208 protein-coding genes, 5 tRNA genes, 1 other RNA gene and 1 pseudogene (2 of these 215 only partly in view) are annotated in these 230,203 nt (G+C 64.8%); 93 read left to right on the top strand and 122 right to left on the bottom strand.

Features of this window, described 5'->3' with window-relative positions:
• Both ABE093_RS09350 and acnA read right to left on the bottom strand, forming a co-directional pair.
• A protein-coding gene (locus ABE093_RS09350) for a long-chain-fatty-acid--CoA ligase (RefSeq protein WP_430760597.1) crosses the window boundary here: on the bottom strand, window positions 1–410 show its start. The gene continues 1,282 nt to the left of window position 1, outside the view; 410 of the gene's 1,692 nt are visible here — the first part of the coding sequence; its start codon is at window positions 408–410; its stop codon lies beyond the left edge, outside the window.
• Window positions 411–702: 292 nt separating this feature from the next.
• Window positions 703–3,471, bottom strand: coding sequence for an aconitate hydratase AcnA (acnA, locus tag ABE093_RS09345; protein ID WP_430760596.1), 2,769 nt, complete (start codon window positions 3,469–3,471; stop codon window positions 703–705).
• Window positions 3,472–3,621: 150 nt separating this feature from the next.
• Here acnA and ABE093_RS09340 point away from each other — a divergent pair, with 150 nt between their 5' ends.
• From ABE093_RS09340 to acnB, 3 genes are read left to right on the top strand one after another with little or no spacing between them, the layout of a single operon-like run.
• The gene (locus ABE093_RS09340; RefSeq protein WP_430760595.1) at window positions 3,622–3,825 is read left to right on the top strand and encodes an AbrB/MazE/SpoVT family DNA-binding domain-containing protein; all 204 of its coding nucleotides are present in this window, start codon (window positions 3,622–3,624) and stop codon (window positions 3,823–3,825) included.
• Window positions 3,822–4,223 carry a type II toxin-antitoxin system VapC family toxin gene (locus tag ABE093_RS09335; protein WP_430760594.1) on the top strand — a complete coding sequence of 134 codons (402 nt, stop codon included), beginning with the start codon at window positions 3,822–3,824 and terminating at the stop codon, window positions 4,221–4,223. The genes ABE093_RS09340 and ABE093_RS09335 overlap by 4 nt, the downstream gene beginning before the upstream one ends.
• A gap of 47 nt (window positions 4,224–4,270) precedes the next feature.
• Window positions 4,271–6,856 carry a bifunctional aconitate hydratase 2/2-methylisocitrate dehydratase gene (gene acnB / locus ABE093_RS09330; RefSeq protein WP_430760593.1) on the top strand — a complete coding sequence of 862 codons (2,586 nt, stop codon included), beginning with the start codon at window positions 4,271–4,273 and terminating at the stop codon, window positions 6,854–6,856.
• 79 nt (window positions 6,857–6,935) lie between these two features.
• Here acnB and ABE093_RS09325 read toward each other — a convergent pair whose 3' ends face one another.
• Window positions 6,936–7,787, bottom strand: coding sequence for a LysR family transcriptional regulator (locus ABE093_RS09325; RefSeq protein ID WP_430760643.1), 852 nt, complete (start codon window positions 7,785–7,787; stop codon window positions 6,936–6,938).
• Window positions 7,788–8,060: 273 nt separating this feature from the next.
• Here ABE093_RS09325 and ABE093_RS09320 point away from each other — a divergent pair, with 273 nt between their 5' ends.
• The gene (locus ABE093_RS09320) at window positions 8,061–8,804 is read left to right on the top strand and encodes a hypothetical protein (protein WP_430760592.1); all 744 of its coding nucleotides are present in this window, start codon (window positions 8,061–8,063) and stop codon (window positions 8,802–8,804) included.
• 95 nt (window positions 8,805–8,899) lie between these two features.
• Complete coding sequence (locus tag ABE093_RS09315) at window positions 8,900–9,625, top strand: prolyl oligopeptidase family serine peptidase (protein ID WP_430760591.1); 726 nt, start codon at window positions 8,900–8,902, stop codon at window positions 9,623–9,625.
• Window positions 9,626–9,724: 99 nt separating this feature from the next.
• Here the strand turns inward: ABE093_RS09315 and hflD are convergent, their stop codons facing one another.
• From hflD to ABE093_RS09300, 3 genes are read right to left on the bottom strand one after another with little or no spacing between them, the layout of a single operon-like run.
• Window positions 9,725–10,345: a high frequency lysogenization protein HflD gene (hflD, locus tag ABE093_RS09310; RefSeq protein WP_430760590.1), complete on the bottom strand. Its 621-nt coding sequence runs from the start codon at window positions 10,343–10,345 to the stop codon at window positions 9,725–9,727.
• Window positions 10,342–11,463, bottom strand: coding sequence for a tRNA 2-thiouridine(34) synthase MnmA (gene mnmA, locus ABE093_RS09305; protein ID WP_430760589.1), 1,122 nt, complete (start codon window positions 11,461–11,463; stop codon window positions 10,342–10,344). The genes hflD and mnmA overlap by 4 nt, the downstream gene beginning before the upstream one ends.
• Before the next feature lie 10 nt (window positions 11,464–11,473).
• Entirely contained in the window at window positions 11,474–11,950 is a 477-nt protein-coding gene (locus ABE093_RS09300; RefSeq protein WP_430760588.1) for an NUDIX hydrolase, read from the bottom strand.
• A 100-nt stretch (window positions 11,951–12,050) separates the two neighbouring features.
• On the opposite strand from ABE093_RS09300, the gene clpS reads away from it, so the two are divergent.
• Together clpS and clpA are read left to right on the top strand one after the other, a co-directional pair.
• A complete protein-coding gene (gene clpS, locus ABE093_RS09295) occupies window positions 12,051–12,371 on the top strand; it encodes an ATP-dependent Clp protease adapter ClpS (RefSeq protein ID WP_430760587.1) in 321 nt (106 codons plus the stop codon).
• Window positions 12,372–12,415: 44 nt separating this feature from the next.
• Window positions 12,416–14,713, top strand: a complete 2,298-nt coding sequence (clpA, locus tag ABE093_RS09290) for an ATP-dependent Clp protease ATP-binding subunit ClpA (RefSeq protein ID WP_430760586.1) — start codon at window positions 12,416–12,418, stop codon at window positions 14,711–14,713.
• A 63-nt stretch (window positions 14,714–14,776) separates the two neighbouring features.
• Here clpA and infA read toward each other — a convergent pair whose 3' ends face one another.
• The 6 genes from infA to trxB form a co-directional block, all read right to left on the bottom strand.
• Complete coding sequence (gene infA, locus ABE093_RS09285) at window positions 14,777–14,995, bottom strand: translation initiation factor IF-1 (RefSeq protein WP_028839405.1); 219 nt, start codon at window positions 14,993–14,995, stop codon at window positions 14,777–14,779.
• 105 nt (window positions 14,996–15,100) lie between these two features.
• Complete coding sequence (gene aat, locus ABE093_RS09280) at window positions 15,101–15,826, bottom strand: leucyl/phenylalanyl-tRNA--protein transferase (protein WP_430760585.1); 726 nt, start codon at window positions 15,824–15,826, stop codon at window positions 15,101–15,103.
• On the bottom strand, window positions 15,823–16,965 hold the full coding sequence (locus tag ABE093_RS09275; RefSeq protein ID WP_430760584.1) for a GNAT family N-acetyltransferase: 1,143 nt from the start codon (window positions 16,963–16,965) through the stop codon (window positions 15,823–15,825). Before ABE093_RS09275 ends, aat begins: the two co-directional genes overlap by 4 nt.
• An 8-nt stretch (window positions 16,966–16,973) precedes the next feature.
• Window positions 16,974–17,645, bottom strand: coding sequence for a glutathione S-transferase family protein (locus ABE093_RS09270; protein ID WP_430760583.1), 672 nt, complete (start codon window positions 17,643–17,645; stop codon window positions 16,974–16,976).
• 12 nt (window positions 17,646–17,657) lie between these two features.
• Window positions 17,658–18,905: a DUF445 domain-containing protein gene (locus ABE093_RS09265; RefSeq protein WP_430760582.1), complete on the bottom strand. Its 1,248-nt coding sequence runs from the start codon at window positions 18,903–18,905 to the stop codon at window positions 17,658–17,660.
• Between the two features lie 29 nt (window positions 18,906–18,934).
• Window positions 18,935–19,894 carry a thioredoxin-disulfide reductase gene (gene trxB, locus ABE093_RS09260; RefSeq protein WP_430760581.1) on the bottom strand — a complete coding sequence of 320 codons (960 nt, stop codon included), beginning with the start codon at window positions 19,892–19,894 and terminating at the stop codon, window positions 18,935–18,937.
• A gap of 126 nt (window positions 19,895–20,020) precedes the next feature.
• Here trxB and ABE093_RS09255 point away from each other — a divergent pair, with 126 nt between their 5' ends.
• From ABE093_RS09255 to ABE093_RS09230, 6 genes are all read left to right on the top strand, one after another.
• Entirely contained in the window at window positions 20,021–22,405 is a 2,385-nt protein-coding gene (locus ABE093_RS09255) for a DNA translocase FtsK (protein ID WP_430760580.1), read from the top strand.
• Window positions 22,406–22,485: 80 nt separating this feature from the next.
• Complete coding sequence (locus ABE093_RS09250; RefSeq protein ID WP_430760642.1) at window positions 22,486–24,345, top strand: DUF3857 domain-containing protein; 1,860 nt, start codon at window positions 22,486–22,488, stop codon at window positions 24,343–24,345.
• 110 nt (window positions 24,346–24,455) lie between these two features.
• Window positions 24,456–25,079, top strand: a complete 624-nt coding sequence (locus tag ABE093_RS09245; RefSeq protein ID WP_430760579.1) for a hypothetical protein — start codon at window positions 24,456–24,458, stop codon at window positions 25,077–25,079.
• Window positions 25,076–25,453 (top strand): hypothetical protein, encoded by a 378-nt coding sequence (locus ABE093_RS09240; protein WP_430760578.1) that lies wholly within the window; start codon window positions 25,076–25,078, stop codon window positions 25,451–25,453. Before ABE093_RS09245 ends, ABE093_RS09240 begins: the two co-directional genes overlap by 4 nt.
• A gap of 94 nt (window positions 25,454–25,547) precedes the next feature.
• Window positions 25,548–26,168, top strand: coding sequence for an outer membrane lipoprotein chaperone LolA (lolA, locus tag ABE093_RS09235; protein WP_430760577.1), 621 nt, complete (start codon window positions 25,548–25,550; stop codon window positions 26,166–26,168).
• Between the two features lie 36 nt (window positions 26,169–26,204).
• A complete protein-coding gene (locus tag ABE093_RS09230; protein WP_430760576.1) occupies window positions 26,205–27,548 on the top strand; it encodes a replication-associated recombination protein A in 1,344 nt (447 codons plus the stop codon).
• Here the strand turns inward: ABE093_RS09230 and ABE093_RS09225 are convergent, their stop codons facing one another.
• From ABE093_RS09225 to ABE093_RS09205, 5 genes are all read right to left on the bottom strand, one after another.
• On the bottom strand, window positions 27,549–28,667 hold the full coding sequence (locus ABE093_RS09225; RefSeq protein ID WP_430760575.1) for a YXWGXW repeat-containing protein: 1,119 nt from the start codon (window positions 28,665–28,667) through the stop codon (window positions 27,549–27,551).
• Between the two features lie 155 nt (window positions 28,668–28,822).
• Window positions 28,823–29,212 (bottom strand): fluoride efflux transporter CrcB, encoded by a 390-nt coding sequence (gene crcB / locus ABE093_RS09220; RefSeq protein ID WP_430760574.1) that lies wholly within the window; start codon window positions 29,210–29,212, stop codon window positions 28,823–28,825.
• Window positions 29,213–29,243: 31 nt separating this feature from the next.
• Window positions 29,244–29,450, bottom strand: coding sequence for a hypothetical protein (locus tag ABE093_RS09215; RefSeq protein ID WP_430760573.1), 207 nt, complete (start codon window positions 29,448–29,450; stop codon window positions 29,244–29,246).
• Window position 29,451: 1 nt separating this feature from the next.
• On the bottom strand, window positions 29,452–30,279 hold the full coding sequence (locus ABE093_RS09210; RefSeq protein WP_430760572.1) for an SDR family NAD(P)-dependent oxidoreductase: 828 nt from the start codon (window positions 30,277–30,279) through the stop codon (window positions 29,452–29,454).
• 9 nt (window positions 30,280–30,288) lie between these two features.
• A complete protein-coding gene (locus ABE093_RS09205; RefSeq protein ID WP_430760571.1) occupies window positions 30,289–31,695 on the bottom strand; it encodes an aldehyde dehydrogenase family protein in 1,407 nt (468 codons plus the stop codon).
• Between the two features lie 134 nt (window positions 31,696–31,829).
• Here ABE093_RS09205 and ABE093_RS09200 point away from each other — a divergent pair, with 134 nt between their 5' ends.
• The 8 genes from ABE093_RS09200 (at window position 31,830) to ABE093_RS09165 (ending at window position 48,760) form a co-directional block, all read left to right on the top strand.
• A complete protein-coding gene (locus ABE093_RS09200; RefSeq protein ID WP_430760570.1) occupies window positions 31,830–32,429 on the top strand; it encodes a hypothetical protein in 600 nt (199 codons plus the stop codon).
• Complete coding sequence (locus ABE093_RS09195; protein WP_430760569.1) at window positions 32,419–33,210, top strand: 4'-phosphopantetheinyl transferase family protein; 792 nt, start codon at window positions 32,419–32,421, stop codon at window positions 33,208–33,210. The genes ABE093_RS09200 and ABE093_RS09195 overlap by 11 nt, the downstream gene beginning before the upstream one ends.
• A 122-nt stretch (window positions 33,211–33,332) precedes the next feature.
• Window positions 33,333–34,724 (top strand): TIGR03013 family XrtA/PEP-CTERM system glycosyltransferase, encoded by a 1,392-nt coding sequence (locus tag ABE093_RS09190; RefSeq protein WP_430760568.1) that lies wholly within the window; start codon window positions 33,333–33,335, stop codon window positions 34,722–34,724.
• Between the two features lie 35 nt (window positions 34,725–34,759).
• Window positions 34,760–35,668 (top strand): cupin-like domain-containing protein, encoded by a 909-nt coding sequence (locus tag ABE093_RS09185; RefSeq protein WP_430760567.1) that lies wholly within the window; start codon window positions 34,760–34,762, stop codon window positions 35,666–35,668.
• On the top strand, window positions 35,665–42,252 hold the full coding sequence (locus tag ABE093_RS09180; RefSeq protein WP_430760566.1) for an amino acid adenylation domain-containing protein: 6,588 nt from the start codon (window positions 35,665–35,667) through the stop codon (window positions 42,250–42,252). The genes ABE093_RS09185 and ABE093_RS09180 overlap by 4 nt, the downstream gene beginning before the upstream one ends.
• Before the next feature lies 1 nt (window position 42,253).
• A complete protein-coding gene (locus tag ABE093_RS09175) occupies window positions 42,254–47,158 on the top strand; it encodes an amino acid adenylation domain-containing protein (RefSeq protein ID WP_430760565.1) in 4,905 nt (1,634 codons plus the stop codon).
• A 49-nt stretch (window positions 47,159–47,207) separates the two neighbouring features.
• Complete coding sequence (locus ABE093_RS09170) at window positions 47,208–47,966, top strand: alpha/beta hydrolase (RefSeq protein WP_430760564.1); 759 nt, start codon at window positions 47,208–47,210, stop codon at window positions 47,964–47,966.
• Window positions 47,963–48,760 (top strand): hypothetical protein, encoded by a 798-nt coding sequence (locus tag ABE093_RS09165; protein ID WP_430760563.1) that lies wholly within the window; start codon window positions 47,963–47,965, stop codon window positions 48,758–48,760. The genes ABE093_RS09170 and ABE093_RS09165 overlap by 4 nt, the downstream gene beginning before the upstream one ends.
• Window positions 48,761–48,784: 24 nt before the next feature.
• Here ABE093_RS09165 and ABE093_RS09160 read toward each other — a convergent pair whose 3' ends face one another.
• The 3 genes from ABE093_RS09160 to ABE093_RS09150 form a co-directional block, all read right to left on the bottom strand.
• Window positions 48,785–50,695, bottom strand: coding sequence for a choice-of-anchor Q domain-containing protein (locus ABE093_RS09160; protein ID WP_430760562.1), 1,911 nt, complete (start codon window positions 50,693–50,695; stop codon window positions 48,785–48,787).
• 23 nt (window positions 50,696–50,718) lie between these two features.
• Complete coding sequence (locus ABE093_RS09155; protein WP_430760561.1) at window positions 50,719–51,951, bottom strand: hypothetical protein; 1,233 nt, start codon at window positions 51,949–51,951, stop codon at window positions 50,719–50,721.
• Between the two features lie 97 nt (window positions 51,952–52,048).
• Window positions 52,049–52,489, bottom strand: a complete 441-nt coding sequence (locus tag ABE093_RS09150) for a hypothetical protein (protein ID WP_430760560.1) — start codon at window positions 52,487–52,489, stop codon at window positions 52,049–52,051.
• Between the two features lie 121 nt (window positions 52,490–52,610).
• Between ABE093_RS09150 and ABE093_RS09145 the strand changes: the two genes are divergently transcribed.
• Entirely contained in the window at window positions 52,611–54,098 is a 1,488-nt protein-coding gene (locus ABE093_RS09145; protein WP_430760559.1) for an oligosaccharide flippase family protein, read from the top strand.
• A gap of 14 nt (window positions 54,099–54,112) precedes the next feature.
• Here ABE093_RS09145 and ABE093_RS09140 read toward each other — a convergent pair whose 3' ends face one another.
• Window positions 54,113–54,658 carry a serine O-acetyltransferase gene (locus ABE093_RS09140; protein WP_430760558.1) on the bottom strand — a complete coding sequence of 182 codons (546 nt, stop codon included), beginning with the start codon at window positions 54,656–54,658 and terminating at the stop codon, window positions 54,113–54,115.
• Between the two features lie 32 nt (window positions 54,659–54,690).
• Between ABE093_RS09140 and ABE093_RS09135 the strand changes: the two genes are divergently transcribed.
• The gene (locus ABE093_RS09135) at window positions 54,691–55,440 is read left to right on the top strand and encodes a YdcF family protein (RefSeq protein WP_430760557.1); all 750 of its coding nucleotides are present in this window, start codon (window positions 54,691–54,693) and stop codon (window positions 55,438–55,440) included.
• Here the strand turns inward: ABE093_RS09135 and ABE093_RS09130 are convergent.
• Genes ABE093_RS09130 through ABE093_RS09080 form a run of 11 tightly spaced genes read right to left on the bottom strand, consistent with a single transcriptional unit; the run spans window position 55,416 to window position 67,245 of the window.
• Window positions 55,416–56,600, bottom strand: a complete 1,185-nt coding sequence (locus ABE093_RS09130) for a glycosyltransferase family 4 protein (protein WP_430760556.1) — start codon at window positions 56,598–56,600, stop codon at window positions 55,416–55,418. The genes ABE093_RS09135 and ABE093_RS09130 overlap by 25 nt on opposite strands.
• Complete coding sequence (locus ABE093_RS09125) at window positions 56,600–57,730, bottom strand: glycosyltransferase family 2 protein (protein ID WP_430760555.1); 1,131 nt, start codon at window positions 57,728–57,730, stop codon at window positions 56,600–56,602. Before ABE093_RS09125 ends, ABE093_RS09130 begins: the two co-directional genes overlap by 1 nt.
• Entirely contained in the window at window positions 57,727–58,443 is a 717-nt protein-coding gene (locus ABE093_RS09120; RefSeq protein ID WP_430760554.1) for a polysaccharide deacetylase family protein, read from the bottom strand. Before ABE093_RS09120 ends, ABE093_RS09125 begins: the two co-directional genes overlap by 4 nt.
• Entirely contained in the window at window positions 58,443–59,468 is a 1,026-nt protein-coding gene (locus ABE093_RS09115; RefSeq protein ID WP_430760553.1) for a polysaccharide deacetylase family protein, read from the bottom strand. Before ABE093_RS09115 ends, ABE093_RS09120 begins: the two co-directional genes overlap by 1 nt.
• A complete protein-coding gene (locus ABE093_RS09110) occupies window positions 59,465–60,793 on the bottom strand; it encodes an O-antigen ligase family protein (RefSeq protein ID WP_430760552.1) in 1,329 nt (442 codons plus the stop codon). The genes ABE093_RS09115 and ABE093_RS09110 overlap by 4 nt, the downstream gene beginning before the upstream one ends.
• On the bottom strand, window positions 60,774–61,883 hold the full coding sequence (locus ABE093_RS09105) for a glycosyltransferase (protein ID WP_430760551.1): 1,110 nt from the start codon (window positions 61,881–61,883) through the stop codon (window positions 60,774–60,776). The genes ABE093_RS09110 and ABE093_RS09105 overlap by 20 nt, the downstream gene beginning before the upstream one ends.
• An 8-nt stretch (window positions 61,884–61,891) precedes the next feature.
• On the bottom strand, window positions 61,892–63,055 hold the full coding sequence (locus tag ABE093_RS09100; RefSeq protein WP_430760550.1) for a glycosyltransferase: 1,164 nt from the start codon (window positions 63,053–63,055) through the stop codon (window positions 61,892–61,894).
• Window positions 63,021–64,298 (bottom strand): hypothetical protein, encoded by a 1,278-nt coding sequence (locus tag ABE093_RS09095; protein ID WP_430760549.1) that lies wholly within the window; start codon window positions 64,296–64,298, stop codon window positions 63,021–63,023. The genes ABE093_RS09100 and ABE093_RS09095 overlap by 35 nt, the downstream gene beginning before the upstream one ends.
• Window positions 64,299–64,355: 57 nt before the next feature.
• A complete protein-coding gene (locus ABE093_RS09090) occupies window positions 64,356–65,066 on the bottom strand; it encodes a polysaccharide biosynthesis protein (protein ID WP_430760548.1) in 711 nt (236 codons plus the stop codon).
• On the bottom strand, window positions 65,066–66,655 hold the full coding sequence (locus ABE093_RS09085) for an XrtA system polysaccharide chain length determinant (RefSeq protein ID WP_430760547.1): 1,590 nt from the start codon (window positions 66,653–66,655) through the stop codon (window positions 65,066–65,068). The genes ABE093_RS09090 and ABE093_RS09085 overlap by 1 nt, the downstream gene beginning before the upstream one ends.
• Window positions 66,652–67,245, bottom strand: coding sequence for an XrtA/PEP-CTERM system exopolysaccharide export protein (locus ABE093_RS09080; protein WP_430760546.1), 594 nt, complete (start codon window positions 67,243–67,245; stop codon window positions 66,652–66,654). Before ABE093_RS09080 ends, ABE093_RS09085 begins: the two co-directional genes overlap by 4 nt.
• A 164-nt stretch (window positions 67,246–67,409) precedes the next feature.
• On the opposite strand from ABE093_RS09080, the gene galE reads away from it, so the two are divergent.
• Window positions 67,410–68,429 carry a UDP-glucose 4-epimerase GalE gene (gene galE, locus ABE093_RS09075; RefSeq protein ID WP_430760545.1) on the top strand — a complete coding sequence of 340 codons (1,020 nt, stop codon included), beginning with the start codon at window positions 67,410–67,412 and terminating at the stop codon, window positions 68,427–68,429.
• Between the two features lie 3 nt (window positions 68,430–68,432).
• Here the strand turns inward: galE and ABE093_RS09070 are convergent, their stop codons facing one another.
• Both ABE093_RS09070 and ABE093_RS09065 read right to left on the bottom strand, forming a co-directional pair.
• A complete protein-coding gene (locus ABE093_RS09070) occupies window positions 68,433–69,440 on the bottom strand; it encodes an NAD-dependent epimerase (protein WP_430760544.1) in 1,008 nt (335 codons plus the stop codon).
• A 2-nt stretch (window positions 69,441–69,442) separates the two neighbouring features.
• Complete coding sequence (locus tag ABE093_RS09065; RefSeq protein WP_430760543.1) at window positions 69,443–70,735, bottom strand: nucleotide sugar dehydrogenase; 1,293 nt, start codon at window positions 70,733–70,735, stop codon at window positions 69,443–69,445.
• A 120-nt stretch (window positions 70,736–70,855) separates the two neighbouring features.
• Here ABE093_RS09065 and ABE093_RS09060 point away from each other — a divergent pair, with 120 nt between their 5' ends.
• From ABE093_RS09060 to ABE093_RS09035, 6 genes are all read left to right on the top strand, one after another.
• Window positions 70,856–72,016, top strand: coding sequence for an efflux RND transporter periplasmic adaptor subunit (locus tag ABE093_RS09060; RefSeq protein ID WP_430760542.1), 1,161 nt, complete (start codon window positions 70,856–70,858; stop codon window positions 72,014–72,016).
• Between the two features lie 3 nt (window positions 72,017–72,019).
• Entirely contained in the window at window positions 72,020–75,151 is a 3,132-nt protein-coding gene (locus ABE093_RS09055) for a multidrug efflux RND transporter permease subunit (protein ID WP_430760541.1), read from the top strand.
• A gap of 101 nt (window positions 75,152–75,252) precedes the next feature.
• Window positions 75,253–75,678 carry a hypothetical protein gene (locus tag ABE093_RS09050; protein ID WP_430760540.1) on the top strand — a complete coding sequence of 142 codons (426 nt, stop codon included), beginning with the start codon at window positions 75,253–75,255 and terminating at the stop codon, window positions 75,676–75,678.
• Between the two features lies 1 nt (window position 75,679).
• Window positions 75,680–75,913: a helix-turn-helix transcriptional regulator gene (locus ABE093_RS09045; protein ID WP_430760539.1), complete on the top strand. Its 234-nt coding sequence runs from the start codon at window positions 75,680–75,682 to the stop codon at window positions 75,911–75,913.
• A complete protein-coding gene (locus ABE093_RS09040) occupies window positions 75,910–76,566 on the top strand; it encodes a dihydrofolate reductase family protein (protein WP_430760538.1) in 657 nt (218 codons plus the stop codon). The genes ABE093_RS09045 and ABE093_RS09040 overlap by 4 nt, the downstream gene beginning before the upstream one ends.
• The gene (locus ABE093_RS09035; RefSeq protein ID WP_430760537.1) at window positions 76,563–78,542 is read left to right on the top strand and encodes an MGH1-like glycoside hydrolase domain-containing protein; all 1,980 of its coding nucleotides are present in this window, start codon (window positions 76,563–76,565) and stop codon (window positions 78,540–78,542) included. The genes ABE093_RS09040 and ABE093_RS09035 overlap by 4 nt, the downstream gene beginning before the upstream one ends.
• Here ABE093_RS09035 and ABE093_RS09030 read toward each other — a convergent pair.
• Window positions 78,521–79,771 (bottom strand): cytochrome-c peroxidase, encoded by a 1,251-nt coding sequence (locus tag ABE093_RS09030; RefSeq protein ID WP_430760536.1) that lies wholly within the window; start codon window positions 79,769–79,771, stop codon window positions 78,521–78,523. The genes ABE093_RS09035 and ABE093_RS09030 overlap by 22 nt on opposite strands.
• 43 nt (window positions 79,772–79,814) lie before the next feature.
• On the opposite strand from ABE093_RS09030, the gene acpA reads away from it, so the two are divergent.
• Complete coding sequence (gene acpA, locus ABE093_RS09025; RefSeq protein ID WP_430760535.1) at window positions 79,815–81,374, top strand: acid phosphatase; 1,560 nt, start codon at window positions 79,815–79,817, stop codon at window positions 81,372–81,374.
• A 15-nt stretch (window positions 81,375–81,389) separates the two neighbouring features.
• On the opposite strand, the gene ABE093_RS09020 is transcribed toward acpA, so the two are convergent.
• Genes ABE093_RS09020 through ABE093_RS09005 form a run of 4 tightly spaced genes read right to left on the bottom strand, consistent with a single transcriptional unit; the run spans window position 81,390 to window position 84,550 of the window.
• Complete coding sequence (locus ABE093_RS09020) at window positions 81,390–82,286, bottom strand: 2-dehydro-3-deoxygalactonokinase (RefSeq protein ID WP_430760534.1); 897 nt, start codon at window positions 82,284–82,286, stop codon at window positions 81,390–81,392.
• A complete protein-coding gene (locus tag ABE093_RS09015; protein WP_430760533.1) occupies window positions 82,283–83,182 on the bottom strand; it encodes an SMP-30/gluconolactonase/LRE family protein in 900 nt (299 codons plus the stop codon). Before ABE093_RS09015 ends, ABE093_RS09020 begins: the two co-directional genes overlap by 4 nt.
• Window positions 83,179–83,805 (bottom strand): 2-dehydro-3-deoxy-6-phosphogalactonate aldolase, encoded by a 627-nt coding sequence (locus tag ABE093_RS09010; RefSeq protein WP_430760532.1) that lies wholly within the window; start codon window positions 83,803–83,805, stop codon window positions 83,179–83,181. The genes ABE093_RS09015 and ABE093_RS09010 overlap by 4 nt, the downstream gene beginning before the upstream one ends.
• A 1-nt stretch (window position 83,806) precedes the next feature.
• The gene (locus ABE093_RS09005) at window positions 83,807–84,550 is read right to left on the bottom strand and encodes an SDR family oxidoreductase (RefSeq protein ID WP_430760531.1); all 744 of its coding nucleotides are present in this window, start codon (window positions 84,548–84,550) and stop codon (window positions 83,807–83,809) included.
• A 120-nt stretch (window positions 84,551–84,670) separates the two neighbouring features.
• Here ABE093_RS09005 and ABE093_RS09000 point away from each other — a divergent pair, with 120 nt between their 5' ends.
• Window positions 84,671–85,624: a LysR substrate-binding domain-containing protein gene (locus tag ABE093_RS09000; RefSeq protein WP_430760530.1), complete on the top strand. Its 954-nt coding sequence runs from the start codon at window positions 84,671–84,673 to the stop codon at window positions 85,622–85,624.
• Window positions 85,625–85,702: 78 nt separating this feature from the next.
• Window positions 85,703–87,265 carry a sodium/sugar symporter gene (locus tag ABE093_RS08995; protein WP_430760529.1) on the top strand — a complete coding sequence of 521 codons (1,563 nt, stop codon included), beginning with the start codon at window positions 85,703–85,705 and terminating at the stop codon, window positions 87,263–87,265.
• Between the two features lie 15 nt (window positions 87,266–87,280).
• Here ABE093_RS08995 and ABE093_RS08990 read toward each other — a convergent pair whose 3' ends face one another.
• A complete protein-coding gene (locus tag ABE093_RS08990; RefSeq protein ID WP_430760641.1) occupies window positions 87,281–89,131 on the bottom strand; it encodes an amylo-alpha-1,6-glucosidase in 1,851 nt (616 codons plus the stop codon).
• 482 nt (window positions 89,132–89,613) lie between these two features.
• The gene (locus ABE093_RS08985; RefSeq protein WP_430760528.1) at window positions 89,614–90,306 is read right to left on the bottom strand and encodes a LuxR family transcriptional regulator; all 693 of its coding nucleotides are present in this window, start codon (window positions 90,304–90,306) and stop codon (window positions 89,614–89,616) included.
• Window positions 90,307–90,497: 191 nt separating this feature from the next.
• On the opposite strand from ABE093_RS08985, the gene ABE093_RS08980 reads away from it, so the two are divergent.
• Window positions 90,498–90,926: a DUF4902 domain-containing protein gene (locus ABE093_RS08980; RefSeq protein WP_430760527.1), complete on the top strand. Its 429-nt coding sequence runs from the start codon at window positions 90,498–90,500 to the stop codon at window positions 90,924–90,926.
• A gap of 76 nt (window positions 90,927–91,002) precedes the next feature.
• On the top strand, window positions 91,003–91,560 hold the full coding sequence (locus ABE093_RS08975; protein WP_430760526.1) for an acyl-homoserine-lactone synthase: 558 nt from the start codon (window positions 91,003–91,005) through the stop codon (window positions 91,558–91,560).
• 292 nt (window positions 91,561–91,852) lie between these two features.
• On the opposite strand, the gene ABE093_RS08970 is transcribed toward ABE093_RS08975, so the two are convergent.
• The 4 genes from ABE093_RS08970 to ABE093_RS08955 form a co-directional block, all read right to left on the bottom strand.
• Window positions 91,853–93,931, bottom strand: coding sequence for a copper-transporting P-type ATPase (locus tag ABE093_RS08970; protein ID WP_430760640.1), 2,079 nt, complete (start codon window positions 93,929–93,931; stop codon window positions 91,853–91,855).
• 140 nt (window positions 93,932–94,071) lie between these two features.
• Entirely contained in the window at window positions 94,072–94,470 is a 399-nt protein-coding gene (locus ABE093_RS08965; RefSeq protein WP_430760525.1) for a heavy metal-responsive transcriptional regulator, read from the bottom strand.
• Window positions 94,471–94,538: 68 nt separating this feature from the next.
• A complete protein-coding gene (locus tag ABE093_RS08960; RefSeq protein ID WP_430760524.1) occupies window positions 94,539–95,567 on the bottom strand; it encodes a copper resistance protein B in 1,029 nt (342 codons plus the stop codon).
• Window positions 95,568–95,572: 5 nt separating this feature from the next.
• Complete coding sequence (locus ABE093_RS08955) at window positions 95,573–97,324, bottom strand: copper resistance system multicopper oxidase (protein WP_430760523.1); 1,752 nt, start codon at window positions 97,322–97,324, stop codon at window positions 95,573–95,575.
• Window positions 97,325–97,527: 203 nt separating this feature from the next.
• Here ABE093_RS08955 and ABE093_RS08950 point away from each other — a divergent pair, with 203 nt between their 5' ends.
• From ABE093_RS08950 to ABE093_RS08930, 5 genes are read left to right on the top strand one after another with little or no spacing between them, the layout of a single operon-like run.
• Complete coding sequence (locus ABE093_RS08950) at window positions 97,528–97,797, top strand: hypothetical protein (RefSeq protein WP_430760522.1); 270 nt, start codon at window positions 97,528–97,530, stop codon at window positions 97,795–97,797.
• A 2-nt stretch (window positions 97,798–97,799) separates the two neighbouring features.
• Complete coding sequence (locus tag ABE093_RS08945) at window positions 97,800–98,171, top strand: GntR family transcriptional regulator (RefSeq protein WP_430760521.1); 372 nt, start codon at window positions 97,800–97,802, stop codon at window positions 98,169–98,171.
• Complete coding sequence (locus ABE093_RS08940) at window positions 98,156–99,028, top strand: ABC transporter ATP-binding protein (RefSeq protein WP_430760520.1); 873 nt, start codon at window positions 98,156–98,158, stop codon at window positions 99,026–99,028. Before ABE093_RS08945 ends, ABE093_RS08940 begins: the two co-directional genes overlap by 16 nt.
• A gap of 59 nt (window positions 99,029–99,087) precedes the next feature.
• Window positions 99,088–100,089: a hypothetical protein gene (locus tag ABE093_RS08935; RefSeq protein ID WP_430760639.1), complete on the top strand. Its 1,002-nt coding sequence runs from the start codon at window positions 99,088–99,090 to the stop codon at window positions 100,087–100,089.
• Window positions 100,090–100,129: 40 nt separating this feature from the next.
• A complete protein-coding gene (locus tag ABE093_RS08930; protein ID WP_430760519.1) occupies window positions 100,130–101,716 on the top strand; it encodes a DUF4097 family beta strand repeat-containing protein in 1,587 nt (528 codons plus the stop codon).
• 60 nt (window positions 101,717–101,776) lie between these two features.
• Here the strand turns inward: ABE093_RS08930 and ABE093_RS08925 are convergent, their stop codons facing one another.
• Entirely contained in the window at window positions 101,777–103,177 is a 1,401-nt protein-coding gene (locus ABE093_RS08925) for a class II fumarate hydratase (RefSeq protein WP_430760518.1), read from the bottom strand.
• Window positions 103,178–103,226: 49 nt separating this feature from the next.
• Here ABE093_RS08925 and purB point away from each other — a divergent pair, with 49 nt between their 5' ends.
• Complete coding sequence (gene purB / locus ABE093_RS08920; RefSeq protein WP_430760517.1) at window positions 103,227–104,594, top strand: adenylosuccinate lyase; 1,368 nt, start codon at window positions 103,227–103,229, stop codon at window positions 104,592–104,594.
• Between the two features lie 63 nt (window positions 104,595–104,657).
• Here purB and gstA read toward each other — a convergent pair whose 3' ends face one another.
• Window positions 104,658–105,275 (bottom strand): glutathione transferase GstA, encoded by a 618-nt coding sequence (gene gstA, locus ABE093_RS08915; protein WP_430760516.1) that lies wholly within the window; start codon window positions 105,273–105,275, stop codon window positions 104,658–104,660.
• A 146-nt stretch (window positions 105,276–105,421) separates the two neighbouring features.
• On the opposite strand from gstA, the gene ABE093_RS08910 reads away from it, so the two are divergent.
• The 13 genes from ABE093_RS08910 to ABE093_RS08850 all read left to right on the top strand — a co-directional run bounded on the left by ABE093_RS08910 (window position 105,422) and on the right by ABE093_RS08850 (window position 118,175).
• Window positions 105,422–105,790: a winged helix-turn-helix transcriptional regulator gene (locus tag ABE093_RS08910; RefSeq protein ID WP_430760515.1), complete on the top strand. Its 369-nt coding sequence runs from the start codon at window positions 105,422–105,424 to the stop codon at window positions 105,788–105,790.
• Between the two features lie 8 nt (window positions 105,791–105,798).
• Complete coding sequence (locus tag ABE093_RS08905) at window positions 105,799–106,347, top strand: DUF488 family protein (RefSeq protein WP_430760514.1); 549 nt, start codon at window positions 105,799–105,801, stop codon at window positions 106,345–106,347.
• A gap of 59 nt (window positions 106,348–106,406) precedes the next feature.
• Window positions 106,407–107,306 (top strand): subclass B3 metallo-beta-lactamase, encoded by a 900-nt coding sequence (bla, locus tag ABE093_RS08900; RefSeq protein WP_430760513.1) that lies wholly within the window; start codon window positions 106,407–106,409, stop codon window positions 107,304–107,306.
• Window positions 107,303–108,475 (top strand): JmjC domain-containing protein, encoded by a 1,173-nt coding sequence (locus ABE093_RS08895; RefSeq protein WP_430760512.1) that lies wholly within the window; start codon window positions 107,303–107,305, stop codon window positions 108,473–108,475. The genes bla and ABE093_RS08895 overlap by 4 nt, the downstream gene beginning before the upstream one ends.
• A complete protein-coding gene (locus ABE093_RS08890; protein ID WP_430760511.1) occupies window positions 108,472–108,963 on the top strand; it encodes a hypothetical protein in 492 nt (163 codons plus the stop codon). The genes ABE093_RS08895 and ABE093_RS08890 overlap by 4 nt, the downstream gene beginning before the upstream one ends.
• A gap of 132 nt (window positions 108,964–109,095) precedes the next feature.
• A complete protein-coding gene (locus tag ABE093_RS08885; RefSeq protein ID WP_430760510.1) occupies window positions 109,096–111,933 on the top strand; it encodes a 2-oxoglutarate dehydrogenase E1 component in 2,838 nt (945 codons plus the stop codon).
• A gap of 51 nt (window positions 111,934–111,984) precedes the next feature.
• Window positions 111,985–113,196, top strand: a complete 1,212-nt coding sequence (gene sucB, locus ABE093_RS08880) for a dihydrolipoyllysine-residue succinyltransferase (RefSeq protein ID WP_430760509.1) — start codon at window positions 111,985–111,987, stop codon at window positions 113,194–113,196.
• Between the two features lie 63 nt (window positions 113,197–113,259).
• Window positions 113,260–114,690 (top strand): dihydrolipoyl dehydrogenase, encoded by a 1,431-nt coding sequence (gene lpdA, locus ABE093_RS08875; RefSeq protein ID WP_430760508.1) that lies wholly within the window; start codon window positions 113,260–113,262, stop codon window positions 114,688–114,690.
• 22 nt (window positions 114,691–114,712) lie between these two features.
• The gene (locus ABE093_RS08870; protein ID WP_430760507.1) at window positions 114,713–115,066 is read left to right on the top strand and encodes a DUF3147 family protein; all 354 of its coding nucleotides are present in this window, start codon (window positions 114,713–114,715) and stop codon (window positions 115,064–115,066) included.
• Entirely contained in the window at window positions 115,063–116,151 is a 1,089-nt protein-coding gene (locus ABE093_RS08865; protein ID WP_430760506.1) for a calcium:proton antiporter, read from the top strand. The genes ABE093_RS08870 and ABE093_RS08865 overlap by 4 nt, the downstream gene beginning before the upstream one ends.
• Window positions 116,148–116,756 (top strand): TIGR00730 family Rossman fold protein, encoded by a 609-nt coding sequence (locus tag ABE093_RS08860; protein WP_430760505.1) that lies wholly within the window; start codon window positions 116,148–116,150, stop codon window positions 116,754–116,756. Before ABE093_RS08865 ends, ABE093_RS08860 begins: the two co-directional genes overlap by 4 nt.
• Window positions 116,753–117,757 carry a YhdH/YhfP family quinone oxidoreductase gene (locus ABE093_RS08855; protein ID WP_430760504.1) on the top strand — a complete coding sequence of 335 codons (1,005 nt, stop codon included), beginning with the start codon at window positions 116,753–116,755 and terminating at the stop codon, window positions 117,755–117,757. Before ABE093_RS08860 ends, ABE093_RS08855 begins: the two co-directional genes overlap by 4 nt.
• 46 nt (window positions 117,758–117,803) lie before the next feature.
• A complete protein-coding gene (locus ABE093_RS08850; RefSeq protein WP_430760503.1) occupies window positions 117,804–118,175 on the top strand; it encodes a response regulator in 372 nt (123 codons plus the stop codon).
• Here ABE093_RS08850 and ABE093_RS08845 read toward each other — a convergent pair whose 3' ends face one another.
• On the bottom strand, window positions 118,176–119,048 hold the full coding sequence (locus ABE093_RS08845) for a DnaJ C-terminal domain-containing protein (RefSeq protein WP_430760502.1): 873 nt from the start codon (window positions 119,046–119,048) through the stop codon (window positions 118,176–118,178).
• An 87-nt stretch (window positions 119,049–119,135) separates the two neighbouring features.
• Between ABE093_RS08845 and ABE093_RS08840 the strand changes: the two genes are divergently transcribed.
• The 4 genes from ABE093_RS08840 (at window position 119,136) to cysE (ending at window position 121,879) form a co-directional block, all read left to right on the top strand.
• Window positions 119,136–119,642 (top strand): peroxiredoxin, encoded by a 507-nt coding sequence (locus ABE093_RS08840; RefSeq protein ID WP_430760501.1) that lies wholly within the window; start codon window positions 119,136–119,138, stop codon window positions 119,640–119,642.
• Between the two features lie 4 nt (window positions 119,643–119,646).
• A complete protein-coding gene (locus ABE093_RS08835; protein WP_430760500.1) occupies window positions 119,647–120,246 on the top strand; it encodes a ferritin-like domain-containing protein in 600 nt (199 codons plus the stop codon).
• A gap of 128 nt (window positions 120,247–120,374) precedes the next feature.
• The gene (cysK, locus tag ABE093_RS08830; protein WP_430760499.1) at window positions 120,375–121,301 is read left to right on the top strand and encodes a cysteine synthase A; all 927 of its coding nucleotides are present in this window, start codon (window positions 120,375–120,377) and stop codon (window positions 121,299–121,301) included.
• 2 nt (window positions 121,302–121,303) lie between these two features.
• Window positions 121,304–121,879, top strand: a complete 576-nt coding sequence (cysE, locus tag ABE093_RS08825) for a serine O-acetyltransferase (RefSeq protein WP_430760498.1) — start codon at window positions 121,304–121,306, stop codon at window positions 121,877–121,879.
• A 24-nt stretch (window positions 121,880–121,903) separates the two neighbouring features.
• Here cysE and ABE093_RS08820 read toward each other — a convergent pair whose 3' ends face one another.
• The 9 genes from ABE093_RS08820 to smc all read right to left on the bottom strand — a co-directional run bounded on the left by ABE093_RS08820 (window position 121,904) and on the right by smc (window position 136,189).
• Window positions 121,904–122,887 (bottom strand): alpha/beta hydrolase, encoded by a 984-nt coding sequence (locus ABE093_RS08820; protein ID WP_430760497.1) that lies wholly within the window; start codon window positions 122,885–122,887, stop codon window positions 121,904–121,906.
• 119 nt (window positions 122,888–123,006) lie between these two features.
• Complete coding sequence (gyrA, locus tag ABE093_RS08815) at window positions 123,007–125,634, bottom strand: DNA gyrase subunit A (protein WP_430760496.1); 2,628 nt, start codon at window positions 125,632–125,634, stop codon at window positions 123,007–123,009.
• Between the two features lie 195 nt (window positions 125,635–125,829).
• Window positions 125,830–126,891, bottom strand: coding sequence for an S-methyl-5-thioribose-1-phosphate isomerase (gene mtnA, locus ABE093_RS08810; protein ID WP_430760495.1), 1,062 nt, complete (start codon window positions 126,889–126,891; stop codon window positions 125,830–125,832).
• Window positions 126,892–126,931: 40 nt separating this feature from the next.
• Window positions 126,932–127,714, bottom strand: a complete 783-nt coding sequence (locus tag ABE093_RS08805) for a DUF3011 domain-containing protein (protein WP_430760494.1) — start codon at window positions 127,712–127,714, stop codon at window positions 126,932–126,934.
• Window positions 127,715–127,829: 115 nt separating this feature from the next.
• Window positions 127,830–128,780: a DUF3011 domain-containing protein gene (locus ABE093_RS08800; RefSeq protein WP_430760493.1), complete on the bottom strand. Its 951-nt coding sequence runs from the start codon at window positions 128,778–128,780 to the stop codon at window positions 127,830–127,832.
• A gap of 56 nt (window positions 128,781–128,836) precedes the next feature.
• Window positions 128,837–129,820, bottom strand: a complete 984-nt coding sequence (epmA, locus tag ABE093_RS08795; protein WP_430760492.1) for an EF-P lysine aminoacylase EpmA — start codon at window positions 129,818–129,820, stop codon at window positions 128,837–128,839.
• Entirely contained in the window at window positions 129,817–131,910 is a 2,094-nt protein-coding gene (gene ligA, locus ABE093_RS08790) for an NAD-dependent DNA ligase LigA (RefSeq protein WP_430760491.1), read from the bottom strand. Before ligA ends, epmA begins: the two co-directional genes overlap by 4 nt.
• Window positions 131,904–132,608, bottom strand: a complete 705-nt coding sequence (gene zipA, locus ABE093_RS08785; protein WP_430760490.1) for a cell division protein ZipA — start codon at window positions 132,606–132,608, stop codon at window positions 131,904–131,906. Before zipA ends, ligA begins: the two co-directional genes overlap by 7 nt.
• A 77-nt stretch (window positions 132,609–132,685) precedes the next feature.
• Entirely contained in the window at window positions 132,686–136,189 is a 3,504-nt protein-coding gene (gene smc / locus ABE093_RS08780; RefSeq protein WP_430760489.1) for a chromosome segregation protein SMC, read from the bottom strand.
• A gap of 249 nt (window positions 136,190–136,438) precedes the next feature.
• Between smc and ABE093_RS08775 the strand changes: the two genes are divergently transcribed.
• Window positions 136,439–136,795 (top strand): hypothetical protein, encoded by a 357-nt coding sequence (locus ABE093_RS08775; RefSeq protein ID WP_430760488.1) that lies wholly within the window; start codon window positions 136,439–136,441, stop codon window positions 136,793–136,795.
• Window positions 136,796–136,836: 41 nt separating this feature from the next.
• Here the strand turns inward: ABE093_RS08775 and ABE093_RS08770 are convergent, their stop codons facing one another.
• Complete coding sequence (locus ABE093_RS08770; RefSeq protein WP_430760487.1) at window positions 136,837–137,925, bottom strand: ABC transporter ATP-binding protein; 1,089 nt, start codon at window positions 137,923–137,925, stop codon at window positions 136,837–136,839.
• A 104-nt stretch (window positions 137,926–138,029) separates the two neighbouring features.
• On the opposite strand from ABE093_RS08770, the gene ABE093_RS08765 reads away from it, so the two are divergent.
• Window positions 138,030–139,397, top strand: a complete 1,368-nt coding sequence (locus ABE093_RS08765) for a GH1 family beta-glucosidase (protein WP_430760486.1) — start codon at window positions 138,030–138,032, stop codon at window positions 139,395–139,397.
• Here ABE093_RS08765 and ABE093_RS08760 read toward each other — a convergent pair.
• The 5 genes from ABE093_RS08760 to ABE093_RS08740 all read right to left on the bottom strand — a co-directional run bounded on the left by ABE093_RS08760 (window position 139,391) and on the right by ABE093_RS08740 (window position 147,001).
• Window positions 139,391–142,486, bottom strand: a complete 3,096-nt coding sequence (locus tag ABE093_RS08760) for a discoidin domain-containing protein (protein ID WP_430760638.1) — start codon at window positions 142,484–142,486, stop codon at window positions 139,391–139,393. The genes ABE093_RS08765 and ABE093_RS08760 overlap by 7 nt on opposite strands.
• Window positions 142,487–142,654: 168 nt before the next feature.
• Window positions 142,655–143,479: a carbohydrate ABC transporter permease gene (locus ABE093_RS08755; RefSeq protein ID WP_430760485.1), complete on the bottom strand. Its 825-nt coding sequence runs from the start codon at window positions 143,477–143,479 to the stop codon at window positions 142,655–142,657.
• Window positions 143,476–144,357 (bottom strand): carbohydrate ABC transporter permease, encoded by an 882-nt coding sequence (locus tag ABE093_RS08750; protein ID WP_430760484.1) that lies wholly within the window; start codon window positions 144,355–144,357, stop codon window positions 143,476–143,478. The genes ABE093_RS08755 and ABE093_RS08750 overlap by 4 nt, the downstream gene beginning before the upstream one ends.
• The gene (locus ABE093_RS08745; RefSeq protein WP_430760483.1) at window positions 144,354–145,631 is read right to left on the bottom strand and encodes a sugar ABC transporter substrate-binding protein; all 1,278 of its coding nucleotides are present in this window, start codon (window positions 145,629–145,631) and stop codon (window positions 144,354–144,356) included. Before ABE093_RS08745 ends, ABE093_RS08750 begins: the two co-directional genes overlap by 4 nt.
• Window positions 145,628–147,001: a glucoamylase family protein gene (locus ABE093_RS08740; protein ID WP_430760482.1), complete on the bottom strand. Its 1,374-nt coding sequence runs from the start codon at window positions 146,999–147,001 to the stop codon at window positions 145,628–145,630. Before ABE093_RS08740 ends, ABE093_RS08745 begins: the two co-directional genes overlap by 4 nt.
• A 217-nt stretch (window positions 147,002–147,218) precedes the next feature.
• On the opposite strand from ABE093_RS08740, the gene ABE093_RS08735 reads away from it, so the two are divergent.
• Window positions 147,219–150,299, top strand: coding sequence for a discoidin domain-containing protein (locus tag ABE093_RS08735; protein WP_430760481.1), 3,081 nt, complete (start codon window positions 147,219–147,221; stop codon window positions 150,297–150,299).
• A gap of 21 nt (window positions 150,300–150,320) precedes the next feature.
• On the opposite strand, the gene ABE093_RS08730 is transcribed toward ABE093_RS08735, so the two are convergent.
• The 6 genes from ABE093_RS08730 to ABE093_RS08705 all read right to left on the bottom strand — a co-directional run bounded on the left by ABE093_RS08730 (window position 150,321) and on the right by ABE093_RS08705 (window position 159,009).
• The gene (locus ABE093_RS08730; RefSeq protein WP_430760480.1) at window positions 150,321–151,841 is read right to left on the bottom strand and encodes a tryptophan halogenase family protein; all 1,521 of its coding nucleotides are present in this window, start codon (window positions 151,839–151,841) and stop codon (window positions 150,321–150,323) included.
• Between the two features lie 64 nt (window positions 151,842–151,905).
• Complete coding sequence (locus ABE093_RS08725; protein WP_430760479.1) at window positions 151,906–154,920, bottom strand: TonB-dependent receptor; 3,015 nt, start codon at window positions 154,918–154,920, stop codon at window positions 151,906–151,908.
• Window positions 154,921–154,930: 10 nt separating this feature from the next.
• Window positions 154,931–155,965: a LacI family DNA-binding transcriptional regulator gene (locus ABE093_RS08720; RefSeq protein ID WP_430760478.1), complete on the bottom strand. Its 1,035-nt coding sequence runs from the start codon at window positions 155,963–155,965 to the stop codon at window positions 154,931–154,933.
• Between the two features lie 143 nt (window positions 155,966–156,108).
• A complete protein-coding gene (bglX, locus tag ABE093_RS08715; RefSeq protein WP_430760477.1) occupies window positions 156,109–158,358 on the bottom strand; it encodes a beta-glucosidase BglX in 2,250 nt (749 codons plus the stop codon).
• A 79-nt stretch (window positions 158,359–158,437) separates the two neighbouring features.
• The gene (locus ABE093_RS08710; protein ID WP_430760476.1) at window positions 158,438–158,713 is read right to left on the bottom strand and encodes a BolA family protein; all 276 of its coding nucleotides are present in this window, start codon (window positions 158,711–158,713) and stop codon (window positions 158,438–158,440) included.
• Window positions 158,710–159,009, bottom strand: coding sequence for a YciI family protein (locus ABE093_RS08705; RefSeq protein ID WP_430760475.1), 300 nt, complete (start codon window positions 159,007–159,009; stop codon window positions 158,710–158,712). Before ABE093_RS08705 ends, ABE093_RS08710 begins: the two co-directional genes overlap by 4 nt.
• A gap of 98 nt (window positions 159,010–159,107) precedes the next feature.
• On the opposite strand from ABE093_RS08705, the gene ABE093_RS08700 reads away from it, so the two are divergent.
• The 4 genes and pseudogenes from ABE093_RS08700 to rluB all read left to right on the top strand — a co-directional run bounded on the left by ABE093_RS08700 (window position 159,108) and on the right by rluB (window position 163,117).
• Window positions 159,108–159,617: a hypothetical protein gene (locus ABE093_RS08700; RefSeq protein ID WP_430760474.1), complete on the top strand. Its 510-nt coding sequence runs from the start codon at window positions 159,108–159,110 to the stop codon at window positions 159,615–159,617.
• A 195-nt stretch (window positions 159,618–159,812) separates the two neighbouring features.
• Complete coding sequence (locus ABE093_RS08695) at window positions 159,813–160,727, top strand: segregation and condensation protein A (RefSeq protein ID WP_430760473.1); 915 nt, start codon at window positions 159,813–159,815, stop codon at window positions 160,725–160,727.
• 43 nt (window positions 160,728–160,770) lie between these two features.
• Window positions 160,771–161,362, top strand: a pseudogene (gene scpB / locus ABE093_RS08690) (SMC-Scp complex subunit ScpB); the annotation flags it as partial.
• Between the two features lie 135 nt (window positions 161,363–161,497).
• Window positions 161,498–163,117 (top strand): 23S rRNA pseudouridine(2605) synthase RluB, encoded by a 1,620-nt coding sequence (gene rluB / locus ABE093_RS08685; protein WP_430760472.1) that lies wholly within the window; start codon window positions 161,498–161,500, stop codon window positions 163,115–163,117.
• Window positions 163,118–163,191: 74 nt separating this feature from the next.
• Here the strand turns inward: rluB and ABE093_RS08680 are convergent, their stop codons facing one another.
• The 4 genes from ABE093_RS08680 to ABE093_RS08665 are packed head-to-tail and all read right to left on the bottom strand — an operon-like array spanning window position 163,192 to window position 167,368.
• Window positions 163,192–163,995 (bottom strand): TIGR04325 family methyltransferase, encoded by an 804-nt coding sequence (locus tag ABE093_RS08680; RefSeq protein WP_430760471.1) that lies wholly within the window; start codon window positions 163,993–163,995, stop codon window positions 163,192–163,194.
• Between the two features lie 53 nt (window positions 163,996–164,048).
• Window positions 164,049–164,846: an amidohydrolase gene (locus tag ABE093_RS08675; protein ID WP_430760470.1), complete on the bottom strand. Its 798-nt coding sequence runs from the start codon at window positions 164,844–164,846 to the stop codon at window positions 164,049–164,051.
• Window positions 164,847–164,862: 16 nt separating this feature from the next.
• Window positions 164,863–166,197, bottom strand: a complete 1,335-nt coding sequence (msrA, locus tag ABE093_RS08670) for a peptide-methionine (S)-S-oxide reductase MsrA (RefSeq protein WP_430760469.1) — start codon at window positions 166,195–166,197, stop codon at window positions 164,863–164,865.
• 22 nt (window positions 166,198–166,219) lie between these two features.
• Window positions 166,220–167,368, bottom strand: coding sequence for a pyridoxal phosphate-dependent aminotransferase (locus tag ABE093_RS08665; RefSeq protein WP_430760468.1), 1,149 nt, complete (start codon window positions 167,366–167,368; stop codon window positions 166,220–166,222).
• A 58-nt stretch (window positions 167,369–167,426) separates the two neighbouring features.
• Between ABE093_RS08665 and ABE093_RS08660 the strand changes: the two genes are divergently transcribed.
• The 12 genes from ABE093_RS08660 to ABE093_RS08605 all read left to right on the top strand — a co-directional run bounded on the left by ABE093_RS08660 (window position 167,427) and on the right by ABE093_RS08605 (window position 175,918).
• Complete coding sequence (locus tag ABE093_RS08660; protein WP_430760467.1) at window positions 167,427–167,894, top strand: DUF3293 domain-containing protein; 468 nt, start codon at window positions 167,427–167,429, stop codon at window positions 167,892–167,894.
• A gap of 36 nt (window positions 167,895–167,930) precedes the next feature.
• Window positions 167,931–168,572, top strand: a complete 642-nt coding sequence (gene ccmA, locus ABE093_RS08655) for a heme ABC exporter ATP-binding protein CcmA (protein ID WP_430760466.1) — start codon at window positions 167,931–167,933, stop codon at window positions 168,570–168,572.
• A 20-nt stretch (window positions 168,573–168,592) separates the two neighbouring features.
• Window positions 168,593–169,240, top strand: a complete 648-nt coding sequence (gene ccmB, locus ABE093_RS08650) for a heme exporter protein CcmB (protein ID WP_430760465.1) — start codon at window positions 168,593–168,595, stop codon at window positions 169,238–169,240.
• 67 nt (window positions 169,241–169,307) lie between these two features.
• Complete coding sequence (azu, locus tag ABE093_RS08645; protein ID WP_430760464.1) at window positions 169,308–169,922, top strand: azurin; 615 nt, start codon at window positions 169,308–169,310, stop codon at window positions 169,920–169,922.
• Between the two features lie 54 nt (window positions 169,923–169,976).
• Window positions 169,977–170,714: a heme ABC transporter permease CcmC gene (gene ccmC / locus ABE093_RS08640; protein ID WP_430760463.1), complete on the top strand. Its 738-nt coding sequence runs from the start codon at window positions 169,977–169,979 to the stop codon at window positions 170,712–170,714.
• On the top strand, window positions 170,711–170,869 hold the full coding sequence (locus ABE093_RS08635) for a heme exporter protein CcmD (RefSeq protein WP_430760462.1): 159 nt from the start codon (window positions 170,711–170,713) through the stop codon (window positions 170,867–170,869). Before ccmC ends, ABE093_RS08635 begins: the two co-directional genes overlap by 4 nt.
• On the top strand, window positions 170,866–171,330 hold the full coding sequence (gene ccmE, locus ABE093_RS08630) for a cytochrome c maturation protein CcmE (RefSeq protein WP_430760461.1): 465 nt from the start codon (window positions 170,866–170,868) through the stop codon (window positions 171,328–171,330). Before ABE093_RS08635 ends, ccmE begins: the two co-directional genes overlap by 4 nt.
• Entirely contained in the window at window positions 171,330–173,252 is a 1,923-nt protein-coding gene (locus ABE093_RS08625; protein WP_430760460.1) for a heme lyase CcmF/NrfE family subunit, read from the top strand. The genes ccmE and ABE093_RS08625 overlap by 1 nt, the downstream gene beginning before the upstream one ends.
• The gene (locus tag ABE093_RS08620) at window positions 173,249–173,794 is read left to right on the top strand and encodes a DsbE family thiol:disulfide interchange protein (RefSeq protein WP_430760459.1); all 546 of its coding nucleotides are present in this window, start codon (window positions 173,249–173,251) and stop codon (window positions 173,792–173,794) included. The genes ABE093_RS08625 and ABE093_RS08620 overlap by 4 nt, the downstream gene beginning before the upstream one ends.
• Window positions 173,791–174,255 (top strand): cytochrome c-type biogenesis protein, encoded by a 465-nt coding sequence (locus ABE093_RS08615; protein WP_430760637.1) that lies wholly within the window; start codon window positions 173,791–173,793, stop codon window positions 174,253–174,255. The genes ABE093_RS08620 and ABE093_RS08615 overlap by 4 nt, the downstream gene beginning before the upstream one ends.
• Window positions 174,252–175,247: a tetratricopeptide repeat protein gene (locus ABE093_RS08610; protein WP_430760458.1), complete on the top strand. Its 996-nt coding sequence runs from the start codon at window positions 174,252–174,254 to the stop codon at window positions 175,245–175,247. The genes ABE093_RS08615 and ABE093_RS08610 overlap by 4 nt, the downstream gene beginning before the upstream one ends.
• Window positions 175,248–175,312: 65 nt before the next feature.
• Window positions 175,313–175,918, top strand: a complete 606-nt coding sequence (locus ABE093_RS08605; protein WP_430760457.1) for a cysteine dioxygenase — start codon at window positions 175,313–175,315, stop codon at window positions 175,916–175,918.
• Window positions 175,919–175,927: 9 nt separating this feature from the next.
• On the opposite strand, the gene ABE093_RS08600 is transcribed toward ABE093_RS08605, so the two are convergent.
• From ABE093_RS08600 to rlmD, 11 genes are all read right to left on the bottom strand, one after another.
• On the bottom strand, window positions 175,928–176,161 hold the full coding sequence (locus ABE093_RS08600; RefSeq protein WP_430760456.1) for a hypothetical protein: 234 nt from the start codon (window positions 176,159–176,161) through the stop codon (window positions 175,928–175,930).
• A gap of 177 nt (window positions 176,162–176,338) precedes the next feature.
• Window positions 176,339–176,518, bottom strand: coding sequence for a hypothetical protein (locus ABE093_RS08595; protein ID WP_430760455.1), 180 nt, complete (start codon window positions 176,516–176,518; stop codon window positions 176,339–176,341).
• Window positions 176,519–176,656: 138 nt separating this feature from the next.
• Window positions 176,657–177,937, bottom strand: coding sequence for an RNA polymerase sigma factor (locus tag ABE093_RS08590; protein WP_430760454.1), 1,281 nt, complete (start codon window positions 177,935–177,937; stop codon window positions 176,657–176,659).
• Window positions 177,934–178,515 carry a dihydrofolate reductase family protein gene (locus ABE093_RS08585; RefSeq protein WP_430760453.1) on the bottom strand — a complete coding sequence of 194 codons (582 nt, stop codon included), beginning with the start codon at window positions 178,513–178,515 and terminating at the stop codon, window positions 177,934–177,936. The genes ABE093_RS08590 and ABE093_RS08585 overlap by 4 nt, the downstream gene beginning before the upstream one ends.
• A 12-nt stretch (window positions 178,516–178,527) precedes the next feature.
• Window positions 178,528–178,881, bottom strand: coding sequence for a YciI family protein (locus tag ABE093_RS08580; protein WP_430760452.1), 354 nt, complete (start codon window positions 178,879–178,881; stop codon window positions 178,528–178,530).
• Between the two features lie 159 nt (window positions 178,882–179,040).
• Window positions 179,041–179,126 (bottom strand) — tRNA-Leu (locus ABE093_RS08575).
• Window positions 179,127–179,150: 24 nt separating this feature from the next.
• Window positions 179,151–179,903, bottom strand: a complete 753-nt coding sequence (locus ABE093_RS08570) for an S-methyl-5'-thioinosine phosphorylase (protein WP_430760636.1) — start codon at window positions 179,901–179,903, stop codon at window positions 179,151–179,153.
• A gap of 23 nt (window positions 179,904–179,926) precedes the next feature.
• Window positions 179,927–180,490, bottom strand: a complete 564-nt coding sequence (locus ABE093_RS08565; protein ID WP_430760451.1) for a hypoxanthine-guanine phosphoribosyltransferase — start codon at window positions 180,488–180,490, stop codon at window positions 179,927–179,929.
• Window positions 180,487–181,500 (bottom strand): beta-N-acetylhexosaminidase, encoded by a 1,014-nt coding sequence (gene nagZ / locus ABE093_RS08560; protein ID WP_430760450.1) that lies wholly within the window; start codon window positions 181,498–181,500, stop codon window positions 180,487–180,489. The genes ABE093_RS08565 and nagZ overlap by 4 nt, the downstream gene beginning before the upstream one ends.
• A 32-nt stretch (window positions 181,501–181,532) precedes the next feature.
• Window positions 181,533–182,048 carry a CYTH domain-containing protein gene (locus ABE093_RS08555; RefSeq protein ID WP_430760449.1) on the bottom strand — a complete coding sequence of 172 codons (516 nt, stop codon included), beginning with the start codon at window positions 182,046–182,048 and terminating at the stop codon, window positions 181,533–181,535.
• Window positions 182,049–182,070: 22 nt separating this feature from the next.
• A complete protein-coding gene (gene rlmD, locus ABE093_RS08550; RefSeq protein ID WP_430760448.1) occupies window positions 182,071–183,456 on the bottom strand; it encodes a 23S rRNA (uracil(1939)-C(5))-methyltransferase RlmD in 1,386 nt (461 codons plus the stop codon).
• 101 nt (window positions 183,457–183,557) lie between these two features.
• On the opposite strand from rlmD, the gene ABE093_RS08545 reads away from it, so the two are divergent.
• Window positions 183,558–184,244 carry an Hpt domain-containing response regulator gene (locus tag ABE093_RS08545; protein ID WP_430760447.1) on the top strand — a complete coding sequence of 229 codons (687 nt, stop codon included), beginning with the start codon at window positions 183,558–183,560 and terminating at the stop codon, window positions 184,242–184,244.
• On the opposite strand, the gene recO is transcribed toward ABE093_RS08545, so the two are convergent.
• From recO to rpoE, 9 genes are all read right to left on the bottom strand, one after another.
• The gene (gene recO, locus ABE093_RS08540) at window positions 184,181–184,972 is read right to left on the bottom strand and encodes a DNA repair protein RecO (protein ID WP_430760446.1); all 792 of its coding nucleotides are present in this window, start codon (window positions 184,970–184,972) and stop codon (window positions 184,181–184,183) included. The two genes, ABE093_RS08545 and recO, sit on opposite strands and share 64 nt — an antisense overlap.
• A 17-nt stretch (window positions 184,973–184,989) precedes the next feature.
• The gene (era, locus tag ABE093_RS08535; RefSeq protein WP_430760445.1) at window positions 184,990–185,886 is read right to left on the bottom strand and encodes a GTPase Era; all 897 of its coding nucleotides are present in this window, start codon (window positions 185,884–185,886) and stop codon (window positions 184,990–184,992) included.
• The gene (rnc, locus tag ABE093_RS08530) at window positions 185,883–186,557 is read right to left on the bottom strand and encodes a ribonuclease III (protein WP_430760444.1); all 675 of its coding nucleotides are present in this window, start codon (window positions 186,555–186,557) and stop codon (window positions 185,883–185,885) included. Before rnc ends, era begins: the two co-directional genes overlap by 4 nt.
• Entirely contained in the window at window positions 186,558–186,929 is a 372-nt protein-coding gene (locus ABE093_RS08525) for a DUF4845 domain-containing protein (RefSeq protein ID WP_430760443.1), read from the bottom strand.
• A gap of 35 nt (window positions 186,930–186,964) precedes the next feature.
• Window positions 186,965–187,771, bottom strand: a complete 807-nt coding sequence (gene lepB / locus ABE093_RS08520; protein ID WP_430760442.1) for a signal peptidase I — start codon at window positions 187,769–187,771, stop codon at window positions 186,965–186,967.
• A gap of 9 nt (window positions 187,772–187,780) precedes the next feature.
• The gene (lepA, locus tag ABE093_RS08515) at window positions 187,781–189,574 is read right to left on the bottom strand and encodes a translation elongation factor 4 (RefSeq protein ID WP_430760441.1); all 1,794 of its coding nucleotides are present in this window, start codon (window positions 189,572–189,574) and stop codon (window positions 187,781–187,783) included.
• Window positions 189,575–189,699: 125 nt separating this feature from the next.
• Entirely contained in the window at window positions 189,700–191,190 is a 1,491-nt protein-coding gene (locus ABE093_RS08510; RefSeq protein WP_430760440.1) for a DegQ family serine endoprotease, read from the bottom strand.
• 82 nt (window positions 191,191–191,272) lie between these two features.
• A complete protein-coding gene (locus ABE093_RS08505) occupies window positions 191,273–192,115 on the bottom strand; it encodes a sigma-E factor negative regulatory protein (protein WP_430760439.1) in 843 nt (280 codons plus the stop codon).
• On the bottom strand, window positions 192,112–192,717 hold the full coding sequence (rpoE, locus tag ABE093_RS08500) for an RNA polymerase sigma factor RpoE (RefSeq protein WP_430760438.1): 606 nt from the start codon (window positions 192,715–192,717) through the stop codon (window positions 192,112–192,114). The genes ABE093_RS08505 and rpoE overlap by 4 nt, the downstream gene beginning before the upstream one ends.
• 173 nt (window positions 192,718–192,890) lie before the next feature.
• Between rpoE and ABE093_RS08495 the strand changes: the two genes are divergently transcribed.
• The gene (locus ABE093_RS08495; RefSeq protein ID WP_430760437.1) at window positions 192,891–194,942 is read left to right on the top strand and encodes a 3-hydroxyacyl-CoA dehydrogenase NAD-binding domain-containing protein; all 2,052 of its coding nucleotides are present in this window, start codon (window positions 192,891–192,893) and stop codon (window positions 194,940–194,942) included.
• A 7-nt stretch (window positions 194,943–194,949) separates the two neighbouring features.
• Here ABE093_RS08495 and ABE093_RS08490 read toward each other — a convergent pair whose 3' ends face one another.
• The 14 genes from ABE093_RS08490 to ABE093_RS08425 all read right to left on the bottom strand — a co-directional run bounded on the left by ABE093_RS08490 (window position 194,950) and on the right by ABE093_RS08425 (window position 206,802).
• On the bottom strand, window positions 194,950–195,306 hold the full coding sequence (locus tag ABE093_RS08490) for a PilZ domain-containing protein (protein WP_430760436.1): 357 nt from the start codon (window positions 195,304–195,306) through the stop codon (window positions 194,950–194,952).
• Complete coding sequence (locus ABE093_RS08485; protein WP_430760435.1) at window positions 195,303–196,274, bottom strand: DNA polymerase III subunit delta'; 972 nt, start codon at window positions 196,272–196,274, stop codon at window positions 195,303–195,305. Before ABE093_RS08485 ends, ABE093_RS08490 begins: the two co-directional genes overlap by 4 nt.
• On the bottom strand, window positions 196,271–196,921 hold the full coding sequence (tmk, locus tag ABE093_RS08480; RefSeq protein WP_430760434.1) for a dTMP kinase: 651 nt from the start codon (window positions 196,919–196,921) through the stop codon (window positions 196,271–196,273). The genes ABE093_RS08485 and tmk overlap by 4 nt, the downstream gene beginning before the upstream one ends.
• The gene (gene mltG, locus ABE093_RS08475) at window positions 196,918–198,051 is read right to left on the bottom strand and encodes an endolytic transglycosylase MltG (protein ID WP_430760433.1); all 1,134 of its coding nucleotides are present in this window, start codon (window positions 198,049–198,051) and stop codon (window positions 196,918–196,920) included. Before mltG ends, tmk begins: the two co-directional genes overlap by 4 nt.
• Before the next feature lie 17 nt (window positions 198,052–198,068).
• Window positions 198,069–198,872: an aminodeoxychorismate lyase gene (gene pabC, locus ABE093_RS08470; RefSeq protein ID WP_430760432.1), complete on the bottom strand. Its 804-nt coding sequence runs from the start codon at window positions 198,870–198,872 to the stop codon at window positions 198,069–198,071.
• Window positions 198,873–198,874: 2 nt separating this feature from the next.
• Window positions 198,875–200,254, bottom strand: a complete 1,380-nt coding sequence (locus ABE093_RS08465; protein ID WP_430760431.1) for an aminodeoxychorismate synthase component I — start codon at window positions 200,252–200,254, stop codon at window positions 198,875–198,877.
• 25 nt (window positions 200,255–200,279) lie between these two features.
• The gene (fabF, locus tag ABE093_RS08460) at window positions 200,280–201,518 is read right to left on the bottom strand and encodes a beta-ketoacyl-ACP synthase II (RefSeq protein ID WP_430760430.1); all 1,239 of its coding nucleotides are present in this window, start codon (window positions 201,516–201,518) and stop codon (window positions 200,280–200,282) included.
• 97 nt (window positions 201,519–201,615) lie between these two features.
• Window positions 201,616–201,858 (bottom strand): acyl carrier protein, encoded by a 243-nt coding sequence (gene acpP, locus ABE093_RS08455; RefSeq protein ID WP_430760429.1) that lies wholly within the window; start codon window positions 201,856–201,858, stop codon window positions 201,616–201,618.
• Between the two features lie 139 nt (window positions 201,859–201,997).
• Window positions 201,998–202,741, bottom strand: coding sequence for a 3-oxoacyl-ACP reductase FabG (gene fabG / locus ABE093_RS08450; protein WP_430760428.1), 744 nt, complete (start codon window positions 202,739–202,741; stop codon window positions 201,998–202,000).
• Entirely contained in the window at window positions 202,741–203,730 is a 990-nt protein-coding gene (fabD, locus tag ABE093_RS08445; protein ID WP_430760427.1) for an ACP S-malonyltransferase, read from the bottom strand. Before fabD ends, fabG begins: the two co-directional genes overlap by 1 nt.
• Before the next feature lie 24 nt (window positions 203,731–203,754).
• Window positions 203,755–204,741: a VirK/YbjX family protein gene (locus ABE093_RS08440; RefSeq protein ID WP_430760426.1), complete on the bottom strand. Its 987-nt coding sequence runs from the start codon at window positions 204,739–204,741 to the stop codon at window positions 203,755–203,757.
• A 125-nt stretch (window positions 204,742–204,866) separates the two neighbouring features.
• A complete protein-coding gene (locus tag ABE093_RS08435; RefSeq protein ID WP_430760425.1) occupies window positions 204,867–205,874 on the bottom strand; it encodes a beta-ketoacyl-ACP synthase III in 1,008 nt (335 codons plus the stop codon).
• A 167-nt stretch (window positions 205,875–206,041) separates the two neighbouring features.
• On the bottom strand, window positions 206,042–206,236 hold the full coding sequence (gene rpmF, locus ABE093_RS08430; protein WP_430760424.1) for a 50S ribosomal protein L32: 195 nt from the start codon (window positions 206,234–206,236) through the stop codon (window positions 206,042–206,044).
• Between the two features lie 50 nt (window positions 206,237–206,286).
• Window positions 206,287–206,802, bottom strand: a complete 516-nt coding sequence (locus ABE093_RS08425) for a YceD family protein (RefSeq protein ID WP_430760423.1) — start codon at window positions 206,800–206,802, stop codon at window positions 206,287–206,289.
• 136 nt (window positions 206,803–206,938) lie between these two features.
• Here ABE093_RS08425 and ABE093_RS08420 point away from each other — a divergent pair, with 136 nt between their 5' ends.
• The 4 genes from ABE093_RS08420 to ABE093_RS08405 are packed head-to-tail and all read left to right on the top strand — an operon-like array spanning window position 206,939 to window position 211,167.
• Window positions 206,939–207,286, top strand: a complete 348-nt coding sequence (locus ABE093_RS08420; RefSeq protein WP_430760422.1) for a hypothetical protein — start codon at window positions 206,939–206,941, stop codon at window positions 207,284–207,286.
• 28 nt (window positions 207,287–207,314) lie between these two features.
• Window positions 207,315–208,265 (top strand): AAA family ATPase, encoded by a 951-nt coding sequence (locus ABE093_RS08415; protein WP_430760421.1) that lies wholly within the window; start codon window positions 207,315–207,317, stop codon window positions 208,263–208,265.
• Window positions 208,265–209,242 (top strand): DUF58 domain-containing protein, encoded by a 978-nt coding sequence (locus ABE093_RS08410; RefSeq protein WP_430760420.1) that lies wholly within the window; start codon window positions 208,265–208,267, stop codon window positions 209,240–209,242. The genes ABE093_RS08415 and ABE093_RS08410 overlap by 1 nt, the downstream gene beginning before the upstream one ends.
• A complete protein-coding gene (locus tag ABE093_RS08405; protein WP_430760635.1) occupies window positions 209,236–211,167 on the top strand; it encodes a transglutaminase TgpA family protein in 1,932 nt (643 codons plus the stop codon). The genes ABE093_RS08410 and ABE093_RS08405 overlap by 7 nt, the downstream gene beginning before the upstream one ends.
• A 1-nt stretch (window position 211,168) precedes the next feature.
• Here ABE093_RS08405 and ABE093_RS08400 read toward each other — a convergent pair whose 3' ends face one another.
• From ABE093_RS08400 to dnaX, 4 genes are read right to left on the bottom strand one after another with little or no spacing between them, the layout of a single operon-like run.
• On the bottom strand, window positions 211,169–211,522 hold the full coding sequence (locus ABE093_RS08400; RefSeq protein WP_430760419.1) for a histidine triad nucleotide-binding protein: 354 nt from the start codon (window positions 211,520–211,522) through the stop codon (window positions 211,169–211,171).
• Between the two features lie 5 nt (window positions 211,523–211,527).
• Complete coding sequence (recR, locus tag ABE093_RS08395) at window positions 211,528–212,127, bottom strand: recombination mediator RecR (protein WP_430760418.1); 600 nt, start codon at window positions 212,125–212,127, stop codon at window positions 211,528–211,530.
• Between the two features lie 16 nt (window positions 212,128–212,143).
• Window positions 212,144–212,470: a YbaB/EbfC family nucleoid-associated protein gene (locus tag ABE093_RS08390; RefSeq protein WP_430760417.1), complete on the bottom strand. Its 327-nt coding sequence runs from the start codon at window positions 212,468–212,470 to the stop codon at window positions 212,144–212,146.
• Window positions 212,471–212,473: 3 nt separating this feature from the next.
• The gene (gene dnaX, locus ABE093_RS08385) at window positions 212,474–214,228 is read right to left on the bottom strand and encodes a DNA polymerase III subunit gamma/tau (RefSeq protein WP_430760416.1); all 1,755 of its coding nucleotides are present in this window, start codon (window positions 214,226–214,228) and stop codon (window positions 212,474–212,476) included.
• Between the two features lie 52 nt (window positions 214,229–214,280).
• On the opposite strand from dnaX, the gene ABE093_RS08380 reads away from it, so the two are divergent.
• The 4 genes from ABE093_RS08380 to ffs all read left to right on the top strand — a co-directional run bounded on the left by ABE093_RS08380 (window position 214,281) and on the right by ffs (window position 216,521).
• Window positions 214,281–214,373, top strand: a tRNA-Ser gene (locus tag ABE093_RS08380).
• A 227-nt stretch (window positions 214,374–214,600) separates the two neighbouring features.
• The gene (locus ABE093_RS08375) at window positions 214,601–215,227 is read left to right on the top strand and encodes a DUF47 domain-containing protein (protein WP_430760415.1); all 627 of its coding nucleotides are present in this window, start codon (window positions 214,601–214,603) and stop codon (window positions 215,225–215,227) included.
• Between the two features lie 10 nt (window positions 215,228–215,237).
• Entirely contained in the window at window positions 215,238–216,362 is a 1,125-nt protein-coding gene (locus ABE093_RS08370) for an inorganic phosphate transporter (RefSeq protein WP_430760414.1), read from the top strand.
• A gap of 62 nt (window positions 216,363–216,424) precedes the next feature.
• An RNA gene (ffs, locus tag ABE093_RS08365) (signal recognition particle sRNA small type) lies at window positions 216,425–216,521 on the top strand.
• 11 nt (window positions 216,522–216,532) lie between these two features.
• Here the strand turns inward: ffs and ABE093_RS08360 are convergent.
• A complete protein-coding gene (locus ABE093_RS08360) occupies window positions 216,533–217,285 on the bottom strand; it encodes an MBL fold metallo-hydrolase (protein ID WP_430760413.1) in 753 nt (250 codons plus the stop codon).
• Window positions 217,282–218,010 carry a 3-deoxy-D-manno-octulosonic acid kinase gene (locus ABE093_RS08355; RefSeq protein WP_430760412.1) on the bottom strand — a complete coding sequence of 243 codons (729 nt, stop codon included), beginning with the start codon at window positions 218,008–218,010 and terminating at the stop codon, window positions 217,282–217,284. Before ABE093_RS08355 ends, ABE093_RS08360 begins: the two co-directional genes overlap by 4 nt.
• 26 nt (window positions 218,011–218,036) lie before the next feature.
• Here ABE093_RS08355 and ABE093_RS08350 point away from each other — a divergent pair, with 26 nt between their 5' ends.
• Window positions 218,037–219,107, top strand: a complete 1,071-nt coding sequence (locus ABE093_RS08350) for a glycosyltransferase family 9 protein (protein ID WP_430760411.1) — start codon at window positions 218,037–218,039, stop codon at window positions 219,105–219,107.
• On the opposite strand, the gene ABE093_RS08345 is transcribed toward ABE093_RS08350, so the two are convergent.
• Window positions 219,104–219,511, bottom strand: coding sequence for a DUF6165 family protein (locus ABE093_RS08345; RefSeq protein ID WP_430760410.1), 408 nt, complete (start codon window positions 219,509–219,511; stop codon window positions 219,104–219,106). The two genes, ABE093_RS08350 and ABE093_RS08345, sit on opposite strands and share 4 nt — an antisense overlap.
• Window positions 219,512–219,580: 69 nt before the next feature.
• Here ABE093_RS08345 and ABE093_RS08340 point away from each other — a divergent pair.
• Window positions 219,581–219,671, top strand: a tRNA-Ser gene (locus ABE093_RS08340).
• A gap of 204 nt (window positions 219,672–219,875) precedes the next feature.
• Window positions 219,876–220,583 (top strand): PP2C family protein-serine/threonine phosphatase, encoded by a 708-nt coding sequence (locus tag ABE093_RS08335; protein WP_430760634.1) that lies wholly within the window; start codon window positions 219,876–219,878, stop codon window positions 220,581–220,583.
• On the opposite strand, the gene dnaQ is transcribed toward ABE093_RS08335, so the two are convergent.
• The 3 genes from dnaQ to ABE093_RS08320 are packed head-to-tail and all read right to left on the bottom strand — an operon-like array spanning window position 220,584 to window position 222,402.
• Window positions 220,584–221,291: a DNA polymerase III subunit epsilon gene (dnaQ, locus tag ABE093_RS08330; protein WP_430760409.1), complete on the bottom strand. Its 708-nt coding sequence runs from the start codon at window positions 221,289–221,291 to the stop codon at window positions 220,584–220,586.
• Window positions 221,291–221,749 carry a ribonuclease HI gene (rnhA, locus tag ABE093_RS08325; RefSeq protein ID WP_430760408.1) on the bottom strand — a complete coding sequence of 153 codons (459 nt, stop codon included), beginning with the start codon at window positions 221,747–221,749 and terminating at the stop codon, window positions 221,291–221,293. Before rnhA ends, dnaQ begins: the two co-directional genes overlap by 1 nt.
• Window positions 221,746–222,402 (bottom strand): hypothetical protein, encoded by a 657-nt coding sequence (locus ABE093_RS08320; protein ID WP_430760407.1) that lies wholly within the window; start codon window positions 222,400–222,402, stop codon window positions 221,746–221,748. Before ABE093_RS08320 ends, rnhA begins: the two co-directional genes overlap by 4 nt.
• A 295-nt stretch (window positions 222,403–222,697) precedes the next feature.
• Here ABE093_RS08320 and gloB point away from each other — a divergent pair, with 295 nt between their 5' ends.
• The 3 genes from gloB to ABE093_RS08305 all read left to right on the top strand — a co-directional run bounded on the left by gloB (window position 222,698) and on the right by ABE093_RS08305 (window position 225,020).
• Window positions 222,698–223,456, top strand: coding sequence for a hydroxyacylglutathione hydrolase (gene gloB / locus ABE093_RS08315; protein WP_430760406.1), 759 nt, complete (start codon window positions 222,698–222,700; stop codon window positions 223,454–223,456).
• A complete protein-coding gene (locus ABE093_RS08310; protein ID WP_430760405.1) occupies window positions 223,453–224,157 on the top strand; it encodes a lytic transglycosylase domain-containing protein in 705 nt (234 codons plus the stop codon). The genes gloB and ABE093_RS08310 overlap by 4 nt, the downstream gene beginning before the upstream one ends.
• Before the next feature lie 77 nt (window positions 224,158–224,234).
• Window positions 224,235–225,020, top strand: coding sequence for an enoyl-ACP reductase FabI (locus ABE093_RS08305; protein WP_430760404.1), 786 nt, complete (start codon window positions 224,235–224,237; stop codon window positions 225,018–225,020).
• A gap of 75 nt (window positions 225,021–225,095) precedes the next feature.
• On the opposite strand, the gene ABE093_RS08300 is transcribed toward ABE093_RS08305, so the two are convergent.
• The 5 genes from ABE093_RS08300 to lon form a co-directional block, all read right to left on the bottom strand.
• On the bottom strand, window positions 225,096–227,066 hold the full coding sequence (locus ABE093_RS08300) for a SurA N-terminal domain-containing protein (protein ID WP_430760403.1): 1,971 nt from the start codon (window positions 227,064–227,066) through the stop codon (window positions 225,096–225,098).
• 96 nt (window positions 227,067–227,162) lie between these two features.
• Window positions 227,163–227,239: transfer RNA gene (locus ABE093_RS08295), tRNA-Asp, on the bottom strand.
• Between the two features lie 99 nt (window positions 227,240–227,338).
• Window positions 227,339–227,413 (bottom strand) — tRNA-Val (locus ABE093_RS08290).
• A 6-nt stretch (window positions 227,414–227,419) separates the two neighbouring features.
• Complete coding sequence (locus tag ABE093_RS08285; RefSeq protein ID WP_430760402.1) at window positions 227,420–227,692, bottom strand: HU family DNA-binding protein; 273 nt, start codon at window positions 227,690–227,692, stop codon at window positions 227,420–227,422.
• Window positions 227,693–227,905: 213 nt separating this feature from the next.
• Window positions 227,906–230,203 carry the 3' portion of an endopeptidase La gene (lon, locus tag ABE093_RS08280; RefSeq protein ID WP_430760401.1) on the bottom strand. The gene runs 183 nt beyond the window's last position, so 2,298 of the gene's 2,481 nt are visible here — the last part of the coding sequence; its start codon lies off the right edge, out of view; the stop codon is at window positions 227,906–227,908.

Genomic DNA, 230,203 nt, shown 5'->3' with positions numbered 1-230,203 from the left:
GTCTTGCCGAAGTTGTCGACCACGACGATCGCGACAGCACCGGAATCCTTGAGCTGGTGCTCGAGTTCTCGCACGGTATACAGCGGATTGACGTTCACCACGGTCAGGCCGGCGCGCAGGATGCCGAAGGTGGCGATCGGTTGCTGCAGGCAGTTGGGCATCATCACCGCGACGCGGTCGCCCTTGGAGAGCTTCAGCGTGTTGAGCAGGAACGAGGCGAAATTCGCGCTGAGGCGATCGAACTCGCCATAGGTGATCGTCTTGCCCATGCAATGGAACGAATCGCGATCGCTGTGCTTGCTGATCGCGCGTTCCAGCACTTCATTGATGGAACCATAGGAATCGGGATCGATGGTGGCGGGAACACCCTTCGGATAACTGGCCAGCCACGGGCGCTCGATTTCGCTCATTCCTGTTGTTCCTTGCACACTGCGGTGGAGTATGGATCGTTCAGCGATTGGAGCATGCGCGCTGCACGTGCGGCAAGCGGCAAGGGTGCTGCATTGCAGCAGTTGCGATGTGCGACGCAATTCGAGCGGGGGCGTGCGGACGCTATGGAGCGAGCCGAGGGATGGCGGATTCCCTGAAGCGACCGTTCCGCCGCATGGATGCGGCGGACGAGCCTACATGGATGTATTCACGGCGTGTCGCGGAAGGGAACCGCCGTCTCTCGGCTGACCCGGTCCCCTGTCGCGATGACGCTCAAGCCGCCTTGCGCGACGCCAGCTGGCGCAGCACGTACTGCAGCAGGCCGCCGTTGCGGAAGTATTCGACTTCCTTCGGTGTCAGCAGCATCACCTTGACCTCGAACGACTTGGTGCTGCCATCGGTCCGGATTGCGGTGACTTGCGCGGTCTTCGATGCGCCGTCCTGCAGGCCGGTGATGTCGAAGGTTTCCGAACCGTCGAGGCTGAGCGACGCGGCGTTCTCGCCATCCTTGAACAGGCAGGGCAGCACGCCCATGCCGACCAGGTTGGAGCGATGGATGCGTTCGAAGCTCTCCGCGATCACCGCCTTGACGCCAAGCAGGTTGGTGCCCTTGGCGGCCCAGTCGCGCGACGAACCGGTGCCGTATTCCTTGCCGGCCAGCACCACCAGCGGCGTGCCGTCGGCCTTGTACTTCATCGCCGCGTCGTAGATGGCGAGCTTTTCGCCGGCACCGCCATTCTTGCCGTAATACAGCGTGTTGCCACCTTCCTCGCCACCCAGCATCAGGTTCTTGATGCGGATGTTGGCGAAGGTGCCGCGCACCATCACGTCGTCGTTGCCGCGACGCGAACCGTAGCTGTTGAAGTCCACGGGTTGCACGCCACGTTCCTGCAGGAAGCGGCCCGCCGGCGAATCCTTCTTGATGTTGCCGGCCGGCGAGATGTGGTCGGTGGTGATCGAATCGCCGAACAGACCGAGTACGCGCGCGCCGTGGATATCGCCGATCGAACCGACCTGCATCGTCATGCCGTTGAAGTAGGGCGGATTCTTGATGTAGGTCGAAGACGCATCCCACTTGTAGGACTGGCCTTCCGGCGACGCGATCTGGTTCCAGCGAGTGTCGCCCTTGAAGACGTCGGCGTAGTTCTGCGCGAACAGTTCCGGACCGACGGTCGCGGCGATGACGTCACCGATTTCCTTGTTCGTCGGCCAGATGTCGCGCAGGTAGACCTGATTGCCATTCGTATCCTTGCCGAGCGGCTCCTTCGTCAGGTCGATGTTGACGGTGCCGGCGATCGCATAGGCGACCACCAGCGGCGGCGAGGCGAGGTAGTTCGCCTTCACTTCCGGATGGACGCGGCCTTCGAAGTTGCGGTTGCCCGACAGCACCGAAGCCACCACCAGTTCGTTCTCGGCGATGCCCTTGGACACCACGTCCGGCAACGGGCCGGAGTTGCCGATGCAGGTGGTGCAACCGTAGCCGACGACATAGAAGCCGAGCTTCTCGAGATCGTCGAGCACGCCGGCTTTCTCGAGATAGTCGGTGACGACACGCGAACCCGGGCCGAGCGAGGTCTTGACCCATGGTGCCGCGGTCAGGCCCTTGGCGGCGGCATTGCGCGCGAGCAGGCCGGCACCGAGCATCACCGCCGGATTCGAGGTGTTGGTGCACGAGGTGATCGCCGCGATCACCACCGAGCCGTCGTTCAATTCGGCGTCCTGGTCCTTGATGCGGATCTTCGACACCGGCTTGGCCGCGAGATGTTCGGCCTGCGGTTGGTCGCCGCCTTCGCCCTTGAGTTCCTCGATCGCGCAACCCACGCCCTTGGCCTTGCGATTGGCGACCAGTGGGCCGAGGTTCTCCTCGAAATTGGCGTGCACGTTTTCCAGCAGCACGCGATCCTGCGGACGCTTGGGGCCGGCCAGCGACGGCTTGACGTCGCCCATGTCGAGTTCCAGCGTCGCCGAGTATTCGGCGTGCGGCGAGTTGGCGTCGTGCCACAGGCCCTGCGTCTTGGCATACGCCTCGACCAGCGCGATCTGCGCGTCGCTGCGTCCGGACAGGCGCAGGTAGTTCAGCGATTCCGCATCGATCGGGAAGATGCCGCAGGTCGCGCCGTATTCCGGCGCCATGTTGGCGATCGTCGCGCGATCGGCCAGCGGCAGGTGCTGCAGTCCTTCGCCGTAGAACTCGACGAATTTGCCGACCACGCCGAGCTTGCGCAGCATCTGCGTCACCGTCAGCACCAGGTCGGTGGCGGTGGTGCCTTCGGGCAATTTGCCGGTGAGCTTGAAGCCGACCACTTGCGGAATCAGCATCGACGACGGCTGGCCCAGCATCGCGGCTTCCGCTTCGATGCCACCGACGCCCCAGCCGAGCACGCCGATGCCGTTGATCATCGTGGTGTGGCTATCGGTGCCGAACACGGTGTCCGGGAAGGCCCAGGCCTGGCCGGCGATGTCGCGTTCCATCACCACGCGGGCGAGATTCTCGAGATTCACCTGGTGGACGATGCCGGTATTCGGCGGCACAACCTTGAAGTCCTGGAACGCTTTCTGGCCCCAGCGCAGGAAGCTGTAGCGCTCCTGGTTGCGTTCGAATTCGATCTTGCCGTTGAGGTCGAGCGCGTCGGGGCGACCGAAAACGTCGACCTGCACCGAATGGTCGATCACCAGTTCCGACGGAATCAGCGGATTGATCTGTTCGGCCTTGCCGCCGAGCTTGGTCACCGCGTCGCGCATCGCCGCGAGGTCGACCACGCAGGGCACGCCGGTGAAGTCCTGCAGCACCACGCGCGCCGGCATGAAGGCGATCTCGGTGTCCGGTTCGACCTTGGGATTCCAGTTCGCCACCGCCTCGATGTGTTCCGGTCCGACGGTTTGGCCGCCGTCCTCGTTGCGCAGTAGGTTCTCCAGCAGGATCTTCATGGAGTAGGGCAGCGTGGCGAGATCGAACTTCTCGCCCAGCTTGGGCAGGCTGGAATAGGTGTAGGACTTCCCGTTGACCTCGAGTTGGGCGCGGGTATTGAAGGAATCGGCCATTGCGGTGCTCCGAAGGGGGAAAGCAGGCTGGATCCATTATCCGCCAGCGTCCGTGACATGCGCCTGCGACCTTGGTGGGGGGGCAGGTCCGGATTGAGTATGTCACGTCAAGTATGTATAATTCGTGCATACCAAACGAGGCATGCCGGGATGGAAGCGATCGTCGCCGAACGTGGCCAGATCACACTGCCCAAGGCCGTGCGTGACGCGCTGGGCCTGACCAAGGGCAGCGTCCTCAAGGTCGAGCTGGATGGCAGCCGGATTGTCCTGCGCAAGAACGTGGATGACGCGATTTCCCGCGTCCGCGGCAAGTTCGCCCTCGACGACGCCGGCGAGCCGGGCAAGAAGAAATGATCGCCGTCGACACGCCCGTCCTGGTCGAACTGCTGACCGATGGCCCGCGCGCCGATGCGGTCGAGGCCTGCCTGCGGCAATGCCTCGGTAGTGGCCGCGTGGTGCTGTGCGATGCCTCGCTGGCTGAACTGTGTTCCGCCTTGCGCAACGGTGCCGATGCGCTGGCCGCGCTCGAGGAAATGGGCGTGCATTTCAGCGCCATCGAATCCAAGTCCGCGGTGCGTGCCGGCGAGATGCAGCGTCGCCACCGCACGCGGGCGGGCGAAGAACGTCCGATCGCCGATTTCCTCGTCGGTGCGCACGCACTGCTGCAGTGCGATGGACTGGTCACGTTCGATACCGCCTTCCATCGCGACTACTTCAAGGGATTGAAGCTGATCGTCCCCGCGAACGAATAACCCGTCTCCCCCATATTTCCTTTTCACCAGAACCACCGGAGCACACCATGTTGCAAGCCTATCGCCAGCACGTCGCCGAACGTGCCGCCCTCGGCATCCCGCCGCTGCCGCTGACCGCGCAGCAGACGGCCGATGTCATCGAATTGCTGAAGAATCCTCCGGCCGGTGAAGAACAGTTCCTTCTCGATCTGATCACCAATCGCGTGCCCGCCGGCGTCGATGACGCCGCCAAGGTCAAGGCCTCGTATCTCGCCGCAGTCGCGTTCGGCACCGAGAAGAACGCGCTGATCTCGCGCCAGCGCGCCACCGAACTGCTGGGCACCATGCTCGGTGGTTACAACATCCATCCGCTGATCGAACTGCTCGACGACGCCGAAGTCGGCACCGTCGCCGCCAATGCGCTCAAGCACACGCTGCTGATGTTCGACGCCTTCCACGACGTGCAGGAAAAGGCCGAGAAGGGCAATGCCAACGCCAAGGCCGTGCTGCAGAGCTGGGCCGACGCCGAATGGTTCACCAGCAAGCCGGAAGTGCCGGAATCGATGACCATCACCGTGTTCAAGGTGACCGGCGAAACCAATACCGACGACCTGTCGCCGGCGCCCGACGCCACCACGCGTCCGGACATCCCGTTGCACGCGCTGGCCATGCTCAAGAACGCCCGCGACGGCATCACTCCGGAAGAAGACGGCAAGCGCGGCCCGGTGAAGTTCATCGAATCGCTGAAGGACAAGGGTCATCTCGTCGCCTACGTCGGTGACGTCGTCGGTACCGGTTCCTCGCGCAAGTCCGCCACCAACTCGGTGCTGTGGTTCACCGGCGAAAACATTCCGTTCATCCCGAACAAGCGCTTCGGTGGCGTTTGCCTGGGCTCGAAGATCGCGCCGATCTTCTACAACACGATGGAAGATGCCGGCGCGCTGCCGATCGAGCTCGACGTGTCGCAGATGAACATGGGCGACGTGGTCGAACTGCGTCCGTACGAGGGCAAGGCGCTGAAGGACGGCAAGGTGATCGCCGAATTCGCGCTGAAGTCCGACGTGCTGCTGGATGAAGTGCGCGCCGGTGGCCGCATCCCGCTGATCGTCGGTCGCGGCCTCACCGCGAAGGCGCGCGAAGCGCTGGGCCTGCCGGCTTCGACGTTGTTCCGCCTGCCGCACAACCCCGTCGATACCGGCAAGGGCTATTCGCTGGCGCAGAAGATGGTCGGTCGCGCCTGCGGCCTGCCGGAAGGGAAGGGCATCCGTCCGGGCACCTACTGCGAGCCGAAGATGACTTCGGTGGGTTCGCAGGACACCACCGGCCCGATGACGCGCGACGAACTGAAGGATCTGGCCTGCCTTGGCTTCTCCGCCGACCTGGTGATGCAGTCGTTCTGCCACACCGCGGCCTATCCGAAGCCGGTCGACGTCAAGACCCACCACGAACTGCCGACCTTCATCAGCAACCGCGGCGGCATCGCGTTGCGCCCGGGCGACGGCGTGATCCACTCGTGGCTCAACCGCATGCTGATGCCCGATACCGTCGGCACCGGCGGCGATTCGCACACGCGCTTCCCGGTCGGCATTTCCTTCCCGGCGGGTTCGGGCCTGGTGGCATTTGCCGCCGCGACCGGCGTGATGCCGCTGGACATGCCGGAATCGGTGCTGGTGCGCTTCAAGGGCGAGATGCAGCCGGGCGTGACCCTGCGCGATCTCGTCAACGCGATTCCGCTGGCCGCGATCAAGCAGGGCCTGCTGACGGTGGCGAAGCAGGGCAAGAAGAACATCTTCTCCGGTCGCATCCTCGAGATCGAAGGCCTGCCGCAGCTGAAGGTCGAGCAGGCGTTCGAACTGTCCGATGCCTCGGCCGAACGTTCGGCTGCCGGTTGCACGGTCAAGCTCGACAAGGCGCCGATCATCGAATACCTCAACAGCAACATCACGCTGCTGAAGTGGATGATTGCCGAAGGTTATGCCGATGCGCGTTCGCTGTTGCGCCGCATCAAGGCGATGGAAGCTTGGCTGGCGAATCCGCAGCTTTTGGAAGGCGATGCCGATGCCGAATACGCCGCGGTGATCGACATCGACCTCAACGAGATCGTCGAGCCGATCGTTGCCTGCCCGAACGATCCGGATGACGTGAAGACGCTGTCCGATGTCGCTGGCGCCAAGATCGACGAAGTCTTCATCGGTTCGTGCATGACCAACATCGGCCACTTCCGCGCGGCCGCCAAGCTGCTGGAAGGCAAGCGCGACATCCCGACGCGCCTGTGGGTCGCGCCGCCGACCAAGATGGATGCCTCGGAGCTGACCAAGGAAGGCCACTACGGCACCTTCGGCACCGCCGGTGCGCGCATGGAAATGCCGGGCTGCTCGCTGTGCATGGGCAACCAGGCGCAGGCGCGCGAGGGCGCAACGGTGTTCTCGACCTCGACCCGCAACTTCCCGAACCGTCTGGGCCGCAACACCAACGTGTACCTCGGCTCGGCGGAACTGGCGGCGATCTGCTCGCGCCTCGGCCGCATCCCGACCCGCGTGGAGTACATGGCGGACATCGGCGTGATCAACAGCAAGGGCGCCGAGATCTACCGCTACATGAACTTCGACCAGATCGAGGAATACAAGGAAGTGGCGGACAAGGTCGCGGCCTGATTCTCGCGCGACAAGGTGTAAAGAAAACGCCCGGGGTTTCCGGGCGTTTTTCATGATGCGGGACCTGCAGAGTTGCTCCTTATGCCTTGGATAACAGAGTCAAAAGCCACGATCTGAAAGCATTCATTGCGGACGTGATCTGGCGACTCTTTTGCATTACCAACCAGTATGCTCCGGTGTCGACAAGGATAGGGAATGGTTGAGCCAATCTTCCGTTTTCGATGTCTCGTTCAAACATGCATACCGGTACCAGCGCAACCCCATATCCATCTATGGCTGCTTGCGCCATCAATGAAGATGCATCAAAGATTGGTCCACGCGCTGGCACAGGAGTCAAGCCAGCGGCGTCGAACCACGCCGGCCAGTCTTGTGGTCGATAAGAGCGCAACAGCGGCACATCACGTAGGTCTTCCGGCCTTTGCAGGCGGGCAGCAGTTAGGGGTGAACACAGTGGCGACATGGGGGCGTCCAATAGACGCTCGGCGTGTAATCCGTGCCAAGCACCGTCTCCGAAGCGGATTGCGAAATCCAAGCTTTCACCTGCTACATCTACCCGGTTGTTATTGGTAAGCAAGCGCAGATCGATGAAGGGGTGGCGCTCTTCAAAATCTCTTAGTCGCGAGAATAGCCAGCCACTTGCAAAGGTGCCCACGACGCTGACCGTCAGCACCTCGCGTCGGTGGCCATTTTCAAATTGATCCAGCAGATGTCCGAGACGCGTAAATGTATCGCTCAACGTTGGCACTAGAGCGAGGCCTTCATCAGTGATGACCAACCCCTTTGACGTGCGCCGAAATAGGCGAGCGCCAAGACGGTCTTCGAGGGACTTTACTTGGTGGCTGATAGCAGCAGGAGTAACCGATAGTTCGTCGGCCGCAAGCGTGAACGACAGATGTCGAGCTGCACTCTCGAATGCTCTCAACGCATTCAACGAGACTGCAAAGCTTGAGACATTGTTAGATATTCTTGAAGCTGCCAAAAGATAATATCCTTTGCGGACACGCGGGCCAGATCGCAATATTACGCGGACCGAACTATTTGGAGGTGCCGCAACATGAGTAATTCAGCTTTGCTCATAACCTAGTCGCGCTGCTCTCGGCTGCAACATGCGGAGGCATCTGAGTGCGATCAGTCGGATGCAAACAATATGCTTTTATTGCAACAGCTTTTCGGGACATCCCGAAGGCATGCTCTGAGGTCTTGAATGCTTTTGATAACTGCAGCTTCGTCCATTCTTGCTTTGAATCTGTCATCAGCAAGAATTACTCAAGAGACTGTTTACGATAGTGTCCGGTCGCGTGACATTCCCGTCCGGATTTCTTTCCCGGCCTCGGAAAGGAAATGCACACTCAGGCATAAATGCGCTGTGGCACTCATTGCGCCTGGAGGTGGGTTGGGGCCGGATGATTATCGGTTCGTTGCCGAAATTTTTAATAATTTCGGCTATTTGGCAATCGGAATCCAATCGGTTCTTCCCGGAGATCCATCCGATGGAGTCAGTGGAAATATCATTGCGGACCGTAGTCCAGGCTGGCAGAGAGGCGTAGATGATTTGCATGCCGTTCGACGCGAATTGAGTCGCAAGTATCCTCAATACGAATGGAAGAAATCCCTGACTTTGGTTGGTCATTCTAACGGCGGCGACTATTCATCCATGGCATTGCAACAACAACCAGGGTTCGCACAAACACTGATTACCCTAGACAATCGCCGCTTCCCATTGCCCCGGAGCAAGTCGATTCGTGTCCTTTCGATTAGGGGGGGTGATTTTCCGGCCGATGCGGGCGTATTGCCGACTCGGTTGATCACTAATCGTCGTTGCATTGTCTCGATCGACGGTTCTAGGCATGACGACATGAATGACCGCGGACCGGACTGGTTAAAGTTTAGGATTCGGCAGGTCATTACCTCGTTTGTTTCCGAAAACCACTGCGAACAACAGTCATGATGCGACTGTCTCTAGCGGCTGTGCTCGCTTTTGCAACTTTGGGTGGGTGCGCGTCTATCGGTGCCAGACACGAACTCGTCAGGAATGTACCTGCCTTGAACTTTGACAGGCTCGCGACCTTGAGTGGGCAGCAGTTCGAACAGCATGAGTTCAAAGCCTCAAACGGAGTGACAATCCCGTACCGGGTTCTCATTCCCTCGCATTTACAACCAGGTATCCGCTATCCATTGGTTGTGCAACTGCATGGCTCCGCTGCAATCGGCGTCGATAATCGGAGCCAGTTGACCCCCTTTGCCAAAGCTTGGGCCGCGCCCGAATTGCGCGAGCGCTATCAGTCCTACGTCATTCTGCCGCAGTTTCCGATCCGCAGCGTCAACTATTCGCCAATGCCCCCCGATCTGAGTGTCGAGCCTTCTCTGGTCGTCGACAGTGCGATCGAACTCATCAACGACTTCATTGCCCGCAATCAGGTAGATCGAAAGCGTGTCTATGCATTCGGGTTCTCCATGGGTGGATCAACGACTTGGCAGCTTGAAGCTAAACAGCCGACTCTGTTCGCTGCAATGATTCCGATTGCTGGTATCGCGCCGAATGACGCACTCGTTGATTTATACAAGGACAAGCCGATCTTGATGATTCACAGTGATGCCGATACCGACAACCGCATTGACGCAGATCGCAGGTTCTTCGAGACAATAAAGGATGCTGGTGGCAAACGTATTTGGTTCAAAGAGTATGCCGAGCTGAACCACTTGCTTCCCGACGATATGTATCCCGGATTATGGTGGCGAGATTGGTTGTTCTCGCAGAAGCAACGATAAGTATCGAATGGTGGTTATTGACACCGATTCCAGCTATTGTCCAAATGCTAGCCAAGACGCCGGTGCATTGATCGCAATCAATTGGTTGGGTTAATTAGCTCAGCTTCGCTGCAACAACTGCTCAACGCTGTCCGTCATCCGCTTCCGCTGCAACAAAAAATCCAGCGACGATCCGCCGAGCTGCCGCCACAACACCGCGGAACGCAGCGCCGCCAACAGCAGCGCGCGGATTTCGCCGACCACGCCAGTCTGGTTGAGGTAATGCGGATTGCCTTGCACCATCACCTTCGGCGACAGCGGGCTGATGTGTTTCACGTAGAGGTCGGCGAGGGCGTTGAGGACTGCCGGTTGTGTCGGCTCTTGTCCGGCGCTGTGCGCGGCGAGTTGCCCGATGTCGTCGCGCAACCTGCGCTGCACGTCGCTATCGCGACTGTAGCTGCGTTCCAGCGCGAGGACGCCCATCACCAGTTTCGGGAATTGCGGATCGCGTGATTCCTTGCGCAGCTGTTCGCGCAGGCGCAACAGGCCGGGTCGAATCGTGCTGACGGTGCCGTAGACGTCGTCGGTGCTTTCGGGATCGAGCTGGAACACGCTCGCGAGCACGCCATCCATCGCGCGCACGTCGGCCTGGCCGTTTTCGGCGAGGCGGCGTACTTGCACCAATGCCTGGGCGAGGCCGGCGAGGGCGAGGACGCGATCCTGGACTGGGGCTTGGCTCATGCAGAAAATATCGGATTGAATGTCGGTTCGAGGGGGGCATCGGTGGCGGCGATCACTGCACCGCCGAGGCATTCATCGCCATCGTAAAGGACCAGCGATTGTCCTGGCGTCACCGCGCGTTGCGGCCGCGCGAATTGCACGTCGACGCTGCCGTCGTCGCGCGGGATCACGGTGCAGGCTTCCGCCGGTTGGCGGTAGCGCGTCTGCGCCAGGCACTGGAACGATGTGGGGCGCGTTTCGCCGGAAATCCAGTGCATGGTTTCCGAACGCAGGCGGTTCGATTGCAGCCACGGCGAATCGTGGCCTTGTTCGACATAGAGGATGTTGCGGGCGACATCCTTGCCGACCACGTACCACGGCGCGGCATCGCGTCCGCGCACACCGCCCAGTTGCAGGCCGCCGCGCTGGCCGAGGGTATGGAAGAACACGCCCTGGTGTTCGCCGAGGACGCTGCCGTCGGGCGTGCGGATCTCGCCAGCCTGCATCGGCAGGTATTGCGAGAGGAAGGTGCGGAAGTCGCGTTCGCCGATGAAGCAGATGCCGGTGGAATCCTTCTTCGCCGCGGTCGGCAGTTTTGCTTCGGCGGCCATTTTGCGCACGTCGGGCTTGTGCAGCTCGCCTAGCGGGAAGCGCGTCGCCGCGAGTTGCGCCTGCCCGAGCTGGTGCAGGAAATAACTCTGGTCCTTGTCGCCGTCGATCGCGCGCAGCAGCCGCCAGCGGCCGTCGCGCTCGTCGATGCGCGCGTAATGACCGGTGGCGATCTGTTCGGCGCCGAGATCGCGGGCGGCATCAAGGAAATGCTTGAACTTCACTTCGCGATTGCACAGCACGTCCGGGTTGGGCGTGCGCCCGGCGGCGTATTCGTCGAGGAAGTGGCGGAACACGCCATCCCAGTATTCGCTGGAGAAGTCGCGGAAGTGGATCGGAATCCCGAGTCGTCCCGCCACTGCCACCGCGTCGCGACGATCGTCTTCCACGCGACATTCGCCGCTGCCGTCGTCGGCCCAGTTCTGCATGAACAATCCGGCGATCGATTCGCCGGCGTCGCGCAGGCGCAACGCCGCCACCGAGGAGTCGACGCCCCCGGACAGGCCAACGATGATGTTCGCCGCGCTCACTGCACCACGCTCACTTCAGCTGCGCGGCCATGTCGAGCGGGTAGCGGCGACCGGAAAGGAAGTCCTGGGCCACGCGCCATACCATCGGGCTGCGATGGTCGGCCATGCGTGCCTCCAGCTCCGCCGGCGTCCACCAGTGCGCGGCGATGATGCCGTCGTCGAGCGAACGCGCGGCGTCGTGTTCGACCGGCTCCGCGGCGAAGGCGAAGCGCAGGTAGTGGCGGCCCGAGCCTTCCGGCGCCGGGGGCGCGGTCCATTGGTAGGCGCCGATGAAGGCGGTCAGCCGCACGTGCCAGCCGGTTTCCTCCAGCGTCTCGCGCAGGGCGGCGGCCTGGAGCGTCTCGTCGGGTTCGAGGTGGCCGGCTGGCTGGTTGATCACCACGCGGCCACCGGCGCTTTCCTCGACCATCAGCAGGCGGCCATCGCGCACCACCACGGTGGCGACGGTGACGTCGGGTTGCCAGAAACGGCCTTCGCGGTAGCTCACATCAAGAATCCCCAGCGGAATCAAGCCATTGTGGGGTCACGGCCCGGCGGCGTCCATTCGGCGGGAGGCGTTTTGTAATGTCAGGATTTATAATTGGCGCATGAGCCAGGAACGCGACACCGCCCAAGAGCGCGGTACCGTGGCCGAGGTTGCGCGGCCAGAAACGCAGCCACCTTCGCGCTATGCGGTGCTGATGCTGAACGACGATTTCACCCCGATGGACTTCGTGGTGGAGGTTTTGACGCGCTTTTTCGCCATGGACCTGGAGAAGGCGACCCAGATCATGCTCCACGTCCATACCCGTGGCCAGGCCGTGTGCGGGGTTTATACCCGCGACGTCGCCGAGTCCAAGGCCGGGCAGGTGAACGAATACGCCAGGCTGGAACAGCATCCCTTGTTGTGCCGGGTGGAAAAGGCGTAGCGTCGTCCCCATAACGGTCCCAGACCATCATTGGGGAAAGCTCCATGTTTTCCAAAGACCTCGAGACCACCATCGGCCAGTGCTACAAGCACGCCCGCGAGCAGCGCCACGAATTCATGACCGTGGAACACCTGCTGCTGGAGCTGGTCGACAATCCCGCCGCGCGTGAAGTCCTGACCGCCTGCCGCGCCGATATCCCGCGCCTGAAGGCCGACCTGCAACGCGCGATCGAAGCCTCGGTCGCGGTGCTGCCGGAAGACGACGGCCGCGACACCCAGCCGACGCTGGGCTTCCAGCGCGTGCTGCAACGCGCCGTCTACCACGTCCAGAGCTCCGGCAAGGCCGAAGTCACCGGCGCCAACGTGCTGGTGGCGATCTTCGGCGAGAAGGATTCGCACGCGGTCTACCTGCTCAACCAGCAGGACGTGACCCGCCTCGACGTGGTCAATTTCATTTCGCACGGCCTGTCCAAGCATGGCGAGGAACAGGCGTCGTCCGATGCCTCGCGTTCCGGCGAGGAAGGCGAGGGCGAGGAGGGCGGCAGCGCCGGTGGCGGCGATCCGCTGGCCGAGTTCGCGACCAACCTCAACGCATCTGCGAAGGAAGGCAAGATCGATCCGCTGGTCGGCCGCGCCGATGAAATCGAGCGCACGATCCAGGTGCTGTGCCGCCGCCGCAAGAACAATCCCCTCTACGTCGGCGAGGCCGGCGTCGGCAAGACCGCGATCGCCGAGGGCCTGGCCAAGCGCATCGTCGAGGGCGACGTGCCGGAAGTGCTGAAGGACGCGACGATCTTCTCGCTCGACCTCGGCAGCCTGGTCGCCGGAACGAAGTACCGCGGCGATTTCGAGAAGCGCCTCAAGGCCGTGCTGGCCGCGCTCAAGAAGATTCCGAACGCGGTGCTGTTCATCGACGAGATCCACACCATCATCGGCGCCGGTTCGGCGTCGGGCGGAACGATGGACGCCAGCAACCTGATCAAGCCGGCGCTGTCGTCGGGCGAACTGCGCTGCATCGGTTCGACCACCTTCCAGGAATATCGAGGCGTGTTCGAGAAGGATCGCGCGCTCGCCCGTCGTTTCCAGAAGATCGACATCGTCGAGCCGACCGTGCACGAGGCCGTCGAGATCCTCAAGGGCCTGAAGCCGAAGTACGAGGCGCACCACGGTGTGAGCTATGCCGATGACGCGATCCAGGCTGCGGTCGATCTCTCGGTGAAACACATCAACGACCGCCTGCTGCCCGACAAGGCGATCGACGTGATCGACGAGGCCGGCGCCCGCCAGCGCATCATCGCGGAAACGCTGCGCAAGTCGGTGATCGATGTCGAGGAGATCGAGACCATCGTCGCCAAGATGGCGCGCATCCCGCCCAAGCAGGTCAACACCAGCGACAAGGACACCCTGCAGCAGCTCGAGCGCAACCTGAAGATGGTGATCTTCGGCCAGGATCCGGCGATCGAGACGCTGGCGTCGGCGATCAAGCTCGCGCGTTCCGGCCTCGGCAATCCCGACAAGCCGATCGGCAGCTTCCTGTTCGCCGGGCCCACGGGCGTCGGCAAGACCGAGGTGACCAAGCAGCTGGCGATGCAGCTCGGCATCGAACTGGTGCGCTTCGACATGAGCGAGTACATGGAGCCGCATTCGATCAGTCGCCTGATCGGCGCGCCTCCGGGCTATGTCGGGTTCGACCAGGGCGGCTTGCTGACCGAGAAAATCGTCAAGACGCCGCATTGCGTGCTGTTGCTCGATGAAGTCGAGAAGGCGCATCCCGACATCTTCAACATCCTGTTGCAGGTGATGGACCGCGGCGTGCTGACCGACACCAACGGTCGCGAAGCCAACTTCCACAACGTGATCCTGGTGATGACGACCAATGCCGGCGCCGCCCAGGCCGCGCGTCGCAGCATCGGGTTCACCCGCCAGGACCACAGCACGGATGCGATGGAAGTGATCCGCAAGGGCTTCAGTCCGGAATTCCGCAATCGCCTCGATGCGATCGTGCAGTTCCAGGCGCTGGGCACCGATCACATCCTGCGCGTGGTCGACAAGTTCCTGATCGAACTCGAAGCGCAGTTGCAGGAGAAGCACGTCACCCTGTCCGCCACGCAGAAGGCGCGCGAGTGGCTGGCGCAGAACGGCTTCGATCCGCTGATGGGCGCGCGCCCGATGGCGCGCCTGATCCAGGACAAGGTCAAGCGCCCGCTCGCCGACGAGCTGCTGTTCGGCAAGCTGGTGGAGGGCGGCCATGTCGGCCTCGACGCCAACGATGACGGCCTGGTGCTGAACATCGAAGCCGCCAGCCCGGCGGCGCCGAAGGAAGAAACCGCGCCGGTGGTTTGATCGTAGCAGGCACGAAAAAGGCGACCCTCGGGTCGCCTTTTTCTTTGGTGCGTATCGCCGCGATCAGCGATGGCGATAGGTGATGCGGCCCTTGGTCAGGTCGTAGGGCGTCATCTCGACCTTGACGCGGTCGCCGGTCAGGATGCGGATGTAGTTCTTGCGCATGCGCCCGGAAATGTGGGCAATGATCTCGTGCCCGTTCTCCAGCTTGACCCGGAACATGGTGTTCGGCAGGGTCTCGGAGATCGTGCCTTCGAACTCGATGACGTCGTCTTTCGCCATAAATACTCAAGTAGGTGGGCAGCCGGTGCGGCGCCCGAAAGAGGGGAATTGTCGCATGCCAACGGGATCGGCGCAAAAAGCGGCCAGACCCGGTCCGAAATAGGTCTAGTCGGCCAGCCCGGAGACAGGCAAGCCAGGAAGATCGGCAGTCCACGGCCCGACGACTCCGGGCAGGTCCACCAGCGCCGCGATCCGTCGCGCGAACAGGTCTCGCGGCAGCGTTTCCGCGCCGAGGGTGCGCAGGTGCGGGCTCTCGACCTGGGCATCGATCAATGGCCAGCCGCGGTCTCGCAGGAGTCGGGCGAGCGCGGCCAGCGCGATCTTGGAGCCGCCGGATTCGCCGGAGAACATCGATTCGCCGTAGAACATCCGGCCGATGGCGACGCCGTAGATGCCGCCGACGAGACGTTCACCGTCGAAGACCTCGACCGAATGGGCATGGCCAAGTCGATGCAGTTCCACGTAGGCATCGATCATGCCCGCGCCGATCCAGGTCCCGCGTTGGCCCGGGCGCGGCGAGGTCGCGCAGGCGCGCATGACCTCGGCGAAAGCGGTGTCGGCGCGCAGGGTCCAGGTGCCATGGCGCAATCCACGGCGGAACTTCGTCGACAGGCGCACGCCATCCGTGCGAAACACCATGCGCGGATCCGGCGACCACCACAGGATCGGTTCCCCCGGGTTGAACCACGGAAAGATGCCGTAGCGGTAGGCATTGAGCAGGCGCGTCGGCGACAGGTCGCCACCGGCGCAGAGCAGGCCGTCCGGCTGGCGCAGGGCGCGTTCCACGGGCGGGAATGGCGTGTCCGGATCGGCGGGCAGGACCGGAATCATGACCGGATGTCGCCATCACGGAATGGCGAGTGCCGATGCAATCGCGCGGCATGGCGGCGGACATCGCGACGTTCGGCGGCGCACCAGTCATCCAACGCACCGCGGAAGCGCGGGTCGGCGATCCAGTGGCGACTACGCACGAGCGTGGGCAGGAAGCCGCGCGCGATCTTGTGTTCGCCTTGTGCGCCGGGCTCGAAACGTGTCAGTCCATGCCGCAGGCAGTAATCGATGCCCTGGTAGTAGCAGGTCTCGAAATGCAGGCCCGGCAGCTGTGCATGACTGCCCCAGTAACGGCCATACAAGGTGTCGCCGCCACGCAGGCAGAGCGCGCCGGCGATGGCCTCGCCATCGACTTCGGCGATGAACAGCACCAATTGCCGCGGCATCGTCCGAGCGATTTCGCGGAGGAATTCCAGCGTCAATGCCGGCGAGTTGCCGTATTCGGCGAAGGTCTGCAGGTAGAAACCGTGGATCGCCGCGAGATCGGCGTCGCTGGCTTCATCGCCGTGCACGACGCGGAAGGTCACGCCGGCGCGTTCGACCTTGGCGCGTTCCTGGCGGATGTTCTTGCGATGCTTGGCATCCATCGCGGCGAGGTAGTCGTCGAATGTCTTCCAGCCATCGCGGTTGTTCCAGTGGTACTGGATGTCCTCGCGCAGCAGCCAGTCTTCACCAAAGCCGGAATCTTCATCTTTGGGATGAAAATTGACGTGCACCGACGACAACTCCTGCGCGCTGCACAGCTTCGTCATTGCGTTCGCAAGCGCCTGGCGAAGCTCCGGCGTTTGCGCCAGCAGGCGTGGCCCGGTGACCGGCGAATAAGGCGCGCCGCACAACCATTTCGGGTAGTACTCGAGGCCGTGCTGGGCATAGGCGTGCGCCCAGGCGAAATCGAACACGAACTCGCCATGCGAATTGGACTTCAGGTACATCGGCGCCGCGGCGACCAGCGTTTCCTCGTCCCACAGCGTCAGGTGATGCGGCGCCCAGCCCCAATCGGCGCGCAGGCAGCCTGTGCGTTCCAGCGCCGACAGGAAGGCATGGCGAACGAAGGGGTGATCGCTGGAATGCAGTGCGTCCCAGCGCCCGGCGGGAATGGCGTCGAGCGATTCGAGGATGCGGGCCTGCAGTGCGGGCATCGCTCCGGTCAGGCCGCGGGAACGCGCAGGTCGTCGGTCACGCGGCCGTGCGCAGAGATGCTGTCTTCGTGTGCCTGTTCGCGCCAGGTTTCAGCGAGTGCGGCGGCGTACCAGTCGCGCATGGCCGGCAGGTCGCGCAGGCGTTGTGCATAGGCGGACGCAGCGTCGCCCAGCTTCAGCCCGTAGGTCTGGATGCGGAACGCGACCGGTGCGAAGAAGGCATCGACCGCGGTGAATTCGCTGCCGGCGAGGAACGGGCCGCCGAAGCGCCACAGGCCTTCGTTCCACAGCGCATCGAGGCGGGCGATGTCATCGGCGAGCGCCGGCGATATCGAGGCCAATTCGACCCGCTGGCCGCAGCTCATGGAGCAGACGTTGCGCAATTCCGCGAATCCGGAATGCATTTCCGCCGCGGCGGAACGCGCCCAGGCACGGGCGATGACATCGCGCGGCCACACTTCCGAATGGTGTTCGGCCAGGTATTCGGTGATCGCCAGCGAATCCCAGACGGTGATGTCGCCGTCGTTGAGGCAGGGCACGCGGCGCGTCGGCGAGAACGAGAAGAGTTCACCGAAGGGATGCATGCGTTCCTCGAACGGAATGCCGAGCGTCTTCAGCAATACCCAGGGCCGCAGCGACCACGACGAATAGTTCTTGTTGGCGATATGCAGGGTCAGCATGGCGTCCTCGATTCAATGCAGCAGGGGGAGTTGGAAGATCGCGTGGAGCAGGAGACCGGCGAGTCCGCCGATCACCGTGCCGTTGAGGCGGATATATTGCAGGTCGCGGCCGACGCTGCGCTCGATTTCGTCGACCAGGAAGCGAGTGTCCCATGCATCCACGGTCTGGCGAATATAGGCCGGTGCGATGACACGCAGTTGCGCGGCGATGTGCTCGCCGGCGATCCGCAACTGTTCGTTGGCGGTGGCCTGCCACACCGGGTCGTTGCGCAGGCGCTGGCCCAGGCGTTCGGCGTACTGGCGGAACTGCCGCATGCTGGTGGAATCGTCACTGGCGAGATCGGCGCGCAGCCAGTCGCGCAGCTGCCGCCACAGGCCACGGACGTAGTCCTGCAGTTCGGGACTGTCGATCAGCTTCTGCTTGAACACGGCGATGCGCTGCTGGAGCTCGGGATCGTCCTCGAGGGCATCGATCAGGCGCATGGCTTCGGCGCCATAGCGTTGGCGCAGGGGGTGGTCGGGCGTGTTCAACACGTCCTGCACTTCCTCGATGATCGCGTTGGCGAGACGGGTCGACAGCGAGACGGCGAGGTCCTCGGTGTAGTCGAGCTTGTCGGCCAGCCAGGTGAGTTTGGGGAATTCCCGGCGGGCCATCACGATCAGTTTTTCGGTGATGAAATCGCGCACGCCGGGTTGGCCCATCCATGCCGCGACCTGCGACAGGCCGGCGTTCAGCACTTTCTGGTGATGGCCGCCGCGGGTGAGGACGTGCATCAGCTGCGACGCGGTGCGCGCCGCGTCCCATTGCTGCAACTGGCGGCTGGCCATGGCCATCAGTTCGCGTTCGAAGACCGGGGAATCCAGCGCATCCAGCGATTGCCGCGCCCACGACTGCAATTGCCGCGACAATTGTTCGAGGCGTTCCGGGGTCGAGAGGAATTCGCCGAGCCGCAGCGCCGGATTCCATTCGTCCACCCGTTTCAGGATCTGCTCGGGGGCGAGGAAATTGTCGGCGACGAAACGCGCCAGCGCATCGGCGATGCGTTTCTTGTTGCGCGGAATGATCGCCGTGTGCGGAATCGGCAATCCCAAGGGATGGCGGAACAGCGCGACCACCGCGAACCAGTCGGCAAGGGCGCCGACAGTGGCCGCTTCGGCGAAGGCGCCGATCCAGCCCCAGATGCCTTGCCGACCGAAATGTTGCGCCACCACCAGCAATGCGATCGCACCGAGCAGGAAGGCCAGGGCAATGGCCTTCATGCGGGCGAGGCGGCGGGCGCGGTCTTGAGTCAGCCGTTCGACTCCAGCCAGCGCTCGGCGTCGAGCGCGGCCATGCAGCCGAAGCCGGCCGAGGTGATCGCCTGGCGGTAGTGCTGGTCGGCAACGTCGCCGGCAGCGAACACGCCCGGCGTCGAAGTCATGGTGGCACCGCCTTCGAGGCCGGACTTGATCTCCAGATAGCCGTTCGACATCGCCAGCTGGCCGTCGAAGATCTGGGTATTGGGATGATGACCGATCGCCACGAACATGCCGTGCACGGCGATGTCCTGCGTCTGCCCGGTCTGGGTCGACTTCAGGCGCAGGCCGGTTACGCCCATGTCGTCGCCCAGCACTTCGTCCACCGCGTGATGCCAGATCGGCACGATCTTGCCGGCCTCGATCTTGGCGAACAGCTTGTCCTGCATGATCTTCTCGGCGCGCAGGGTGTCGCGACGGTGCACCAGGTAGACCTTGTTGCACAGGTTGGCGAGGTAGAGCGCTTCCTCGACCGCGGTATTGCCGCCGCCGATCACGGCGACATCCTTTTCCTTGTAGAAGAAGCCGTCGCAAGTCGCGCAGGCGGAGACGCCGCGACCCTTGAAGTGGTCTTCGCTGGGCAGGCCGAGGTATTTGGCGGTCGCGCCGGTGGCGATGACCAGCGCGTCGGCGGTGTATTCGCCGGCGTCGCCGACCAGGCGGAACGGGCGCTTGGACAGGTCGGCGCTGTGGATCTGGTCGATCACCACCTCGGTGTCGAAGCGTTCGGCGTGCGCCTGCATGCGCTCCATCAACGCCGGGCCCATCAGGCCGTGGGCATCGCCGGGCCAGTTGTCGACTTCGGTGGTGGTCATCAGCTGTCCGCCGATCGCCATGCCGGTCACCACGACGGGCTTGAGGTTGGCGCGGGCCGCGTACACGGCGGCGGTCCAGCCGGCGGGGCCGGAACCGAGGATGAGCAGGCGGCAATGCTTCGGGGAGGACATCGACATGATCGTTATACTTGGGATCGTATGAAGTAGGGCAGGCGGCTAGTGTAAGCGTCCGTTCCATTCAGATGCGGGCTGCTGCCCGTTCCATCAACCCCCAGCCCAACATCTCCCGAGTCAGAACACACCTTGGCAGCCACTCGACCCAACCGCCGCACCCGCGCCAAATCCGACACCGGGACCGAGCGCGCTCGCGCGACGGCCGAGCCACGGCCGCCGATGAGTCCGCAGCGCAAGCGGATGATCCGCGACATCACCCTGATTGCCGTCGCGCCGATCCTGCTTTATCTGTTCGCCTGCCTGTTCACGTATTCACCGCAGGATCCGGGCTGGTCGAGCAGTGTCGGCGTCACCACGCCGCTGCATAACGTCGGCGGCAAGGTCGGCGCGTGGCTGGCCGATGTGCTGATCTACCTGTTCGGCTATGTCGCCTGGCTGGTGCCGGTGCTGCTCGGGGCGGTGGTGTGGATCACGCTGTTCCGGCCGGTCGATGCCGAGGCCAGCGAACAAGAAGCGGAAATCACCCCGGCGCTGCGCCTGATCGCGCTGTTCGCCTTCCTGATCGCCGCGGTCGGGCTGCTGCAATTGCGGATCGGCAACGTCGAGAATTTCTCGGCGGGCGCGGGCGGCATCCTGGGTCGCCTGGTCGGTGATTCGCTGCGGCATACCGTCGGCCAGGCCGGCGGCGTGTTGTTCATGATCGCGTTGCTGCTGATTTCGGTAACCCTGGCGACGCGCTTCTCCTGGTTCTGGCTGATGGAACGCATCGGCGGCTGGGTGATGGCGGTCCCGGGGATGTTCCGCAAGGGCCAGCAACAGGCCAGCGAATGGCAGGAAGCGCGCCAGATGCGCGAGGAGCGCGTCGAGGCGCGCAAGGTCGATACCGAACTGCGTGCCAAGCGCGAGAAGGTGAAGATCGAACCGCCGGCCGCGCCCGTCATCGAGAAATCGGAACGCGCCAAGCGCGACCAGCAGATTCCGCTGTTCGTCGGCGGCGATCCCGGTGCGTTGCCGCCGCTGGCGCTGCTCGACGATCCCAAGCCGCAGGCCAAGGGCTACGACGAGGAAACCCTCGAAACCCTGTCGCGCCAGATCGAATACAAGCTCAAGGATTTCCGCATCGATGCGCAAGTGGTCGGGGCCTATCCGGGCCCGGTGATCACCCGTTTCGAAATCGAGCCGGCGCCGGGCGTCAAGGTCAGCTCGATCAGTTCGCTCGACAAGGACATCGCACGCGGCCTGTCGGTGAAGTCGGTGCGCGTGGTCGACGTCATTCCCGGCAAGTCGGTGATCGGCCTCGAAATCCCCAACACCAGCCGCGAGATGATCTATCTCTCGGAACTGCTGCGGTCACGCGAATACGACAAGTCGGCCAGCCCGCTGACGCTCGCCCTCGGCAAGGACATCGCCGGCCGGCCAACCGTCGCCGATCTCGCGCGCATGCCGCACTTGCTGGTCGCCGGTACCACCGGTTCCGGCAAATCGGTCGCGGTCAACGCGATGGTGCTGTCGCTGCTGTTCAAGGCCAGCGCCAAGGACGTGCGCATGTTGATGATCGATCCCAAGATGCTGGAACTCAGCGTCTACCAGGGCATCCCGCACCTGCTGGCGCCGGTCGTCACCGACATGAAGGAGGCCGCCAACGGCCTGCGCTGGTGCGTTGGCGAAATGGAGCGCCGCTACAAGCTGATGAGCGCGGTCGGCGTGCGCAACCTCGCCGGCTTCAACAAGAAGGTGAAGGACGCCGCCGACGCCGGCCAGCCGATCATGGATCCGCTGTTCAAGCCATCGGGCATTCCGGACGAGGCGCCACAGCCGCTCGATACCTTGCCGTTCATCGTCGTCTTCATCGACGAATTCGCCGACATGATGATGATCGTCGGCAAGAAGGTCGAGGAATTGATCGCACGACTGGCGCAGAAGGCGCGCGCCGCCGGCATCCACCTGATCCTGGCGACGCAGCGTCCGTCGGTCGATGTCATCACCGGCCTGATCAAGGCCAATATCCCGACCCGCATCGCCTTCCAGGTGTCGAGCAAGATCGACTCGCGTACCATCCTCGACCAGTCCGGCGCGGAAACGCTGCTCGGCCACGGCGACATGCTCTACATGCCGCCCGGCACCTCGATGCCGGAACGCGTGCATGGCGCCTTCGTCAGCGACGAGGAAGTGCATCGCGTGGTCGAACAGCTCAAGCAGAGCGGCCAGCCCGATTACATCGACGGCGTGCTGGAAGAAGTGCAGACGATGTACGACGGCAGCAGCGTCGGCGCGACCGGATTGCCGGAAGCGTCCAGCAGCGGCGACGACGAAAGCGATCCGCTGTACGACGAGGCGATCCGCATCGTCACCGAAACGCGCCGCGCGTCGATCTCCGGCGTGCAGCGTCGCCTCAAGATCGGCTACAACCGCGCCGCGCGACTGGTCGAGGCGATGGAAGCCGCCGGCGTGGTCAGCCCGCCTGAACACAATGGCGATCGCACCGTGCTGGCGCCGCCGCCGGTCCGCGACTGAGCGCTGCTGCAACCCGGGCAAATCCCCGCATCCACCATTCCCGACGAGGTCCAAGGATGACGATTCGTTTCGCATGGCTGGTGCTGCTGTCGGGATTGTGCGTGCCCATGTCGCTACAGGCCCAGGAAGCGACCAACAACGCCAGCCATGTGCGCTATCGCGCCGACTACGTGGTGGCTGCCGACGCCACCTATACCGAGACGGATTTCAACGACATCCTGGTGAAGACCAAGGCGGGTGTCGACGGCTACAGCCAGGTCCGCCTGGACTACAGCAGCAAGCACGAAACGCTCGACGTGCTCGAGGCATACACGATGGGGCCGGACGGACAGCGCCGCGACGTGCCCAAGGACAAGATCTACAGCCAGGAAAGCTATTCCAGCGCCAGCGGACCGATGTACGCCGACTACAAGGTCAAGATCATCGTGTTCCCGGATCTCGCGCCAGGCAGTCATCTGGTCTATTCCTTCCGCAAGCACGTGCTGCATCCGACGTTCGGCGGCTATTTCCGCATCCTGGAAGCGTTCAATCCGTTCGAACAGTTCGACGATGCCGAAGTGACGTTGCAGGCGCCGAGCGACATGCCGATGCATCTGTTCGTCCGCGACGTGCAGGGCGACAAGCCGGTGACCGCTGGCGATCGCACCAGCTGGCGCTGGCGGTACCGTCGCAGCGAGCCTCTGAAGTCGCAGACGTTCTCCGCCGAAGCCTGGGAATACGGGCCGGTGGTGATGGCCAGTACCTATTCCGATTTCTCGCAGCTTGGCCGTGCGTACGACGTCAAGGCGAAAGCCGCCGCCGCGGTGACGCCGGCGATCCGCGCGCAGGCGGATGCCATCACCAAGGGCATCGACGGTCGTCGCGCGCAGGCGCAGGCGATCTACGAATGGGTGGCGAAGAACATTCGCTATGTCGCCATCTATCTCGGCAACGGCGGCTACGAGCCCAACAGCGCCGACAGCATCCTTGCCAACCGCTATGGCGACTGCAAGGACCACACGGTCATCCTCGAGGCCTTGCTGGCCGCCAGGGGCATCGCCAGTTCGCCGGTGTTGATCGGTGCCGGCGGCGGCCCGGAATGGTCGCAGGTGGCGTTGGTCGAACGTTTCAACCACGCGATCAACTATGTCCCGGAATTCGATCTCTACCTCGATTCCACCAGTCCGTTCGCGCGCTTCGGCCAGCTGCCGGGTGGCGATCTCGGCAAGCCGGTCGTGCACACGCGCGACGGCCGCCTGGCCTGGACGCCGGCCAACGATGCCAAACGCAACTACAGCCATGTCACGACCGCGTTCCGTTACGACGCCGACGGAAACGCCAAGGGCCAGACAGGCATCGACATCGGGCCGGTGGGTGAAATCGGATTGCGCGGCGCCTTTGCCCAGGTCAATGGACAGATCCGTTCGATGGTGGAGCAATCCTTCCTCGGCCAGGCGGGATTGATCGGAAGAGGAAAGCTCGAATTGCATGGCGATGCCACCGACCTGCGCCAGCCTTACGGATACGGCTTCGGCTTCGAGGCGAACGATGTCGTCGATTTCAGCGTGCCGGGCGGGATGACGTTGCCGCTGCCGCCGGGCAGCGGCTCGCTGCGCAACAAATACCAGCGTTATGCCAATCCGACCAACGAAGTGCCATTCCATTGCTCGGACGAATCGCGCGAGCAGGAAACCTATGTCCTGGAATTCCCCGCGTCGGTGAAACTGGATGCGATCCCGAAGGACACGGAATTCAGCAATGCCGCGGGGCAGTACAGCGCACGCTGGCAGCGCGACGGGCAGAAGGTCACGGCAGTGCATGTCCTGCAGTTGAAGTCGGTGCGTGGCCCGCACGCCTTGTGCCAGCCGCAGGATTACGGCCTGTACCGCGCCTTGATGCAGGCGGTCCGACGCGGGTTCCGGGCCCAGGTCGTCTACGGCGATCTCGTCGCGCAGCACTGAGGATTCCTCCGAGCGCTGTCAACCACGACCAGCGCCTGCGCGTTGTTGTTGCCGACGCACGGCGATTCGAAGCATTTCGCCGTCCCCTGGCGCCTGGAGAAATGCATTCGATGAGTCGTCATCACGTAGTCATCACGGGGACCGGGCGTGCGGGCACCACGTTCCTGATCCAGCTGATGACCGCGCTAGGGATGCCGACCGGGTTCCGCGAGCGCGCTGCCGATATCTATCCGTTGGCCAATGCCGGGATGGAGCGGGATATCCGCGATCGCCATGCGCCTTACGTCGTCAAGAGCCCGTGGCTGTGCGACCAGCTCGACGAGGTTCTCGCCGACCACGACATCGCGATCGATCATGTCCTGGTGCCGGTGCGTGACTTGTTCAGCGCCGCGGAAAGCCGGCGCGCGGTTTCGCGTGCGAGCGGCCACGAGGATGCGCCAGGCGGGTTGTGGGATACGCCGGATCCCGAGCAGCAGGAAGACATCCTCACGACCAAGCTGTACAAGCTCATCTACACGCTGGCCAAGCACGATATCCCGGTGACACTGCTGCATTTCCCGAGGATTACCCGTGACGCCGATTATCTCTACGAAAAGCTGAAACCATTGCTCGGCCTGTCGCAGCGCTGGAATTTCCACGATGCTTTCCAGCAAGTCGTCAAACCCGCACTGGTGCATGATTTCAAACCACGCAGCCAACACATGACCAAGTCCGCCTCCCGGAGCCCCGCATGAAGATTCTTCGCAGCACCATCGTCGCAACCCTGGCACTGACCGCCGCGTTGGCGATCGGCGCCTGCCATCGCGGGCAGGACGGGCAGGCCGCGGGAGACGGCGGCGGCCATCGTGGCCACGGCATGGACTTCAGCGACGTGAAGTTCCCGATCGCCAAGGCCGATTTCATCACCCGGATGAACACGCGGATGCGCCAGCGTTGCGCCAGCCGTGATGCACAGGCACAGCAGCCGGGGCGTGGCATCGATTGCGGCACGCTGGAAGCCGGCATCGCCAAGTGCGCGACGGCTGCCGCGATCCCCGACAGCATCGCCGACCAGGACGCCGCCCGCGACGCCGGGCGCAGCTATTTCCAGTGCGTGCGCCAGCAATGACGGCTTGACGGATCGTCCGCTCCCGGCCGCATTCAGGTCGGGGTTCAGCCGGATCGGGGCACACTGCCCGTGGACACTGGCAAGGAGCGAGCAGATGCGTATTTCCCGATGGCTGACCGGCCTTTGCGTGCTGGCGCTGGCCCAGGTCGCGCATGCCGACGCCCGCGCCGATCTCACGGCCTTCACCCAGGGATTGAAGTCGCTGCAGGGCGGTTTCTCGCAGGAGGTCTACGACACCAAGGGCCGGCTCAAGCAGTCGTCGTCCGGACGCGTGTCGCTGGCGACGCCACGCCAATTCCGTTGGGAATACGTCAAGCCGTATCGCCAGCTCGTCGTTGCCGACGGCAGGACCGTGTGGATCTACGAACCCGACCTGCAGCAGGTGAGCAAGCGGCCGCAGGGGCCCGAAGAGCAGAACAGCCCGCTGGCGATCCTGGTCGATCCGGCGCGGCTCGACCGCAACTATGTCGTGACCGATGGCGGCGCCAGCGCGGGCGTGAACTGGCTGACGATCGCGCCGCGTTCCAAGGCCGACAGCAATTTCCAGTCGGCGAAGATCGGCTTCAAGGACGGCCAGTTGTCGCAGATCGTCGTGATCGATCCTCTCGGCCAGCGGACCCAGATGTATTTCGCGCAGTGGCAACGCAACATCGCCTTGCCGGCGGCCAGCTTCAGCTTCACGCCGCCCAAGGATGTCGACGTCATCGGCGATTGAGGCGTCGCGACGGATGGCGTCGTAACATCGGGACGAATGAATACCAGCATGTCATTGCCGGGGCTTGACCCCGACGTCAGCGCGTTGCAGCCGCTGGCCGAGCGCATGCGTCCGCGCACCCTGGACGAGATGGCGGGGCAGCAGCGTTTGCTGGCGCCGGGCTCGGCGTTGCGCCGGGCGATCGAAGCAGGGCACGTCCATTCGATGGTGTTGTGGGGACCACCGGGTTGCGGCAAGACCACGCTGGCATTGCTGCTCGCCCAATATGCCGATGCCCATTTCGAAGCGGTTTCGGCGGTGCTGTGCGGCCTGCCGGAAGTGCGCAAGGTGCTGGCTGCGGCGGAACAGCGCTTTCTCGGCGGCCGGCGCACCCTGCTGTTCGTCGACGAGGTGCATCGCTTCAACAAGGTGCAGCAAGACGCCTTCCTGCCGCATATCGAACGCGGCACGATCATCTTCGTGGGCGCGACCACCGAGAACCCGTCGTTCGAATTGAATTCGGCGTTGCTGTCGCGCTGCCGCGTGCACGTGATGGAAGCGGTCTCGGTCGCCGATGTCGCGCAGGTGCTGCAGCGCGCGGTCGATGACGATGCCCGTGGCCTCGGCGGTCGCGGCTTGCAGGCATCGCCGCAGGCGCTGGAACAGATCGCGATTGCCGGCGATGGCGACGTGCGTCGATCGCTGACCCTGCTCGAGATCGCCGCCGAACTGGCGGGCGGGGAGGGCGGCCACATCACCGACGATACGCTGCAGCAGGTGCTGGCCGATCGTACCCGGCGCTTCGACAAGGGCGGCGAGCAGTTCTACGACCAGATCAGCGCGTTGCACAAATCGGTGCGCAGTTCCAATCCCGATGCCGCGATCTACTGGGCGGCACGCATGATCGACGGCGGCTGCGATCCCTCGTACCTGCTGCGTCGCCTCACCATCATGGCGGTGGAAGATGTCGGCCTCGCCGATCCGCGTGCGCTGGAGATGGCGATCAACGTGTGGAACGCCTACGACCGCATCGGTGCGCCGGAAGGCAATATCGCGCTGTCCAATCTCGTGATCTATCTGGCTAGCACGGCCAAGTCGAACGCGAGCTACATGGCATTGAACGCCGCGCGTGCCGACGTGGCCGAATTCGGTTCGCAACCGGTGCCGCTGCATCTTCGCAACGCCCCGACGAAGCTGATGAAGGGGCTCGGCTACGGCAAGGACTACCAGTACGACCACGATGTCGAGGGCGGCGTCGCGCTCGACCAGACCGGATTCCCCGATGCCATGGGCGAGCGTGTCTACTACGAACCGGTGGCGCGCGGCATGGAGCTCAAGCTGAAGGAGAAGCTCGACGCCCTGCGCGCGGCGCGCATCCGTGCGCGCCAGGACAAGGGCTGATCAGTCTCCACCATTGTTGTCGCGACGGCGCTCGTCGCGATGGGGATTGCCGCCGCCGTGCACGGGCTGTTGTTGCTGCTGCTGCGGAGTCGGATGCACGATCGGCTGAGGCGCGTGCATGACCATGGGGCGAGGTTGCTGCATGCGGGGCTGCATCGCTGGCGCCGGCATCGGCGGTCGAGCGATCGGGCGGCGCTCTTCGCGCATCGCGGCGCGATCTTCCGGGGTCAACGTGCGTTCGCGTGCGCCCGGCCATTGCTGCGGCCTGCGATCCGGAATGCCATCGGTCGGCATCATGTTGCCGCGCGCCGGACGCGACGGCATGTTCCTGGGATGCGGCGGTTGCACCGTTGCGGCAGGTTGCTGTGGCGCGGGCGTTGCAGGCGGCGTCGGGGACTGCGTGCCGCGCCATTGCATCCTGTCGGCCTGGCCATGGTTGTAGTTGAAGCGCGCCGTGCGATCCTCGCGTGACTGTTGCATCGCTGCCCGCTGGTCCGGCACCGCGTCCCAATGCCGTTGGCGTTCGGCCTGGCGCTGCTGCATGGTCGGTTGTGCATTCACGCCGCCCGGACCGCCGTTGTAGCTGATGCGATTGTTGTTGATGACCGTCTTGTTGATGATCGTCGTGTTGTTGTAGACGTTGACCACGCGATTGTCGATGCGGTTGTAGCCACGGTTGTAGTTGAAGACGCCGCGATGCCAATAGCCGCCGACGTAATCGCTGCCGAAGTAACCGAAACCGTAGTTGATGCCGCCGTAGTAGCCGACGACCGGGCCCCAGTAACCGCGATGGAAGAAATACACGCCATCGTTCCAGGCCCAGTATCCCGGCGTCCACAGCGCACCGGCGAAGGGCGGCAACACCCATTGGCCCGGTACCCAGTAGTAGTCGCCGATATCGTCGGCCCAGGCCCAGTAGCCGGGTACCCAGATGTAGCCGGGCGCGGGAATCATCGGCTGTTCGTAGATCATCAATGGCGGCGGCGCGAAACGCACGCTGATCGACACCATCGCCTTGGCGGGATGGCTCATCGCCAATCCGGCGGCAAGAGCAAGGCCGGCGAGCAGGGATTTCGGCAGGAGCGTGCGCGGGAACGTGAGGGCGATGGACTTGCTCATGGCGGGCAACCGGTGGGGGCTCATGCCAGTAGACGCCTGTAACGGTGCCCGGTCATCACCTGCGCCAAAAACGTTTAATGGCGATTCGACAACATTGCCGCGGCGTCATTTTTCGTCCACGTTAAGGCGCGGTTGTGGCGCCGTCGCCTCCCGTTTCAGTGTTTGCCGATCAGCAATCCGGCGATGCCGACGCCCGCCAGCGTGCACAGGATCGATCCTGCGACATGGACGAGGACCAGCACGCCACCCCAGCCGAACTGCTGGCGCAGCAGCAAGGTGGAGGCCTCTGCCGAAAAGGTCGAGAACGTGGTCAGGCCGCCGAGGAATCCGGTCGTGAGTGCCAGCCGCACTGCGGGCGGAATTGCCTGGAACTGGTCGAACGTGGCCATCAGCAGGCCCATCACGAAGCCGCCGATCAGGTTGGCGGCGAGGGTGCCGAGGGGAATGGTCGGGAAGATCGAATTCAGGGCGAGCCCGAGCCACCAGCGCGACAGCGCGCCAAAACCGGCTCCGATGAAAATGGCGATGGTGGATTGCAACGGCATGCAGTCGGCTCCGGAAACGCACTCGCTCGAATCATATCGTGCCGCGGATTTTTTCCAGCACGAAATAGGCGATGCCGATGGCTGCGCCGAGCAGCCATGCCGTGAGCGTTTGCAGGTTGGACAACCAGTCGATCAGTGCGCCGGCGATGATCGCCACCAGCACGAATTGCAGGTAACGCCACACACCGAGGTTGCGAATAATGCGCTGGCCGGCGGGCAGCGATGGGTCGTCGGTCATCTCAGTGGCGTCCGCGGAAGTTATCCATGCTGTTGTACACATGGAAGATCCGACCCGCAACGAAATCCCAGGCCGGCAACGGCAGAATGCCCTTGAGGACCTTCGCCAATCGCGTGGTCCAGGGTTTCATCACGATCGGCGTCCCACGGCGCATGCCATTCCACGCAGCTGCGACCGCGCTTTCCGGCGACATCAACGGCGTGAGCAACGGGCCGCGCGCGCCTTCAAACATGCCGGTGGCGATGTAGCTCGGGCAGAAGGTGGTGACGCGGACATGGCGATGGCCGGACTGCTGCAGTTCCAGGCGCAATGAATCGCTCCAGCCGAGCATCGCCCATTTCGATGCGGCATACACGCTCATGCGCGGATTGGACACGGTGGCCGCGGCCGATGCGATATTGAGGATGCGGCGTTCGCGGCTGGCATCGGCGAGCATGGCCGGCAGCAGTGTGCGTGCGATGTGCATCGGCGCCAGCGTGTTGATGCGGATCACTGGCTCGATGTCGCGTCGTGGCTCGGTCTCCCAGAACCAGGCGTTGCCGCGCACGATGCCGGCATTGTTGACGACGAGATCCGGCGCGCCCAGCGTCGCAAGCAGCGTGCCCGCGGCTTGATCAATGGCGGCCGGATCCGCGACATCGACGGCATCGGGATGTGGCGTTGCGCCGAGGGCGCGAATTTCATCGGCAACGCGTTCCAGCGCCGCCTCGTCGATGTCCCACAGCACGACATGTTTCGCGCCTTCGCGCGCGGCCTGCAGCGCGAACAGGCGCCCCATGCCCATGCCGGCGCCGGTCACCAGGACGGTGGTTTCTTTCAGATCGAACATGCGGATTCCTCAGCCACGCACCAGCAACCAGTCGATGACCCGTTCCACCGTTTTTCCATAGGGCGGAAAGATCAGGCGCAGGGTATCGGGCTTCAGCGGCTTGCTCATCACCGGCTTGAAGTGGCTGAAGATGCGGAACGAGGCTTCGCCGTGATACGCGCCCATGCCGCTGTTGCCGACGCCGCCGAAGGGCATCTCCGGCGCAGTGAGGTGTGCCACCGCGAAATCGAATGCCAATGCGCCCGACGAGGTTTCATCGACGAAGCGTTGGCGCAGCGAACGGTCGGAAGTGAAGGCATACAGCGCCAGCGGTTTCGGGTGTGCGCGGATGAAGGCGATTGCTGCATCGGCATCTTCGACAGGGACGATCGGCAGGATCGGGCCGAAGATCTCGTCCTGCATCGCCGCGTCGCCGGCAGTCACGGGATGGAGCACCGTTGGTGCGATGTAGCGCTCACCGGCATCGTGTTCGCCGCCGATCACGATGCGTGCCGGATCGATCTGCGCCAGCAGGCGTTCGACATGGCGGCCGTTGATGATCCGCCCGTAGGTCGGGTTGGCTTGCGGGTCGTTTCCGTACAACTCGCGGATGGCCGCGCGCAGATGGGGAATCAAATTTTCCGCGACCGCCGGCGTGGCCAGCACGTAATCGGGCGCGACGCAGGTTTGTCCGGCGTTGAGGAATTTCGCCCAGGCGATGCGCCGCGCCGCGGCCTCCATGTCGACGCTGTCGTCGATCCACAGCGGCGATTTGCCGCCGAGCTCAAGCGTGACCGGCGTCAGGTGTTGCGCGGCCGCGGTCATCACCACGCGCGCCACGGCCGAGTTGCCGGTATAGAAGATGTGGTCGAACTGTTCGCGCAGCAGGGCGGTGGTTTCGGCGACGCCGCCTTCCACGACGACGACGGCTTCCTTGTCGAGATAGCGCGGAACCAGCTTGGCAAGGGTGGCCGCGACATTCGGCGAGACTTCGCTGGGTTTGAGCACGACGGCATTGCCGGCAGCGAGGGCGCCGATCAACGGCGCCAGCAGCAATTGCACCGGGTAGTTCCACGGCGCGATCACCAGCACCACACCCAGGGGTTCCGGCACCAGGCGTCCTCGCGCCGGTTGCAGCGACAACGGAATGGCGATGCGCTGCGGGCGCAGCCAGCGCCGCAGGTGCTTCAGGGTGTGGGCGATTTCGGCACGCAGGAAGGCGGTTTCGGTCAATCGCGATTCGACAGCGCATTTGCCGAGGTCCGCCAGCAACGCAGCGTGGATGGCATCGGCGTCATCCACCAGCATGCGGTCCAATGCCCGCAATTGTGCGATGCGCCATGCCAGGGGACGGGTGCGACCACTGTCGAAAACCGCCCGGACGGCTGGAACCAGGGCATCCGCTTGAAGGTGAATGGGTGGGGTATCACTTGCCATTTCGATGTCCTATGATTGCGGGTGACCGGGCAATTCGCCCTAGCCAATGGAAGGCGGTCGATATGAAAGGATGCTTCCCGCAGATGCGGGCTACAGTCTGCCTCATCACGCTTGCGTGCGGGTTTTCGCCGGTGATGGCGACACCCAGGCCAGCGTCGGCAACCCCCACCCATGTACAGGTCGACGAAGACGTTCGCGGCATCGTCGCGGGCGCGGTGATGGTCGCGCTGACCGAACGCCTGCACGACACCGCCTTGCGCATCCGCCTGAAATCGGTGGAAGTGAAATCGCGCGAGGGCGCGGCGCAGAACCTCGAAGGCATCGGCGAGTATCGTCCGGCCGCGCAGAACGAATGGACGAGCTTTCGTTTCAGCACGCGTTACGTGCCGGGCGAAGGCAGCGCGACCTATCCGGTGCTCGACTTCGGCCAGTCGGCGAGCACACCCTTGCGTGTGCTCAACGATCCGGTGCTGATCGGCGAACTGGAAACGCGCGTCTGCGACCAGATCGCCAAGGACAGCGGCGTGCGCGAGGTGCGCCTGCAGTTCGACGACATCCAGACCGAACGCAATCCCGGTGGCGGCCTCGACATCAGTGCCGATGCCCGCGCCGATGTCGGCGTCGATACCGGCCGCAGGACGCATATCGAAGGCAGTTACGACGAACGTGCGCGGCGCTGGATCAACGTCAATTACCTGTTCAACATTCCGGATCGATTGACCGGTGGACGCTGAACGCCACGCCGTCGCCGCCGAGCCTGCGGGCAGCCGCTGGTTCGTCGCGGAGCAGGGCGACGATTTCGCCGAATTGCTGCCGCTGGACGCACGGCTTGCAAGCGCGCCGCGCGTGGTCGCCATCAGCGATCTCCAGGTCTGGCGCAGCCAGTTCTGGCGCCTCCAGGAGTTGGTGCCGCCGGCGCTGCACGCACGCGCCCAACGCCTGCGCGATCCCCGCGAGCGCGAGCGCCGTTTGCTGGCCTATGCCTTGCATCGCCTGATGGTCGCCCGGGTCCTCGGACGCGATCCCGCTCGCGTCGAGATCGGGCGGATGGCGTCGGGCATGCCGATGGTCGCGGGCTTGCCGAACGTGGCGACCAGCCTCAGCCACGCCGATGATTTCGTGGCGATCGCGGTGGCGCGCGATGCCGGGATGATCGGCGTCGACATCGAGGCGATCGAGCACGAAACATTGCTCGATGGCCTGGCCGGCAACGTGCTGCACCCGCAGGAAAGCGATCGTGGCGAGGCGCTGATCGATGCCTGGGTGCGCAAGGAGGCCGTGCTGAAGGCGATCGGAAGCGGGTTGTCGATCGACATGAATGCGTTCCGCAGCGGGCAGGGCGCGGCGGTGACGGAACTGGCGATGGCGACAGGGCTGCGCGCGTGGTCGTTGCGCGCCTGCGCCGATCGCGCCCGTCTCGGCTTGGCGGTGCCGACGCTGGACGGAGTGCTGGTGCGGTTCGAACCGGGAAATGTCGATGTCGTTTCACTTCGCGAACAGGTGATGCGGATGTGACTTGACAGCGACTCGACGGCAAGGGGACGATCGCAGAGTCGTTGAAGCCCCGTGATCAGGCGATTGGAACGCCGGCATGCACGGGCATGGAGTTGGACTGAAACGGATTTCAGGAGTGGTGCATGTCAAGGCTAGGGAAAAGCGGCCCCTCAAAGGTTTTCTTCCTTTGGTTTTTCGAATTCGCGTTGCTGATCGGCTGCGTCCGGCTGGCCGGATGGTTGCGTTTCATGCACGACGCGCCGGGCTATCTCGAATTCTCCGATCACCTCTTGTGGCGCGCGGTGCTGTTCGCGCTGGTGTTGTGCGTATCGATGACGGCCTTCGGGCTGCACCACGTCTACCTGCGCAAGAACCGCTTCGGGTTCCTGCTGCGCGAGATCTACGCTTTCGCGTTCGGCGGCGTCGCCCTGCTGGTGATGTATTACCTGTTCCCGCTGTCCTACATCGGTCGCGGCGTGCTGGTCAGCGCCTTGCTCCTCGGATTCTTCGGCGTGATGATCCTGCGCCTGGTGTGGGGCGCGGTGTTCGCGTCGCATACGTTGAAGTCGCGCGTGCTGGTGCTCGGCGCCGGCGAGACCGCAAGTTTTCTCGAACGGCGGATGCGTCGTTCCACCGATCGCCGAAATTTCCGCGTGATCGGCTACGTGCCGAGCGCGGGCGAGGAAATCAAGGTCGAATCGAACCTGCTGGTGCGCGGCGAAGGCAATGTCGACCAGGTTGCGCAGTTGCTCGATGCCGACGAGATCCTGGTCGCGATGGACGACAAGGAGCGCGAGGCGCACATGCAGCCGCTGCTCGAGGCGATCGGCCGCGGCGTGCGGGTATGCGACCTGCCGACCTTCGTCGAGCGCGAGGCCGGCATGATCACCCTGACGCGGCTCGATCCGTCATGGCTGGTGTTCTCGCATGGATTCGATCATTCGTTGCCGCGCCGCCTGAACAAGCGCGCCTTCGACTTCGCTTTCGCCTCGCTGATCCTGGTGCTGGCCCTGCCGCTGATGATGCTGGTGGCGCTGGCGATTCGCCTGGAATCGAAGGGCCCGATCTTCTACAAGCAAATCCGCGTCGGCATCCACGGCGCCAAGTTCTGGGTGATCAAGTTCCGCAGCATGCGCGTCGATGCCGAAAAGGATGGCGTGGCGCAATGGGCCAAGCGCGACGATGACCGCGTGACCCGCGTCGGGCGTTTCATCCGCATGGCGCGCCTGGACGAACTCCCGCAGCTGATCAACGTGCTGCGCGGCGAAATGAGCCTGGTGGGACCGCGCCCGGAACGCCCGCAGTTCGTTGATTCGCTGAACCAGCAGATCCGCTTCTACGACATGCGCCACAGCGTGCTGCCGGGCCTGACCGGCTGGGCGCAACTGCGCTATCCGTACGGTGCGTCGGTGCGCGATGCCGAAGAGAAGCTGCGTTACGACCTGTTCTACGTGAAGAACCACACCTTCTTCTCCGACCTCAGCATCCTGCTGCAGACGGTGGAAGTGGTGCTGCTGGGCAAGGGAGCGCGCTGACAACAGCATCGGCTGGGGGGCCGGGGGAGAAGACGATGGCTGCAGTACCGAAAATCGATTTGGCGCAGTGGATCGACGTCGATTGGACGGCGTTCGACCCATGGCGCATCCAGGCGGTGCGTCACCACCTGCAGGACCATCCGTTGCTGCGCCTCGACGAACTGGTCGCGCTGGCGCAACGACTGGAAGCGCAGGGCAGCGTGCGTACGCATTCCGATTCGGCCAAGGCGGGCACGCCGTTCAATTCCGCGCCGGAGCTGTTCCCGAACGCGGCATCGTCCGCGGATACATTGCGCAATCTCGCCAATGCCCAGGCATGGATGTCGCTGCTGAACATCCAGAAGGATCCGCTGTACCGCACCCTGGTGCGCGAGGTGCTGGACGAATTGCAGCCGGAGATCGACACCCGCGATCACGGCATGAGCTATCGCGGCGGCTGGATCTTCGTGACGTCGCCGCGTGCGGTGACGCCGTACCACTTCGACGCGGAACACAATTTCATCCTGCAGGTGCAGGGCCGCAAGCGCGTCTACGTGTGGCCGCACGACGACCAGGAAGTCGCCAGCGAGCACGCCCGCGACCTGTTCCATCTCAGCCATGAGCGCTATCTGCTGCGTTGGCGCGATGCCTTCCGCGAACGCGCGCATGTCTTCGACCTGCAGCCGGGGCAAGGCGCTTACATGCCGTCGACCAGCCCGCACATGGTCGAGAACGGCGATGGCCCTTCGGTCACGGTCAGCTTCACGTATTACACCGACTCCACCCGCGAGAAGGCGCGCCTGCATGCCGGCCATGGCGCCTTGCGCAAGTTGGGCTTGCAACCACCGCACATCGGGCAGTCGGGCCTGTCGGATTCGCTCGGCGCGCTGCTGCTCAAGTTGCGCAGAGACTACCGCGGCAAGGCTGCGCATGCCTGCGACGAGTACGCGGAGGAAGCTGCGTGAACGCGCGGCTGGCATCCATGGACGCGGTCGCGTCGTCGCTGGTGGATGCGTTCATCGCGCAGGCTCGCTTGCGTCCCGATGCCATCGCCATCCGCGATGGCGATCGCGTCATCAGCTATGCGCAGTTGGACACGATGTCGGCTGCGGTCGCCGCCGGATTGCGCGAGCGTGGCGTAGTCGCCGGCGACATCGTTGCGCTGGATGCCCAGCGCGGCGCCGACGCGGTGATCGCGATGCTGGCGATCCTGCGCTGCGGCGCGGCCTACCTGCCACTGGATCCGACGCAGCCACCGGCGCGACTGGCGACGATGCTCGCCGACGCCAACGCACGCTTGTGCCTCGTATCGCTGGCGAGCGAAGCGGCGATCCGTTTGCCGGAAGGTGTCGTCGCAGCGGCGATCGAGGATTGCGCTGCGGCGGACGCAGCGCTCGCGGATATCGCACGGGCTGGCGAGGACCTCGCCTACGTGATGTACACCTCCGGCTCGACCGGAACGCCGAAGGGCGTGTGCATTCCCGATCGCGCGATCCTTGGGCTGGTCTGCGATGTCGGCTTCATCGACCTGGGCGTGGACACGGTCTTCCTGCAGGCGGCGCCGCTTGGTTTCGATGCATCCACCCTCGAAATCTGGGGCCCGCTGCTCAATGGCGGACAGTTGGTGATCCACCACGAAGCCGTGCCGACCGCGACTGCCCTCGGTGAGGCGATTCGCCGACATGGCATCACCCATCTGTGGCTGACCGCCGCGCTGTTCAACAGCGTGGTCGACGAGGATCCGCACCAGCTGCATGGCCTGCGCCAGCTGTTCACCGGCGGCGAAGCGCTGTCGGTGCGGCATGTGCGGCGGATGCGCGAGGCGGAGCCGGACGTCGCGCTGTTCAATGGCTATGGCCCGACCGAATGCACCACGTTCGCGGTGACCCACGCAATCACCGATCTCGCCGAAGACGCGCGCAACGTGCCGATCGGCCGCGCGATCGACCGCGCCCGCCTGCACGTCGTCGATGGCGACGGGCGGCCGGTGCCCGATGGCGAAGCGGGGGAGCTATGGATCGCCGGCAGCGGCGTCGCGCTGGGCTATTTCGGGCGTGACGACCTCACCGCCGAACGCTTCGTGCCGTCGCCGGATGGGCTTGGTCTGGCCTATCGCAGCGGCGACCAGGTGCGCGTCAACACAGACGGTTGCATCGAGTTCTGCGGGCGCATCGACCAACAGGTCAAGGTTCGCGGGTTCCGCATCGAGCTGGGCGAGATCGAAGCCGTGCTCGGTGCGGTTCCCGGGATACGCAATGCCGCCGTCACTGCGCCGGACAGCGGGCATGGCGAGCGTCGTCTCGTTGCCTATGTGCAGGCCGAGGACGGACACACACTCGATGTGCAGGCGATCCGTGCGGAACTGGCACGCAGGCTGCCGGACTACATGGTGCCGCTGCGCTACGTCGTGCTCGACCGTTTCCCGACGACGGCCAACGGCAAGCTCGATCGTGCCGCCTTGCCGGCGCCTGACCGCACTCGTCCCGAACTCGCGAATCCGCATGTCGCGCCGCGCGGCGAATGCGAAGTCGCGATCGCACGCGCCATGGGCGAGTTGCTCGATCTCGACGGCGTCGGTCGCGAGGACAGCTTCTTCGATCTCGGCGGCAGTTCGCTGTCGGCCTCGCGCCTCGTCGCGACCTTGAAGCAGGATGGCGTGCTGCCGGCATCGGCATCGCCGGGCCATCTCTTCAGCCATCCCACGCCGGCATTGCTGGCGGCGCGCTTCGAGTCGCAATCCGAATCGCAGGCAATCGAGAAGATGGTGCGCAACGGTTCCGAACCGATCGCCATCATCGCCATGGCCGGGCGTTTTCCCGGCGCGGCGGATGTCGAGGCGTTGTGGACGATGCTGCGCGAGGGTCGCGAAGGCATCACCCGGTTCGATCCTGCGGCGCTTGATCCATCCATCCCCGAATCGCTGCGCAACGATCCCGATTACGTGTCGGCGCGTGGCGTGATCGACGGTGTCGAACAGTTCGATGCGGCGTTCTTCGGCATCGGGGCGCCGGAAGCGGAAGTGATGGATCCGCAGCAGCGCATCGCGCTGGAACTGGCCTGGGAATGCATGGAGCGTTCGGGCCATGCGCCGGGCGATGAAGCCGATGGCGACGTCGGCGTGTTCGCCGGCATGTACAACGCCAGCTACTTCCAGAAGCACGTCTTGCGCCATCCCGACCGCATCGCGCGGGTCGGCGAATTCCAGGCCATGCTTGGCAACGAGAAGGACTACATCGCCACCCGCGTCGCCCACAAGCTCGGGCTGACCGGGCCGGCGATCAGCATCCATACCGGTTGCTCGACTTCGCTGGTCGCGATCTGCCAAGCGGTGGAAAGCCTGCGCGCCGGGCAATGCCGGATGGCGCTGGCCGGTGGCGTGTCGGTGACGTGCCCGAGCAACAGCGGCTATCTCTACCAGGAAGGCAGCATGCTGTCGCCGGATGGGCACACCCGCAGCTTCGATGCCAAATCGGCGGGCACGGTGTTCAGCGACGGCGCGGCGATGGTGCTGCTCAAGCGCCTGTCCGATGCGCAAGCCGATGGCGACCCGATCCATGCGGTCATTCGCGGAATCGGCCTCAGCAATGACGGCGCGCAGCGCGCCAGCTTCACCGCGCCGAGCGCGGCGGGGCAGGCGAAGGCCATTCGAATGGCGCACCGCGACGCCGATATCGATCCGCGCAGCATCGGTTATGTCGAGGCGCACGGCACGGCGACGCCGATCGGCGATCCCATCGAGATCGAAGGACTGGCCCTGGCCTTCGGCGAAGCGACTCGGGACACCGGTTTCTGCACCATCGGGTCGCTCAAGAGCAACGTCGGCCACCTGGTGATCGCCGCCGGCGCCGCCGGCGTGATCAAGACCGCGTTCGCGCTGCGCGAAAACTGCATTCCCCGCACGGTGCACTTCACCGCGCCGAATCCTTCCATCGATTTCGCTTCAACCCCCTTCGTCGCCAACGCCGAAGCGGATGCCTGGCGCTGCTCCCCATCCCCTCGGCGCGCTGGTGTCAGTAGCTTCGGTGTTGGCGGCACCAATGCCCATGTCGTCATGGAACAGGCACCGGAAGCTCTGTCTTCCGATGCCGCCGGCGGCGTGCAATTGCTGCAGCTGTCGGCGCGTTCGCCGCAGGCCTTGCAGCAGGCCTGCGAGCAGTTGGCGAACTGGCTTGAGGGTCATCCGCAGGCCAATCTCGCCGATGTCGCCTGGACGCTGCGCAGTGGTCGTCGCGCGTTTGCGTTCCGCCGTGCGGTCGCCGCGGATGGCCACGACGATGCGATCCGGTTGTTGCGGCAATCCAATGCGGCAGCGACTGCGGCGGGTGGCGATCATGGCGTGGTGCTGTTGTTCCCGGGGCAGGGCGCGACCTATCCCGGCATGGGCCGCAGCCTGTACGAAACGCATGCAGTGTTCCGCGATGCCATCGACGCCTGCGCACAACGACTGGGGCGCACGCTGGGTGAGGATCTGCGCACCTTGTTGTTCAGCGATGACCCCGATGCCCTGAGCCCGACCTGGCGCATGCAGCCGGCGACGTTTGCGATCGAATACGCGTTGGGACGCCTGTGGCAGTCGTTCGGCGTCACGCCGATGGCCATGCTCGGGCACAGCATCGGCGAGTTCGCGGCAGCGACGCTGGCCGGGGTGTTTTCGCTGGACGACGCCATCGACCTGGTCGCCAAGCGCGGCGCCTTGATGCAATCGCAGCCGGCCGGCGCGATGCTTGGCGTGCGCCTGTCGGAAGCGGACGTGCTGGCGCGCCTGCCGGGCGATCTCGATCTCGCGGCAGTCAACGGTCCGCGTTCCTGCGTCGTCGCCGGCAGTGCCGAAGCCGTCGATGCCTTCGCCGCGACACTGGCGGCGGAGCAGGTCGCCTGCACGCCGCTGCGTACCTCGCATGCCTTCCATTCGCGCATGATGGAGGCGGCACTGGCGCCGTTCGCCGAAGCCGTCGCCGCATGCACGCGCAACGCGCCGTCGTTGCCGATCATTTCCTCCGTCACCGGCGAACGCCTGGGCGATGCCGAGGCGATGTCGGTGGAATATTGGGTGAACCAGCTGCGCTCGCCCGTGCAGTACGGCCGGGCCGCCGCCACTGCGCTCGCGTTGCCCGGTGTCCGCGTCCTGCTCGAGGCCGGTCCGCGCAATACCTTGAGCCAGCTGGCGAAACAGCAACGTTTCGGCGAGGGCCAGTTCGCATTGCCGTCGCTGGCGGACAACGTCGAGACGGAAGCGCAGTCCTTGCTGCAGGTGGTCGGTGCGCTATGGAGCGCCGGCATCGATGTCGCCACCGATGGCCTCGATACGCGGCAACATCGCCATCGCCTCGAACTTCCGACCTATCCGTTCGAACGCAAGACCTATTGGTTACCCGCGGTCGCAGATGCGCCCGCCGCGACTGCCGTGATTCCCGGGGAGAATTCCATGTCAGCAAGCAATTCCGCGCCCGCCGCACAGACAGCGGCGGCGACCATGAACCCGGACGTGATCGCGCGCATTCGTGCGGTGTTCGAGGATGTTTCCGGCATCGACATGGCGGGCATGCACGACGATGCCAATTTCGTCGAGGCCGGACTGGACAGCCTGACGCTGACGCAGATCGCCCTGCAGTTGCAGAAGAGCTTCGGCAGCAAGGTCAGCTTCCGCCAGTTGATGGGCGAATATTCGACGCTCACGCGACTCGGCACGATGCTCGGGGCAACGATGGCGCCGGCCCGTGTCGAGCAGCAGGCAGCGGTGACTGCCACGGCTCCGGTCGCGATGCCTGCCAATGCCGCGGCCATCACGGTGCCGACGGCTGTTCCCGGCGACCTGCAACAGTTGATCGCGCAGCAGATGCAGTTGATGCAACGCCAGCTCGAACTGCTCGGCGCCGCGCCTGCGGTTCCCGCGCAGGCGCCGGCCGCCGTGGCTGTCCCGACCGCGCCAGTCGCGGCGGCGTCCGTGGAGCCGTCGCAGCCTTCCGACCAGGCCGAAGCGGATGCGCTCGCGCATACCCGCTACGACGTCAAGAAAGCCTTCGGCGCCATCGCCCGCATCGACAACACCGCATCGTCCGAGCTGGGACCGCGCCAGCGCGATCGCCTCGATGCCTTCATCCAGCGCTATGTCGCGCGCACACGCGCGTCGAAGGACTACACGCAACGCCACCGTGCGCGACTCGCCGATCCACGCGTGGTCAACGGCTTCAAGCCCATGCTCAAGGAAATCACCTACCAGATCGTGATGGAGCGCTCCCAGGGCGCGCACCTGACCGATCTCGACGGCAACGACTACGTCGATGCCCTCAACGGCTTCGGCATGAGCCTGTTCGGCTGGCAACCGGATTTCGTGCTGGACGCGGTGCGTGCGCAACTCGACGCCGGCTACGAGATCGGCCCGCAACACGTGCTGGCCGGCGAAGTCGCCGAACTGTTCTGCGACGTCACCGGCAACGATCGCGCCGCGCTGTGCAATACCGGATCGGAAGCGGTGCTGGGCGCATTGCGCATCGCCCGCACGGTGACCGGCCGCGATACCGTCGCGGTGTTCAGCGGCGCCTATCACGGCATCATCGACGAGATGATCGTGCGCGGGACCCGCACCCATCGCGCGGTGCCGGCCGCGCCGGGCATCCTGCGCAATACCGCCGAACACGTGGTCGTGCTCGACTACGGCACCGAGGAATCGGCGCAGTGGCTGCGCGAACATGCCGACGAACTCGCCGCGGTGCTGGTGGAGCCGGTGCAGAGCCGGCGTCCGGATTTCCAGCCGGTCGAATTCCTCAAGGAGTTGCGGGCGATCACCGAAGCATCGGGCGCGCTGCTGGTTTTCGACGAAGTCGTCACCGGCTTCCGCGCGCATCCCGCCGGCGCCCAGGGCATGTTCGGCATCCAGGCCGATCTCGCGACCTACGGCAAGGTAGTCGGCGGCGGTTTCCCGATCGGCGTGATCGCCGGCAAGCGCGATTACATGGATGCGCTCGATGGCGGCGACTGGCAGTTCGGGGACGACTCCGTGCCGACGGTGGGCGTGACCTATTTCGCCGGCACCTTCGTCCGTCATCCATTGGCGCTGGCCGCCGCGGCTGCGGTGCTGAAGCATCTCAAGGCGCAGGGACCGGAACTGCAGTCGCGCCTGAACCAGCGCATCACCACATTCGCCGAAGACCTCAACCGTCATTGCGCCGCGGTGGGCGCGCCGGTGGAAGTGCGTCATTTCGCATCGGTGTGGAAAACCTTCTTCCTCGAGGACCACCCGCTGCAGGATCTGCTGTTCGCGATGATGCGCAGCCGCGGCGTGCACATCCTCGACAACTTCCCGTGTTTCTTCACCACCGCGCATACTGAAGCCGATTACGCCCGGATCGCCGATGCCTTCAAGGCGTCGATCGACGAATTGCAGGACTCCAGCTTCCTGCCCAAGCCCAAGGCGACCACGCAGACGGTGATGGACGCGGCTGCGCCCAAGATTGCCGGCGCGCGATTGGGGCGTGATCCGCAGGGCCAACCGGCCTGGTATGCGCCCGATCCCGAAGCGCCGGGCCAATACGTGAAGGTGGAGGTCTGACATGAGCGTCGATGCCATTGCCGCGCCACCCGCCGCCCACGATCCTTTCGCGCAGGCCTTGCTGCGGGTGGTGCCGACCACCGAAGGACAGCGCGAAATCTGGCTGGCGGACCACCTCGATCGCGAAGCTTCGCTGGCCTACAACGAAGCGCTGACCATTCGCCTCGAAGGCGCGCTCGACCATGTCGCGTTGAAGCAGGCACTGCAGGCGCTGGTGCAGCGCCATGACGCCTTGCATTCGGTGCTGTCCGGCGACGGCCAGACCCTGTGCGTGCTCGAGCAGGCGACGCTGCCCCTGGCGGTCGAGGATCTGTCCGGGCTCGACCTGCTGGCGCAAAGCGAACGGCTGGCGAAGGCCGAGACCGAAGCGGTCTCGCATCCGTTCGATCTCCAGGATGGTCCGTTGTTCCGGGCGATGCTGTATCGCATTGGCCCGCAGTCGCATCGCCTGTTGCTCTGCGCGCACCACGTCGTCTGCGATGGCTGGTCGTGGTGGGTGATCGTGCGCGATCTCGGCGCCCTCTACGGTGCCGCGCTGCAAGGGCGTGAAGCGTCGCTGCCAGCGGTGGAGTCGTTTGCCGACCATGCCCTGGCCGAAGCCTCGCAGTCGACGCAATCCACGGCGGCCACCGAACGTTACTGGCGCGATCGCTTCGCCGATGGCGCACCGGTGCTGGAATTGCCCATTGACCTGCCGCGGCCCGCGCATCGCCACTTTTCCTCGCGTCGCGAGGATCTCGAACTCTCGCCCGAGCTGTTGCATGCCTTGCGCGAAACCGCGGCGAAGCAGGGCTGCAGCCTGTTCTCGCTGATGCTCTCGGCGTTCGCCCTGCTGGTCGCGCGCATCGCCGGGCAGGACGACGTGGTGATCGGCATTCCCAGCGCAGGCCAGCCCGCCAGCGGCAAGCTGGCGATGGTCGGCCATTGCGCCAATACCTTGCCGATGCGTTTCGCGCCGAGCCGAGAGGAAACCTTCTCGGCCTTCCTCAAACGCGCCAATGACGATCTTCTCGACGCGGTCGAGCATCGCGATTACACGCTCTCGACCTTGCTGCAGCAGCTGGCGATCGCGCGCGATCCGTCGCGGGTGCCGCTGGCGCCGGTGCTGTTCAACATCGACCAGAGCCTGGATGGCGAGAGCGATGCTTTTGCGGGTGCGCGGGCCGAATGCCATGGCGTGGCGCGTATTGCCGACAATTTCGAGCTGTCGCTCAATGCGGTGCAGACGCTAACCGGACTGCGCCTGGAATGCCAGTACGCGACCTCATTGCTGCAATCGGCGACGGTGCGTCGCTGGCTGCGCGCCTACCGCAGCTTGCTGGCGGGCCTGAGCGACGGCATCGATCGTCCCTGCAGTAACTACGGTTTGCTGGATGCCGACGATCTCGACGAACTCGCGGCATTGTCGCCAGCCGCGACGCCGTTCCAGCGCGATCTGCTGATGCACCAGCATTTCGAAACGAGCTGCGATCGCTGGCCCGAAGCCGTCGCCGCGCAGGATGGCCAGCGCAGCGTCCACTATCGCGAACTCGAAAACGAAGCCAATCGCATCGCCCACTTGCTGGCGGGCCAGGGCGTCAAGCCTGGCGACCTCGTCGGCCTCGCCGTTGAACGCGGTATTTCGATGCTGGCGTCGATGCTCGGCATCCTCAAGGCCGGCGCCGGTTACATCCCGCTCGATCCCGCATTCCCGCAGGCACGCCTGCAGCACATGCTGGACGATGGCCGTCCATCCGCGGTTCTCACCACGCAGGCGTTGGTCGATGCATTGCCGCTGCAAGGCCAGCGCGCCGTGTTGCTGGATGCCGCAGTGCTCGCCGCGCAGCCGGACACGCGTCCGAACCTGGCTGACGATCCCGAGGCGATCGCTTACGTGATCTATACCTCGGGTTCGACCGGAACGCCGAAGGGCGTGGAGATTCCGCATCGCGCGGTCGCCAACTTCCTCGACAGCATGGCGGTGCAGCCGGGCCTGCGCAGCGGCGACGTGATGATCGCCGTCACCACACTGTCCTTCGACATCGCCGTGCTCGAGCTGATGCTGCCGCTGCATGTCGGCGCGCAGGTCGTGATCGTCGATCGCGACACCACGCTGGATGGCGGTGCGCTTGCTGCCTGCATGGCCGAGCATCGCGCGACGACGATGCAGGCGACACCGGCGACCTGGCGCATGCTGATCGAAGCCGATTGGGCGGGTGGGGCAGGTTTCCGCATCCTCTGCGGCGGCGAACCCTTGCCGCCGACGCTGGCTGCGCAGTTGCTGGCGCGTTCCGGCGAGTTGTGGAACGTCTACGGGCCGACCGAAACCACGGTGTGGTCGACCTGTGCGCGGATCGCGACGCCTGCGTGCGGCGCCTTGCCCGACATCCACATCGGCAAGCCGATCGCCAATACCGGCGTGTGGATCCTCGACGATGCGCGCCTGCCATGCGTGCGCGGCGTTCCCGGGGAATTGTGCATTTCCGGCGCGGGGCTGGCGCGTGGCTACCGCAACCAGCCGGGGCTGACCGCCGATCGCTTCATCGACTGGAATGGTCCGGACGGCCGCATCCGCCTGTATCGCACCGGCGATCGTGCGCGTTGGCGCGACGACGGCATGCTCGAACACCAGGGCCGCCTCGATCATCAGGTGAAGCTTCGAGGCTATCGCATCGAACTCGGCGAGATCGAGACGCAGCTGACCGCGCACCCCGACGTGCAATCCGCGATCGCGATGGTGCGGGAGGAACGCGAAGGCGATGCCCGCCTGGTCGCCTATGTCGTGCAGGAAACGGACCACAGCATCGATCCCGTGCAGATGAAGAAGCATCTGCGCGGCACCTTGCCCGATTACATGATCCCGCAGCACATCGTGGCGCTGGCGCATTGGCCATTGACTGCGAACGGCAAGATCGACCGCAAGGCGCTGCCGTTGCCGTATGCGACGAATCCGCAAGAGGCTGTCGCTTCGGCTGATCCGGAATCGCCGTTGCAGGAACAATTGCTGAAAATCTTCCGCGAGACCCTGCGCCTCGGGAGCCTCGGCATCGACGACGATTTCTTCCTCCACGGCGGACATTCGTTGCTGGCCGCGCAGATGACCGCCCACATCAACCGTGAATCGTCGACATGGTTGTCGTTGCGAACGCTGTTCGATGCGCCGACGGTGCGCCGCCTCGCCGCAGCCATCGAAGCGGATGCCGCTTCCGCCATGCCTGCCGACCGCATCCCGAGGTTGCCGCAGCGCGACTGGGCGCCGCTGAGCGTGGTCCAGCAGCGGCAGGCGATGATCCACGAATTCCATCCGGAAATGCTCGCCTACAGCCTGCCGTCCGGGCATGCGCTGCATGGACCGATGGATATCGAATGCTTCCGCCGGGCGCTGATGCTGGTGATGGAGCGCCAGACCGTCCTGCGCACCGGATTCGAACGCCGTGGCGACGATTTCGTGCAGGTAGTGCGCAACGACCTCGACTCGCGCGTGCTCGAACCGCTGGTCGATCTTCGCCACCTGCCGCCCGAGCGCCGTCGCGAGGCGCTGGAAGCCGACTTCAAGGCGCTGGCCGCGCGGCCATTCGAATCCCTGGTCGATGCCCCGTTGTTCCGTTCGCGGATGTATCGCATGGACGAGGACGAACATGCTTGGTTCTTCATGCCGCACCACATCGTCTGGGATGGCTGGTCCTTCGACCTGCTGTATGCCGAACTGGCGGAAGCCTATGCGGCGCTGGTCGAAGGGCGCGAACCGCAGCTGCCGGAACTTCCGGTGAGCTATGGCGATTACGCGGCCTGGCACAACGCCAGCATGGAGAGCGAAGGCTACGCGCGCCAGCGCGAACAGTGGCGCGCCTGGCTGTGCACGCCGAATGCGCGCGGCGGTTGGCCGCAGGCGCTGCCGACCGACCATCCGCGCCGTCGCCTGATGATGGGGCATTCCGGCATCGTCCCGGTGCGCATCGGGACCGCCGAATCGCAGGCGTTGCGCGAGTCCGCGAAATCGATGGATGCGACCGTCTTCAACACCATGCTCGCGGCGTGGTTCATCACGCTGGCGACCTACAACGGTGATCGCGACATCGTGGTCGGCATTCCGGTGCGTGGACGCAACCACGCCGATACCGAATCGCTGATGGGCCATTTCGTCAACATGCTGCCCGTTCGCCTCGACGTGCAACGCGATGGCGAATTGCGCGATGTCGTCCATGCCTCGAAATCGGTCCTGCTCGATGCCTTGTCGGCGCCGGACATCCGCCTCGAGGACATCGCCGAGATGCGTTCGGGCCTGCCGGGGGCCGCGAGCAGCATCCTCTACCACGCCCAGTTCTCGTTCCAGGACATCCGCGACCGCATCACCCGTTGGGGGCCGCTGTCGCACCAGCGCATCGACATCGACCAGCCGGGCATCGCCGAAGACCTCAACCTGTGGGCGGTGGACCGCGGCGAGAAGGGAATCGATGCGGCCTTGCTCTACAACGGCGACCTGCTGAAGGAAGAAACGGTCCGCGGGATCGTTGCCCACTATGAACGCACGCTCGCGGCCCTGGCCCAGGATCCGCGGCAATCACCGGAAGTCGCGATGACGAATGAAATCACCGGCATGGCGCCGGCAATCGCCAGCAATGCCGGCACGGCTGCAACACCGCCTGCGCAAGGAGAGGCGCGACTGGCCTACGTGCGCGGATTGTGGGAGCGCCATCTTGGCGTCACCGTCGATTCCGGCGACAACTTCTTCGATCTCGGCGGCAGTTCGATGCTGGCCATCCGCGTGCTTGCGGACATCGCCCGCGACACCGGCGTCAAGTTGCGCCTGCCGCAACTCGCGGTACAAACTGCGGCGGAAATCGCCGGGCAATTGCCGGAACGCAACACGGCCGCCGGCGCATCGACGAACACCGGCTGGTTCAAGCGCATGTTCGGAAAGAAATAACCAGCGGGAGGATGTCTTGTCGGGGGGCACGACGCCAGGAATCGAACCGATGCTGTTGCCACAAGGCGACACGCATCTCTTTGTCGTGCGCCATCGCAGTGCGACGCCGCCACGTGCGCGGGTCCTGCTGTGCCCGCCATTGCTGCAGGAACAAATCCGCAGCTATCGATTCTTCGCGCAACTCGCCGAGCAGTGGGCACGTCGCGGCATCGAGGTGATCCGCTTCGACTATTCGGGGACCGGTGATTCCTGCGGATTGGGCGTCGAATTTTCCGTCGAACGCGCAGTCCGGGACATTCGCCGCGTCTGGGATGCGTTGCTGCGTTCCGACGACCACGTCCCGCGCGTGCTTTGCGGCGTGCGCATGGGGGCGCTGCTGGGCGCGCTTGCCATCCGCGACGGGCTCGATGCCGACATGGCCTGGTGGTGGCAGCCGGTATTGCTGGGCGCGACGTGGGTGGGGGAAGCGGTGGCGATCGATGCGCGCGAACGCCAATCGCGCAGCCGCTTCCCGCTGAAGCCCGGGCCGAACGCCATCACCGGTGAATTGATGGGGCATGTCATCGATCCGCGCCTGCCCGACGCGTTGAAACGACTGCAATGGCCCGACCCGCGACTGCCGTCGATGTGGCTGCTCGACAGCGAGCACGCGCTGGAACCGAACATGGACGCAGGCGACGTGGTGCGTTTGCCGCTGGCCTTCGATGCGTGGGCGGGGCAGGTCGATTTCGAAACCATCATCCCGGTGCGATTGGCCGATGCCGCGACCGAACGCCTGCTCGCGCGCCTGCCGGGAGTCGCGGCATGATGCAGTTGCTGCCCATGCGCGATGGCAACGGCTACGGCTTCCTGCATCGCGCCGATCCGCAGCGACCACCGCGCGCTACCGTGGTGATGCTCAACGCCGGACTGATCCATCGCGTCGGACCGTTCCGCATGAACATCGAACTGGCGGAACGCCTGGCGCGCCGCGATATCGATGTGTTCCGTTTCGATCTGCCGGCCGTGGGCGACATGCCGGCAGGCGGCGGCAGTCGCCCGGAGGAGCGCGTGCGGATCGCGATGGATACCGTTGCGGCGATCACCGGCAGCGACCGTTTCATCATAGGTGGCGTCTGCAGTGCCGCGGACCTTGCCTGGAAGCTGCCGGCGCTCGATGCGCGCGTGCGCGGCTTGCTGCTGCTCGATCCCTGTGCCGTGCGCGGACCGTGGTTCCACTGGGCGCAGCTACGGCATTTCGTGTCGCGTCCGATCGCAGGTTGGGGACGCATGTTGCGGCATCGGCTGCAGCGTGGCTGGGGCAATGGCAGCGGGCCGCCCGCGGGGCGCGATTGGCCATCGGAACGCGAATTCATCGCCGGCAACCGGCGCATGGCGGAGGCCGGCATCGGCATGTATGCGCTGTATACCGCTGGCGTTACCGATTATTTCCTGCATCCGCGGCAGATGCGCGCCGGTTTCCCCGACGACAGCAACGAACCCCGGTTGCGACTGCGGTTTCGCCCCGATGTCGACCACATCCTGTTCGTTCCGCGCCAGCGCGCGGAGATCCTTGACGATATCGCGTCATGGCTGGACGGCTGGCTGCCCGCATCGGCTTGATGCGGGAGCCACGATCGAAATTGCTCACTGTGGCTTGGGCGGCGGCGGGATCTTGGTCGTCGGCTTCCCATTCTCGGGCAGTTTGATCGGTGGATGCGGTTTGGACGAGGGTGGCGGGGCAGGTGCCGGAGCCGGTGCGGGCGTTGGGGTGGGAGTAGGCGTTGGTGTTGGAGTGGGCGACGGGCTGGGAGTCGGAGTCGGAGTCGGAGTGGGCGTGGGCGTGGGTGTCGGTGTTGGGCTTGGAGAAGGCGTTGGAGTTGGCGATGCCGGTTGCAGCTCGACCGCACCGATATCGGGACCTGCGCCATATACGCGCGGATTGCCGGTGTAATCCTGGGTGACCGACGGAATCGACAGCCCGGCGTCGATCAACGGACTGTTCTGTTGCGGCGTCGGATTGAAAGTGACGTAGTTGCTGTCGGTGAACAACGGCGGCTTGCCGCAGATGTTGCCGGTGCCCTGGTCGCAGGGCGGACTCTTCAGATTCCAGAACAGGTTGTTCTGGAACAGGACCTGCGCGGAACCGCCATCCTGGTAATAGGCGCAGGTCAGTTCGCCGGTATTGCCCTGCAGGTTGGCGCGCCAGTCGAGGTCGCCGGAGATCGCATTGTTCTGCATGACCAATGCACTACCAGCGCCACCGCCACCGCTGATGACTTCGCAGTCGCCAAGCCCGGTGATGGTGTTGAAACGCATCGTCACCATGTTCGCGCCGGTGAGCAGGTCGATCGACACGGTATTGCCGAGTGCGCGGCAGAAGTCGGCGGATTGCAGCGCCGACGTCGGGTAGCCGAGAAGCGCATTGCAGTTGCCGATGATGACACTGTTCTCGATCAGGCCGGGGCCGGCGAGTTTCACCTGGTTGCCGGCATTGGCGTAGGACAGCACCTGGCGCACGGTCACGCTGCCGGTGCCGTTGGCATACAGCAGGTCGATGCCGTCGGACGTGTTGTGGTGCACCTTGGTGCCCTGGAAGATCCAGTTGCCGCCGGTGCGGCCGGTGCCGAGGCCATCGCCGTATCCGCCTTCCTGTTGTCCCCAGCAACCGAAGTAGGTGTGGTCGACGTAATTCTCGATGCAGCCATTCCAGGCGATTTCGCCGCCGATGAAGGCGATGGTGCCGCTGTTGCTCGAGCCGGTCTGGCTGCCGTTGGCGACGTCGCCGTCCCAGCCGGCCCAGCCGTTGCCGAGGATGCGCACGTTGTAGAGCGTCCAGTCGGTGAGCTTGCCCGCCGATATGCCGTTGTGCGGGAAGCCGTGGACATCGACGTTGCCGATGAACGTCTTGCCGGCGCCGACCGCGATGATGCCGTCCGAGCCGATGTCGCCAAAGGGCGCGGTCGATGGACATGCTGCCTTCACCGCGCCTGCCGTGGTGGTGCCCGAGGTGAGGTGGGCGAGCGCGCAGCTGGCATGGTCGGTGAGATCGAGGCACTGCACCTCGACGTTCTGGCTGCCATTGAGATTCAGCACGGTTTGCGCCCGCCCGCTTGCCCACAATTCGGGCTTGACCGCGCAGGTCGTCGCGTCCTTGCCGAGGATGCGCGTGCGCGTGTCCCAGGTTGCGCCAGAGGGGATCGGTGGCGGGTAGCAATCCCAGCTGTAGCTGGGCGAGCAGTTCGCGGTGCCGGGCGCGCCGACGCCGATCTTGTAGCTGCCCGGCGAGATGATGAGGGTGTCGCCACCGGCGATCAGCGGTTTGGTCGCCGTCGTCTGGCCCAGTGGAAACGCGATGTTGGGACTGGACCACGCGCAATTGCGGCTCTTGCCGTCGTAGGCGGCGTCCACCAGTCCGGTGCACTGGGTGGCGTCACCGCCATCGGTGCGGACGTAATAGGTGTTCGCGGCGAATGCGGTCGGTGCCAGCAGGGTGAACGGGAAGGCGGCTGCGATGGCGAGCGGCAACGGCAGCATGCGATTGCGTGGGCGAGGCATGGCGACAGGAGATGGCTTGCGTGTCATGGCGGGGGATCCATGGAAGTGAGCGAAGAGGACGATGCAGCGAGCGGTCGTGCGGTCGGTGCAAGGTGGATGCTGCGAGCCAGCGAACGTCGCAACTGGCCGGAAATGCGATGGATGGCGGGTCGCGGATCGTCCCAGCGATAGACGTGCTCGTAGGCGCCAGGCCAGTCCAGCAGGGCGGTGCCGATCTTCGAATGCGCGTGCTTCAGCGCGTTTGCGTCCTCGATCCAGTTCACGCAACCCTTGCCGACGCGGTATCGGCGCACGGCTTCGACCGGCAACGATTGCGCATCGCGCCAGGCCATGCTGCACACGTTCACCCCGCAGCGCGCGGCGAATTCGACATACCACCATGCGCGCGTGTTCACTTCGAGGATGCGGTATTCGCCGTCGCGTTCATCCTGCTTGAATTCGGCGCTGAAGATGCCGCGATAGTTCAGCTGGTCGAGCAGGCGCATGCAGGCGGCGACGGCCGGTTCGATGTCTTCCAGGGCGATGCTGCGGCAATACGTGCTGTTGCCGAAATCGGGTGGGTGGATGCGGCTGCGCCGGCGTGCGAACAGTCCCGGATAGCGTCCGTTGCGGTCGCGGAAACCATCGACGAAGACATGGTGGGTGACCGGGCCTGGCACGTACTCCTGCACGATCATCCCGTGTCCCTGCGCCTGCATCTGCGACCAGGTTTCGCGGCAGGCGCGCGGGTTCTCCACCCACACGCCCTTGCGGCCGGTGATGCGGCTGAACGTCTGGGAATCGATCGGCTTGATGAAGACGCGATCGAGCTGTTCGAACGGCAGGTGGTCGAAGTCGGAATCGTCGTGCACCAGGAAACTGCGCGGACTGGCGATATCCCTGTCTTCGAGCCATTCGGCGAAGCGCGCCTTGTCCTGCAGGATGCGCATGGTCGCCGCGGAGCTGGTGCTGGCGAGGTAGCGGTCCATCACCTTGCCGTTGACGGTATTGCGCGCGACCCAGTCGGCGATGTCGTCGGCGCACGGGATCAGCACGGCGCCTTCGATTCCGGAATTGGCCAGTGCCTGCTCGACGCCCTTGGTCGAGCCATCCCAATCGGGCGCGCCGGGCGGACGCTGGAACCAGCGCGAATAGGTGGCGAGATCGCCGGGCGGGCAGGCCGACCACACCGGAATGCCGGCGTCGCGCGAAGCGCGCAATGCCCCGAGACCGGTAAACCCGGCTCCCATCACCAGCGCTGGAAATTTCTCGGCCATCGTTTGCTCGTGATCCTTCACGTTCGAACTCATCACATCCGATGCCAGGACGGCAAGGCATGTCTGCGAGGTGGTTGCGTCTTTGGCCGGTGCGCATTCAGCCTGCAGACGCGGCCCGCGGTGGGCCGGTGCCGGCGGAAACCGGATCGTCGCCATCGATGGCCCAGATGCCGAATCCCAGCAGTAGCAGTCCGAGCAGGGTGAGCAGCGTCACCGTCATGACCTGTTGCCGCGAGGCGCCGTCGCCATCCGCAAGGGTCGGTACCGCGACAAGTTCGTGGCGCAGCGGCCGCGGTTCGATCGCCGCCAGCCGGATGGTATTGCCGCCGCGAACGCGGGCGCCCGGAAAGCGGCCATGCCGGCGATGGAAGCGCAACGCCTCCAGGTACAGCAGCATCAATTCCTCTTCGCTCAACGTCGCGCCGCGATCCGGGTGAAGCTCGGCGATGCGGCGGCGGAACAGGCGCTTGAGGGTCTCGACATCGCAGTCGGGATCGACACCGAGCGATGCATAGAGTGACGTGAAGTCGCTCGTCATGCGGATTCCCTCCCTGATCGTCTGACGCGTCCTGCGGTGATCGACGATGATCGTTCGATCCTAGTCCCATCATGGCTACAATGCAATGCAGGAGCGGGCAGGGGAAGCGGGCGCCAAAGGCATGAGGGGAACCACCGCACCAGTCGGAATCGGGCGCCATTACCTGCGTTATTCGCTCGGCAATGTCTCCACCATCCTTGCCGGATTGGTGTCGTTCCCGTTGATGACGCGGCTGCTCGACAACACCCAGTACGGCATCCTCGGTTATTACGACAACTGGATGCTGCTGGCGGTCGCCATCGCCAAGTTCGGCGCCCAGCATTCGCTGCTGCGTTTCTATCCGCATGGCGACGATGCCGGCGATCGCGCGGCGTTCTTCACCAATTTCTTCTACCTGCCGCTGGCGTGTTCGCTGGTGCTGTGGGTGTTGCTGTTGGTCGTGATGGCGACGATCGACCGTCTCACCGGCGCGCACCAGCACCTGGTGTTCTGGATGGCGATGTTCGCGGTACCGTTGTCGAGTTTCTCCAGCCTCACCGAAACCATCCTGCGCGCGAGCGAGCGATCGCGCACCGTGTTGGTGACGCGGGTGGTCGGGCGCTGGCTGGAAGTCGGATTGATGGTCGGCGCGGTGGTGTTGCTCAGTCGCAGCGCGATCGCGGCCTATGGCGGCAAGCTGGTCGCGGCGATCCTGGTCACCGGCTGGTATGCACTGTGGGTGCGTCGCCATGTCCGTTTCATGCGCGCGCATGTCTCGTTCGCGCAGATGCGCGAGGGCATGCGCTACGGCGTGCCGCTGGTCGCCAACGAAGTCGTTGCCGTCGCGATTGTCGTGGTGGATCGCCTGATGCTGAAGGGCATGCTGGGAGAATTCGCCGCAGTCGGCATCTACAGCGTCGGCGCATCGCTGGCGATGCAGTTGAACACCTTCATGAACACCAGTGTGTTCGAAGCGCTGGTTCCGACCGCCAACCGCCTGTTCCAGACCGAAGGCGTCGATGCCGTGCGCGCGCTCAAGCGCCGGGTGTTGCTGCCGATGGCGTATTGCGGCATCGGCATGGCGATGTTGCTCGGCCTGTTCGGCGCCGACGCCATCATCGCCCTCAGTGGCCCGTCCAAGACCGCCTCGGGTCCGGTGTTTTCGATCCTCGGCATGGTCTTCGCACTGTACCCGCTGCTGACGCTGTCGGGTTTCGGACTGCTGCTGGAGAAACGCACGCAGAAGATCCTGATGCTGATGATCGGCAGCCTGGCGATCAACGTGGCCCTCAACATGCTGTGGATCCCGCGCTTCCATGTCATGGGCTCGGTCTATGCCAGCGCGGTCAGCACGCTGGCGCTCGGGATCGCGCATTGCATCTTCGTGCGCCGCGACCTGCTGCAGTTCCCTTCGCCCGGCACGCTCGCGCGCGCCCTGCTTGGGGTGGCGGTCTGCCTCGCGATCGCATGGTGGCTGACGGGCGTGCTGAAACCGGGCTGGATGCGTTTCCTGTTCGGTAGCGGGATCTGTGCGCTGGCTTATGCCGGCATCGTGCTGGCGCTGGACGCGCGGATCCGCGGGTTGGTGCTGCAGTTGCTGCAGCGCTTCGGCATCGGCAAGCGGACATGAGCCGGCTCGTGTATTCATGGCGGCGCATCGAGTGGCATGATCCGCACCGCGGCGCCGACCACGCGCATGCGGTCGGGGACATCGCGGACAACCACGGCATTGGCGCCGATCAGCACGCCGTTGCCGATGGTGACGTCGCCGATGATCTTCGCGCCGGAGCCGATGTAGACGTCATCGCCGAGGCGCGGCCAGCGCGTGGATTTTCCGGCACCCTTGTAGCCGATGGTGACGTCGTGGCTCACGCACAGGTGGCGGCCGGCATCGCAATGGACGAAGATTCCGCCATGATGGCCGATGTGCAATCCCGGGCCGATGTCGGCATTGGCGGAAATCTGGATGCCGAGGACCAGATCGCTAAAGACTTTCAGCGGCAGGTAGAGGATGGTGAACGGCAATCGCAGCAGGCGCCAGGGAATGCGGCGTGTCCAGCGCACGTAGCGATAGATCATCGTCGCCAGGAAGCCGTAGGTGAAGAGGGCATGGATCGGTGCGCGCCACGCCGGGGCAGCCGTGTGCTCGGCGAGGTAGGTGCGGAAATCCTCCTTCAGTGTGGCGAACATGATCGTCCTGCCTCGATGCCGGAGTACGCGCGATGAGCGACTTCCTGCTGTCGCCGCTGACATGGCTGGCGATCGCGGCAGTGCTGCTGGTGCTGTTCGGCAAGCGCCTGCATCGGCGCGCGAAATGGCTGTGCCGGATCGTGGTGGTTCTCGCAGTCCTTACCTGCACGCCACTGTGCGCGAATGCCCTGTTGTGGTTGGCCGAACGTCATCCCGGAATCGCGGACTGTTCCGGTACGCAAGACGGTTGGCCGATCGTCCTGCTGACCGCCGGCTACGATCGTCCGCCGCGCTCCGTCGATGATGACGCCGCGCTCAACGAAGAGAACTTCGAGCGGATGGATGCCGCCCGCAGCCTGGCAAGGAAGGATCCGGCCTCGATCATCTATGTGTCGGGTGGTGGACGTTACGACATTCCCGAATCCATGATTCTCGGTGGACTGCTGGAACAGGCGGGCATTGCGCATGGGCGCGTACGCCTGGAAACACGTTCGCGCACGACCTGGGAAAATGCCTTCGAATTGCGCGGCGACATCAGGCAGGCGCGGCTGGTGACGTCGCCGGCGCATCTGCAACGCGCGGCGATGGCGTTCCGTGCTGCGGGTATCGCGACGTGTGCCATTCCCAGCGAGAGCGGCGTGACGGCCATGTCCGGTGTCGGCTATGTGCTGCCGCGACGCACCGCCATGGTCAAGACCGAGCAGGCGCTGCACGAATTCGCCGGTCGCGTCGCTTATGCGTGGCGTGCCTGGCGTCTTCATGCCGCCAGCAACCGGTCGTAGTACGGCAGCATGGCATCGCCGATCGCGTCCCAGCCGTAGCGCGCTTCCGCCAGCCGACGCGCTTCGCGCCCCAATGCGGCGCGATGGGTGGGATCGTTGAGCAGCGCGAGGATGCGGTCGGCGAAGCCCTGCGCATCGTCGGCGAATTCGGCATGCACGCCGTCCTCGAGGTCGATGCCTTCGCTGCCGATCGATGTGGTGACGATCGCCTTGCCAAAGGCCATCGCTTCCAGCACCTTCAATCGCGTGCCGCTGCCCATGCGCAGGGGCACGACATAGACTGATGCGCGTTGCACCAACGGCCGCAGGTCGTCGACGAACCCAGTGACGTCGACATTGGCGGCGACGTTCGCCGGAACCTGCAAGCCCTGCGCCTTGCCGACCAGGGTGAACCGCAGGCCCGGTTTGCGCGCGAGGACGCGTGGCAGCACGTCGGACAGGAACCATTCGGCGCCATCGCGATTGGGGAACCAGCCCATCTGGCCGACGAAGACCAGGCTGCCGTCCTCGTTTTCCTTGCCGGGCTGGTTGCCGTCGAGATCGACGCCATTGGGCACGGTGATCGCGGCGCGCGCACCGAGATCGACGAGCTGCACGCGATCCTGTTCCGAGCAGGCCAGCACCAGGTCGGCGCGACGACTGGCATCGGCTTCGAAACGGTTGAGCCGATCGATCTGGCTTCGCAGGAAGGCGCGATGCAACGGTCGCGATTCGTTGTCGCCGCGGGCGCGCAACAACACGTGTTCAACGTTGTGTGCGTTGTAGACGACGGGGATCCCGGTCGGCACCTGGTCGGCGCAGGCCATCAGCGGCAGCATGTCGAAGTGGACGAGATCGGCCTCGCGCGCCAGTTCGGCGACCTTTGCGCGCAATTCGGCCCCCCCATAGCGATGAACGACAAAAGGAAGGCGTCCGCCCACACTGGATGCCAGTTGCATCGCCGTGGAGATCCGGTCCTGGCGCAGATGATGGAAGGCGAGCCGCGTCACCGCGGCCGGCAGTTCGCCGCTCGCGGTCTCGACATCTTCGGGCCGCAGGCAGCTGAGCAGGGTGACGCGGTGCTTGCGCGACAAGGCGCGCAGCAGGTGCCACGAACGCAGCTGGTGGCCTTCGGTCGGAGGCCAAGGCAGGCGACTGGTGACCATCAGCACGCGTGCCATCAGTGGGGCTTCCATAAGCGGCTGCCGTCGCGCGACATGGCTGCCGGCAACGACAGCAGCGCCGCAGTGTTGAGCATCAGGAAAGTGCCGGCGGTCGACGCCAGCGGCAGTCGCCGCGCGATGCCGGGCAGGGCGATGGCGAGCAGCGCGAAGCCGTAGCCGATGCACTGCACCAGGAACAGGGCGCGATAGATCGGACTCGGCGACATTGCGCAGGCAAGCAAGGTGCCCAGCATCGCCCACGGCGCCAGCAGGCGGCTGAGTTTGTGCGAGCACCAGGCGAACCACACCGGGTTGCGCCACGGCAGCAGCAGGCGCGGCAGGCGCGCGATCAACTGCCAGTTGCCGGCGAGCGTGCGCACCTTGCGGTCGAATTCCTCGCCGTGATGCGCCGAAGCGCTGTCCAAAGCGATGGCGCGATCGGTCATCGCGACCCGTTTCCCGGCAAACACGACGTGCAGCGGCAGCCACATGTCATCGAGGATGGTGCCGACCGGTATCGCCACGAACAACGAGGTGCGCAACGCGTGGATCGCACCGCTGACGCCGTGGAGCCATCCCAGCGCCGATTCGTCATGACGCAGCCGGCGTTCGATCCGCATGTACAGCCCGAGGTCGCACGCTCCGCCCTGCGCGTCGCGAATCTGCAGTTCGCCGGCGACGGCGCCGACCTGCGGGTCCGAGAACGGCCGCACCAGTGCGCGCAACGTGCCCGGCGCGAAACGCTGGCGGGCATCGGCGAACACGGTGATCGGGGTGGTGACCGCGCGCAACGCGGCATCGAGCGCGGTCGCCTTGCCACCATTGCGGGCGAGCGCGATGACACGGCAGCGCGGGTCGCCGACATCGGCGACCCGTGCAGTCGCGTCGCTGCTGCCGTCATCGACGACGATCACCCGGAGGCGGTCGGCGGGATAGTCCTGGGCAAGAATGTCGCGAACGCGCCCGGCGATCCGCGCTTCCTCGTCGTGGGCGGCAATGACGACGGTGATCCAGGGCCAGGTTTCCGGGTCGTTGTCAGTTGTATGTTGGAATCCGCGGGCGAGAATCCGCATCAACAACGGATAACCGAGATAGGCGTACACCGGCACGGCCACGCAGATCCAGAACGCGAGCGTCGTGGCGTTCATGTCAGGGCGGCGCGCAACCGCTGGTAGCGTGCATTTCCGAGCACGCGCTTGGGGACGGCCAGCGCGCCATGGCGCAGGCGCGCCCAACGGGCGGCAGGTCCGCTCCAGTTCGCCAGCGCCGCGAATTTGGCGTCGCCGAGTTCGCGGGTGATGGCGATGCGATTGCGCCAGGCGGGTTGCGCCTCGTCGTCGGGGCCGGGACGCGAGCCGTAGAGATCGCGGTAGCCGCAAGCGAGGGCTTCCTCCAGTTCGCGCGCGCCGCCGCGTCCTCCCGGCAATGCCATCGCATCCACTTCGCGGCCGGTGATCTCCTCGAGCGCGGCCTTGCTGTCGCGCAATTCGCGCCGCAGCGAGTCAAGGTCCATGTCTTCGAGGAAACCGTGGCTCATGCCATGGGCTCCGATGCACATGCCGGCATCGGCGAGCATGCGCACGTCGGCGCGGCGCAGCATGCCGGGGCGGTCGATGAATCCGCCGGTGATGAAGAACGTGGCGCGCATTCCGCGTTCGAGCAGCATTGGGAGCGCCGTGGTGGCGTTGCTGATGTCGCCGTCGTCGAAGGTGACGTGGAAGCGCTCGGGTTGCTCCTGTTTCGCGATCCAGTCGAGCTGGTGGGCGAATCGCGTGCGCGTGACGCTGTACACCGGATCGAAATGTCCCGGCGCCGATGCATCGTCATGGATGCCGTGGTACATCAGGTGCATGCGTCGCATCACTGCCTCCACTGCCGCAGCCAGCCGAGCAGGCCGCTGGTTTCGCTGAAGAACAGCGCCTTCGACAGGCGGCCGCCGGGCGAGCGGAAGCGCGCCTCGAAGGCATTGATGCGGCCGATGCGATAGGGATCGGTGTCGCTGCGATTCAGGCGTTCGACGGTCGTGACTGCGGTGACGTAGCCGGCATTGCGCAGGAGATCGATCTCGCGCTGGCCAAAGTCCTGGGCGCGTCCGTTGGGATAGGCGAAATGCCGCGGCTGGCGCCCGAGTCCCTGGCGCAGCACGCTGGTGGAGACGGTGATTTCCTCGCGCACGTGGGTGTCATCGGTTTTCGAGAGCACCGGGTGGGTGTGGGTATGGGCGCCGATTTCGATGCCGTGCGTCTGCAGTTCCGAAATGCCATCCCAGCCCAGCATCTCCCCGGCGTCCGGCATCGGTTCGGTCGGCGCTGCCGCTGCGACGATGCGATCGACCGTGGGCTCGACTTCGCGCGGCGGCAACGCCTTGATGCTGTCCGCGAGGAGTTGCAGCAAGCGCGGGTGGGTCGTCGCGTCCGAGATATCGACCGATTCCATGCCGAAGAACCCGAGATCGAGCACGGGATTGCCGGCGTTCTGGATCGCATGCGCCAGGCGGTAGTACCACAGCGATGACCCGCCGATCAGCGACGTCACCACGTAGAGCGTGGCGGGCGGCGGTGGCGACACCGCAAGGATGTGCAGGTTGTCCATGTAGCCGTCATCGAAGGTGAGGGCATAGCGGGGGCCGCGCCGGCGCGTCGACAGGTGGTGGCGCCCGTCCTCCAACGACACCAGCCAGCGCCTGGCGCGCAACCAGCCGACATGGCGTGCGAAGGTGGCGGGCGACGTGCTGAGTGGCGCCGGGTCGTAGTCGTCGCGCAGGCGGTGGTACATCAATACCGCCAGCGACGGGCCGCACAACCAGCGATAGACCGAATCGGCGCCGCTGTAATGCGCCATCAGCGCGAATGCATACTTCGCCAGTGGCAGCAGTTCGTGCATCATCGCCGCGCGCCTTCCATTGCCGGCAGTTCGCGCGACTTGAGCAGCAACCCGGCATAGACCCAGAAGCAGCCGATCATCGGGTAGTAGGTGAAGCGGTCGCCGAAGATGTTGCCCACCACCAGCGCGGTCCACGCGCCGAGCATCCCGAGTGCGATTCCGTATTGCCAACTGTTGTGCGGTGCTTTTCGCAGGCGCTTGATGCACAGGAAGAACAGCGCCAGCAGCAACGCCAGCAACAGCAGCGCTCCGACCGCGCCGCCTTCCGCCAGCGTGCGCAGGTAAACGTTGTGGGTATCCATGTGATACGGATTCACCCGGCGGGCGAAGGTATTGAAACCGGTTCCGACCACGGGATGGGCGACGAAGCTGTCCCAGGCGATGCCCCAGTAGACCATGCGCATGCGCGTGCTTTCGTCCTGCTTGCCTTCCTCCACCGACGTGCTCTGGTAACGCTCGACCACCGATTCCGGGAGGATGGCGGGCAATGCGATCGCCAGCACGAGGAACAGCGGCATCAGTTTCCAGCGGCCGCGCCAGGCCAGCAGCACGCAGATCAAGCCGAGCGCGACCGCCACGTAAGCGGTGCGCGAATAGGCGTAGAGGATGCAGAACACGGTGGAGGCCAGTCCCAGCGCGACCAGTCCACGCAGGATCCTGGGCATCCGCACCGAAATCAGCAGCGCGAAACAAAGCACCGCCATGGTGACGCAGAATGCCGCGAATTCGTTGGCGCCGAGCAGGGCGAACGTGCCGCGGATGCGCAAGGCATCGCCGTAATGCCATTTGGCGACCGAAGTGTGCTGCACCCAGGTGACCTTGGCGATGTAGGGCAGCGGCAGCAGGCTGGCGATGACGATCTTCTTCACCTGCGACCAGTCGCGCACGCTCATCTGGGTGACGAAGACCAGCGATACCGCGATCAGGTGGTCCTTCAATACGTTGATGCGGTCGCTGTCGCTGACCAGTTGCGAGCCGACCAGGTACGAGATCGCCGCGTACAGCATGTAGACGAAGACGGCGATGTTGAGGGGTTCGTTGCGCGCCAGGCGCCCGCCGCAGAAGAAGGCACCGACCAGCGAAACGATGAAGAACACGTTGAGGAAGTTGAGGCCGCCCCCGAGTTGCGGCAGGTAGCCGGTCTGGATGTTCTGCAGGGGCAGCAGGAACACGAACAGGTAGAGCGGCCAGTTGTTGCGATAACGGCGCGCGGGCGCAGCATCCTGCACTGCATCGACAGGCGCACCCGTGGCCTGCGCGCGCCAGTGCAACCCGCGCTCGGCAAGCGGGAAACGCGCACCTGCGGATTCAGGCTGCACGCGCGACATGGTCTCCTCCTCGCAGGGTCCGATAGAGGTCGGCATACCGTGATGCCATGGCCTGCGCCGAGTGGAATTTTGCGGCGTATGAGCGCGCCCGGGCGTCATCGCTGCGGGTGCCGATGGCCGCGCGCATCGCGTCGGCCCAGGCGGCGTCATCCGGCGGCAACAGCCGCGAACAAGGCGCATGCGCCAGCAGGGCCGGAACATCGCCGACGGCAGTCGCGAGGATCGGCTTGCCCGCGGACATCGCCTCCAATACGACCAGCGGCATGCCTTCGCTGAGCGAGGGCAGGGCAAGCACGTCCATCGCGGCGTAGACGGGCGCGCAGTCGTCCAGGTTTCCCAGCATCGTCACCTGCGATCGCACGCCCAGTGCCTCCACCTGCAATGCCAATGCCCCGAACTCCGGGCCATCGCCGGCAATCAGGAGGCGGATTGGTGCATCGCTGCCGATGCGTGCAATCGCGCGCAGCAACAGGGAGAGATTCTTTTCCGGCGCAAGGCGGCCGATCGCCGCGAACACGGTGTCTTCCGGTTCGCAGTTGAAATGACGGCGCGCCAGCATGCGTTCCTGCTGAGATGCCCGCTCGATCATTTCGATGCCGTTGGCGATCGGATGGATGCGATCGCGGCCGACGCCTGCAGCGACCAGGTGGTCGACCAGGGGTTGCGCGACGGCCACGACCGCGTCGTAACGTTTCAGCAACGCCCGCTCGATCCGGTTGTACAGCCGCAGGGGGGCGCTGGTCTCGATCCAGCCATGCGTGGTGGCCACGCAATCGCAATCGAGGCCGCGCGTCGCCAGCCATGCATACACCACGCTCTTGGGGTCGTGCGCATGCACGCATGCGGCCTGCGTCGATCGCAGCAATGCACGCAATGCCGATATCGTCCCGGCATCCAGCCGCCCCTTGTTCGGCAGCAGCACGCTGTTGTGCCGCCGCCGCCGCGCTTCCTCGTGGAGCGGGGAATGGCCGAGGTGGTGATTGTCGATGCAGGCCAGCACGCTCGATTGGCCGGCATCGGACAGATGGCTGTCGAGCGCCAGCACCATGCGGTCGGCGCCATACAGGCCCGCGCTGGAACGCAGTTGCACGACCGGCCTCACGGCAACCCCAGCAGGACGCGATAGAGATGATCGTAGGCGCCGATCATCCGCATCGAGGAAAATTCCTCGAGGATCATCCGGCGCGCCCGCCCGCCCAATTCGTGGCGACGCCCGGCATCGCGCGCCAGCGTCAACATCGCCTCGGCCAGCGCAGCCGGGTCGTGCGGCGGCACCAGCAAGCCGTTGATGCCCGGCCTGACCAGCTGCAGGTTGCCGCCGACGGCGGTGGCCACCACCGGCAGGCCGCAGGCCATCGCTTCCAGCAACGCGTTCGACATGCCTTCCGATGACGACGCCAGCACCGCGACATCGCAGGCAGGCAACAAATCGTCGACTCCACTGACCGATCCCAGCATGTCGATGTGTCGCTCGAGCCCGACAGCGGCCACCTTGCGACGGACGTCATCGGCCATCGGGCCATCACCCGCGAACAGCAGGCGGACATCGGGGAACTGGGCGTGCAGGCGCGCGAACGCATCGACCAGCACCAACGGACATTTCACTTCCGACAGGCGGGCGACGCAGCAGAACACCACGGTTCCGGCATCGATGCCCAATGCCTTCCGGCGCGCGTCGCGCCAGGCATCGTCGCGTGGCTGGAAACGCTCGGTATCGACGCCGTTGTGGATGACCGTTGCCCGGCCCGGCGACAAACGCTCGTAGCTGGCGAGCGCATCGATGATCTGGCGCGCCGGTGCGATCACGCGATCGAATCGATGATTGAGCAGGCGGAAAGCGCGCTTCAGGCGGCTGCTCTTCTTGAAGCCCATGTCGCGGCGATTGGAGATGTGGACCACGCCGCGTCGCTTGGGCAGCAACGCGTTCAGGACATCGGCTTTTTCGTGCTGGGATTGCACGATGCTGTAGCGCCCACTCGACACCAGGCGACGCAATACCTGGTAGGCGCGCAGGCCGCCACGGCCATAGACCGCCGCGACCGGGACCCGCACGATCCGCACGCCCGGCATGGGCAACGGTTCTACAGGCGGGTCGAACGCCAGTTCGACGACGGTGACCGTATAGCGATTGCGGGGCAACCCGCGCAACAGGTTGCGCAGGAACTGCTCGCTGCCGCCGGTGATGGAAAGACTGGTATCCGTCACCACCAGCAATCCAGCCGGAGACTCAGGGCTGGTAGCCGATGTAGAAGACGATTCCATTCTCTTTGAAGTTCTGGACGTGGATCGGCGTCCTGCGGACGCGATGCTGGAGATCGACGCGTGCGCTCCAATGGGTGTTCCAGCGGTAGCCGAGGCCGGTACCGATGAACTGGTTGCGATCGGTGCCCGGCTGGTTGATCAGCGTGCGTCGGAATGCGGCGGCATAGGCGTTCGCGGTCCAGTTCGGCGACAGGCGCCAGGCGCCGGAAATGCTGCCTAGTACCGCGTGCCAGCCTTCGCCGCCGGCATGGATCGGCGTGGCGCGATCGCTTTCGAGTTCGGCGTTCAGGGTCAGGCGATCGGAACGATAGTCGTAGTGCAACTGGACGCGGCGATCGCGATAGACCTGCGGCGTCACCACGCCCTCGTTGTTGAGGAAGTCCTGGATCAGGGCATAGCGATCATCCAGGCTGTGCGTGATCACGTCTTCGGTGGTGTCGGCGTACTGCTGGGTCAGGCGCAGGCGCAGCGTCTGGCCCGGGCGCGGATTCCAGCCGGCATCGACGCGAACGAACGGCCCGGAGGCCTTCGCGTTGATTGCCGGAATGTCCGCGCGCGACCAGCCAAGATCTGCTTGCAGCTGCACCACGCGCATGCGAGTGTCGTAACGCACGAAGGCACTCTCGCGCCGGTAATCGTTCGCCTTCGAGCGTTCGGTGAAATTGACCCGTTCCGTGCTGACGGCGGCGCTGATCGAACGGTTCGGTGAAATGTCGTGGTCGATGCTTCCCGACAGCAGGTATTGCTGGCCATCGATTTCATGGGTCTTTTCGGCAAGGCTGTTGCTCATGCGCAGGTCGAAGCGCATGCGCGTGCTGGGCGACAGTCGCGCCACCCAGGTCGGGCCCGCCACGAAGACGTTGATCTGCTGCACATTGGCCGGGTTGTAGGCCACCAGGCTGTCGACCGGGCGCCGGGTCAAATGGTCGGCGGCCATGAATTCGAGGCGTCCCGGCGAAATCACCCAGTTGGCTTGCGCCGCCAAGGCGCCGCGCGCGCCATTCTGGAAGCTGCCCTGCGTGTAGTCGAGGTACTGCGCGGTTCCGCGCGCGGCCAGCCGGAACTTGCTGGAATTGCGCCGCACGTCGAACGTCAGGGTCGGCGCGATGACCCAGTCATCCTGCGCATTCTCCGGAACCAGCCCGATGTTGTCGCTGTGGAGCACCGAGACGCCCAACTGGTAGTCGATGCTGTTCTGGCCGGTCTGGGCGGCAACTGGCGCCGATCCAATGGCTGCCAGCAACGATGCCGCGAGTATGGTTGGACGCCAGGAATCCTTTCGGCGTGTGTGTCGCACGGTTCACCCCATGTCGTTGAAAACGACGCCTGCGAATTTTTCCGGTGGGAATTGCTGGACGGCGCGGGCAATCGTTTCCGCGGTGTTCATCGCGTAACCGGTCACCAGCACCACGATGTCGGCCATTTCGGCGAGGATGCGTGCATCCGGAGACGATTCCACCGGCGGCGCATCCAGGAACAGATAGCGATTGGCGTAATGGCTGCGCAACGAATCGACCAGCAGGCGCATCCGCGGCGTCGCGAACTGTTCCGCGCTGTTTTCGCGCGGCGGTCCGGCCGGGATCAGGCCCAGGCGCGGGACGCCGGTGTCATGGATCAGTGGCGTGATGTCTTCGACCTGTCCCTGCAGGTAGCCGCCCAGGTGGGCATTGCCCATGTCGATGCGCATCACTTCGTGCTGCGACGGATGGCGCAGGTCGCAGTCGAGCAGCAGGGCGGTGCGGGCATCGTCGAAGGCGAATGCCGCGGCAAGGTTGCGTGCGACGAAACTGCTGCCGCAACCGGCCGAGACCGGTGCGATCAAGGTGACGAAATTGCCATCCATCATCGACAGCAGTTTCGTGCGCAGGTCGCGGAAGGCATCGACTTCCGGCTGCGCCACATTGGCGCGATAGATCGTGCTGCGTTCGCGCAACTGGGCCGGCGTCAACGTCTTGCCGGGCGTCTGCATCAGCGCATGGTCGCGCTGGCTCTGGAACGTTCCGGAATCCATCACAGACCTCCCGCGCGGAACAGCGCCAATACGCCATAGACCATTGGCACCGACAGGAACAGGCTCGTGGCCAACGCACCTTGGCGCAGCATCGATGCCCGACTGGCACGCGTGCGGTAGCGCGGGGTGACGCCAAGCAGCGGCACCGCCGACAGCGTTTCCACCTGGTCCGGGGAACGCAGCTTCTGGTCGAACTTCACCATCGCCAGCAACAGGCCGAGCGGCAGCAGCAGCGCCACCGCCAGGCTGGCGATCGCGACGTGCATCAGGCGCAGCCCGCTGGCGCGCACCGGCACCAACGCCGGTTCCTGCACGCGAAAGCTCATGCCACGATGGTTCTCATCAAGGTTCATCGACAATCGGGCGTTCTCGCGACGCTTCAACAGATCCTGGTAGAGATCGCGATTGACCTCGTAGTCGCGGGTCAGCTCGGCCAGCGCGCTGGCCGCGGCGGCGATGCCGCGGTTCTGCGTCATCACGCCCCCCAGCAGTTCCTCCGCGGTCGCGCGGCGGGCGGCAATCGATGCGCTGTCGCTGCGTGCCGCGGCCAGCTTGCTGCGCAGTTCGCCGTACAGCGGATTGATCGCGCTGGCGCTCTCGAGCGAAGATCCGCTCTGGGCTGCGGCGGCCTTGCTGCGCAGTTCGGCGTTCTTGAGCTGCGTTTGCAGGTCGTCGAGCTGGTGGTTGATGCGCACCACGTCGGGGTACTGATCGGTATAGGTCAGCAGCAGCTTGGCGCGTTCGGTCATCAGGTCGGCCATCTGCGCGCGGATCTGTCCCTCGCGCGTCTGCACCGCGTTGACCTCGTTCTCGTTGCCGAGTTCGGTCTTGATCGCGGCTTCCTTCGATCGCGCGTTCTGCAGGTCCATGTCCGCGGCATCGACCTGGTGGCGCAAGTCGGCGATGCGGGTGTTGACTTCGGCCTCGACGCCCGGGCGGGCATCGGGATTCGCGGAACGATAGGCCTCGAGGCGCGCTTCCGATTGCTCGAGCTTGTCGTGGTAGGTCTTGACCTGGGCATCGATGAACTGGAAGGCCTCGCGGCTTTCGCGTTCCTTGGTCGCCAGGCTTTCGCTGATCACCTGGTCGCCCAGCGCCTTGGTCACGACATAGGCGCGATGCGCATCGGAATCGGAATACTCGATCTGGATCAGCTTCTCGCCGGTGTCGATCTGGGTGCGACTCTTGATCTGTTCGATCAGTCGATCCTGCTCGATCGGGCTCGGATGACTGTCCATCCAGCCGCCGACCTTGAGGATTTCATGCATCACCTTGTTGCTGAAGGCGACTTCCTTCGCCAACGCCGCACGATCGGCGACGGCGGTCGGTACCGCGCGTCCTTCCATCAGCGGGCGGATGATGTTGCTGTCCTCCACGACAATCGTGGTGCGAGACGCGTATTTCTTCGGCAGCATGATCCCGACGGCGAGGCCAAGCAGGGCGATGCCGGCGAAGATCGCCGCGTAACGCACCGGGCGGCGGCGGAAATCCTTGGCCACGCCGCGCAACAGTTCGTGCGGGGTCATCGCGGTTTCGCGCGAAGGCAGGGCAGGGGCGATGCCACTGCCCGACAACATCGGAACACTCATAGCACCCGCTCCGGAACCGAAACGACGTCGCCCGAAGTCAACGTGTAATTGGTGCCGAGATCGCCCTTGTTGAGGATCTGGTCGAGGCGCACGCGATAGTTGCCGCCGGGATTGTTGTCCTTCGGACGGCGATGCAGTTCGGTGCGATCGGGGGCGGCGAATTCGGTGACGCCACCCGCGGCGAGCACCGCGTCCAGCACCGTCATGCCCTGGCGCCACGGCACCGAGACCGGATTGCGCACCGCTCCAGTGACGCGGACCCGTGACAGGTATTCGTGGCTGCGCAGCTCGGTGAGGATGACCGCGACTTGCGGATCGCGCACGTAAGCGGTCAGTTTCTGCTTGATGTCATCAGCGACTTGCTCGGGCGTGCGACCGCCAGCGGCGACGTCGCCGATCAATGGCACCGAGATCTTGCCGTCCGGGCGCACCGGCACGGTGATGCCGAGTTCCGGATTGCGCCAGACCGAGACCTGGACGATGTCGTCCACGCCGATCTGATAGGCCTTGACTGCCTGCGTGGCATCCGTCGGCGGGGCAGCGGCTTGAACGCCGGCTCCGGTGGTGGCGCACGCGGAAAGGAAAATCATGCACAGTGTTGTGCATGCCAAACGTAGCATCCTGCTCATGGCTTGCTCCTTGCAACATGGCGAAGTTACACCCGCGCGCAAGTCCCGGCAAGTAGGGGTTTTCTGATCTTCCCGGGCGCATTCACCATCGTTCGGCCACAACAATCTCGAATAAAATCAAAGCCATGAAGATCCTCGTCACCGGCGGAGCCGGCTATATCGGCAGCCATTCATGCATTGAATTGGCGGCATCAAATCATCAGGTTGTGATCCTCGACAACCTCTGCAATGCGTCACAAGTCTCAGTTGCGCGTGCGGAAAAACTCGCGGGGACGCGATTTCCACTGCTCCAGGTCGACCTTCGCGATGCCGGAGCGGTGCATCGGGTGTTCGAGCGCGAGCATTTCGACGCCGTCGTCCACTTCGCCGCGCTCAAGGCCGTCGGCGAGTCGGTGGAAAAGCCGCTCGACTATTACGACAACAACGTCGGCGGCAGCATCCACCTGTTGCAGGCGATGCGCGCGCATGGCTGCAAGCGCCTTGTCTTCAGTTCGTCGGCGACCGTGTACGGCAATCCCGACAGCGTTCCGGTGAACGAGGACGCGCCATTGCGGGTGACCAATCCCTATGGCCGCACCAAGCTGATGATGGAAGACATGATCCGCGACGTTTGCGCGGCGGATCCGGAATTCAGCGCGATCCTGCTGCGTTATTTCAATCCGGTCGGCGCGCATCCCTCGGGCGAGATCGGCGAGGGCCCCCGCGGCATTCCCAACAACCTGATGCCCTACATCTGCCAGGTCGCGGTCGGGCGTCGCGAACGCCTCAGCGTGTTCGGTGACGACTGGCCGACGGTCGACGGCACCGGCGTGCGCGACTACATCCATGTGGTCGATCTGGCGCGTGCGCATGCGGACGCGATCAACACGCTGGAACATGCCCACCATCCGGCGACCACGCTCAATCTCGGCACGGGGCAGGGCGTCAGCGTGCTGCAACTGGTGCAGGCCTTCGAACAGGCGAGCGGGCGCAAGGTGCCTTACGAGATCGTCGCCCGCCGTGCCGGCGATGTCGCCGAGGTCTATGCCGATCCGCAACGGGCAAAACAGGTCATCGGCTGGCAGGCCACGCGTGGCGTTGACGAGATGTGCGTCGACGCCTGGCGCTGGCAGTCGCAAAACCCGGACGGATACAACGCGGCCTGATCGTCAGACCTTGTAGTAATCGCGATACCAATTGACGAAGTTGCGCACGCCGGTTTCGATCGGCGTCGCCGGCTTGTAACCGGTATCGCGCTGCAGGGCGGTGACGTCGGCAAAGGTGTCGGGGACGTCGCCGGGCTGCATCGGCAGCATGCGCATTTCGGCCTTGCGCCCGAGCGCGTCTTCCAGCACTTCGATATAGCGCAGCAGTTCCACCGGCTGGCTGTTGCCGATGTTGTAGACGCGATAGGGCGCGGTCGACGACGCCGGCGTCGGCTGCAACGGATCGTAGGCCGGATCGGGGCCGGGCACGTGGTCGAGGGTGCGGATGATGCCTTCGACGATGTCGTCGATATAGGTGAAATCGCGGCTGTGGCGGCCGTTGTTGAAGACTTCGATCGGCTCGCCGGCAAGAATCTTGCGGGTGAATAGGAACAGCGCCATGTCCGGGCGTCCCCACGGTCCGTAGACGGTGAAGAAGCGCAACCCGGTGGTCGGGATGTTGTAGAGATGGCTGTAGGTATGCGCCATCAATTCGTTGGCCTTCTTGCTGGCCGCGTACAGGCTCACCGGATGGTCGACGCTGTCCTCGACCGCGAACGGAAGCTTGCGGTTGGCGCCATAGACCGAACTCGACGACGCATAGACCAGGTGCCCGCAACCGAAGTGGCGGCAGGCTTCGAGGATGTTGAGGAAACCGACGATGTTGCTGTCGATGTAGGCGCGGGGATTCTCCAGCGAATAACGCACGCCGGCCTGCGCCGCGAGCGCGACCACGCGATCGGGCTTGAATTCCTTGAACGCGCGATCCACCGCTTCGCGATCCTCGAGATCGGCGCGCACGAAGCGGAAGCCGGGCTTGCCTTCGAGCAGGGCGAGTCGCGCTTCCTTCAGGGTGGGATCGTAGTAATCGTTGAGATTGTCGAAACCCAGGACTTCATCGCCGCGTTCGAGCAGGCGATGGCTGAGGGTCGATCCGATGAATCCGGCGGCACCGGTGACGAGGATTTTCATCGTCATAGCCTGTCATTGGCGAAGCCCGCGGGCAAGCGCTGGCTGACGTCGAAGACGACATGATCGTGCTTGCCGAGCGACTTCACCCAGTCCGCACCACGCTCGAGGAATTCGCGATGTGGCACCGCGAAGACGATGGCGTCGTACTCGCCGGCGACCGGTTCCACCAGCAGGTCGAGTCCGTATTCGTGGTGCGCTTCCTCGGCATCGACGCGCGGATCGAAGACGTCGATGTCGAGGTGGTAGTGACGCAGCTCATCGATGACATCGACGACGCGGGTATTGCGCAGGTCGGGGCAATCGGGCTTGAAGGCCAGGCCCAGCACCAGGACGCGGGCATCGACCAGGTTGATCTTTTCCTGCGTCATCAGCTTGACCACGCGGCGCGCCACGTGCGCGCCCATGCCGTCGTTGATGCGCCGTCCCGACAGGATCACTTGCGGCTGGTAGCCGATCTGCTGCGCCTTGTGGGTGAGGTAGTAGGGATCGACGCCGATGCAATGTCCCCCGACAAGTCCCGGCTTGAACGGCAGGAAGTTCCATTTGGTGCCAGCCGCCGCCAGCACTTCGCCGGTGTCGATGCCGAGGCGATGGAAGATCAGCGAGAGTTCGTTGATCAGGGCGATGTTGAGGTCGCGCTGGGTGTTTTCGATCACCTTGGCCGCTTCCGCCACGCGGATGCACGAGGCCTTGTGGGTGCCGGCAGTGATGATGCTTCCGTAGAGGCGATCGATCAGTTCGGCGGCTTCCGGCGTCGAGCCCGAGGTCACCTTGAGGATGGTTTCGAGGCGATGCTCGTGGTCGCCGGGGTTGATGCGCTCCGGGCTGTAGCCGACGAAGAAGTCGCGGTTGTACTTCAGGCCCGACACCTGCTCGATGATCGGCACGCACACTTCCTCGGTGGCGCCGGGATAGACCGTGGATTCGAACACCACCACCGCGCCGGGCGAGATCGCGCGGCCAACGGTGCGGCTGGCCGATTCCAGCGGGCGCAGGTCGGGACGCTTGGCGTCGTCGATCGGCGTCGGCACGGTGACGATGAAGACATTGCACGCGCGCAGGTCGGCTTCTTCACCGCTCAAGCGCAGGTGGGTGGCGGCCGCGAATTGGTCCGCGGACGTTTCATGGGTGCGGTCGTGGCCGTCGCGCAACTCGCTGATACGGCGTTGCTGGATGTCGAAACCCAGCGTGGGGTAGCGTTTGCCGAACGCGACCGCAAGCGGCAGGCCGACATAACCCAGGCCGATGACGGCGAGTCTGACCTGGTCGAGTTCCATGAGAATCGGTGTGGTCATTTCCTTTGGCATCCTGTCCATCCTAGACTTTAGGCACACGAAGTTAACGAGGGTGCAGTGTAACCTCGCCGGTTCACGCGCACTTCCCCCAAGACCGATCGGCTTCAGGAGCCCTTCTTGATGAAAACCACCACGCGCCTGCTCGCATTGAGCGTCCTCACCACGGCACTGATGGCCTGCTCGTCAAAACAGGGAGGACCCGGCCAGGGTGGACAGATGCCGCCTCCGGAGGTCGGTTATGTCGTGATGCAGCCCGCGGACGTCGCCGTCGAGGCGCAATCGTCCGGGCGTCTTGCCGCCTATCGCAGCTCCGATGTCCGTGCGCGCGTCGCCGGCGTGGTCCAGCGCCGCCTCTATACCGAAGGCAGCGACGTCAAGGCCGGGCAGGCGATGTTCCAGATCGATCCCGAGCCGCTGCGTGCAGCCACCGCCTCGGCGCAGGCCGCGCTGGCCAGCGCGCAGGCGACCGCCGCCAATGCGCGCGCCGCCGCCGAGCGCGCCCGCGGTCTCGCCCCCGGCAAGTTCATTTCCAAGGCCGACCTCGACAATGCGCTGGCCGCGGAGCGCAGCGCCAATGCCGCGGTGAAACAGTCCCAGGCCGCAGTCACCACCGCGCGCATCAACGAGGGCTATGCCTCGGTGCGCGCGCCGATCGATGGCCGCGCAGGCATCGCCCAGGTCACCGAAGGCGCCCTGGTGGGACAGGGCAGCGCGACCCTGCTCACGACCGTCGACCAGATCAATCCGCTCTACATCGAATTCTCGGTGGGCGTGAACGACCTCAGCCGCCTGCGCCAGTTGTCCGCGCAGGGTGGCGGTTCGCGTGAAGTCGATGTCCTTCTGCCCGATGGCAGCACCTTCGACCAGAAGGCACGCCTCGATTTCTCCGGCAGCGTCGTCGATCCCGCCACCGGCGCGGTCAAGCTGCGCGCGGTATTGCCGAATCCCCAGCACCTGCTGATGCCGGGCACCTTCGTCACCGTCAAGGCGACGCTGGCCGAACAGCAGGGCGCCTATCGCGTCCCGCAGACCGCCATTCTCCGCGATGCCCAAGGGCCGTACGTGCTGGTGGTCGGTGGCGACAACAAGGCCGCGCGCAAGAGCCTGCCGGAAGGCCGCCAGCAGGGCGGCGATTTCATCGTCTCCGGCGGCTTGTCGCCGGGCGACAAGGTGATCGTCAGCGGCGTACAGCGCGTGCAGCAACCGGGCCAGGAAGTGAAGGGCGTGCCCGCTGACGCCAAACCGGCGGCGCCAGCCGCGGCTCCGGCCAAGCAGGGATAACCCATGCCCAAATATTTCATCGAACACCCGGTACTCGCCTGGGTCGTCGCGATCCTGATCTCGCTGTCGGGCGCGCTGGCGATCCGCAGCCTGGGCATCGAGTCGTATCCCGACATCGCGCCAACCCAGGTCAGCGTGGGCGCCGGCTATCCGGGCGCCAGCGCCGAAACCACCGAGAAGGCGGTGACGCAGGTCATCGAGCAGCAGCTCACCGGCATCGACAACCTCGACTACTTCAGTTCGTCCAGCGCCAGCGGCCAGTCCAGCATCAACCTGACGTTCAAGCCGGGCACCGACCCCGACATCGCGCAGATGCAGGTGCAGAACAAGGTGTCGCAGGCGACGCCGCGCCTGCCCAGCGAAGTGGTGCAGTCTGGCGTGGTGGTGGCCAAGGCCAACTCCGGCTTCCTGATGGTCGTGGCGCTGAAGACGAGCAACCCTGCGGTTGACCGCGACCAACTCGCCGACATCATCGCCTCGCGCGTGGTCGACCAGATCTCGCGCGTGCCGGGCGTCGGTAACACCCAGGTGTTCGGCGGCCAGTATTCGATGGATATCTGGCTGAATCCCGAGAAATTGAAAGCCTACGGTCTGTCCGCGAGCCAGGTGCTGACGGCAGTGCGTGGTCAGAACGTGCAGTTCTCCGCCGGCAGCGTCGGTGGCGATCCTTCGCCGGCCTCGCAGATGATCACCGCGACGGTTTCCGCCGAAGGTCGCTTCAGCACGCCGCAGGAATTCGAAAACATCCTGTTGCGCACCGATGCCAACGGCGCGGCCGTGCATCTCAAGGATGTCGCCCGTGTCGAGCTCGCCGGCGCCCACGGCTTCAACATGAAGTGGGACGGCCAGCCGGCCGCCGGTTTCGCCGTGCAGCTGGCCCCGGGCGCGAATGCGCTCGCGGTGGCGGAAGCGGTGAAGGCACGCATGGACCTGCTGCAGCCGAGCTTCCCGGCCGGCGTGCAGTGGTTCTGCCCGTACGACACCTCGACCTTCGTCAAGATCTCCGTGGAAGAGGTGGTGAAGACGCTGGCCGAGGCGATCGTCCTGGTGTTCCTGGTGATGCTGCTGTTCCTGCAGAACATCCGCGCCACCCTGATCCCGACGCTTGTGATCCCGGTGGCGTTGCTCGGCACGTTCCTCGGCATGTACGTGATCGGCTTCACCATCAACCAGCTGTCGCTGTTCGGCATGGTGCTGGCGATCGGCATCGTGGTCGACGACGCCATCGTGGTGATCGAGAACGTCGAACGCATCATGACCGAGGAAGGCCTGTCGCCGATGGCGGCGACGCGCAAGGCGATGGAGCAGATCACCGGCGCGGTGATCGCGATCACCCTGGTGCTGGCCGCGGTGTTCATTCCCAGTGCGCTGCAGAGTGGCAGCGCCGGCGCGGTCTACAAGCAGTTCGCGCTTACGATTGCCATCGCGATGTTCTTCTCGGCCTTCCTGGCGCTGGGCTTCACGCCGGCGCTGTGTGCGTCGCTGTTGAAGCCGACCACGCATCATGAAGCGCGCAATCCGATCTTCCGCGGGTTCAACAAGATCTACGATCGCATCAGCCACACGTATGTCGGCCATATCGGCAGCGTGGTGCGCCACACCCCGCGTTGGATGGTGGTGTTCGCGGCATTGGCCGTGGTTGGCGGCTTCCTGTTCGTCAAGATGCCGGGCAGCTTCCTGCCGGAAGAAGACCAGGGCTATGCGATCGTGATCGCGCAGACCCCGGCCGGCGCCACCCTGCGTCGTACCGACGCCGTGCTCGACGAAGTCCGCACCAAGCTGGCGCAGATGCCGGAAGTCGACGGAATGATGCAGGTCTCCGGCTTCAGCTTTATCGGCGCCGGCGAAAATGCCGGTATCGCCTTCGTCCGCCTCAAGGACTGGAGCAAGCGCAAGACCACCGCGACCGAGTTCATCCAGAAAGCGAACATGGCGATGTTCGGCATTCGCGACGCGCAGGTGTTCGTGATGAACATGCCGACGGTGAACGGCCTCGGCCAGTTCGGCGGTTTCGACATGTACCTGCAGGATCGCAGTGGCCAGGGCCGCGCCGAGTTGGGCAAGGCGCTGGGTGCGTTGCTGGGCAAGGCTTCGCAGGACAAGACGCTGATGGCGGTGCGCCCGAACGCCTTGCCGGATGCGGCGCAACTCAAGCTCGACGTCGATCGCCTGCAGGCGCAGTCGATGGGGTTGTCGGTAGGCGACATCTACAGTTCGATCCAGCTGATGCTGGCACCGGTCTACGTCAACGACTTCATCCAGGCCGGGCGCGTCAAGCGCGTCAACATGCAGGCCGATGCCCAGTTCCGCACCGGACCGGAATCGCTGCAGGAGTTCTACACGCCTTCCAGCAAGACGGATGCCTCCGGCGTACCGCAGATGATCCCGCTGTCGAACGTGGTTCATGCCAAGTGGGAAATGGCATCGCCGACGTTGACGCGCTACAACGGCTTCGCCGCGGTGGAAGTGGTGGGCCAGCAGTCGCCGGGGCACAGTTCCGGTGACGCCATGAAGGCGATGGAAAACATCGTCACCAAGGACCTGCCACAGGGCTTCGGCTACGACTGGGCCGGGCAGAGCTACCAGGAAATCCTCTCCGGCAACCAGACCACCATGATCATGGCGCTGTCGATCATCGTGGTGTTCCTGTGCCTGGCCGCGTTGTACGAAAGCTGGTCGGTGCCGATCGCGGTGCTGCTGGTGGTGCCGATCGGCATCCTCGGCGCGGTGCTGCTGTCGATGCTGCGCGGCTTGCCGAACGACATCTATTTCAAGATCGGCATCATCACGGTGATGGGCTTGGCGGCCAAGAACGCCATCCTGATCGTCGAGTTCGCGATCTTCGAGCGGCGCGCCGGCAAACCGCTGGCACAGGCGGTGATCGAAGCAGCGCGCCTGCGCCTGCGTCCGATCCTGATGACGTCGCTCGCCTTCATCGCGGGCGTCACCCCGCTGGCGATTTCGACGGGTGCCGGCGCCAACTCGCGCCACGCCATCGGTACCGGCGTAATCGGCGGCATGCTGTTCGCGACCTTCCTCGGCCTGCTGTTCATCCCGGTGTTTTACGTGACCGTGCGGCGCTTCCTGGGCGAAACCCTGGACGATCCGCCCAAGCTCAATGAACACGGACATTGATCGAAACTTGAGGTCCCGGCCAACTCAATGTCAAAAATATTTGACATTGAGTCAAATATAGATAACATGACTCCCATCACCACCGTTGATGGGAGTCGAACATGATGCTGCCGAAGGAAAGGTTTGCCTGGGTTTGGATGACCGCGCTGGTCATCGTGTTCGGCCTGTATTTCGCCTGGATCCAGGCCCGTCATTACGTCCAGCCCGATCCGACGTTCCTGGCCCAGATCGGGGCGCTTGCGATCGCGCTGTCGACGCTGGCGGTGATCGCGCTCGCCACCCATCTCTACTTCCGCCTGCGCCGTGGCGAAGACGGGGAGATCCAGGAAGACGAGCGCGATCGCGCGATCGAACTGCGCGCCACCACCATCGCCTATTACGTGCTGATGGCCGGCATCTGCTATGTCGGTTGCTACCTGCCGTTCACCGAAACCCGCTGGAACATCGTCCATGCGGCGTTGCAATCGATCGCGATCGCCGAAATCGTGAAGTGCGTGGTGATCGTGCGCGGTTACCGGAAGGGCTGACATGTCCGGCAAGCGCCTGAGCAACGACATCCGTGCCCTGCGCTTCGCGGCGGGGGAGATGACCCAGGCCGATCTCGGCAAGCGCGTCGGCCTGACCCGGCAGACCATCGCCGCGATCGAGGCCGGCAAGTATTCGCCAACGCTGGAATGCGCCTTCCGCATCGCCGACGTGTTCGAAAAACCACTGGATGCCGTCTTCAGGTGGGAAGATACGGATCACTCTCCGGATAGATGAAGGCAACAGCCATGGGCAAGGTGCGCGTCGCGGGATTCACGGTGTCGATCGACGGCTTCGGCGCAGGGCCGGAGCAAAGTCTTGCCGATCCGTTGGGCAAGGGCGGTCGCGAGCTGCATCAGTGGATGTTCGGAACACGGATGTTCCACGACATGATCGGCAAGCCCGGCGGCGAAACCGGCGTCGACAACGACTTCGCGCAACGATCGATGGCGGGCTTCGGCGCCTTCATCCTCGGCCGCAACATGTTCGGCCCGATCCGCGGCGACTGGCCCGACGACGCCTGGAAAGGCTGGTGGGGCGACGATCCGCCGTATCACGCGCCGACCTACATCCTCACCCACCATCCGCGCGCATCGATCGTGATGGAAGGGGGCACCGTCTTCCATTTCGTCACCGATGGTATCGACAGCGCATTGCGGCAGGCGCGCGCCGCTGCGGGAGATCTCGACGTCAAGATCGGGGGTGGCGTCTCCACCGTGCGCGAGTACCTGCAGGCCGGTGCGATCGATGAGATGCACTACGTGGTGTCGCCGGTCGTGCTCGGCCAGGGCGAGGCGATGTTTGCCGGCATCGACCTGCCGGCGATGGGCTACCGGATGACCGAACAGGCGACCACGCCGAAGGCGATGCATGTGGTGATGGCACGGTGAGGTCGCTGTTCCTGGCGGCCGTGTTGACGTTGTCGGCCGCCGCGATGCCCGCAAGCGCAGCAACGAAAGCCGCCAACGCTTCGGAAGCGGCTCGCGACGTGCTGGACATGCATGGCATGCCGCGCGACGCCAGGGATCGCAGCTTCAACATCTTCTTCGACGCCGGCGCCTGGCACGGCTACAGCCTGCCGCCGGTGGCGGATGCGCAATCCGGATTCGTCGGGCCATTCGTGCACAGCCTGCGGGGAGGGCAGTGGACGGGAACGCGGTTCGCTCGGGTGGAATTGCGGGATGCGGCGACGCATCGCGCCATCGAGCTGAAACCGATCGGCAGTCATGCCTGGCCAGGAACGTTGGAACGCGATTTCGCCGGCGAGGGATTGAGCGTTCGGCAAATCCTGTTTTATCCCGATTCGTGGCGCGCACTGGTCCGGATCGAAATCGCATCGGATCGTGCGCGATCAGTCGAAATATCGATTGCCGGCGATGCCATGCCGGCGAAGGGCGACCACCTCGATGTTTCCGGAAGCGACATCATCCAGACTTTTGCCGATTCGCATTCGCGACTGGCGACGCGCTGGCTGGTGCAGGGTGGGGGAGTGCCGCAGCCAACGGTTTCCGGCGATGGTTACCGCATCGCGTTGGCGCAAGCGCTGCAATTGCCAAAGGGCAAGCACGTCGATTTGAGCGTCGAGCAATCGCTGCAGTACGACGATCGCGTCGACAGCGTGCCGGAAGTCGATCCGCTGAAGGCATGGATACTGAATCGCACGCGCTGGATCGGCTACATCACTGCCATCAAGTCGCGGAATATTCCCGGATTGTCGCGCGAAGCCGCCGATCGCGTGCAGATGAAAGCGGTGATGACGCTGCTCGGCAACTGGCGCGCGGCGCGTGGCGATATTCGTCACGACGGCGTGGTTCCGTCCTATTCGAATCCCGATTTCAATGGGTTCTGGGCCTGGGATTCGTGGAAACACGCGGCGGCGCTGGCGCATTTCGCGCCCGATCTTGCCCGCGACCAGATGCGCGCGATGTTCGACGTCCAACGTGCCGACGGCATGGTGCCGGACTGCATCTTCCTCGATGCGAAGGAGAACAACTGGCGCGACACCAAGCCGCCATTGGCGACCTGGGTGACGCTGGAAATCTGGCGTGCCACCGGCGACAAGATCTTCGTTGGCGAGATGTACGACAAGCTGGTGCGCTATCACCGCTGGTGGTATCGCGACCGCGATCATGACCACAACGGGCTCGCCGAATATGGATCGACCGACGGCACGCGGATCGCCGCGGCCTGGGAAAGCGGCATGGACAACGCCGTGCGCTTTGACGGCGCGAAGATGGTGAAGAACGGCAACGGCGCCTGGTCGATCGATCAGGAATCGGTCGACCTGAATTCCTATCTGTATCGCGAAAAGATCGACCTGGCGACGCTGGCCGGCGTGCTGGGCAAGACCGCAGACCGCGACGCCTGGCTGAAGGAAGCTGCCGGGCTCAAGCCGCTGATCCAATCGCGGATGTTCGATCCAGCCGCCGGCTATTTCTTCGATGCGCGTCTCGGGAACGGCGAACGCATCCGCGTTTTCGGCTCGGATGGATGGAGCCCGCTGTGGGCAGGCGTCGCCACGCCTGCGCAGGCGGAAGCAGCCCGCCGCGTGATGCTGAATCCGGCGAAATTCGCCACCCACATGCCATTTCCGACGCTGGCGCGCGATGATCCGCATTTCTCGCCCATCAAAGGCTATTGGCGCGGCCCGCTGTGGATGGATCAGGCCTATTTCGCGGTCGAAGCGCTGCGTCGCAATGGCTACGGAAAGGATGCCGACGAAATGACGCGTCGCCTGGTCGTCAATGCGACCGGATTGTCCGCGCAGGCACCGATGTACGAGAACTACGATCCGCTGACCGGCGACGGTTACCAGTCGCGCAACTTCAGTTGGTCGGCAGCGAGCTATTTCCTGCTGCTGCGGTAGGGATTGTCCTTGAGGTAGCCGTCGTCAAGCGTATGCAGGAAGGCGACGATGGCGGCGATCCCGTCCTTGTCCAATCGTGCCTTCGCGCCCGGGCGCTGGCCGTCGAACGGTGGATCGCGATTGATGTTGCCGTGGTAGCGCGACGGAAGATCATCGTAAAGGGTGATTCCCCCGCGCGCATCGCGTGAATACCAGCGCTCCGGCGTGATGTCGCGGGTGACGTAGAACTCGACCACTTCGGCGAGGTCGTGGAACTTGCCGTTGTGAAAGAACGTTTTTCGTTGCGCGACATTGCGCAGCGTCGGCGTGCGGAACAGACCGCAGTAGTCGTCCTGTCCGTCCTTGTCCTTGCGTTCCGGTCCGCAGGCGCCGAGATCATGGAAGCCCGGATCGCGATTGCGTGCGATCGCCGGATTGCGCGGCACGGCGAGCGCGATCAATCCGTAATCGGAAAATGCAGGCGGGGTGCCGTCCAGCCCGCGCCGCGACAGATGGCATTGCGCGCAATTCCCCTTGGCCTCGTCATCGAAAAGTTCGAGGCCACGCCGTTCCTGCGCGCTCAACTGCGCGTGGCCGGTCAGCCAGGCATCGTATTTGCTGGTGTACGGGCTGAATTCCGCATAGTCCTCTTCGAATGCCCCGAGTGCGCGCGTAACCGCAGCGAAGGCCTTGCTGTCGGTCGTCAGTGCATCGTCGCCGAGCGCGGCGCGCAGTTTCGCCGCATGCGGCGATTTGCGCACTGCATTCGCCACGCCGGGCACGCTGTTGCCCATCTCGAACGGCGATGTGAGGGGAATCGCCGCTTGCAGGGCACCGGTGTCGACGCGTCCGTCCCAGGTCAGGCCACCGGTCGGGCCGTTGTCGATCGAGTTGTCGGCTTCCTCTTCCGGATCGTGGTGGTGGTTGTCGTAAGGCGGGACACGATTGAGATAGGTCAGCGTCGGTGGCGCACGAAACCCCTGATCCCGTAACGCAGGACCACCCATCTGCACGTCGAGCATGTTCGGCGGGTTGTAGCGGCGCGCAGGGTCGTGGCAGCTGGCACACGATTGTCGTCCCGATGCCGAAAACGAGGGATCGGAAAAGATCGCCTTCCCGGCTTCGCGGAGCAGGGCAGTGCGCTCGCGCGCTGTGGCATACCAACCCGAAGAATGCCCGGTTTCGGCTGCAAGCAACACCGCGCTGATGCCCGCGCAACACAGCAAAATCAGGGATCTGGCGTGCATCATGTGCTAACGTCACCTGTCACCAAAGTGTCATGGAAATACCATTATGCGCAGGCTCGAAAAAATCGCACTCGCCACCATCGCAGCCATGCTGGCATCGTGCCAAACCATGCCTGCAAGGAACGGCGGTGCGGAAGTCGCCGGCAAGGGCGATCCGGGCCTCGCCGACATCCAGACCATCGTGGTGATCTACGCCGAGAACCGCAGCTTCGACAATCTCTACGGGAATTTCCCGGGCGCGAACGGCCTGCAGAACCTCAAGCCCGAGCAATACCTGCAACGCGATCGCGACGGCAGCATCATGAAGTCGTTGCCGCCCGTATTCGGGCAGGGACTGACGGTTGCCTCCGATCCCAAGCAGATCACCACCGAAGCGACGCGCGGCCATCCCAACCGGGCATACGCGCTGGACGATCCCAACGGCTACGGCGTGACGATGGATTACAAATTGCACGATCTGATCCACGCGTTCTACAACCAGCAGATGCAGATCAATGGCGGCAAGAACGACAAGTTCGCCGCTTGGAGCGATGCCGGTGGCGAAACGATGGGGTATTTCGACGGATCGCAGATGGCGATGTGGAAGATCGCGCAGAAGTACGTGCTGGCCGACAACTTCTTCCATGCGGCTTTCGGTTCGTCCTTCCTCAACCACCAGTACCTGGTCTGCGCCTGCGCGCCGTTCGACTACAAGACCAAGGACGACCCGAAGAAATATCAGAACAACATCTCGGTGCTGGATGACGATGGCGTCAGCCTGAAACCGGATGTAAAGAATCCGGCGTCGGCGCTGGATGGCCCGCCGAAATATGTCCGCTATGGCGTGCTGACGCCCGATTTCTACGCGGTCAACACGATGATGCCGCCGTACGCGCCGTCGGGGAAACCCGCGCCAAAGAATGCCGGCGAAGCGCTCGACCGCATCACCCTCAGCCCGCAGACGGCGGAAACCATCGGTGATCGCCTGAGCGTGGCGAACATCGGTTGGGCCTGGTATTCCGGTGGTTGGCAGGTTGCATTGGACGGCGGCAAGCCGGCCGACAAGATCGTCTTCCAGTACCACCACCAACCCTTCAACTACTACGCCAACTTTGCGCCGGGCACCGCGGCACGCGCGCAACACCTGCTGGACGGCGGCATGGACGGCGCGAAGTTCATCGCCGACATCGATGCCGGAAAGCTGCCGGCCGTGACCTTCTACAAGCCCCAGGGCAATCTCAACCAGCATGCCGGCTATGCCACGGTGCGCGCCGGCGACGAGCACATCGCCGAAATCATCGCCCACCTCGAGAAAAGCCCGCAGTGGCAGCACATGGTCGTGGTGGTCACCTACGACGAAAACGGCGGTTGGTGGGATCACGTCGCGCCGCCCAAGGGCGATCGCTGGGGGCCGGGCCTGCGCATCCCGGCGATCATCGTGTCGCCGTTCGCCAAGCGCGGCTACGTCGATCACCAGCAGTACGACACCGGCTCGATCCAGCGCCTGATCAATCGCAAGTATGGATTGCAGCCATTGCCCGGCATCGTCGAACGCGACGCCGCGCTCAAGGCGCACGGCGAAGCCCCGATGGGCGACCTGGTCAATGCGCTGGAGTTGCCGCGCTGACGCCAGCGCGCCGTTTCATCCGCAGCGGCGTTGCCACAATGCGTGCAGGCCGCGCGCGGCGAGGTCCTCGGGATGGCGTTGCACGCCGATACCCAATGTCGTGAGTGCGTGCGCGTAGGCGGCAAGCAGGCGATCGCTGCCGATCAGATGCACCTGTGCCGGACGCGGATGATGGGAGAACACGCCCGATGCGTTCAATTCATGGCCGATCAGCAGGCCGGACAGATAGGACGGCAGTGCCGCATCGTCGAACAGCTTGAACAGGCCGCTGGTCCGCACGCCGAACAGGTGATGCAGCAGGCCGCCCGGCTGGGCACTGCGCTTGAGTCCGCTGTCGAAGGCATGGGCATCGAAGCGACCATCTTCTTCAGGCATCAGGCGACCAAGAATGCTGTGCTTGCGCAGCACCGCGTACATCTCGCCGGTCATCGCCGTGGAGATGCGCTGAATGCCACCATCGCGCACGGTCGCCCATTTGCTGTGCGTGCCCGGCAGGCAGACCAGGTGACTGCCGCCGGGCAGGACGTCAAGCAATGCGGCCAGTTGGGTCTCCTCGCCACGCATGACGTCGGGGACGGCATCCGAAGCGATATCGCGCAGCCCGGGCATGATCCAGATTTCGCGACCGGGGAAAACATCGCCAGGCAGGCGCTGCATCGCGGCCGCCAATTCGGTGTGTCCCGCCGGACAATCGAGGTAGGGCATTTCGTGCCAGCCGCCGCGGCCACCGACCATTCCGCACATCAGCACCAGCGGATCGTCCCAACCCCGGATCTCTTCTTCCAGTACCTGCCGGAAGTTGCCGTGGCAAGTCATGACGCCGCGTTCACTGCGACGACGCTCGCGCACGCCGCCCTGTTCATCGAGTCGATACAGGCGCAGGCTGCTGGTGCCCCAATCGACGGCGATCACGGCAATGCCACCCGATCTTCTTCGCGCGCCAATACACGCCCGATGCGATGCACGAAGACGCCCCCGGAATCCGGATACGCATCCAGCACATCGGGCGACAAACCGACGCGGGCGGTGGTGACGTAGAGCGAATCGCCGTCCAATGCCACGCAGCTCGGCTGCAATGCCGGCACGCGAATCACGCGATCGACCCGGCCATCGGGGAGATAGCGCACGACCCGGCCGGCCCCCCATTGCGCGTTCCACACCGCGCCTTCGGCGTCGACGATCGAACCATCCGGTTCCGCGCCGGGCGTATCGAGTTCGGCGAACACCCGCAGGTCCGATACGCGGGCATCGGCAGCGTCATACCGACAGGAAAGAATGCGCGGATCTGCGGAATCGCAGAAATACATGCGGGTACCACTGGCATCGAAGCAGATCGAATTGGGAATCGCGGCACGCGGCAGGTCGAGTTCACGCAGTCCATGGCCTGCACTGTACTGATAGTAGCGGCCGGCGCGTCGCGTATCCGGATGTTCGCTCTTGGTGCCGAAGACGAAGTTTCCATTGCGGTCGGCGCGACCATCGTTGACGCGCGTCATCGCCTCGTCGGCTTCGACGTCGGCCAATTTGTCGAATGCTAAGTCGTCGCTGTCGAGTTGCGCCTCGACATCGCAAACGTGCAATCCCTTGGCCAATCCCAGCAACAGGCGACCGTCCTTGCCCAGTCCGATGCAGGCCAGCGGTTGCGGCAAGGCCCACGAGCGCGTTCGACCCGTCGCAAGTTCATGGCGCCACAATCCGGCGCCGAGGATGTCGACCCAGTACAACACGTTGCGACGGCTGCACCAGAGGATACCTTCCCCGAGTTCGCAACGGCTGTCGATCAGGAGCGTTGCAGTTGCTTCGCTCATCCTGCGTGATCCAGCCAGGCTTGCCGGAATGCACGTGCCTGTGCGCGCGTGCGTTCGACGGATTGCCCGGACTTGTAAAGATCGCCGCCGATGCCGGCGCCGGCGCAGCCGGCGGCCAGGTAACGGGGCAGGGCGTCAGGGGTGATGCCGCCGACGGCGAACAGGGGAACCGAGGGTGGCAGCACGCTGCGCAGCGCACTCGCCATCGCTGGCCCGTAGACGGAGGCAGGAAAGAGCTTGAGCATCCGCGCGCCGGCATCCAGTGCATCGAAGGCTTCGCTGGGCGTGGCCACGCCGGCAGCGACATGGAGTCCACGGGCGACTGCGTGTGCGATCACGGACGGACGCGTGTTGGGTGTCACGACGAGGGTTCCGCCGGCATCGACCAGGGCATCGACCTGCGCCGTGGTCAGCACCGTACCGGCACCAATGCAAATGTCGCGCGGAAACTCGCGAGCCAGGCGCGCGACACTGTCGTTCCAGCCGGGCGAATTGGTCGGGATCTCGATCGCGTCCCAGCCTTCCTCGACCAGCGCACGCGCGTGCGACAGCGCTTCATCCGGCGTGATCCCGCGCAGGATCGCGATCAGGGGGAGGCGGAATGGAATGGCTTCTGCACTCATGTCAGTCGTGGTAGACCTGCGAACGACCGCCATCGACCAGGATGTCGGTGGCATTGATGAAGCGTGCTTCGTCGCTGGCGAGGAACAGCGCGGTATAGGCGACTTCCTCCGGCGTGCCGATGCGCTTGGGCGGCAGCAACTGCGTCTGGCGTTCGCGTGCCTCGGGTTCGCGTTCGAACCATGCCTCGATGCGCGGGACGAGGATGAGTCCCGGCGAGATCGAATTGACCCGGATTCCGTGCGCGGCGTATTCGATGCCGAGGGCGCGCGTGAGTCCAATCAACCCGTGCTTGGCGACCGGGTAGGGGAAGCATCCCGGAATGATGTGGTGCGCATGCACCGAGGCGATGTTGATGATGCTGCCCGCGGCGTGTTCCACCATGGAGGGCAGCACTGCACGCGCGAGGTTCCACGCGCCCTTGAGATTGAGCGCGAGGCAGCGCTCCCAATCCGCATCTGACAGCTGCAACGGATCGGAGAAGACATCGGCGCCGGCATTGTTGACCAGCACGTCGATGCGTCCATGCGCATCCAGCACGGTTCGAACGGCCGATTCGACGGCCGCGGTATCGGTGATGTCGGCCTGGCGGTGGACGATGCCCGCATCGTCGGAAGCGGGGGCTGCCTGCCGATCGAGACCGACCACGACAGCGCCTTCCCGGGCGAACAGGCGGGCGGTCACCGCACCGATTCCGCCGGCAGCGCCGGTGACGACCGCGACCTTGCCGCTCAGGCGTCCACTCATTCCTGTCTCCAGTTCGTCATGCCGGAAGCGTGGCACAGCCTCGCGTGGCGATCTATACACTTAAGATGAAATTTTTCGAATAATCTATTCCACAGTCGAATAATTTGGTGGGCAAGCCGCATGGTGCAACCGACGACAGGCTGGTTTGGCGCCACGCGCCTGAAGACCCGGCACCTGCTGTTGCTGGTCCATCTCTACGAACAGCGATCGGTCCTGCGTGCGGCCGAAGCCGCGAACATGACCCAGCCGGCAGCGTCGAAATTGCTCGCCGAAATGGAAAGCCAGCTGGGGGTGCCCCTGTTCGAGCGCCATGCCCGCGGCGTGGAACCGACCGGGTATGGCCAGGTGCTGATTCGTCGCGCACGGGCAGCCCTTTCCGAGATCGGGCGCGCCCATGACGAAATCGTGGCCCTGCGCAGCGGCCTGATCGGGCAGGTGTCCATCGGCACCGTGGTGAACCCGGGCACGACCCTGGTCCCGCAGGCCATCGCCGAGGTCAAGCGGGAATTCCCCGGCATCCTGATCAAGGTCGAGATGGACTACAGCCGCCCGTTGGTGGCCAAGCTGCAGGATGGGCAGCTCGACATCGTGATCGGTCGCATCATGGAAGCGGAAGGCGCAGCCGAACTCGACTTCGAACCGCTTGCCGACGAGCCGCACGCAACGATCGTCCGCGCCGACCATCCGTTGGCGCGACGCGACAAGGTCAGCCATGCCGACCTGGCCGAACACGGCTGGATCATGCCGCCGCAGGGCAGCGTGCTGCGTTCAAAACTGGATGCGGTCTTTCTCGAACATGGCCTGCCGTTGCCGCAGAACATTGTCGAAACCGCATCGTTGCCGGTGATCATCCATCTCTTGCGCAACAGCGACATGCTGAGCGCGTTGCCGGCGGAATCGGTGGCGCCTTATCTGCAGACCGGACAGATGCGCGTGTTGCCGATCGAACTCGGGGTGCGAATGGAATATTTCGGCATCATCCGTCGCCGCGACCAGCCGCTGTCCCCGGGTGCCGAGCGTGTCCTCCAGGCCTTGCGTACGACCGCACATCGAATCTATTCCGGCAAGGAATAGCTTTCCCCTTAGTTTTCATTGGTACGGCATGTTTCAGGTCGTCATGCTCACCATTGAACCTAGGGCAGGTGAGGCGCTATGAAATTGTCGGTGCTCGATGCCGCCATCGTGTTGGCCTATCTGGCCGGCGTGTTCGTGCTCGCGCAGTGGGTTTCCCGCGAGAAAGCCGGGCATGCCAAGGACGCCAAGGACTATTTCCTCGCCGGGAAAGCGCTGCCTTGGTGGGCCATCGGCGCATCGCTGATCGCCGCCAATATCTCCGCGGAACAGATCATCGGCATGTCGGGTTCCGGCTATGCCATCGGCCTTGCCATCGCGTCCTACGAGTGGATGGCGGCCGCGACCTTGCTGATCGTCGGCAAATGGTTCCTGCCGGTGTTCCTGCGCAATGGCATCTACACCATGCCGCAGTTCCTGGAACAGCGCTATGGCAGCCGCATCCGCACATTGATGGCGGTGTTCTGGCTCGGCCTTTACGTCTTCGTCAACCTGACTTCGATCCTGTGGCTGGGCGCGATCGCGGTGAACCAGGTCACCGGCATCGACCAGATGCTGGCGCTGGTGTTGATCGGCGCATTCGCACTGGCCTACCAGTTGTATGGCGGCCTCAAGGCTGTCGCACTCACCGACATCGTGCAGGTCTCGTTGCTGGTGCTCGGGGGATTGCTGGTGGTCGCGCTGACGCTGGGTCGGATCGGTGGCGATGGCGGCATGGTCGCCGGCTTCAAGTCGCTGTGGGCGGCGCACCCCGAGCACTTCCACATGATCCTCGGCAAGGACAATCCGTTCTACAAGGATCTCCCGGGTCTGAGCGTGATCCTCGGTGGCATGTGGATCATGAACATCAGCTACTGGGGCTTCAACCAGTACATCATCCAGCGCGCACTGGCGGCCAGGAATATCGGCGAGGCACAGAAAGGCGTGCTGTTCGCCGCGCTCCTCAAGTTGCTCATGCCGGTGATCGTGGTGCTGCCGGGCATCGCCGCCGTGGTGCTGGCGCCGACCTTGGCGAAGCCCGACCAGGCCTATCCGACGATGATGCGCCTGCTGCCCACCGGCATCCTCGGATTGGTGTTCGCCGCGCTGGTGGCCGCGATCGTCGCGTCGCTGGCATCGAAGATCAATTCCGTCGCAACCATCTTCACTCTCGATTTTTACGCAAAAGGCCGCAACGACCAGGATCAGCAGAAGTTGGTGCGGGTGGGGCGCATCACCGCGATCGTGGCCGTGGTGATCGGCATCCTCAGCGCGAAGCCGTTGCTGGGGAGTTTCGACCAAGCCTTCCAGTACATCCAGGAATACACAGGTTTCTTCACCCCCGGCATCGTGGTGATTTTCATGCTGGGCCTGTTCTGGAAGCGCGCCAACGAGGCGGGCGCACTGGCCGCGGCGATCGGCTCGTTCGTGCTGTCGATCGTGCTGAAGCTGGCATGGCCCGCGTTGCCCTTCATCGATCGCGTCGGTCTGGTCTTCCTGCTGGCGCTGGCATTGGCCATCGGCGTTTCGTTGACGACAAAGCCGGCATCGGAGAAAGACATCATCCGCACCGACGATATCGACTACCGCACCAAGGGGACGTTCAATATCGGCGCGATCGCCGTATTGGCAATTCTGACGGCCTTGTACGCGGTCTTCTGGTGAAGACGAACGATTGCGTCACTTCTGTTTGAGCGGCGGAATCAGGTCGCTTGGAACGCGCTCCGCATTCGCTCGATCCGGCTGCGCGAAGCGAACCGTTCCGAACAACTCCGCCATGCGCTTTTGTTGTCGCAGCAAGTCCTGATCAGCTGGAAGCGACCACTTGCGAATGACTCGCCCCGATCGCGATTCGTGTCGGAATCGCAATATGCGATCGGATTGATCCACGATCAGTCGGTCGCCTGCCGCAACCCTGGTCGAGTTCGGTGGATATCCCGGCAGGTCGAACGACAGCGTCGCAGTCTCTCCATCCAGCCGATAGGCGTAATGCGCACCAGCTTGCGAGTGCACCAACGTTGAATGCAATACGCCTTTCCCGATTCGATTCGATGATTCAACGTGATCCAGTGCCTGCGGCAGCCGCGGGGCCAGCGTGATGCGGCCATGTCCCATGTCCGGACGAACGCCCAGCACGTACTGGTAAAAGACTCGCAACTGCTCGGCGTTCGACCAGGCCTGCAGATAGGTCCCGGTCAGGCGCGGCGACTTCCCGCCGGGATGCGGATAGGCATCCATGGTTTCCGGCAAGCCGCCGGCCACGCCGCGAGTGAGCGCGAGCATGTTGTTGGCATCGAGCAAACGCCACGCCGGTTCGATCTGGCCGAACTCGATCATGCGCTGCATGGCGATGCCATCCAGCCACGGCCACACTGCTCCGTTGTGGTAGGCGGCATCCTTGTGCCAGCGTCCCGGCGCGAGATGCCAGGGATGAAAGGCGGGGGAGGAGGGATCGATCGTCGTCACGCCCCACGGGAATACCAGAGTTTCCCAACTGCGCTTCAGTTCGCGGGCTGCGGTATCGCCGGGCAGCAAATCGAGTGCGAACAACAGATTCGGCCGCAGGGTGAAATCCGCGCGATTGGCAGCATCAAGATGATCCGCGACATGGCCGTTCGATGGATCGACGAAGTCGCGAACGAATCCCGACTCGACGCGGTCGGCGATGTCTTTCCAGCGCTTTGCGGATGACGCGTCGCCGGTCATGTCCGCGAATTCGACGCCTGCACGCAACTGTTGCACCCACAAGGCCTGGATGTCATTGGCGCGATTCGCGCGTGGCGAATATGAAAGCAGGTCGCCGGCGCGACGCGCGTCCATCCACGTTTCGTTGTCGGCATGGATCAAATAACCCGATGCATCTGTCCAATGTGCGAGCGCGCCCTCGATGCTGGCCTTGACGTTGGGATAGAGCAGGGTGACGAGTTCGCGATCACCGGAATAGCGCAGGTAATCGCGCAGCCCGACGACGAAGCGCGGCGTACCGTCGGTTGTGTGGTAATCGAGGCTGCCTGGTTTGACGATATTGGGGACGCGTCCGTAGAAACGCGATGCCGGATCGAGATCCTGGAATTTGGCGAACGATGCAAGGATTTCGCGTGCCTGCGCGAATTGTCCAGTCACCAGCGTGGCGCCGGGCAGGGAGATGAATTCGTCGCGCCCCCAATATTCCGGGAACCAAGGCAGTCCGGCATAGATGCCGTCGCCGCGTTGCCGCGTCACCAACTGGTCGGTGGTCAGCGTGATCCAGCGCAGCGCCGCGTTCGTGCCCGAGTCGCTGGTCTCCAGCCTGCGATCGCCATTGACGAGTCCTTGCAGTCGATACAGGCGTTGGGTCCGCCACGTATCGATATTCGCCAGCGCATCGTCGGCCAGGTGCTCGGCATCTGCGACCTGCTCGGCGACGGCGATGATGAAGCGTTCATTCCTGTGCCTGACCACGACGTGATCCCGCGGTGAATTTTCCGTCGTCGACACGTAGCGGTCGGCGCGTATGGGATCCGCGTGCAGCACATCGCCAGACAGGTTCATCGTGCATCCTGCGGCCTGTTTGCCCGAAAGCTCCACAGAAACCACGTCACGCTGGTCGTACAGGCGCAAAGTTTCGGTCCAGCCTGAAGGGTGGCGCCAGCGGATGGCATCGGGCGTGACATCTGCCGCGATGGTTGCCGCGTGATCCAGTGTCTGGTCGCCGCAGCGAATCCGGTAGTCGTTGAAGATCCGGCGGCCGGCAATGTTGAAGCCGCGAAACCAGGCGTGCTCGGGATCGTTGTTGGCGAACAATTGCGTGTAATAGAACGCGGAACGCTTGTTGGTCAGCGACGCCTTGCGATCGTGTTCCGGGGTTACGTGGATTGCCAATCCGGAAAGGAGGCCCGCGTCTGCGGAGAGGTGATTGACGAGTACCGGATTCGACAAAACAGCCTGAGGAGCAGTCGCCGCCAGGCCAATCGCCAATATCGATAATTTCGCATAATATAGATTATGTAATAGAAACAAGATGTAGCTGGCCTTTACGTAATAAGCCCCAGCAGCACCGCGCGCACCACTGCTGCCGTCCTGTTGGGCGCTTCGAGCTTCGTCATCGCGCAGTTCGTGTGGAAATTGACCGTGCGTTCGGAGATGCTCAGGATCATCGCGATTTCGCTCGAAGTCTTGCCTTCGGCGATCCAGCGCATCACTTCCAGTTCCCGACTGGTCAGATCTTCCAAACCCACGGAATTGGGTCGCCGGATCAGGTGGCGCGACAGTCCGTAATGGGCGATCTGGCTCAGCCACAACAATTTCGGAATCTGCTCGCGAATCTCCTCGGGCGTAATCGGGTCCGCGCTCCGGGTCACCGTGAACATGCCGCGGATGCCGTTGGGTGCCAGTACCGGCTGTGCCCACCCGGAAACGATGCCGTGGGAATTCGCGTCTTCCCAAAATGGAATCTCATCGCTGTTCTTGTCGAAGCCCGACCAGACATACGGAGAAATCGAAGCCATGCCGTGGCGGACAACCGGATCCACCTGCAGATAGCCCTTTTCCGAATACGCCTGTTGCCACGACTGCGGATAGTTGTTGAGCATGATGATCTTCGGGGTCGAGATCGGCAGCGGAGCCCGCACGCCATAGGCGCAATGCTCGAATCCGGCTTCGCGTCCGAAAGAAATGATTTGTGCAAAAAGATCCTCTTGGCTGCTTCCGCCAATCAGGGCTTGCAACTGATCTTCCTTCCACTCTCGCAAAGCCACTCCCATTGATCATCACGGATCTTCACGCGCAAACACGACACACATATTGCCTGTCTGAACTGACAGTACGATCGATTTCCAGCCTACGTTAGGTTACGTCGAGACGATACACCCGAAAGATCTCGGGTTGTACGGCTGTTGCCGCAAGCCGAGGAGCAACGATGATTCTTGATGATGATGGCTATGTGAAACTCCAATTGAGAAACTTCCACGGCATCCGCTTGCAGCACTTCGTATCGGGGCTTGAGGAGGAATCGCCAGACAGAGCGCCAATGGAAGGCGCATGCGTGTCGACGATCGAAGGCTATACGGAATGGGTGAGCATTTCCGCACCCGTGATCTCGTTGGGATGGGACTGGATTTACGATCCGATGCGGGTTCCGTCGATGCTTGTCCGCCAGAGTTCGCTCAGAACCAACGTGATGCTGCTGGACAATGATGGAATCGAGGTAGGTCCTTTCAAGACGTCGGTGCTGCTCGAAGCCGTTCTGGATTGCTTCGATTGGCAGGAAACGGTTCTTGGTGCGATCGAAAATCGCTATTCCATGCACCAGGGTTCCACCCAGCCGGCCGTTCATCCGGCGGTCTAGTGTCAAATCTGACAGTTATCGCGGCAGTGGGCTTCTGCCAGCCTTCCCCTGAATGCATGGGGAGAGGAAAAAGTCCATGGATGTCCTGTATGGAAACGCGGCTTCCCTGACCGAGCCCGTATTCCAGGAGCTGGGTAAATACCGGCGCGACATCTTCATCGAGAAGCTTGGGTGGGAACTCGCCCTCACCAACGATCTGGAACTTGATCAGTTCGATCGCCAGGACACCATCTATGTCCTGGCACGGGATGAGAACCGGCAAGTGATCGGCTGCGCCAGGTTGCTGCCGACCACCAGTCCCTATCTGCTCGGGGAAATATTCCCGAACCTGTTGAATGGTCTCCTGCCCCCCTCCTCCACGGATGTCTGGGAACTCTCGCGATTCGCCGCGACCGGCGATGCGGGCCACGGCAGTTGTTCGGGTCCGCAGCACCCTTCGAAACTGGCGCTGGAAATATTGAATGTCGCGGCGGATTACGCCCGGCGCCAGGGCGCCAAACGACTGATTACCGTGTCCCCGATCGGCATGGAGCGATTGCTTCAGAAGACCGGTTTCCATACCCACAGAGCGGGACCTCCGATCCTGGTGGCAGGCCACCCCACTGTCGCCTGCTGGATCGAGATCGACGGATAACCGGTACCGATGCGATGAACGCGAAACGGAATACAAGCTTCGACAGCTCCGATATCGAGCCATCGCGATTGTGGTGGCTCATTTCCGGTGTCTGGGTCCTGATGTTCAGCCTGGTCCTTATTTTTGTCCTGTCTGCGGAATACAAACGATACGAGCGTCTCGAAAGTCGTCTGGCCCCTGTAGCCAGCCAGCGCGTCCTCGTCGAACTTTAGGTCGCTCCGACCTCCGTTTCTGGGGCCGGGGGTACCCTTGATCGCCGTCCTCCCTGGGCCGATCAGGGTACTCCCCGGATTTATTTGCGACGTTGCCCGAGCCGCAACGCATTGCTGACCACCGAGACCGAACTCAGGCTCATCGCCAGCGCCGCGATCATCGGGCTCAGCAACAGACCGAACACCGGATACAGCACGCCGGCAGCGAGCGGCACGCCCAGTGCGTTGTAGAGGAAAGCGAACCCGAGATTCTGGCGCATGTTGGCGACGGTCTCGCGCGAAATCGCGCGAGCTTCGACGATGCGACCGAGATCGCCCTTGACCAAGGTGACTTGTGCGCTCGACATCGCGACATCGGTTCCTGTGCCCATGGCGATGCCGATATCCGCTGCCGCCAACGCCGGCGCATCGTTGATGCCATCGCCGGCCATCGCGACATGGCGTCCTTCCGATTTCAGTCGTCGGATCAATGCGACCTTGCCGGCGGGATCGACGCCGCCATGCACCTCGTCGATGCCCAATGTTCGACCGACCGCTTCCGCCGTCGCCATGGCATCGCCGGAGGCCATCACGATGCGCACACCATCGGCGCGCAAGGCATCAAGCGCCGGCTGCGTGCTGGCCTTGACCGGATCGGCGACGGCGATCGCCGCGGCCAATTGTCCATCCACGGCGAGGAACATCACCGTCGCGCCATCGGCACGCAGGCGCTCTGCATCCTTTGCCAATGGCGCCACGCCACACCCGATCCCATCCATCAGCGCCTGGTTGCCCAACGCCAATGCGTGTCCATCGACATGGCCACTCACGCCGCGCCCGGTCGACGATTCGAACGCATCCACCTTGGAGAGCTGCAACGCACGTTGCTTCGCTTCGGCAACGATGGCTGACGCCAGGGGATGTTCGCTCCCCTGCTCCAGGCTCGCCGCCCACCGGATGACCGCATCCTCATCGACACCGTCGACGGTCACCGTTTCGCGATATGCAGGCCGCCCTTCGGTCAAGGTGCCGGTCTTGTCGACGACCAGCGTATCGATGGAGCCAAGTCGTTCGATGGCTTCGGCATCGCGGAACAGCACGCCTGCATGCGCGGCACGCCCGGTCGCGACCATCACCGACATCGGCGTTGCCAACCCCAAGGCACAGGGACAGGCGATGATCAGCACCGAGACCGCATTGAGCACCGCGTAGGTCCACGACGGTTCCGGCCCGAACACGCCCCAGACCACGAAGGTGGTTGCGGCAGCCGCCAGCACCGCGAGTACGAACCAGAACGCGACCTTGTCGGCCATCCGTTGCATCGGCGCGCGTGAACGTTGTGCCTGCGCCACCAGTTGCACGATCCGCGACAACACAGTGTCCGATCCCACCTGTTCGGCGCGAATCACCAGGCTGCCGGTGCCGTTGAGCGTTGCGCCGATCACGCGATCGCCCATCCCCTTCCCCACCGGGACCGGTTCGCCGGTCAGCATCGACTCGTCGATGTTCGAATGGCCATCGAGCACGATGCCATCGACCGGCACCTTTTCGCCGGGGCGGATGCGCAGGCGATCGCCGACGTGGACGTGTTCCAGCGGAATGTCTTCCTCGCCGCCATCGGCATCGATCCGGCGCGCCGTCTTCGGCGCCAGGCCGAGCAAGGCCTTGATCGCCGCCGAGGTCTTCGAGCGTGCCCGCAACTCGAGCAACTGCCCGACCAGTGTCAGCGAGACGATCACCGCTGCCGCCTCGAAATACACGCCAACGCGGCCATGCTCGCGAAACGATGCCGGGAAGATCTCCGGAGCGATCGTCGCGACGGCGCTATAGCCGAATGCGGATGCAACCCCGATGCCGATCAGCGTCCACATGTTGGGGCTGCGGTTGCGGATCGATTGCAGGCAGCGTTCGAAGAACGGCCAGCCCGCCCACAGCACCACCGGCGCGCTCAATGCGAATTCGATCCAGCTGCGTGCCGACGCGGAAAGGAAGTCGAATTTCGAGCCGAACATCGCCAGCATGAACACCACGATCGTCAACGGCAATGTCCAGCGGAACCGCCTGCTGAAATCGACGAGTTCCGGATTCTCCTCGTCCTCGAGCGACGGCATTTCCGGCTCGAGTGCCATTCCGCAGATCGGGCAGACACCCGGCCCTTTCTGGCGGATTTCCGGATGCATCGGACAGGTATAGATAGTCCCGGCCGGCATCTCGATCGCCGGCGCTGTACTCGTCGAATGATTGCCGGAACAGCACGATTTCATCTGCCCGTGATCATGACTCGCACCGTGGTCATGGCCATGATCGTGGGAATGCGCACTCACTGCACATCCTCCGACAATGCGTTGAGGATCGGACAGTGATCGAGTGCGCCATGTCCCGGGCACGATTCGGTCAGTCCTTCGAGCGCGACACGCATGCGTTCCAACTCGGCGATGCGTGCCTTGATGTCGACGATCTTGTCGAGCGCCGCCGATTTCATCGCCGCCATGTCGTCATCGCGCGAACTGGAGAGTTCCAGCAATTCGCGGATTTCCGGCAAGGTGAATCCGAGCGCCTTGGCACGACGAACGAAACGCAGTCGCTTGACGTCGCCCTCGCCGTAGATGCGGTAGCCGGAAGACAGGCGTTCCGGCTTGGGCAGGAGACCTTCGCGCTCGTAATAGCGGACGGTGTCGATGTTCACTTCGGCGCGTTGCGCCAATTGGCCGATCTTCATTCCGGCATCCTCGATGTGACGATGCCGGCACTCTAAACCATGGAGCAAGGTCTAGAGTCAAGTGTTTTTCAGAACCAGGTGCGGAATCCCAGGACGAAGCGGGTATCGCCCCGCTGCCCCGATTCTGCGCGGCGAAAATCCGCAGTACGACCGAATGCCTGCTCGCGGGTGACGCCGATGTAGGGCGCGAACTGGCGGGTGAATTCGTAACGGAGGCGGATGCCCGCCTCCGCCGTGCTCAACCCGGAACCGATCCCGCGCAGGCGATCGTCCTTGCCGTAGGCGTTCACTTCGACCAGCGGCTGCAGGATCAGGCGGTTGGTGAGCAGCAGTTCGTATTCGGCCTCGAAGCGCAGCGCGGTTTGCCCGCGTTGGCCAAGGTAGGCCGTCGTTTCGACTTCGAATTTCTGCGGCGCCAGGCCCTGCACACCGATTGCGGCGAACGTCTGGCCATCGCCCGGTTTGAAATCGTGGCGCACGCCAGCCACCACGTCCCACCATGGCGACATGCTGTGCCCGTACAGGATTTCAGCATCGGCGGATTCGGTACGATTGGAAACGCGCTCGCCTTCCGTGCGCAGCCAGGCACGATTCAAGTCGGTCCCGATCCAACCGCGGCCTTCCCACGCGGCTCCCCTGCCCGGCGAGTCGTTCCAGGTTTCCAGCCTGTTGAGCAGCGCATAACCGTGGACCGCGTTGTCCATCATGTCGTGCCCGCCGTGCGGCGGAACCGCGGCGGCGCGATCGGCATCCGTGAGGGCGGGAATCGGGGTTTTCGGTTCGTTCGGCGCCGGCGCCTTCTGGTGCATGGAGTGGTCCATGCCTTGCATGTCGCCCTGGTCCATCTGCATCTGCGAATGGTCCATTCCTTCCATCGCGGAATGATCCATCCCCGGCATTTGCGAATGATCCATCTCGCCGGAAGTCTTCGCTTTCGGCTTGGCCGGGACTTTCTTTTTCGCAGGCTGCTTCTTCGCAGCGCCCGCCTGCGGCATCGGCATGGACATCGTCGAATGATCCATCTCCTGCGCGGCGGCTTGTGGCGACAACAACGCGAGTCCGATCGCAGCGGCCAGCAGGCGAATCGTCGTGTTCATCGCGATCATTCCGCCACCCGCACGGTACGCATCATCCCTGCTTCCATGTGGTACAGCAGATGGCAGTGGTAGGCCCAGTCGCCCAGGGCATCGGCGCGCACGCGATAGCTGCGACGGGTTCCCGGCGGGATGTCGATGGTGTGCTTGCGGACCATGAAGTTTCCGTGCTCGTCCTCGAGGTCGCTCCACATGCCGTGCAGATGGATGGGGTGCGTCATCATCGTGTCGTTGACCAGCACGATGCGCAGGCGTTCGCCGTAATTGAGCTTCAGCGGCGCGGCATCGGAGAATTTCTGGCCGTTGAACGACCACGCGAATTTCTCCATGTGCCCGGTCAGGTGCAGTTCGACATCACGCCCGGGATCGCGGCCATCGGGGTCGTCGAAGGCGCTGCGCAGCATCGAATAGCTCAGCACCTTGCGGCCGTTGTCGCGCAGTCCGATGCCGGGATCGTCCAGTTTCGGAGCCGGCGACATCGCCTGCATGTCGACCAGCGGATTGTCCGTTTCGCTGGGCGGGTGCGTCGGCATTGCGCCGGAACCGTGATCCATCCCGGCCATTCCGCTCATGTCGTGGCCCATGTCCATGCCCTGCATCGACGACATGTCGCGCCCCATCGCCATGTCGGGCATGCCCAGCAGCGGTCGCGGGTCGATGGTGGGAATCGGTGCGCGCAATCCTTCGCGCACCGCCAGCGTGCCGCTGACGTAGCCGGTGCGGCCGAGGTCCTGCGCGAAGATGGTGAAGGCATCCTGCCCCGAAGGTTCGACGATCACGTCATAGGTTTCCGCGGCGGCGATGCGGAATTCGTCCACCGTCACCGGATGCACGTACTGACCGTCGGCCGCGACCACCGTCATCTTCAAGCCGGGAATGCGCACGTCGAAATGCGTCATCGACGATCCGTTGATGAAGCGGAGTCGTACCTTCTCGCCGGAACGGAACAACCCGGTCCAGTTGCCGAGCGACGTGGTGCCGTTCATCAGATAGGTGTAGGTATTGGCGTTGACGTCGGAGAGATCGCTGGGCGACATCCGCATCCCGCCCCACATGCGGCGATCCGCCAGTGTTGCCGACAATCCGTTCTTCTTCGCATCGCGAACGAAATCGCCGGCAGTGCGCTGGTAGTGGTTGTCGTACATCGCCATCTTCTTCAACCGCGCGAACAATCGCTGCGGATCGAGATCCGTCCAGTCGCTGAGCAACACCACGTAATCGCGATCAAAACGAAAAGGTTCGGGTTCGATCGGATCGATGATCAACGGACCATACAGCCCGCGCTGTTCCTGGAATCCGGAATGGCTGTGATACCAGTACGTGCCGGATTGCCGCACGTCGAAACGATAGAGATAACTTTCGCCGGGGCGGATGCCGTCGAAGCTCAATCCCGGAACGCCATCCATGTTCGCCGGCAACAAAATGCCATGCCAATGGATCGATGCTTCTCCGTCATGCATCGACGTGCGTTGCAAGGCATTGCGTACGCGAATGTTGACGGTGCTGCCTTCCTTCCAGCGCAGCAACGGTGCCGGCAGCGAACCATTCACCGTGACCGCGGTACGCGCCTTGCCGGTGAAGTCCACTGCCATTTCGCCGATGGAAAGATCGAAGTCGGTCCCCGCCAGCACTTCGGGCTGTCCGCTGGAACGCAGGGCCCACCCCTGCTTCGGCCAGAGGCCAAGGCCTGCCAGTACGCCGCCGGCAGCCAGTCCCTGGACGAAGCGGCGCCGCGACAGCCCTGCCCCTCCTTTCTTCATGTCATTGAATTCAAAAGCCATTTCTGTCCCGGACGGTGCGACGACGCCGCAATCCCGCCCAACTCTAGAGTCTGGAGCCGCCCCAGAGTCAAGCCGGACGTCCGATCTGTCCGCATCTATGTCTTCAGTTGGGGGTCAGCCTATTGACGAGGCCTGATTTGGTGTTATAGTTCAATACAACACCAGTCGAACAGGACGCCACCATGAACATCGGAGCAACTGCCCGCAAGCACGGCACCACCGCTCTGTTGGGTCTGGCCATCGCCAGTTTCGGTACCGCCACCGCGTTGGCCGGCTCCCCGAGTGGAATGACCCCGCCACTCCCCACCACGCTGCCCGCCTCGCCGCAGCTGTCCGCCAGCCCGGTCGTCGCCAAGGCGGCGCGCCCGGCCCAGGCCAGGTCAGGCAGGACGCTGCGCAACCGCCGCCAAGCCCAGGCGGTTCCGTTCTTTGCATTCCCGCCGAGGATCTGAACATGTCTCCCGTGCAATGGGCAGACGGAAGCCCGATTTACCGTCAACTCAAGGAAAAGGTCATCGCCATGATGCTGGATGGAGTTCTCAAGCCGGGCGATGCCCTGCCCTCCGTGCGCCAGGTCGCCGCCGAATACCAACTCAACCCGATCACCGTCTCGCGCGCCTACCAGGAACTGGCCGACGAAGGCATGGTCGAGAAGCGCCGCGGCCTCGGCATGTACGTGACCGATAGCGCCCGCAACCAATTGCGCAACAATGAGCGCGACCGCTTCCTCAAGGAAGAATGGCCGCTGATCCTGGAACGGATCCAGCGCCTCGGCTTCGAACCCGCCGAATTGCTCGACCCCTCACATAAATGGAGCGCGCCATGACCGCCGTCATTACCGCACGCGGCCTGCGCAAGGCCTACAAGAACACCACCGCGCTCGACAATGTCAGCTTCGAGATTCCGTCGGGTCGCATCGTCGGCCTGATCGGTCCCAACGGCGCCGGTAAGACCACCGCGCTCAAGGCCATCCTCGGCCTGATCCCGTACGAAGGTTCGCTGGACGTGCTCGGTCGCGACCCGCAGAGCCAACGCGATGCACTGATGAATGATGTCTGCTTCATCGCCGACGTCGCCGTGCTGCCGCGCTGGCTCAAGGTCAAGCACGCCGCCGAATTCGTCGAGGGCGTCCATCCGCGCTTCGACCGCAGCCGCTTCGAACGCTTCATCGCCCACACCCAACTGAAGCCGGACATGCGCGTCGGACAGATGTCCAAGGGCATGATCGTGCAGCTGCACCTGGCCCTGGTGATGGCGATCGACGCCCGCCTGCTGGTGCTTGACGAACCGACGCTCGGCCTCGACATCCTCTATCGCCGCGAGTTCTACCAGCGCCTGCTCGAGGATTATTTCGACGAGGACAAGACGATCATCGTCACCACCCACCAGGTCGAGGAGATCGAACACATCCTCACCGACGTGATGTTCATCCAGGGCGGCAAGCTGGTGCTCAACTCGCCAATGGAAGACGTCAGCCTGCGCTTCACCGAAGTGCTGGTGAATCCCGACCAGATCGAAGCCGCACGCGCGCTCAAGCCGGTCAGCGAACGCGCGATGCCGTTCGGCAAATCCATCCTGCTGTTCGACGGCGTGCCCCAGGTGCAGCTCGCCGCGCTCGGTGAAACCCGCAGCCCGGGCATCGCCGACCTGTTCGTCGCCACCATGAAGGGGACCTACGCATGAACGCCATCGTCAACAACGCGAATGCAGCGGTTCGTACCGCGCCGCATTCCACCCACCGCATGAAGACGCTGCTCAAGCGTGAATTCTGGGAACACAAGGGCGGCTTCCTGTGGGCGCCGATCATCACCAGCGTCATCTTCCTGGTGTTCACCGTCATCGGCAGCAGCGCCGGCCAGTTCGCCTTCCACAAGTTCCAGTCGGAATCGTCGTCGTGGGTCGTCAACATCGGCGGCCAGGACGTGCCCGCCAACAGCGACAGCGTGCGCCAGGCGCTGGCCCATGCCTCGCCCACCGATCTCGCGCAGATGCATGACGCGGTGAACGGCGTGCTGATGATCGCCGGCGTGTGGCCGCTGATGGTGCTCGGCTTCGTGGTGTTCTTCTACCTGCTGAGCGCCCTGTTCGACGAACGCAAGGACCGCAGCGTGCTGTTCTGGAAGTCGATGCCGGTCTCCGACACCGAAACCGTGCTGTCGAAGCTGCTGTCCGGCCTGGTCGTCGCACCGCTGATCGCGATCGCGGTGTCCCTGGCCACCATGGTGGTCTTCGCCCTGATCATCAGCGTGTTCATGCTCGGCAACGGCCTGCCGCTGGCCCTGCTGTGGTCGAACATGGATCCCTTGATGATCGTCGGGCAAACGCTGCTGATGGTGCCGCTGTACGCACTGTGGGCATTGCCGACCGCCGGCTGGTTGCTGCTGTGCTCGGCGTGGTCGCGTCGCGTTCCCTTCCTCTGGGCCGTGGGTCTGCCGCTGCTGGCCGGTGCGCTGATCTCCTGGGCAGTGGCGCTGAACGGCATGTATCGCGATACCCCGGTGTTGGGCATGATGTGGAAGCACGGCATCGCTCGCCTGCTGACCGGCACCTTCCCCGGCGCGCACCTGATCGGAGTTTCCGATGCGATCAACCATCATCACCGTCCAGAAAGCCTGCATGAGGGTCTCCAGTTCTTCAATGGACTGAATGCCTGGACCAGCCCGGCCCTGTGGATCGGTGCAGTGGTGGGCGTCGCGATGATCTTCGGTGCGATCCGCCTGCGCCGCTGGCGCACCGAAGCCTGATCCCGTCATCGCCCAATTGATATTGATCCGGAGAACTTTCATGAACCACGCCTCCAAATTCGTTTCACTGACGCTCGCCACCGCACTGATGGGTTGCTCGCCGTCGCCGCAATCCTCCGCGACCCCGGCGCCCGGCAACACCGCGCAGACCGCGATTGGCCAAGCGGCTCAGAACGCCATCGCCGAAGCGCGCACCAAGCTCGAGACCGAGAACATCAAGCTCGGCCAGGGCAACGGCATCCACATCAACGGCGGCAAGACCCCGTCCAACCTGCCGCTGGCGGAAATCACCCCGAAGGGCGATTTCATCGTCGACGGCAAGAACATCGCCGTCGATGCCAACCAGCGCGCACTGTTGCTGGACTACCGCAAGCACGTGATCGACATCGCCAGCCTCGGCATGACGATCGGCGCCAAGGGCGCGGACCTTGCCGGCACCGCGGTCAACGAAGCGCTGGCCAGCATCTTCACCGGCAAGACCGACCAGGTCGAAAAGCGCGTGAACGCGCAGGCGGAAACATTGAAGGCCGATGCGCAGCAGATCTGCGCATCGTTGCCGGCGATGCGCGTGACCCAGGACAAGCTGGCCGCGGCGCTGCCGGCGTTCAAGCCCTACGCCACCATGACGCAGGACGAGATCGACAACTGCAACAAGGACAGCAATGACCATGTCGTTGTCCGCGGTCCGTCCTCCGGCCCGAATGCCGATTCCGACAACGACTCGGATTCCGATTCCGGCTCGGCGGCCGCGGCTGCAGCCGCGGCGGCGATCCCCACCCCACCGGTGCCGCCGACTCCGCCCATGCCTCCGGTGCCGCCGAAGAACGACTTCGCGAACACGCCTTGCGCCTTCCAGCGTCCGATCAACCTCGCGCTCGATACGCGCGGCATCCGCACGGTGCGTTTCGACCTGCAGAGTGACGACCTGACCGCGGACGCCGTTTCCGGTGGCGGCACCGTCAGTGGCCGCGCCTGCGCATCGTCGCAGTCGTCGCTCGACACCATGAAGGTGGAACAGCAGCGCAATGGCGACACCCTGGTCGTGCGCGCGTGGCATACCGACGGCTTCACCGGCCGCTCTAACATCAGCATCGGCCCGATCCGCATGAGCCGTTACAGCATGATGCAGTTGCAGGCCAAGGTGCCCGACAACGTGATGGTCGAAGTCACCGCCAAGTCGGGCGACGTGGTCATCCGCAATGCGGCGCGCACCAGCCTCGACCTCGGCTCCGGCGACGGCCAGTTGCTCGGCGTGCGTGGCGACGCCTTCGCCAAGCTGGGATCGGGTGACCTGGTCGTCGACGGCGCGCGCAACCTGCACGTCCTCAGCATCGGTTCCGGCGATGCCAAGCTGCAGAACATCGCGGGTGCGGTCAGCATCGACACCATGGGTTCGGGCGATGCCAGGATCGCGACCGCGGGATCGGTCGAGGTCGGCACCGTCGGTTCGGGTGACGTCGTCATCGGCGGCATCCGCGGCAATGTCCATGTCGCCACGGTCGGTTCCGGCGATGTCACCGCCAATGACGTGCAGGGCGACCTGCGCGTCGACACCATGGGTTCTGGCGACGTCAACCACAAGAACATCGGCGGCAAGATTTCGGTGCCGAAGAAGAACGACGACTGATTCGACCAGGATGATGCATTCGATCCGGCGCCCATGTGGCGCCGGATTTGTTTTCAACACTCAACCCGACGAACCGCCACCCGCATGGATGCCACCCTTGGTGAGCTTGGCGGGATCGAGCAGTCGCTTCAGCGTCGTCGCATCAAGCCCGCTGTCTTCGATCGCCACGTCCAGCACCGGTCGCTTCTCCTTGTAGGCGCGCTTGGCGATCGCGGCGGCCTTCTCGTAGCCGATCACCGGATTGAGCGCGGTGACCAGGATGGGATTGCGGGCCAGCGCGGCGTCGATGTTGTCGTGGCGCACCTTCAATCCGGCGATGGCGCGATCCCCGAGCAGCGGCAGCACGTTCGACAGCAGGCGAATCGATTCCAGCAAGTCGTTGGCGATCAGCGGCAGCATCACGTTGAGCTGGAAGTTGCCGCTGGCGCCGGCCACGGTGATCGCGGCGTGGTGACCCATCACCTGCGCACAGACCATGCACGCCGACTCCGGGATCACCGGATTGACCTTGCCCGGCATGATCGAGGAGCCCGGCTGCAAGGCTGGCAATTCGATTTCGCCCAAGCCGGCCAGCGGGCCCGAGTTCATCCAGCGCAGGTCGTTGGCGATCTTCATCACCGCGACCGCCAGTGCATTGAGCTGGCCCGAGAGTTCGACCAGATCGTCCTGCGCGGCCAGTCCTTCGAACTTGTTCGCCGCGGATTCGAAGCGCACGCCGCTGCCGGCTGTGAGCGCCTGCGCGACACGACGACCGAACTGCGGATGCACATTGATGCCGGTGCCGATCGCGGTCCCGCCCAACGGCAGGCGGCGCACGCGCTTCAACGCATCCTCGATGCGCGCCTGCGCCGAATCCAGTTGCGCCGACCACGCCGCGAACTCCTGGCCCATGGTCAGCGGCATCGCGTCCATCAGGTGGGTGCGACCGGTCTTGACCACTTTCGCAAGGGATTTGCCCTTGCGATCGATGACGCGACGCAGTTGTTTGATCGCCGGCAACAGGTCGCGCTGCACGGCGAGTACCGCCGCGACGCGGATCGCGCTCGGCACGGTGTCGTTGGAACTCTGGCCGAGATTGACGTGGTCGTTGGGGTGGACCTTGCGACGCGCCGTGCTTGCAAGGTACGCGATCACCTCGTTGGCATTCATGTTCGACGAGGTGCCGGAACCGGTCTGGTAGATGTCGATCGGGAACTGATTGTCATGGCGACCGGCGGCGACATCGGCGGCGGCGCGCGCGATCGCCTGGGCGCGCCCATCGTCGAGCAGGCCCAGCCAGCCGTTCACTTCGGCACCGGCGGCCTTGATCAGCGCCAGCGCATGGATGAATTCCGGCGGCAGCGGCCGGCCCGACACCGGGAAATTGTCGATGGCACGCTGGGTCTGCGCGCCCCACATGGCGTCGGCGGGAACGCGCAGTTCGCCCATGCTGTCGTGTTCGATGCGGAAGGTCTGGGCCACGGCATGCTCCGGGAATCGAAAGTCTGCAGGATACGGTTAAAATATCGGGATGACCCATTCGACCCTCACCGCCCTCTCCCCGCTCGATGGCCGCTATGCCGGCAAGGTCGATGCACTGCGTCCGATCTTCTCCGAATACGGCCTCATCAAGGCGCGCGTGAAGGTCGAAGTCGAATGGCTGCTGGCGCTGGCCGCCGAAGCGAAGATCGTCGAGCTCAAGCCGTTCTCCGCCGATGCGCAAGCCCGCCTGCGCAAGTTCGCCGACACGCTGTCGGTGGCCGATGCCGCCCGCGTGAAGCAGATCGAAGCGACCACCAACCACGACGTCAAGGCGGTCGAATACCTGATCAAGGAACACCTCAAGGATGATGCCGAGCTGGCCCCGGCGCTGGAGTTCGTCCATTTCGCCTGCACCTCCGAAGACATCAACAATCTGTCCTACGCGCTGATGCTGCGTGAAGCGCGCGCCACAGTGCTGCTGCCCAAGCTCGACGAAACCATCGCCAAGCTGAGGTCGATGGCGCATGACCTCGCCGCGCTGCCGATGTTGTCGCGCACCCACGGCCAGACCGCCTCGCCAACCACCGTCGGCAAGGAAATCGCGAATGTCGTGGCCCGCCTCGAACGCCAGCGCTCGGTGCTCGCCGCACTGCCGATGCCGGGCAAGATCAACGGCGCGGTCGGCAACTACAACGCACACGTCGTCAGCTATCCGGACATCGACTGGCCGGCGTTCTCGCAACACTTCGTCACCTCGCTGGGCCTCGACTGGCAGCCCTACACCACCCAGATCGAGCCGCACGACGGCATCGCCGAACTCAGCGATGCGATGAAGCGCATCGACACCATCCTGATCGACCTGTCGCGCGACATCTGGGGCTACATCTCGCAGGGCTATTTCAAGCAGAAGCTTAAGGCAGGCGAAGTCGGCAGCTCGACCATGCCGCACAAGGTCAACCCGATCGACTTCGAAAACGCCGAAGGCAATTTCGGCATCGCCAACGCGCTGTTCGAACATTTCGCCGCCAAGCTGCCGATCAGCCGCTGGCAGCGCGACCTCACCGATTCCACCGTGCTGCGTGCGCTCGGCACCGCCTTCGGCCATGCGCTGATCGGTTTCGATGCCCTGCTGCGTGGCCTGGGCAAGCTGGAAACCAATCCGGATCGCCTCGCCGCCGATCTCGACGCCAGCTGGGAAGTCCTGGCCGAAGCCGTGCAGACGGTGATGCGTCGCCACGGCCTGCCGGAACCGTACGAACAGCTGAAGGCTTTGACGCGCGGCCACGGCATCACCCAGGAATCGCTGCGCGCCTTCATCGCGCAACTCGACCTGCCGGCCGACGCCAAGCAGCGATTGATGGAACTGACGCCCGCCGGTTACATCGGCGTCGCGACGGAACTCGCGCGCAAGGTTTGACGCACCATCGCGGCCACGAAAAAACCGCTCCCTGGGGAGCGGTTTTTGTTTGTGCGGCAGGGATTACTTGGCGTGATGGCCCAGGCCTTCCGCCTGCAACGCCGCCTGCACCGCCGGACGCTCCTGCACGCGTTTCTGGAAATCCGCCAATGCGGCGAACGCCGAGAGATCGACATGCACGGCCTTGGCCCAGCGCGTCACCGTGAACAGATAGGCGTCGGCGACGCTGAACTGTTCGCCCATCAACCATGGCTGTTTGGCCAGGATCGCATCGAGCAAGGCATAACGCTTCTGCAAATAAGCCTTGCGATTGGCGACGGTCGCTTCCGGGGTGTCCGGCGCGAACAGCGGGCTGTAGCTCTTGTGGATTTCCGAAGTGATGTAGTTGAGCAGCGACTGCAGCTGGTAGCGCGCCATCGTGCCGTTGGCCGGCGCAAGGCCGCTTTCCGGCTTCAGGTCGGCAAGATACTGGTCGATTGCCGGGCCCTCGGTCAGCAGTTCACCGCTGTCGAGCTCCAGCGCAGGCACGTAGCCCTTGGGATTGATCGCGAGATAGTCGCGGCCATCCGAGGTCTTCTTTTCCTTCAGGTCGACCTTGTCGAGCGTCAGGCCGATGCCGGCTTCAAGGGCGACGATATGTGGCGCGAGCGAGCAGGCACCGGGGGAGTAATAGAGCTTCATGCGTTCTTCCTGGTCATGGATGGATGGTCCCGATGGCGTGTCGCCATCGACCTGCGCATCCTAAACCGACATGGTTACTGTTGGATACCACATAACCACTAGTTACCGATAGAATGCGGTATCCCCGAAGTAACCAGTGATCCGCCATGGGCCTGCCCCTCCGTCGCAGCAAGGTCGAACCGCCACCGGTCTGCCCGCTCACCGAATGCATGACGCTGCTGCGCGGCGCCTGGTGCCCCAACGTGATCTGGTATCTCAGCGGCGGCCCGCGCCGTTTCGGCGAGTTGCGCGTGGACATTCCCCGCGTCTCTGCGCGCGTGCTCACCGCCCGTCTGCGCGAACTGGAAGCGAAGGGCGTGATCGCGCGCGAGGTGCTGGCGACATCGCCCCCCTCGGTGGAATACAGCCTGACCGAGCTCGGCGAGGAACTGGTGCCGGCGATCCGAGCGATCGTCCGTGTTGGCACGCGATTGAAGGACCAGATGCATCCCGCGCCGCGCAGGAAAGCCGCGTAACAGCAAAAATGCCCACCTTCTTCACCATCGGTCATTCCAATCGCAGCCTCGATGAATTCATCGATCTTCTGACGGAATCGAAGATCGAATGCGTGGTCGATGTACGGACTTTCCCGCGTTCGCGCGCCAACCCGCAGTTCAACATCGACACCCTGCCCGCTGCGCTGAGGGAACACGGCATCGCCTACGAACACCTGGCCGCGCTCGGTGGCAGGCGCGGCAGCGTGCACGACACGATCCCGACCCGGGTCAACGGCCACTGGGACCACCAAAGCTTCCACAACTACGCCGATTACGCCCTGTCGCCGGCGTTTCGCCACGGCCTCGATCACCTGATCGCCGAAGGCGAGCGCCAGCGTTGCGCGGTGATGTGCTCGGAAGCGGCGTGGTGGCGCTGCCACCGCCGGATCATTTCCGATTACCTGCTCGCGCGCGGCGAGACCGTTCTGCACATCCTCGCGCCGGGACGCGTCGATCCCGCCGTGCCCAACGAGGGCGCCGAATTCCACGCCGACGGCAGCATCACTTATCCCGGCGCGCCGACGCTGTTCGATTGATCGATCCCGACAGGGCTTGCGGCACAATGGACGCCCATTCCCCCACGATCCGTCGCCCCGTGTCGATCCGTCGCCTCCCCCTTCTTTCGACCCTCTTCGCCATCGGCATTTTTGCTGGCTGGCAATCGCCCGCATTCGCCAGCGATGTCCCGCAATGTCCGGCAGACGCCAGTCCGATGGACGGTTGGAGCGACCGCGCGCCGCCGCGAAAAATCTTCGGCAATACCTACTATGTGGGCACCTGCGGCATCAGCTCGATCCTGGTCGTCGGCAAGCAGGGCGCGATCCTGATCGACGGCGCCACCGAAAAGGCGCCGGCGGCGATCGAGGCCAACATCCGTGCGCTGGGTTTCAAGCCGAGCGACGTGAAACTCATCCTGAGCACGCATGATCACAACGATCATGCAGGCGGCCTGGCGCAGTTGCAGCGCGACAGCGGTGCCCCGGTGCTCGCACGGGCACCTGCGGCTGCGACCCTGCGCCGCGGATCCAGCGACCGCAGCGACCCGCAGTTCGGAGAGTTGGGCAAGTTCCCGCGCGTCACCCACGTGCGCGTCATCGCCGATGGGCAGGTCGTGCGGCTCGGCGACTTGAAACTGGTCGCGCACGCCACACCCGGACACACGCCAGGCAGCACCAGCTGGACCTGGCGATCCTGCGAGGGCGAGCGCTGCGCGAACATCGCCTACGTCGACAGCCTGACTGCGATTTCCAACAAGCAGTACCGCTACGGCGATCATCCCGCCTACGTCACGGCCTTCCGCCACACCATCGCCACGGTCGCGTCATTGCCCTGCGACCTGCTGCTGACCCCGCATCCGACCGCCAGCGACATGTTCGCGCGATTCGCCGGCACCAAGCCGCTGATCGATGCCGGTGCCTGCAAGACGTTTTCGCTGCACGCAGGCGAAGCCCTGGACCAGCGCCTCACTGATGAGGCGAACGGGAAAGCGCCATGATCGAAGTCGACGCCATTGATGGCCCCGCGCCCCTGGGCATGGCGCCCGAGCGTTTCCTGCGCGAGTACTGGCAGAAAAAACCGTTGTTGATCCGCAATGCCTTCCCGCAGTTCGAATCGCCGATCCAGCCGGAAGACCTGGCCGGACTCGCCTGCGAGGAAGGCGCGCTCGCGCGCATCGTCAGCCACGACCAGACGAACGATCGCTGGACGCTGGAAACCGGCCCGTTCCCGGAAGAGAAATTCCCGGCGATGCCGCACCACGACTGGACGGTGCTGGTGCAGGACGTCGACAAGTGGGATGCCGACGTACGCGCCCTGCTCGATGCCTTCCCGTTCCTGCCGCGCTGGCGGATGGACGACATCATGGTGTCGTTCGCGGCGCCGGGTGGATCGGTCGGCGCGCATATCGACAATTACGACGTCTTCCTGCTGCAGGGCGTCGGCCACCGTCGCTGGCAGATCGACACCCATCCCGATCCGGAATCCGAATATCGCGACGACGTGCCGCTGCGCCTGCTGCGCGACTTCAAGCCCAATCACGAGTGGATCCTCGGACCGGGCGACATGCTCTACCTGCCGCCGGGCGTCGCCCATCACGGCATCGCCGAGGACGCCTGCCTGACGATTTCGATCGGCTTGCGCGCGCCATCCACCGCGGAACTCCTGATCCACCAGGCCGACACCCTCGCCTTCGATGCCGACGAACGCGTGCGGTATGTCGATCCCGACCTGGCACTGCCGGCCGATCCCAACGAGATCGACGATGCTGCGCTCGATCGCGCCCTCGCCGCGCTCTCCCGCATCCGCCTCGAGGGCCGCGACCAGATCGGCGAATGGTTCGGTCGCTTCATCTCCGCCTACCGCGTTGCCGAAGGCCAGGCGCCGACCGGCGACGATGCATCGGGACTCGACATCGCCGAAAGCATCAAGGGGGGCGAAACATGGATGCGCCATCCACACACCCGCATGGCCTGGCGCCGACTTTCCGATGGCAGCGCCCTGCTGTTCGCCAACGGTGCAGCGTGGCCGGCGACGGTGGATGACGCGAAAGTGCTGGCCGGCGCGCAGTGGCTCGACGGCGAAACGCTAGCTGCCTTGGGCCCAGGCGGCCGCGAATTGCTGCAAACCCTCGCCGACGGTGGCTATCTGCTTCCGGAGTCGCCATGAACGCGTCGCCATTCAACGGACGCATCGATGGACTCGACGCGGTCATCGTGGCGGCGACTGTCGTACTCCAGGCCAGCTCGCGCCGAATCTGCCTGTTCGCGCCAAAACTGGAAGCCCGGCTGTGGAACCAGCCGGCGATCGTCGATGCCCTGCGCGGATTCGCCGCCTCGGGTCGCGAGCGCGAAATCCGCATCCTCGTCGGGGAACCGGCCGACCTTGCCCGTGATTGCGGCGCATTGGTCGCCCTGCACCAGCGCCTGCCCACCGCCCTGCAACTGCGCCAGCCGCTGGAGGGCGACGAGTGGCCGGCCCAGCATCCGTTCCTGCTGGGGGATGACGGCGCGATCCTGCGACTCGATGGCGACGGCCGCCTCGGCGGCGAAATCATCGCGCCCGAAGCTGGTCAGGGACGCGTCTTCCAGGCCCGTTTCGATGGCAGCTGGGAGCGGGCTCGACCAATGTCTGAACTCCGCGCATTAGGAATTTGATGCAGTGCGGAGCCGGCTGCGCCTATAATCACCAACTCGACTGATCCAGCGCATTCAGCCGGTCTGTTGCGTCGGAAAATCAGCCACTTGCACCATCCCTGACCCCGGCGACATCGCGAGTATTTCCCCATCATGGCGGACAGCCTTCTCAAGCAGTTTGCGCAAACCTCCCAGCTCGGCAGCAATGCCGCCTATATCGACGAGCTCTACGAGCAGTACCTGGTCGCCCCCGACAGCGTCGATGGCAAATGGAAGGCGTATTTCGATAGCCTGAAAGGCCGCGAAGCCGGTGACGTTCCCCATTCGGTGATCGCCGATGCCGTGGCCGCCGCCGGTCGCAATGCCATCCGCAGCGGTGGCGGTGGCGGTGGCGAATCCTCGGGTGACGAGCGCGAGCGCCATGTCGGCCGCCTGATCAATGCCTATCGCGCCCGCGGCCACCTCGTTGCCGACATCGATCCGCTGGGCATGCTCAAGCACCCGGACGCCCCGGACCTGACGCTGGCCTTCCACCACCTCTCCGATGCCGATCTCAAGAGCGAGTTCAGCACCGGTGGCGTCGGTGGCCGTGCCCGCATGGCGCTGGGCGATCTGTTTGCCCTGCTCAAGGCGACCTACGCCGGCCCGATCGGCGCCGAATACATGCACATCAGCGACGTCGAACAGCGCCGCTGGATGCAGGAACGCCTCGAGGCCGCCGGCGGCAACTTCAATTTCGACAAAGCCACCAAGCTCCGCATCCTCGAGCGCCTGACCGCGGCCGAAGGCCTCGAGCGCTATCTCGGCACCAAGTACGTCGGCCAGAAGCGCTTCTCGCTGGAAGGCGGCGATTCGCTGATCCCGATGATGGACGAACTGATCCGCCGCTCCGGCAGCCAGGGCGCCAAGGAGATGGTGATCGGCATGGCCCACCGCGGCCGCCTCAACGTGCTGGTCAACACCCTCGGCAAGCCGCCGCGCGTGCTGTTCAACGAATTCGAGGGCAAGTTCGAGCACAACGACGATGATCACGCCCACACCGGCGACGTGAAGTACCACATGGGCTTCAGCGCCGACATCGGCACCCCGGGCGGCCCGGTCCACGTCGCGCTGGCGTTCAACCCGTCGCACTTGGAAATCGTGAATCCCGTGGTGGCCGGTTCGGTGCGCTCGCGCCAGCGCCGCTACGACGACAAGACCCGCAAGCACGTGCTGCCGGTGCTGCTGCATGGCGACGCCGCGTTCGCCGGCCAGGGCGTCGGCATGGAACTGCTGCAGATGTCGCAGGCCCGCGGCTTCAAGGTCGGCGGCACCCTCCACATCGTCATCAACAACCAGGTCGGCTTCACCACCAGCTACCACGAAGACGCGCGTTCGACGCTGTACTGCACCGACGTCGCCAAGATGGTGGAAGCGCCGGTGCTGCACGTGAACGGCGACAACCCGGAAGCGGTGCTGTTCTGCATGGACCTGGCCCACGATTTCCGCCAGCAGTTCGGCAAGGACGTGGTGATCGACCTGGTCTGCTATCGCCGCCAGGGCCACAACGAAGCGGACGAACCGGCGGCGACGCAGCCGTTGATGTACCAGAAGATCCGTTCGATGAAGACCACCCGCGAGCTGTACGGCGACAAGCTGATCGCCGAAGGCGTGGTCACCGCCGAACAGGTCAAGGCGATGGTCGATGCTTATCGCGACAAGCTCGACGCCGGCGAAGTCACCGCCGACGTGGTCGCGGCCAAGCCCGATCCGCTGCTGCCCGACTGGAACAAGCTGCTGAAGGGCAAGCTGTCCGATCCGGTCGATACCCGCGTCGATCGCAGCAAGCTCGATGCGCTGGCCAAGCAGATCAACACCGTTCCCGACACCGTGGTGCTGCACCCGCGCGTCGCCAAGATCTACGACGACCGCCGCAAGATGGCCGCCGGCGAATTGCCGGGCGACTGGGGCTTCGCCGAGAACCTCGCCTACGCCACACTGCTCGATTCGGGCAGTCGCCTGCGCCTGGTCGGCCAGGATGCCGGACGCGGCACGTTCTTCCATCGCCACGCAATCCTGCACGACCAGAAGACCGACGATTTCTACATTCCGCTGCGCCAGCTGGTGAAGAATCCGGAAGACGCCACCATCATCGACTCGTTGCTCTCCGAAGAAGCGGTGATGGCGTTCGAATACGGCTACTCGACCACCGATCCCGACACGCTCGACATCTGGGAAGCGCAGTTCGGCGATTTCGCCAATGGCGCGCAGGTGGTGATCGACCAGTTCATCGCCGCCGGCGAAGCCAAGTGGGGCCGCCTGTGCGGACTCGCGCTGTTCCTGCCGCACGGCTACGAAGGCCAGGGCCCGGAACACAGCTCCGCGCGCCTGGAACGCTTCCTGCAACTGTGCGCACTCGACAACATGATCGTGTGCGTGCCGACCACGCCGGCGCAGGCCTTCCACATGATCCGTCGCCAGCTGTGCATGGATACCCGCAAGCCGCTGGTGGTGATGACGCCGAAGTCGCTGCTGCGCCACAAACTCGCGGTGTCGTCGCTGGACGAACTCGCCAACGGCGAATTCCAGCAACTGATCTCCGATCGCAAGGCCGACCCGACCAAGGTCAAGCGCGTCGTGCTGTGTTCCGGCAAGGTCTATTACGACCTGCTGGAAGACGCCGAGAAGCGCGGCCAGAGCGACGTCGCGATCGTCCGCATCGAACAGCTGTATCCGTTCCCGCGTGCGCTGCTGAAAGCGGAACTGGCGCGTTATCCGCTGGCCAAGGACGTCGTCTGGTGCCAGGAAGAACCGCAGAACCAGGGCGCATGGTTCCAGATCCAGCACCATCTGCGCGCCTGCCTGATGAACGGCCAGTCGATCACCTACGCCGGACGCGCGCGTTCGCCGTCGCCGGCCGCCGGTCATCTCAACGATCACGTCGCCGAACAGGCGCAGTTGATCGCCGACGCGCTGGTCAATCCGCCCAAGCTCGAACACGGCAACGACTGACGTCGCGCCGCCCCCTCTTCACGCATCCACATTTTTCATCGGACACCCGACATGGCCACCGAAATCAAAGTCCCGGTTCTTCCCGAATCCGTCTCCGACGCCACCATCGCCGCCTGGCACAAGAAGGTCGGCGACAGCGTGCGTCGCGACGAGAACCTGGTCGACCTGGAAACCGACAAGGTGGTGCTTGAAGTGCCGTCGCCGGTCGATGGCGTACTCAAGGAAATCAAGTTCGATACCGGTGCGACCGTCACCAGCCAGCAGGTGATCGCCGTCGTCGAGGAAGGCGCGGTCGCCGCTGCGCCCGCCCCCGCTCCGGCCGCTGCCGCGCCGGCGGCACCTGCTGCAGCTGCTCCGGCTCCCGCAGCTGCGGCCCCGGTCGCTGCCGCTGCGCCTGCCGCCGCGGCGGCCACGTCCCAGCTGCCGCCGGGTGCGCGCTTCACCGCCGAAACCAAGGGCATCAACCCTGCCGACGTTGCCGGTACCGGCCGCCACGGCGCGGTGACCAAGGAAGACCTGATCAATTACGCCAGCGGCAAGACGCCGGGCGTCAGCGGTGGTGCGCGTCCGGAAGAACGCGTGCCGATGACGCGCATGCGCGCCCGCATCGCCGAACGCCTGATGCAGTCGAAGAACTCGATCGCGATGCTGACCTCGTTCAACGAAGTCAACCTGAGCAAGGTCATGGCGATGCGCCAGGAGCTGCAGGACGATTTCGTGAAGACCTACGGCATCAAGCTCGGCTTCATGAGCTTCTTCGCCAAGGCCGCCGCCAACGCGCTGCAGAAGTACCCGGTGGTGAATGCCTCGGTCGACGGCAACGACGTGATCTATCACGGCTATGCCGACATCTCGGTGGCCGTCAGCACCGACAAGGGCCTGGTCACGCCGGTGCTGCGCAACGTCGAGCGCATGGGCTTCGCCGACATCGAGAAGGGAATCGCCGCGTACGCCAAGGCGGCGCGCGAAGGCGGCCTGAAGCTGGACGACCTCCAGGGCGGCACCTTCACCATCACCAACGGCGGCACCTTCGGCTCGTTGATGTCGACGCCGATCGTCAATCCGCCGCAGTCGGCCATCCTCGGCATGCACGCGATCAAGGAACGCGCGATCGTCGAAGACGGCAAGGTCATCGCCGCGCCGATGATGTACATCGCGCTCAGCTACGACCACCGCATCATCGACGGCAAGGACGCGGTGCTGTTCCTGGTCGACATCAAGAACCAGCTCGAGAACCCCAGCCGCATGCTGCTCGGCATGTAATTCCGCTGCGCCCCGCGATCGCGGGGCGTGCTGCTTGAAGCGTTTCGCCAAGGAAATCCAGCAATGTCCGAACAACAGCAATTCGATGTCGTCGTGATCGGCGGCGGCCCCGCCGGCTACCACGCCGCGATCCGCGCCGCGCAGCTCGGCCTCAAGACCGCTTGCGTCGACGCCGCGCTCGGCAAGGACGGCCAGCCCGCGCTCGGCGGCACCTGCCTGCGCGTGGGTTGCATCCCGTCGAAGGCGCTGCTCGATTCCAGCCGCCAGTTCTGGAACATGTCGCATATCTTCGGCGAGCATGGCATCAGCTTCGCCGACCAGAAGATCGACGTCGCCACCATGATCGGCCGCAAGGACAAGATCGTGAAGCAGTTCACCGGCGGCATCGCGGCGCTGTTCAAGGCCAACAAGATCACGCCGTTCTACGGCTTCGGCCAGCTGCAGCCGGGCAATGTCGTCAGCGTGAAGCAGCACGACGGCAGCACCGTCGAGCTCAAGGGCACGAACGTCATTCTCGCCGCGGGTTCGGATTCGATCGAACTGCCGTTCGCCAAGTTCGACGGCAAGGCCATCGTCGACAACGTCGGCGCGCTCGACTTCACCGAAGTGCCGAAGACCCTCGGCGTGATCGGCGCCGGCGTGATCGGCCTCGAACTCGGCAGCGTGTGGAACCGCCTCGGCGCCAAGGTCACCATCTTCGAAGCCCTGCCCGACTTCCTCGCCGCCGCCGACAAGGAAGTGGCCAAGGTCGGTGCGCGCGAGTTCAAGAAGCAGGGTCTCGACATCCGCCTCGGCACCAAGGTCTCGAAGACCGAGGTCAAGCCCGATGGCGTGCACGTCACCTTCAACGACGGCAAGTCCGACCAGGAAGTCGTGGTCGAGAAATTGCTGGTCTGCGTCGGCCGCCGCGCCGCCACCAAGGGCCTGCTGGCCGATGGCACCGGCGTCAAGCTGGATGCGCGCGGCATGATCGAGGTCGACGACCACTGCCATACCGGCGTCGACGGCGTGTGGGCGATCGGCGACTGCGTGCGCGGCCCGATGCTGGCGCACAAGGGCTTCGAGGAAGGCATCGAGGTCGCCGAGCTGATCGCCGGCCTGCCTGGCCACGTCAACTACGACACCATCCCGAACGTGATCTACACCGAGCCGGAAATCGCCTGGGTCGGCAAGACCGAGGAACAGCTCAAGGCCGAAGGCGTCGCCTACAAGGCCGGCAGCTTCCCGTTCGCGGCCGTCGGTCGCGCGGTGGCGATGGCCGAGCCGATCGGCTTCGTGAAGGTGCTCGCCGATGCCGAGACCGATCGCATCCTCGGCATGCACCTGATCGGGCCGAACGTGTCCGAGCTGGTGCACGAAGGCGTGATCTCGATGGAATTCAATGGCAGCGCCGACGACCTCGCGCGCATCTGCCACGCCCATCCGTCGCTGTCGGAAGCGGTGCACGACGCCGCGATGGCGGTCGACAAGCGCGCCATCCACAAGGCCAACTGATGCACGCGCAGGTTCAGTCCACATGAACCTGCAACTGCTGATCAAGCTCGCCATCACCGTCGCGACGGTGATGCTGGCTTCGGAACTGTCGAAGAAACCCGGCGTGCTCGGCGCGCTGGTGGCATCGTTGCCACTGACTTCGTTGCTGGTGCTGGCCTGGCTCTATCGCGACACCGGCGATCCCGCGCGCGTCGCCGCGATGGGCATGGATATCTTCTGGTTCGTGCTCGGCAGCCTGCTGTTCTTCCCTGCCCTTGCATTCACTGCACGCGCCGGCTGGCCGATGTGGTTGTGTTTCGTCTGTGCCGGACTGGCCGGAGCCGCAGGCGTCGCCGTCGTGCAACTGCTGCTGCGTTCGCGCATGATGACGCCATGACTTCCAAATACAACCCGTTGTGGGCGATCCTGCTGCCGATCATCGCGGCAGTCATCCTGGTGATCACCAAGAGCGCGCCGGGAATTCCCGGCAGCGGGCTGTTGCTGGGCGCGGTGGTGGTCGCCAGTGTCATTGCCGCCGTCCACCACGCCGAAGTGATCGCGCATCGCGTCGGCGAGCCGTTCGGCACGCTGGTGCTGGCGATGGCGGTGACGGTGATCGAATGCGCGCTGATCATCTCGATGATGATGTCGGGCAATCCGGACGCCGCCACCTTGCCGCGCGACACGGTGTTCGCCGGCGTGATGATCCTGCTCAGCGGCCTCATCGGCATCAGCCTGCTTGCCGGCGGCCGTCGCCATCACGTCCAGCAGTTCAAGCTCGACGGCATCAATGCCGCCCTCGGCACCCTGGTCGCGATCCTCGCCTTCACGCTGATCCTGCCCAACTACACCATCACGCCAGGACCGGCCTACAACCAGAAGCAGATGCTGTTCGTCGCCATCGCGACGCTGGTGCTGTTCGGCGCGTTCACGTTCTTCCAGACAGTGCGCCATCGCGATTACTTCCTGCCTGAAGAAAATGGCCAGACGGACGAGGACGGTGACGGGCACGCCGATCCCCCCTCCAATCGCGACACCCTGGTCAGCAGCGTAATGCTGGTGATCGCACTCGTTGCGGTGGTGCTGGGCGCGAAAGCGGTATCGCCGACCATCGAAACGATGCTCGACCACGCCGGCGCACCTGCCGGAACCGTCGGCATCCTGATCGCCGCAATCGTGCTATTGCCGGAAAGCGTCGCGGCCGTGCGCGCGGCACTCGGCAATCGCCTGCAGACCAGCCTCAATCTCGCCATCGGTTCGGCGATCGCCACCATCGGCCTCACCATTCCGGCGGTGATCATCGTCAGCCTGACGCAGGGCTGGTCGCTCTCGCTCGGCCTCACGCCGATGTCGATGGCATTGCTGGTGGTGACGCTGTTCATCACCTCGATCAGCCTGCGCACCGGACGCACCAACATCCTGCCCGGCATCGTCCATCTGGTGTTGTTCGCGGCCTATCTCTTCCTCAGTTTCGTGCCATGAAATCGATTTGCGTGTACTGCGGCTCCAATGCCGGTTCCGATCCCCGTTACGCCGAAGCCGCACGCGCGCTCGGCAAGCGCATCGCCAATGAAGGCATGCAGCTGGTGTATGGCGGTGGCAACGTCGGCCTGATGGGCATCGTCGCCGATGCCGTGCTCGCCGCCGGCGGCGAAGTCACCGGCGTGATTCCCCACCAGTTGATGGAATGGGAAGTCGGCCATCGTGGACTGACGCGACTGGAAGTGGTCGGTTCGATGCACGAGCGCAAGGCGCGCATGTTCGAACTGTCCGATGCCTTCATCGCCCTGCCCGGCGGGTTCGGCACGCTCGACGAGATGTTCGAGATGCTGACCTGGCGCCAGCTCGGCCTCGGCCACAAGCCCTGCGCCTTCCTCGATGTCGCCGATTTCTGGAAACCGTTGATGGCGATGCTCGACCACATGGTTGGCGAACGTTTCGTCCATCCGGAACAACGCGAGGATCTCTGGCACGGCGGCGACATCGATGCGTTGTTCGCGTGGATGCGCGATTACCGGCCCGCACAGGCCGACAAGTGGATGGACGAGAAGCGCCGCACCCAGTTGCGTTCGGTGGCGGAGACATGAGCATGCCCGCCGACTTCAATGCATTCCGCATCCACAACGATGCACAGGGGTATCGCAGCGGCGTCGAACGCATCGCGCTCGATGCGCTGTCGCCCGGCGAAGTGGTGATCCGCACCGCGTATTCCTCGGTCAATTTCAAGGATGCGCTGGCCGGAACCGGACAGGGCAAGATCCTGCGGCAGTTCCCGCTCAACGGCGGCATCGATGTCGCCGGACACGTCGTGCAATCGACGGACCCGAAATTCAAGGAAGGCGATGCCGTCCTCGTGACCGGCTGCGGCTTGTCGGAAACGCGCGACGGCGGTTATTCCGAATACGCGCGGCTGGAATCGCGCTGGGTGATTCCGTTGCCCGCGGGCCTGAGCCTGCGCGAAGCGATGATCCTCGGCACCGCCGGCTTCACCGCCGCCCTGGCGCTGTACCGGATGCTCGACAACCGCCAGCATCCCGGCCTCGGCCCGTTGGCCGTGACCGGAGCGACTGGCGGCGTCGGTTCGCTCGCGGTCGCGATCTTCAAACGCGCCGGCTTCGAGGTCCATGCCGTCAGCGGCAAGCCCGAGCATGGCGACTACCTGCGCACGCTCGGTACCAGCGAAGTGCTCGGTCGCGACGCGCTCGCCACCACGCGCCCGATGGAATCGGTGCGCTTCGGCGGCGGCCTCGACAATGTCGGCGGACCGATGCTGAACAGCCTGCTGGCGCAGACCGCGCCCTACGGCAATGTCGCCACCGCAGGGCTCGCGGCCAGTCCGGAGCTGCCGACAACCGTGATGCCGTTCATCATTCGCGGCGTTTCGCTGCTCGGAATTGCGTCAGCGGGCACAGAACGCAACATTCGCGACGCCATCTGGCAACACCTCGCCAGCGACTGGAAGCCCGCCAATCTCGATGCCATCTGCACGGCAACCGTGGATTTGCAGGGATTGCCGGCGATTTTCGCCCGCATGCTGGCCGGCGGATCGCTCGGGCGCACGCTGGTGGCGTTTCCGGAAAACGCCTGAAGCTGTGTAAAATCGCTGCAATCCAAGGGGGACCAGAGAAAACCACATGGCGCACATTCTTGTTGTCGACGATTCGCCTTCCCAGCTGCTGGGACTTCGTCGCGTGGTCGAAAAGCTCGGCCACCAATGCAGCACTGCCGAAGACGGCGCAGCCGGCGTCGAACTCGCCAAGAGCCTGCAGCCCGACCTGATCCTGATGGACGTGGTGATGCCGAACCTCAACGGCTTCCAGGCCACGCGTTCGATCACCCGCGAAGAAAGCACCAAGCACATCCCGGTCGTGCTGGTCACCACAAAGGACCAGGACACCGATCGCATGTGGGGCATGCGCCAGGGCGCACGCGCTTACATCACCAAGCCCTTCAGCGAGAAGGAATTGGCCGAAGTGGTGACGGAGCTGCTGCCGAGCGCAGCCTGATCAACCGAAAGCGTCGCGCAGTCCCTCGTAGGCTGCGTGCTGCGCCGGCGTCTGCGGAACCGGCGCCATGATTTCCAGTTCGACGATCTGATCGCCCGGCGTCTGCCCGGGCAAGCCGCGACCGCGCAGTCGCAACTTCTTGCCGGCATCCGATCCCGCCGGAATCTTCAGCTCCACCGAACCGCCCAGCGTCGGCACGCTCATCACCGCGCCCAGCGCCGCCTGCCATGGCGTCAGTTCGAGCACGTACAGGATGTTGCGGCCATCGACCTCGAAGTCGGGATGCGCGGCGTATTCGATTTCCAGCAACAGGTCGCCGCCACTGCCGCCCTGTCCGGCGAGGCGGATCAGCTGGCCGGGACGAATGCCCTTGGGAATGCGCACGTCCAGCGATTTCCCGTTCAAGCCGATGCGGATGCTGTTGCCGCCATAGACGGCCTCCAGCGGCACGCTCATTCGCGCACGCGTGGGGCCCGCAGGTTGTGGTCCGCGTGCGCCACCACGACCGCGACCGAACATCTGCTCGAAGAAATCACTGAACCCGCCGCCACCTGCTCCACCGCCACCGGCGAAGATTTCGTCGAAGTCGAAATCGCCCGGTGCGCCATGGAAACCGCCGCCCGCGCCCGGCGGTTGCACATCGTCGCCAGGACGATAGCCGCGCGAACGCAACTGGTCGTAAGCCGCGCGCTTCTGCGGATCGCGCAGCGCCTCGTAGGCTTCGTTGACCGATTTGAATTTCTCTTCGGCGTCCGCTTCCTTGCTGACATCGGGATGATATTTGCGCGCCAGCCGCCGGTAAGCCGACTTGATTTCCGATTCGCCGGCATTCGGCTCCACGCCGAGAATCTCGTAGTAATCCTTGAACTGCATCGATCCTCCGGACAGGCGGCCCACGGCCCCTTAACGCGATTTTTCCGGCCTCAAGTCTACCCTGCCAGTTTTCCGACAGGCCAATCCATGAGCATCCAGCCCGGCGATTCCATCCCCTCCATGTCGTTGCAGGTCGCCGGCGCGCAAGGTGCGCAGGACCGCGATACCGCGCAGCTCTTTTCCGGCAAGCGCGTGGTGTTGTTCAGCGTGCCCGGCGCCTTCACCCCGACCTGCTCGGAACGCCACCTGCCCGGTTACGTGCAACACCACGACGATTTCGTGAAGCGCGGCATCGATGTCTATTGCCTGTCGGTCAACGACGCCTTCGTGATGCAGGCCTGGGGCGAATCGCAGCACGTTCCGGAAGGATTGCTGATGCTCGCCGACGGCAACGGCGCCTTCACCCGCGCGCTCGGCCTCGAGATGGATGCCAGCCCGTTCGGCATGGGCGTGCGCGGCAAGCGTTTCGCCATCTATGCGGACAACGGCGTCGCCCGCGCGGTCGAAGTCGAGGCGCCAGGCGAATTCCGCGTCTCCAGCGCCGAATCCATGTTGCAGACCATTGATGCCCTTTCGCCCAATCCCCCGGAGTAACGATATGGCAGCCGCGAAGAAGACCAGCACCCGCAAGAGCAACCATGCCGCCGCGCAATCGACCAGCGACAACAGCGGATTCACCGATGTCAAAACCCTGCGCGAGCGTGCGCGCAAGGGATTGGACAAGGGACCGATCACCGCGACCTACACCATCGATCGCAAGGAACTGATCCGTCGCCTCAACGATGCACTGGCGACCGAATGGGTGTGCGTGCTGCGCTACATGCGCCACTACTTCTCGGCGGCGGGCATGCTGGCGGAATCGGTGAAGCAGGAATTCCTGACGCACGCGAAGGAAGAGCAGGCGCATGCCGACCTGATCGCCCAGCGCATCGTGCAGCTTGGCGGCGATCCCGACCTCGATCCGGCGACGCTGACGCAGCGTTCCCACGCCGAATACAAGGAAGGCAGGAACCTGCGCGACATGGTCAAGGAGAACCTGGTCGCAGAGCGCATCGCCATCGACAGCTATCGCGAACTGATCAACTGGATCGGCGACCGCGACACCACGACCAAGCGCATGCTCGAGGGCATCCTGGCGATGGAAGAAGACCATGCCGACGATTTCCGCGACCTGCTGGACGGCTGGATCGGGGACTGACTTACAGGCGTCATCACCCCATCGCATAAGGACATGACCACTGGTTCTGCGTTCCCCCGGGCATCGATGTTGTCCTGCATCATCGAGAGGCCTAGCATCACCCAATTACTTTCCCGACGAGGTCGGACATGACGATCTATTCCGATGTCACCCAGCTGGTCGGCCGCACGCCGCTGGTCAGGATCAACCGCATCATCCAGAGCAAGGCCACGGTGCTGGCCAAGCTGGAGTTCTACAACCCGGCGAAATCGGTGAAGGACCGCATCGGCGTCGCCATCATCGATGCCGCCGCCGCGAGTGGCGAGCTCCGGCCCGGCGGCACGATCATCGAGGCGACTTCCGGTAACACCGGCATCGCGCTGGCGATGGTCGGCGCGGCGCGTGGCTACAAGGTCGTGCTGACGATGCCCGACTCGATGAGCAAGGAGCGTCGCGCCCTGCTCCGCGCCTATGGCGCCGAACTGGTGCTGACGCCGGCCGCCGAAGGCATGCGCGGCGCGGTCGAGCGTTCCGAAGCGATCGCGAAGGAACGTGGCGGCGTGCTGGCGCACCAGTTCGCCAACGCGGCCAATCCGGCGATCCACCGCAAGACCACCGCCGAGGAAATCTGGAAGGACACCGACGGCCAGGTCGACATCCTCGTCTCCGGCATCGGCACCGGCGGCACCATCACCGGCGTCGGCCAGGTGTTGAAGGAACGCAAGCCGTCGGTGAAGGTCTTCGGCGTGGAACCGGCGGAATCGCCGATCCTCAACGGCGGCCAGCCCGGTCCGCACAAGATCCAGGGCCTCGGCGCGAACTTCGTGCCAGAGATCCTCGATCGCACCATCTACGACGGCATCATCGACATCCCCGGCGACACCGCGGTGGAATGGGCGCGTCGTGCCGCCAAGGAAGAAGGCCTGCTGGTCGGCATCTCGTCCGGTGCGGCGCTCGCTGCCGCCAACCAGGTCGCACAGCTGCCGGAAAGCGAAGGCAAGACGATCGTCGTCGTGATCCCGAGCTTCGGCGAACGTTACCTGTCCACCGTGCTGTTCGCCGACCTGCTCGACTGAACGTGATCGAACGCGTCCGTGAAGATCTCGCGGCAGTGCTGTCGCGGGATCCCGCTGCAACATCGCGGTGGGTGCCGTTCTTCACCTCGCCCGGCCTGCACGCGCTGTGGCTGCATCGTTTCGCGCATCAGCTGTGGCAGATCGACGCTTTGCGCTGGCCTGCGCGTTTCGTTGCCCTGTTCTCGCGCATGGTCACCGGCGTGGAAATCCATCCTGCCGCCAGGATCGGTCGTCGTGTCGTGATCGACCACGGCATGGGCGTGGTGATTGGCGAAACCGCGGAAATCGGCGACGACGTCCTGATCTATCACGGCGTCACGCTGGGGGGCACCGCCAATGCGCCGGTGAAACGCCATCCCACCATCGGCGATCGTGTCTTGATTGGCGCCGGGGCGAAGATCCTCGGACCGCTGACGATCGGCAACGACGCGCGCATCGGCGCGAATGCGGTCGTCGTCAGCGATGTGCCCGATCACGGTGTCGCGGTCGGCGTACCGGCGAAGATCCGTGTTCCCGATGCCGTCGAATCCGCGGAACATGCCGATCCGTTGATCGATCCCGCGATGTGGTGGATCTGACCGATCCGTCTCGTCAGCGCACGCCTACAGCATCTGGATTTGCTTGAGCCAGAGCTCGACCAGTTCCGGCCATTTGCCGACGGGCTCATCTTTGCGGCGCAAGGCAAAAGCATGCCCGCCCTTGGCAAAGAGATGAATTTCGGTTGGCACGCCGGCCTTATCCAGCGCCGTCGCATACATAAGACTGTTGCAGACCGGATCCATGGCGTCGTCCCACGTCTGGGCAATGAACGTGGGCGGCGCAGTCTCCTTCACCGGCAACCGTGGATCGAATGATCCGCCATTGCGGCATATGTGCCCCGGATAAAGCGCAATTGCAAAATCCGGTCGGCTGCTGATCTTGTCGATGGCGTCGACCGGACGATACGCCGGAGTCAGGATGTTGCTTGTCTGGGCGACCAGGTATCCACCCGCCGACATTCCCAGTACGCCGATGCGGTGCGGATTGATGCCGAGTTCCACGGCTTTCGATCGGACCAGCCGGATGGTCCGCTGCGCATCTTGCAAGGCACGAGGAATATCAGGGGTGATTTGTCGCTTGGTCTTCGCGTCCCAGAAGTCGTCCCCACCGGGGACGCGATATTTGGAAACGATGCAGGTGATCCCTTTTGTCGTCATCCAATCGCAAATCTCCGTGCCTTCGAGCCCAATGAAGAGCTTCTGAAATCCGCCTCCCGGAAAGACGATCACGGCAGTGCCGGTATTGCGTCCCTTGGCCGGCATGATCGTCATCGTTGGAACGGCGACGTTGAGGACGGCTTCCGAGTTGCCGCCGACCGCCCCGGGATCGTCATAGACCTGGACGCTCTCCGCCGGCTGCGGCCTGAACGTGCCGTTGGGTGCGTTTCCGGGCCAAATCCGCAATTGGGCCAAGCCGGAGCGCGGCTGCCATTCGCCTGGTTTGTCGATCGGCGATTTCTTTTCCGGCGAAGCAGGAATGGCTTTCGGCGTGGTCGCGCTCGAGGCCCCGCATGCAGCATTGGCTAGCATCAGGATGGACAAAAGCATGATGCGAATATGCATTGCAGGCGCCCTCGCTTTTTGTTGTGTCGAATCTAACGCTTGCCGGGCAACTCCAACAATCATCCAGTAAAAACAAAACAGGCGCCTTGCGGCGCCTGTTTCGATCAGCCTTGCGATTCCGGGGAAGCAGACTCTCCCGGTTCCGCTGCCGGCAACGCTCCCGGTTCGGAAGCCGATTCCTCGCCATCATTCTCCAGCGAAACATCGAGCCGCTCGATCGCCTGCAGGCTTTCCTCCGCCGACAGGCGGATCAGCGTGACGCCTGCCGCATTGCGTCCGACCTGGGAGATGTCCGCGGCCGGCGTGCGCACCAGGGTGCCGCCGTCGGAGATCAGCAACACGTCGTGGTGGTCGCTGAGCTGGATCGCGCCGACCAGCTGGCCGTTGCGTTCGGTGGTCTTGAGCGCGATCACGCCCTGGGTGCCACGACCCTTCTTCGGGAACTCGGTCACTTCGGTGCGCTTGCCGAAGCCGCGTTCGCTGGCGGTGAGGATGTCGCCATCGCCATTGATCACGATCAGGCTGCGCACCTCCTCGCCCTGCGCCAGCTTCATGCCGCGCACGCCGGTTGCAGTACGACCCATCGCGCGCACCGTGCCTTCGTCGAAGCGCACCGCCTTGCCGTTGCTCGCGAACAGCATGATGTCGCGTTCGCCATTGGTGAGCTCGGCGTTGACCAGCGCATCGCCCTCGTCGAGGTTGATCGCGATCTTGCCGCGCGCCAGGCGATAGGCGAATTCGGTCAGCGCGGTCTTCTTCACCGTGCCGTCCTTGGTCGCGAAGAACACGTACTTGCCGTCCTCGTATTCGCGCACCGGCAGCACTGCCTGGACCTTCTCGCCAGCCTCCAAAGGAATCCAGTTGATGATCGGACGGCCGCGCGCCTGCGGGCCGGCGTCGGGCAACTGGTGCACCGGCAGCCAGAACACGCGACCGCGACTGGTGAAAGTCAGCAGCGTGTCGTGCGTGTTGACCAGCCAGAGCTGGTCGATGAAATCCTCGTCCTTGGTCGCCGCCGCGTTGCGACCCTTGCCGCCGCGCTTCTGCGCGCGATAGGTCGTCGCCGGCTGGCGCTTGGCGTAACCGGCGTGCGACAGCGTGACCACCACGTCTTCCGGCGCGATCAGGTCGAGGATGTCGAGATCCTCTTCCGAGGCGCGGATTTCGCTGCGGCGAACGTCGCCGAATTCTTCCTTGACGTTCTCCAGTTCGCTGCGGATCACCGCCATCAGCACGCCCGGATGCTCGAGGATCTCGATCAGGCCGCGGATGGTGTCGAGCAAAGCGCGATATTCGTCGGTCAGCTTTTCCTGCTCCAAGCCGGTCAGGCGGTGCAGGCGCATGTCGAGGATCTGCTGCGCCTGGACTTCGGTGAGCTGGTATCCGGTGTCGAGCAGGCCGACGCCCTTGGGCAGGTCTTCCGGACGCGACGCTTCGGCGCCCGCTGCGCCCAGCAGCGCGCCGACCATGCCCGGATCCCAGGTCTTGGCCAGCATCTTCGTGCGCGCTTCTTCCGGGTTCGCCGAGGTCTTGATCAGCTCGATCATCTCGTCGATGTTGGCGAGCGCGACCGTCAGGCCTTCCAGGATATGGGCGCGATTGCGCGCCTTGCGCAGTTCGAAGATCGTCCTGCGCGTCACCACCTCGCGGCGATGCTTGAGGAAGGCTTCGAGGATCTGCTTGAGGTTGAGCAACTGCGGGCGGCCATCGACCAGCGCCACCATGTTGATGCCGAACACCGATTCCATCGGCGTCTGCGCATAGAGGTTGTTGAGCACCACCTCTGCCGATTCGCCGCGCTTGATCTCGATGTAGATGCGCATGCCGTCCTTGTCGGACTCGTCGCGCAACTCGCTGATGCCCTCGAGCTTCTTCTCCTTCACCAGCTCGGCGATCTTCTCGATCAACCGCGCCTTGTTCACCTGGTAGGGAATCTCGGTGACGATGATCGCTTCGCGGCCGTTGTCGGCCACTTCGATCTCGGCCTTGGCGCGCATGCGCACGCGGCCGCGACCGGTGCGGTAGGCCAGGTGGATGCCGCCGACGCCGTTGATGATGCCTGCGGTCGGGAAATCCGGGCCGGGGATGTATTCCATCAGGCCGTCGATGTCGATGTCCGGCGTTTCCGCCAACGCCAGCAACGCGTTGATGACCTCGGTCATGTTGTGTGGCGGGATGTTCGTCGCCATGCCCACCGCGATGCCTGCCGAACCGTTGACCAGCAGGTTCGGGAAGCGCGTCGGCATCACCGTCGGCTCGAGTTCCTTCTCGTCGTAGTTCGGCTGGAAGTCGACGGTTTCCTTGTCGATGTCGGCCATCAGCTCGTGGGTGAGCTTGGCCATGCGCGCTTCGGTGTAACGCATCGCCGCGGCGTTGTCGCCGTCGATCGAACCGAAGTTGCCCTGCCCGTCGACCAGCATGTAGCGCAGCGAGAACGGCTGCGCCATGCGCACCAGGGTGTCGTACACCGAGGCGTCGCCGTGCGGGTGGTATTTACCGATGACGTCACCGACGATACGCGCCGACTTGTAGTACGGCTTGTTGCTGTGCGCGCCGAGCTCGTTCATCGCGAACAGCACGCGGCGATGGACCGGCTTGAGGCCGTCGCGAACGTCCGGAAGTGCGCGCCCCACGATCACGCTCATGGCGTAATCGAGATAGCTGCGCCGCATCTCGTCTTCGAGATTGACGGGAATAATTTCCTTGGCGTGGTCGCTGTTCTGGGACGTCATCAGGCTTCCGCTGGGTTCGGGAAACCGCCTGCGCTCGCGCTGGAAAACGTCCCTTCTGGGGCGCGTCCGGCGCGCCCACGGGCGGCATCAAATCAGACAGGAAATTCTAGCATGAACGACGTCTGAAAGCACGCCGAATTTCACCGAAAAATCAATTGGTTAGACGCCATTTTCGAGGGGAATTCCGCGCCACTTTCAGCCGAACAGTTTCGCCATTGAAATCGCGTCCGGATGCTGCACCACACCACGCTCGGTCACGATCGCGGTGATGAGTTCATGCGGCGTCACATCGAACACCGGATTCCACGCGCCCACGCCTTCGGACACGGTGCGTTCGCCGCGGAAACTGAGCAATTCGGCGGTATCGCGCTCTTCGATTTCGATCAGGTCACCGCTTGCGGTCGCCATGTCCACCGTCGATGATGGCGCGACCACCATGAAGCCGACGCCATGGTGCTTCGCGGCGATCGCCAGCTGGTAGGTGCCGATCTTGTTCGCGGTATCGCCATTGGCGCAAATGCGGTCGGCGCCGACGATCACCCACTGCACCTGCCCGGTTTTCATCAGGTGCGCGGCGGCGGAATCGGCGATCAGCGTCGCGTCGATGCCGTCTTCCTGCAGTTCCCACACCGTCAGGCGCGCGCCCTGGTTCCACGGGCGCGTTTCGCCGGCGAACACCTTGGCGACATGTCCTTGCGCGACGCCGGCGCGGATCACGCCAAGCGCCGTGCCGAAGCCCGCGGTCGCCAGCGATCCGGTGTTGCAGTGGGTGAGCACGCCACTACCCGGGGCGATCAACGCCGCGCCCGATGCGCCCATGCCGCGGTTGGCGGCCAGGTCTTCCGTTTCGATCGCCCGTGCTTCGCGTTCCAACACATCGCGCCAATCCGATCCCGCCGCCGGCAACACGGCGCGCATCCGCGCCAGCGCCCAGGCGAGATTCACCGCGGTCGGGCGCGCAGCATTGAGGCGCGCCATCGCCGGTTCCAGTTTCACCAATGCGTCGACGCCATTCGCCGCATCGACATCGCGCGCCGCAAGCACCACGCCCCAGGCGGCGGCGATGCCGATCGCCGGCGCGCCGCGCACGATCAACGCATGGATCGCCTCGGCGACCTCGTCGCTGCTGCGCGAGGTCACGTAAGGCGTGGCGAACGGCAGCTGGCGCTGGTCAAGCAATTCCAGTGCATCGCCGGTCCAGCGGATCGGACGGATGCGGTCGTAACGTGCGTAATCGATGGTGTCCATGGCGGTCATTCTAGGCGACCGCCATGGCATTCCATATCCTGCGGCCGGATCAGCGCCGGGTCACGAACTCGGCGCGACAGCCCTCGCTCACCCACACGCCGCCGCGCGTCGCACCCCAGGTACGGCCTTCATCGCAGGCGTTGTTGGAAAGCTTGCGCACCAGGCGCACGCCGCGACTGGTATCGGCATTGCAGAAGTTCTGGCGACCATTGGTGGATTCGCAACGGAAGGTCTGACCGCTGTTGCCCCAGCCGCGATCGTCGTCGCGATCGCCCCAGCGACTGCCCCAACCGGTGGTGATGAACTCGGCGCGACAGCCCTGAGTCACCCACACGCCACGACGATCCTGGCCCCAGGTGCGGCCTTCGTCGCAGGCATTGCTGGAAATCTGGCGATACACGCGGACGCGACCACCACCGTTGACCTGGCAGTAATTCTGGCGGCCGTCGCGCGATTCGCAGACGAAACGCTGCCCGCTGTTGTTGCCGTAGCCACCATTTCCGTAGCCGTTATTGCCATAACCATTGTTGCCGTAACGGCCATCGCCCATGACGAATTCGGCGCGGCAACCGCCGCTGACCCAGACGCCATTGCGGTTCACGCCCCAGGTGCGTCCTTCATCGCAGGCGCTGTCGGACAACTGGCGCGTCAAACGCACGCCGTAACGGGTATCGATCTGGCATTGGTTGGTGCGGCCCTTGCTCGACTCGCAACGGATCACCCCACCCTGCCCCTGGTTCCCGTAACCCGGATAGCCGGAGTACTGGGCATGGGCGGCGGGTGCCGCAAGCGCGAGCACGGCGAGCATCGGCAGTGAGCGATTCAAGGACATGACGGACTCCTGTTCATGATCGGGGAAGGCGGTTCGAATCTATCCGGCGTTTCCATAACCCAGGCCGAGCAAAACCGATTGTCGCTGCCGGTGTTGCCGCCTGTTCAGGACAACATCACAGCACGTGGAAATCGGCGCGGCAACCGTGGCTCACGTGCAGGCCATCGCTGCGGACATCCCAATTCTTGCCCTCCACGCAGGGCGTGTTGGAACGCTGTTCCTGCACGCGCACGCGTGCTCCGGCCGGCAATGGGCAGATCGCTTCCTTGCCGTGGTTCGATTCGCAGCGAAGCGCCTGCCCTGTCTGCCTGGGGTCGACATCGATGGTGAAGATGGCGCGGCAACCGCGCGAGACCCACACGCCATCGTCGTCGTAGTCCCAGGTTTTCCCCTTGCTGCAGCCGAGATTGGACAGCTGCTTGCTCAGTACCACGCCACGACCGGTATCGACCGCGCAGGATTCACGCCCGCCATTGGTCGATTCGCAACGGATGGTGCGCACCGGCGTGCCGGTGCTGGCGATTTCTCCCACCTGGAATTCGCCGCGGCAACCGCTCGACACCCAGATGCCGGTGGCATCCACCCCCCAGGTCTGCGAACGGATGCATTGCGCGTCGTTGGTACGCTGGCGCGCCAGGCGAATGGTCTGGGTGACGTCGGCATCGCAATGCGCCCAGCGCGACTGCCACGATTCGCAAACCACGACGCCGCGTCGCGGTGGCAGCGCCGCCGGCGGTTTCGGTGCGACCGCTGGCGCCATCGGCGTCGTTTCCTGAGCAGTGGAAGCGGCAAGTTTGAAATCGGCGCGGCACCCATGGTCAACCCAGATGCCGCCGTCATCGACGTCCCAATCCCGTCCGCGCACGCAGGTCGTCTTCGAGCGCTGGCGCAGCAGTGTCACTGTCTTTCCGGCGACATCGGCCTTGCAGTGCACGCGCTCGTCCTTCTTGGTATCGCAGGCGACGACATCGTTGCCGTGGTGCTTGAACCACGAACGCCAATCCACCTTGGCCTCCGGGCTTCCGGAGGCTGCACTTGCGAGAGCGATGGCGAGAACGAAGGACATGTCGTCGAATCTAGCCTGCAACGCGTGACAAGGCGAGAAGGATCGATCGCATCGGTTCAGGCCCGTGAAAAGTCGAAGGCGACCACGTCACGGATGTGGCCTGTGTCCAGCAACACCATCAGCAGGCGATCGACGCCCAAGGCCACGCCGGCGCAGGCCGGCATGCCGTGATGCAACGCAGCAATGAATCGCGTATCGACGGCGGGCAAGGCTTGCCCACGACGCACGCGCACGGCGATGTCGGCATCGAAACGCCCGAGTTGCTCATCGGCATCGAGGAGTTCGTGATAGCCATTGGCCAGTTCGACCGGACCGAGGTACAGCTCGAAACGTTCGGCCACGGGTGGATCGTCGGCGCGGATGCGCGCCAGCGCTGCCTGCGATGCCGGCCAATCGTGCACGGCGATCATGCGGTCGCCGGCGAATGACGGTTGCAGGCGATGGGTCATCAACAGGTCGAGCCAGTCGTCGCGCTCGAGGCCTTGCGGATCGATGCGGACATCGCCAAGCGCGTTGCGCAACGTGTCGCTGTCGGCGAGCAAGGGATCGATGCCGAGTTCGCGCTGGTACAACTCGCGATAGGTCACGACTTCAAGACCGGCATCGCGCCCAACCAGCGCCAGCGCTGCGCGCACCAGTTCGGCGGTTTCGTCGATCAGGCGCAGATGGTCCCAGCCGGTGCGATACCACTCGAGCATGGTGAATTCGGGATTGTGGCGACCGCCGGCCTCGCCATTGCGGAACACCCGGCCAAGCTCGTAGCAATCGCCGACACCTGCGGCGAGCAGTCGCTTGAGCGCATGTTCCGGCGAAGTGCGCAGCCAGCGTTCGCTGCTGCCGGCATCGACATGCCCGCTGAAATGCGAACTGAAGCTGTCGATGTTCGGCGTGGTATTCCCCGCCGCCGACAGGATCGGTGTTTCCACTTCAAGCACGCCGCGCGCCGCAAAGAACTCGCGGACCAGGATGTTGAGCCGCGCGCGCAAGCGCATTGCCTCGATCGATGCGCCCGGCTTCCAATCCGCTTCGTGTTCCGTCATTCGCTGGCCGGATGCTGTTCGAGGAAAGCCAGCAACGCGGCTTCGTCCCAGATCTCGACGCCGAGTTCCTGCGCCTTGGCGAGCTTGCTGCCCGCGGCCTCGCCGGCAACGACGATGCTGGTCTTCTTCGACACGCTGCCGCTGACCTTGGCGCCCAATGCTTCCAGGCGATCGCCGGCTTCGTCGCGCGTCATCGCCGCAAGGCCGCCGGTCAACACCACGGTCTTGCCGGCCAACGGGCCTTCGCTGGAACGCTTCGGTGCGCCTTCCGGCCAATGCACGCCGCGTTCGCGCAGCGCCGCGATCACCTCGCGGTTGTGCGGCTGTGCGAAGAAATGGGCGATGTGCGCCGCGACCACGGGACCGACATCGGGCACCTGTTTCAGCGCGTCTTCGTCGGCGGCCATCAACGGATCGAGTGCACCGAAATGGCGAGCCAGGGTCTTGGCAGTGGATTCACCGACATCACGTATGCCGAGCGCGAACAGCAGGCGTTCCAGCGTGGTGTCGCGGCTGTTATCGATGCCGGCGACCAGGTTCTCGGCCCAGCGCGTGGCGATCTTGCCAGCCTTGACGGTTTCGGGGATGGTCCCGTCGCGTTCGTCGGCGCGACGCTTCATCACCACGAAATCGTCCACGCTCAATTTGTAGAGATCGGCGACGGTGCGCACGTAATCGAAATCGACCAGCGCTTCGGCGAAACGCTCGCCCAGGCCTTCGATGTCCATCGCCCGGCGCGAGGCGAAATGGAAGATGGCCTGCACGCGCTGCGCCGGACAGAACAGTCCGCCGCTGCAACGGGCGACGACCTCGCCCTCTTCGCGTTCGATCGCCGAGCCGCAGACCGGACATTCCGTCGGCAGCACATAGGCGGGATGGATCGGATGTCCCTTCTTGCCGAGCGGGCGTTCGCCTTCCACCACCCGCACCACTTCCGGGATCACGTCGCCGGCGCGACGCACGATGACGGTGTCGCCGGCGCGGACGTCGAGGCGCGCGATCTGGTCGGCGTTGTGCAAGGTCGCGCGCGTGACGGTGACGCCACCGACGTGCACCGGCTTCATCAGCACCCAGGGCGTGACCGCACCGGTGCGACCGACGTTGACCTCGATCGACTCGACCACGGTGGTAGCTTCCTGCGCCGGGAACTTGTGGGCGATGGCCCAGCGCGGCGCGCGCGACACGAACCCCATCGCGCGTTGCTGGTCGAAGCGGTCGAGCTTGTAGACGACGCCGTCGATGTCGTAGGGCAAGGCGTCGCGCTTGTCGCCGATGCGGCGGTAGTAGTCGAGCAATCCCTGCAATCCGCGCGCAACGCCGACTTCCGGGCTCACCGGAAAGCCGAGGCCGCGCAGCCATTGCAGCGTCTGCGAATGCGTGGGTGGCAGTGCCGCGCCCTCGATCTCGCCAAGCGCATAGGCGAAGAAGGCCAGCGGCCGTTGCGCGGTGATCTTCGGGTCAAGCTGGCGCAGGGAACCGGCGGCGCCGTTGCGCGGGTTGGCCAGGGTCTTGTGGCCGTTGGCGAGCGCCCAGGCGTTGTATTTCTCGAACGCGGCCTTGGGCAGGATGACTTCGCCGCGCACTTCCAACACTGCCGGCGCATCGCCCTGCAACGTCAACGGAATCGACTTCACCGTCCGCAGGTTGGCGGTGACGTCTTCGCCGGTCGCGCCATCGCCACGGGTCGCGCCACGCACGAACTGGCCGTGTTCGTAGCGCAGGCTGATCGCCAGGCCATCGAGCTTGGGTTCGACCGAGAACTCGGGATCGGCGTCGCCGGTCTCTTTCGCGATGCGCGCGACGAATTCACCGACTTCCTCGTCGCTGAAGGCATTGGCCAGCGACAGCATCGGCACCGCATGCTGCACTTCGGCGAACTTCGCCGACGGCCGACTGCCGACGCGCTGCGTCGGCGAATTCACGGTCACGAGCTCCGGATGCGCGGCCTCCAGTTCCTGCAGGTCGCGCAAGAGGCGATCCCACTCGACATCGGGCATGTCGGGATCGTCGAGGACGTAATAACGATGGTTGGCCGCTTCGATTTGGCGGCGCAGATCGGCGATCCGGCGCTCGACCTCTTTCGTCACCATTTGTCGCCGCGGTTGAGCGGAGGCGCCTCGCGCTGGCGATCGTAGGCGCGCAGTTCGTCGCGGATGTGCTGGATGCGCTGGCGGCCGAGGGCATTGCGCTCTTCGTCCAGGACCACGCCATCGAGCAGTTCGGCGATCCGTTGCGCGGTCGGCAGCATCATGTCCCAGGCCTCAAGCGCGTTTACCGGCGCCGGCAGGGTCAGGAAGAAGGCCAGCGCCGGCGTTTCCAGCGACTGGATCTGCGCCATGTCGAAACTGCCGGGCTTCATGATGTTGGCCACGCTGAACACCGGTCCCTGCTCGGGATGGCGGTCGATCAGGCGATGGAAGACATTCATGTGGCCGAAGGTCAAACCGGCCTTCTCCGCCGCGACCACGATGTCGGGGCCGTGGAAGCTCTGCCCCGCCCGCGCTGCGACGAACAGCGAGACGATCTTGTCGAAGCTGTCCTCGACCCGCTTGCCGAGGTCATTGCCGTGGCTGTCGAGGTCGAGCTCGTCCTGGGTGCCTTCCGCTTCGGAAGAGCCGAAGGCGGCCATGGTCTCGCCCAGCGTCGGCTCGGCGCGTTCGCCGCCAGTGCCGCGATCCAGGCGACGCCCCTGCGGAGTCTTCTTCGGCCGCCCGAACCAGATGATGGCGATCATGAGGATCAAACCGGCGGCAAGGATGCCGATGCGCAGCAACCAGGTCTCGGACATTGCGGTTCCTCTCCGTCTTCAGCCAACGAGTGTAGGGCGAACAAGGCGACGCGGCCATGCCGCGCCGCTTGCCGGGTTCAGGCGACGCCGGCCAGTCGGCTGGCCTCGGCAAGGTCGACCGAGACCATGCGGCTGACGCCAGCCTCGCGCATGGTCACGCCGAGCATCTGGCGCGCCGCTTCCATCGTCGCCTTGTTGTGGGTGACGAACAGGAACTGCACGGTCTCGCTCATCTCGCTGACCATCGCGGTGAATCGCCCGACGTTGGCTTCGTCGAGCGGCGCGTCCACTTCGTCCAGCAGGCAGAACGGCGCCGGATTCAGGCGGAAAATCGCAAACACCAAGGCGACCGCGGTCATCGCCTTCTCGCCGCCGGACAGCAGCGAGATGTTGGAGACGCGCTTGCCGGGCGGACGCGCCATGATCGCCACGCCGGTGTCGAGCAGGTCTTCGCCGGTCAGTTCGAGGTAGGCGTGGCCACCGCCGAACAGGCGCGGGTACAACTCCTGCACGCCGGCATTGACGCGATCGAAGGTGTCCTTGAAGCGGCCACGGGTCTCGCGGTCGATCTTGCGGATGGCGTCTTCCAGCGTTTCCAGCGCGGTGGTGAGGTCGGTGTCCTGCGCGTCGAGGTATTCCTTGCGCTGGGCGGCCTCGGCGTGCTCTTGGATCGCGGCGAGATTGACCGGCTCGAGGCGGCGCATACGGGTCTCGAGATCGGTCACCGTGCGCTCCCACGCCTGCACGTCGGCGTCCTCTTGCAACGTATTGATGACGTCATCGAGGATGAAGCCGGCGCTGGTGACGGCGACGCGCAGCTGTTCGGCCGACAGCGCCAGGGCCTGCTGGTCGAGCTTGCGCTGGCTGATCGCCTCGCGCTGGGTGATCGAATGGCTGTCGCGCTGCTGGCGGGTCTGCTCGAATTCGCGCAATTCGTTGTCGATCGACTCCAGCTTGGCGCGTGCGGCGGTCAGGCCCTGGTCGACGCGGATGCGTTCGGCCAAGGCGGCCTGGCGTTGCTGGTCGAGCGCCTGCACCGGCGAATCGCCTTCGGCCAACTGGCCGACCAGTTCGCCGAGACGCGTATCGAGCTGGCCGCGCTGGCTGCCCATGCGATCCAGCGACTGCATCAGCGACGTCACCTGGGTGCGCTGGCTCTCCAGCGACAGTTGCAATGCATGCAGGGCATCGCGCGATTCGCGCGCGGCCTGGCGTGCGTTGTCGCGCTGTTCGCCCAGCGTGCGGCGTTCGGAGTCCAGCGCGGTGCGCGCCTGCTCCAGTCCCGCCATCTTGTCGACCGTCGTTTCCAGGCGCGTACGCGCCTCGCGGGTGCCGGCCTGTGCTTCTTCGCTCGCTTGCGCGATCTGCGCCAGCTCGGTTTCGATCGCGGCGATGCGGTCACGGGCGTTCTGCAGGCGGCCCTGCTGGCTCTGCAGGCGCCCCGCCAGTTCGGAAACATTGCGGTGGGCATGATAGAGGGCGCGCTGCGCGTCCTCGCGTTCCTGCTCGGCGGCAAGCGCACGATCGCGCGCGGAACCGATCTTCTGGTCGAGTTCGCGTTCGCGCGTCTGCAGGGTTTCGATGTTCGAGCGCAGAGACTGGATCTCGCGTTCGCGCACCAGCGCGCCCTGCTTGGCCGCACCGGAGCGCACCACGCGCACCCAGCCCGGGCCGAGGCGTTCGCCGGCGCGGGTGATCACCGAAGCGCCCTCGCCCAGCGTCGCCAACAGCGAACGCGCCTGGTCCAGCGTCTCGGCGACGTGCAACTGCGCCAGCAGGCGACGGATCGCCAGCGGACCCTTCACGCGAGCGGCCAGCGAGGTATCGGCGAATTCGCCATTGCCTGCTTCCGGCGACACCAGCGTCAGGCGGCCTTCGCCGAGTTCGCCCAGCGCTTCCACCAGCGTTTCCGGCGATTCCACCAGCACGCCTTCGATCATCTGGCCGAGCGCGCCTTCGACGGCGGCTTCCCAGCCTTCCTGCACGTCCAGCGTCTCGCCGACGCGGCGCGCGCTGTCGAGACCGTACTTCTTCAGCCATTCGACCGCGGCGCCCTGCTCCTGGCCGAGCGCTGCGTTCTGCAAGGTTTCCAGCGACGACAGGCGACCACGCGCGGACTGCAATTCCTTGCGCACGTCGGCCAGTTCGGTCTGCGCGTTGCGCTGTTCTTCCTGCAATTGCGTGACCGCGGCCTTGCGGGTTTCAAGATCCGTGGTGAGTCCGTCCAGCGCCGACTTGTGGGTGTCATGACCCTGTTGGGCTTCGGCGAAGGCATTGGCCAGCGCATCCAGATCGAGACCGGAACGTTCGCCTTCCAGTTTTTCGCGACGACGTTCTGCGTCCAGCAGCTGGCGGTCGAGGTAATCGACGCGCGTGCGTTCGACGTCGCCGGAACGCGCCGCTTCGCTCTGCTCGCGGGTATGGGCGTCCCAGCGCTGCTGCCAGTCGGCCAGCGCGGCGTCGGCGTCGCGCAGGGCCGCCTGCTTCGCCTCGTCTTCGGTCTTCAACGCGGACAGGCGCGGTTCGGATTCTTCCAAGGCGGCCTTCAACACCGTCAGCTTCTCGCCGTCGCCGCTGATGTGGCCGACCAGTTCGGACAGCGCAGCCTCGGCCTCGTCGCGAGCCTGCTGCAGGCGCGTCGACAATTCCTTCTGGTGCTGGATCTGCTGCTCGATGCGCGCCAGCGTGCCGCCGACTTCATAGACCTCGGCCTGCGCCTTGGCGTGGGCGTCGCTGGCTTCCTGGTGGCGGACGCGGCCGGTTTCGATCTGGCGTTCGGCTTCGCGCTGTTCGGCGACCAGCTGTTCCAGTCGTGTCTCGTCGCCGGCCAGCGCATGGCGATGCGCCTGCAACTGCACGTCGAGCGCGCGGAACTGCAACGCCTTCCATTCGGCGTCCTTGACCAGCTTTTCGCTCTGCAGCGTGGTGTACTGCTCGGCCTGCTTGGCCTGGCGCGCAAGGTGCTGCAACTGCTTGCCGACTTCGTCGCGCAGGTCTGTCAGGCGCTCGAGGTTCTCGCGGGTGTGGCGGATGCGGGTCTCGGTTTCCTTGCGGCGCTCCTTGTACTTGGAGATGCCGGCGGCTTCCTCGAGATAGACGCGCAGTTCTTCCGGCTTGGCCTCGATGACCTGGCTGATCATGCCCTGCTCGATGATCGAGTAGCTGCGCGGGCCGAGGCCGGTGCCGAGGAACAGATCGGTGATGTCGCGACGGCGGCACTTGGCGCCGTTGAGGTAGTACTGGCTCTGACCGTCGCGGCCGACCGAACGTTTCACCGAGATTTCGGTGAAGGCGGCGTACTCGCCGGCGATGGTGTGGTCGGAGTTGTCGAAGATCAGCTCGACCGTCGCCTGCGACACCGGCTTGCGCGCGTTGGAACCCGAGAAAATGACGTCGGTGGCGTTGTCGCCACGCAGGCGGCTGGCCGAGGATTCGCCCATCACCCAGCGCACGGCGTCGATGATGTTGGACTTGCCGCAACCGTTCGGACCGACGATGCCGGTCATGTTGGTCGGCAGGTGCAGCGTGGTGGGATCGACGAAGGATTTGAAGCCGGCGAGCTTGATGGTGGACAGACGCATGGGTCGAAGGAGCTTCCTGCGCCATTCAGCGCATCAAGTTTTAGATGAGATATCGCCTATAACTATTTGATTATAGAAACAAGGCGTCCCGAAAACAGCACGGGATTCCGCAGTATAGCGGGGCCGACCGTGGTTGACCGTCAGGGATGGACCAGAGATGACGAAACCGTCACTCAACCTCCGGGGAACAGGACCGTTGATGGTGGCGAGTTCGCAACGAACTCCCTACCCCCACACGAGGACACCATCATGATCCGCAACCTCCTGATCGCCGCCGGCATCGCCAGCCTGTCGTTCGCCGCCTTCGCCCCGGCCACCGCTTCCGCCGCGACCACCACCAAGAAGCACGAGTCGCGCTGGGATCGCCACCACCCGCGCCGCGACGAGGTCAACGATCGCCTGGCCAACCAGAATCGCCGCATCCATGAAGAGCGCAAGGAAGGCGACCTGACCAAAGCGCAGGCGCGCACGCTGCATCGCGACGACCGCCGCATCCGCCAGGAGGAACGCGACATGGCGGCGCAAAACGGCGGCCATATCACCAAGTCGGAACAGCACGTGCTGAACCAGCAGGAAAACGCGGTCAGCAAGCAGATCGGGAAGTAAGCACGCGCGGGACGGCTCGCCCGGCAACGCCGGGCGGGCTGTCAGCCACGCATTCGCTGGCCGCTTTCCGGATCGAACAGCAGCGCATGCCGGCCATCGCAGGACAGCGCCATTGCAGAACCGACGACCGGCATCGCGCTTTCTCCCGCCATCCGCACCACGCTGGCCTGCCCTGCAACCGACAGATGCGCGAACGTCTCACTGCCCAGTGCTTCGACCACGGCCACCGTCGCCGGTGCACCCTGCCCGCCGCCATCACGCAACACCATGTGCTCGGGGCGCAATCCGACCTTGACCGTGCGTCCGTGCCAATCCCCGGGAATCGCCGCACCGACCAGATCCAGCATCGAACCGTCGTTGAACACCAGGCGCGGGCCGGTCGGGAGATCCAGCCGCCCTTGCAGGATGTTCATCGCCGGGCTGCCGAGGAAGGTCGCCACGAACAGGTTGGCGGGGTCGCGGTACAGCGCCATCGGCGTGTCGATCTGCTGGAGCTTGCCATCGCGCAGCACCGCGATGCGCTGGCCCAGCGTCATCGCCTCGACCTGGTCGTGGGTGACGTAGATCATCGTGGTGCCGAGGCTGGCATGGATGCGCGCGATTTCGGTGCGCATCACCGCGCGCAATTTGGCATCGAGATTGGACAGCGGTTCGTCGAGCAGGAATACCTGCGGCTCGCGCACCAGCGCACGCCCGAGCGCGACGCGTTGACGCTGCCCGCCGGAGAGCTGGCCCGGCTTGCGATCCAGCACCTTGTCGAGCTCGAGCATCCTGGCGGCGTCTTCGACGCGACGGCGGATCTCGGCGGCCGCGACGCGGCGCAGGCTCAAGCCGAAACCGAGATTCTCGGCAACGCTCATGTGCGGATACAGCGCATAACTCTGGAACACCATCGCGATGTCGCGATCCTTCGGCGCGACGTCGTTGACCACGCGATCGCCGATCCGCAGCGAGCCGGAAGAAATCTCCTCGAGGCCGGCGATCATGCGCAGCAAGGTCGACTTGCCGCAGCCGGACGGGCCGACCAGCACCAGGCGTTCGCCATCGGCGACCTCGAAGCTCGCGCCTTCAACGGCGACATGGCCGTTCGGGTATTCCTTGCGGACCTGCTCCAGGCTCACACTCGCCATGCATCGCTCCAATCGCACAATGTTTTTTGCGGCATCTGGGTGCAAGCTTGGCGATGTCGCGATATCCTGCAATGTAACCGCTTACACAGTGCTCCGCCATGCCGATGAACCAAGCCCAGAGCCCCCGCTTCCCCGACGGCTTCCTGTGGGGATCCGCCACCGCCGCCCACCAGATCGAAGGCTATCCCCTGGCCGATGGCGCCGGCCCGAGCATCTGGACGCGTTTCGCGCACACGCCCGGAATGACCCTGAATGGCGACAACGGCGACATCGCCTGCGACCACTACCATCGCTGGAAGCAGGACGTCGCCCTGATGCGCGAGCTCGGGCTGAAGGCCTACCGCTTCAGCACCTCGTGGTCGCGCATCCTTCCCGAGGGCACCGGACGGGTGAACCAGGCCGGTCTCGATTTCTATTCGCGGCTGGTCGACGAATTGCTGGCGAACGACATCGAGCCCCTGCTCACCCTGTACCACTGGGACCTGCCGGCGGCGCTCGACGACCGCGGCGGCTGGCTCAATCGCGACATCGCCCACTGGTTCGCCGAATACGGCGACGTGCTCTATCGCGCGCTCGACGGCCGCGTCAAGAAATGGGTGACTTTGAATGAACCGTGGGTCGTCACCGATGGCGGCTACCTGCACGGCGCGCTGGCGCCGGGACATCGCAGCAAGTACGAGACGCCGATCGCCACCCACAACCTGATGCGCGCGCACGGCGCGGCGGTGCAGGCCTATCGCGCCAGCGGCAAGCACGAGATCGGGCTGGTGGTGAACATCGAACCGAAGTATCCGGCCAGCGATTCGGCGGAAGACGCGGCGGCGGTGAAGCGCGCGCATGCCTACATGAACGAACAATACCTGGATGCCGCGTTGCTCGGCCGTTATCCACCGGAACTCAAGCAGATCTTCGGCGACGCCTGGCCGGAATGGCCGGCCGAGGATTTCGAACTGATCAAGCAGAAGCTCGACTTCATCGGCATCAACTACTACACCCGCAGCGTCACCAAGGACGCGACCAGTTATCCGCTGGATACCGCGGTGGTGAAGCAGCCACTCGGCACCTATACCGAAACCGGCTGGGAAGTGTTCCCGCAGGGATTGACGGACCTGCTGCTGTGGTCGAAGGAACGCTACGGCAACATCCCGACCTACATCACCGAGAACGGCGCCGCCTTCTTCGATCCGCCGACGGCCGAAGGCGGCCGCGTGCGCGATCCCTTGCGCATCGACTACCTGCAGAAACACATCAGCGCGATCGGCCATGCCATCGAGGCCGGCTGCGACATCCGCGGCTACATGGTGTGGTCGCTGCTCGACAACCTCGAATGGTCGCTCGGCTATTCGAAGCGCTTCGGCATCGTCCACGTCAATTACGGCACGCTGGAACGCACGCCCAAGGACAGTGCCCGCTACTACTCGAAGGTCGTCGCGACCAACGGCGCCTCGCTGGCGGAACCGCTGCCCTACTGAGCGATTTCGATCTCGACCTTGCGGGCACTGGCGGGAATCGCCAGCGTTCCATCTTGCCAGTGCGCGGCACGGCCATCGATGCGCGCCACGCCGGGTTTGCGGTCCTTGAGCGGCCACGGCAGCAGGAAGCCACGCGACGGTTTCGCATCGCCGTCGAATGCCAGCGACAGGCGATCGCCGCGTTGCGCGAACGCGTAACCCAAGGTTCCCCATGGCGTCTGCAAGCCATGGATGCCGACGCCGCGCCCTCGCAGCCATGACGGTGGAATGCCGGCGGCAATGACCATCGCCCCGGCATCGTTGTCGTAAGCGAACATCTCGACTGCCGATCGTGCGGCCTCCGACTCGACCCAGGCATGCGGCAAGTCGCCGACGAAGAACGGTACGCGCGGCGTGCGCGAGACGACCTCTGCCCACTGGTTCCACTGCGGCGGTTGTTGCTGCGACAGGAACCAGCGCATCGCATCGTTGGCGCGTTCGCGCCAACCCAATCGCACGAAGGTGCCCACCACCCGCAACTCGTAGGGCGTGTAGTCCTTCCATTCGAGTCGGCCATCGCGGCGTTGCTCGAATCGCGACCAGTATTGCCGGAAGGTGTTGTCGAGCAATGGCTGTGGCAGCTTGTCCTGCAATCCCGCGAAGGTCAGCAGCACCGAGGTCGACGTCGCATCGAAATCGCCCAGCTCCGCCGAGCCGGGAATGAAATCGATCTTGTGCTGTTCGGTAGCCAGGCGAATGGATGCGAGGAAGGCGCGCTCGAAGTCATCCCCGGCCTGCGCATAACGCGATTTTTCCTCGGCATGGCCCAGCCAACCGGCGATGTCGACGGCGTCGCGATAGCCGCGCAGTGCCCAGGCATCGTCCCAATAGGAATGCACGGGCTTGGCCGAATAGCCTTCGTGGCTGATCGAGGCCGGCATCAATCCGCGCAATGCCGGATTGGCGATCGCATCCGCCTTGGCGTCGTTCTCCCTGCGCAATGCGTCCATGTAGGCGACGGCAGCGCGCACATGCGGCCACATCGACTCCAGCATTTTCCTGTCTTGTGTGTAGCGATAGTGCTGGGCGACGGCATGGATCAGTTCGCCATGGCTGTCGTTCTCGGGTACCGGATCGCTGCCGCGCTCGTCGACGCAGCACGGTACCTTGCCATTGTCGAACTGGTACGGCGCGTACCAGCGCAGGTAGTCGGTCACCGCGTCGTCGTGCCCGAATGCCAGCAGGACATCGCCGATCATCGCGCCGTCGCGGATCCAAGAGCGTGCGTACGAGCGCGTGCCCGGCTGCAGGCGCGGACCATCGCGCGAAATCAGCATCCACGCCAGCGCGGTCTTCACGCTGTCGGCGAGATGGCGACCATCGGCCGGCACGTCGATGCGGACGCGACCGAGCATGTCGCGCCAGCGGGCGGCCATCCGTTGCTGCGCCTGTTCGGCCTGGCCCGGCGCGAGTGCGGTAGCGCCGCCCTCCAGTGGCGCCGCCCAATCGATCTCCCGGGTTTCGCCCGGCTTCAATGTCACCCGATAGATCACCGCGCCCGATACCAATCCGTCCGTATCCTCGACCGAGCGCGCGCCGGAATCCTCTCCGCGTTCGAGGCGCTGCGCGCCTTCGCCACCGTCGAAACTCCCCGCGAATGCGCTGTCAGGCACCTGCGACAACCCCACGCGTGCCTTGCCGTCGAGCACGATCTCGCGGTCGCGCAAAGACAATGCGTGGATCGGTGCATGGCCGCCGGGCGTGCTCAGGAACTGCCGGGGCGGATTGACCTGCATCGGCCGCACCGCCAGCGCCAGCGCCAGCTTCTGCGGTTTCGCCGTGGTGTTGTGCAGGCGATATCGCGTGACCAGTCGCGACGCGCCCGGGTTCCCATCGCCGAAACTGGTGATGTCGAGCGTCCAGCGCGGATGCGTCCAGCGCACGCTGGGGATCGGCAGTGCCCCGTCCTGCAGCGACTGCGATGTCTTCACGTCGGCCCAGGTGACCAGCTTGCCGTCATCAAGCACGAAGGGTTCGATGCTGGCATCGCCGCGCGCAAGTTCGACCGCGCCGTCTTCGCCCATCAATCCGTGCTGATGCCCGCCGCTGATGCCGAGCAACGTCCAGTACGGCTGCTCGCCGGAGAAGCCGCGAGGCCACAGTCCGCGCCGATCCTCTTTCGCCACGGCCAGGAGGAATGCGGTCCTGTTTTCGCCCATGGCCAGTGGCTGCAACGCCGCGTCCGCCAGCGCATATCCCTTTGCCGTCGCACTGTGCAAAACGCGCAAGCGCAGGTATCGCACTTCGGATTCCGGCAGGGACAACAGATCGACACCGCCATCCCCTCCATGCACTTCATGCGCGAGTTGCCATTGACGACCGTCCTCGGACAGATCGACGGCGTAATCGGTCGCATGCAATCCCGGCAGCCACTGCAATCGCAATCCGCCGAATTCGCGCATCGCACCGAAATCAAGCCGCAACGCATGTGCGCCGGAAGACGCACGCCACGCGGTTTTCGGATCGCCATCCACCGCATTGGAGGCGACGCCGTCTGCCGGGGAAGTATCGGCACTCGCAGATATCGGGCCGGGTGCGCCCACCGGCGGCAGTTCGCGGAAACCGAGGTCGGCGATGCAGGCCTCGCCCGCCCCGCCCTTGGCCGCACTCACCGTCAATTCGAGCGATGCGCTTTCCTTCAGCGTGTGATCGCTGGCCGGCCCCCAAGCGAAATCGATCTGGCGCTTGCGGATGCGCAGCGGTGCCCATGCCGGCGGCAATTCGATGGATGGCTTGCGCGACCACCAGACATTGTCGCCGGAGGCATCGCCGAACTTGAACTCGATGTTGTTGGCCGGCCCCTTGCCGCGCCATTGCAGGTCGAAGGCGTAGTTGGCCGGATATCGCAACGGCAATACCCGTTTCGCGACTGCATAGCCGGAACGTCCGCGGAAATCGTAATCGAGGCATAGCGCCTTGCCCGACGGACCGTCGACTTGCCTGATCTTCGCGGAAACGCCGTCGGAAGCGACCGCGCTCCAAGTCGAAAGATCGCGAAAATCATCGAGTACCTGGCGATCGGTGGCGGACGCACCGGCTACGGCAAGCATCAACAGGAAACCAAGCACCAATTTGCAGATCGTGTTCAAGTCATTTCGCTTCGCATTTTTTCTCGAAGCCTTCCGTGGCGATACGCCATCGCTTCGAATCGTCCTGCCCGGCCATCCGTGGCCGGGCGTTCGCATCCATGCGCGCCAGTGGCGCGCGAGCATGGACGCTCACCCCTTCACGCTCCCGACCAGCAAGCCCTGGATGTAGTAGCGCTGCAGCATCAGGAACAGCACCAGCACCGGCAGGATGGTCACCACTGCGCCCGCCATCATCAGTTCGTTGTCCTGCACGTGTTCGCGCGACAGCGACGCCAACGCGACCGGCAAGGTCTGCAACGACTGGTCGCCCAGCACGATCAACGGCCACATGAAATCGTTCCATGCGCCGAGGAAACTGAAGATCCCCAGCGCGACCAGGATCGGCTTCAGTACCGGAAGCACGATCTGCCAGAAGATCCGCCACTCGCCGGCGCCATCGATGCGCGCGGCTTCCAGCAGTTCGTCGGGAATCGACCGCGCGTATTGCCGCACCAGGTAGATGCCGAAGATGCCCGCCAGTCCCGGCACCATCGCCCCGATCCAGGTGTTCACCAGACCCATTTCCTTGAGCAGCAGGAACAGCGGCATCATCGCCACCTGCGCCGGGATCACCAGGGCCGCCAGCATCGCCCGGAACACCTTGTCGCGACCGCGCGAACGCAGCTTGGCGAAGGCATAACCGGCCAAGGTGTTGACCAGCACCGACGACACCATCACGCCGGTGGCGATGACCAGGCTGTTGAAGAAATGGCGCCCCATGCCGGAGCGTTCGAACAATTGCCGGTAGTTTTGCAGCGTCGGCGCCGACGGCAGCCATGGCGCGGGGAAATGGCTGGCCTCGCCCGGTTGCATGAACGAGACCGACAGCATCCACAGCAACGGGCCGAGGCTGAGCGCGGCGATCATCACCAACAACAGGTTGACCATGACCGTGGTCGAAGCGCGCGAATTCATGCTTCCGCTCCACGACGACGCGCCAGCCACAGCAGGCCGCCGGTGCAGGCACTCATGATCAGGAACAGCAGGAAGGCGACCGCCGACGCGTTGCCAAGGTTCCACCACTTGAAGCCTTCCTCGTACATGAAATAGAGCACGCTCTCGGTGCTCTGCAACGGCCCGCCCTGCGTCATCACGTACGGTTCGGCGAACAGCTGGAAGTAACCGGCCATGGTCAGGATGCCGACCAGCACCAGGATCGGACCCAGCGTCGGCAAGGTGACATGGCGGAACTGTTTCCAGGTCGAGGCGCCATCGATGCGCGCCGCTTCGTAGAGATCTTCCGGAATCGCCTGCAATCCGGCCAGGAAGATGATCATGTTGTAGCCGAAGTTCTTCCACACCGCGAACAGGATGATGGTCGGCATTGACCAGGCCGGCGATCCCAGCCAGTCGATCGGATCGATGCCCAGCGCCGAGAGTCCGGAATTCACCATGCCGTAGCGGGTATGGAACAGATAGCGCCAGATCACCGCGACCGCCACGATGGTCGTGACCACGGGCGCGAAGAACGCGGTGCGGAAGAATGGCTTGAAGCGCGCGGTTTTCGCGTGCAGCAACAGCGCTGCGCCCAGCGATGCCGCGACCGACAGCGGCACGCCGACCAGCACGAAGTAGAAGGTGTTGCCCAGCGATTTCCAGAACAGCGGCGTGTGCAGCAGCGACCAGTAATTGCGCAATCCAACCACGCGCAGGTTGTGGTGGTCCGCAAGCGCGTAGATGTCGAAGTCGGTGAAACTCAACGCCAGTCCGGCAAGCACAGGCAGCAGGAAGAACAGGCCGATCACGATCAGCGCCGGTGCGACGAACATCCAGCCGGCAAACCGCGCGTTCATTGCGTCACCTGCATGCGCTTGTGGTCGAGCATCCAGCGCCGTTTGGCGAGGATGGCATCGGTGCGGCGATCGAGGTCGGCCGCCGCCGCATCCACGTCCGCCTTCCCTTGCGCCACCTGCTCGCCGACGATGCGCATCTCCTGGGCGATGCGCTCCCACTCCGGCACCTTGGGAGGCGGCACCGCGCGTTCCATCTGCTCGCGGAACACTTTCATCATCGGATCGTTCGCCAATGTCGGCACCACCCAGGCCGAACGCCGCGACGGCAGGTCGCCGGTCAGTTCATGCAATCGCATCTGCTGCGCCGGCTGCGACAGCCACTGCACCAGCGCCCAGGCATCGTCCTGTCGTTTCGAGGAACGGAAGACCACGAAGCTGGTTCCACCCATGATCGAACGACCGGGGCCCTCTGGGCCCGGCAGCGGCATCGTGCCCCAGGCGCCGTCGAGCGAACGCGGCAATCGCTTGCGGAATTCGGAAATATTCCACGGTCCACTGATGTAGTACGCGAACAAGCCGTTGCCGAATTCGTCCCAGACATTCGAGATGCGGGTATTGTCGAGTCGCGGCGCATAGCCGGCATCGAACATCTTCTTGTAGAACGCCAACGTGCGCTTGAAACCGGCGCTGCGGAAATTGCCGTAGCGTCCTTCGTCGCGCAGCAAGGGGTCCTGTTGCTGGATGGCGAGATTGAGCAACGGCTCGAACTCGTTGGTCGGCAGCAGAATGGCGTACTTGTCGCCGCCCTGCTTCTTCTTCACCGCGGCCATGGCGGCCAGCCATTCGTCCCAGTTTTGCGGCATGGATGTCACGCCTGCGTCCTGCAGCATGTCGCGCCGCTGGTACGGCAGGCGCGTTTCCGCATACCACGGCACGGCCCAGGTCTTGCCGTCGATGCGTCCGGTGTCCCAGGAGCCGGCAAAAAAATCGTTGCTGTCGAGGGAGGATGCAGCGATGCGCGCATCCAGCGGCGCCAGCGCATCCAGCGCCTCGAACTCCGGGATCCACGTCGTGCCCAGCGGCACCACGTCCGGCAGCGCATCGCCTGCGAACGCCGTGAGCAGCTTCTCGTGCGCCGCGGTCCACGGTACCTGCTGCAGATCGACGCGGATGCCCGGATGCATGCGCTCGAATTCCGGCAACAGTTTCGCCACCGCCTCGCCTTCCTGCCCCATCGCCCAGAAGCGCACGACATGGCGGCGGTCGTCGGTGCGGCTGCACGCGGCAAGCACCAGCAACGACATCGCCAACACCCGGCGCAACAGGCCGGTCATCCCCGCGCGCCCGCCAGCCAGCCTCCGGTGAACCCCGCGCGCTTCAGGCCACGGATGATGTGCGGATTGCGCCGCATCACCTTCCAGATGAATCCGCTGCGATGGTTTTCCGTCATCAGCACGATCGGTCCCTGGTCGAGGCCGAGATAGTCGCGATCAACCCACACGCCATCGACGATATGCCCATGCTGCAGTTTCACGGAAGTATCGGTCATGGTCGGATTGAACGCATCGAAGAAGCCGTAGCGTCCGTAGATCGCCTTGCCGTAGCGCGCGTGCATCGCCTCGATCGCCGGGATCACGACTTCCGGCGCGAACGGCATCGACCCTACAGCTGCGGTCGGCGCGATGGTGCCGTCGTCAAGGCTGTATTCGCGACCGACGCCACGCGCGGTATAGGTATGGAATTGCCGCTTCACGCCATCGATCGTCAGCGCGACATCGGCCGGCCCGTCGGAAGGCGTCAGCCCCCAGACATCGGCACCATAGCCGCGCCAGCCCATCGGATTGGCGATGGCATAGGCGCGATGCGCCAGCGTGGCACGCCGGCTGTTTTCGAAATAGTCGATGCCCGCCGTGCGCGACCAGTCGTCGCGGATGCCGCGGAAATCGATCCAGATATGGCTGAATTGATGTCCGAACAACGGCGGAAAGCTCAAATACGTCTGGCCCTGGAACTCGCCCCAACTCACGTTGTAGGTCTTCGTCCAGGCATCGTAGGCATCGCGTTGCACCGGATGCGTCGGTGACGCCAGCGCCAGCACATAGACCATCAAAGCTTCGTTGTAGCCTTCCCAATCGCTGTGGATGAAGCCGCTTTCCGGCTTCCAGCCCATCGAGATCAGCGGTTTGCGCACCTGCAGCCAGGTCCAGTCGGCGCGCCGGTAGAGGCGTTCCGCCAACTGGCGGATCTCGCGTTCGCTGGCGTTGTCGCGATCGAAATAGCTTTGCGCGAACAGCGCACCGGCGAGCAGCCATGCCGTATCGACGGATGACAGTTCGCACTGGGCCGAGCGCGTGCCGTCGGACATTTCCAGGAAGTGATAGAAAAAGCCGTGGGTGCCGGAAACGCCGTTGGCATCATCCCCCTGCTTCGCGCGATCGAAGAAACGCAACGTCAGCAAGGTGCGCCGTGCGGCTTCCTGGCGCGTCATCCAGCCGCGCTCGACGCCGACGCCGTAACTGGTCAGGCCGAAGCCCACCGCCGCGATGCTGGAAAACGATGGGCTGGGCCAGCGATCCGGAATCAGGCCGCTGGCGGGATCGGCGCGCTCCGCGAAGAAATCGAAGGTCCGGTGCTGGAGGTCGTCGACCAGTGCAGGAACGGCGTGGGTGTCAGCCGGCCCGCGATGCGAAGGCGGCCTTGGCATCGCGGACGCCACCCCGGCGCACATCACGAGCAGGCCGGTCAAAGCCAGTTTTCCTTTGCGCCTACCCAAGCTTTTTCTCACCTTTCCAACCCGGCCTTGATGCAGAATTGAATCGAATGTAAGCGTTTACAATTTCGATTGCAAAGAGTTTTCCGCAGGCTTCTGTTGTGCGTTGCATCAATTCTCGACGGTACGTTTTCGGACGATGGAGTCACTCATGAAGTTCACGCGATTGCTGCTGTCCTCCGCGCTGCTGTTGCACGCCACATTCGCATGTGCGGGCAACGACGGGCTTCCGCCTCGCGCGCAATGGAAGGCAACAGCGTCGTCTGCGGAAGCGCCGGGAATGTCCGCGGCGTTCGCCATCGACGGCGATCCGAAGACGCGCTGGGGCGGCGGGTTTTCGCCGGGCAACTGGTTCCAGGTCGATCTGGGTCGCAGCACAGCGATAGGTGGCGTGGAAATCCAGTGGGAATGGGGTGGAGCCCGCGCGTACTCGATCCAGGTGTCGGACGATGCGCAGCATTGGCGCACCGCGTTCGAGACCAGCGACAACAAGGGTGGCATCGAGTACGAAGTCTTCCCGACGGTGCATGCGCGTTACGTGCGCCTCGCCGCCCCGGCGCGCACGGCGGATTGGGGCGTGTCGATCTTCGAGTTCCAGCCCCTCGCGCAAAGCGAAGCGCCGAAGTTGTCGCTACGTGATGGCGATGCGCTGTGGCTGCCCTCCTCCGGCATGTCGCCACCGCGTGCATTGCCGAAACGCGATGCCGCCACGCAGGAACTGATGATCGATCTGCCGCGCCCACTGCCGCTTGCGGGACTCGAGGTGTCCTGGGGCGATGCGCCGAAATCGGTCCGGCTGGAAGGACGCGACGCGCAAGGCCTGTGGTCGACGCTGGCTGACGATCCGGATGCGTTTGGCGAAACCGCATTCCTCGCCACGGCCACGCCGCGCACGTTCACGGCATTGAGATTGAGCGCGACCGCGGTCGGAAGACCGGTCAGTGTGAAACGCCTGCAACTGCTTGGCCCCAAGCAGGCGATGACGCCGATGAAGCGTTACCAGCTCGCTGCAGCCAAGCGCAACGCTGCGCTGTTTCCGTCTTCCTTGCACGAACAGCAGGTGTACTGGACCGTGGTCGGCATTCCGGCTGGCCGGCAAAAGGCGGTATTCGACGAATACGGCAACGTGGAAGCGTGGAAAGGCGCGCCGCTGGTACAGCCGATGTGGCGCGATGCCTCGGGCAAGGCGGTCGCGGCGACATCCGCGACACCGATCGAGCATCGCCTGCGTGACGGCTGGATGCCGATGCCAAGCCTCGACTGGTCTCCGCAGGGCGGATTGCGGCTCACCAGCGAAGCGATCGCGATCGAACGCAACGGCGCGCCGGTGGTGCTGGTGCGGCATCGGCTGAGCAATACCGGCAAGGTCGCGATTGGCGGCACGTTCTCGCTGCTGACACGCCCGATGCAAACGAGTCCGCCATGGCAGAACGGTGGCCTGGCGCCAATCCGCGACATCGCGCTGGAAGGCGACGCGGTGCGCGTCAACGGTCGCGTGCTGTATCGCACCGCGCAGCCCGATGCGAAAGGCGCATCGGCATTCGGTGCACACGGCGAAGGTGAAATCACCCGCTTTGCCGGGGATGGAATCGCACCGGCGCAGATGCAGGCGCACGACGATGCGGGGCTCGCCGCGGCAATGCAGAGCTGGCACGTCGATCTCGCACCGAATACACACCGCGACTTTGTGCTCGCGTTCGCCCTCGGCGATCGTCGCATCGACACGGAAAAGCAGCCGCTGCCGGATGCGCCTGCGCTGCCGGAGTCGTTCGATGGCGCGGCATTCGACCGTCTCGCAGACGAAGTCGCAAAGCAATGGCAGCAGCGCCTGGGACGGATCGGACTCGAACTGCCCGATCGCTCGCTGGTCGACATGCTGCGCGCGCAGGCCGCATACATGCTGTTGAACCAGAGTGGCAAGGCGATGCAGGCCGGGCCGCGCAACTACAACCGCGCCTTCATCCGCGACGGTGCGGCCACGGCAGCGATTCTGCTGCGCATGGGCATGCCGAAGACGGCGCGCGACTACGCCGACTGGTATGCCGCGCACGCGGTGCATGAAAACGGACTTGTCTCGCCGATCCTCAACGACGACGGCACGGTCAACACCGGGTTCGGTTCCGACATCGAATACGACAGCCAGGGCGAGTTCGTCTGGCTCATCGCCGAGATCGCGCGGCTCGACGGTGGCGCGAACAGCGTCCGCAATCATCAACAGCAGGTCACGCAGGCACTACGCTTCTTGCAGACGCTGCGCGAACGCACGCTGGTCGAGGGCTACCAGAAGGACAAGCCGGCGCCGGAACGTTTCCGCGGCATCATCGCGCCATCGATCAGCCACGAAGGCTACCCGACGCCGACGCACAGTTACTGGGACGACTACTGGGCGTTGAAAGGCTGGCACGACGGGGCATGGCTGCTGCAACAATGGGGCGATCGCGAAGGCGCGAAATGGGCGCAGGCGCAATACGCCGCGTTGCGCGAATCGGTCGCGGCATCGATCCACGCGACGATGCAGTGGAAGGGCGCCGACTTCATTCCCGCTTCGGCGGACATGGGCGATGGCGACCCGACCAGCGTATCGATCGGCCTGGATCCGGCCGGCCAGCAGGACGTGATGCCGGCCGATGCGCTGCGCGGCACGTTCGCGCGCTATCTCGACGACGTGCGCAAGCGCGACGCGCCCGACGCGCTGTACGCATACACGCCGTACGAACTGCGCAACGTGCTGACCTATGTGCACCTCGATCAACCGCAGGCGGCGAACGAACTGCTGATGCGTTTCCTCGGCCATCGCCGGCCACTGCCCTGGCAGGTCCTGGCCGAAGTCGTCTATTCGGATTTGCGCCACGCGATCTACCTCGGCGACATGCCGCACACGTGGATCGGTTCCGAATATGCGCGCGCCCTGTTCGGCATGCTGATGCACGAAGGCGACAACGAACTCGAACTGCTGCCCGGCGCGCCGCCGGCCTGGCTCTCGGGCGATGGCCTGCGCATCGACGGCTTGCCAACCGCCTATGGCGCGTTGACGATGGCGGCGCGCGAACGCAACGGCGAATTGCACGTCGAACTCGGCCGCGGACTCGTCGCCGGTACGGTGTTGCGCCTGCATTGGCCGAACCGGCGCAAGCCTTCAAGCGTGACGGTCGATGGCAAACCGGTCACGGAATTCGACGCGGATGGCATCCGCATCGGCAAACCGTTCGCGACGTTGATCGCGCGCTGGTAGTGGTGACGATGGCGTGATCGCTCACGCCATCGCAGCGGCCTTGCAATGGCGATCGATGAACGCCTGGTGCGGGGGCATGGCCTGCGCACAGGCCGCGATCACCTTGCGGACGTGTTCGACGAACTGGAACACCTCTTCTTCCGGCATCTGGTCAACGATGGGATGGCAGACCTCGGGCACGATGCGTTGCCCGAGCATCACCTGCACCCAACTCTGCAGGGCGAAGAACTCCTCGCCATTGCGATAGAAGCGACCGGAACGACGGAACAGGTCGATGTTCTCTTGCAGGCTGTCCGGAACGGGCATGGTGCGGCAATGATTCCAGAACGGCGTGTCGTCGCGTTCGGTCGCCTTGTAGTGCAGGATGATGAAGTCGCGGATGTGGTCGTAGTCGAAATCGACCGCACGATTGTAGCGTTCGACCAGCAACGGGTCGAAACCCGCATCCGGGAACATGTCGATCAGGCGCACGATGCTCATCTGGATCAAGTGAATGCTGGTCGATTCCAGCGGCTCCATGAAGCCACTGGCCAGTCCGACCGCCACGACGTTCTTGTCCCAGAATTTCCTGCGCTTGCCGGCGATGAAGCGCAGCGGCCTCGGCTCGGCCAGCGCCTTTCCATCCAGATTGGCCAGCAGGGTCGCGGCAGCATCGTCGTCGCTGACGAAACGGCTGCTGTACACGTAGCCATTGCCGACGCGATGCTGCAGGGGTATCCGCCACTGCCAGCCGGCAGGCCGCGCCGTGCAGCGCGTGTACGGCGTTGGTGCCCCGGTCGTGGCGCAAGGAACGGCCAGCGCGCGATCGCAGGGTAGCCAGTGGCTCCAGTCTTCGTAGCCGGCCTTCAAGGTCTGCTCGATCAGCAAACCGCGGAATCCCGAGCAATCGATGAACAGATCGCCGGCGATACGCTCGCCGCTCTCCAGCACCACCGCGTCGATGAATCCGTCGTCTGGTCGTTGCGACACCTGCACGATCTTGCCTTCGTGCCGGATCACGCCCAGCTTTTCGGCATACCCCCGCAGATACTTCGCGTAGGACGCAGCATCGAAGTGGTAGGCATAGGCGATATTGGCCAACGGCGAGGTTGCCGGCACATCGCTGGCTGGCGGCATGAAACGCCCTTGCTCGGCCGCTTCCGATTGCAGGCCGTAATGGCAATAGGCTTGCGCACGCCCTGCCCCGCGAGCGCGCAACCAGTATTGATGGAACGGCAGAGGGCCAAGGTCCTGTCCCACCGAACCGAAGCCGTGGTAGTAGCTGTCGCCGATGCGCGCCCAGTCGCGGAACTGGATGCCGAGCTTGAACGTGCCCTGGGTGGACTTGACGAAATCCGCCTCGTCCAAGCCCAGCACTTCCGCGTTGAAGGTGCGGATGTGCGGAACGGTGGCTTCGCCCACGCCGACGATGCCGATCTCGTCGGACTCCACCAGGTGGATCCTGCGGTGCTTGCCGAGATGCCTCGCCAGCGCGGCGGCGGCCATCCAGCCGGCCGCGCCCCCGCCCACAACAACGATGTCGCCAATCGCGCTTTCGCTCATCACACGCTCCGAAAGACAAGACCCGCTTGCGCGGGCCTTGTCGACTTGCTGCTTCTTGCGAAGATCAGAAGAACACCCGCATGCTCATGAACAGCGTACGCGGCGGAGTGTACTGGTTGCCATATTGCCTGAGGCGAAGATTGTTCGGCTGACCGTTGACCCAGCCATCCCAATCGTATTGGCTGCGATTGGCCCAGTTGAACGCATTGATCAGGTCGCCGCGAATCTGCATGGTCAGGCCCTTGTAGAGCTTGATGTCCTTGGACAAGGACAGATCGAGCTCTTTCACGCCATATGCGCCCTTCCCGTCGAACGCCGTCGGTATTGGAAGACCGCCCGAGCCGGCCCACCCATCCGCCACTTCGTTCTGCGGCGGCGGTGTCGACAAGGTCAGCTTGCCCGAGGCGGTCAGCCCCCATGGCAAGTCATAGATGGCGGTTGCGACCAGGCGATGCACCGGCACGGCTTTCAACGGAATGAACGGGTAATCGCCGATGGTCGCGGCATCGAACGAGTAATGCTCGTCACCGCCACGGTTGCCGCTCGCGTGCGAGTAGGTATAAGCCACCGTCACGCCCCAGCCCGAAGACTTGGTATAGGGCTTTTCCGCCGACAGCATGAACTGAGCGGTACGGGTCTCGATGCCGTTGTCGCCCAGGATCAAGGCACCAAAGCCCGGCGGACTGTGCTCCCACGGCTGGGCGATGCCGCCCCACGATGGCGTGCCGAAGAAGGCGCCATTCGGGTAGCGGTTGCCCAAGGTGAAGACGAAGCCATCCTTGCTGATGATCTTCGACACCGTCGCCGACGTATTCCACTCACCCAGCTTGGCGCGCAGGCCCAGCGAATACTGGTCCGAATACGGCGTCTTCAACTTGTTGTTCATCAAGTCGATTTCGCCATTGCGCGTGCCGGGCTGGACCAGACCCGCCAACCCCGCGCTGCCGCCGCTCAGGTAACTCGGGTTCCAGTTGGCGCAGGTGCCCAAGGTCGGCGTGGTGCAGGCGCCTGCCTCGATGAACTTGACGGTGTAGCTGGACAGCGCCGACTTGACCTGTTCCAGGCCCATGTAGTCGTACAGGTTGCGGTCGTAGCTGCGACCGGCACCACCGAACAGCACCAGCCTTTCGTCGCCGGTGATGTCGTAGGAGAAGCCCAGGCGCGGCGCCCAGTTGCCCTTGGACGGCTTGCGGTTGTGGCCGTTGCCGATGTAGTCATCGATGTTGATGCCGCCCTTCGCCAGCGATTGCCGATAGGTCTGGCCTGCAGGCGCACCCGTGGTGGTATCTGGCCCGTTCAACGCCGCCACGACTTCCGGCGGGGTGACGAAGTTGGTGTACGAGGGCACCTTTTCGTAATCCCAACGCACGCCCAGGTTCAACTGCAGGCGGTCGGTGACATCCCAGTCGTCCTGGATGTAGAAACCGTACTGCTTGTCCTTGGTCGTCACCGAGGGCGTGCCGCCGACGAACGGCCGGTTGAACTTGACCTCGTACGGAATGGTGCTGGTGCCGGTTGGCACGCCGGCAACGCTGCCGTTGTTGACCATGTAATAGAACGACGGGTTGGCCGTGGAGTTCTCGCTCTGGGTCAGGTCGACCTGCTTGTACTTGAAGCCGACCTTGATGACATGGCTGCCGTGCCAGTCGATGCGGTTGAAGGTCAGGTCGTCCTGGAACGCCGGACCCTTCTGGCCCTTGCGCTGGATCGCAAGCCCGCTGGTCGCGTCGTCGAAGATCAGGACGTCGTTTTCGTTCTGCTTCGCGGTGTAGACCGACTGGCCGCCAAAGCTGTAGGCGGTCGGATTGAACAACACGTCTTCGTAGGTGAACCTCGCCTCGTTCAGATACGAATCGCCGTAATGCTCCCAGCGCAGGTCGTAGCGGTTTTCGCGGTTCGCGTTGTTCTTGGCGGCGCGCGCCGTGGTCAGGCCACCGACGCTGTCGCGACTGTCCTCCTTGCGGATCTTCGCGGAAAACTCCAGCTTGTCGTTGTCACCGACCGACCAGTCGATCTTCCCGAAGTAGAGGTCTTCCTTGAACGGGCGCGAGACCGGGCCGAACTGGTCCTGCACGCGCTGCGGAAGGTATTGCGCATAGCTGGAGAAGTTGGAGGGAACGGCCACCGGATCGGCCGGCAGCACGAAGCGCTTGCCTTCGTAACTCACGAAGAAGTGCATCTTGTCCTTGATGATCGGACCGCCCAGTGCGAAGCCGTATTCGTTCTGGTGCGTCTTGAGCTTGTCCTTGCCCGGCGCCTCTTCCGCTGTCGAGCGATCGCGCCAGTTCGAACTGGTATAGCGACCGAACACCTCGCCATGGAACTGGTTGCCGCCGGACTTGGTCTGGGCAATGATCGCCGCCGAACCGACCTGGTCGAATTCTGCCTTGTAGTTCGAAGAGACGACCTTGTACTCGCCGATGGCGAGCTGCGGGAACGGGTTGCCGGCGCTCTGCTGCTGGCCCGACACGCCACCGAACAGATAGCTCTTCTGCCCCACACCGTCGATGTAGACGTTGACCGCCGAAGTCTGTTGCGCGCCACCACGAATGTCGCTGTGCCCCGAAGCGTCGGTGGTGAACTGCATGCCCGGCACGGTGTCGGCGAACTCGAGGAAGTTGCGCGTCAGCTGCGGCACCGTGTTGATCTGCTTCAGCGAGATGTTCTTGCCCACCTCCGAAGTCTTTCTTTCGACCAGCGTCCCCGTCACCGTCACCTTGCCCAGTTCGCCTGCCGGCGCTGCGGCCGCGCCACCGGCGAGATTGAGGTTGACCGAAGTCGCCACCGCCAACGTCACGGTCTGTGCGGCGCCCCCTGCCGCTTCAACGCGATAGGTGCCGGGCGTCAGGCCGACCAGTGCGTAAGACCCATCGGCATTGGCGCTGATCTTGCGGGTCGCCCCCGTGGCCGTGTTGGTCGCGGTGATTTGCGCCCCGGGCGGCGCCTTGCCGCGCAAGGTTGCATTCGACGACTGCGCAAGCGTCGGCGTCGACATCGCACCGAGGCAGGTACACAACGCGACAGTCAGCAACCTGCGTTGCAGGCGGGAGTGGGAGGATCGTGATTGTTCGTTCTTCATGAGACTTACCTCATGGTGCGGGTTGATGGAGGGCACGGGGGATTTCGTGGGCTGCGACGTCTCGCAGGTCGCGGGTCGATTCGCGAATGACCAGTTTCGGAACGACCAGGTCGATGTGGTCGCCTTCGGGCGCCAGCAGGCGACGCATCGCCCGCGCACCGAGTTCGACGATGTCCGCGCTCACCGTGGTCAGGCGCGGATAGGTGCAGGACGACAAAGGAATGTCATCGAATCCGGCCAGCGCGATGTCGTCGGGCACGCTCACGCCTTTGCGCGCGAATGCAAACAGGCAGCCGAGCGCCATCTGGTCGTTGGCGGCGAACACCGCATCCGGACGTTCCGTCAATCCGGCGATGTATTCGCCGGCCTCGTGTCCGCGGGTCACGGTGAAATCGCCGGGAATGATCCAGGGCGTCGCCGAAGGCAGCGCTTCGCGCACGCCATCGACATAGGCATGCTGGCGTTCGCGCGCTTCGAAGTTGTCCTCGGGACCGGCGATGAAGGCGATCCGGCGGTAACCGCATTCGACCAGGTGCGCGACGATCGCGCGGGCGCCGGTGTAGTTGTCGACGTTGACCGCCGGCAATTCCGCGCACGCCGACAAATGGCTGTTGATCAGCACCGTTGGCAACCCGGTCAGGTCTTCGATCAACTGCTCGCCGGTATCGACCTGCGGCGACATGATCAGCAGGCCATCGACCCGGCCACGCATCGCCTGCAAGACCTGCTGCTGCGCCTTCGGGTCGGGATGGCTGCTCGAAACCAGCAGTTGGTGGCGTTGGGCGCGCGCCTCGCGCTCGATGCCGTGGATCAGTTCGGAGAAGAATTCACCCTCGAAGTCCGGCAGTACCACTCCGACGGTATGGGTGCGCCGGCTGCTCAGGCTGCGTGCGGCGTGATGCGGCTGGTAGCGCATCTCCTCGGCCACCTTCAGGACCTTGGCCCGCGCTGCCGGAGTCACGTTGTCGTGCCCGTTGAGGGCACGGGACACGGTCGCCACGGAGACCCTGGCACGCAGCGCGATGTCCTTGATGGTGACCGTCATTCCGTTCGTCCAACCCCGCCGAAACCTCGAGTTGAATCGAATGTAAACGTTTACAAACGCGAATGTAAAGACTTCGTTGCAACTTTCGATTGCGCGTTGCAGCAATGCGTGCAGGTATTGTGGAAGCTGACTGCGGGGTCGGTTTAACGCCCCGCTATCACCTCGAAAGAACCGGACAAGGTGGCTTCGGAACTGCCACCGATGAATACGTCGAAACGTCCGGGTTCCACGACTTTGTGCATCGCCGCATCATGGAAGGCGTAGTCCTCGCGCCCGAGTTCGAACTCCACCACCCGGCTCTCGCCCGCATCGAGATGGATGCGGCGGAATCCACGCAACTGGCGCAGCGGCCGCGTCACGCTGGCCACCTCGTCGCGCAGGTACAGCTGTACGACCTCGTCGCCCGCGCGCTTGCCGGAATTGGTCACGGTGACGCTGACCTTCTGTCGCCCATTCGCCGCGATGCGCGGCGACGCGATCTTCAAGCCGTCGTAGCGGAACGTGGTGTAACTCAGGCCGTAGCCGAAGGAATACAGCGGAGTCCACGGTGCATCGATGTACTTCGAGGTGTATTTCTCGTTGGCGCTCGGCGGACGTCCGGTGTTCCTGTGCGCGTAGTAGATCGGCACCTGGCCGACGGTGCGAGGGAACGTAATCGCAAGGCGCGCCGCGGGATTGATGTCGCCGAACAGGATGTCACTAATGGCATTGCCGCCCTCTACGCCCGGGAACCAGGCTTCGACCAGCGCCGATGATGTGTCCGCCAGCTTGCCGATCGAAAGAGGCCGACCATTGAGCAGGATCGCGATCACCGGCTTGCCGGTCGCCGCGAGGGTCTCTGCCAGCGCCTGCTGGTTGCCCGGGAGGTCGAGCGAAGTACGACTCGCCGCCTCCGCGCTCATTTCCGGCCCCTCGCCGACGAACAACAGCACGACGTCGGAAGATTTCGCCGCGGCGACGGCCGCATCGAAGCCGGATCGATCATCACCGAGCAGGCCGGTGCCGCGCGCGTAGGCAACGCGGCCTTCACCGAGCGACTTGTTCAACGCGGCCAGTGGCGTGACCGCATCTTCGGGCTTGCCGTCACCGGGCCAGTTGCCGAGCATCGCCCACGGCTCGTCGGCCAGCGGACCGATCACCGCGACCTTGCCGATGTCCTTGCGCAGCGGCAGCGCGTCGTTGGCGTTCTTCAACAGCACGATGGAACGCCCGCCCGCATCGCGCGCGGCGGCGCGATATTCCGCCGTGACCAGCGACGCACGCTCGCGCGCCGCATCGGCGCCATGGTAGGGATCATCGAACAACCCGAGCCGGCATTTGGCCACCAGTACGCGTTCCACCGCCGCATCGACCACGGCAATCGGCAGGTGCCCGGAGGACACCCGCTGCGGCAATGCTCCGGAATAGATTTCGCCCACCATGTCCACGTCCACGCCAGCGCGCAGTCCGCGTTCGCCGGCATCGCCGGGATTGGCCGCGACGCCATGCGCGATCAGTTCCTTGACGCCGGCCCAGTCGCTGACGACCAGGCCGTTCCAGCGCCACTGTTTGCGCAACAGGCCGTCGATCAACGCGCCGTTGGCGTGCATTGGCGTGCCATCGAGTTCGTTGAACGCGGCCATGATCGATCCCGCGCCGGCGTCGACCGCCGCCTTGAATGGCGGCAGGTACACGTCGTGCAGGGTCTGCGGCGACATCGAAGCGATGTTGTAGTCGCGGCCACCTTCCGCCGCGCCGTAGGCGACGAAATGTTTTGCCGTTGCCAGCAGGCTGTCGTGCGCCTTCAGATCGCGTCCCTGGAAACCGCGGACGCGCGCCGCCGCCATGACCGAACCGAGATAAGGATCCTCGCCGGAACCTTCAACCACGCGGCCCCAGCGCGGGTCGCGACCGATATCGACCATCGGCGCAAAGGTCCAGTGGATGCCACTGGCGCTCGCTTCCATCGCAGCGATGCGGGCATCGCGTTCGGCGATCTGCGGATCGAAACTGCCGGCTTCCGCCAATGGCACCGGGAACACCGTGCGATACCCGTGGATCACGTCATCGGCGAACAGCAACGGTATCTTCAGTCGCGAACGCGTCACCGCGATTTCCTGCAAGCGCCGGGTTTCGGCGACACCGCGCACGCCGAGGAAAGAACCGACGCCGCCGGCGACGATCACGTCATCCCCCGCCTGCGCCTGCGAACCGACCACGCCGGTCGCAACGGCCTGGCGACCGAGCTGGTTGAGTTGCCCGAGTTTCTCGGCCAGCGTCATGCGTGACATCAGGGTATGGATGGCCGCCTTCTGTCGTTCCGGCGTTGCCGATGCACTGCATTCGGCGGCGCTGGCGTATCCCGGCAGCAGCAACCCGAATGCAACAAGCGAAGGAATCACGACACGGGACATGAGGAGCTTCCGATGTAGGGAATGTAAACGCTTACAATCGTACATCGACGAGGCCGGCGTTTGCCAAGCACGCCATCCGTCATTGTTCTCCGGGCAGTTTTGCCTCGATCTGCAAGGCATGGATATCGGTCTCCATCAACGTACCGAGCGCGGCATACACCGCGCGATGGCGCACCAACAGCCCCTGCCCGGCGAATGCGCCTGCAACGATCTTCACCTTGAAATGACCGCGCCCGTCGCGGGCGCCGGCATGGCCGGCATGGCGCGCGCTGTCGTCGATGATCTCGAGCGCTTCGGGATTGAACGCCGTTTCCAGCGCGGCGCGGATCGTTGCGATGCGTGTCTCGTTGCTCATGGCAGCGCTTTGCGGAACGGCCGCACGTCAACCCGCGTGTAGACGCCGGCGGACGTGTACGGATCGGCATCGGCCCAGGCGCGCGCGTCTTCCAGCGACGCGAACTCGGCGATCACCACGCTGCCGCTGAAGCCGGCCGGACCCGGATCCTCGGTATCGATTGCAGGGCACGGCCCGGCGATCAGCAGCCTGCCTTCGTCGAGCAAGGCGCGCAGGCGCGCCAGGTGCGCCGGACGTTGCTCCATGCGCTGGGCCAGGACGTTGTCGCCGTCATGGCCTTCGATCACGTACCACATGCTTCCGCTTCCCGAGGGTTGGATGGCCACAGTCTACGCAGTCGACCGGACAGCAAGCCCGTGTATGCTTGTGTGAGGGCAATCACACAACGTCCGGCATGAAGTGGGACACCTTCAATATCCTCGAGCAACTGTTGATCCTGCTGACCATCAGCGGGCAACTGTGGATTTCGACCAAGGTCATCGTCGCCGCGCAAGGCAATGAGCGCTACGTGCGCAGCATGGCCTTCGCGACGGGCCTGCTGCTGTTCCTGCTGTGCCGGCCGCTCGGCGTGACCTTCGCCGACCTGATGCTCAAGGCCCATGCCCAGGGCAGCCTCTTCAACCTGGTGCTGATCGGCGGGGTGACGCCTTTCCTGATCGGCGTGCTCGTGTCCGAGGGCACGGTGCTGGCCCTGCACATGCGCAAGCCGGTGTTCGTGCGCTTCATGCTGATCGTTGCCGCCTTCACCCTGTCGCAGGCGGCGTATACCAACTTCACCGCGGTCACCACCCACGTCACCACGCTCGACAAGGCCTACATCCCCAACCTCTGCTATGCGGTCGCGGTCGGCCTGTGGATGACATTCCGCTACCACGACAGCCGAGGCGAGGCGCTGGCCTCCTGAACGGCCCGACTGGACAAGCCGCCCGTGGCCGCTTACGCTTGGTTCCCGTACGCGGCCAGCGTGCCCCAGCCCGTTCCCCCACGCGGCAATCCGGGCTCGCTCCCGCCCTCCGATCCGATTCGCATGACCCGACCGCCCCGGCAGTCGTGGCGACGTGCATCCCGTTGAACGAATCGCCGGCCTCGCGCCGTATGCATGACTGAATCCGAACAGCCGATTGACCAGGTCGCTGCCGTCGAGGCGCCTACAAGTCCCGAACACCCCGGTGCCCCGCGGCAGCAGGAAATGCCGCTGGCGACGGTGCTCGGCCAGCCGGTGCTGCAGATCCCGCAAGACCTGTACATCCCGCCGGATGCGCTCGAGGTCATCCTCGAGGCCTTCGAAGGCCCGCTCGACCTGCTGCTGTACCTGATCCGCCGCCAGAACCTCGACATCCTCGACATCCCCGTCGCGGAGATCACCCGCCAGTACGTCGACTACATCCAGGCCATGCACGAGATGCGCTTCGAGCTGGCCGCCGAATACCTGGTGATGGCCGCGATCCTGGCCGAGATCAAGTCGCGCATGCTGCTGCCACGGCCGCCCAGCGAGGAAGGACTGGAAGACGATCCGCGCGCCGACCTGGTGCGCCGCCTGCAGGAATACGAGCGCTACAAGCAGGCCGCCGAGGATCTCGACACCCTGCCGCGCCAGGATCGCGACACCACGACCGCATCGGCGCACGTGCCGGACCGCGCCGCGGTGCGCCTGCCGCCGCCGGTGGAAATGAAGGAGATGTTGCTCGCCCTGCACGACGTGCTGAAGCGTGCCGACCTCTACACCCACCACGCGATCAAGCGCGATGCCCTGAGCGTGCGCCAGCGCATGGGCGAACTGCTCGACCGCCTGCACGATGGCGCCTTCCACCGCTTCGAGTCGCTGTTCACGCCGGAAGAAGGACGCCTCGGCATCGTCGTCACCTTCCTCGGCATGCTGACGCTGGCCAAGGAACAGTTGATCGAGATCGTGCAGGAAGCGCCGTTGCAGCCGATCTACATCAAGTCGCTGGCGACCGCCGATGCCCCGGCGGAAGTGCCCGAAAGCGAATTCGACAGCTCTACCGAAGATTGAATCCAACGTCCCGGCGCGTCCGGGACCGAATGACCAGAGACACATGGACCAGACACTGATCAATCGCATCGTCGAGGCCGCCCTGCTGGCGGCGCCGCAACCGCTCACCCTGGTGCAGCTCAACGGGCTGTTCCCGCTCGACGAACCCGCACCCGACGGCAGCGTGCAGGCCGCGCTGGAAACCCTGCAGGCCGAATGCGAATCGCGCGGCGTGGAGCTGGTGGAAGTCGCCAGCGGCTGGCGCTACCAGGTCAAGGCCGATGTCCACCCGTGGGTGGCGCGCCTGTGGGCCGAACGCCAGACCAAGTACACCCGCGCCACGCTGGAAACGCTGGCACTGATCGCCTATCGCCAGCCGATCACCCGCGGCGAAATCGAGCAGATTCGCGGTGTCGCCACCAACAGCAACATCATCAAGGCGCTGGAAGAACGCGAATGGATCCGCTCGGTCGGCCATCGCGATGTTCCGGGACGTCCGGAACTGCTCGGCACCACCAAGGGCTTCCTCGATTATTTCGGGTTGAAGCGCCTCGACGAACTGCCGCCGCTGTCCGAACTGAAGGACTTCGGCGAGTTGGAACCGCAATTGCAGTTCGATCCCGAAACCGCCCCGGTCACCGCAAACATTGCGATGGACGGCGAAGCCGAAGCTTCCGGCGATCCCGAACACCAGCACGAAGCCGAAGCTTCATCTCCCCCTGAAACAGACAACGTCGAACACGACGAAGAACCCGCCCTCGCCGATGACGGCGACAGCACTGGAGCACATCATGAGTAACAACGAAAAACGCACCCCTCTCTCGCTGAAACAACGCGAAGCCACCAGCGCGCCGAAGCTGGAGGAACGCCTGCAGAAAGTGCTGGCGCAGGCCGGACTGGGATCGCGTCGCGCGCTGGAACAGCGCATCGCCACGGGTGCGGTGAAGATCAACGGCGAAGCCGCCACCGTCGGCATGAGCGTGAGCGGCGGCGACAAGATCGAACTCGACGGCAAGACCTTCGTCGCGACCGCGCTGACCGAACCGGCACGCGTGCTGATGTACAACAAGCCGGAAGGCGAAGTCACCACGCGCGAGGATCCCGAAGGCCGCCCGACCATCTTCGACGCGCTGCCGACGCTGAAGGGCGCGCGCTGGATCGCGATCGGCCGCCTCGACATCAACACCACCGGCCTGCTGCTGCTCACCACCGACGGCGAGCTGGCCAACGCGATGATGCATCCCTCGCACGAGGTCGAACGCGAATATGTCTGCCGCGTGCGTCCGCCGGAAGGCGAAGACGACGTGAACGAAAAGATCGTCGATCGCCTGCGTCGCGGCGTCGCGCTGGAAGACGGCCCGGCCAAGTTCGACGACATCGAGCGCGTCGGCGGTTCCGATTCGCACGACTGGTTCAAGGTGCTGCTGAAGGAAGGCCGCAATCGCGAAGTGCGCCGCCTGTGGGAATCGCAGGGCTGCCAGGTCTCGCGCCTGAAGCGCATCCGCTACGGCAACGTCACCCTGCCCCAGCCGCTGCTGCGCGGCCAGTCGCAGGAACTCTCCGACGCGCAGGTGGAAGCGCTGCGCAAGTCGCTGGGCCTTGAAGACGGCCCGCCGTCGGCACTGACACTGCAGCCGGTGATCGGCCAGCGCAAGGCCAGCAAGAAGTCGGCGATGCATTTCAACGAGCGTCGTTCGCAGGGTGGCTACGTCAACGGCCATGCCGCCGCCGACGAAGGTCGCGAACTGCGCCGCTTCGACCACGTCCGCGAAGACCGTCGCGGTCGCGGTGCGCCGCGCAAGTCGGGTGGACTCACCGTCACCGGCGATGCCGCCGCCAACCAGGCCAACAAGCGCTTCAAGATCAAGGGCCAGGAACGCCAGCCGGGACAGCGCATGCGTCCGGGCGAAGTGCGCGGCGGCGACAATCCCGCGGCGATGAAAACCTGGTACGTGCCGGATGGCGTCGAGACCGGCCCGACCGGCCATCGCAATGCCGATGACCGCCGTCCGAAGAAACCGTTCGGCCAGCAGAAGCCGTTTGGCCAGAAGCCTTACGGGCAGAAGTCGCGCGGACCCGGCGGCGGCCAAGGCCAGTCGCGCGGGCCCGGACAGGGCGGCGGCTTCAATAGCAATAGCAACCCGTATGGCGCTTCGTCGGGCCAGGGCAAGCCGCGCCATCCCTACGGGCATCCCGGCAATGCGCCGAGTTTCCCGTCGGATCACGCAACCCCGAGTTTCGATCACGGCCACGGCAACGCCTATGACCGTCCGCGCGGTCCGCGTCCCGGCGGCCCACGCCCCGGTGGTCCACGTCCGCAAGGCGCGCGTCCGGGCGGCAATAATCGTGGCCCGCGTCCCGGTGGTGGTGGACGTCCGGGCGGCGGCGGCCATCGCGGGCCCCGTGGGTGAGGAAGCGCCGCTTACGCGGCATGCCGCGTGGCGATTCCGAACGCCCCGAGCCCAGCGAGGGGCCGGGGCTGAACTCAATCGGGCAGCGACAGCAGCATTCCATCGTAAGACGACAGCGAATGATCCGGGTGGAACGGGATCAGGCAGTGCTTGTCCGGATTGATCCAGTGATCGACGACGCGATAGCCGAGCGCGACCAGTTCGCCGATGAAGCGTTCGCGCACGACGATGTGGTACGGACAGAACGCGGTCGAGATGTTCTGCAGCGTCCAGTAATCGAAACGTTCGTGCATCGGCGTCAGGTTGACCAGCAGATGGCGCGGTCGCGCGTCCGCTTCGATCAGCATCTCCGCCAGTGACGGTTGCAGGTATTGCAGCGATCCCGAGGCGAACAGCACGCCGTGGCCCCTGCAATCGCCGAAACGATCGGTGAAGCGCAGCGCGCTGGCCCCGCTCTGCTCCGCCAAGGCTTCGCCGCGACGGCACACCGCCGGGACATCGCAGACCGTCCAGCGCAGATCGGGCGGCATCGGCATGTGGCGCGAGAACGCGTAATACAACAGGCCGACGTGGCCGCCGAAATCGAAGACGTGGCGCTCGTTCGTCGCCAGCAATCGCGACATCCAGAACAAGGCCGGATAGTCGCTCGGCGACAGCATCTTGCGTCGCCAGTCGTACATCGCCGCCGGTTCGTCGTGGTCGTAGCCCTGTGGCTTGGTCGCCGGTGCCGACGCCAGCGCGGATGCGTAATCGCGATAGACGCCGCGGAACAGGTTGGCGTTTTCGGCGCGGGCGAAACGCTGCTCGTACAGCGCCGCCCCGGCCTGCCGCAAGCCCGGCAGTGTTTCCATCCCGCGAACCAGCTTGCGGGCAGCCATGGTCCCGTACATAGAGGAGCTCCTTCTCCTGGGAGCCCCGAGGATAGCCCAGTTCAGTCGATGCTGAAGCGATCCCCGTCACGCAACGCCGGGAATTTCGCCCGCCAGTCGGCGAGATCGGCGGCCAGCAGCGTGGTCGTCGTGGTCAGCTCGGCCGCCGCGCATTCGCTCAGAGGATGGCCGAGGAAATCGAGGACGGCGCTGTCGCCGGAATAATGCAGGCCGTTGCCGTCGGTTCCGCAACGGTTGACGCCAGCGACGAAGCAGACGTTCTCGATCGCGCGGGCGCGAAGCAGCGTCTTCCAGGCATAGGCGCGCGGCGACGGCCAGTTGGCGACATAGACCAGCAGGTCGTATTCCGGAGCGCCATCCTTGTCGAGGCGATTGCGCGAGAACACCGGGAAACGCAGGTCGTAGCAGACCAGCGGGCAGATCTTCCAGTCGCGCCATTCCACGACCAGGCGATCGTGGCCGGCGGCATAGCGCTCGTGTTCTCCGGCATAGGTGAACAGGTGGCGCTTGTCGTAATGCTCGACGCTGCCGTCGGGGCGCGCGAACAGCATGCGGTTGAACACGCCGTCAGCGGCGCGCAGTTGCACGCTGCCGCAGATCGCCGCGTCCAGCTTTGCCGCCTGTTCGCGCATCCAGGCCACGGTCGGGCCGTCCATGGTTTCGGCATTGCCGATGGCGTCATTGGAGAAGCCGCTGGTAAAGGTCTCCGGCAACACGATCAGGTCGGTGTTGCCGTGCATCGGCGCCATCAACCCCGCGTAGTACGCGCGATTGCCGGCCGGATCGTGCCAGCGGGTATCGCCCTGGACCAGGGATACGCGCAGGTCGCGCTTCGTCATCGCCAACTCCATCCAATCAACCCTTCACCGGATCGGGAACGAACTTCAGCACTTTGCCATTGATGCAATAGCGCTTGCCAGTCGGCGGCGGTCCGTCATCGAAGACATGGCCGAGGTGGATGCCGGAACTGGCGCTGCGCACTTCGGTGCGATGCATGCCATGGCTGTCGTCTTCCTCGAACACCAGCGCGCCCGGCTGCGGGTCGAAGAAGCTCGGCCAGCCGCAACCGCTGTCGAACTTGGCGTCGCTGCGGAACAACGCCACGCCACTGACCGGATCGACATAGGTGCCGGGGCGATGCTCTTCGAGGTAGGGTCCGGTGCCGGGCATTTCGGTACCGCGGTCGAAGGCGATCTGCTGCTGCTCCGGCGTCAGCAGGTTGAAGCCCAGCCATTGCCAGAACTTCTGCGATTCGCCGGTATAGCCGGTGTAACGCGAGACTTCCTTGCCATCCTTGAACAGGACGATGGTCGGCGTCGCGAACAAACGCTTCGCCAGCGTCCAGCCCTTGGGCGCCTGCTGCGACTTGGTCTGCACGTAAGGCACGTCGGACTTCCACGTCTTCAGCACTTCAGCGGAGAAGCGCGCGCAGAACGGGCAATCCTCGGCCTCGTAGACCACCAGCTGGCGTGCGCGGTTCAAGCTCGCGCCATCAAGCTGCGGATACTGGCTGCCGGTTGTCGCAAGCCCGTACTTCACGCCGGTGCCGCCATGCCCGCAATAACCGTCCGGGTTCTTGACCAGATAATCCTGGTGGCTTTCCTCGGCGCGGTTGTAATTGCGCAGCGGCAGGATCTCGGTGGTGATGCGGCCGTAACCCTCGCGCGTCAGATCCTGCTGGTAGATGTCGCGGGTCTGTTCGGCCAGGGTCTTCTGCCCGGGCGTCGTGTAATAGATCGCGCTGCGGTAGTTGCTGCCGATGTCGTTGCCCTGCCCGCCGACCTGGGTCGGATCATGGTTTTCCCAGAACGCCGCGAACAGCGTCGCCAGGTCGAGCTTCTTGGGGTCGTAGCGCACGCGGACGATCTCCGCGTGGTTCTTCGCGTGGCTGGTGCCGTTGCGGATGTCCTGCTCGGTGCGCAACACGTCTTCGTAGTTCACCTTCGGCGCATCGCCGCCGGCATAGCCGACCTCGACTTCGGCAACGCCCGGCACGGCCGACAGGCGCTTTTCCGCGCCCCAGAAACAACCCATGCCGAAATAGATGTCCTGCAGGTTCGCTGCCGTCACCGGCTTCGTGCCCGCGGCTGCGAGCGCAGGCCCGGCTTGCACCGAGCGCCAGCCGCAGATCGCGAGCAACCCGGTCACGAGCAGCGCGAACAAGAATGCGGTCACCTGTGCGAATTTCATGGCCAACTCCCGTGTTTCGTGGCTACAACTTGGACAGCCGTTCGATCGCTTGGTTCAACGTATTTTCGTTCTTGGCGAAGCACAAACGCAGCAAACGCTGCCCTGCGGACGGTTGGGCATAAAAAGGGGACAGTGGGATACCCGTGACGCCGTGCTCGATGGTCAGCCAGCGGCTGAATTCGAGGTCGTCGAGGTCGCTGACGGCGGAATAGTCGACCAGCTGGAAATAACCCCCCGGAACCGGCAGCGGCTTGAGTTTCGTGCCTTCGAGCTGCGCGCGGAAGCGATCGCGCTTGGCCTGGTAGAACGCGCCCAGCTGGCGGTAATGATCGGGATCGGCGGCGATCATTTCGGCGAAGGCGAACTGCGCCGGGGTGAAGGTGCAGAAGGTGTTGTACTGGTGGACCTTGCGGAACTCCACGCTCAAGGCCGGCGGCGCGATGCAATAGCCGACCTTCCAGCCGGTGCAGTGGTAGGTCTTGCCGAAGCTCGAAACGACGAACGTGCGCTCGCGCAGCTCCGGATACAGCAGCGCCGATTCATGGCGCGCGCCGTCGAAGACGATGTGTTCGTACACCTCGTCCGACAGCAGGTAGATGTCGGTGCCGCGCAGCAGGTCGATGACGGCCTGCATGTCGGCGGCGCTGAACATCGCGCCCGAGGGATTGTGCGGGCTGTTGATCATCAGCATCCGCGTCTTCGACGTGATCGCCGCGCGCACCTTGTCCCAGTCGGGCGCGAACGTCACCGGATCGAGCGCGACGTGCACCGCGCGGGCGCCGGCAAGATCGATCGCCGGTTCGTAGCAGTCATAGCAGGGATCGAGGACGATCACTTCCTCGCCGGCACGCACCACCGCGTGGATGGCGTCGAAGATGGCTTCGCTGGCACCGCTGGTCACGGTGATTTCGGCGTCGACGTCGGGACGCCAGCCGTAGCAATCCATGGTCTTGTCGGCGATCGCCTGCCGCAGCGCCGGAATGCCGGTCATCATCGCGTACTGGTTGTGGCCGGCGCGCATCGCCCGGTCGAGTGCTTCCACCAGGCGCTCCGGAACCGGGAAATCGGGGAATCCCTGGCCGAGGTTGACCGCGCCGTGCTGGGCCGCCAGCTGCGACATGACGGTGAAGATGGTGGTGCCGACCTTCGGCAGTTTTGTAACCGGTTGCATTGCAGGGATTGCCCTCAAGGACGATGTACGAGTGTACGCAAGCTGCTAAGGTGAAAGCGTGACCGCATTGACGCGACCCACCACGGCAGATGGCCTCGCCGAAGCCTATCGGCTGGCAGCCTATTTCGTCGATCTCGAAGGCGAAGCCATCGAAATCGCGGTGGGCCACCCCGCTGCCCGGCTCGAAGTCCTGCTTGGACGCGCCGACAGCTTCGCCTACATCACCGCCTGCAACCCCGCCTCGGAATTGCAGCCCGATGCCTACAACCAGCGCGCCGACCGCGAATTGCGCGCCGCCATCGACCATCACGGCTACTTGCGCTGGCCGATGAATTCGTCCTCGCCCGATGGCCAGTGGTGGGAAGCCGGTTGGCTGGTCGGCAATGCGCCTCCCGCACTGCTGGACGAATGGGCGCGTCGCTTCCGCCAGCGCGGCATCCTGCTATGGCGACGCGGGGAACCCGTGCGCCTGCGCATGTATGGCCCCGAGGAATTCCCGCATCCGCAGATCGACTGGATAGAATGACCGCGGGCCGGCGGTCGGCCTGCCACCGCCTCCTTCGTGCCCACTCAATCGTCCGAACCCGCGTTGCTGTCCGTCCACGGACTGGGGTTTTCCCGCAACGACGAAGCGATCTTCTCCGGCCTCGACTTCACCGTCGCGCGTGGCGAAGCATTGCTCGTGCAAGGCGGCAACGGCGTCGGCAAGACCACCCTGTTGCGCGTGCTGGCCGGACTGTTGCCCGCCGATCGCGGCGAATTGCGGATGGATGGCGGCGACCTCGACCATGCCCGCCGTGCCGCCGCCTTTGCGTATCTCGGCCACCTGCCCGGACACAAGGGTGACCTGACCGCCGCGGAGAATCTCGACGTGTCCTGCGGCCTGCTTGGGCAACGCCGGGATCGCGGCGTCGAAGCGGCGCTCGACCGCGTCGGACTCGCCGGTTACGACGACCAGTTGGCGCGACATCTTTCCGCCGGACAAAAGAAGCGACTGTCGTTGGCGCGCCTGTGGCTGTCGCCTGCCCCGCTGTGGCTGCTCGACGAGCCCTACGCCAATCTCGATCTCGACGGCATCGAACTGGTGAACCAGCTGATTCGCGCCCACCTCGACGATGGGGGCGCCGCGTTGGTCACCACGCATGGCGCCTATGCCGCGCCACCGGTGCGCACGCGCCAGTTGCTGATGGAGCGCGCATTGTGATCGTTACGGCGATTCGCGCCATGCTGCTGCGCGACCTGCGCCTGATCTGGCGCAAGCGCGGCGACGCCCTGCAACCGGTGTTGTTCGCGTTGCTGGTGGTGGTGCTGTTCGCGCTCGGCATCGACACCCATTCCGGTGCGATGGCGCAGGCCGCGCCCGCGGTGATCTGGCTGGCCGCATTGCTCTCCGGCCTGCTCGCGCTCGATGCATTGTTCCGCGGGGATGCCGAGGACGGATCGCTGGAGCAATGGCTGCTGTCGCCACAACCATTGGCGATGCTGGTCGCGGTACGCGTGTTCACCCACTGGATGACGACCGCGCTGCCGATCATCGTCGTCAGCCCGTTGCTGGGCGAACTCCTGCACCTGCCGCACGCGCAGCTGCCGATGCTGGTGGGATCGCTGCTGCTGGGCACGCCGCTGCTCAGCCTGATCGGCGCGGTCGTTGCCGCGCTCACCATCGGCATCCGCCGCGCCGGCGCCCTGCTCGCCCTGCTCGCATTGCCGCTGTACGTACCGGTGCTGGTGTTCGGCGCCGGCAGCATGGTCGCCGCGGCGCAGGGGCTCGACGCTTCCGGCGCATTGCTGATCCTCGCCGCGATGCTCGCGGTGTCGCTGGTCGTCGCGCCGGTCGTCACGGCGATCGCGCTGCGCATCGGCTGGCGTTGATGCGGTTTCACCGGCGCCTGCGTCATACTTGCGCATCACGAAAATATCGACGGGGAATCGATCCATCATGAAACGACAGACTTGGGTCATCGTCTGTTCCCTGGTGCTGGCTGCCTGCCAGCGGCAGGCGCCGCCTGCGCAATCCCAGGGCAATGGGTCCGCCAAGCCGTCGGTCGAAATCCCCAATACCCCGGAAGCGCCGCCGAAACCCGGCGCGGAAGCGACGCCCGATGCCGTGCTCGCCGCCAAGGAAACACCGGTCGAACAGGTCGCGCCCGCGCAGCCCCTGCTGCCGGCCGGCGATTGCTCGTTCACGCTCCACGCCGGCGATTCGCCATCCTGGGACGCCGCCAACATCGACGTCCCCAGCGCCTGCGCGAAATTCACCATCAAGCTCGCACACACCGGCCAGATGCCGCGCTGGATCATGGGCCACAACGTGGTGGTGTCCAAGGTCGAGGAAGTGAACGCGGTCGAACGCGCCGGCATCGGCGCCGGCCCCTACCGCAGCTACGTCGAACCCAGCGACAAGCGCGTGGTCGCGCGCAGCAAGCTGGCTGGCGGCGGCGAAACCGTCAGCGCCACTTTCGACACCGCCAGGCTGCATAGCGGCCATTTCGCCTATTTCTGCACTTTCCCGGGCCACCTGAAGGGCATGCAGGGCACGCTGACGCTGCACTGAAGGTTGATCCCGACCAAGCAGCTCCAGGGGGCCGCTGGTAAACTTTCGGGCTGCATGCACCCTCTCGTCCGCTGGTTCCACCAACTCGGCTCACCGCCCTACTTCGACCGTTTCGCCGCGCGCTGGGCGCCGCGGTGCCACGGCGTCGGCGTGGTGACGATGGCGATCGCGTTGTGGCTGGCGCTGTTCCGCGTTCCCGCCGATTACCAGCAAGGCGACGCCTTCCGCATCCTCTACGTGCACGTGCCGATGGCGTGGATGAGCATGGCCGTCTATCTCGGCATGGCGATCTACGCCGCGATCGCGCTGGTATGGCGGATCAAGCTGGCGGAAATCCTGGCGATGGCCTGCGCTCCGATCGGCGCGCTCTATACCGCGGTCACCCTGGCCACCGGATCGATCTGGGGCAAGCCGATGTGGGGCACGTGGTGGGACTGGGATCCGCGCCTGACCACGGAACTCCTGCTGCTGTTCCTTTATCTCGGCGTGATCGGCCTTTACGCCGCCATCGAGGATCGTCGCCAGGCCGCGCGCGCCGCCGGCTTCCTCGCCGTGGTCGGCGTGGTGTTGCTGCCGATCATCAAGTTCTCGGTGACGTGGTGGAACTCGCTGCACCAGGGCAACACGATTTCGTTGACCGGCCCCTCGCACATGGACGCCAGCATGCAACTGCCGCTGTGGCTGATGGTGGTCGGCATCCATGTCTGGTTCGTCGGCGCATTGCTGGCGCGGGCACGCGCCGACAACCTGCGCCGCGAAGCCGGCAAGGCCTGGATCACGGAGACGGCATGAATTACCAGGGTTACGTCATCGCGGCCTACGCGATCTTCGTGCTGGCGATCCTGTGGGATTGGCTGGCGCCGAAACTGCAGATCGCCCGTGCGCGCCGCGAAGCGAAACTGCGCGCACGCCGCGAAGCCGCACGCAAGGGCGAGGCGCGTTCGTGAACCAGGTCCGTCGTCGTCGCCTGATCTTCGTCGGATTGCTGGTGCTGGCCGCCGCGATCGCCGCCGCGCTGATCGCGTTGGCATTGCAACGCAACGTCAACTATCTCTACACCCCGACCGACGTCCTCAAGGGTGATGCTGGTGGCCATGCGCGTTTCCGCCTCGGCGGGATGGTCGCGGCCGGTTCGTTCAAGCGTGCGCAGGGATCGATGGAAGCGCATTTCGACGTCGATGACGGCGATGCCAGGTTGCCCGTGGTCTACACCGGCATCCTCCCCGACCTGTTCCGCGAGAAACAGGCGGTGATCGCCAGCGGCTCGATGAAGGATGGCGTGTTCGTCGCCGACCAGGTACTGGCCAAGCACGACGAGAATTACATGCCCAAGGAAGTGGCCGACAAGATGGCGGAAGCGCATCGCAAGCACGCGGTGCCCGGCCAGCCGCCGGCGGGCAACAACTGATGCTGGGCGAACTCGGGCACTACGCCTTGCTGCTGGCGCTGGTGGTGGCCTGCGTGCAGACGGTGCTGCCGCTGCTCGGCGCGCAACGCGGCCATCGCGACTGGATGGCGGTGGCGCGTCCCGCCGCCTACGCGCAACTGGCATTGGTCGGATTTGCTTTCGCCGTGCTGACCTGGGCCTTCGTGGTCCAGGATCGCTCGTTCTCCTACGTCGTCGACAACAGCAATTCGCTGCTGCCGCTGGTGTATCGCTATACCGCGGTGTGGGGCGCGCACGAAGGCTCGCTGCTGCTGTGGCTGTTGGTGCTTGCGCTATGGACCGCCGCAGTGGCGACATTCTCGCGACGCCTGCCGCAACCGGTGATCGCGCGCGTGCTCGGCGTGCTCGGTGCGGTGTCGATCGGTTTCCTCGCCTTGCTGGTGTTCACCAGCAGTCCGTTCACCCGCCTGCTGCCGGCGATGGAAGAAGGCCGCGACCTCAATCCGCTGCTGCAGGATCCGGGCATGGTCATCCATCCGCCGGTGCTCTATTGCGGCTATGTCGGATTCGCGGTGCCGTTCGCATTCGCGGTCGCCGCGTTGCTCGATCGCCACGTCGACGCGCGCTGGCTGCGCTGGACGCGGCCGTGGACCAATGTCGCCTGGGGCTTCCTCACGCTGGGCATCGCGCTCGGCAGCATCTGGGCCTATTACGAACTTGGCTGGGGTGGCTGGTGGTTCTGGGATCCGGTCGAGAACGCCAGCTTCATGCCGTGGCTGGCTGGTGCGGCGTTGTTGCATTCGCAGGCAGTCACCGAGAAGCGCGGCAGCTTCGCCGCCTGGACCTTGCTGCTGGCGATCGCCGCGTTCTCGCTGTCGCTGCTCGGCACCTTCCTGGTGCGTTCGGGCGCGATCACCAGCGTGCACGCCTTCGCTGCCGACCCGACGCGTGGCGTCTTCATCCTTGTCTATCTCGGCGTGGTGATCGGCGGATCGCTGCTGCTGTACGCCTTGCGCGCGCCCGACACCACCAGCAACGCCAAACCGTTCACCTTCGCTTCGCGCGAGACGCTGCTGCTTGCCAATAACCTGCTGCTGGCCGCCGCCTGCGCGATGGTGTTGATCGGCACGCTCTATCCGATGCTGGCCGACGCGTTGAACCTCGGCAAGATTTCCGTCGGTCCGCCCTACTTCTCGCTGCTGTTCGTGCTGCTGATGGCGCCGCTGGTGTTGTTGTTGCCGTTCGGACCGTTGACGCGCTGGCAACAGGAGCAGCCGAACCGCATCGTCGCGATGCTGCTGCCGTGGGCGGTGCTGGCAGTGATCGCCGCGGGCGCCGCCTGGTGGTTGGCGCCGCAAGGCAAGCTGCGTACCACGCTCGGCGTTCTTGCAGCAGTGTGGCTGTTCGCCGGCACGCTGCGTTTCGTGTGGTCGCGCTTCAAGGCGAACGGCAGCCGCTTCACTGCAGAAATGTTCGGAATGACGCTGGCGCATCTCGGCATCGCGGTATTCGTCTCCGGCGCGATGCTGGCCGATGCATTGGTCGAACAACGCGAAGTCGCGTTGTCGCCGGGGCAATCGTTGCAGTTGCACGGCGAGCAATACCGCTTCGACGGCGTCGACGACCACGACGGCCCGAACTACCAGGCCAATACCGGCACGATCACCGTGCTACGCGATGGTCGCATCGTCGCCACGCTCCACCCCGAAAAGCGCCATTACGCCAGCGGCGGCCAGGTCATGACCGAAGCCGCGATCCACGGCGGCCTGTTCCGCGACCGCTACGTCGCGCTCGGTGAACCGCTGGGCGGCGGCAGCTGGGCCGTGCGCGTGCACAGCAAGCCGATGGTGCGCTTCATCTGGTCGGGCGCATTGTTGATGGCACTGGGCGCCTTCGTCGCCGCCACAGATCGTCGCTTCCGCCGCAAGGAGGATTCCGCATGAACACCCGTCGCTGGTTGCCGCTGATCGTCTTCGCCGTTCTCGCCGTGCTGCTCGCCGCCGGCGTGTGGATGAGCCGTCGCGCCGATCGCGATGCCCTGCCCTCGCCGCTGATCGGCAAGGCCGCACCGGACTTCGCACTGCGTGATCTCTTCGACCCCGGGCATGTCGTTCGCCTCAAGGACCTCAAGGGCGCGCCATTCGTGCTCAATGTCTGGGGGAGCTGGTGCGTCGCCTGTCGCGAGGAGCATCCGACGTTGAGCGCCTTCGCCGAAACCAAGCGCGTGCGCGTGATTGGCTACAACTGGAAGGACGATCCCGCCGATGCCAAGCGCTGGCTGGAACAACTCGGCAATCCGTTCTGGCTGGTGCTGAGCGACCCCGAAGGCAAGACCGCGATCGATCTTGGCGTCTATGGCGCACCGGAAACCTATCTGATCGATGCCAAGGGCAACGTGCGCTGGAAGCATGTCGGCCCGTTGACGCCACAGATCATCCACAACGAACTCGAACCCGCCCTGGCGCTGGCCGAGGCGGCGCGCTGATGCGTGGTTGGTTGCCCGCGCCAATCATGTTGCTCGTCCTGCTGTTCGCCGGCGTGATCCACGCGCAGTCGGAAGCGCCGGATGTGCCGCCGACATTCCGCAACGTTGCCGAAGAGCAGCGCTTCCATGCACTCACAAGCGAGCTGCGCTGCGTGATGTGCCAGAACCAGTCGCTGGCCGATTCCAACGCGATGGTCGCGCGCGACCTGCGCCGCGAAGTGCTCGGACTGATGCACGATGGCAAATCGGACGCCGAGATCAAGCAGTTCCTGGTGCAGCGCTACGGCGAATTCGTGCTGTACCGGCCACGGATGGAACGCAGCACCTGGTTGCTGTGGTTCGGCCCGGCAGTGCTGGTGCTTGGCGCGGGGATCGGCGTGTGGCGGATCGTCGCGCGCAACGCCGCGAAGGCACGCGCGTTGCCGCCGCTGGACAACGACCAGGAGGAATGGTGGCGATGACGTCGTTCCTGCCCGTCGCGATCGTCGGATCGTTGCTGGTCCTTGTCTTCGTGCTGCGCCCGTTGTGGAAGCAGTCGCGCCCGCTGGTGATCGCGCTCGCCGGCTCGGGTGTGTTCATCGCGCTCGCCCTCTACTGGTTGCTCGGCACGCCGCTAGCGCTCGATCCGGCGATGCGTCGTGCGCCTGCCACCCTCGACGAAGCCGCTTCGCAACTGCAGGCGCGCCTCGCACTGGATCCCGCCAATGCCGATGGCTGGCGCGTGCTCGCCCAGATCTACGCGAAACAAGGCAATCATGAAAAAGCTGCCGACGCCGCCGGCCGCGCCGCGACCCTGAGCCCAAACGATCCCGACGTGCTGGTCGCCGCCGCCGAAGCGCGCGCGATGGCCGCGCCGGAACATCGTTTCGACACGCAGGGCCTGGCCTGGCTCGATGCCGCGATCAAGCGCGATCCGCGCCACCAGCGCGCCCTGTGGTTCAAGGGCATCGCCTTGCGCCAGGCCGGTCGCGACGCCGACGCCATCGCCACCTGGGAATCATTGCTGCCGCTGGTCGACGCCAAGGCTGCGGCCGTGCTCGGTGCGCAGATCGATGTTGCGCGTGCAGCCGCGAAACTTCCGCCGCGTCCGCAACCGGCGGTTGCGCAGACCGCCAACGGACTGCACGTCCGAGTGAAGCTGGGCAGCGGCGTGGATGTGGCGAAACTCGATCCATCCACACCGGTGTTCGTCATCGCGCGCCAGGTCGGTGGACCGCCGATGCCGGTCGCGGTCGAGAAACACACGCTCGCCGAACTGCCGCTCGACGTCAGCCTCGACGATCGCGACAGCCCGATGCCGACGGCACGCCTGTCCTCGCTCAAGTCGGTGGAAGTGCTGGCGCGCATTTCGCGTTCCGGTTCGGCCACCCGCGGCGACGGCGACATCGAAACCGCGCCGGTCCGCATCGATCTGCCGGCATCCGCGCCGGTCCAGCTCGAATTCGGAAAATGAACACGTCGCCCCGGCCTTCCCCGGCGGCGCTAGACTCCACCCAGCCACGACGAACCCTGCCTGCCATGACCACCTCCGACGCCACGCTCTGCAGCTTCCCCGGCCGCGATCGCCTGATCGCCGCAGTCGACGATGCCGTGACCCATGGCGGTGGCGACCGCGCCGCAATCACCCGCCACCTGCGCGACAACCTGTGCGCGCTGATGAAGGCCGGGAGCGTGGAACTTCCGTCCTGCGTGTACGAGGCGATTCCCGGCCATTACGCGCGCCGCGAGCTGTACCGCAGCAAGGAACACGGCTATGGCGTGGTGGCGATGACCTGGGCGCCCGGTCAAGGCACCAAGATCCACGATCACTACGGGATGTGGTGCGTCGAAGGCGTGTGGTCCGGCGACATCGAGATCACCCAGTACGACCTTGCCGAACGCGCCGGCGACGATTTCCGCTTCGTCCAGTGCGACACCCTGACCGGCAATACCGGTTCCGCCGGCTGCCTGATCCCGCCGCACGAATACCACACCATCCGCAATGCCAGCGATCGCGAGGTCGCGGTGTCGGTGCACATCTACGAACAGCCGATGACCTGTTGCGGCGTGTTCGAACAGAGCCCGCGCGGCGACGGCTGGCATCACTACGTGCGCAAGGAACTGGCGCTCGACGCCGCGGCGTAACTGCCGCATTCAAACAGCCAAACGAAACACCGGCTGGCACCGCATCGCAACAAGATTGACTGTCGCGACACGCAGGCCTTTACGTCTTTGCACCATCCACCGCACGCACCAGACGCCGACCACCATGACTCCAATGACCCGGAATGGCCCCGCCATGACCGGCCAGCCGAAACAATCCTGCGGCAGCGCGTCGGCGCCGAATACGCCGGGGAACGCGGCGAACGCATCAGGTTCGGCGTTCAATCCGAACGGCAATGCCGGCAGTCACTATGCCGGGACACAACCGCAAAACTCGCGCAATACTGCCAGCGTTTCCCAATACGACGCGACCTGCTCGCATCAACCGTGATCGCCCCTGAAGTGAAAACCCGCCGTTCGGCGGGTTTTCCGGGACAGTCGAACTAACGCATCTATCGGTATTCAGCCCATCACGAAACGGCTGGCATCCGCGGTACCGGCACGACGCACCTGGTACAAGGCAAGGCGTGCGGCATTGCTCAGTTGCGTGAAGTATTTGTGGGTAATGACGTCTGCGCCATTGCGTGCGTAATAGCGGCCCCATGCGCGATCGCGTTGAGGGGTGTGATCGAGTCTGTTCATCCTTCACTCCTTGCGATTCATCGCCCGGACGGGTGGGCGAGCAAGGCCGATGCTAGGCAGGCGTCGGTGAATGCAAAGAGAGTTGCAGTCGCTGGATCCGCAATTCCTTTCCGGCATTCACCACGCATTCGACATTGTCTAGACGGCGTGCAGGCGCGTTCCGGAATTCGCGATCGACTTCAACTTCCGTGACAGCAATTCCCGTTCCCTGGCGTTGTGCGTGAGGGCGATCGCACGTTCGATCTCGACGCGCGCTTCGGGGAATCTGCCCAGCTTCGCCAGCAGCTCGCCACGCACGCTGTGCAACAGGTGGTTGCCCTCCAACCCGGAAGCGACGGCTGGCATATCGAGCGCATCAAGTCCGGCGGCCGGTCCTTGCGCCATGCCGACGGCGACCGCGCGATTGAGCGCCACGACCGGAGACGGCGCGACCTGCATCAACGCATCGTAGAGAAGAACGATCCGTTCCCAGTCGGTGTCTTCGGCACTGCGGGCACGCATGTGGCAGGCGGCAATCGCGGCCTGCAGGGCATGGTAACCGGCGCCACCACCGAGTCTTTGCGCATGTTCCAGCGCCGCCATTCCCCGTTCGATCTGCGCCTTGTCCCACAGGGAACGATCCTGGTCCGGCAGCAGGATCGCCTCGCCATCGTTTCCGCGTCGCGCTGCAGTGCGTGCCGCGTTGAGCTCCATCAGCGCCAGCAACGCATGGACTTCCGATTCGCCGGGAAGCAGCTGCACCAGCAAGCGACCCAACCGCAAGGCCTCGTCGCACAGCCTCGCCCGCATCCACTCGTCTCCGGATGTCGCCACATGCCCTTCGTTGAACACCAGGTAGATCACCGAAAGCACCGACGCGATCCTCGGTTTCAACTCGTCGGCACGCGGCGTCTCGAAGGGGACATGCGCTTCCGAGAGCGTCTTCTTGGCGCGGAAAATCCGCTGCCCCATCGTCTTCTCGGGCACCAGGAATGCACGGGCGATTTCCGCTGTCGTCAGGCCACCGATCACGCGCAACGTCAACGCGATGCGCCCTTCGAGGGGAAGGACCGGATGACAGGCGGTAAAGACCAGCCGCAACACGTCGTCGTCGATCACCTGGTCGAGCGCCCGGTCCATCTCCTCGCCAAGCTGTTCCTGTTGCGCCTCGATCTCGCGCGCGATCTCGCCGTGCTTGGGCATGAGCATGCGGCTGCGCCGCAGCGAATCGATGGCGCGGCGCTTCGCCGCCGTCATCAGCCATGCCCCCGGATTGTCCGGGATGCCCTCCTCCGGCCAGCGTTCGAGGGCGACGACGAGCGCATCCTGCGCGAGCTCTTCGGCGATGCCGAGATCACGGGTCACGCGCGCGATCGCCGCGATGAGCCGCGTGGATTCGTTCCTCCACACGGCTTCGATCGCGGTCACCGCATCGCTCATGCCTGCAACGGGCCGGCGAACGTATAGGTATTGACGACGATGCCCGTCGGCAACGCCTGCGTCCCGGCAGGCACGAAGGCACGCGGCGGAGTGCCCTCGGCGAACAGGCGCTTGCCAGCACCAAGCAGGACTGGATTGACCAGCAAGACCATTTCATCGACGAGCCCGTGCTCGAGCAGCACCGATGTCAGGGTCGAACTGCCGGATACAACCAGGGTCCCGTCGCCCTTCGTCTTGAGGTCACGCACGGCGGTGGCGATGTCCGGCCCGATACCTTCGAACGGCCCCCATTGCAGGCTCTCCGGCCTGTGGGTCGCGACGTATTTCGTCGCCGCGTTCAGTCTTTCGGCCATCGGCCCCGGCGCCGTGGGCCAGAAACCGGACCACAGATCGTAGGTGCGACGTCCCAGCAGCATGTCGAAATTCTCGCCGTAGATTCCAAGCACGAGGGCCGCACCTTCGGGACTGCGATACGGCGCGGTCCAGTCACCAAACGGGAGATCGCCACCACCGCCCGGGGCGCCGATTTCAATCACGCCATCGAGCGAAACATGTTCCATGATCCTGAGCTTGCGCATGATCGATTCTCCTCAGGACTCGGCGGGCGCAGGCGCGAAGAAGATCTCGCGCACTTCGATCGGCATGCGGCAGGCTTTCATGCCCTTGCCAGCCCAGGCGATCGCTTCTTCCTGGTTGGCGCATTCCAGGATCCACAGTCCGCCGATATGTTCCTTGGCCTCGAGATACGGGCCGTCGGTGACCAGCACCTTGCCGTCCGCATCCGTCCTGAGCGTGTGGGGCGCCCCCAGGCCGCCAGCAAACCGCCGGACATCGGCGGCGATCATTTCGCGATTGATCGCGTGGATTTCCTCGGCCATGGCTTCGTCCACCGTGGACGGATCGAAATCGTCGGGCAGGTAACCAGTCACAAGATAGTGCGGCATGTTCGTCTCCTGAAGCGGTCTTCAGCAGGGCCGGTTGCCCTGCTTTCACTATAGCGACGAACGACAGGGCCCGATTTCGACATCAACGCCGAAAAAATTTTCCAGAGGGTTCCGGGCAACAAAAAACCCGCCGTTCAGGCGGGTCTTTGTGTCCAACTTTGGTACCGGTGATAGGACTCGAACCTACACGACATCACTGCCAGCGGATTTTGAGTCCGCCGCGTCTACCATTCCGCCACACCGGCATGTGCCCATCTTAACACGGAGGCTCAGCCCTTCAGCAGTGCATCCAGCAGTTTGCCGACCTCTCCGGTCGCGGCGGCGACGTTGTCGAGCACGTCCTGCAAGGTGATGACCTCGTCGGGATCGGGGCCGGCGCCCGCAGCCCAATTGGCGACGATGCCCACGCAGGCGTAGTCCAGCCCCATCTCGCGGGCCAGCCCGGCTTCCGGCATTCCGGTCATGCCGACCAGGTCGCAGCCGTCGCGGCGCATCCGCGCGATCTCCGCGCGCGTTTCCAGGCGCGGGCCCTGGGTGGCGCCGTAGCAGCCATCGGCCACCAAGGCCACGCCCGCCTTGTTCGCCGCGGCGATGATCTCGCTGCGCAGCCCGCGCGAATACGGTTCGCCGAAATCGACGTGGAGCACGTCGGTGCCCGGCTCCTCGCAAACCGTCGAGATGCGGCCCCAGGTGTAGTCGATGATCTGGTCGGGACATGCCAGCACGCGCGGCCCGAAACGCTCGGTGATGCCGCCGACGGTATTGAGCGCGAGCACGCGGGTCGCGCCCAGGGATTTCAGCGCGGCGAGATTGGCGCGATAGTTGATGCGATGGGGCGGCAGCGAATGCCCTTCCCCGTGACGCGCAAGGAAAGCGACGCGACGCGATCCGAGCGTGCCGATCCGCACCGGACCCGATGGCGCGCCGTAGTGCGTGACCGGCTGATGCGATTCGGCATCGGCGAGTTCGGCCAATGCATAGACGCCGGTACCGCCGATCACCGCGAGATCGATCGCCTGCATGTCGCTCATTCGATGCTCCGTTGTCAGTCGCGCAGGGCGTAAATCGCCGGCAGGTTGCGACCCTGCTCGTGGAAATCCATGCCGTAACCGTAGACGTAGGCGTCCGGCACTTCCAGTCCGACGTAGTCGGCGCTGATGCCCTCCACGCAGCGATCGTGCTTTTTCAATGCAAGCACGGCGATGCGAATGTCGCGCGCCCCCTGGTCCTCGCACCAGCGCTTGATCGCGAGCATGGTGTGGCCTTCGTCGAGGATGTCGTCGGCGAGCAGCACGCGGCGATCGCGCATCGACGTCGCCGGACGGTGCAGCCACGCCAGGCCGGAACCGGAGGTCTGGCCGCGATAGCGGGTGGCGTGCAGGTAATCGAATTCCAGATCGAGCCCGCGCTGCCCGATCTCCATCGCCAGCGCACTGGCGAACGGCATGCCGCCGTTCATCACGGTGATGTAGAGCGGGACGTCGGCGGGATCGTAGTCGCCACGAACGGCATCGGCGACACGTGCGATGGCGGCATCGATCGCCGCCTGGTCGTGCACCAGGTTGGAATTTTCCAGTGCGGTGGCCAGCGACGGGCGCGCGACGGTCATGCCGTCCTCCGCAGTTCGTCGCGATCGATCGCGTGCTGGGCATGGTCGTAGCGCGTATCGGCGAGCAAGGCATCCCAGCCGAGCGCACCGCGTCCGATCAGGCCGACCAGGGCCATGGTGTTGAGCGGTCCGCGCTGGTCGACCGCCGCCAGCGACTCCTCGACCAGCTGCGGATGGCAGACCAGCACGACGTCGCAACCAGCGTCGTAATGCGCATCGATGCGCGCCTTGATGCCGCCGACGCCATGCGCCGCCGCCATGCCGATGTCGTCGGAGAACACCACCCCGCGGAAGTGCATCTCCTTGCGCAGGATCTCGTTGATCCACAGCGGCGAATAGCCGGCCGGTTCCGGCGCGACCTGCGGATAGGCGACATGCGCCATCATCACCGCGTCGGCGCCGGCGGCGATGCCGGCGGCGAACGGCACGAGATCGGTCGTGCGCAGCTCGTCGAGCGAGCGCGGATCTGCGGCGTTGTCGAAGTGGGTGTCTTCCAGCACCGAACCGTGGCCGGGGAAATGCTTGAGCGTCGCCGCCATGCCAGCACCGTGCATGCCTTCGACATAGGCGCGGGTGAAATCGGCGACGATCTGCGGGTCCGGCGAGAAGGCGCGATTGCCGATCGCGCGGTTGCCGCGACCGAGATCGACGACGGGCGCGAAGCTGAGATCGACGCCGGAAGCGAGGATTTCGTTGGCCATCAACCACGCGTGTTCGCGCGCCAGTTCCAGCGCGGAATCGCGATCCTGGCGATATAGCGCATCGAAACCTTCCAGCGGAGGTAGCGCGCTATAGCCCTCGCGGAAGCGCTGCACCCGCCCGCCTTCCTGGTCGACGCAGATCAACTGCGGTCGCGGCGCCGCTTCGCGGATCGCCTGCGACAGCTCGCCGACCTGCATGCGCGAGGCGAAATTGCGGGTGAACAGGATCACGCCGCCGCAGGCGGGATGCTGCAGCCAGTCGCGCTCCTGCGCATTCAGTTCGGTTCCGGCGATGCCAATGACAAGCATGGAGACTCCAGTTGATCGATGCGATGCCGGGTTCAGGCGTCGCTGGCGGCTTGCTCTTCCGCGCTCCATTGCGCGTACGGATACGAGGCCAGGTTGAGATTGTAATAGCGCAGCAATTCGGTGACCTCACGGCCCAGCCAGGACGGCCGCGCGAAGGCTTCATCGACCGAATCCAGCTCGATTTCGGCGACCACCAGTCCGGCGTTGTCGCCGAGGAATTCATCGATCTCCCACAGATGCCCGCCATGGCGAACATGGTGACGATGCTTTTCGATCCGGCCGCCAACGCACAGTTTGAGCAGCGCCTCGCCATCCGCAACGGGAATCAAGTAATCGAATTCCTGGCGCGAAGCACCGAGCTCGCGCGACTTGATGTTGATGCGCGCATCACTGCCTTCCAGCCGCACGCGCATCGACACGTTCTGCACGCCTTGCTGCACCGAGGCGGCATCGTTGAGATAGCCCTGCCCCATCACGATGGTCGTTTCGATCTCCTTGCGCCAGTCGTCGCTAGCCAGCAGGAATTTGCGTTCGATTTCTGTAGCCATGGGAAGCCCGTGTATGAGTGTCCTAGGCGCGTGGCGACGCGCTGGAAGCAGTCGTTACCGCTTGTTTGCCGCGGCGCGGTGGCAGGAACAGCGCAATCGACTCGACGTGCGCGGTCTGCGGGAACATATCCATCGCACCGGCGGACTGCAGGGTCCAGCCGGCTTCATTCACCAGCCAGCCGGCGTCGCGCGCCAGCGATCCCGGATGGCAGCTGACGTAGACGATGCGTTCCAGTCCATCGAGCGGCAACTGCTTCAGCACCTCGATCGCGCCGGAACGCGGCGGGTCCAGCAACAATTTGGTGTAGGGCTGCTTCAGCCACGGCTGGCCACGCAATTCGACCGAGAGATCGGCGGCATGGAAATCGGCATTGCCGAGGCCGTTGCGCTGCGCGTTCTCGCGGGCGCGCTGCACGAGGCCGGCATCGCCTTCGACGCCGGTCACGCGGCCGGCGACGCGCGCCAAAGGCAAGGTGAAATTGCCAAGGCCGCAGAACAGGTCGAGCACGTGGTCATTGGCTTGCGGATCCAGGAGTTCCAGCGCGTGCGCGATCATCTTCTGGTTGAGGTCGCCATTGACCTGGATGAAATCGAGCGGGCGGAACGCCAGTTCGGCATTCCACTGCGGCAACGCGAACGACAGTTCCGGCGCAGGCTCCTGCAAGGGATGCACTGACGTCACGCCACCCGGTTGCAGGAAGATGATGAAGCCGTGCTCGGCGCCGAACGCAGCCAACGCTTCGCGATCTTTGTCGCTCAACGGATTCAGATGGCGGAACACCAGCGCGACGCCCTGGTCGCCGGCGATGAATTCGATCTGCGGGATATCGGCGCGGCCGTCCAGGGAATCGACCAGCGCCGACAGCGCCGCGACCTTCATGCCCAGTTCCGGCACCACGGTATGACACTCGCGCAGGTCGGCGACGAAGCGCGGATCGGTCTCGCGGAAACCGACCAGCGTCTTGTCCTTCTTCTCGACGCGCTTGACCGAGAAACGGCCCTTGCGACGATAGCCCCAGGCTTTGCCGGTCAGCGGCGCCAGCACGTTCTTCGGGGTGACGTGGCCGATGCGCTCGAGGTTGTCCATCAACACCTGCTGCTTCAACGCGATCTGCACGCCGGCCTCGAGGTGCTGCAATACGCAACCGCTGCAGGTGCCGAAATGCGGGCACGGCGGTTCGACGCGATCCTTCGATGCTTCCAGCACTTCGAGCACGCGCGCCTCGTCGAAATGGCGCGATTTCCCGGTCTGCTCGACCATGACGCGCTCGCCCGGCAGGGCTCCGGACACGAAGATCGCCTTGCCGGCGTGGATGCCTTCCTCGCGACGGGCGACGCCACGGCCATCGTGGCTGAGGTCGTTGATGCGAAGCTCGAAAGGGGTACGGTCGATGCGGTTGCGGGACACGAGACTGCCGGATGGAACACGGCCGCCTATTGTCTCATCCACGGCCCCGCGGTGCGCGGACGCTATGCTGCAGGCTGGCATGAACGGGAAACGGTCCGAGGATGATGTCGAAAGTGCTGCTGGTCGAAGACGATCCGGTCAACGCGATGTTCCTGCAGGGCGCGATCGAGTCCTTCCCGGCGCAGGTCGATGTCGCCGACGACTGCGCGAGCGCTCTGCGGATGGCGCGCGCAAAGCGTTACGACGCCTGGATGATCGATTCCAACCTCCCCGACGGCAGCGGCAGCCAACTGCTGCGACAGTTGCGCGAAGACGACCTGGTCGTCCATCGCGATTGCCCGGCGCTGGCCCATACCGCCGATGGCACGCCGGAAATCTCCGCGCGCCTGGAAGCCGATGGCTTCGCGATGGTGGTGCGCAAGCCCTCGCCCGTGGCGACCTGGCACCATGCCCTCGCTGCGCTGCTTGGCGGGTCGACGACGCCGGCTTGGGACGATGAAGCCGCCCTGCGCGCGATGGGCGGACGCCGCGAGCACGTCGACACGATGCGCGGGTTGTTCCGCGCCGAGTTGCCGGCGCAACGCGACTTCATCCTCGGATCGCTGGAACGCGGCGACGTCGATGCCGCCCGCGGCATGCTGCATCGGCTCAAGGCCAGTTGCGGTTTCGTCGGTGCGATCGCGTTGGCGCAGGCCACGCGGGCGCTGCACGAACATCCCGCGGATCACTCCGCGCGTTCGCGCTTCTCCGCGGCGGTCGATTCCGCACTCGAGGACGGCGACGCCTGATCGCGGGACTCGATCCGCGCCAGCTCCGACGCCATGTCCCAGGCGCGCAGGCCGCGCCCACCGAGATGGCGCATCAACAGTTCGCGCATCGCCCGGCGCAGGGCCGGCAAATCGTCCTCGTTGGGCTGGCCATCTCCCGCCAGTGCAAGCAACACGCGCCCGGTGGGATGATGCAGGCGTTCGCGGCTGTCACCGGACTGGCCGGTGCGGCGCAGACCACCATCGGGATCGATGCGATAACGCGCCGCCGGGTCGACCGCCTGGCCATCGGCGTCATTGGCCCAGTCGAAACCGACGCCCAACGCATCCAGCAGGTCGCGTTCGTAGCGGCGCAGCGTCCACGCCAGCGGCGCGCCGGCGCCGATCAACGCGCGCGTGCGGCCATAGGCGCGGAACAATTCCGGTTGCGGATCCTGGCGCGGTGCAAGGCGCAACGTCAGTTCGTTGAGATAGAACGCGCTGAGCGCGGCATCGCCCTGCATGCGCGGCGCGACATCGATGGCCTCCGCACTCGTCAGCCGCGCCAGTTCCCCGCGTTGCACGGCATCGAAACGGATCGACTGCAGCGGCGCGAGTGCCGCACGCAGCGCCTGCTGTCGTGGCCCGCGCACGCCACGCGCAAGCAATCCCAACCGCCCGTGTTCCGCGCTCAGCACCTCGACCAGCAGGCTGGTTTCCCGCCATGGCCGGACGTGCAGGACGTATGCAGGTTCAGCGACGTAACGCATCGCCGCTCAACACGAACTCAGTCGCTGTAACCGAGCGCACGCAGTGCGGCTTCGTCGTTCGACCAGCCTTCGCGCACGCGCACCCAGGTTTCCAGGAAGACCTTGCGATCGAAGGTGCGCTCCATCTGCTGGCGCGCCTTGGTGCCGATCTCGCGCAGGCGCGCCCCGCCCTTGCCGATCACGATCGCCTTCTGGCTGTCGCGTTCGACCCAGATCACGGCGCCGACGCGGAACATCGCGCCGTCCTCTTCGAAGCGTTCGATCTCGACCGCGGTCGCGTACGGCAGTTCCGCGCCAAGCTGGCGCATCAACTGCTCGCGAACGAACTCGGCGGCGAGGAAACGCATGCTGCGATCGGTGATCTCGTCCTCGGCATAGAGCGGCGGCTGTTCCGGCAGCAGGGCGAGCACGTCCTTCACCAGGGCATCGAGTCCCTTGCGCTTGAGCGCGGACACCGGATGCACGCTGGAAAATTCACGGCCGCTGGCGACTTCGCCGAGGAATGGCAGCAACTCGGCCTTGTCGCGAATGCGATCGACCTTGTTGACCACCAGCACCACCGGCACGCCGGCGCCGCGCAAGGCGTCGTAGGCGAGCGTGTCCTCGTCGTCCCAGCGTCCGGCCTCGATCACCAGCAACGCGGCATCGACGCCTTCCAGCGCACCGCGGGCGGCGCGGTTCAGCACCCTGCTCATCGCGCGGTTCTGCGGGCTGTGGATGCCTGGCGTATCGACCAGCACGATCTGCCCCGCCGGGAAACTGGCGATGCCGAGCATGCGATGGCGGGTGGTCTGCGGGCGATCGGCGGTGATGCTGACCTTGCTGCCGACCAGGGCATTGATCAGAGAGGATTTACCGACATTGGGGCGGCCGATGACGGCCACGGTGCCGGCATGGAAGACGGGAGTATTCATGTGGGTATTTTGCGCCCTTCGAGCTTGGCCAGCACGGATTCCGCGGCCTGCTGCTCGGCGGCGCGGCGCGAACGCCCCTGCCCGCTCGATTCCGCTTCCGGCGCATCTTCCAGCGTGCAGGCGACGGTGAACACGCGCTCGTGCTCCTCGCCACGCTCTTCCAGCAACGCATAGACCGGCAGCGGACGACGGCGCGCCTGCAGCCATTCCTGCAATCGTGTCTTGGCGTCCTTGCCGACATCGCGCGGCGACGGCAAGGCATCGATCATCGGCTCGAACCACGGCAGCGCCAGCGCGCGCGCGGCGGCATAACCGCCATCGAGGAACACCGCCCCGACGATCGCTTCCAGCGCATCGGCGAGGATCGAATCGCGACGGAAGCCGCCGCTCTTGATCTCGCCCGCGCCCAAGGTCAGTTCGTTGCCGAGATCGAGCGAACGCGCCAATGACGCCAGCGCCGACTCGCGCACCAGTTCGGCGCGCGCCCGCGTCAACGCGCCTTCGTCGGCGCCCGGCCAGCGTGCGTGCAATGCCTCGGCCGCGAGCAGGTTGACCACCGCATCACCGAGGAATTCCAGGCGTTCGTTGTGCGCGCGTCCCGGCGCGCTGCGGTGGGTCAAGGCCCGCGCCAGCAACGCCGGATCACGAAAGCTGTAGTCCAGCTTCAGCACTTACTCCTTCGGAGAGAGCGGCTGTTCGATGTGGAACGTGCCCTTGAGCGAGAACGGCCCGGCCAGTTCGGATTCGCGTTCGTAATCGATCACGATGCTGTTGGTCTGGTTCTCGTAGTGCGCCAGCTTGGCCATGTTGAGGTCGACATAACCGATGTCGAAACGCTTCTCCAGCGACTTCTGGATGCCCGCGGTGTCATGCAAGGTGCCTTCGGTGGTGGCAATGCCCTTGAACGCTTCCTTGATCGCGAAATATTCGCGGTACATCGGGAAGATCTTCATCACGATCCAGGCGACGAAGCCGGCGAGGATCAGGAAGAACAGGAAGCCAGTCATCGACAGGCCCGATTGCGAATGCTGCGAACGCTTCATGCCGGGTTCCCCAGTGTGGATGTGCGATGGGCCGATTATGGAACGGAATGGCCCACGCGCGACAACTGGATGCCGTCGTGGCCCCAGTGCATCCAGATCGCGAAGGCGCGGCCGCGCAGGTTGGCTTCCGGCAGCATGCCCCAGAAACGCCCGTCAAGGCTGTTGTCGCGGTTGTCGCCCATGACGAAGTACTGGCCTTCCGGAACCACGACATCCTGCTCGCCCTGGCCGCCCAGCGTCAGGGTGTCATCGGAGACCAGGATCGGATGCGGATGGCCCGGCAGGTCCTCGGTACGCAGCTCGGCCGGGCGCATCATGCCCTCGCCATCGCCCTCGGGCACCGCCTTGACGGTCTGGTATTTCACCGGGACGCCGTTGATGGTGAGCTGGCCCATGTGGTAGCCGACACGGTCGCCGGGCACGCCGATCACGCGCTTGACGAAATCCTCGCCCTTCTGCGGATCGTCCGGCGTCATCCCCGGGTACTTGAACACGACGACATCGCCGCGCTTCGGGTTGCCGGTCGGGATGATCCGGGTGTTCGTGATCGGCAGGTGCAGGCCGTAGGCGAACTTGTTGACGAGGATGAAATCGCCGATCTGCAACGACGGGATCATCGACCCCGAGGGAATGCGGAACGGTTCGGCGATGAAGGTGCGCAGCACCAGCACGATGGCCAGCACCGGGAAGAAGCTGCGCGCCGTCTCGATGAAGCCATTCTCGTTGCCTTCGTCGAGCAGGCTTTCCTCGCGCGACGCGCGTTTCCACACCCACTTGTCGAGCGCCCAGACGATGCCGGTGATAAGGGTGAGAATGACCAGGGCGGGTTCGAACCAGCGCATGTAATTTCCTTACTTGTTGTCGACCTGCAAGACCGCGAGGAAAGCTTCCTGGGGGATTTCCACCCGCCCGACCTGCTTCATCCGCTTCTTGCCTTCCTTCTGCTTCTCGAGCAGCTTCTTCTTGCGCGTGGCGTCGCCGCCGTAGCACTTGGCCAGCACGTTCTTGCGCAACGCCTTGACCGTGGTGCGCGCGATGACCTGCGCCCCGATCGCCGCCTGGATCGCCACGTCGAACATCTGGCGCGGGATCAGGTCCTTCATCTTCTCGGTCAGCTCGCGGCCGCGACGGTCGGCGTGCTGGCGATGGACGATGATCGAGAGCGCATCGACGCGATCGCCGTTGATCAACGTGTCGACGCGCACGAACGGGCCGGCTTCGAAGCGCACGAAGTGGTAATCGAGCGAGGCGTAACCGCGGCTCACCGACTTCAGCTTGTCGAAGAAGTCCAGCACCACTTCCGCCATCGGCAGTTCGTAGCTGATCTGCACCTGGCTGCCCAGGTAGGTGATGCCGACCTGGCTGCCGCGCTTGTCCTCGCACAGCTTGATCACGCTGCCGACGTAATCCGGCGGCGTCAGGATGTTGGCGCGGATGATCGGCTCGCGGATCTCGGCGACGGTATTCGCCGGCGGCAGCTTGGCCGGATTGTCCAGCGGCATCACTTCGCCGTCGGTCTTCAGCACTTCGTAGATCACCGTCGGCGCGGTGGTGATCAGGTTGAGATCGTATTCGCGTTCCAGGCGTTCCTGCACGATTTCCATGTGCAGCATGCCGAGGAAGCCGCAGCGGAAACCGAAGCCCATCGCTTCCGAGCTTTCCGGCTCGAAACGCAACGCGGCATCGTTGAGGCGCAACTTTTCCAGCGCCTCGCGCAGGTCCGGATAGTCCTCGCTGTCGACCGGGAACAGGCCGGCGAACACGCGCGGCTGCATTTCCTGGAAGCCCGGCAGCGGCTGCGGCGCGGGATCGGCGGCCAAGGTCAGGGTGTCGCCGACCGGCGCGCCGTGCACGTCCTTGATCGACGCGGTGACCCAGCCCACTTCGCCGGCGCTGAGCTTGTTCAGCACTTTGCGCTTCGGGGTGAACACGCCGACCTTGTCGACCAGGTGGCTGCGACCGGTGGACATCACCAGCAGCTTGTCGCCGGGCTTGATCTCGCCCTGCATCACGCGCACCAGCGACACCACGCCGAGGTAGTTGTCGAACCAGGAGTCGATGATCAGCGCCTGCAGCTTGTCGGTATCGCGCGGCTTCGGCGGCGGGATGCGCGCGACGATCGCTTCCAGCACGTCCTGCACGTTGAGGCCGGTCTTGGCGCTGATGGCGACGGCGTCCTCGGCATCGATGCCGATCACCGCCTCGATCTCCTTCTTGACGCGCTCGATGTCGGCGGTCGGCAAGTCGATCTTGTTCAGCACCGGAACCACTTCCAGGCCCTGCTCCACCGCGGTGTAGCAGTTGGCGACCGATTGCGCCTCCACGCCCTGGGCGGCGTCCACCACCAGCAGCGCGCCTTCGCAGGCCGCCAGCGAGCGGCTCACTTCATAGCTGAAGTCGACGTGGCCGGGCGTGTCGATGAAGTTGAGCTGGTAGGTCTCGCCGTTCTTCGCCGTGTACGGCAGCGACACCGACTGGGCCTTGATGGTGATGCCGCGTTCGCGCTCGATCGGATTGGAATCGAGCACCTGCGCTTCCATCTCGCGGGCCTCGAGGCCGCCACAGAGCTGGATGATACGGTCGGCCAACGTGGACTTGCCATGGTCGACGTGGGCAATGATCGAGAAATTGCGGATATTCCGCATGGAGGCAGGCGTTTCGGAAGACATGCGGATCGGCGGACAACCAGGTGATCGGGGCCGATCGGCGGCCCACGGGACATAAGCGCGGCATTATCGCATGCCGCGCCCCGTTGCCCGGCTCCGGCGATTCAGCGTTCGACCGGAACCGTGACGAAGGCCTGCCCGGCTTCGTTGCGGACCAGCAGCATGGCGCTGTCGCCCTTCTTCAGCTTGGCCAGTTCGGCCTGCAGGGCCGCGGCCGAGCCGACCCGGGTCCGTCCCACCGCCAGGATGACGTCACCGCGGCTGAGGCCGGCTTCGCGGGCGGCATCGCCACGCACCTCGGCCACGCCCACGCCCTCGCCCGCGCGCAGGCCAAGCTCGCGGCGGTCATCGGCGTCGAGGTTCTCCAGTTGCAGGCCGAGGCGATTGCCCGCCGCGGTTGGCACTGCCGGCGTCGGGCGTCCGTTGCCCGCGCTCGCCACGTCATTGTGGTCATCCAGCGCCCCGAGGGTCACCGGGATGTCGCGGTCGCGGCCATCGCGCCAGACCGTCACCGTTGCGCGGGTTCCCGGCGCGAGCAGGCCCACCTTCGGCGCCAGTTCCGAATAGTCGCCAACGCGATCGCCATTGAAGGCGCGGATCACGTCCATCGACTGGATGCCGGCCTTGTCGGCGGCGCTGCCCGGCTGCACCTGGTTCACCAGCGCGCCGCGCGTATCAGGCAGGCCCAACGCCTTCGCATTGGTGGCATCGACCGGCTGCATCACCACGCCGAGCATGCCGTAGCGCACCTTGCCATTGGCCTTGAGCTGCTTGACCGCGGCCATCGCGGTATCGATCGGAATCGCGAAGCTCACGCCTTCGAAGCCGCCGGAATTGCTGAAGATCTGCGAGTTGATACCGATCACTTCGCCGCGCGTGTTGAGCAACGGACCGCCGGAGTTGCCACGATTCACGGCGACGTCGGTCTGGATGAAGGGCACATAGCTCTGGTTGCGGTTATTGCGCCCGATCGCGCTGACGATGCCGGCCGTCACCGAATTGTTGAGGCCGAACGGCGAACCGATCGCCACCGCCCACTGCCCCGGCTGCACGCTGGTGGAATCGCCGAGACGCAACGCCGGCAGGCCCGATGCATCGACATGCAGCAGGGCGACATCGGACTGCGCGTCGCGCCCCACCACCTTCGCCGGGAAGTTGCGGCCATCAGGCAGCTTCACCGTCACGCTGTCGGCGCCATCGACCACGTGGTTGTTGGTGAGGATGTCGCCGTTGGCGGAAATGATGAAACCGCTGCCGATCGCGGTGCCACCCGGTTGGCCGCCGTCCGGCATGTTCGGCATCCCTTCGCCAAAGAAGCGGCGGAAGAACTCCGGCATGTCGCCCATGTCGGGCATTTGCTGACGCGAGGACTGCGCGCGCTTGGGCTTGATCTTCGCTTCGATGTTGACCACGCCAGGCCCCACCGCCTTCACCAGTCCGGTGAAATCCGGCAACCCCGTCACCAGCGGTGCGGATTGCGGCGTGGCGGTGCTCTGCGCATGCAAGGCGACGACCGGAACGGCGACCGTGGCGATGACGAGACTGCAGGCGACCGCGAGGGAACGGGACATACCTGGACGACGAAGTGGATTCATGGCGATGGTCCTTGGAACTGGCATGGGATAAGCCCCTGCATGGGCAGGAATGCGATGGAACGGTTGCGCTGCCGAACCTGCTTCAGCGGTTCGGCAGTGGCTCTTCGTAAGCGCGATGCGGCGCGAAGGGGTTGCCGGCATTGCCGTCGCTGCGGAAATCGGCATTGAGTCCGGAATTGAATCCGGGCAGCACGGCCTTGGGCCATGCCAACTCCGATTGCGGCGCGGCTGCCCGCATGGTGAACGGATTGCGGTCCACCTTCGACTTCGCCGGAGCCGTCGTCGCAACCGCGACTGCGTGTTCGGGCGCGGTTGGCACAGCCTCTTGCGAATCATCGTGCACGCGACTGGGCATACCAGCAACAGCTTGGCTGGCGACTGCATCGCGTTGACGATGGCGCGCCACGACGTCGGCGACGCGATGTTGCACGGGTTGTTCGGAAGCCGCATCGATCGCAGTCGATTGCTTCGCCGGGGTTTTCACCGATGCAGTGATCGCAGCAGCCGCCACCGGCGTGGCTGCGGCGGGCGCAGTCGAAACCGTCGCGACTTCCTTCGCCGCCGGAATCGAAACGGGATTCGTGGTGCCCGGCAGGTTCAACGCGGCAATGCCAAGCGCCGCCACTGCAGCCAACCCACCACCCCACAGCACCCAGCCACGACGCTGTTGCGGTTTCACGGTCGCTTGCGCCTGTTCGCGCTCGATCGCCGCGCGCACGCGATTGGCGAGATCGTCTTCGCCACCGGATCGCGCATTCGTGCGCAGGACGTCGCCGGCCAGTTGCCAGCGCACCAGCTGGCCGACCAGGGCGTCGTCGTGCTGGAGGCGGCGTTGCAGGAAACGCGCGGCGTCGCCGTCGAGTTCGCCGTCGAGCAGGGCCGACAGCTGTTCGCGTGCATTCTCGTCGATGAAATCGTGCTTCATGATTGGCTCCGGGTCGCGCCCTGGCCCAGCAACGGGCGCAACGCGCTGTCGATGGCATCGCGGGCACGGAAGATGCGCGAACGCACCGTGCCGATCGGGCAGCCCATCCGCCCGGCGATCTCCTCGTAACTCAAACCGTCCACTTCGCGCAGGGTGATGGCGACGCGCAGTTCATCGGGCAGCGTGGCGAAGGCCTGCATCACCGCCGTCTCCACTTCCTGGCGCATCGCCTCGCGTTCCGGGGTATCGGAATCGCGCATGCGCAGGCCACCCGCGTATTCCTCGGCATCGGCGAAATCGATGTCGTCGGTCGGCGGCCGGCGCTTTTGCGCGGCGAGGTGGTTCTTGGCCGTGTTCACCGCGATCCGGTGCATCCACGTCGAGAACTGGGCATCGCCGCGGAAGCTGCCGATGGCGCGATAGGCGCGCAGGAAGGCTTCCTGCGCCACGTCCTGGCATTCGCTCCAGTCGCTGATGTAGCGGCCGATGAGCGCAGTCACCCGCGCCTGGTGCTTGCGCACCAGCTGGTCGAATGCCGGCTGCTGGCCGCCTTGGACTCGGCGGACCAGCTCGGCATCGAGGTCATCGATCGGCTCGGCCATGGTCAGGACTGTTGACTGCGTGAAAACCTGCATTGAACGGGTTGTCAGGTCGGCTGGATTGCGGCTTTCGACCGCCAACCCGGCCCGGAGTTCCCGACCCCGCCATTTGACCTCAGATGAACGCCTTGGGGATGATAGTCAGCTGAATCCATACGCCAAGGAATGTCCCCGCCATGAGCTCGCGCTTCGACGGCCTGCAACTGCGCAACTGGCGCCATGAAACCCGCCCCGATGGCGTCGAGGTCATCGCCTTCGATCGCGAGGGCCAGTCGGTGAACAGTTTCTCGCAGGAAGCCTTGCGCGAACTTGGGCTGATGGTCGAGCGGCTGGCGATGGATCCACCGCGCGGCGTGGTCTTCCATTCCGCCAAGGAGCGCGGCTTCATCGCCGGCGCCGACCTCAACGAGTTCCAGAAATTCGACGCCAACGGCACCACGGCCGACGCCATCCGTCGCGGCCAGCAGGTCTTCGAGCGCATCGCCCGCCTGCCCTGCCCGACGGTCGCGGCGATCCACGGCTTCTGCATGGGCGGCGGCACCGAGCTGTCGCTGGCCTGCCGCTATCGCGTCGCCAGCAACGATGCCTCGACGCGGATCGGCCTGCCGGAAGTGAAGCTCGGCATCTTCCCCGGCTGGGGCGGCAGCGTGCGCCTGCCGCGCCTGGTCGGCGCGCCGGCCGCGTTCGACCTGATGCTGACCGGTCGCACCGTCAGCGCATCGGCAGCGCGCGCGATGGGATTGGTCGACAAGGTGGCCGATCCCGCCGTGTTGGTCGACACCGCAGCCGACCTCGCGTTGCGCGGCAGCGTTCGTCCGTTCAAGCAGCGCGCACTGGCTTCGCTCACCAACCTGTGGCCGACGCGGCAACTGCTGGCGCCGCAGATGGCCAAGCAGGTCGCGCGCAAGGCACCGAAGGCGCATTACCCGGCACCCTATGCCTTGATCGAAAGCTGGCGTCGTCCCGGCCCCTTCAGCTCCACGTCGGCGCAACTCGACAGCGAACGTCGCGGCGTGGTCGCGATGTCGGCGACGCCGACCGCGCGCAACCTGATCCGCGTGTACTTCCTGCAGGAACGCCTGAAGTCGCTCGGCACCGGCAATTCCGGCATCCGCAACGTGCACGTGATCGGCGCCGGCGTGATGGGCGGCGACATCGCGGCATGGTCGGCCTACAAGGGATTCGAGGTCACGTTGCAGGATCGCGAGCAGCGTTTCATCGATGGCGCTCTGTCACGCTCCGCGGACTTGTTCGCCAAGCGCGTGAAGGATGATGCGAAACGACCACAAGTCGCGGCACGCCTGAAGGGCGATCTCGCCGGCGACGGCATCGCCAATGCCGACCTCGTGATCGAGGCGATCATCGAGAATCCCGAGGCCAAGCGCGCGTTGTATGCCGATGTCGAACCGCGCATGAAGGATGGCGCGCTGCTCACCACCAATACTTCTTCGATCCCGCTGGACGAATTGCGCGAACACGTGCGCAACCCCGCGCGTTTCGCCGGCCTGCACTATTTCAATCCGGTGGCGCTGATGCCGCTGGTGGAACTGATCCACCACGACACCATGGATGCCAGCACGCAGCAACGCCTCGCCGCGTTCTGCAAGGCGCTCGACAAGTTGCCGGTCCCGGTCGCGGGCACCCCAGGCTTCCTCGTCAACCGCGTGCTGTTCCCCTATCTGCTGGAGGCCGCGCGCGCGTTGTCGGAAGGCATTCCCGGTCCGGTGCTCGACAAGGCCGCGACGCGTTTCGGCATGCCGATGGGTCCGATCGAACTGATCGATACCGTCGGCCTCGATGTCGCCGCGGGCGTCGGCGCGGAACTCGCACCCTTCCTCGGACTCGAGATTCCGGCCGCATTGTCGGCGCCACCGGAAGCCGGCAAGCGCGGCAAGAAGGACGGGCAAGGCCTGTATGCATGGAAGGATGGCAAGGCGATCAAGCCGGAAGTGCCGTCCGGTTACCAGGTGCCCGCGGATCTCGAGGATCGCCTGATCCTGCCGCTGGTCAACGAAGCCGTGGCCTGTCTGCACGAAGGCGTAGTCGCCGATGCCGACCTGCTCGATGCCGGCGTGATCTTCGGCACCGGTTTCGCGCCGTTCCGCGGCGGCCCGATCCAGTACGTGCGCGAAACCGGCGTCGATGCGCTGCTTGCACGACTCAAGGCGCTGCAGGCGACACACGGCGATCGCTTCGCGCCGCGCCCCGGTTGGGACGCATTGCGCTGAAGCGCGATTACATCGTCGCGGTCGGCTTGTCCGATTCGAGGCGGCCGGCAAGCTCGACCTCGAGCTTGCCGCGCAAGGTCACCGCTTCGGCGGTGTCGTCGAATTGCACGCCGATACCGGCGGGACGTCCGCCCTGCGCGCCGGGTGGCGTCACCCAGACCACGCGTCCCGACACCGGGATGCGCTCCGTCGATCCCGGCAGCGTGACCAACAGGAATACCGGATCGCCGATGAAGTGGCGCTTGGTCGTGCGCACGAACAGGCCGCCGTTGCGGACGAAGGGCATGTAGGCCTCGTAGACCTGGTCCTTGTCGGCCAACGGCAACGACACGATGGCTTGGCGTCCGCCCTGCGGTGTGCTCATGCGCGTCTCGCTCCTGTCCTGGGTTCGGGTTGGCCGGTGCGCCATTCCAGCAGCAACCCGGCGATCGCGAGGTCCGCCCGGATCGTCGTGCGCAACATGTCGCGCACGCGATTGGCCTGATCGAACCACCGCGCCAGCCTGCGTGTTTCCGTCGGATCGGTCAAGCGGGCGGCGCGTTCGCGGGCAAGGTCGGCAGCGAAGCGCAGGCGCAACGCCGCTTCACCATCGGCGGCCCAACGCTGGGCAATCTCCGTCGCACCGCTCGCGCCATCGGCGATCGCGCGCAGGTCGGTGTCGACCTGGCGGCGCACTGTCATGCCACCACTCTCCAGCCAATGCAGCGCCTGTCCGGGATCGCCCTGCGCTGCCGCCAACGCGGCTTCGGCATCGGCGCGCGGCTTGCCCTGGTCGAGCAGCCATTGCAATGCGACTGCCTGGCCAGGCACCGTGAGTTCGAGTCGCTGGCAACGACTGCGGATCGTCGCCGGCAGGCGATTCGGCTGCGCACTCACCAGCCACAGATAACGGTTCGGCAGCGGTTCTTCCAGCGTCTTCAACAACGCGTTCGCGGCCGCGGAATTCATCGCGTCGGCAGGATCGACGATCACCACCTGCGCGCCGCCGAGTTGCGACGTCAACGCCAACCACGCGCCGACATCGCGCGCCTGCTCGATCACGATCTCGCTGCGCAGGCGCGTGCCTTCCTTGTTCATCTCAAGGGTGACGATGCGCAGGTCGGGATGCGCGCCGGTCGGGAACAGCGTGCAGCTGCGGCAGCGCCCGCAGGGTTCACCATCGGCCGCAGGCGTCAGGCACAGCACGCGCCTGGCGAGATGATCGACCAATGCGCGCTTGCCGATCCGCGGGGGACCGCAGACCAGCAGCGCATGACCGAGGCGACCGTCATCGAGGCTCGACACCGCGCGTTCGTAGGCCGTTTGTTGCCAGGGCGAAAATCCTGCGGTCATGCCGGCGACAACGCTTGCAGGTATCGATCGAGCGCGGCGACCGCATCGGCGGCGACACGTTCGGCGGGTTGGCTGGCATCGATCACGTGGAAACGTTCTGGCTGTGCCGTCGCGAGATCGCGATAGGCAGCGCGCACGCGTTCGAAGAATCCATCGGCTTCCGCTTCGATGCGGTCCGGCGCGGCGCGACCCTGCGCGCGGGCCCGTCCGACCGCGACCGGAACGTCGAGCAGCAGCGTCAATCCCGGTTGCAGTCCGACGAAACGCGATTCCAGCATCGCGATCGTGCCGCGATCGACGCCGCGCCCGCCGCCCTGGTAGGCATGGCTGGCATCGGTGAAGCGATCACTGAGCACCCACGCACCACGCGCCAGCGCCGGCCGCACCACGCTGGCGACATGCTGCGCACGCGAAGCGAACATGAGCAGCAATTCGGTATCCGCACTCGGAGGATCGGAGTTGTCGGGATGCAGCAGCAATTCGCGGATGCGTTCGGCCAGCGGCGTCCCGCCCGGTTCGCGCGTGGTCACCACTTCGCCACCATGCCCGCGCAATGCCTGCGCCAGCGCCGACAGCACGGTCGACTTGCCGGCGCCCTCGCCGCCTTCCAGCGTGATCAGTCGCGCCGCGGTTTCCAATGCGCTCACGGCTTGGCAGCCCCGGCCGGTGCAGGCGCCGCCGCGGAATCCGCGTCATCGGTCGAGGTCGAGGTACCGGTCAGCGGGCCCTTGGCCAGCCCCGCGCGATAGCGCGCCAGATAGGCGCGCACATTGGCCTGGTGCTGTTCGTACGTCGACGCGAACAGACTGCTGCCGCTGCCGTCGCCACTGGCGACGAAATACAGCGCATCGCCGCCAGCCGGATGCGTCGCGGCCTGCAACGCCGCCTTGCCCGGCATCGAAATCGGCGTCGGCGGCAATCCGCTGCGCAGGTAGGTGTTGTATGGCGTATCGGTCTGCAAGTCCTTCTTGCGGATGTTGCCGGCGTAGGCCGCGCCCATGCCGTAGATCACGGTGGGATCGGTCTCCAGGCGCATGCCCTTGGCGAGGCGATTCAGGAACACGCCAGCGACCTTGGGACGATCGTCGGCGACACCGCTTTCCTTCTCGACGATCGAAGCCATGATCAGCGCTTCCTCCGGAGTCTTCAACGGCAGGTCCTGCGCACGCGACGACCACGCCGCGGCCAGCGCCTTGTCCATCGCCGCATGGGCCTGCTTCAACACGTCGATGTCGCTGCCGCCCACCGTGTACTGATAGGTTTCGGGAAGGAAGCGTCCTTCCGGATGTTGTCCGGGATGACCGAGCGCCGTCATCAACTGTGCGTCGCTCATCGTATCGATGGTGTGCTTCAGCGGTTCGGCCTTGCCCAGCGCCTTGCGCAGGTCACGGATGTTCCAGCCATCGATCAGGGTGAAGCGGTAGCTCACCACCTTGCCGTCGCGGATATTGCGCAACAGCTCGCCCGGCGTCATTCCGTTCTTGAGCGCGTAGTCGCCAACCTGCAACTTGCCGGCAGCGCCCAGCTGGCGCGCCAGCAACTGCCATTCGACATCGAAGCCCTGGTCGACGCCGGCAGCGCGCAATTTGCGCAGCAGCTGCGGCAGCGCACTGCCCTTGCCGACGCTGACCTGCTGGCCATCGCGCAGTCCGTGCATCGGCTGGGCGATGAAGACCGTGTAATGCCGCCAGGCCAGCCAACCTGCGGCGAGCAAGGCAAGCAGCAGGACCAGCAGCAATCCCTTGAAACCACGTTTCTTCTTCGCGCGCTTCGCCATCGTCTTCCATTCGTCCGTCAGGCCAGGCCCGGATGGGCATCGGCGAGTTGGCGCTGCAGCTCGCGAACGTCCTCGCTTGCCGGCCATTCGCGCGCATCGAGGCGGCGCACCGGCAGGATACCGCGCACCGCATTGCAGAGGAATATGGCGGATGAACGCTCGACGGCGTCGCGATCCAGCACGGTTTCGCGCACCTGGGCATGGCGCAACAACCAGTCGCGGCAGATCCCGGCCACGCCCGATCGATCGACCTTCGGCGTGCACCAGCCATCGCCATCATGGACGAAGAGATTGGCCGAAGTCGCCGCGATCACGTTCCCCGACGCATCGCGCATTAGGCCTTCGTCTGCATTCACCGCGACCACCTCGCGACGCGCCAACACCTGCTCGAGGCGATTGCAGTGCTTGATGCCCGCCAATGCAGGTTGGTCGGCGAGCGTGGTTTGGCACCAGACGATGTCGATCGCCGGCATCAAGGCTGGCGCATCATGCAGCGACAGGATCCATGTCGGCTCCAAATGCACTGGCGGCGCGTAGCCGCGACCGCCCGCGCCACGGGTGACGATCAGCTTGAGCACGGCGGAATCCTGGCCCGCGCACATGGCCGCGATCTCCGCGCGCAACAGCGCTTCGCCGGGAAGATCGATGACCAGCCGCTGCGTACCGCGCTGCAAACGCTGCAGATGCGCGTCCAACCATGGGATATCGCCGCGATGCACGCGCATGGTCTCGAACAATCCGTCGCCATAGGCAAGACCACGATCGGCCGGATCGATGGAGTCGACCCGTTGGCTGCCGCGGAAAATGCGCGCTACATCCACATTCAGTCCTCCACGCCCAGTGCGCGCAGCAGGCCGCGCGCCTTGGCCCGTGTCTCCGCCAGCTCCCTGTCGGCGATCGACTGCAGCACGATGCCTGCGCCGGTGCGGAATCGCAGGGTGTCGCCTTCGACCTCGGCGGTGCGGATCAGGATGTTGAGATCCATGTCGCCGTCGCGATTGAGCCAGCCCATCGCGCCGGTATAGGCGCCACGCCCGATGCCTTCCTGCGCCGCGATGATGCGCATGCAGCTCACCTTCGGGCAGCCGGTGATCGTGCCGCCGGGGAAGACCGCGCGCAGCACATCGACCGGGCTGGCATCGGGCGCACGCACGCCGCGCACATTGCTGACGATGTGATGGACGTGGGCATAGCTTTCGACCGTCATCAGTTCATCGACTTCCACCGTGCCACCGACACAGACGCGACCGAGATCGTTGCGTTCGAGATCGACCAGCATCACGTGCTCGGCACGCTCCTTGGGATGATCGATCAATTCCCGGATGCGCGCACCGTCGTCGTCGCCGGCGATGCGCGGACGCGTGCCGGCGATCGGGCGCGTGCTGGCGATGTCGCCGCGAATCGTCGCCAGGCGTTCCGGCGACGAACTGGCCACGGCCCAGTCGCCGTGCACGAACAGCCCCGAGAACGGCGCCGGGTTGGCCGTGCGCAGACGCGCATGCAGCGCGGCCGGATCGACCGTCCGTGCGAACCGTGCCCACCAGCCGCGCGAGAGATTGGCCTGGTAGATGTCGCCGTCACGCAGGTGTCTGAGCACCGCGGCAACGCCATCGAGGAAACGCCGTGGTTCGTCTTCGCCGGTGGCAATGGGCGGATGCCATGACGATTCGTCGATGGCCTGCGACGCCTGCAGATCGGCTTCGATGCGATCGAGCCATTCCTCGCAACCCGCTTCCGCGATCGCGATGCATTCGCCACTGGCGTGGTCGTGCAGGATCGCCGCCGGGCAGCGCAAGGCGACACCGCGCGGTCCATGGCCTTCCGCCGCGGGAATCTGCAACGTCGGCTCGACTTCCTCGGCGAGCTCGTAGGCGCAGAACACGGCCCAACCACCACGAAACGGCAGATCGGCATCGACGGGATCGCAAACTTGCCGCCGTGCCTGCCATTCGCGCTCGAGGCGGTCGAGGAATCCGCCTTCCAGTGCCCCGCCACCCAGGTCATACAAGACGCCGTCATGCGTGCGGACGAACCCCTCGCCATCCGTCGCCAGCAGCATGTCCCAGTGCGCGTGCCGACGCGCCGACGCATCCAGCGCGTGCGCCGACGATTCCAGCAACATCGGATAACGCGCCGGATCATGCCGGTGCAAACGCAGCAGGTCGGCGCTTGCAGGCAGGCGACGCCGGATCAGGCGCGACATCGCGCGATCTTCCCGGAACGCCGGATCAGACGCGACGCATCACCAGCGTGCCGTTGGTCCCACCGAAGCCGAACGAGTTCGACATCGCGATCTCGACCTGCTTCTGGCGCGCGGTGTGCGGCACGTAGTCGAGGTCGCAACCTTCCGACGGATTGTCGAGATTGATCGTCGGCGGGATCACGCCTTCGTGCAGCGCCATCGCCGAATACACCGCTTCCACGCCGCCGGCAGCGCCGAGCAGGTGGCCGGTCATCGACTTGGTCGAGGACACCATCACCGACTTCGCGGCATCGCCCAGCGCCGACTTGATCGCCAGCGTTTCGCCGAGGTCGCCAGCCGGCGTCGAGGTGCCGTGCGCATTGATGTAGCCGATGTCCTGCGGATTGATGCCCGCGTCCTTCATCGCCGCGCGCATGCAACGCGCCGGGCCATCCCCGTTCTCGCTCGGCGCGGTCATGTGGAAGGCATCGCCGCTCATGCCGAAGCCGACCAGCTCGCAATAGATCTTCGCGCCGCGCGCCTTCGCACGCTCGTATTCCTCGATCACCAGCACGCCGGCGCCATCGCCCATCACGAAACCGTCACGGTCCTTGTCCCACGGGCGCGACGCGCGCGTCGGATCGTCGTTGCGGGTCGAGAGCGCCTTCATCGCACAGAAACCGCTGACCGCGGTCGGGGTGATGGCGTATTCGGCGCCGCCGCAGATCATCGCGTCGGCTTCGCCGTACTGAATCATGCGCATCGCCAGGCCAATGTTGTGGGTCGCCGTGGTGCAGGCGGTGACCGCCGCGATGTTCGGACCCTTGGCCCCGGTCATGATCGAGACCTGGCCGGAAATCATGTTGATGATGGTGCTCGGCACGTAGAACGGCGACACCTTACGCGGACCGCCGTTGGCGAGCTTGAGCGTGGTTTCCTCGATGCCGTGCAGGCCGCCGATGCCGGCGCCGATGGCGACGCCGATGCGTTCCGCGGCTTCGCCGGCAATCTCCAGCCCGGAATCGGCAATCGCCATCGCCGCCGCCGCAACGCCGTAATGGACGAACGGGTCCATCTTCTTGACGTCCTTCGGCGTGATCCATTGCGCGGGGTCGAAACCGCGCACTTCACCGGCGAAGTGCGTCGGATAGGCTTCGACATCGAAATGGGTGATCGGGCCGATGCCGGAACGACCGTGGGTGATGGCATCCCAGTTGGACGCAAGATCGAGGCCGAGCGGCGAAAGGATGCCGAGACCGGTGACGACGACGCGACGCTTGGACATTTTGACTCCGGGGATCGTGTTCGATCAAAACAAAACGGGTTCGCTCAAACGCACGAGGCCGCGATGCGCGGCCCCATGACGTGTGTTGCTGGCGCGATCAGGCCGTCTTGACGTGCGCCTTGACGTAGTCGATCGCCTGCTGCACGGTGGTGATCTTCTCGGCTTCTTCGTCCGGGATCTCGCACTCGAATTCTTCTTCGAGCGCCATCACCAGCTCGACGGTATCGAGCGAGTCGGCGCCAAGATCGTCCACGAACGAGGCATTGTTGCTGACATCTTCTTCCTTGACGCCAAGCTGTTCGACAACGATTTTCTTGACGCGTTCTTCGATGGTGCTCATGTTCTTGCTGCTCCAGAGGGAGGGAGGTTTCGGTTTTCAGGCCGTAGTGTAGTGCATAAGTCGATTCGGCAAGCAATCCGGTGGCGAATGGCGATCCGCCCCGTGAAACCGGGCTGATCGCCGGGGCCACCGTGCCGGGTCACGGCATGTACATGCCGCCGTTGACGTGCAAGGTATCACCCGTGATGTAGGCCGCATCCGGCCCGGCGAGGAAAGCCACCGCGCGGGCGATATCGGCCGGTTCGCCGAGCCGGCCCAGCGCGATCTGCTGGAGCATCGCGGCCTTGGCGTCTTCCGGCAGGTCGCGCGTCATGTCGGTGGCGATGAAACCCGGGGCGACCACGTTCACGGTGATGCCGCGGCTGCCGATCTCGCGCGCCAGCGACTTGCTGAAAGCGATGATGCCGGCCTTGGCCGCCGCGTAATTGGCCTGGCCCGCGTTGCCGGTGACACCGATCACCGAGGCGATGTTGATGATGCGACCCTTGCGCGCCTTCATCATCCCGCGCATCACCGCCTTGCTGGAGCGATAGACGCTGGTGAGGTTGGTGTCGAGGATCGCCTGCCAGTCCTCGTCCTTCATCCGCATCAGCAGGTTGTCGCGGGTGATGCCTGCGTTGTTGACGAGAATGTCGAGCTTGCCGAATTCCTTCTGGATGCCATCGATCAGCGCTTCGATCGCGCCCTCCTCGGTGACGTTCAAAACGCGGCCGTGGCCACCGACCGACTTCAGGCGTTCGCCGATCGCGGCGGCGCCCGATTCACTGGTGGCGGTTCCGATCACGATGGCGCCGCGTGCGGCGAGTTCGTCGGCGATCGCGGCGCCGATGCCGCGCGATGCGCCGGTCACCAGTGCGATTTCGTTTTCCAGCGGCTTGCTCATCAGGCTTTCCATTCTTCCAGTGCGGTTTCGAATTCGGGCACGCTGCCGAGCGCGCGTGCGTCGAGGGATTTGTCGATGCGCTTGACCAGGCCGGCCAGCACCTTGCCCGGACCGCATTCGCCGATGCGCGTCGCGCCCTTCGCGGCAAGCGCCTGCACGCATTCGGTCCAGCGCACCGGCTGATACAACTGGCGCACCAACGCGTCACGGATCGCATCGACATCGGCGTGCACGGAAGCATCGACGTTCTGCACCACCGGCAACGACGGTGCCTGCCAGCGCAGGCCGCGCATGGTTTCGGCCAGGCGATTGGCAGCCTCGCGCATCAGCGGCGTATGCGAAGGCACGCTGACGGCGAGCTTCACCGCCTTGCGCACGCCCTTCTCGGCCAGCAACGCCAGCGCACGATCGACCGCCGCGGCATCGCCACCGATCACGATCTGCCCCGGCGAGTTGTAGTTGGCCGGCACCACGACCTGCGATTCCGACGCGGCCTTGCACACCTCCGCAACCAAGTCGTCGTCGGCGCCGATCACCGCCGCCATCGCGCCGGTTCCGGCGGGCGCGGCGTCCTGCATCAACTGTCCGCGGATACGCACCAGATGCGCGCCGTCCTTCAGCGACAACGCACCCGCAGCGACCAGCGCGCTGTATTCGCCCAGGCTGTGACCGGCCAGCAGCGACGGCTGTGCTCCGCCCTTTTCCTGCCATGCGCGCCACACCGCGACGCCGGCGGCCAGCAATGCCGGCTGGGTGTATTCGGTGCGGTTGAGCATTTCCTCGGGGCCGCCCTGGGACAGCGCCCACAGGTCGACGTCGGCGCCTTCGGACGCTTCGGCGAAGGTGCTGCGAATGACGGGGTGCAGTTCGGAAAGTTCCGCCAGCATGCCGAGGCTCTGCGAGCCCTGGCCGGGGAACACGAAGGCGAGTGCGGTCACGGATGACTCTTCACGGGATGGCCGCACATGGTAGCCGTTGGGCCCCACCATGCGCGCCAGAATGGTGATCCCGGATCAGGCGAAGGCGTCGGCCATTTCATTATCACCCGGGCGGAACAGCCAGGACTGCGACGACGGCGCCCATTCCGCCTCGACCCGCGGACTCGGCAACTGGTTGGCCCAGCCCAGGGAGGCCGCCATCATCGCGTCGATGCACTCGAGCATGGCGTAACGCTTGCGGTACATCGAACGCTTCTTGGAGGCGACCGTCGCCAGGTCGCGCACCGCCATTTCCACCGGCAACTTGTACAGGCCGTGCTTCCACTGCCCGCCGCCGTGTTCGCTCCAGATGGCGTCGTAACTCAGGGCTTTCTTGGCCTGGTCGCGCTGTCCAGGACGGTAGATCGCATGCGCGGCGTCCTCGACACCCAGCATCAACCCGACACCGAGCTGGCCGGCCGCAAGCTGGAGGAAATGCACCAGCGTCGACATCGGGCGCAATCCATGCATCGCGCGCGTCAGGACCTGGTACATCGCATGCGCATCGCCGGCGTTGCTGCCCTGCAAGCCACCGATGACCATGGCGCGGCTTCCCAGCCGGGAATTGAGCAAGGCAAAAGTCGCCATGGCGACGCGTCCGAGCGAACAGTCCCAGACCAGGTTGAGGTCGCCCTCGCGCTGGGTGCCCGGCTGATGGACCAGGCGGATGGTGTGTTCGATGCCGTCTTCGGCGAACGCCGCGACGACCCACCCTTCCTTCGTGTAGATCGCGTCGCGGACCGGTTCCGGAAACCGGCTCAACAGCTCGAAGTGCTTGCGCAGCAGACTGAAGCGCTGCAGCTGCGTCAGCCGCGCGCTGACATAGGGCTGCTGGAGGCGCGCGCACAGTCCAGTCCCGGCATTGCGCGCAGCCGCGAGTTGGGGACGATCGATCAGTCCGAACCAGTAGCGGTGCAATGGCGCCTGCAGTCGTGCGCGGACACTGAAACGGATCGCGCGCGCCAAGCCCGGCCTCGAGCCCGGATCGGCCGCGTAACGCTTGAACAGAGATTTGGTTGACATGAAATCCTGCATGCCGCGCAGATTCGCAGGACAGGCGCGCACGCGCCATCGCCTGCTGCCTCAACTGCAACAGGATTCACATATTTTTTACATTGTCGGACGGGCGAAGCGGCGCCCATTCACCCTCAGTAGCGCAGCAGCACCGAGCCCCAGGTGAAGCCGCCACCAAAGGCCTCGAGCAGCAGCAGCTGGCCACGCTGGACCTTGCCGGACTGCACGGCGGCATCCAGTGCCAGCGGCACCGAGCCCGACGAGGTGTTGCCATGCTTGTCGACGGTGACGATCACGCGATCCATCGGCATGTCGAGGCGCTTAGCGGTCGCTTCGATGATGCGCAGGTTGGCCTGGTGCGGAATCAACCAGTCGATGTCGTGGCGATCGAGGCCGTTGGCGTCCAGCGTCTCGTCGACCAGGCCGTCGAGGGCCTTGACCGCGTGCTTGAACACTTCGTTGCCGGTCATCAGGACCTTGACGCCTGCATTGGGTTCTTCCGGCTTGAATCCGGCGGACACACCCACCGGGTTCCACAACAGTTCCTTCTTGGCGCCGTCCGCATGCAGGTGGGTGCTGAGGATGCCAGTCTCGCTGTCGGGCTTGAGCACCACGGCGCCGGCGCCATCGCCGAACAGCACGCAGGTGCCACGGTCGTTCCAGTCGACCATGCGGGTCAGGGTTTCCGAGCCGACCACCAGCGCGCACTTGGCGTCGCCGCTGCGGACGAACTTGTCGGCGACGGTGATCGCGTAGATGAAGCCCGAGCAGGCCGCGTTGACGTCGAACGCGGGGCAGCCAACGATTCCCAGGCGCGCCTGCATCAGGCAGGCCGAGGACGGGAAAATCAGGTCGGGCGTGGTGGTGCCGAAAACGATGAGGTCGATGTCGTCGGCGGTGACGCCGGCGGCGGCCATCGCCTTGCGAGCGGCTTCCTCGCCGAGGCTGACGGTGGTCTCGCCTTCGCCGGCGACGTGGCGCTGGCGGATGCCAGTGCGGGCCGCGATCCATTCGTCGCTGGTGTCGACGCGCTTGGCCAGGTCGTCATTGGTGACCACCTGTTTCGGCAGCGCGCTGCCGGTACCGGCGATGCGGGCATACATCCTGGTAGAAGCTGGGCGAGAAGAAGCAACATCAGCCATCGATCGAACTCCTTGGATCCGGACGGGAGGTTTCCGGAACGATTTCCGCAAGCACGACAAGGACGATGCCGCAAAGCAGCATCGTCCCGTCAGGTTACATCAACGAACCACTCGCAATTGAATCACGCATCCGCGGATCATCCTGGAAGGATTCCGCCGGGGCGGAATCAATCTTCCTCGACCACCTTGGTCTTGGACGGCAGCACCTTCTTGCCGCGGTAGTAGCCGTCGGCAGTGACGTGGTGGCGGATGTGGGTCTCGCCGCTGGTCGGGTCGGTGGAAAGCTGTTTCGCCGTCAGCGAATCATGCGCGCGGCGCATGCCACGCTTGGACGGGGAAACGCGGGATTTCTGGACAGCCATGGGACAAACTCCTGGGTGAATCGGTGTCCGCCGAAACGGACGTCTGAACGTTATTCCTTCTGGTCGCGCCGGAACGCAGCCAGTGCCGCAAACGGATTGACCGACGCGGCTTCTTCCTCGTCGGGCGACCACTCGGCCTCCATGACCTCGGTCCCCGGCTTGACCGGTATCGCCGGCACCGCGAGGATCAATTCGTCCTCGATCATGTCGCGGGGCGAAACCGAATCGCTCGCATCCACCAGCCATGGTTCGTAACCCGGCGGCAGTGCTGCTTCCTCGGCTTCGTCGCGGATGAACGCGATGCGTTGGCTCACCTGCACGGGGAGCTCGAACCGTTCGAAACTGCGCTGGCATTCCAGCGGCAAGGCGGTGTCGATTTCCAGTGAGGCGTAGGCAATCTGCAGGGCATCACGGTCGAATGCGATGCGGTAGGCGACTTCGCCTTCACCATCAATCAGCAGACCGGCCAGCCGTGGCAGTTCCGCCAACTCCAGCCTGCCCTCGAACTCGCGCCGCGCCGACACCATGCGCCATGGATCGACCTGGTCGGGCAATTTCGAGGACATAAGCCGATGAATGTTAAGGATGAACGGGGGGGCTGTCAAACATTTCCCCGGGCCGCCCGGACGTGACTTCCCGCGGATTGCGCCGGAGCCGGGCTATCGACACACTGCCGTTCAGGAACCGGACTCAGAGTCACCATTGAACCCGATCATCTTCCCCATCGCCATCCTGGCGGTGATCGCGCTGGCCGTCGCCATCTTCGTGGCGCAGCGCCGTCGCCAGCACCAGCGCTGGAGCCTGCTCCGCGAGGTGATGGACAGTGCCGACGCGCTGGAAATGCAGCTGACCCGTGTCCGCCGCCAACTGGATGGTGTCGCCAGCGCCAGCCAGGCCGATGCCGCGCTGCGTGATGTCCTCCATGATCTGTTGCGCCAGCGGATGTGGTTGCAGCAGCACGGCATGGACGCCCGAATCGCCGAACTGGAAGCCGTGCGCAGCCGCCTCGATGCCGGTCGCCAGCGCCTGGATGCGCAAACCGCCGCCTGACCCAACGACCCACCGGAGCCAGCCCCCGATGCGCACCGCCACCCCGCTCCGACCGCTTGCCGATGCGCAAGCGGCCGCCCTCGAAGCCGCCCAGCAGCAAGTCAACCAGCTGGTCCTTGGCAAGCCGCTGGAAGTGCGCCTGGCTTTCGTCGCCCTGCTCGCCGACGGCCACCTGCTGATCGAGGACCTGCCCGGCCTCGGCAAGACCACCCTCGCCCATGCACTGGCGGCGACGCTGGGGCTCGACTTCCAGCGCATCCAGTTCACCTCCGACCTGCTGCCCGCCGACGTCGTCGGCGTGTCGATCTACGACGCCCCGGCATCGCGTTTCGAATTCCATCCCGGGCCGGTGTTCACCCACGTCCTGCTGGCGGACGAGATCAACCGCGCGCCACCGCGGACGCAGAGCGCCTTGCTGGAAGCGATGGCCGAGCGCCAGGTCACGCTCGATGGCGTCACCCGCCCGTTGTCGGAACCGTTCTTCGTGATCGCCACGCAGAACCCGGTGGACCTGGTCGGCACCTATCCCCTGCCCGATTCCCAGCTCGACCGCTTCCTGCTGCGTATTTCGATGGGCTATCCCAATGCCGAGGCCGAGCGCGCGCTGCTGCTTGGCGAGGAGCGCCGCTTGCTGATCTCGCAGGCGCGGCCGCAGCTTGGTCGCGACGATCTGCTGGCGATCCGCGCTGCGGTCCAGCAGGTGCATGTGAGCGAAGCGCTGGTCGATTACCTGCAGGCCCTGATCGCACGCAGTCGCAATCATCCCGGCGTCCGCGTCGGATTGTCGCCACGCGCGGGCCTCGCGCTGCTGCGCGCCGCACGCGCGCATGCGTTGCTGCTTGGGCGCGGCCACGTGCTGCCCGACGACGTGCAGGCGCTGTTCCCGCATCTTGCGGCGCACCGCCTCGTCGCCAATGCCGATGCCGGCGATGCCCGTGCCTTGGCGCGTTCGGTGCTGCTGGCGGTTCCGGTCGACTGATGGACGACGCAGCGCCTGCCGGGCGCCCCGCGTTCCGGCATCGACTGGAAAACTGGATCCGCCGGCGCGGTCGTATCGATCCGTTGCCGATGACGATCGATCGTCGCCGCGTCTACGTATTGCCGACGAAATTCGGCCTGTTCTACGGCGCCATGGTCGGCGTGATGTTCCTCGGCGCGCTGAACTACAACAACAATCCGGCATTGCTGCTGTCGCTGTTGCTGCTCGCGGCAGGACTCGCGAGCCTGGTCTACGCGCACCTGCAGTTGTCGGGACTGTGCGTGGCTTCGATCGATGCCGAACCGGTGCACGCCGGTGAAACCCTGCAAGTGAAGATTGGTCTTGTCGCCAGTGATGCCCGCGCGCGCAGCGGCCTGCAACTGGATTGCAGCGATGGCCATGCCGTCGCCGAAGTGGCGCCGCATGCGACCACGTTCGCGACCTTGCCTGTTCCGACGACAAGGCGCGGCTGGCTGGAAGCGGGACGACTGGAACTCGCGACCACGCGACCGCTCGGCCTGGCCTGCGCCTGGAGCTGGCTGTGGCAGGGACAGGGTTGGCTGGTGTATCCGATGCCCGAAACCAATGGTCCCCCGCTGCCCGATCGCGGCGAAGGCGGCCATCGCGCGAAACCGGCATCGGCCGGTGACGACATCCACCAGCTGCGGCCGTATCGCCACGGCGACGCACCACACGCGATCGCGTGGAAGGCATCGGCGCGCGCGACGCATCTGCTCACGCGCGAGTACGAGCAACGTGTCGACGCCGACATCCTGCTCGACTGGAACGATGTCCGTCATCTTCCCTGGGAACACGCGATCTCGCGATTGGCGCATTGGGTCGAACTCGCCGAGCGCCATGGGCATCGCTACGGATTGCGGCCACCGCTCGGCCGGGCACTGCCCGCGGATCGTGGCCCGCATCATCGCCATGCCTGCCTGGATGCGCTGGCGCGATTGCCGGAGCGCGCATCGTGAGCACGACGGTCGCACTCGATGCCACCACCCGGCGCTGGTTGTACGCGACAACCGCGTTGCTATTGCTGCCCCTGTTGCTGCAACTGCAACCGATGGTCGGGATCGCGGTCGGTACGGTCGCCTTGCTGAGCATGGCGCTGTCGACGCGTGGCCGCCTGCCCGCGGTGCTGAAGATCGCATTGGCGCTGACGCTGGCGATCGCGGTGTTCTCGGTCTACCGGCAGATCGGTCGCGACACCGGCTGCGCCCTGCTGGCGATGATGCTGGCGCTCAAGCCGACGGAAACCGCCAACGTGCGCGACGCCCGCAGCCTGCTCGGCTATGGCCTGTTCGCGCCGTTCGCCACCTATCTGCTCGACCAGGGGCCGCTGTCGCTGGTCCTCGGCGCGATCGCGGTTGCGGCTGCACTCACCACGCTGCTGCGCCTCGCCGATCTCGATTCCGGCATCGATCTCGTCGACTGGTCGCCATTCGATTCGTTGCGCGCCGCCGGCAAATTGCTGCTGCTGGCGTTGCCGTTGGTATTGGCTGCGTTCTGGCTGTTCCCGCGACTTGCATCGCCGCTGTGGGGATTGCCGGATCGCGCCGTCTCCAAACCGGGCCTGAGCGAATCGATGACGCCCGATCGCTGGATGGATGCGTTGAACGACGACACCCCGGCAATGCGCGCCCACTTCGACGGACCGGCGCCGCGTCCGCAGGAAATGTACTGGCGGGCGATGACCTTGCGCGATTTTGACGGACGCACCTGGACGCCTGCGCCCGCATCGGTCGTCGGCACGCCGAACCTGTCGCTCGCGCCGGTGCGTTGGCACTACACGCTGGACGTCGAACCCAGCGACCAGCGCCTGCTGGCGACACTCGAATTCACCACGCCGCAACCCGATGGCGCGCAATCCGGCCGCGATGCCAGCCTGCGCGCGACCGCACCATTGAGCGGACTCACGCGTTGGCAACTGCAGGCAGCACCGGTCGTGAGCTTCGACCCGGTGCTCGACGCCAGGGAGCGCCACGCCAACCTCGTCCTGCCCGATCGCAATCCGCGCACGCTGGCGCTGGGCCGGCAATGGCGCGGCGAAGCCGGCGGCAACGACATCGCCATCATCGAACGCGCGCTGGCGATGATCCACAAGGACTTCGCCTATTCGCTGAGCGTGCCCGAGCCTGGGCGCGACTGGATCGACGACTTCCTGTTCCAGGGCCGCACCGGTTATTGCCAGCAGTTCAGCAGCGCATTCGTGGTGTTGATGCGCGGCGCCGGCATTCCCGCGCGCGTGGTGATCGGTTATGCCGGCGGTTATCACAACCCGGTCGGCGACTATTGGGTGGTTCGCAATTCCGACGCCCACGCCTGGACCGAAGTGTGGCTGGCCGGACGCGGCTGGACGCGTGTCGACCCCACCGCGGCAGTCGCACCCGAGCGCGTCTACGACACCATCGCCGACCGCATGCCGGGCCGCACCTTCGGCGGTCTGATCGACGCCCGTCCGATCTGGAACTTCGGCGACAACCTGCGCCGCGGGTGGAACGATTTCGTGCTCGGCTTCAATGCCGATCGCCAGGCAACGATGCTGAAACGTTTCGGCGTCGAACGCCTGTCGCCCTCGACGCTGATCGCCCTGTTCGCCATCGCCGCGGGCATCGCCCTGGCGATCGCGGCATGGTGGCTGGCGCGTGGCGAACGGGTGCGCGATCCACTGCTGCGTGCATGGCGCGGCCTGGATCGTCGTTACGCGAAACTCGGGCTTGCACGCGAACCGCACGAGACGGCACGCGACTGGCTGGAACGCGTGCGGGCGGTTCGCCCGCGATCCGCAGAGGAACTGTCAACGCTGATCGATCGCTTCAATGCGCTGCGTTATGCAACGGAGGATGGCAGCGAACGCAAGGCGCTGATCCGCGCGCTGCGCTCGCACCGGACTTGAATCAGCGCCCCGGCGTGCCGAAATGCCCCAGCGGCGCGCCCGCGAGCAGGTGCAGGTGGATCTGGAACACCGTCTGCCCGGCATCGCCGTTGCAGTTCATCACGATCCGGTAGCCCGACGTGTCGAAACCCTCGCGCTTCGCATACGACGCGGCGGCAACAGCCAGCTTGCCGATGACTTCCGCGGCATCGGGCGGCACGTCGTTCAACGTGGCGAAATCGCGCTTGGGCACGAACAGCACGTGCACCGGCGCCTGCGGCGCGATGTCGCGGAACGCGATCATGTCGTCGTCCTCGTAGACGATGTCGGCGGGAATCTGCCGCTGCATGATCTTGTGGAAGATGGTGTCCGACATCGTCGTTACTCCTGGATTTCCGCGCGGCTGCCGAAGGCATGCGCCAAGGTGCCGCGATCAACGTATTCCAGCTCGCCGCCGAGTGGCAAGCCATGCGCGAGCCGGCTCGGCCGCACGCCATGCTTGCGGGCGATCTGGGCGAGGTAGTGCGCGGTGGCGTCGCCTTCGACCGTCGGGTTGGTGGCGATGATCAACTCCTGCACCTCGCCTTCGCCGAGTCGATCCGCAAGCTGGTCGAGCCCGAGTTCGCGCGGGCCGATGCCATCGAGCGGACTCAGGCGTCCCTGCAACACGAAATACAGGCCGCGGTAGCCGGTCGCCTGTTCGATCGCGAGACGATCCGCCGGCGATTCGATCGCGCACAGTTGCTGGGCATCGCGTGCCGTACTGGCGCAGGTCGCGCACAGCTCGGTTTCGCTGAAATCACGGCAACGCTTGCAATGGCCGATGCGTTCCACCGCCACTGCCAACGCCTCGGCCAGGCGCGTGCCGCCTTCGCGGTCGCGCTCCAGCACGTGGTAGGCCATGCGTTGCGCGCTCTTCTGGCCCACGCCGGGCAGGATCCGCAGCGCGTCGATCAACTGTTCGAGCAATCCGCTACTCAAGGATCAACCGACCGAATCAACCGAAGCCCGGCAGGCTCATGCCCGGAGGCAGCGGCAGGCCGGTCGCCGCGGCGCTCATCTTCTCGCGCGCGACTTCATTCGCCTTGTTCACCGCATCGTTGATTGCCGCCGCGATCAGGTCTTCCGCCATCTCGTGGTCGGCCAGCGCCGAGGCATCGATGCGCACCTTGCGGCACTCCATCTTGCCGGTCATCGTCACGCTGACCATGCCGCCGCCGGCATTGCCGACCACTTCGATCGTGGCCAGCTCATCCTGCGCACGCTGCATGCCCTCCTGCATCTTCTGGGCCTGTTGCATCAATTGGGCAAGATTGCCGCGCATGGTTCACTCCTGGTCATCAAAAGGTCGAATGGAATCGGGCACCACGCGGGCGCCGCGCGCCACCAGCTTCTGCACGTCGGGATCGCCCATGAAGGCGTCTTCGGCGGCCTGCTGGCGCGCATCGCGTTCGCGCGAATTGCGCTGGTGCAGCGAATCGGCCGGCGCGCTGCCCTGCACGATCTCGATCTGCAGGCGCGGCGCGTAGCCGAGCTTGCCCGCAAGCTGCTCGGCCAACTGGTTCAGCATCTGCGGGCGATTGAAATGATCCTGGTCCGGGGACAGTCCGAGCACGATCTGCTCGCCCTGGTGGCGCAACAACACGGCGTGGGCAGCCATTTCGCGCACTGCGCCGCGCAACGCCGCGGATGCGACGAAATCCGGCCAATCCTGTGGCTGCATCGCCACCTGCCCCGAAGACGCCGGCGCATTCGCGGGCGGTGCCGGTTCGATGCTGGCCGTGCGTTGCGGAGGCGGAGGCGCCGCTTCCCGCACCGGGGCCGGCGTCGGCGCGCGTTGTGGCGGCGGCGGATTCGCCATCGATTCGCGCAAGGCCGCGCGCGCTGCATCCGCGCCCGACGGCGATGCCCCGCGCGACGATGCAGGCGATGCAACGGGCGAAGCCGCGGCAGGCGCTGCCGCATTCGACGGGCTAGGCATCGGTGTCGACGCCTGCACGGCTTGGCCGGGGCGGAACGCCAGCATCCGCAGCAGCGTCATCTCGAAGCCGGCGCGCGGGCTCGGCGCATAGGCGAGATCGCGCCTTCCGTTCAATGCCATCTGGTACCACAACTGCACCAGCTCCGGTCGCGTCGCCTTCGCCAACGCATCGATATCGACGCCATCGGCAGCCGTCTCCGCATTCGGCACCAGCTGGCGCACCTGCACGCGATGCAGGGCATCGGCCAGCGCATCCAGCACATGCGACCAGTCCGGCGAAAACTCGGCCAACGCGGCGGTTTCCGTCATCACACGTTCGCCGTCGTTCGCGGCCAGGGCATCCAGCAACGCACCGATGCGGGCGCGATCGACGCTGCCGAGCATGGTGGCGACCGCGGCATCGCCCAGCTGGCTGCCGGTATAGGCGATCGCCTGGTCGAGCAGCGACAGGCCATCGCGCAGGCTGCCGTCGGCGGCCTTGCTCAACTGGCGGATCGCGCCATCCTCGAACGCGATGCCCTCGGCATCGAGGATGCGACGCATCTGGCCGTCGATCTGCTGCAGGTCGAGGCGCTTGAGGTTGAACTGCAGGCAGCGCGACAGCACCGTGACCGGCAGCTTCTGCGGGTCGGTGGTCGCGAGCAGGAACTTCACGTGCCCCGGCGGCTCTTCCAGCGTCTTCAGCAAGGCGTTGAAGGCCGACTTCGAGAGCATGTGCACTTCGTCGATCAGATAGACCTTCACCCGACCGCGCGACGGCATGTATTGGGCGTTGTCGATCAGCTCGCGGACGTCATCGACGCCGGTATTCGAGGCGGCGTCGATTTCCAGCAGATCGATGTAGCGGCCGGCGTCGATGTCGCGGCAGGTCGCGCATTCACCGCAGGGCTCGGCAGAGCTGCCCTGCTCGCAATTCAGCGACTTGGCGAAGATGCGCGCGATGGTGGTCTTGCCGACCCCGCGCGTCCCGGTGAACAGGAAGGCGTGGTGGACCCGGCCGGTATCCAGGGCATTGGTGAGCGCGCGCACCACGTGTTCCTGCCCCACCAGCTCCGAGAACCGCTTGGGGCGCCATTTGCGCGCAAGGACGAGATAGCTCATGGGGTGATTTTGCCACGCCCATCCCCCTGCAGGTACAATGGCCGGCTAGCACGGAGAGGTGTCCGAGTGGTTGAAGGAGCACGCCTGGAAAGTGTGTAAGCGTCTAAACCGCGCTTCGGGGGTTCGAATCCCCCTCTCTCCGCCAGAAAAAGCAAAGCGCCCCTGCATGGGGCGTTTTGCTTTTTTGCGGTGTGCGGGTGGACGAGAGAACACCCGCGGGTTCGACACATCGGCAGGATTGCCGATGTGGACAGCCGCAGGCTGCCCGTCAGGGCGAGGCACATGGATGTGCCGAGTCTATCCCCCCACCAAATCGTCGATCTGTAGCAAAATTGCAACTTTCGCCGTTCCGGCCAGCGAGGCGCACGCCCCATGTTTTCACTGCAGACGATCTTTGGTTCCGGCAAGCAGTTCTTCGATTTGCTGGACGAGGCGGCAGACGCCGCGCATGAAAGCACCAAGGCGCTGTACCAGATGCTGAAGGATCCGGCCCGCAATCCGGCCCTGGATGCCTTCAAGCTGGCCCGCCAGCGCGAGCGCGTCGCCTCCGACAAGATCAACCACGCGCTGGTCGACAGCTTCATCACCCCGATCGAACGCGAGGACATCGAGTCGCTGAGCTCGGCGCTGTACAAGATCCCCAAGCAGGTCGAACGCTTCGCCGACCGCTACGCGCTGGCCAGCCATCGCCTCGGCGACATCGATTTCGCGCCGCGCGCGGCCATGCTGGAACAGGCCGCCGGCGTCGTCGTCCAGATGGTGCAAGGGCTGCACCACATGAACCTCGAGGAGATGAGCAAGCTCAACGAGCGCCTGCGCGTGCTCGAGGCCGAAGCCGACCGCCTGATCCTCGAACTCCACCGCGACATCTATTCCGGCCGCCTCGACGCCGGCGAAATGTTCCTGCTCAAGGAATTCTTCGAGATCCTCGAGAAGGCGATCGACCGCTGCCGCGAAGCCGGCGTGGTCGCCTACCAGATCGTGCTGAAGAACTCCTGAGACCGCCGCCATGCTGGCTCTTCTGTTGCTGGTGATCGTCGCCGCGCTGGTGTTCGAGTTCATCAACGGCTTCCACGACACCGCCAATTCGATCGCGACCGTGGTCGCGACCAAGGTGCTGACGCCCGGCAAGGCGGTGATGCTGGCCGCGGCGATGAATCTCGTCGGCGCCTTCTTCGGCACCGCCGTCGCTAAGACCATCTCGTCCGGCCTGATCGACACCCATGTCGCGCAAGTCACCTCGCAGGTGATCCTGTGCGCGCTGCTGGGCGGCATCAGCTGGAACCTGATCACCTGGTGGCTGGGCCTGCCGTCGTCGTCGTCGCACACGCTGATCGGCGGACTCTGCGGCGCGGTAATCGCCTCCTCGCACGGCAACTGGCACGCGCTGATCTGGTCGCACGCGGGCGATGGAGGCTGGACCACCAACAAGGGCATCCTGTGGAAGGTGCTGGTGCCGATGGTGTCGTCGCCGATCGCCGGCTTCACCCTTGGCGTGCTGATCCTCGCCCTGCTCTACGCCATCATCGCCGCGTTGCATCGCGCCGGCGGTCCGCTTGCGCGCATCGCCCGCCCGCGCTGGGTCAATGCCTTCTTCGGCAAGGCGCAAGTCGTCTCCGCCGCCTACATGGGCTTCGCCCACGGCAGCAATGACGCGCAGAAGACCATGGGCATCATCGCGCTGGCGCTGTTCGGCGCCCAGGCAGCCGGCACCCTCGACAACCTGCCGGAATGGCTGTCGTTCCTACATCCGTCCAGCAGCGACAACTCGCATATCGACACCTGGATCATCGCGACCTGCGCGCTGGTGATGGCCGTCGGCACCGCCACCGGCGGCTGGCGAATCATCAAGACGCTCGGCCACAAGATGGTGAAGCTGCAACCGATCGACGGCTTCGCCGCGGAGACCGCCTCCGCCACCATCCTCGTGACCGCCGCGCATTTCGGCATGCCGGTGTCGACCACGCACAGCATCTCCACCGCGATCATGGGCGTCGGTTTCGGCAAGAATCCGCGTGCATTGCGACTGACGGTGATCGAACGCATCGTCTGGGCGTGGATCCTCACCATTCCCGCCGCCGGTTTCATGTCATGGGCAATGTTCCGCATCGCCGAGGGATTCGGCTGGACGTGACGATCTGCTAAACTGCGCACTGCGGAATCGCTTTCCGCTTGGCGCAAGCCTCTATGGCGGCCCCGTCGGCCCCTCGCGACGCTAGTTCGAAAACCCCGCCAGGGCCGGAAGGCAGCAACGGTATTGAATGACGCGTGCGCCGAGGATCGTTGGCGGGGCCGTCACCCTTTCTACGATTCGATCAGGCGCGGCGCCGGCAGCGCGATCACTTCTCCCGGATCCGCAACACGTGCGCCTTGTTCGCGCATGACCTGTGCTTCCCGCGGCGACCCATAGTGGTAGAGAATGCAGCGCGCACGCGTTTGAGCATCGTATTCGCGCAGGAAATCATCGAAGCCGGTATGCGACGGATTGCCGTGCAGCCCGCAATCGTGGGCGATCACCTCCCCTGCATCGGCGATCACGCGCAGCACTTCCGGGATCGGCCGGGTATCGCCAGTCCACACCACGCTCCCGGGCAGGCGCAAGCCATAGGCCGATTTCGGCCAGTGATGGCGCACCGCGAATGTTTCCAGGTGCAGGCCCTCGTGCCAGAAACGCTCCCCAACCGGAACCAGCTGGAAAGCTTCCCAGAAATTCACGCCGCCTTCGGCGAGCACGTTGGGGTAATCGCCCACGCGCTGGTGCAGCAACGGCACCACGCTGGCCGGGCAATACACCCGCACGCCACGGCGCAACGCTTCATCGAACCACGCCCCGACGAACAGCCGCTCGAAACCGCCGACGTGATCGAGATGGGTATGGGTGATGTACAGCGCCTTCGGATATTCGCCGTAGGTATCGAGATAGTGGTCGAGCCCTTCGGCGCCGCAGTCGATGGTCAGCCATGGCCGGCCATCGCGTTCGATCGTCGCCATCGCCGAACCGAGTCGACCCGCCGCCGATGCATTGCCGACGCCATGGAAACGCAGCGACCACTTCATTCCCGTTCCCCCTGCGAACGATAGCCGGCATGCAGCGCGTCGATTGCGCGTTGCAGGTACGCCGATGATTGAGCTGCGCCGACCTTGCGGATCGAACGCTCCAGTCGCGACAGATTGGCCTGCGCGCGCCGACGATCCAGCCGCGCGTGCAAGTGGCTCTTGTCGAAATCGATCAGCCATGTCTTTCCGGCCGCATCGAACAGGATGTTGTGGGCGTTGAGATCGCCGTGCTCGAGCCCTGCGTCGTGGAAGCGCGCGATCATCGCGCCGGCATCGCGCCAACCGCCTTCGTTGTCCGCTCCGGAAGAAAGTTCCGACGCCATGGTGCGCGCATCCGGGATCTTCGCAATGATGATCGCCGCGCGATAGGTCGCGCCATCGCGCCACCACGCCGCCGCGATCGGCGCCGGCACCGGCAACCCGCGCGCCTGCAATGCCTCGAGCAGGCGCAGCTCGGCGACGCTGCGCACGCGATCTTCGCCGCCCCACAGGTAACGATTCTGGCTCAATCTCGCCATCGCACCGCCGCGACGGTAATGACGCAACACGCCGTCGCCGAACGGACCATGGACGAACCACGCGCTGCCGCGACCGCCGGATTGCACCGGCTGCGCCGCCAATTCGGCCGATGCAGGATCGAACCACCATGCCTGTGGCGCCGGCATGCCGATCGCACCCAGCATTGCCGGGGCACTGCCTGCAGCCGTGGTAGTTTGATGCGCCATCGTCATGCCGCGAGTCTAGCAACGTCGTGCGTCCCTCATCGCTGCCCCGCCACATCTGCCTGCTGCGCCTGTCCGCGCTCGGCGACGTCACCCATGTCGTGCCGCTGGTGCGCACGTTGCGCAAGGCGTGGCCGGAAGTCGCGTTGACCTGGATCATCGGCAAGGGCGAACACAGATTGCTCGCCGGGCTGGAAGGCGTCGATTTCGTCGAATACGACAAGTCCAGCGGCTTCAAGGGCATGCGCGCACTCGGACGTTCGCTGCGCACGGCGCACCCGCAACGTTTCGACGCACTCTTGCAGATGCAGGTCGCGGCACGCGCCAACCTGCTCTCGGCCTTCGTTCCGGCGCGGCTGCGCATCGGCTACGACCGCTCGCGCTCCAAGGATTTGCACGGACTCTTCATCAACGCACGCATCGAGGACCGGCCCGGCATTCATGTGCTCGACGCGATCGGCAGTTTCTGCGAACCGCTGGGCCTGAAACAGACCGAAGTGGTGTGGGATCTTCCCGTTCCGCAGGAAGCGCACGCATGGGCACGCGCGCAATGGGACGCCGATGGCCGCCGCTCGTTGATGATCTCGCCCTGCACCAGCCCGCAGCACGCACTGCGCACCTGGCGAGCCGATCGCTATGCCGCAGTGGCCGATCATGCCATCGACCAAGGCTGGAAGGTCGTGTTGTGTGGTGGCCGCAGCGACTTCGAACGATCAACCGGCGACGCGATCCTTGCGGCGATGAAGTCACGCGACCAGGCGATCGACCTGATCGGCAAGGACACGTTGAAGCAATTGCCCGCCCTGCTCGCCCGCGCCGACCTGCTCGTGACGCCCGACTCCGGCCCGATGCACATCGGCAATGCGATGGGCACCAAGGTGCTGGGCCTGCACGCCGCCAGCAATCCCGCGCGTAGCGGGCCGTATTCCGATCACCGCTACTGCGTCGATCGTTACGACGATGCCGCGCGCAAATACCTCGGCAAGCCCGCTTCCGAACTGAAATGGGGCACCAAGATCGAACACGAGGGCGTGATGGATCTCGTCACCGTGGACGATGCGATCGCGGCGTTCGAGCGTTACCGCAGCGACTTCGGTTAAGCCCCCGAACCGCTGCCGTAATCCTGGTACGACTTCTCCTCGACGTAAGTCGAGCCCAGCGCGAGGTTGATGTCCTTCTTGATCTTGGCGCGCTCGTCGTTCTCGAAATACACGCTGCGGGCCAGTTTGACGAATTCGGCGTCGAAGGCCTGGGCCTTCTCCTTCAGGCGGATGTCGTCCTCGATCACCCACAGGCGCTCGTTCACCGCCTTCAGACGCGCGCGCAGGTCGCTGATGTCCTGCGCCGAAGCCGGATGCTCCGCCCAGGTGCGCTCGGCCGCCGCCAGCTCGTTGCGGACGTTGGCCAGCTTGGCCGGATCGCTCATGCGCTCGGACTTGATCTGCAGGATCGCGATCTTGTCCAGCAATTCGCCATAGGACACAGGGACAAGCAGTTCGGACATCATTGGCTCCGGCGCGGGTTGCCGCATGTGCGGTGGAGCCGTATCATACCCGGCTCGCTGCACCCATTCGGAGGGGTGGCAGAGCGGTTGAATGTACCTGACTCGAAATCAGGCAGGCGTTTATAGCGCCTCGGGGGTTCGAATCCCCCCCCCTCCGCCAGATAAAACAAGCGCCCCTTTATGGGGCGTTTGTTTTATCTGCTGAACGCGGGCGGATGAGAATCCACGCGGGTTCGACAAAACGGCAGAACTGCCGTTTTACACGGCGCAGCCGCCCGCAGGGCGAGCGCCATGGATGGCGCGAGTGAATCCCCCCCACTGCACTTCGTTTGACGTTTCGACAGTCGCCCGCGATCATTCGGTGATGTATGAATTCGGCCATCTGACCCATCCCGGGCTTCGGCGCAGTCTCAACGAGGACACCTACCACGGCGAAGGAACGCTGGGCCTGTGGCTGGTGGCCGATGGCATCGGCGGACACGACTTCGGCGAAATCGCCAGCGCGCTTGCACGCGAGGCGGTAGTGCGCGAGGTCCGCGACGGCACGCCATTGGTGCAGGCGGTGCGCATCGCCGGCGAGGACATCGTGCGTGCGTCGCGCCGGCGCTCCGAAGCGCTGCCGATGGGCACGACGGTGGTCGCCGCGCTGGTTCGTGGCGATCGCTTCGAAGTGGCCTGGGTCGGCGACAGTCGCGCCTACCTGTGGCGTCCGGGACAGGGGCTGCTGCAACTCACCCAGGACCATAGCCACGTCGAGGAACTGGTCGTCCAGGGCATCCTGACCCGCGACGAGGCGCGCGCACACCCGCAACGCAAGATGGTGACCCAGGCACTAGGCGTCACCGATCCGGGCCAGCTCAACATCGAGCGCATCAGCGGCGACTTCGCCAAGGAAGCGCAGCTGCTGCTGTGCAGCGATGGCCTCACCGAGCACGTCGACGATCCGGCGATCGCGCGCATCCTCGCCAACAGCGGCTGCAGCGCCCAGGAAACCGTCGATACGCTGGTGGCCGCGGCGCTCGATGGCGGCGGCTCCGACAACATTACGGCCGTGCTGATCCGCAACAACTGATCATTGCGGCCACAACACCCGGCCGTCCTTTGCCTTCTTCGCGATCGCCGCCATGCGCGCGGCGTGCGCATCGATGTCGGCTGCGGACACCGTGACGCGCGGACGCTCGCCGGCATCGCCACTCGGCATCCACGATGGCACCACGACTTCGGTCGCGCCTTCGCTCCCGGCATCGAAGCCGATCTCGCCCTGCCCCGAGGTCATCGCCAGATAGGCTTCGGCCAGCAACTGGGCATCGAGCAAGGCGCCATGCAACTGGCGATGCGAATTGTCCACGCCCAAGCGGCGGCACAGCGCATCCAGCGAATTGCGCTGACCGGGATATTTCTGCCGCGCCAGCGCCAGCGTGTCGAGGACGCCGGCATGATCGTCGATCCTGCCGTAGCGATCGCCCGCCAGCGACAGTTCGTGGTTGAGGAAGCCGACGTCGAACGCAGCGTTGTGGATCACCAGTTCGGCGCCGTCGATGAAGGCGATGAACTCGTCGATGATGTCGGCGAACAACGGCTTGTCGGCGAGGAAGTCGAGGGTCAGGCCGGTGACTTCCTGCGCGCCCTGCTCGAACTCGCGCTGCGGATTGATGTAGACGTGGAAGGTCTTGCCGCTTGGGCGCCGTTCCAGCAATTCCACGCAGCCGATTTCCACCACGCGATTGCCGATCTTCCATTCCAGACCGGTGGTTTCGGTATCGAGCACGACCTGTCGCATCAGACCGCCATCTCCTTCATCTTGATTGCTTCCTCGCGCGCCAGCATGTCGACGCGTTCGTTGTCGGGATCGCCGGCATGGCCCTTCACCCACTTCCATTCCACCTGGTGCCGCGTGCGCGCCTCGTCCAGTCGCTGCCACAGATCCTGGTTCTTCACCGGATCGCCGCCCGCGGTTTTCCAGCCACGCCGACGCCAGCCCGCCAGCCATTCGGAAATGCCCTGCTGCACGTAGCGCGAATCGGTATGCAGCGCGACTTCGCACGGCTCCGTCAACGCTTCCAGCGCGCGGATCGCCGCCATCAATTCCATGCGGTTGTTGGTGGTCTGCGCTTCGCCGCCGTGGAGTTCGCGTTCGTGCGCGCCGTAGCGCAGCAACGCCGCCCAGCCACCTGGACCGGGATTGCCAAGGCAGGCGCCATCGGTATGCGCCTCGATCCGCTTCTTGCCCGAACTCATGCCGGGGTCAGTGCCGGGCTGGGCGCACGCACGCGCTTGAGCGTGAGGGGAAGCGAACGCTTTTCCGCGCACAGGCGATACGCCGCCCGCGCACCCGCACCGGTTTGCACCGCAGAAATCCGCTGCGCATTCCATGCCGGACCGATACCCTCCGCCACCGCTTCGGGCTCGAAGCCGTGGCGACGCAGGCGCCGACGCCAGGTGAACGGTTCGGCATCGGCGACACCCTGGCGCCACCAATAGCGTCGGTACGGCGACAAAGGATTGAGACTGAACAGCCACAACCGACCGCCCGGCACGAGGACACGACTGGCTTCCGCCAATGTTTCCTCCCAGGCCAGGCCGCAATCCCCGGCGTGCTGCAAGACAATGCTGCCGACCGATTCGCTCGCCAGCGGCCAGCGATCCACCGCGCAGCCGACATCTCCCGTCAGGGCGTCGGCACCGTCCACCCGCAGCCAGAGCAGATGGCGATCCTCCAGCCCGGCAGGACGTTCCACGGGGGAAATGCAGACCCAGGGCAGGCCCGGGCGCTCTTCTCCCGCACGCGCCAACAGCGGCTGTTCGCAGGCCAGCACCACGCGCCCGTGGGCGGCCCCGAACCAGTCGCGCGCAGGCAGGTCGGGTTGACGGAGTGGCAGCAGGCTCGGCATGGTCAGGGCCTGCCAACCCTAGCGGAACACGTCATGTTGCCGTGTCTGGCCGCCAAGTGGTCGAGCGCGGCGCAGCAGCAGGCTGGCCGCCTGTTCAAGCCGTGCACGGCCGCATGGCGGCCAGATACGGCAACCCGCAGGGCCGCGCCAAGGCGAGGGCGGTGCTGCGTCATCACTCGATCATTTATCGACATAAATTCACTCGTTCTTCCTTACCCCACCCTCGCCTTGTCGTGGCATGACGTGTTCCGCTAGGGTTGGCAGGCCCTTAGTGTACGGCCCACCGTCTCAATCGATGGCACGACCCGATCCCATTCCCGCGTACGAGGACAACTACATCTGGCTCCTCCGGGAGGGGCCAGCAACGCTTGTTGTCGATCCCGGCGATGCCGGACCGGTGATCGCGCGTTTGGGCGCGACGCCACCGAGCGCGATCCTCATCACCCATCACCATTGGGACCACATCGACGGCCTGCCGGAACTGCATGCGCGCTGGCCCGAGGTCCCGATCTTCGCGCCGGATGATCCGCGCATTCCGATCGCGACACGGCGCGTGTCCGATGGCGACGTGGTGGACATCGGGTCGTGGCGTTTCGAGGTGATCGCGGTCCCCGGGCACACCCAGACCCAGATTGCGTATCACGGCGCAGGATTGGTGTTCTGCGGCGATTCGATGTTCAGCCTCGGATGCGGTCGTCTGTTCGAAGGCACGCCGGCACAGATGCTGGCTTCGCTCGATCGCCTCGCCGCCCTGCCCGGCGACACCCTGCTCTGCTGCACCCACGAATACACCGCAGCGAATGCACGCTTCGCGCTCGCGGCCGAACCCGGCAATGCCGCATTGAGGGATCGTGCGGCCGAAGTCTCGGAGCTACGTGCGGGCAACACGCCGACACTGCCATCCACCATCGCCTCCGAACGCGCCTGCAATCCGTTCCTGCGGGTCGATTCAGCGGAAATCCTGCAATCACTGACACGGCATTTGGGTCATGAACCCAATGACCGTGTCGAAGCCTTCGCCGCGCTTCGCAGTTGGAAGGATGGCTTCCGATGATGCGAACGTGCCGCGGCCCCTGCCTTGCCCTGGCGATCTTCGCCACGCCCTGTGCATTGGCCGCGGACGACACCACCACCACCGGCGCAACCGTGCTCGCGCAATTCCAGGCACACCTCGCCTCACCCGACTGCGATGACGCCTCCGCGACCTGGCGTCGCCACTACGCGCCATTCGTGCGTCGCCTCATCGATCCACGCGATCCGGCGTTGGCGCGCTTCGACTACGTGCTGGCGCGCATGACCGAAGCCGGCCTGCCCAGCGAATACGCGATCATCCCCTTCGTCGAAAGCCACTACGAACCGGACCAGCGCAGTAGCGAAGGCCCGGCCGGCCTGTGGCAGTTCACCGCCCAGACCGCACGCCTGCACGGTCTCAAGGTCGGCGGCGGCCGCGACGACCGCATGTCGCTGGAAGCCTCCACCCGCGCCGCGGTGACCTACCTCAAGACCTTGCATCGCCAGTTCGGCGGCAGCTGGCGGACCACGGTGATGGCCTACAACGCCGGCGACGGCCGCATGCGCATGGCCCAGCGCCGGGGCGGCGCCGGCCTGTCCTTCATCACACGAATTTACCCAGATAAAATACACGCCATCTCCTGCGACATCCTTGACCACGGCGACAGCGAGCACTGGAAGGCTCCGCTGCAACGCCAGCTGCCGCGGCTGAAACTGCCCGGCGTGCTGCGGGCGAAAGGCTGACGCTACGCCCACGAAGGGTGACGGCGGGCGTCGTGGCGGGCAAACTGTCTGCTTTCCAAGCGACACAGGTGTCATCCATGGGGTTCCTGCAGGGCAAACGCGCACTCATCACCGGCATCGCCAGCCAGCGTTCCATCGCCACCGGCATCGCCGAAGCCATGCATCGCGAGGGCGCCGAGCTCGTCCTCACCTACCAGAACGAGAAGCTGAAATCCCGCGTGGAAGACGCCGCCGCGGAATACGGCGCCAAGCTGGTGCTGCCGCTGGATGTCGCCGACGACGGCCAGATCAACGAGTGCTTCGCGCAGCTGGGCCAGCACTGGGACGGTCTCGACATCCTCGTGCATTGCATCGCCTTCGCGCCGCGCGAAGCGATCGAGGGCGACTTCCTCGACGGCATCACCCGCGAGAACTACCACATCGCCCACGACATCAGCGCCTACTCGCTGGCCGCGTTGGGCAAGGCCGCGCGCCCGCTGATGAAGGGCCGCAACGGCGCCATCCTCACCCTGAGCTATCTCGGCGCGGAACGCGCGCTCGCCAACTACAACACCATGGGCGTGGCCAAGGCCAGCCTGGAAGCCACGGTGCGTTACATGGCGATGAGCGTTGGTCCGGAAGGCACCCGCGTCAACGCGATCTCTGCGGGCCCGATCCGCACGCTGGCCGCCTCCGGCGTCGCCAACTTCCGCAAGATGCTCACCCAGTTCGAAGCGGTTGCGCCGCTGCGCCGCACGGTGACGATCGAGGACGTCGGCAACACCGCCGCCTTCCTGTGCTCGGATCTCGCCAAGGGCATTACCGGCGAAGTGACCTATGTCGATTCCGGCTACAACATCATGGGCATGAGCGGGATCGAATAAGCGTCCCGCAGCGTTCTAGTGAAATAAAAAAGCCCGGCGAATGCCGGGCTTTTTCGTTGCGGTTCGATCTGCTGCTTACAGCCGGTCTTCCGCCACCGTGACCTTGAACAGCTTGCGGATCGCCTTGATGTAGCCATCCGCCGACGCCTGGCCGTTGGCCTGCGCGATCTGCTGCATCAGGTTCAAGCGCATTTCCGGCGGGAATGCCGCAGGATCGCCGGCCTTGACCGACACGACCGCGAACACAAGCCAGCTGCCATCCGGCAGTTGCACCTTGCCGGCGCTCTGCTTGCCGGATGCCGGACGCGCCGCGGAGAAGATCGCCTTGTTGACGGCCGGCGTCGGCGTGTTGCCACGCGGCAGGGTCTGCGCCGGCTGCGCGGACAGCGATTGCGCCGCAGCCACCTGCGCGATCGTCTGGCCACCCGCGATGGCCTTGATCATCGCATCGGCCCGTGCGGCGGCCGCCTTGCTGGCGCGATCGGAGTGGATGTCGGCGATCACCTGATCGTTGACCTCGGCCATCGGGCGCTGGCGCGCCGGCGTGTAATCGAGCACGTGCACCATCACCGAATGACCCGGAGCAATCGTGATCGGATCGCTGACGCCCTTGTTCTTGAGCAGGTTGTCGGAGAACGCGACGCGACGCACCGCGGCTTCGGCGAGCACGCCCTGCGCGTTCGCCGGCGCCACCGGTCCGACCTTCTCGAACGGCAGCTTTTGCGCGGCCGCGGTCGCGGCGAAACTCGCCGGATTCTTGTAGGCCTCGTCGGCCAGCACGCCCATCGCGGCATTGACCGCCTTGTCGCTCGCCGTCTTCGCCAGCACCTTCTCGATTTCGGGACGCGCTTCCTCGAAGGTGACGACCTTGCCTTCCTTGACGTCGCGCAACTGGATGACGTGGAAGCCGAAGTCGGAACGCACCGGCGTGCTGATGTCGCCCTTCTTCAACGCGAACAGCGCGTCCTCGAACGGCTTGACCATGCCGCCGTCGTGCGCGACCCATCCGAGGTCACCGCCCTTGTTCTTAGAACCGACGTCGTCGGAATTGGCCTTGGCCAGCGCGGCGAAATCCGCGCCCGGCGCCTTGGCCTGTTCGGCGAGTTGTTCGGCCTTGGCCTTGGCCGCGGCCACCGCTTCCGGCTTCGCGTCCTTGGCCACCGCGACCAGGATGTGCGAGGCCAGGCGCTGGTCGGCAGCGACGTACTTGGCCTTGTCGGCGTCGTACTGCTTGCGCAACTGCGCTTCGTCGATCGCCGCCGGCGCCATCTTGGCCGGATCGCCGTCGACGATTTCGAACGTCGCCGTCATCGGCTGCATGTATTGCGCGCCATGGGCGGAATACCAGGCCTTCGCTTCGGCGTCGCTGACCGGCGCGGTATCGGCAACCGCGGGCACGCTCACGGACTGGACTTCACGCTGCTCGGTCAGGGTATTCACCAGGCGGGCGGTCTCGGCCGGCGTCACGAAATCGCTGAGCGCGATGCGTCCAGCCAGCGCTTCGCGACGCAGTCCGTCGCGGATCTGGGTCTCGAACACTTCCGGCGAAGTCGGGGGATTCAGCGTCGCCAGCGTGCGCTGGTAGGTCGTCAGGTCGAACTTGCCGTTGACCTGGAAGGTCGGGATCGATTCGATGGTCTTGCGGATCGAGGCATCGGACACGCTGATGCCGTTGCGATCGGTCGCCATCAGCATCACGCGCTGGTCGATCATCTGGTCCAGCACCTTGCGCTTGTTGTCGGCGCTCTCGAACTGCTGGCTGTCGAAGGCATCGCCCAGTTGCTGGCGCTGCTGCTGGCGCATCTGGTCGAACTGCTGGCGGAAATCCTGCTGGCTGATGTCCTCGGTCGTCCACAGCTTGATCAGCGGCCAGAACGAAGGCGCCGATTTCCACCATGTCGGCGGCGCCTGGACGCGCGCGACGTAGGTGTCGTTGCGACCGCCCACGTACTGCTCGATGCCGAACAGCGCGAAGGGAATGATCAGCAACCCGAGAACGGTGGTGGCGATCCAGCCGGAGGTCTTTTCACGAAGTGCTTGCAGCATCGATAGGGTCTTGGTTTCAGCCGACCGCGAAGTGTAACGCGAGGGAAATGTCCGGGCAAAACAAAAGGCGCCTTTCGGCGCCTTGTGCGTTTCTCATGGCGGAGCGGACGGGACTCGAACCCGCGACCTCCGGCGTGACAGGCCAGCATTCTAACCAGCTGAACTACCGCTCCGTTGAGTTGGAAAGAATATCGTGTCCATCATGAATGCGCAAGCATCCGCAACACGATTTTTCAAAATGAAGACACCCGGCGCGTGGCCGGGTGTCGTGGTGGTGGGCGCTGAGGGTTTCGAACCCCCGACCCTCTCCGTGTAAAGGAGACGCTCTACCGCTGAGCTAAGCGCCCGTGCAATCAGCCGATCGCGTCCTTCAGGCCCTTGCCGGCCTTGAAGCCCGGAACCTTGGCGGCCGGGATGTTGATCGTTTCGCCGGTCTTCGGGTTGCGACCCTGGCGTGCAGCGCGCGAGCGCACTTCGAAGGTGCCGAAGCCGACCAGCGTCACTGCATCGCCTTTCTTCAGCGTGCTGCCGACGACCGAGATCACGGCGTCGACGGCGCGCGTCGCGTCCATCTTGGACAGACCGGCGGCAACGGCCACGGCATCGATGAATTCACCTTTGTTCATGTGTACTCCTGGTTGGGGGATCGAACGGATCGATCATGAAAAGCCAGTCGGGACGCCTCGGGCGACCGTACGGCAAAGACGGGAGGATTCCCGGTGCGGAATGATTCCGCCATGGACTAGCCAAGCCGGGCCGTTATACCAGTCGCTTCCGCGCTTCCGCAACCGCGCCCTTTTGTGGCAGGCGCGGTTGCAGGGGGCTGGCATTCAGGCAAATCAGTGCTTGATGCCACGCTCCTTGGCCGATTCGCGGCGGCGGCGGGCAGCCGGCGGGACCGGCAAGGTGGCCTCGGCGCTGGCGGTTTCACGCGGCGCGATCGGCCGTTCCAGCGCCAGGTCCAGCACTTCGTCGATCCACTTCACAGGCACGATCTTCATGCCTTCGGTGACCGACTTCGGCAGGTCGACCAGGTCCTTGCGGTTCTCGTCGGGGATCAGCACGGTCTTGATGCCGCCGCGCAGCGCGGCGAGCAACTTCTCCTTCAGGCCGCCGATCGCGGTCACGCGCCCGCGCAGGGTGATCTCGCCGGTCATGGCGACATCGGCACGCACCGGGATCTTGGTCAGCGAGGACACCAGCGCCGTCGTCATCGCGGCGCCGGCGCTCGGGCCGTCCTTGGGCGTTGCGCCATCGGGCACGTGCAGGTGGATGTCGAACTTCTGCAGGAAGTCGTGTTCGATGCCGAGGCGCTCGGCGCGCGAACGCACCACCGACAACGCCGCCGACGCCGATTCCTTCATCACGTCACCAAGCTGGCCGGTGAGGATCATCGCGCCCTTGCCCGGGACCAGCGCCGATTCGATCTGCAGCAGGTCGCCGCCGACTTCGGTCCAGGCCAGGCCGGTGACCATGCCGATCTCGTTCTCGGCTTCGGCGCGGCCATAGTCGAAGCGGCGCACGCTCAGGTACTTGTCGAGATTGTCGGCATTGACCACCACGGTCTTCGGCTTGCGCTTGCCCTTCTGCGGCTGCGGGCCGGCCAGCGCGATCTCCTTGACCACCTTGCGGCAGATCCGCGCGATCTCGCGCTCGAGGTTGCGCACGCCGGATTCGCGCGTGTAGTAGCGCACGATGTCCTGCACCGCACTCTCCTCGATCCTCAGTTCGCCGTCGCGCAGGCCGTTGGCCTTCATCTGCTTGGGCACGAGGTAACGCATCGCGATGTTGAGCTTCTCCTCCTCGGTATAGCCGGGGATGCGGATCACTTCCATGCGGTCGAGCAGCGGACCCGGGATGTTCATCGAGTTGGACGTCGCGATGAACATCACTTCGCTGAGGTCGAGATCGACTTCGAGGTAGTGGTCGTTGAAGGTGTGGTTCTGCTCGGGATCGAGCACTTCCAGCAACGCCGACGACGGATCGCCGCGGAAGTCCATCGCCATCTTGTCGATTTCGTCGAGCACGAACAACGGATTCTTCGCGCCCACCTTGTTGAGGTTCTGGACGATGCGTCCCGGCATCGAACCGACATAGGTGCGGCGATGGCCACGGATCTCGGCTTCGTCGCGCACGCCGCCCAGCGCCATGCGCACGAACTTGCGATTGGTGGCCTTGGCGATGCTCTGGCCGAGCGAAGTCTTGCCGACGCCCGGCGGCCCCACCAGGCACAGGATCGGGCCCTTCATCTTCGACACGCGCGACTGCACGGCGAGATATTCGAGGATGCGGTCCTTGACCTTGTCGAGACCGAAGTGGTCGGCGTCGAGCACTTCCTGCGCGACCTTGAGGTCCTTGCGCACCTTCGAGCGCTTCTTCCAGGGCACCCCAAGCAGCCAGTCGAGGTAATTGCGCACCACGCCGGCTTCCGCCGACATCGGCGACATCTGGCGCAGCTTGGCGTATTCGGCCTTGGCCTTGGCTTCCACCGCCTTCGGCATGCCGGCATCGGCGATCTTCTTGCCGAGCGCGTCGAGTTCGTTGCCGTTGCCGCCGTCCTCGCCTTCGCCCAGCTCCTTCTGGATCGCCTTCATCTGCTCGTTGAGGTAGTACTCGCGCTGGCTCTTCTCCATCTGCGACTTCACGCGGCCGCGGATCTTCTTTTCCAGCTGCTGCACGTCGAGTTCGCCGTCGACCAGGCCGATCAGCAATTCGAGACGCTCGCCGACGTCGACGGTTTCCAGCAGCTTCTGCTTGTCCGACAGCCGCACCGACAGATGCGCGGCGATGCTGTCGGCGATCCGCGCCGGATCGTCGAGCGTCTGCAGCGTCTGCATCAACTCCGGCGGCAGCTTGCGATTGGTCTTGAGATATTGCTCGAACAACCCGGTGAGCGAACGGCTGAGCGCCTCGACTTCCTGGATGTCGCGTTCCGGCGGCGATGGCAATGCGTGGTGCATGCCGTACAGCGCACCTTCGTGCGTCTCGACGCCGTTGACGCCGACACGCTCGGTGCCTTCGACCAGCACCTTGATGGTGCCGTCGGGCAGCTTGAGCAGTTGCAGCACCTGGGCCAGCGCGCCGACCGAATAGAGATCGCCCTGCGCCGGATCGTCGATGTCGGGCGAGGTCTGCGC

The sequence above is a fragment of the Solilutibacter silvestris genome (assembly GCF_050574925.1).
In the GTDB taxonomy this organism is placed as follows: domain Bacteria; phylum Pseudomonadota; class Gammaproteobacteria; order Xanthomonadales; family Xanthomonadaceae; genus Solilutibacter; species Solilutibacter silvestris_A.
This window is presented reverse-complemented; position numbering and strand designations above follow the sequence as displayed.

Bases quoted from the DNA above. Each gene is read 5' to 3' on its own strand.
- acnA (WP_430760596.1), bottom strand. From the start codon at position 3,471: ATGGCCGATTCCTTCAATACCCGCGCCCAACTCGAGGTCAACGGGAAG.
- ABE093_RS09340 (WP_430760595.1), top strand. From the start codon at position 3,622: ATGGAAGCGATCGTCGCCGAACGTGGCCAGATCACACTGCCCAAGGCC.
- ABE093_RS09335 (WP_430760594.1), top strand. From the start codon at position 3,822: ATGATCGCCGTCGACACGCCCGTCCTGGTCGAACTGCTGACCGATGGC.
- acnB (WP_430760593.1), top strand. From the start codon at position 4,271: ATGTTGCAAGCCTATCGCCAGCACGTCGCCGAACGTGCCGCCCTCGGC.
- ABE093_RS09320 (WP_430760592.1), top strand. From the start codon at position 8,061: ATGCTTTTGATAACTGCAGCTTCGTCCATTCTTGCTTTGAATCTGTCA.
- hflD (WP_430760590.1), bottom strand. From the start codon at position 10,345: ATGAGCCAAGCCCCAGTCCAGGATCGCGTCCTCGCCCTCGCCGGCCTC.
- clpS (WP_430760587.1), top strand. From the start codon at position 12,051: ATGAGCCAGGAACGCGACACCGCCCAAGAGCGCGGTACCGTGGCCGAG.
- clpA (WP_430760586.1), top strand. From the start codon at position 12,416: ATGTTTTCCAAAGACCTCGAGACCACCATCGGCCAGTGCTACAAGCAC.
- infA (WP_028839405.1), bottom strand. From the start codon at position 14,995: ATGGCGAAAGACGACGTCATCGAGTTCGAAGGCACGATCTCCGAGACC.
- aat (WP_430760585.1), bottom strand. From the start codon at position 15,826: ATGATTCCGGTCCTGCCCGCCGATCCGGACACGCCATTCCCGCCCGTG.
- ABE093_RS09275 (WP_430760584.1), bottom strand. From the start codon at position 16,965: ATGCCCGCACTGCAGGCCCGCATCCTCGAATCGCTCGACGCCATTCCC.
- ABE093_RS09270 (WP_430760583.1), bottom strand. From the start codon at position 17,645: ATGCTGACCCTGCATATCGCCAACAAGAACTATTCGTCGTGGTCGCTG.
- ABE093_RS09265 (WP_430760582.1), bottom strand. From the start codon at position 18,905: ATGAAGGCCATTGCCCTGGCCTTCCTGCTCGGTGCGATCGCATTGCTG.
- trxB (WP_430760581.1), bottom strand. From the start codon at position 19,894: ATGTCGATGTCCTCCCCGAAGCATTGCCGCCTGCTCATCCTCGGTTCC.
- ABE093_RS09245 (WP_430760579.1), top strand. From the start codon at position 24,456: ATGAGTCGTCATCACGTAGTCATCACGGGGACCGGGCGTGCGGGCACC.
- ABE093_RS09240 (WP_430760578.1), top strand. From the start codon at position 25,076: ATGAAGATTCTTCGCAGCACCATCGTCGCAACCCTGGCACTGACCGCC.
- lolA (WP_430760577.1), top strand. From the start codon at position 25,548: ATGCGTATTTCCCGATGGCTGACCGGCCTTTGCGTGCTGGCGCTGGCC.
- ABE093_RS09230 (WP_430760576.1), top strand. From the start codon at position 26,205: ATGAATACCAGCATGTCATTGCCGGGGCTTGACCCCGACGTCAGCGCG.
- ABE093_RS09225 (WP_430760575.1), bottom strand. From the start codon at position 28,667: ATGAGCAAGTCCATCGCCCTCACGTTCCCGCGCACGCTCCTGCCGAAA.
- crcB (WP_430760574.1), bottom strand. From the start codon at position 29,212: ATGCCGTTGCAATCCACCATCGCCATTTTCATCGGAGCCGGTTTTGGC.
- ABE093_RS09215 (WP_430760573.1), bottom strand. From the start codon at position 29,450: ATGACCGACGACCCATCGCTGCCCGCCGGCCAGCGCATTATTCGCAAC.
- ABE093_RS09210 (WP_430760572.1), bottom strand. From the start codon at position 30,279: ATGTTCGATCTGAAAGAAACCACCGTCCTGGTGACCGGCGCCGGCATG.
- ABE093_RS09205 (WP_430760571.1), bottom strand. From the start codon at position 31,695: ATGGCAAGTGATACCCCACCCATTCACCTTCAAGCGGATGCCCTGGTT.
- ABE093_RS09200 (WP_430760570.1), top strand. From the start codon at position 31,830: ATGGCGACACCCAGGCCAGCGTCGGCAACCCCCACCCATGTACAGGTC.
- ABE093_RS09190 (WP_430760568.1), top strand. From the start codon at position 33,333: ATGTCAAGGCTAGGGAAAAGCGGCCCCTCAAAGGTTTTCTTCCTTTGG.
- ABE093_RS09185 (WP_430760567.1), top strand. From the start codon at position 34,760: ATGGCTGCAGTACCGAAAATCGATTTGGCGCAGTGGATCGACGTCGAT.
- ABE093_RS09175 (WP_430760565.1), top strand. From the start codon at position 42,254: ATGAGCGTCGATGCCATTGCCGCGCCACCCGCCGCCCACGATCCTTTC.
- ABE093_RS09170 (WP_430760564.1), top strand. From the start codon at position 47,208: ATGCTGTTGCCACAAGGCGACACGCATCTCTTTGTCGTGCGCCATCGC.
- ABE093_RS09165 (WP_430760563.1), top strand. From the start codon at position 47,963: ATGATGCAGTTGCTGCCCATGCGCGATGGCAACGGCTACGGCTTCCTG.
- ABE093_RS09160 (WP_430760562.1), bottom strand. From the start codon at position 50,695: ATGCCTCGCCCACGCAATCGCATGCTGCCGTTGCCGCTCGCCATCGCA.
- ABE093_RS09155 (WP_430760561.1), bottom strand. From the start codon at position 51,951: ATGGCCGAGAAATTTCCAGCGCTGGTGATGGGAGCCGGGTTTACCGGT.
- ABE093_RS09150 (WP_430760560.1), bottom strand. From the start codon at position 52,489: ATGACGAGCGACTTCACGTCACTCTATGCATCGCTCGGTGTCGATCCC.
- ABE093_RS09145 (WP_430760559.1), top strand. From the start codon at position 52,611: ATGAGGGGAACCACCGCACCAGTCGGAATCGGGCGCCATTACCTGCGT.
- ABE093_RS09140 (WP_430760558.1), bottom strand. From the start codon at position 54,658: ATGTTCGCCACACTGAAGGAGGATTTCCGCACCTACCTCGCCGAGCAC.
- ABE093_RS09135 (WP_430760557.1), top strand. From the start codon at position 54,691: ATGAGCGACTTCCTGCTGTCGCCGCTGACATGGCTGGCGATCGCGGCA.
- ABE093_RS09130 (WP_430760556.1), bottom strand. From the start codon at position 56,600: ATGGCACGCGTGCTGATGGTCACCAGTCGCCTGCCTTGGCCTCCGACC.
- ABE093_RS09125 (WP_430760555.1), bottom strand. From the start codon at position 57,730: ATGAACGCCACGACGCTCGCGTTCTGGATCTGCGTGGCCGTGCCGGTG.
- ABE093_RS09120 (WP_430760554.1), bottom strand. From the start codon at position 58,443: ATGCGACGCATGCACCTGATGTACCACGGCATCCATGACGATGCATCG.
- ABE093_RS09115 (WP_430760553.1), bottom strand. From the start codon at position 59,468: ATGATGCACGAACTGCTGCCACTGGCGAAGTATGCATTCGCGCTGATG.
- ABE093_RS09110 (WP_430760552.1), bottom strand. From the start codon at position 60,793: ATGTCGCGCGTGCAGCCTGAATCCGCAGGTGCGCGTTTCCCGCTTGCC.
- ABE093_RS09100 (WP_430760550.1), bottom strand. From the start codon at position 63,055: ATGGAATCGTCTTCTACATCGGCTACCAGCCCTGAGTCTCCGGCTGGA.
- ABE093_RS09090 (WP_430760548.1), bottom strand. From the start codon at position 65,066: ATGGATTCCGGAACGTTCCAGAGCCAGCGCGACCATGCGCTGATGCAG.
- ABE093_RS09085 (WP_430760547.1), bottom strand. From the start codon at position 66,655: ATGAGTGTTCCGATGTTGTCGGGCAGTGGCATCGCCCCTGCCCTGCCT.
- ABE093_RS09080 (WP_430760546.1), bottom strand. From the start codon at position 67,245: ATGATTTTCCTTTCCGCGTGCGCCACCACCGGAGCCGGCGTTCAAGCC.
- galE (WP_430760545.1), top strand. From the start codon at position 67,410: ATGAAGATCCTCGTCACCGGCGGAGCCGGCTATATCGGCAGCCATTCA.
- ABE093_RS09070 (WP_430760544.1), bottom strand. From the start codon at position 69,440: ATGAAAATCCTCGTCACCGGTGCCGCCGGATTCATCGGATCGACCCTC.
- ABE093_RS09065 (WP_430760543.1), bottom strand. From the start codon at position 70,735: ATGACCACACCGATTCTCATGGAACTCGACCAGGTCAGACTCGCCGTC.
- ABE093_RS09060 (WP_430760542.1), top strand. From the start codon at position 70,856: ATGAAAACCACCACGCGCCTGCTCGCATTGAGCGTCCTCACCACGGCA.
- ABE093_RS09055 (WP_430760541.1), top strand. From the start codon at position 72,020: ATGCCCAAATATTTCATCGAACACCCGGTACTCGCCTGGGTCGTCGCG.
- ABE093_RS09050 (WP_430760540.1), top strand. From the start codon at position 75,253: ATGATGCTGCCGAAGGAAAGGTTTGCCTGGGTTTGGATGACCGCGCTG.
- ABE093_RS09045 (WP_430760539.1), top strand. From the start codon at position 75,680: ATGTCCGGCAAGCGCCTGAGCAACGACATCCGTGCCCTGCGCTTCGCG.
- ABE093_RS09040 (WP_430760538.1), top strand. From the start codon at position 75,910: ATGAAGGCAACAGCCATGGGCAAGGTGCGCGTCGCGGGATTCACGGTG.
- ABE093_RS09030 (WP_430760536.1), bottom strand. From the start codon at position 79,771: ATGATGCACGCCAGATCCCTGATTTTGCTGTGTTGCGCGGGCATCAGC.
- acpA (WP_430760535.1), top strand. From the start codon at position 79,815: ATGCGCAGGCTCGAAAAAATCGCACTCGCCACCATCGCAGCCATGCTG.
- ABE093_RS09015 (WP_430760533.1), bottom strand. From the start codon at position 83,182: ATGAGCGAAGCAACTGCAACGCTCCTGATCGACAGCCGTTGCGAACTC.
- ABE093_RS09010 (WP_430760532.1), bottom strand. From the start codon at position 83,805: ATGAGTGCAGAAGCCATTCCATTCCGCCTCCCCCTGATCGCGATCCTG.
- ABE093_RS09005 (WP_430760531.1), bottom strand. From the start codon at position 84,550: ATGAGTGGACGCCTGAGCGGCAAGGTCGCGGTCGTCACCGGCGCTGCC.
- ABE093_RS09000 (WP_430760530.1), top strand. From the start codon at position 84,671: ATGGTGCAACCGACGACAGGCTGGTTTGGCGCCACGCGCCTGAAGACC.
- ABE093_RS08995 (WP_430760529.1), top strand. From the start codon at position 85,703: ATGAAATTGTCGGTGCTCGATGCCGCCATCGTGTTGGCCTATCTGGCC.
- ABE093_RS08990 (WP_430760641.1), bottom strand. From the start codon at position 89,131: ATGAACCTGTCTGGCGATGTGCTGCACGCGGATCCCATACGCGCCGAC.
- ABE093_RS08980 (WP_430760527.1), top strand. From the start codon at position 90,498: ATGATTCTTGATGATGATGGCTATGTGAAACTCCAATTGAGAAACTTC.
- ABE093_RS08975 (WP_430760526.1), top strand. From the start codon at position 91,003: ATGGATGTCCTGTATGGAAACGCGGCTTCCCTGACCGAGCCCGTATTC.
- ABE093_RS08970 (WP_430760640.1), bottom strand. From the start codon at position 93,931: ATGCATCCGGAAATCCGCCAGAAAGGGCCGGGTGTCTGCCCGATCTGC.
- ABE093_RS08965 (WP_430760525.1), bottom strand. From the start codon at position 94,470: ATGAAGATCGGCCAATTGGCGCAACGCGCCGAAGTGAACATCGACACC.
- ABE093_RS08960 (WP_430760524.1), bottom strand. From the start codon at position 95,567: ATGAACACGACGATTCGCCTGCTGGCCGCTGCGATCGGACTCGCGTTG.
- ABE093_RS08955 (WP_430760523.1), bottom strand. From the start codon at position 97,324: ATGAAGAAAGGAGGGGCAGGGCTGTCGCGGCGCCGCTTCGTCCAGGGA.
- ABE093_RS08950 (WP_430760522.1), top strand. From the start codon at position 97,528: ATGAACATCGGAGCAACTGCCCGCAAGCACGGCACCACCGCTCTGTTG.
- ABE093_RS08945 (WP_430760521.1), top strand. From the start codon at position 97,800: ATGTCTCCCGTGCAATGGGCAGACGGAAGCCCGATTTACCGTCAACTC.
- ABE093_RS08940 (WP_430760520.1), top strand. From the start codon at position 98,156: ATGGAGCGCGCCATGACCGCCGTCATTACCGCACGCGGCCTGCGCAAG.
- ABE093_RS08935 (WP_430760639.1), top strand. From the start codon at position 99,088: ATGAAGACGCTGCTCAAGCGTGAATTCTGGGAACACAAGGGCGGCTTC.
- ABE093_RS08930 (WP_430760519.1), top strand. From the start codon at position 100,130: ATGAACCACGCCTCCAAATTCGTTTCACTGACGCTCGCCACCGCACTG.
- purB (WP_430760517.1), top strand. From the start codon at position 103,227: ATGACCCATTCGACCCTCACCGCCCTCTCCCCGCTCGATGGCCGCTAT.
- gstA (WP_430760516.1), bottom strand. From the start codon at position 105,275: ATGAAGCTCTATTACTCCCCCGGTGCCTGCTCGCTCGCGCCACATATC.
- ABE093_RS08910 (WP_430760515.1), top strand. From the start codon at position 105,422: ATGGGCCTGCCCCTCCGTCGCAGCAAGGTCGAACCGCCACCGGTCTGC.
- ABE093_RS08905 (WP_430760514.1), top strand. From the start codon at position 105,799: ATGCCCACCTTCTTCACCATCGGTCATTCCAATCGCAGCCTCGATGAA.
- ABE093_RS08895 (WP_430760512.1), top strand. From the start codon at position 107,303: ATGATCGAAGTCGACGCCATTGATGGCCCCGCGCCCCTGGGCATGGCG.
- ABE093_RS08890 (WP_430760511.1), top strand. From the start codon at position 108,472: ATGAACGCGTCGCCATTCAACGGACGCATCGATGGACTCGACGCGGTC.
- ABE093_RS08885 (WP_430760510.1), top strand. From the start codon at position 109,096: ATGGCGGACAGCCTTCTCAAGCAGTTTGCGCAAACCTCCCAGCTCGGC.
- sucB (WP_430760509.1), top strand. From the start codon at position 111,985: ATGGCCACCGAAATCAAAGTCCCGGTTCTTCCCGAATCCGTCTCCGAC.
- lpdA (WP_430760508.1), top strand. From the start codon at position 113,260: ATGTCCGAACAACAGCAATTCGATGTCGTCGTGATCGGCGGCGGCCCC.
- ABE093_RS08870 (WP_430760507.1), top strand. From the start codon at position 114,713: ATGAACCTGCAACTGCTGATCAAGCTCGCCATCACCGTCGCGACGGTG.
- ABE093_RS08865 (WP_430760506.1), top strand. From the start codon at position 115,063: ATGACTTCCAAATACAACCCGTTGTGGGCGATCCTGCTGCCGATCATC.
- ABE093_RS08860 (WP_430760505.1), top strand. From the start codon at position 116,148: ATGAAATCGATTTGCGTGTACTGCGGCTCCAATGCCGGTTCCGATCCC.
- ABE093_RS08855 (WP_430760504.1), top strand. From the start codon at position 116,753: ATGAGCATGCCCGCCGACTTCAATGCATTCCGCATCCACAACGATGCA.
- ABE093_RS08850 (WP_430760503.1), top strand. From the start codon at position 117,804: ATGGCGCACATTCTTGTTGTCGACGATTCGCCTTCCCAGCTGCTGGGA.
- ABE093_RS08845 (WP_430760502.1), bottom strand. From the start codon at position 119,048: ATGCAGTTCAAGGATTACTACGAGATTCTCGGCGTGGAGCCGAATGCC.
- ABE093_RS08840 (WP_430760501.1), top strand. From the start codon at position 119,136: ATGAGCATCCAGCCCGGCGATTCCATCCCCTCCATGTCGTTGCAGGTC.
- ABE093_RS08835 (WP_430760500.1), top strand. From the start codon at position 119,647: ATGGCAGCCGCGAAGAAGACCAGCACCCGCAAGAGCAACCATGCCGCC.
- cysK (WP_430760499.1), top strand. From the start codon at position 120,375: ATGACGATCTATTCCGATGTCACCCAGCTGGTCGGCCGCACGCCGCTG.
- ABE093_RS08820 (WP_430760497.1), bottom strand. From the start codon at position 122,887: ATGCTTTTGTCCATCCTGATGCTAGCCAATGCTGCATGCGGGGCCTCG.
- gyrA (WP_430760496.1), bottom strand. From the start codon at position 125,634: ATGACGTCCCAGAACAGCGACCACGCCAAGGAAATTATTCCCGTCAAT.
- mtnA (WP_430760495.1), bottom strand. From the start codon at position 126,891: ATGACCGCCATGGACACCATCGATTACGCACGTTACGACCGCATCCGT.
- ABE093_RS08805 (WP_430760494.1), bottom strand. From the start codon at position 127,714: ATGTCCTTGAATCGCTCACTGCCGATGCTCGCCGTGCTCGCGCTTGCG.
- ABE093_RS08800 (WP_430760493.1), bottom strand. From the start codon at position 128,780: ATGTCCTTCGTTCTCGCCATCGCTCTCGCAAGTGCAGCCTCCGGAAGC.
- epmA (WP_430760492.1), bottom strand. From the start codon at position 129,820: ATGACGGAACACGAAGCGGATTGGAAGCCGGGCGCATCGATCGAGGCA.
- ligA (WP_430760491.1), bottom strand. From the start codon at position 131,910: ATGGTGACGAAAGAGGTCGAGCGCCGGATCGCCGATCTGCGCCGCCAA.
- zipA (WP_430760490.1), bottom strand. From the start codon at position 132,608: ATGTCCGAGACCTGGTTGCTGCGCATCGGCATCCTTGCCGCCGGTTTG.
- smc (WP_430760489.1), bottom strand. From the start codon at position 136,189: ATGCGTCTGTCCACCATCAAGCTCGCCGGCTTCAAATCCTTCGTCGAT.
- ABE093_RS08775 (WP_430760488.1), top strand. From the start codon at position 136,439: ATGATCCGCAACCTCCTGATCGCCGCCGGCATCGCCAGCCTGTCGTTC.
- ABE093_RS08770 (WP_430760487.1), bottom strand. From the start codon at position 137,925: ATGGCGAGTGTGAGCCTGGAGCAGGTCCGCAAGGAATACCCGAACGGC.
- ABE093_RS08765 (WP_430760486.1), top strand. From the start codon at position 138,030: ATGAACCAAGCCCAGAGCCCCCGCTTCCCCGACGGCTTCCTGTGGGGA.
- ABE093_RS08760 (WP_430760638.1), bottom strand. From the start codon at position 142,486: ATGCTTGCCGTAGCCGGTGCGTCCGCCACCGATCGCCAGGTACTCGAT.
- ABE093_RS08755 (WP_430760485.1), bottom strand. From the start codon at position 143,479: ATGAATTCGCGCGCTTCGACCACGGTCATGGTCAACCTGTTGTTGGTG.
- ABE093_RS08750 (WP_430760484.1), bottom strand. From the start codon at position 144,357: ATGAACGCGCGGTTTGCCGGCTGGATGTTCGTCGCACCGGCGCTGATC.
- ABE093_RS08745 (WP_430760483.1), bottom strand. From the start codon at position 145,631: ATGACCGGCCTGTTGCGCCGGGTGTTGGCGATGTCGTTGCTGGTGCTT.
- ABE093_RS08740 (WP_430760482.1), bottom strand. From the start codon at position 147,001: ATGCCAAGGCCGCCTTCGCATCGCGGGCCGGCTGACACCCACGCCGTT.
- ABE093_RS08735 (WP_430760481.1), top strand. From the start codon at position 147,219: ATGAAGTTCACGCGATTGCTGCTGTCCTCCGCGCTGCTGTTGCACGCC.
- ABE093_RS08730 (WP_430760480.1), bottom strand. From the start codon at position 151,841: ATGAGCGAAAGCGCGATTGGCGACATCGTTGTTGTGGGCGGGGGCGCG.
- ABE093_RS08725 (WP_430760479.1), bottom strand. From the start codon at position 154,920: ATGAAGAACGAACAATCACGATCCTCCCACTCCCGCCTGCAACGCAGG.
- ABE093_RS08720 (WP_430760478.1), bottom strand. From the start codon at position 155,965: ATGACGGTCACCATCAAGGACATCGCGCTGCGTGCCAGGGTCTCCGTG.
- bglX (WP_430760477.1), bottom strand. From the start codon at position 158,358: ATGTCCCGTGTCGTGATTCCTTCGCTTGTTGCATTCGGGTTGCTGCTG.
- ABE093_RS08710 (WP_430760476.1), bottom strand. From the start codon at position 158,713: ATGAGCAACGAGACACGCATCGCAACGATCCGCGCCGCGCTGGAAACG.
- ABE093_RS08705 (WP_430760475.1), bottom strand. From the start codon at position 159,009: ATGTGGTACGTGATCGAAGGCCATGACGGCGACAACGTCCTGGCCCAG.
- ABE093_RS08700 (WP_430760474.1), top strand. From the start codon at position 159,108: ATGAAGTGGGACACCTTCAATATCCTCGAGCAACTGTTGATCCTGCTG.
- ABE093_RS08695 (WP_430760473.1), top strand. From the start codon at position 159,813: ATGACTGAATCCGAACAGCCGATTGACCAGGTCGCTGCCGTCGAGGCG.
- rluB (WP_430760472.1), top strand. From the start codon at position 161,498: ATGAGTAACAACGAAAAACGCACCCCTCTCTCGCTGAAACAACGCGAA.
- ABE093_RS08680 (WP_430760471.1), bottom strand. From the start codon at position 163,995: ATGGCTGCCCGCAAGCTGGTTCGCGGGATGGAAACACTGCCGGGCTTG.
- ABE093_RS08675 (WP_430760470.1), bottom strand. From the start codon at position 164,846: ATGACGAAGCGCGACCTGCGCGTATCCCTGGTCCAGGGCGATACCCGC.
- msrA (WP_430760469.1), bottom strand. From the start codon at position 166,197: ATGAAATTCGCACAGGTGACCGCATTCTTGTTCGCGCTGCTCGTGACC.
- ABE093_RS08665 (WP_430760468.1), bottom strand. From the start codon at position 167,368: ATGCAACCGGTTACAAAACTGCCGAAGGTCGGCACCACCATCTTCACC.
- ccmB (WP_430760465.1), top strand. From the start codon at position 168,593: ATGCTGCTGCGCGACCTGCGCCTGATCTGGCGCAAGCGCGGCGACGCC.
- azu (WP_430760464.1), top strand. From the start codon at position 169,308: ATGAAACGACAGACTTGGGTCATCGTCTGTTCCCTGGTGCTGGCTGCC.
- ccmC (WP_430760463.1), top strand. From the start codon at position 169,977: ATGCACCCTCTCGTCCGCTGGTTCCACCAACTCGGCTCACCGCCCTAC.
- ABE093_RS08635 (WP_430760462.1), top strand. From the start codon at position 170,711: ATGAATTACCAGGGTTACGTCATCGCGGCCTACGCGATCTTCGTGCTG.
- ABE093_RS08625 (WP_430760460.1), top strand. From the start codon at position 171,330: ATGCTGGGCGAACTCGGGCACTACGCCTTGCTGCTGGCGCTGGTGGTG.
- ABE093_RS08620 (WP_430760459.1), top strand. From the start codon at position 173,249: ATGAACACCCGTCGCTGGTTGCCGCTGATCGTCTTCGCCGTTCTCGCC.
- ABE093_RS08610 (WP_430760458.1), top strand. From the start codon at position 174,252: ATGACGTCGTTCCTGCCCGTCGCGATCGTCGGATCGTTGCTGGTCCTT.
- ABE093_RS08605 (WP_430760457.1), top strand. From the start codon at position 175,313: ATGACCACCTCCGACGCCACGCTCTGCAGCTTCCCCGGCCGCGATCGC.
- ABE093_RS08595 (WP_430760455.1), bottom strand. From the start codon at position 176,518: ATGAACAGACTCGATCACACCCCTCAACGCGATCGCGCATGGGGCCGC.
- ABE093_RS08590 (WP_430760454.1), bottom strand. From the start codon at position 177,937: ATGAGCGATGCGGTGACCGCGATCGAAGCCGTGTGGAGGAACGAATCC.
- ABE093_RS08585 (WP_430760453.1), bottom strand. From the start codon at position 178,515: ATGCGCAAGCTCAGGATCATGGAACATGTTTCGCTCGATGGCGTGATT.
- ABE093_RS08580 (WP_430760452.1), bottom strand. From the start codon at position 178,881: ATGCCGCACTATCTTGTGACTGGTTACCTGCCCGACGATTTCGATCCG.
- ABE093_RS08570 (WP_430760636.1), bottom strand. From the start codon at position 179,903: ATGCAGGCGATCGATCTCGCGGTGATCGGCGGTACCGGCGTCTATGCA.
- ABE093_RS08565 (WP_430760451.1), bottom strand. From the start codon at position 180,490: ATGACCGTCGCGCGCCCGTCGCTGGCCACCGCACTGGAAAATTCCAAC.
- nagZ (WP_430760450.1), bottom strand. From the start codon at position 181,500: ATGCTTGTCATTGGCATCGCCGGAACCGAACTGAATGCGCAGGAGCGC.
- ABE093_RS08555 (WP_430760449.1), bottom strand. From the start codon at position 182,048: ATGGCTACAGAAATCGAACGCAAATTCCTGCTGGCTAGCGACGACTGG.
- ABE093_RS08545 (WP_430760447.1), top strand. From the start codon at position 183,558: ATGATGTCGAAAGTGCTGCTGGTCGAAGACGATCCGGTCAACGCGATG.
- recO (WP_430760446.1), bottom strand. From the start codon at position 184,972: ATGCGTTACGTCGCTGAACCTGCATACGTCCTGCACGTCCGGCCATGG.
- era (WP_430760445.1), bottom strand. From the start codon at position 185,886: ATGAATACTCCCGTCTTCCATGCCGGCACCGTGGCCGTCATCGGCCGC.
- ABE093_RS08525 (WP_430760443.1), bottom strand. From the start codon at position 186,929: ATGAAGCGTTCGCAGCATTCGCAATCGGGCCTGTCGATGACTGGCTTC.
- lepB (WP_430760442.1), bottom strand. From the start codon at position 187,771: ATGCGCTGGTTCGAACCCGCCCTGGTCATTCTCACCCTTATCACCGGC.
- lepA (WP_430760441.1), bottom strand. From the start codon at position 189,574: ATGCGGAATATCCGCAATTTCTCGATCATTGCCCACGTCGACCATGGC.
- ABE093_RS08510 (WP_430760440.1), bottom strand. From the start codon at position 191,190: ATGAATCCACTTCGTCGTCCAGGTATGTCCCGTTCCCTCGCGGTCGCC.
- ABE093_RS08505 (WP_430760439.1), bottom strand. From the start codon at position 192,115: ATGAAGCACGATTTCATCGACGAGAATGCACGCGAACAGCTGTCGGCC.
- rpoE (WP_430760438.1), bottom strand. From the start codon at position 192,717: ATGGCCGAGCCGATCGATGACCTCGATGCCGAGCTGGTCCGCCGAGTC.
- ABE093_RS08495 (WP_430760437.1), top strand. From the start codon at position 192,891: ATGAGCTCGCGCTTCGACGGCCTGCAACTGCGCAACTGGCGCCATGAA.
- ABE093_RS08490 (WP_430760436.1), bottom strand. From the start codon at position 195,306: ATGAGCACACCGCAGGGCGGACGCCAAGCCATCGTGTCGTTGCCGTTG.
- ABE093_RS08485 (WP_430760435.1), bottom strand. From the start codon at position 196,274: ATGACCGCAGGATTTTCGCCCTGGCAACAAACGGCCTACGAACGCGCG.
- mltG (WP_430760433.1), bottom strand. From the start codon at position 198,051: ATGGCGAAGCGCGCGAAGAAGAAACGTGGTTTCAAGGGATTGCTGCTG.
- ABE093_RS08465 (WP_430760431.1), bottom strand. From the start codon at position 200,254: ATGTCGCGCCTGATCCGGCGTCGCCTGCCTGCAAGCGCCGACCTGCTG.
- fabF (WP_430760430.1), bottom strand. From the start codon at position 201,518: ATGTCCAAGCGTCGCGTCGTCGTCACCGGTCTCGGCATCCTTTCGCCG.
- acpP (WP_430760429.1), bottom strand. From the start codon at position 201,858: ATGAGCACCATCGAAGAACGCGTCAAGAAAATCGTTGTCGAACAGCTT.
- fabG (WP_430760428.1), bottom strand. From the start codon at position 202,741: ATGAGCAAGCCGCTGGAAAACGAAATCGCACTGGTGACCGGCGCATCG.
- fabD (WP_430760427.1), bottom strand. From the start codon at position 203,730: ATGGTGGGGCCCAACGGCTACCATGTGCGGCCATCCCGTGAAGAGTCA.
- ABE093_RS08440 (WP_430760426.1), bottom strand. From the start codon at position 204,741: ATGTCAACCAAATCTCTGTTCAAGCGTTACGCGGCCGATCCGGGCTCG.
- ABE093_RS08435 (WP_430760425.1), bottom strand. From the start codon at position 205,874: ATGGCTGATGTTGCTTCTTCTCGCCCAGCTTCTACCAGGATGTATGCC.
- rpmF (WP_430760424.1), bottom strand. From the start codon at position 206,236: ATGGCTGTCCAGAAATCCCGCGTTTCCCCGTCCAAGCGTGGCATGCGC.
- ABE093_RS08425 (WP_430760423.1), bottom strand. From the start codon at position 206,802: ATGTCCTCGAAATTGCCCGACCAGGTCGATCCATGGCGCATGGTGTCG.
- ABE093_RS08415 (WP_430760421.1), top strand. From the start codon at position 207,315: ATGCGCACCGCCACCCCGCTCCGACCGCTTGCCGATGCGCAAGCGGCC.
- ABE093_RS08410 (WP_430760420.1), top strand. From the start codon at position 208,265: ATGGACGACGCAGCGCCTGCCGGGCGCCCCGCGTTCCGGCATCGACTG.
- ABE093_RS08400 (WP_430760419.1), bottom strand. From the start codon at position 211,522: ATGTCGGACACCATCTTCCACAAGATCATGCAGCGGCAGATTCCCGCC.
- ABE093_RS08390 (WP_430760417.1), bottom strand. From the start codon at position 212,470: ATGCGCGGCAATCTTGCCCAATTGATGCAACAGGCCCAGAAGATGCAG.
- dnaX (WP_430760416.1), bottom strand. From the start codon at position 214,228: ATGAGCTATCTCGTCCTTGCGCGCAAATGGCGCCCCAAGCGGTTCTCG.
- ABE093_RS08375 (WP_430760415.1), top strand. From the start codon at position 214,601: ATGTTTTCACTGCAGACGATCTTTGGTTCCGGCAAGCAGTTCTTCGAT.
- ABE093_RS08370 (WP_430760414.1), top strand. From the start codon at position 215,238: ATGCTGGCTCTTCTGTTGCTGGTGATCGTCGCCGCGCTGGTGTTCGAG.
- ABE093_RS08360 (WP_430760413.1), bottom strand. From the start codon at position 217,285: ATGAAGTGGTCGCTGCGTTTCCATGGCGTCGGCAATGCATCGGCGGCG.
- ABE093_RS08355 (WP_430760412.1), bottom strand. From the start codon at position 218,010: ATGGCGCATCAAACTACCACGGCTGCAGGCAGTGCCCCGGCAATGCTG.
- ABE093_RS08345 (WP_430760410.1), bottom strand. From the start codon at position 219,511: ATGTCCGAACTGCTTGTCCCTGTGTCCTATGGCGAATTGCTGGACAAG.
- ABE093_RS08335 (WP_430760634.1), top strand. From the start codon at position 219,876: ATGTATGAATTCGGCCATCTGACCCATCCCGGGCTTCGGCGCAGTCTC.
- dnaQ (WP_430760409.1), bottom strand. From the start codon at position 221,291: ATGCGACAGGTCGTGCTCGATACCGAAACCACCGGTCTGGAATGGAAG.
- rnhA (WP_430760408.1), bottom strand. From the start codon at position 221,749: ATGAGTTCGGGCAAGAAGCGGATCGAGGCGCATACCGATGGCGCCTGC.
- ABE093_RS08320 (WP_430760407.1), bottom strand. From the start codon at position 222,402: ATGCCGAGCCTGCTGCCACTCCGTCAACCCGACCTGCCTGCGCGCGAC.
- gloB (WP_430760406.1), top strand. From the start codon at position 222,698: ATGGCACGACCCGATCCCATTCCCGCGTACGAGGACAACTACATCTGG.
- ABE093_RS08310 (WP_430760405.1), top strand. From the start codon at position 223,453: ATGATGCGAACGTGCCGCGGCCCCTGCCTTGCCCTGGCGATCTTCGCC.
- ABE093_RS08305 (WP_430760404.1), top strand. From the start codon at position 224,235: ATGGGGTTCCTGCAGGGCAAACGCGCACTCATCACCGGCATCGCCAGC.
- ABE093_RS08300 (WP_430760403.1), bottom strand. From the start codon at position 227,066: ATGCTGCAAGCACTTCGTGAAAAGACCTCCGGCTGGATCGCCACCACC.
- ABE093_RS08285 (WP_430760402.1), bottom strand. From the start codon at position 227,692: ATGAACAAAGGTGAATTCATCGATGCCGTGGCCGTTGCCGCCGGTCTG.